Source organism: Pseudomonadota bacterium, assembly GCA_038533575.1.
Lineage (GTDB): Bacteria > Pseudomonadota > Alphaproteobacteria > Rhodobacterales > Rhodobacteraceae > Shimia_B.
This window is the reverse complement of sequence record JBCAYL010000001.1, coordinates 1998672-2220098: the sequence shown is the minus strand read 5'-3', so window position 1 is coordinate 2220098 and position 221427 is coordinate 1998672. Positions and strand designations below refer to the sequence as shown.

At 63.3% G+C, this 221427-nt stretch carries 231 protein-coding genes, 2 tRNA genes and 2 pseudogenes (1 of these 235 cut by a window edge); 118 read left to right on the top strand and 117 right to left on the bottom strand.

The window, feature by feature from the left end:
• Positions 1–6: 6 nt before the first annotated feature.
• Together AAFM92_11270 and AAFM92_11265 are read right to left on the bottom strand one after the other, a co-directional pair.
• The gene (locus AAFM92_11270) at positions 7–309 is read right to left on the bottom strand and encodes a hypothetical protein (GenBank protein MEL7300953.1); all 303 of its coding nucleotides are present in this window, start codon (positions 307–309) and stop codon (positions 7–9) included.
• Positions 309–1037, bottom strand: coding sequence for a glucose 1-dehydrogenase (locus tag AAFM92_11265; protein ID MEL7300952.1), 729 nt, complete (start codon positions 1035–1037; stop codon positions 309–311). Before AAFM92_11265 ends, AAFM92_11270 begins: the two co-directional genes overlap by 1 nt.
• Before the next feature lie 183 nt (positions 1038–1220).
• Between AAFM92_11265 and AAFM92_11260 the strand changes: the two genes are divergently transcribed.
• The 5 genes from AAFM92_11260 to AAFM92_11240 all read left to right on the top strand — a co-directional run bounded on the left by AAFM92_11260 (position 1221) and on the right by AAFM92_11240 (position 3209).
• Positions 1221–1490 carry a hypothetical protein gene (locus tag AAFM92_11260; GenBank protein MEL7300951.1) on the top strand — a complete coding sequence of 90 codons (270 nt, stop codon included), beginning with the start codon at positions 1221–1223 and terminating at the stop codon, positions 1488–1490.
• 112 nt (positions 1491–1602) lie between these two features.
• Complete coding sequence (locus AAFM92_11255) at positions 1603–1914, top strand: hypothetical protein (GenBank protein ID MEL7300950.1); 312 nt, start codon at positions 1603–1605, stop codon at positions 1912–1914.
• A complete protein-coding gene (locus AAFM92_11250) occupies positions 1904–2242 on the top strand; it encodes a hypothetical protein (GenBank protein ID MEL7300949.1) in 339 nt (112 codons plus the stop codon). Before AAFM92_11255 ends, AAFM92_11250 begins: the two co-directional genes overlap by 11 nt.
• A 123-nt stretch (positions 2243–2365) precedes the next feature.
• Positions 2366–2638 carry a hypothetical protein gene (locus tag AAFM92_11245; GenBank protein MEL7300948.1) on the top strand — a complete coding sequence of 91 codons (273 nt, stop codon included), beginning with the start codon at positions 2366–2368 and terminating at the stop codon, positions 2636–2638.
• A gap of 10 nt (positions 2639–2648) precedes the next feature.
• Complete coding sequence (locus tag AAFM92_11240; protein ID MEL7300947.1) at positions 2649–3209, top strand: DUF1523 family protein; 561 nt, start codon at positions 2649–2651, stop codon at positions 3207–3209.
• A gap of 234 nt (positions 3210–3443) precedes the next feature.
• Here AAFM92_11240 and AAFM92_11235 read toward each other — a convergent pair whose 3' ends face one another.
• Genes AAFM92_11235 through deoC form a run of 3 tightly spaced genes read right to left on the bottom strand, consistent with a single transcriptional unit; the run spans position 3444 to position 6995 of the window.
• The gene (locus AAFM92_11235) at positions 3444–5774 is read right to left on the bottom strand and encodes an aldehyde dehydrogenase family protein (protein MEL7300946.1); all 2331 of its coding nucleotides are present in this window, start codon (positions 5772–5774) and stop codon (positions 3444–3446) included.
• A complete protein-coding gene (locus AAFM92_11230; protein ID MEL7300945.1) occupies positions 5771–6001 on the bottom strand; it encodes a hypothetical protein in 231 nt (76 codons plus the stop codon). Before AAFM92_11230 ends, AAFM92_11235 begins: the two co-directional genes overlap by 4 nt.
• A gap of 4 nt (positions 6002–6005) precedes the next feature.
• Complete coding sequence (gene deoC / locus AAFM92_11225) at positions 6006–6995, bottom strand: deoxyribose-phosphate aldolase (protein MEL7300944.1); 990 nt, start codon at positions 6993–6995, stop codon at positions 6006–6008.
• A gap of 175 nt (positions 6996–7170) precedes the next feature.
• Here deoC and rpe point away from each other — a divergent pair, with 175 nt between their 5' ends.
• Entirely contained in the window at positions 7171–7863 is a 693-nt protein-coding gene (gene rpe / locus AAFM92_11220; GenBank protein MEL7300943.1) for a ribulose-phosphate 3-epimerase, read from the top strand.
• Positions 7864–7887: 24 nt separating this feature from the next.
• Here the strand turns inward: rpe and AAFM92_11215 are convergent, their stop codons facing one another.
• A complete protein-coding gene (locus tag AAFM92_11215; protein ID MEL7300942.1) occupies positions 7888–8925 on the bottom strand; it encodes a phosphotransferase family protein in 1038 nt (345 codons plus the stop codon).
• A 58-nt stretch (positions 8926–8983) separates the two neighbouring features.
• Here AAFM92_11215 and AAFM92_11210 point away from each other — a divergent pair, with 58 nt between their 5' ends.
• Positions 8984–10210 (top strand): acyl-CoA dehydrogenase family protein, encoded by a 1227-nt coding sequence (locus AAFM92_11210; protein ID MEL7300941.1) that lies wholly within the window; start codon positions 8984–8986, stop codon positions 10208–10210.
• Here AAFM92_11210 and AAFM92_11205 read toward each other — a convergent pair.
• The 6 genes from AAFM92_11205 to AAFM92_11180 form a co-directional block, all read right to left on the bottom strand.
• Positions 10192–10386, bottom strand: coding sequence for a hypothetical protein (locus AAFM92_11205; GenBank protein ID MEL7300940.1), 195 nt, complete (start codon positions 10384–10386; stop codon positions 10192–10194). The genes AAFM92_11210 and AAFM92_11205 overlap by 19 nt on opposite strands.
• Positions 10387–10492: 106 nt before the next feature.
• Entirely contained in the window at positions 10493–11890 is a 1398-nt protein-coding gene (locus AAFM92_11200; GenBank protein ID MEL7300939.1) for a TRAP transporter large permease, read from the bottom strand.
• Positions 11887–12516 carry a TRAP transporter small permease gene (locus tag AAFM92_11195; protein MEL7300938.1) on the bottom strand — a complete coding sequence of 210 codons (630 nt, stop codon included), beginning with the start codon at positions 12514–12516 and terminating at the stop codon, positions 11887–11889. The genes AAFM92_11200 and AAFM92_11195 overlap by 4 nt, the downstream gene beginning before the upstream one ends.
• Positions 12517–12608: 92 nt before the next feature.
• Entirely contained in the window at positions 12609–13628 is a 1020-nt protein-coding gene (locus AAFM92_11190; protein MEL7300937.1) for a C4-dicarboxylate TRAP transporter substrate-binding protein, read from the bottom strand.
• A gap of 441 nt (positions 13629–14069) precedes the next feature.
• Positions 14070–14145 (bottom strand) — tRNA-Ala (locus tag AAFM92_11185).
• Between the two features lie 47 nt (positions 14146–14192).
• On the bottom strand, positions 14193–14534 hold the full coding sequence (locus AAFM92_11180) for a TIGR02300 family protein (protein ID MEL7300936.1): 342 nt from the start codon (positions 14532–14534) through the stop codon (positions 14193–14195).
• A 188-nt stretch (positions 14535–14722) separates the two neighbouring features.
• Here AAFM92_11180 and AAFM92_11175 point away from each other — a divergent pair, with 188 nt between their 5' ends.
• Together AAFM92_11175 and AAFM92_11170 are read left to right on the top strand one after the other, a co-directional pair.
• Positions 14723–15418: a SprT family zinc-dependent metalloprotease gene (locus AAFM92_11175; protein MEL7300935.1), complete on the top strand. Its 696-nt coding sequence runs from the start codon at positions 14723–14725 to the stop codon at positions 15416–15418.
• Between the two features lie 29 nt (positions 15419–15447).
• Complete coding sequence (locus AAFM92_11170; protein MEL7300934.1) at positions 15448–16098, top strand: GntR family transcriptional regulator; 651 nt, start codon at positions 15448–15450, stop codon at positions 16096–16098.
• A 45-nt stretch (positions 16099–16143) separates the two neighbouring features.
• On the opposite strand, the gene lpdA (AAFM92_11165) is transcribed toward AAFM92_11170, so the two are convergent.
• The 13 genes from lpdA (AAFM92_11165) to mdh all read right to left on the bottom strand — a co-directional run bounded on the left by lpdA (AAFM92_11165) (position 16144) and on the right by mdh (position 29490).
• Positions 16144–17532, bottom strand: coding sequence for a dihydrolipoyl dehydrogenase (gene lpdA / locus AAFM92_11165; protein MEL7300933.1), 1389 nt, complete (start codon positions 17530–17532; stop codon positions 16144–16146).
• Positions 17533–17649: 117 nt separating this feature from the next.
• Positions 17650–18060 carry an MAPEG family protein gene (locus AAFM92_11160; GenBank protein MEL7300932.1) on the bottom strand — a complete coding sequence of 137 codons (411 nt, stop codon included), beginning with the start codon at positions 18058–18060 and terminating at the stop codon, positions 17650–17652.
• Positions 18057–18452, bottom strand: coding sequence for a cupin domain-containing protein (locus tag AAFM92_11155; GenBank protein MEL7300931.1), 396 nt, complete (start codon positions 18450–18452; stop codon positions 18057–18059). Before AAFM92_11155 ends, AAFM92_11160 begins: the two co-directional genes overlap by 4 nt.
• Before the next feature lie 44 nt (positions 18453–18496).
• Entirely contained in the window at positions 18497–18958 is a 462-nt protein-coding gene (locus AAFM92_11150; protein ID MEL7300930.1) for a hypothetical protein, read from the bottom strand.
• Between the two features lie 9 nt (positions 18959–18967).
• Entirely contained in the window at positions 18968–19501 is a 534-nt protein-coding gene (locus tag AAFM92_11145) for a hypothetical protein (protein ID MEL7300929.1), read from the bottom strand.
• 9 nt (positions 19502–19510) lie between these two features.
• Entirely contained in the window at positions 19511–20011 is a 501-nt protein-coding gene (locus tag AAFM92_11140; protein MEL7300928.1) for a hypothetical protein, read from the bottom strand.
• A 13-nt stretch (positions 20012–20024) separates the two neighbouring features.
• Positions 20025–21572 (bottom strand): 2-oxoglutarate dehydrogenase complex dihydrolipoyllysine-residue succinyltransferase, encoded by a 1548-nt coding sequence (gene odhB / locus AAFM92_11135; protein ID MEL7300927.1) that lies wholly within the window; start codon positions 21570–21572, stop codon positions 20025–20027.
• 7 nt (positions 21573–21579) lie between these two features.
• Positions 21580–24540 carry a 2-oxoglutarate dehydrogenase E1 component gene (locus AAFM92_11130; protein ID MEL7300926.1) on the bottom strand — a complete coding sequence of 987 codons (2961 nt, stop codon included), beginning with the start codon at positions 24538–24540 and terminating at the stop codon, positions 21580–21582.
• Between the two features lie 96 nt (positions 24541–24636).
• Positions 24637–25518 (bottom strand): succinate--CoA ligase subunit alpha, encoded by an 882-nt coding sequence (gene sucD, locus AAFM92_11125; GenBank protein MEL7300925.1) that lies wholly within the window; start codon positions 25516–25518, stop codon positions 24637–24639.
• A 26-nt stretch (positions 25519–25544) separates the two neighbouring features.
• Positions 25545–26027 (bottom strand): succinyl-CoA synthetase subunit beta, encoded by a 483-nt coding sequence (locus AAFM92_11120; protein MEL7300924.1) that lies wholly within the window; start codon positions 26025–26027, stop codon positions 25545–25547.
• 52 nt (positions 26028–26079) lie between these two features.
• On the bottom strand, positions 26080–27273 hold the full coding sequence (gene sucC / locus AAFM92_11115; GenBank protein MEL7300923.1) for an ADP-forming succinate--CoA ligase subunit beta: 1194 nt from the start codon (positions 27271–27273) through the stop codon (positions 26080–26082).
• Positions 27274–27489: 216 nt separating this feature from the next.
• Complete coding sequence (locus tag AAFM92_11110; GenBank protein MEL7300922.1) at positions 27490–28509, bottom strand: glycosyltransferase family 2 protein; 1020 nt, start codon at positions 28507–28509, stop codon at positions 27490–27492.
• An 18-nt stretch (positions 28510–28527) separates the two neighbouring features.
• Positions 28528–29490, bottom strand: a complete 963-nt coding sequence (gene mdh / locus AAFM92_11105; GenBank protein ID MEL7300921.1) for a malate dehydrogenase — start codon at positions 29488–29490, stop codon at positions 28528–28530.
• Positions 29491–29610: 120 nt separating this feature from the next.
• Here mdh and AAFM92_11100 point away from each other — a divergent pair, with 120 nt between their 5' ends.
• Positions 29611–30372, top strand: coding sequence for a sulfite exporter TauE/SafE family protein (locus AAFM92_11100; protein ID MEL7300920.1), 762 nt, complete (start codon positions 29611–29613; stop codon positions 30370–30372).
• Here the strand turns inward: AAFM92_11100 and AAFM92_11095 are convergent.
• Positions 30369–30680: a hypothetical protein gene (locus AAFM92_11095; GenBank protein MEL7300919.1), complete on the bottom strand. Its 312-nt coding sequence runs from the start codon at positions 30678–30680 to the stop codon at positions 30369–30371. The two genes, AAFM92_11100 and AAFM92_11095, sit on opposite strands and share 4 nt — an antisense overlap.
• A gap of 172 nt (positions 30681–30852) precedes the next feature.
• Between AAFM92_11095 and AAFM92_11090 the strand changes: the two genes are divergently transcribed.
• The 15 genes from AAFM92_11090 to AAFM92_11020 all read left to right on the top strand — a co-directional run bounded on the left by AAFM92_11090 (position 30853) and on the right by AAFM92_11020 (position 41462).
• The gene (locus tag AAFM92_11090; protein ID MEL7300918.1) at positions 30853–31722 is read left to right on the top strand and encodes a CoA ester lyase; all 870 of its coding nucleotides are present in this window, start codon (positions 30853–30855) and stop codon (positions 31720–31722) included.
• Positions 31719–32273 (top strand): NnrU family protein, encoded by a 555-nt coding sequence (locus AAFM92_11085; protein MEL7300917.1) that lies wholly within the window; start codon positions 31719–31721, stop codon positions 32271–32273. Before AAFM92_11090 ends, AAFM92_11085 begins: the two co-directional genes overlap by 4 nt.
• Before the next feature lie 4 nt (positions 32274–32277).
• Positions 32278–32487 (top strand): DUF1737 domain-containing protein, encoded by a 210-nt coding sequence (locus AAFM92_11080; GenBank protein MEL7300916.1) that lies wholly within the window; start codon positions 32278–32280, stop codon positions 32485–32487.
• Positions 32484–33509 (top strand): MaoC family dehydratase, encoded by a 1026-nt coding sequence (locus tag AAFM92_11075; GenBank protein MEL7300915.1) that lies wholly within the window; start codon positions 32484–32486, stop codon positions 33507–33509. The genes AAFM92_11080 and AAFM92_11075 overlap by 4 nt, the downstream gene beginning before the upstream one ends.
• Before the next feature lie 46 nt (positions 33510–33555).
• Complete coding sequence (locus AAFM92_11070) at positions 33556–34221, top strand: DUF1194 domain-containing protein (GenBank protein MEL7300914.1); 666 nt, start codon at positions 33556–33558, stop codon at positions 34219–34221.
• 150 nt (positions 34222–34371) lie between these two features.
• Complete coding sequence (locus AAFM92_11065) at positions 34372–34818, top strand: hypothetical protein (GenBank protein MEL7300913.1); 447 nt, start codon at positions 34372–34374, stop codon at positions 34816–34818.
• Between the two features lie 193 nt (positions 34819–35011).
• Positions 35012–35404 carry a succinate dehydrogenase, cytochrome b556 subunit gene (gene sdhC, locus AAFM92_11060; GenBank protein ID MEL7300912.1) on the top strand — a complete coding sequence of 131 codons (393 nt, stop codon included), beginning with the start codon at positions 35012–35014 and terminating at the stop codon, positions 35402–35404.
• A 10-nt stretch (positions 35405–35414) separates the two neighbouring features.
• Positions 35415–35789: a succinate dehydrogenase gene (locus tag AAFM92_11055; GenBank protein MEL7300911.1), complete on the top strand. Its 375-nt coding sequence runs from the start codon at positions 35415–35417 to the stop codon at positions 35787–35789.
• Between the two features lie 13 nt (positions 35790–35802).
• Positions 35803–37608, top strand: a complete 1806-nt coding sequence (gene sdhA, locus AAFM92_11050) for a succinate dehydrogenase flavoprotein subunit (protein ID MEL7300910.1) — start codon at positions 35803–35805, stop codon at positions 37606–37608.
• 23 nt (positions 37609–37631) lie between these two features.
• Positions 37632–38063 (top strand): hypothetical protein, encoded by a 432-nt coding sequence (locus AAFM92_11045; protein MEL7300909.1) that lies wholly within the window; start codon positions 37632–37634, stop codon positions 38061–38063.
• Positions 38048–38362, top strand: a complete 315-nt coding sequence (locus tag AAFM92_11040) for a hypothetical protein (protein MEL7300908.1) — start codon at positions 38048–38050, stop codon at positions 38360–38362. Before AAFM92_11045 ends, AAFM92_11040 begins: the two co-directional genes overlap by 16 nt.
• Positions 38363–38428: 66 nt before the next feature.
• Positions 38429–39262 (top strand): polysaccharide pyruvyl transferase family protein, encoded by an 834-nt coding sequence (locus tag AAFM92_11035; protein MEL7300907.1) that lies wholly within the window; start codon positions 38429–38431, stop codon positions 39260–39262.
• A complete protein-coding gene (locus AAFM92_11030) occupies positions 39259–40083 on the top strand; it encodes a hypothetical protein (protein MEL7300906.1) in 825 nt (274 codons plus the stop codon). The genes AAFM92_11035 and AAFM92_11030 overlap by 4 nt, the downstream gene beginning before the upstream one ends.
• Positions 40084–40230: 147 nt before the next feature.
• Positions 40231–41010, top strand: coding sequence for a succinate dehydrogenase iron-sulfur subunit (locus AAFM92_11025; GenBank protein ID MEL7300905.1), 780 nt, complete (start codon positions 40231–40233; stop codon positions 41008–41010).
• Positions 41010–41462 (top strand): hypothetical protein, encoded by a 453-nt coding sequence (locus AAFM92_11020; GenBank protein MEL7300904.1) that lies wholly within the window; start codon positions 41010–41012, stop codon positions 41460–41462. The genes AAFM92_11025 and AAFM92_11020 overlap by 1 nt, the downstream gene beginning before the upstream one ends.
• A 5-nt stretch (positions 41463–41467) precedes the next feature.
• Here AAFM92_11020 and deoD read toward each other — a convergent pair whose 3' ends face one another.
• On the bottom strand, positions 41468–42172 hold the full coding sequence (gene deoD / locus AAFM92_11015; protein ID MEL7300903.1) for a purine-nucleoside phosphorylase: 705 nt from the start codon (positions 42170–42172) through the stop codon (positions 41468–41470).
• 89 nt (positions 42173–42261) lie between these two features.
• Between deoD and AAFM92_11010 the strand changes: the two genes are divergently transcribed.
• Positions 42262–42669, top strand: a complete 408-nt coding sequence (locus AAFM92_11010) for a hypothetical protein (GenBank protein MEL7300902.1) — start codon at positions 42262–42264, stop codon at positions 42667–42669.
• A 4-nt stretch (positions 42670–42673) separates the two neighbouring features.
• Here the strand turns inward: AAFM92_11010 and trpA are convergent, their stop codons facing one another.
• Positions 42674–43465: a tryptophan synthase subunit alpha gene (trpA, locus tag AAFM92_11005; protein ID MEL7300901.1), complete on the bottom strand. Its 792-nt coding sequence runs from the start codon at positions 43463–43465 to the stop codon at positions 42674–42676.
• Between the two features lie 56 nt (positions 43466–43521).
• The gene (locus AAFM92_11000; protein ID MEL7300900.1) at positions 43522–43995 is read right to left on the bottom strand and encodes a VOC family protein; all 474 of its coding nucleotides are present in this window, start codon (positions 43993–43995) and stop codon (positions 43522–43524) included.
• Positions 43996–44010: 15 nt separating this feature from the next.
• On the opposite strand from AAFM92_11000, the gene ychF reads away from it, so the two are divergent.
• The 7 genes from ychF (at position 44011) to AAFM92_10965 (ending at position 49687) form a co-directional block, all read left to right on the top strand.
• A complete protein-coding gene (gene ychF / locus AAFM92_10995; protein MEL7300899.1) occupies positions 44011–45108 on the top strand; it encodes a redox-regulated ATPase YchF in 1098 nt (365 codons plus the stop codon).
• Positions 45109–45455: 347 nt separating this feature from the next.
• Positions 45456–46985: a hypothetical protein gene (locus AAFM92_10990; protein MEL7300898.1), complete on the top strand. Its 1530-nt coding sequence runs from the start codon at positions 45456–45458 to the stop codon at positions 46983–46985.
• A 104-nt stretch (positions 46986–47089) separates the two neighbouring features.
• On the top strand, positions 47090–47893 hold the full coding sequence (gene yghU, locus AAFM92_10985) for a glutathione-dependent disulfide-bond oxidoreductase (protein ID MEL7300897.1): 804 nt from the start codon (positions 47090–47092) through the stop codon (positions 47891–47893).
• Positions 47894–48017: 124 nt separating this feature from the next.
• Positions 48018–48107 (top strand) — tRNA-Ser (locus tag AAFM92_10980).
• A gap of 294 nt (positions 48108–48401) precedes the next feature.
• Positions 48402–48761, top strand: a complete 360-nt coding sequence (locus tag AAFM92_10975) for a hypothetical protein (protein MEL7300896.1) — start codon at positions 48402–48404, stop codon at positions 48759–48761.
• On the top strand, positions 48751–49326 hold the full coding sequence (locus AAFM92_10970) for a DUF6680 family protein (protein ID MEL7300895.1): 576 nt from the start codon (positions 48751–48753) through the stop codon (positions 49324–49326). Before AAFM92_10975 ends, AAFM92_10970 begins: the two co-directional genes overlap by 11 nt.
• Complete coding sequence (locus AAFM92_10965) at positions 49310–49687, top strand: DUF2513 domain-containing protein (protein MEL7300894.1); 378 nt, start codon at positions 49310–49312, stop codon at positions 49685–49687. Before AAFM92_10970 ends, AAFM92_10965 begins: the two co-directional genes overlap by 17 nt.
• Positions 49688–49819: 132 nt before the next feature.
• Here the strand turns inward: AAFM92_10965 and AAFM92_10960 are convergent, their stop codons facing one another.
• The 10 genes from AAFM92_10960 to AAFM92_10915 all read right to left on the bottom strand — a co-directional run bounded on the left by AAFM92_10960 (position 49820) and on the right by AAFM92_10915 (position 58533).
• A complete protein-coding gene (locus tag AAFM92_10960; protein MEL7300893.1) occupies positions 49820–50650 on the bottom strand; it encodes a hypothetical protein in 831 nt (276 codons plus the stop codon).
• Between the two features lie 21 nt (positions 50651–50671).
• The gene (locus tag AAFM92_10955) at positions 50672–52102 is read right to left on the bottom strand and encodes a phage terminase large subunit (protein MEL7300892.1); all 1431 of its coding nucleotides are present in this window, start codon (positions 52100–52102) and stop codon (positions 50672–50674) included.
• 5 nt (positions 52103–52107) lie between these two features.
• Complete coding sequence (locus AAFM92_10950; protein MEL7300891.1) at positions 52108–52380, bottom strand: hypothetical protein; 273 nt, start codon at positions 52378–52380, stop codon at positions 52108–52110.
• Complete coding sequence (locus tag AAFM92_10945; protein MEL7300890.1) at positions 52377–52541, bottom strand: hypothetical protein; 165 nt, start codon at positions 52539–52541, stop codon at positions 52377–52379. Before AAFM92_10945 ends, AAFM92_10950 begins: the two co-directional genes overlap by 4 nt.
• The gene (locus tag AAFM92_10940) at positions 52531–52899 is read right to left on the bottom strand and encodes a hypothetical protein (GenBank protein ID MEL7300889.1); all 369 of its coding nucleotides are present in this window, start codon (positions 52897–52899) and stop codon (positions 52531–52533) included. The genes AAFM92_10945 and AAFM92_10940 overlap by 11 nt, the downstream gene beginning before the upstream one ends.
• Positions 52896–53372, bottom strand: coding sequence for a hypothetical protein (locus tag AAFM92_10935; GenBank protein ID MEL7300888.1), 477 nt, complete (start codon positions 53370–53372; stop codon positions 52896–52898). The genes AAFM92_10940 and AAFM92_10935 overlap by 4 nt, the downstream gene beginning before the upstream one ends.
• Before the next feature lie 616 nt (positions 53373–53988).
• Positions 53989–56436 carry a virulence-associated E family protein gene (locus AAFM92_10930; GenBank protein ID MEL7300887.1) on the bottom strand — a complete coding sequence of 816 codons (2448 nt, stop codon included), beginning with the start codon at positions 56434–56436 and terminating at the stop codon, positions 53989–53991.
• Positions 56408–56716, bottom strand: coding sequence for an AlpA family phage regulatory protein (locus AAFM92_10925; GenBank protein MEL7300886.1), 309 nt, complete (start codon positions 56714–56716; stop codon positions 56408–56410). Before AAFM92_10925 ends, AAFM92_10930 begins: the two co-directional genes overlap by 29 nt.
• Positions 56717–56804: 88 nt before the next feature.
• Complete coding sequence (locus tag AAFM92_10920; protein MEL7300885.1) at positions 56805–57344, bottom strand: hypothetical protein; 540 nt, start codon at positions 57342–57344, stop codon at positions 56805–56807.
• Entirely contained in the window at positions 57334–58533 is a 1200-nt protein-coding gene (locus AAFM92_10915; GenBank protein ID MEL7300884.1) for an integrase arm-type DNA-binding domain-containing protein, read from the bottom strand. The genes AAFM92_10920 and AAFM92_10915 overlap by 11 nt, the downstream gene beginning before the upstream one ends.
• A gap of 316 nt (positions 58534–58849) precedes the next feature.
• Here AAFM92_10915 and AAFM92_10910 point away from each other — a divergent pair, with 316 nt between their 5' ends.
• Genes AAFM92_10910 through AAFM92_10900 form a run of 3 tightly spaced genes read left to right on the top strand, consistent with a single transcriptional unit; the run spans position 58850 to position 64981 of the window.
• Positions 58850–60574 carry a site-specific integrase gene (locus AAFM92_10910; GenBank protein MEL7300883.1) on the top strand — a complete coding sequence of 575 codons (1725 nt, stop codon included), beginning with the start codon at positions 58850–58852 and terminating at the stop codon, positions 60572–60574.
• A gap of 19 nt (positions 60575–60593) precedes the next feature.
• Positions 60594–62450: a site-specific DNA-methyltransferase gene (locus tag AAFM92_10905; GenBank protein ID MEL7300882.1), complete on the top strand. Its 1857-nt coding sequence runs from the start codon at positions 60594–60596 to the stop codon at positions 62448–62450.
• Positions 62447–64981 (top strand): DEAD/DEAH box helicase family protein, encoded by a 2535-nt coding sequence (locus AAFM92_10900; GenBank protein MEL7300881.1) that lies wholly within the window; start codon positions 62447–62449, stop codon positions 64979–64981. Before AAFM92_10905 ends, AAFM92_10900 begins: the two co-directional genes overlap by 4 nt.
• Positions 64982–64984: 3 nt before the next feature.
• Here AAFM92_10900 and AAFM92_10895 read toward each other — a convergent pair whose 3' ends face one another.
• Entirely contained in the window at positions 64985–65404 is a 420-nt protein-coding gene (locus tag AAFM92_10895) for a helix-turn-helix domain-containing protein (protein ID MEL7300880.1), read from the bottom strand.
• Between the two features lie 115 nt (positions 65405–65519).
• On the opposite strand from AAFM92_10895, the gene AAFM92_10890 reads away from it, so the two are divergent.
• The 4 genes from AAFM92_10890 (at position 65520) to AAFM92_10875 (ending at position 67098) form a co-directional block, all read left to right on the top strand.
• Positions 65520–65762, top strand: a complete 243-nt coding sequence (locus tag AAFM92_10890; GenBank protein ID MEL7300879.1) for a hypothetical protein — start codon at positions 65520–65522, stop codon at positions 65760–65762.
• Positions 65755–66075: a hypothetical protein gene (locus AAFM92_10885; GenBank protein MEL7300878.1), complete on the top strand. Its 321-nt coding sequence runs from the start codon at positions 65755–65757 to the stop codon at positions 66073–66075. Before AAFM92_10890 ends, AAFM92_10885 begins: the two co-directional genes overlap by 8 nt.
• A gap of 85 nt (positions 66076–66160) precedes the next feature.
• A complete protein-coding gene (locus AAFM92_10880) occupies positions 66161–66505 on the top strand; it encodes a hypothetical protein (GenBank protein ID MEL7300877.1) in 345 nt (114 codons plus the stop codon).
• Between the two features lie 221 nt (positions 66506–66726).
• The gene (locus AAFM92_10875; protein MEL7300876.1) at positions 66727–67098 is read left to right on the top strand and encodes a hypothetical protein; all 372 of its coding nucleotides are present in this window, start codon (positions 66727–66729) and stop codon (positions 67096–67098) included.
• 6 nt (positions 67099–67104) lie between these two features.
• On the opposite strand, the gene AAFM92_10870 is transcribed toward AAFM92_10875, so the two are convergent.
• Complete coding sequence (locus AAFM92_10870) at positions 67105–67272, bottom strand: hypothetical protein (GenBank protein ID MEL7300875.1); 168 nt, start codon at positions 67270–67272, stop codon at positions 67105–67107.
• A gap of 265 nt (positions 67273–67537) precedes the next feature.
• On the opposite strand from AAFM92_10870, the gene AAFM92_10865 reads away from it, so the two are divergent.
• Positions 67538–68803, top strand: a complete 1266-nt coding sequence (locus tag AAFM92_10865; protein ID MEL7300874.1) for a hypothetical protein — start codon at positions 67538–67540, stop codon at positions 68801–68803.
• Between the two features lie 265 nt (positions 68804–69068).
• Here the strand turns inward: AAFM92_10865 and AAFM92_10860 are convergent, their stop codons facing one another.
• Positions 69069–69641, bottom strand: a complete 573-nt coding sequence (locus tag AAFM92_10860) for a recombinase family protein (GenBank protein MEL7300873.1) — start codon at positions 69639–69641, stop codon at positions 69069–69071.
• Positions 69642–69884: 243 nt separating this feature from the next.
• Between AAFM92_10860 and AAFM92_10855 the strand changes: the two genes are divergently transcribed.
• Positions 69885–70415 (top strand): HEPN domain-containing protein, encoded by a 531-nt coding sequence (locus AAFM92_10855; protein MEL7300872.1) that lies wholly within the window; start codon positions 69885–69887, stop codon positions 70413–70415.
• Positions 70416–70452: 37 nt separating this feature from the next.
• On the opposite strand, the gene AAFM92_10850 is transcribed toward AAFM92_10855, so the two are convergent.
• From AAFM92_10850 to AAFM92_10835, 4 genes are all read right to left on the bottom strand, one after another.
• Positions 70453–71169, bottom strand: coding sequence for a hypothetical protein (locus AAFM92_10850; protein ID MEL7300871.1), 717 nt, complete (start codon positions 71167–71169; stop codon positions 70453–70455).
• Complete coding sequence (locus AAFM92_10845; protein MEL7300870.1) at positions 71166–72290, bottom strand: nucleoside triphosphate pyrophosphohydrolase family protein; 1125 nt, start codon at positions 72288–72290, stop codon at positions 71166–71168. Before AAFM92_10845 ends, AAFM92_10850 begins: the two co-directional genes overlap by 4 nt.
• Positions 72287–72628, bottom strand: coding sequence for a hypothetical protein (locus tag AAFM92_10840; protein MEL7300869.1), 342 nt, complete (start codon positions 72626–72628; stop codon positions 72287–72289). The genes AAFM92_10845 and AAFM92_10840 overlap by 4 nt, the downstream gene beginning before the upstream one ends.
• A gap of 280 nt (positions 72629–72908) precedes the next feature.
• Complete coding sequence (locus AAFM92_10835) at positions 72909–73382, bottom strand: TIR domain-containing protein (GenBank protein ID MEL7300868.1); 474 nt, start codon at positions 73380–73382, stop codon at positions 72909–72911.
• A gap of 180 nt (positions 73383–73562) precedes the next feature.
• On the opposite strand from AAFM92_10835, the gene AAFM92_10830 reads away from it, so the two are divergent.
• From AAFM92_10830 to AAFM92_10810, 5 genes and pseudogenes are all read left to right on the top strand, one after another.
• Positions 73563–73877 carry a helix-turn-helix transcriptional regulator gene (locus tag AAFM92_10830; protein ID MEL7300867.1) on the top strand — a complete coding sequence of 105 codons (315 nt, stop codon included), beginning with the start codon at positions 73563–73565 and terminating at the stop codon, positions 73875–73877.
• On the top strand, positions 73878–74447 hold the full coding sequence (locus AAFM92_10825; protein ID MEL7300866.1) for an ImmA/IrrE family metallo-endopeptidase: 570 nt from the start codon (positions 73878–73880) through the stop codon (positions 74445–74447).
• 101 nt (positions 74448–74548) lie between these two features.
• The gene (locus tag AAFM92_10820) at positions 74549–75625 is read left to right on the top strand and encodes a hypothetical protein (GenBank protein ID MEL7300865.1); all 1077 of its coding nucleotides are present in this window, start codon (positions 74549–74551) and stop codon (positions 75623–75625) included.
• Between the two features lie 762 nt (positions 75626–76387).
• Positions 76388–77623: a tyrosine-type recombinase/integrase gene (locus AAFM92_10815; GenBank protein MEL7300864.1), complete on the top strand. Its 1236-nt coding sequence runs from the start codon at positions 76388–76390 to the stop codon at positions 77621–77623.
• A gap of 321 nt (positions 77624–77944) precedes the next feature.
• Positions 77945–78398, top strand: a pseudogene (locus AAFM92_10810) (tyrosine-type recombinase/integrase).
• Positions 78399–78574: 176 nt separating this feature from the next.
• Here AAFM92_10810 and AAFM92_10805 read toward each other — a convergent pair.
• Positions 78575–78787, bottom strand: a complete 213-nt coding sequence (locus tag AAFM92_10805) for a hypothetical protein (protein ID MEL7300863.1) — start codon at positions 78785–78787, stop codon at positions 78575–78577.
• A 258-nt stretch (positions 78788–79045) separates the two neighbouring features.
• Positions 79046–79240 carry a hypothetical protein gene (locus AAFM92_10800; protein ID MEL7300862.1) on the bottom strand — a complete coding sequence of 65 codons (195 nt, stop codon included), beginning with the start codon at positions 79238–79240 and terminating at the stop codon, positions 79046–79048.
• Positions 79241–79548: 308 nt separating this feature from the next.
• Here AAFM92_10800 and phnC (AAFM92_10795) point away from each other — a divergent pair, with 308 nt between their 5' ends.
• The 7 genes from phnC (AAFM92_10795) (at position 79549) to AAFM92_10765 (ending at position 86501) form a co-directional block, all read left to right on the top strand.
• Positions 79549–80358, top strand: coding sequence for a phosphonate ABC transporter ATP-binding protein (gene phnC, locus AAFM92_10795; protein ID MEL7300861.1), 810 nt, complete (start codon positions 79549–79551; stop codon positions 80356–80358).
• Positions 80359–80416: 58 nt separating this feature from the next.
• A complete protein-coding gene (gene phnD, locus AAFM92_10790; GenBank protein MEL7300860.1) occupies positions 80417–81334 on the top strand; it encodes a phosphonate ABC transporter substrate-binding protein in 918 nt (305 codons plus the stop codon).
• Between the two features lie 63 nt (positions 81335–81397).
• Complete coding sequence (gene phnE, locus AAFM92_10785; protein MEL7300859.1) at positions 81398–82273, top strand: phosphonate ABC transporter, permease protein PhnE; 876 nt, start codon at positions 81398–81400, stop codon at positions 82271–82273.
• The gene (phnE, locus tag AAFM92_10780; protein ID MEL7300858.1) at positions 82270–83589 is read left to right on the top strand and encodes a phosphonate ABC transporter, permease protein PhnE; all 1320 of its coding nucleotides are present in this window, start codon (positions 82270–82272) and stop codon (positions 83587–83589) included. Before phnE (AAFM92_10785) ends, phnE (AAFM92_10780) begins: the two co-directional genes overlap by 4 nt.
• Position 83590: 1 nt before the next feature.
• Positions 83591–84229, top strand: a complete 639-nt coding sequence (locus AAFM92_10775; protein ID MEL7300857.1) for an SDR family NAD(P)-dependent oxidoreductase — start codon at positions 83591–83593, stop codon at positions 84227–84229.
• A 2-nt stretch (positions 84230–84231) separates the two neighbouring features.
• Positions 84232–84849, top strand: a complete 618-nt coding sequence (locus AAFM92_10770) for a DapH/DapD/GlmU-related protein (GenBank protein ID MEL7300856.1) — start codon at positions 84232–84234, stop codon at positions 84847–84849.
• Positions 84850–85286: 437 nt separating this feature from the next.
• Positions 85287–86501 (top strand): glycerophosphodiester phosphodiesterase family protein, encoded by a 1215-nt coding sequence (locus AAFM92_10765; GenBank protein MEL7300855.1) that lies wholly within the window; start codon positions 85287–85289, stop codon positions 86499–86501.
• A gap of 17 nt (positions 86502–86518) precedes the next feature.
• Here AAFM92_10765 and phnF (AAFM92_10760) read toward each other — a convergent pair whose 3' ends face one another.
• Positions 86519–87256, bottom strand: a complete 738-nt coding sequence (gene phnF / locus AAFM92_10760) for a phosphonate metabolism transcriptional regulator PhnF (protein ID MEL7300854.1) — start codon at positions 87254–87256, stop codon at positions 86519–86521.
• Positions 87257–87337: 81 nt separating this feature from the next.
• Between phnF (AAFM92_10760) and phnG the strand changes: the two genes are divergently transcribed.
• The 9 genes from phnG to AAFM92_10715 are packed head-to-tail and all read left to right on the top strand — an operon-like array spanning position 87338 to position 94235.
• The gene (gene phnG / locus AAFM92_10755; protein MEL7300853.1) at positions 87338–87793 is read left to right on the top strand and encodes a phosphonate C-P lyase system protein PhnG; all 456 of its coding nucleotides are present in this window, start codon (positions 87338–87340) and stop codon (positions 87791–87793) included.
• A complete protein-coding gene (gene phnH, locus AAFM92_10750; protein ID MEL7300852.1) occupies positions 87793–88371 on the top strand; it encodes a phosphonate C-P lyase system protein PhnH in 579 nt (192 codons plus the stop codon). Before phnG ends, phnH (AAFM92_10750) begins: the two co-directional genes overlap by 1 nt.
• Positions 88371–89459 carry a carbon-phosphorus lyase complex subunit PhnI gene (locus AAFM92_10745; protein MEL7300851.1) on the top strand — a complete coding sequence of 363 codons (1089 nt, stop codon included), beginning with the start codon at positions 88371–88373 and terminating at the stop codon, positions 89457–89459. The genes phnH (AAFM92_10750) and AAFM92_10745 overlap by 1 nt, the downstream gene beginning before the upstream one ends.
• Positions 89456–90052 (top strand): HAD family phosphatase, encoded by a 597-nt coding sequence (locus AAFM92_10740; GenBank protein ID MEL7300850.1) that lies wholly within the window; start codon positions 89456–89458, stop codon positions 90050–90052. The genes AAFM92_10745 and AAFM92_10740 overlap by 4 nt, the downstream gene beginning before the upstream one ends.
• Complete coding sequence (locus AAFM92_10735; protein MEL7300849.1) at positions 90049–90993, top strand: alpha-D-ribose 1-methylphosphonate 5-phosphate C-P-lyase PhnJ; 945 nt, start codon at positions 90049–90051, stop codon at positions 90991–90993. The genes AAFM92_10740 and AAFM92_10735 overlap by 4 nt, the downstream gene beginning before the upstream one ends.
• Positions 90990–91760 (top strand): phosphonate C-P lyase system protein PhnK, encoded by a 771-nt coding sequence (gene phnK, locus AAFM92_10730; GenBank protein MEL7300848.1) that lies wholly within the window; start codon positions 90990–90992, stop codon positions 91758–91760. Before AAFM92_10735 ends, phnK begins: the two co-directional genes overlap by 4 nt.
• Before the next feature lie 2 nt (positions 91761–91762).
• On the top strand, positions 91763–92446 hold the full coding sequence (phnL, locus tag AAFM92_10725) for a phosphonate C-P lyase system protein PhnL (GenBank protein MEL7300847.1): 684 nt from the start codon (positions 91763–91765) through the stop codon (positions 92444–92446).
• On the top strand, positions 92443–93045 hold the full coding sequence (gene phnN, locus AAFM92_10720) for a phosphonate metabolism protein/1,5-bisphosphokinase (PRPP-forming) PhnN (protein MEL7300846.1): 603 nt from the start codon (positions 92443–92445) through the stop codon (positions 93043–93045). The genes phnL and phnN overlap by 4 nt, the downstream gene beginning before the upstream one ends.
• The gene (locus AAFM92_10715; protein MEL7300845.1) at positions 93042–94235 is read left to right on the top strand and encodes an alpha-D-ribose 1-methylphosphonate 5-triphosphate diphosphatase; all 1194 of its coding nucleotides are present in this window, start codon (positions 93042–93044) and stop codon (positions 94233–94235) included. The genes phnN and AAFM92_10715 overlap by 4 nt, the downstream gene beginning before the upstream one ends.
• 798 nt (positions 94236–95033) lie before the next feature.
• Here the strand turns inward: AAFM92_10715 and arsJ are convergent.
• The 7 genes and pseudogenes from arsJ to AAFM92_10680 all read right to left on the bottom strand — a co-directional run bounded on the left by arsJ (position 95034) and on the right by AAFM92_10680 (position 101256).
• A complete protein-coding gene (gene arsJ, locus AAFM92_10710) occupies positions 95034–96308 on the bottom strand; it encodes an organoarsenical effux MFS transporter ArsJ (GenBank protein MEL7300844.1) in 1275 nt (424 codons plus the stop codon).
• The gene (locus AAFM92_10705; protein MEL7300843.1) at positions 96305–97303 is read right to left on the bottom strand and encodes an ArsJ-associated glyceraldehyde-3-phosphate dehydrogenase; all 999 of its coding nucleotides are present in this window, start codon (positions 97301–97303) and stop codon (positions 96305–96307) included. The genes arsJ and AAFM92_10705 overlap by 4 nt, the downstream gene beginning before the upstream one ends.
• Positions 97300–98145 carry a helix-turn-helix domain-containing protein gene (locus AAFM92_10700; GenBank protein MEL7300842.1) on the bottom strand — a complete coding sequence of 282 codons (846 nt, stop codon included), beginning with the start codon at positions 98143–98145 and terminating at the stop codon, positions 97300–97302. Before AAFM92_10700 ends, AAFM92_10705 begins: the two co-directional genes overlap by 4 nt.
• 334 nt (positions 98146–98479) lie before the next feature.
• Positions 98480–99154, bottom strand: a pseudogene (locus AAFM92_10695) (SDR family NAD(P)-dependent oxidoreductase).
• Positions 99155–99164: 10 nt separating this feature from the next.
• Positions 99165–100394, bottom strand: coding sequence for a DUF6596 domain-containing protein (locus AAFM92_10690; protein MEL7300841.1), 1230 nt, complete (start codon positions 100392–100394; stop codon positions 99165–99167).
• Positions 100391–100744 carry a YciI family protein gene (locus AAFM92_10685; GenBank protein ID MEL7300840.1) on the bottom strand — a complete coding sequence of 118 codons (354 nt, stop codon included), beginning with the start codon at positions 100742–100744 and terminating at the stop codon, positions 100391–100393. The genes AAFM92_10690 and AAFM92_10685 overlap by 4 nt, the downstream gene beginning before the upstream one ends.
• A 17-nt stretch (positions 100745–100761) precedes the next feature.
• Positions 100762–101256, bottom strand: coding sequence for a hypothetical protein (locus tag AAFM92_10680; protein MEL7300839.1), 495 nt, complete (start codon positions 101254–101256; stop codon positions 100762–100764).
• Positions 101257–101825: 569 nt separating this feature from the next.
• Here AAFM92_10680 and AAFM92_10675 point away from each other — a divergent pair.
• The 9 genes from AAFM92_10675 to AAFM92_10635 are packed head-to-tail and all read left to right on the top strand — an operon-like array spanning position 101826 to position 109514.
• Positions 101826–102695 (top strand): PhnD/SsuA/transferrin family substrate-binding protein, encoded by an 870-nt coding sequence (locus AAFM92_10675; GenBank protein ID MEL7300838.1) that lies wholly within the window; start codon positions 101826–101828, stop codon positions 102693–102695.
• Positions 102688–103500, top strand: a complete 813-nt coding sequence (locus AAFM92_10670) for an ATP-binding cassette domain-containing protein (GenBank protein MEL7300837.1) — start codon at positions 102688–102690, stop codon at positions 103498–103500. Before AAFM92_10675 ends, AAFM92_10670 begins: the two co-directional genes overlap by 8 nt.
• A complete protein-coding gene (gene phnE / locus AAFM92_10665) occupies positions 103493–104338 on the top strand; it encodes a phosphonate ABC transporter, permease protein PhnE (GenBank protein MEL7300836.1) in 846 nt (281 codons plus the stop codon). Before AAFM92_10670 ends, phnE (AAFM92_10665) begins: the two co-directional genes overlap by 8 nt.
• Complete coding sequence (locus AAFM92_10660; GenBank protein MEL7300835.1) at positions 104335–104988, top strand: class I SAM-dependent methyltransferase; 654 nt, start codon at positions 104335–104337, stop codon at positions 104986–104988. Before phnE (AAFM92_10665) ends, AAFM92_10660 begins: the two co-directional genes overlap by 4 nt.
• Positions 104988–106196, top strand: a complete 1209-nt coding sequence (locus AAFM92_10655; GenBank protein MEL7300834.1) for an amidohydrolase family protein — start codon at positions 104988–104990, stop codon at positions 106194–106196. The genes AAFM92_10660 and AAFM92_10655 overlap by 1 nt, the downstream gene beginning before the upstream one ends.
• Complete coding sequence (locus AAFM92_10650) at positions 106193–107401, top strand: MFS transporter (protein MEL7300833.1); 1209 nt, start codon at positions 106193–106195, stop codon at positions 107399–107401. The genes AAFM92_10655 and AAFM92_10650 overlap by 4 nt, the downstream gene beginning before the upstream one ends.
• Positions 107388–108203 (top strand): sugar phosphate isomerase/epimerase family protein, encoded by an 816-nt coding sequence (locus AAFM92_10645; GenBank protein MEL7300832.1) that lies wholly within the window; start codon positions 107388–107390, stop codon positions 108201–108203. The genes AAFM92_10650 and AAFM92_10645 overlap by 14 nt, the downstream gene beginning before the upstream one ends.
• Positions 108204–108986 (top strand): class I SAM-dependent methyltransferase, encoded by a 783-nt coding sequence (locus tag AAFM92_10640; protein ID MEL7300831.1) that lies wholly within the window; start codon positions 108204–108206, stop codon positions 108984–108986.
• Between the two features lie 3 nt (positions 108987–108989).
• The gene (locus AAFM92_10635) at positions 108990–109514 is read left to right on the top strand and encodes an AAA family ATPase (protein MEL7300830.1); all 525 of its coding nucleotides are present in this window, start codon (positions 108990–108992) and stop codon (positions 109512–109514) included.
• Here the strand turns inward: AAFM92_10635 and AAFM92_10630 are convergent.
• The 20 genes from AAFM92_10630 to AAFM92_10535 all read right to left on the bottom strand — a co-directional run bounded on the left by AAFM92_10630 (position 109511) and on the right by AAFM92_10535 (position 127830).
• On the bottom strand, positions 109511–109993 hold the full coding sequence (locus AAFM92_10630; protein ID MEL7300829.1) for a hypothetical protein: 483 nt from the start codon (positions 109991–109993) through the stop codon (positions 109511–109513). The two genes, AAFM92_10635 and AAFM92_10630, sit on opposite strands and share 4 nt — an antisense overlap.
• Positions 109990–110556 (bottom strand): hypothetical protein, encoded by a 567-nt coding sequence (locus AAFM92_10625; GenBank protein ID MEL7300828.1) that lies wholly within the window; start codon positions 110554–110556, stop codon positions 109990–109992. Before AAFM92_10625 ends, AAFM92_10630 begins: the two co-directional genes overlap by 4 nt.
• A 567-nt stretch (positions 110557–111123) precedes the next feature.
• Positions 111124–111750 (bottom strand): DapH/DapD/GlmU-related protein, encoded by a 627-nt coding sequence (locus AAFM92_10620; GenBank protein MEL7300827.1) that lies wholly within the window; start codon positions 111748–111750, stop codon positions 111124–111126.
• Positions 111747–112265, bottom strand: coding sequence for an AAA family ATPase (locus AAFM92_10615; GenBank protein MEL7300826.1), 519 nt, complete (start codon positions 112263–112265; stop codon positions 111747–111749). Before AAFM92_10615 ends, AAFM92_10620 begins: the two co-directional genes overlap by 4 nt.
• A gap of 9 nt (positions 112266–112274) precedes the next feature.
• Positions 112275–113132, bottom strand: coding sequence for a phosphonate ABC transporter, permease protein PhnE (phnE, locus tag AAFM92_10610; protein ID MEL7300825.1), 858 nt, complete (start codon positions 113130–113132; stop codon positions 112275–112277).
• Positions 113133–113164: 32 nt separating this feature from the next.
• Entirely contained in the window at positions 113165–114094 is a 930-nt protein-coding gene (gene phnE / locus AAFM92_10605; GenBank protein ID MEL7300824.1) for a phosphonate ABC transporter, permease protein PhnE, read from the bottom strand.
• A gap of 77 nt (positions 114095–114171) precedes the next feature.
• The gene (gene phnD / locus AAFM92_10600; GenBank protein MEL7300823.1) at positions 114172–115089 is read right to left on the bottom strand and encodes a phosphonate ABC transporter substrate-binding protein; all 918 of its coding nucleotides are present in this window, start codon (positions 115087–115089) and stop codon (positions 114172–114174) included.
• A 45-nt stretch (positions 115090–115134) separates the two neighbouring features.
• Positions 115135–115947, bottom strand: a complete 813-nt coding sequence (gene phnC / locus AAFM92_10595; GenBank protein MEL7300822.1) for a phosphonate ABC transporter ATP-binding protein — start codon at positions 115945–115947, stop codon at positions 115135–115137.
• Between the two features lie 75 nt (positions 115948–116022).
• The gene (locus AAFM92_10590; protein MEL7300821.1) at positions 116023–117192 is read right to left on the bottom strand and encodes an alpha-D-ribose 1-methylphosphonate 5-triphosphate diphosphatase; all 1170 of its coding nucleotides are present in this window, start codon (positions 117190–117192) and stop codon (positions 116023–116025) included.
• Complete coding sequence (locus tag AAFM92_10585; protein MEL7300820.1) at positions 117179–117895, bottom strand: ATP-binding cassette domain-containing protein; 717 nt, start codon at positions 117893–117895, stop codon at positions 117179–117181. The genes AAFM92_10590 and AAFM92_10585 overlap by 14 nt, the downstream gene beginning before the upstream one ends.
• Entirely contained in the window at positions 117892–118689 is a 798-nt protein-coding gene (locus AAFM92_10580) for an ATP-binding cassette domain-containing protein (protein ID MEL7300819.1), read from the bottom strand. The genes AAFM92_10585 and AAFM92_10580 overlap by 4 nt, the downstream gene beginning before the upstream one ends.
• 4 nt (positions 118690–118693) lie before the next feature.
• Entirely contained in the window at positions 118694–119680 is a 987-nt protein-coding gene (locus AAFM92_10575; protein ID MEL7300818.1) for an alpha-D-ribose 1-methylphosphonate 5-phosphate C-P-lyase PhnJ, read from the bottom strand.
• On the bottom strand, positions 119677–120780 hold the full coding sequence (locus AAFM92_10570) for a carbon-phosphorus lyase complex subunit PhnI (GenBank protein MEL7300817.1): 1104 nt from the start codon (positions 120778–120780) through the stop codon (positions 119677–119679). The genes AAFM92_10575 and AAFM92_10570 overlap by 4 nt, the downstream gene beginning before the upstream one ends.
• On the bottom strand, positions 120780–121316 hold the full coding sequence (phnH, locus tag AAFM92_10565; GenBank protein ID MEL7300816.1) for a phosphonate C-P lyase system protein PhnH: 537 nt from the start codon (positions 121314–121316) through the stop codon (positions 120780–120782). Before phnH (AAFM92_10565) ends, AAFM92_10570 begins: the two co-directional genes overlap by 1 nt.
• Positions 121316–121723 carry a phosphonate C-P lyase system protein PhnG gene (locus AAFM92_10560; GenBank protein ID MEL7300815.1) on the bottom strand — a complete coding sequence of 136 codons (408 nt, stop codon included), beginning with the start codon at positions 121721–121723 and terminating at the stop codon, positions 121316–121318. The genes phnH (AAFM92_10565) and AAFM92_10560 overlap by 1 nt, the downstream gene beginning before the upstream one ends.
• Positions 121716–122432, bottom strand: coding sequence for a phosphonate metabolism transcriptional regulator PhnF (phnF, locus tag AAFM92_10555; protein MEL7300814.1), 717 nt, complete (start codon positions 122430–122432; stop codon positions 121716–121718). The genes AAFM92_10560 and phnF (AAFM92_10555) overlap by 8 nt, the downstream gene beginning before the upstream one ends.
• 545 nt (positions 122433–122977) lie before the next feature.
• Positions 122978–124039 carry a DUF1513 domain-containing protein gene (locus tag AAFM92_10550; protein MEL7300813.1) on the bottom strand — a complete coding sequence of 354 codons (1062 nt, stop codon included), beginning with the start codon at positions 124037–124039 and terminating at the stop codon, positions 122978–122980.
• Positions 124029–125102: an imelysin family protein gene (locus tag AAFM92_10545; GenBank protein ID MEL7300812.1), complete on the bottom strand. Its 1074-nt coding sequence runs from the start codon at positions 125100–125102 to the stop codon at positions 124029–124031. Before AAFM92_10545 ends, AAFM92_10550 begins: the two co-directional genes overlap by 11 nt.
• Positions 125102–126508, bottom strand: a complete 1407-nt coding sequence (locus AAFM92_10540) for a di-heme oxidoredictase family protein (GenBank protein ID MEL7300811.1) — start codon at positions 126506–126508, stop codon at positions 125102–125104. Before AAFM92_10540 ends, AAFM92_10545 begins: the two co-directional genes overlap by 1 nt.
• A 56-nt stretch (positions 126509–126564) precedes the next feature.
• The gene (locus AAFM92_10535; protein MEL7300810.1) at positions 126565–127830 is read right to left on the bottom strand and encodes an imelysin family protein; all 1266 of its coding nucleotides are present in this window, start codon (positions 127828–127830) and stop codon (positions 126565–126567) included.
• A 169-nt stretch (positions 127831–127999) separates the two neighbouring features.
• Between AAFM92_10535 and AAFM92_10530 the strand changes: the two genes are divergently transcribed.
• Complete coding sequence (locus tag AAFM92_10530) at positions 128000–128848, top strand: hypothetical protein (protein ID MEL7300809.1); 849 nt, start codon at positions 128000–128002, stop codon at positions 128846–128848.
• Positions 128849–129481 carry a hypothetical protein gene (locus AAFM92_10525; protein MEL7300808.1) on the top strand — a complete coding sequence of 211 codons (633 nt, stop codon included), beginning with the start codon at positions 128849–128851 and terminating at the stop codon, positions 129479–129481.
• Positions 129482–129484: 3 nt separating this feature from the next.
• On the opposite strand, the gene AAFM92_10520 is transcribed toward AAFM92_10525, so the two are convergent.
• The gene (locus AAFM92_10520; GenBank protein MEL7300807.1) at positions 129485–130012 is read right to left on the bottom strand and encodes a histidine phosphatase family protein; all 528 of its coding nucleotides are present in this window, start codon (positions 130010–130012) and stop codon (positions 129485–129487) included.
• Positions 130013–130090: 78 nt separating this feature from the next.
• Positions 130091–132193: a calcium-binding protein gene (locus AAFM92_10515; protein ID MEL7300806.1), complete on the bottom strand. Its 2103-nt coding sequence runs from the start codon at positions 132191–132193 to the stop codon at positions 130091–130093.
• A gap of 1049 nt (positions 132194–133242) precedes the next feature.
• Here AAFM92_10515 and AAFM92_10510 point away from each other — a divergent pair.
• The 4 genes from AAFM92_10510 to AAFM92_10495 all read left to right on the top strand — a co-directional run bounded on the left by AAFM92_10510 (position 133243) and on the right by AAFM92_10495 (position 137561).
• A complete protein-coding gene (locus AAFM92_10510; protein ID MEL7300805.1) occupies positions 133243–133650 on the top strand; it encodes a hypothetical protein in 408 nt (135 codons plus the stop codon).
• 350 nt (positions 133651–134000) lie between these two features.
• Positions 134001–134753, top strand: a complete 753-nt coding sequence (locus AAFM92_10505) for an ABC transporter ATP-binding protein (protein MEL7300804.1) — start codon at positions 134001–134003, stop codon at positions 134751–134753.
• A gap of 3 nt (positions 134754–134756) precedes the next feature.
• Positions 134757–136385, top strand: a complete 1629-nt coding sequence (locus AAFM92_10500; protein MEL7300803.1) for a putative ABC exporter domain-containing protein — start codon at positions 134757–134759, stop codon at positions 136383–136385.
• Between the two features lie 636 nt (positions 136386–137021).
• Positions 137022–137561, top strand: coding sequence for a hypothetical protein (locus tag AAFM92_10495; protein MEL7300802.1), 540 nt, complete (start codon positions 137022–137024; stop codon positions 137559–137561).
• Between the two features lie 214 nt (positions 137562–137775).
• On the opposite strand, the gene AAFM92_10490 is transcribed toward AAFM92_10495, so the two are convergent.
• Both AAFM92_10490 and AAFM92_10485 read right to left on the bottom strand, forming a co-directional pair.
• Entirely contained in the window at positions 137776–138618 is an 843-nt protein-coding gene (locus tag AAFM92_10490; GenBank protein MEL7300801.1) for a DUF481 domain-containing protein, read from the bottom strand.
• 133 nt (positions 138619–138751) lie between these two features.
• Positions 138752–139687 carry a LysR family transcriptional regulator gene (locus tag AAFM92_10485; GenBank protein ID MEL7300800.1) on the bottom strand — a complete coding sequence of 312 codons (936 nt, stop codon included), beginning with the start codon at positions 139685–139687 and terminating at the stop codon, positions 138752–138754.
• Between the two features lie 548 nt (positions 139688–140235).
• On the opposite strand from AAFM92_10485, the gene acs reads away from it, so the two are divergent.
• From acs to AAFM92_10450, 7 genes are all read left to right on the top strand, one after another.
• Positions 140236–142170 carry an acetate--CoA ligase gene (gene acs, locus AAFM92_10480; GenBank protein MEL7300799.1) on the top strand — a complete coding sequence of 645 codons (1935 nt, stop codon included), beginning with the start codon at positions 140236–140238 and terminating at the stop codon, positions 142168–142170.
• Positions 142171–142174: 4 nt separating this feature from the next.
• A complete protein-coding gene (locus AAFM92_10475) occupies positions 142175–142792 on the top strand; it encodes an adenylate kinase (protein MEL7300798.1) in 618 nt (205 codons plus the stop codon).
• A gap of 66 nt (positions 142793–142858) precedes the next feature.
• Positions 142859–143143 carry a DUF4212 domain-containing protein gene (locus AAFM92_10470; GenBank protein ID MEL7300797.1) on the top strand — a complete coding sequence of 95 codons (285 nt, stop codon included), beginning with the start codon at positions 142859–142861 and terminating at the stop codon, positions 143141–143143.
• A 5-nt stretch (positions 143144–143148) separates the two neighbouring features.
• Complete coding sequence (locus AAFM92_10465; GenBank protein MEL7300796.1) at positions 143149–144933, top strand: sodium:solute symporter family protein; 1785 nt, start codon at positions 143149–143151, stop codon at positions 144931–144933.
• An 89-nt stretch (positions 144934–145022) separates the two neighbouring features.
• A complete protein-coding gene (locus tag AAFM92_10460) occupies positions 145023–146843 on the top strand; it encodes a DUF294 nucleotidyltransferase-like domain-containing protein (GenBank protein MEL7300795.1) in 1821 nt (606 codons plus the stop codon).
• A 3-nt stretch (positions 146844–146846) separates the two neighbouring features.
• Entirely contained in the window at positions 146847–147365 is a 519-nt protein-coding gene (locus AAFM92_10455; GenBank protein MEL7300794.1) for a hypothetical protein, read from the top strand.
• Between the two features lies 1 nt (position 147366).
• On the top strand, positions 147367–148788 hold the full coding sequence (locus AAFM92_10450; GenBank protein MEL7300793.1) for a 3'-5' exonuclease: 1422 nt from the start codon (positions 147367–147369) through the stop codon (positions 148786–148788).
• 12 nt (positions 148789–148800) lie between these two features.
• On the opposite strand, the gene AAFM92_10445 is transcribed toward AAFM92_10450, so the two are convergent.
• From AAFM92_10445 to AAFM92_10435, 3 genes are all read right to left on the bottom strand, one after another.
• On the bottom strand, positions 148801–148950 hold the full coding sequence (locus AAFM92_10445) for a hypothetical protein (protein ID MEL7300792.1): 150 nt from the start codon (positions 148948–148950) through the stop codon (positions 148801–148803).
• Positions 148951–149254: 304 nt separating this feature from the next.
• Positions 149255–149569, bottom strand: coding sequence for a DUF1801 domain-containing protein (locus tag AAFM92_10440; GenBank protein ID MEL7300791.1), 315 nt, complete (start codon positions 149567–149569; stop codon positions 149255–149257).
• A gap of 43 nt (positions 149570–149612) precedes the next feature.
• Positions 149613–150401, bottom strand: coding sequence for a hypothetical protein (locus AAFM92_10435; GenBank protein MEL7300790.1), 789 nt, complete (start codon positions 150399–150401; stop codon positions 149613–149615).
• Between AAFM92_10435 and AAFM92_10430 the strand changes: the two genes are divergently transcribed.
• Positions 150401–150688, top strand: coding sequence for a helix-turn-helix domain-containing protein (locus AAFM92_10430; GenBank protein ID MEL7300789.1), 288 nt, complete (start codon positions 150401–150403; stop codon positions 150686–150688). The genes AAFM92_10435 and AAFM92_10430 overlap by 1 nt on opposite strands.
• A gap of 67 nt (positions 150689–150755) precedes the next feature.
• A complete protein-coding gene (locus tag AAFM92_10425; GenBank protein ID MEL7300788.1) occupies positions 150756–151124 on the top strand; it encodes a hypothetical protein in 369 nt (122 codons plus the stop codon).
• A 141-nt stretch (positions 151125–151265) separates the two neighbouring features.
• Here the strand turns inward: AAFM92_10425 and AAFM92_10420 are convergent, their stop codons facing one another.
• The 4 genes from AAFM92_10420 to AAFM92_10405 form a co-directional block, all read right to left on the bottom strand.
• Positions 151266–151766 carry an SRPBCC family protein gene (locus AAFM92_10420; protein ID MEL7300787.1) on the bottom strand — a complete coding sequence of 167 codons (501 nt, stop codon included), beginning with the start codon at positions 151764–151766 and terminating at the stop codon, positions 151266–151268.
• 86 nt (positions 151767–151852) lie between these two features.
• Complete coding sequence (locus AAFM92_10415) at positions 151853–153082, bottom strand: DUF6596 domain-containing protein (protein MEL7300786.1); 1230 nt, start codon at positions 153080–153082, stop codon at positions 151853–151855.
• Positions 153079–153432: a YciI family protein gene (locus tag AAFM92_10410; protein ID MEL7300785.1), complete on the bottom strand. Its 354-nt coding sequence runs from the start codon at positions 153430–153432 to the stop codon at positions 153079–153081. The genes AAFM92_10415 and AAFM92_10410 overlap by 4 nt, the downstream gene beginning before the upstream one ends.
• A 28-nt stretch (positions 153433–153460) precedes the next feature.
• Positions 153461–153973 carry an SRPBCC family protein gene (locus AAFM92_10405; GenBank protein ID MEL7300784.1) on the bottom strand — a complete coding sequence of 171 codons (513 nt, stop codon included), beginning with the start codon at positions 153971–153973 and terminating at the stop codon, positions 153461–153463.
• Positions 153974–154146: 173 nt separating this feature from the next.
• Between AAFM92_10405 and AAFM92_10400 the strand changes: the two genes are divergently transcribed.
• The 5 genes from AAFM92_10400 (at position 154147) to AAFM92_10380 (ending at position 157891) form a co-directional block, all read left to right on the top strand.
• On the top strand, positions 154147–155145 hold the full coding sequence (locus AAFM92_10400; protein ID MEL7300783.1) for an AraC family transcriptional regulator: 999 nt from the start codon (positions 154147–154149) through the stop codon (positions 155143–155145).
• Positions 155146–155255: 110 nt separating this feature from the next.
• The gene (locus tag AAFM92_10395) at positions 155256–155543 is read left to right on the top strand and encodes a DUF1330 domain-containing protein (protein MEL7300782.1); all 288 of its coding nucleotides are present in this window, start codon (positions 155256–155258) and stop codon (positions 155541–155543) included.
• A gap of 176 nt (positions 155544–155719) precedes the next feature.
• On the top strand, positions 155720–156547 hold the full coding sequence (locus AAFM92_10390) for an NmrA family transcriptional regulator (protein MEL7300781.1): 828 nt from the start codon (positions 155720–155722) through the stop codon (positions 156545–156547).
• 63 nt (positions 156548–156610) lie between these two features.
• A complete protein-coding gene (locus AAFM92_10385; GenBank protein MEL7300780.1) occupies positions 156611–157120 on the top strand; it encodes an anthrone oxygenase family protein in 510 nt (169 codons plus the stop codon).
• A gap of 93 nt (positions 157121–157213) precedes the next feature.
• Positions 157214–157891: a hypothetical protein gene (locus tag AAFM92_10380; GenBank protein MEL7300779.1), complete on the top strand. Its 678-nt coding sequence runs from the start codon at positions 157214–157216 to the stop codon at positions 157889–157891.
• Between the two features lie 67 nt (positions 157892–157958).
• Here AAFM92_10380 and AAFM92_10375 read toward each other — a convergent pair whose 3' ends face one another.
• Positions 157959–158087: a hypothetical protein gene (locus AAFM92_10375; protein MEL7300778.1), complete on the bottom strand. Its 129-nt coding sequence runs from the start codon at positions 158085–158087 to the stop codon at positions 157959–157961.
• A 498-nt stretch (positions 158088–158585) separates the two neighbouring features.
• Between AAFM92_10375 and AAFM92_10370 the strand changes: the two genes are divergently transcribed.
• Positions 158586–159095: a hypothetical protein gene (locus AAFM92_10370; protein ID MEL7300777.1), complete on the top strand. Its 510-nt coding sequence runs from the start codon at positions 158586–158588 to the stop codon at positions 159093–159095.
• A gap of 132 nt (positions 159096–159227) precedes the next feature.
• Here AAFM92_10370 and AAFM92_10365 read toward each other — a convergent pair whose 3' ends face one another.
• Both AAFM92_10365 and AAFM92_10360 read right to left on the bottom strand, forming a co-directional pair.
• Complete coding sequence (locus AAFM92_10365; GenBank protein ID MEL7300776.1) at positions 159228–160436, bottom strand: alpha-D-ribose 1-methylphosphonate 5-triphosphate diphosphatase; 1209 nt, start codon at positions 160434–160436, stop codon at positions 159228–159230.
• 175 nt (positions 160437–160611) lie between these two features.
• Positions 160612–161259, bottom strand: coding sequence for a hypothetical protein (locus AAFM92_10360; GenBank protein ID MEL7300775.1), 648 nt, complete (start codon positions 161257–161259; stop codon positions 160612–160614).
• A 177-nt stretch (positions 161260–161436) separates the two neighbouring features.
• On the opposite strand from AAFM92_10360, the gene AAFM92_10355 reads away from it, so the two are divergent.
• From AAFM92_10355 to choV, 5 genes are all read left to right on the top strand, one after another.
• Positions 161437–162645: a tetratricopeptide repeat protein gene (locus AAFM92_10355; protein ID MEL7300774.1), complete on the top strand. Its 1209-nt coding sequence runs from the start codon at positions 161437–161439 to the stop codon at positions 162643–162645.
• Positions 162646–162803: 158 nt separating this feature from the next.
• Positions 162804–163436 carry a hypothetical protein gene (locus tag AAFM92_10350; protein ID MEL7300773.1) on the top strand — a complete coding sequence of 211 codons (633 nt, stop codon included), beginning with the start codon at positions 162804–162806 and terminating at the stop codon, positions 163434–163436.
• A 199-nt stretch (positions 163437–163635) separates the two neighbouring features.
• On the top strand, positions 163636–164565 hold the full coding sequence (gene choX / locus AAFM92_10345; protein ID MEL7300772.1) for a choline ABC transporter substrate-binding protein: 930 nt from the start codon (positions 163636–163638) through the stop codon (positions 164563–164565).
• Positions 164566–164657: 92 nt separating this feature from the next.
• Entirely contained in the window at positions 164658–165494 is an 837-nt protein-coding gene (gene choW / locus AAFM92_10340) for a choline ABC transporter permease subunit (protein ID MEL7300771.1), read from the top strand.
• Positions 165491–166531 (top strand): choline ABC transporter ATP-binding protein, encoded by a 1041-nt coding sequence (gene choV / locus AAFM92_10335; protein MEL7300770.1) that lies wholly within the window; start codon positions 165491–165493, stop codon positions 166529–166531. The genes choW and choV overlap by 4 nt, the downstream gene beginning before the upstream one ends.
• A gap of 99 nt (positions 166532–166630) precedes the next feature.
• Here choV and AAFM92_10330 read toward each other — a convergent pair whose 3' ends face one another.
• The 3 genes from AAFM92_10330 to ltnD are packed head-to-tail and all read right to left on the bottom strand — an operon-like array spanning position 166631 to position 169397.
• Complete coding sequence (locus AAFM92_10330) at positions 166631–167272, bottom strand: aldolase (protein MEL7300769.1); 642 nt, start codon at positions 167270–167272, stop codon at positions 166631–166633.
• Positions 167269–168501, bottom strand: a complete 1233-nt coding sequence (gene otnK, locus AAFM92_10325; GenBank protein ID MEL7300768.1) for a 3-oxo-tetronate kinase — start codon at positions 168499–168501, stop codon at positions 167269–167271. Before otnK ends, AAFM92_10330 begins: the two co-directional genes overlap by 4 nt.
• A complete protein-coding gene (gene ltnD, locus AAFM92_10320) occupies positions 168498–169397 on the bottom strand; it encodes an L-threonate dehydrogenase (GenBank protein ID MEL7300767.1) in 900 nt (299 codons plus the stop codon). The genes otnK and ltnD overlap by 4 nt, the downstream gene beginning before the upstream one ends.
• 157 nt (positions 169398–169554) lie before the next feature.
• Here ltnD and AAFM92_10315 point away from each other — a divergent pair, with 157 nt between their 5' ends.
• Complete coding sequence (locus tag AAFM92_10315) at positions 169555–170361, top strand: hypothetical protein (GenBank protein MEL7300766.1); 807 nt, start codon at positions 169555–169557, stop codon at positions 170359–170361.
• A gap of 275 nt (positions 170362–170636) precedes the next feature.
• Here AAFM92_10315 and AAFM92_10310 read toward each other — a convergent pair whose 3' ends face one another.
• Complete coding sequence (locus AAFM92_10310) at positions 170637–171248, bottom strand: TetR/AcrR family transcriptional regulator (GenBank protein MEL7300765.1); 612 nt, start codon at positions 171246–171248, stop codon at positions 170637–170639.
• Between the two features lie 92 nt (positions 171249–171340).
• Between AAFM92_10310 and AAFM92_10305 the strand changes: the two genes are divergently transcribed.
• The 9 genes from AAFM92_10305 (at position 171341) to AAFM92_10265 (ending at position 181398) form a co-directional block, all read left to right on the top strand.
• Positions 171341–172519, top strand: a complete 1179-nt coding sequence (locus AAFM92_10305; GenBank protein MEL7300764.1) for an efflux RND transporter periplasmic adaptor subunit — start codon at positions 171341–171343, stop codon at positions 172517–172519.
• Entirely contained in the window at positions 172516–175662 is a 3147-nt protein-coding gene (locus AAFM92_10300) for an efflux RND transporter permease subunit (protein MEL7300763.1), read from the top strand. The genes AAFM92_10305 and AAFM92_10300 overlap by 4 nt, the downstream gene beginning before the upstream one ends.
• 143 nt (positions 175663–175805) lie before the next feature.
• On the top strand, positions 175806–176372 hold the full coding sequence (locus tag AAFM92_10295; GenBank protein ID MEL7300762.1) for a hypothetical protein: 567 nt from the start codon (positions 175806–175808) through the stop codon (positions 176370–176372).
• A complete protein-coding gene (locus tag AAFM92_10290) occupies positions 176372–177040 on the top strand; it encodes an ABC transporter ATP-binding protein (GenBank protein ID MEL7300761.1) in 669 nt (222 codons plus the stop codon). Before AAFM92_10295 ends, AAFM92_10290 begins: the two co-directional genes overlap by 1 nt.
• A complete protein-coding gene (locus AAFM92_10285; GenBank protein ID MEL7300760.1) occupies positions 177037–178206 on the top strand; it encodes an ABC transporter permease in 1170 nt (389 codons plus the stop codon). Before AAFM92_10290 ends, AAFM92_10285 begins: the two co-directional genes overlap by 4 nt.
• 29 nt (positions 178207–178235) lie before the next feature.
• Entirely contained in the window at positions 178236–179012 is a 777-nt protein-coding gene (locus AAFM92_10280) for a DUF4198 domain-containing protein (GenBank protein ID MEL7300759.1), read from the top strand.
• Complete coding sequence (locus AAFM92_10275) at positions 179009–179344, top strand: hypothetical protein (GenBank protein ID MEL7300758.1); 336 nt, start codon at positions 179009–179011, stop codon at positions 179342–179344. The genes AAFM92_10280 and AAFM92_10275 overlap by 4 nt, the downstream gene beginning before the upstream one ends.
• Positions 179332–180252: a zinc ABC transporter substrate-binding protein gene (locus AAFM92_10270; GenBank protein MEL7300757.1), complete on the top strand. Its 921-nt coding sequence runs from the start codon at positions 179332–179334 to the stop codon at positions 180250–180252. The genes AAFM92_10275 and AAFM92_10270 overlap by 13 nt, the downstream gene beginning before the upstream one ends.
• A gap of 213 nt (positions 180253–180465) precedes the next feature.
• On the top strand, positions 180466–181398 hold the full coding sequence (locus tag AAFM92_10265) for an MBL fold metallo-hydrolase (protein MEL7300756.1): 933 nt from the start codon (positions 180466–180468) through the stop codon (positions 181396–181398).
• Here AAFM92_10265 and AAFM92_10260 read toward each other — a convergent pair.
• From AAFM92_10260 to AAFM92_10220, 9 genes are all read right to left on the bottom strand, one after another.
• Positions 181379–182185, bottom strand: a complete 807-nt coding sequence (locus tag AAFM92_10260) for a hypothetical protein (GenBank protein ID MEL7300755.1) — start codon at positions 182183–182185, stop codon at positions 181379–181381. The genes AAFM92_10265 and AAFM92_10260 overlap by 20 nt on opposite strands.
• Positions 182178–182534, bottom strand: a complete 357-nt coding sequence (locus AAFM92_10255; GenBank protein ID MEL7300754.1) for a hypothetical protein — start codon at positions 182532–182534, stop codon at positions 182178–182180. Before AAFM92_10255 ends, AAFM92_10260 begins: the two co-directional genes overlap by 8 nt.
• Before the next feature lie 66 nt (positions 182535–182600).
• Positions 182601–183458 carry a dynamin family protein gene (locus tag AAFM92_10250; GenBank protein ID MEL7300753.1) on the bottom strand — a complete coding sequence of 286 codons (858 nt, stop codon included), beginning with the start codon at positions 183456–183458 and terminating at the stop codon, positions 182601–182603.
• Between the two features lie 49 nt (positions 183459–183507).
• Complete coding sequence (locus AAFM92_10245) at positions 183508–185448, bottom strand: dynamin family protein (protein MEL7300752.1); 1941 nt, start codon at positions 185446–185448, stop codon at positions 183508–183510.
• 37 nt (positions 185449–185485) lie between these two features.
• The gene (locus tag AAFM92_10240; GenBank protein ID MEL7300751.1) at positions 185486–186601 is read right to left on the bottom strand and encodes a hypothetical protein; all 1116 of its coding nucleotides are present in this window, start codon (positions 186599–186601) and stop codon (positions 185486–185488) included.
• On the bottom strand, positions 186598–187467 hold the full coding sequence (locus tag AAFM92_10235) for a protein phosphatase 2C domain-containing protein (GenBank protein ID MEL7300750.1): 870 nt from the start codon (positions 187465–187467) through the stop codon (positions 186598–186600). Before AAFM92_10235 ends, AAFM92_10240 begins: the two co-directional genes overlap by 4 nt.
• The gene (locus AAFM92_10230) at positions 187460–188446 is read right to left on the bottom strand and encodes an FHA domain-containing protein (protein MEL7300749.1); all 987 of its coding nucleotides are present in this window, start codon (positions 188444–188446) and stop codon (positions 187460–187462) included. Before AAFM92_10230 ends, AAFM92_10235 begins: the two co-directional genes overlap by 8 nt.
• Positions 188447–188455: 9 nt before the next feature.
• Positions 188456–189808 carry a protein kinase gene (locus tag AAFM92_10225; protein MEL7300748.1) on the bottom strand — a complete coding sequence of 451 codons (1353 nt, stop codon included), beginning with the start codon at positions 189806–189808 and terminating at the stop codon, positions 188456–188458.
• 306 nt (positions 189809–190114) lie between these two features.
• Positions 190115–190579, bottom strand: a complete 465-nt coding sequence (locus AAFM92_10220; protein MEL7300747.1) for an Lrp/AsnC family transcriptional regulator — start codon at positions 190577–190579, stop codon at positions 190115–190117.
• A 127-nt stretch (positions 190580–190706) separates the two neighbouring features.
• Here AAFM92_10220 and AAFM92_10215 point away from each other — a divergent pair, with 127 nt between their 5' ends.
• The 5 genes from AAFM92_10215 to lpdA (AAFM92_10195) are packed head-to-tail and all read left to right on the top strand — an operon-like array spanning position 190707 to position 196665.
• Positions 190707–191780 (top strand): Glu/Leu/Phe/Val dehydrogenase dimerization domain-containing protein, encoded by a 1074-nt coding sequence (locus AAFM92_10215; GenBank protein ID MEL7300746.1) that lies wholly within the window; start codon positions 190707–190709, stop codon positions 191778–191780.
• Complete coding sequence (locus AAFM92_10210) at positions 191777–193012, top strand: 3-methyl-2-oxobutanoate dehydrogenase (2-methylpropanoyl-transferring) subunit alpha (GenBank protein MEL7300745.1); 1236 nt, start codon at positions 191777–191779, stop codon at positions 193010–193012. The genes AAFM92_10215 and AAFM92_10210 overlap by 4 nt, the downstream gene beginning before the upstream one ends.
• A gap of 2 nt (positions 193013–193014) precedes the next feature.
• Positions 193015–194028 (top strand): alpha-ketoacid dehydrogenase subunit beta, encoded by a 1014-nt coding sequence (locus AAFM92_10205; GenBank protein MEL7300744.1) that lies wholly within the window; start codon positions 193015–193017, stop codon positions 194026–194028.
• 3 nt (positions 194029–194031) lie between these two features.
• Positions 194032–195303, top strand: coding sequence for a dihydrolipoamide acetyltransferase family protein (locus AAFM92_10200; GenBank protein ID MEL7300743.1), 1272 nt, complete (start codon positions 194032–194034; stop codon positions 195301–195303).
• Complete coding sequence (gene lpdA, locus AAFM92_10195; GenBank protein MEL7300742.1) at positions 195304–196665, top strand: dihydrolipoyl dehydrogenase; 1362 nt, start codon at positions 195304–195306, stop codon at positions 196663–196665.
• Between the two features lie 12 nt (positions 196666–196677).
• Here lpdA (AAFM92_10195) and AAFM92_10190 read toward each other — a convergent pair whose 3' ends face one another.
• Entirely contained in the window at positions 196678–198210 is a 1533-nt protein-coding gene (locus tag AAFM92_10190) for a trimethylamine methyltransferase family protein (protein MEL7300741.1), read from the bottom strand.
• A gap of 138 nt (positions 198211–198348) precedes the next feature.
• Here AAFM92_10190 and AAFM92_10185 point away from each other — a divergent pair, with 138 nt between their 5' ends.
• The 4 genes from AAFM92_10185 to AAFM92_10170 all read left to right on the top strand — a co-directional run bounded on the left by AAFM92_10185 (position 198349) and on the right by AAFM92_10170 (position 204701).
• Positions 198349–200784: an FAD-dependent oxidoreductase gene (locus tag AAFM92_10185; protein MEL7300740.1), complete on the top strand. Its 2436-nt coding sequence runs from the start codon at positions 198349–198351 to the stop codon at positions 200782–200784.
• Positions 200785–200958: 174 nt separating this feature from the next.
• Positions 200959–202971 carry a glycosyltransferase 61 family protein gene (locus AAFM92_10180; protein ID MEL7300739.1) on the top strand — a complete coding sequence of 671 codons (2013 nt, stop codon included), beginning with the start codon at positions 200959–200961 and terminating at the stop codon, positions 202969–202971.
• A gap of 6 nt (positions 202972–202977) precedes the next feature.
• Positions 202978–204006 (top strand): hypothetical protein, encoded by a 1029-nt coding sequence (locus AAFM92_10175; GenBank protein MEL7300738.1) that lies wholly within the window; start codon positions 202978–202980, stop codon positions 204004–204006.
• Positions 204006–204701 (top strand): FkbM family methyltransferase, encoded by a 696-nt coding sequence (locus AAFM92_10170; protein MEL7300737.1) that lies wholly within the window; start codon positions 204006–204008, stop codon positions 204699–204701. Before AAFM92_10175 ends, AAFM92_10170 begins: the two co-directional genes overlap by 1 nt.
• On the opposite strand, the gene AAFM92_10165 is transcribed toward AAFM92_10170, so the two are convergent.
• A complete protein-coding gene (locus AAFM92_10165) occupies positions 204698–205588 on the bottom strand; it encodes a glycosyltransferase family 2 protein (GenBank protein MEL7300736.1) in 891 nt (296 codons plus the stop codon). The genes AAFM92_10170 and AAFM92_10165 overlap by 4 nt on opposite strands.
• A gap of 29 nt (positions 205589–205617) precedes the next feature.
• On the bottom strand, positions 205618–206943 hold the full coding sequence (locus tag AAFM92_10160; GenBank protein MEL7300735.1) for a sulfatase-like hydrolase/transferase: 1326 nt from the start codon (positions 206941–206943) through the stop codon (positions 205618–205620).
• A 217-nt stretch (positions 206944–207160) separates the two neighbouring features.
• Here AAFM92_10160 and AAFM92_10155 point away from each other — a divergent pair, with 217 nt between their 5' ends.
• Positions 207161–209053, top strand: coding sequence for a glycosyltransferase family 2 protein (locus AAFM92_10155; GenBank protein ID MEL7300734.1), 1893 nt, complete (start codon positions 207161–207163; stop codon positions 209051–209053).
• Here AAFM92_10155 and AAFM92_10150 read toward each other — a convergent pair.
• The 11 genes from AAFM92_10150 to AAFM92_10100 form a co-directional block, all read right to left on the bottom strand.
• Entirely contained in the window at positions 209050–209958 is a 909-nt protein-coding gene (locus AAFM92_10150; protein ID MEL7300733.1) for a hypothetical protein, read from the bottom strand. The genes AAFM92_10155 and AAFM92_10150 overlap by 4 nt on opposite strands.
• Positions 209955–210764 (bottom strand): hypothetical protein, encoded by an 810-nt coding sequence (locus tag AAFM92_10145; GenBank protein MEL7300732.1) that lies wholly within the window; start codon positions 210762–210764, stop codon positions 209955–209957. Before AAFM92_10145 ends, AAFM92_10150 begins: the two co-directional genes overlap by 4 nt.
• 180 nt (positions 210765–210944) lie before the next feature.
• Positions 210945–211667 carry a hypothetical protein gene (locus AAFM92_10140; GenBank protein ID MEL7300731.1) on the bottom strand — a complete coding sequence of 241 codons (723 nt, stop codon included), beginning with the start codon at positions 211665–211667 and terminating at the stop codon, positions 210945–210947.
• 156 nt (positions 211668–211823) lie between these two features.
• Entirely contained in the window at positions 211824–212891 is a 1068-nt protein-coding gene (locus AAFM92_10135; protein ID MEL7300730.1) for a carbohydrate kinase family protein, read from the bottom strand.
• 156 nt (positions 212892–213047) lie between these two features.
• Positions 213048–213680 (bottom strand): LysE family translocator, encoded by a 633-nt coding sequence (locus tag AAFM92_10130; protein ID MEL7300729.1) that lies wholly within the window; start codon positions 213678–213680, stop codon positions 213048–213050.
• Between the two features lie 20 nt (positions 213681–213700).
• Entirely contained in the window at positions 213701–214699 is a 999-nt protein-coding gene (locus AAFM92_10125) for a 2-oxoglutarate and iron-dependent oxygenase domain-containing protein (protein MEL7300728.1), read from the bottom strand.
• 79 nt (positions 214700–214778) lie between these two features.
• Positions 214779–216140 carry an ATP-binding protein gene (locus AAFM92_10120; GenBank protein MEL7300727.1) on the bottom strand — a complete coding sequence of 454 codons (1362 nt, stop codon included), beginning with the start codon at positions 216138–216140 and terminating at the stop codon, positions 214779–214781.
• Positions 216141–216309: 169 nt separating this feature from the next.
• The gene (locus tag AAFM92_10115; protein MEL7300726.1) at positions 216310–217641 is read right to left on the bottom strand and encodes an aspartate aminotransferase family protein; all 1332 of its coding nucleotides are present in this window, start codon (positions 217639–217641) and stop codon (positions 216310–216312) included.
• Positions 217638–218066 (bottom strand): universal stress protein, encoded by a 429-nt coding sequence (locus AAFM92_10110; protein ID MEL7300725.1) that lies wholly within the window; start codon positions 218064–218066, stop codon positions 217638–217640. The genes AAFM92_10115 and AAFM92_10110 overlap by 4 nt, the downstream gene beginning before the upstream one ends.
• 12 nt (positions 218067–218078) lie before the next feature.
• Entirely contained in the window at positions 218079–220715 is a 2637-nt protein-coding gene (locus tag AAFM92_10105) for a TRAP transporter permease (protein ID MEL7300724.1), read from the bottom strand.
• A gap of 93 nt (positions 220716–220808) precedes the next feature.
• Positions 220809–221427, bottom strand: partial view of a TAXI family TRAP transporter solute-binding subunit gene (locus AAFM92_10100; protein ID MEL7300723.1) — the 3' portion only. It continues 350 nt past the right edge of the window; the window shows 619 of its 969 coding nt (coding positions 351–969); its start codon lies beyond the right edge, outside the window; it ends in the stop codon at positions 220809–220811.

Here is a 221427-nt window from a genome sequence, read left to right as displayed (position 1 = left end):
GCCGCCTCAGGCGCGGATGCGTGTGCCGGTGAAGCGCCCGAGCGGGAAGAGATGGGGGGAGGCGGGCACGGGCCCGGCCTCCGGGAAGGCCAGGACGACCGTCGTGTGCAGGCCCAGCGTGTCGACGATGAGTTCCACCTGCTCGGGTGCGAAATAGTGCGACAGACGCGCAGCAGGCTCCTCCTTGCAGATCACTTCCACCTCGCCGAGATCAAGCTCCGGCCCGATGTCATAAAGATGCGCGAAGGCCACGGGCTGGCTCTCGAAGGTGCCGGCGAAAAGCATGATCTCCACGGGGACGCGCGGCATCAGATGCAGCGCCCGCCATCGACCTCTAGGGCGACGCCGGTGATCATGGAGGCCTCGTCCGAGCAGAGAAAAGCCGCTGCCGCGCCCATGTCCTCGGGCCGCGAGAAACGGCCCAGCGGGATCGTCGAGAGAAATTTTTCGCGCGTCTCGGGCGTGTCGCCCCCCATGAAGGAGGCCAAAAGCGGCGTTTCGCCCGCCACGGGATTGAGCGCGTTCACGCGGATCCCGTGGGGCGCGAGCTCTATGGCCATGGCCTTGGTGGCCGTGATCATCCAGCCCTTGGAGGCGTTGTACCAGTTGAGACTCGGGCGAGGGGAGACACCCGCCGTGGACGCGACGTTGAGGATCACGCCCGCCTTGCGCGCCTTCATGGCGGGCACGAGTGCGCGGGCGAAGAGGTAGACGCTCTTGGCGTTGACGGCGAGGACGCGGTCGAAATCCGCCTCGCTCACATCCTCCATGGCGGTGGGCATATGGGTGATGCCGGCATTGTTGACGAGAATGTCGGCGGCAGACAAATCCGCACAAAGCGCCGCGACCGATGCCCCGTCCGAGACATCCACTTCCGCCGCTGCGCCGCCGAGCGCTGCCGCGACGGCCTGAGCGCCCTCGAGGTTGATGTCGGCCACGACGACATGCGCGCCCTCGGCGGCAAACTTGCGCGCGATGCCAGCGCCGAAGCCCGAGGCACCACCCGTGACAATGGCTGTCTTTCCCTGAAGTCTCATGGTTCGACCCTCGCCCGCCAGGACCCGAATGAAAAGGGCCAAGGGAAGGACCACGGGCAGGACGGTGCTGCCACCGACCGTGCCGCGGGCGTTGGTCTCTCGCGGGGGGCCTCTATATGTGCGCAAAGCTCCTGAGAACGCCGAAGACGTGGTGGGTCTGAGGATGCAGGAGAGGAGAGCGCCGTGGCAGATCGAAAGGACAGACAGGGCGCTTTGGGGCCCGTGGGCCGCTGGTCGATCGTGATCCTCGCGGGCCTCGTGCTCTATTTCGCGGCGGAATATGCGGCAGACGCCGCGGGCTGGGAGGAAACCGCCGGGCGCACCGTCGCCATCGGGGCCATGGTCGGCCTCGTCGTGGGCGGGTTGGCCGGGCGCTTCGGCCTCATCGGCGGCGATGATGACGGCGACGACGGTGACGGCAGCGCCGGCGGGGGCGGAAGCAGAGGCCCCTGATGCCGAGCCCGGTCCGTCTTCCCGCGCTTGCGCAGCGGCGGAGACAGCGCTTAACAGATCAATGTCGGGTCTCGGGATATGGCTCGGCCTGACCCATCTGCGGAGCGCGCCCTTGATCCTCGTTGCCACATTCATCCTCCCTGCGGTCATCGCGATCCTCGTGGGCCTGCGCGGATTTCGAGATCGCCCGCGCACGGCGGGAGAATTCGCCATGGGCGCGGTCTGGGCGTTTCTCTTTGGGCTGGCGGCGGTGCTTGGCTGGCACGTGGTCTGGCTCGGCGCGGCCTCCATCGCGGCGGGGGCGGGCAGCGGTCTCGCTGGCGGCGTGGCCTTCAACACGGCCGTCTCCGCGATCATCTGGTTTCCCTGCCTGATGATCTCCTACACCTTCAACGCCCAGCGCGGCCTCCTCGATGACCGTTGAGGATGCGACGCTCTATTCCGTCGCGCTGATCCTGCCGGGGGTGGTGCTCGCTGTGGCGGCGTGGGTTATCCCCACCTGGCTGGGCCGTCGTCTCCCCGAGAGCATGCTGGCACTGGGCGCAAACCTCGCGGTCTCGGCGCTTGCGCTTTGGGTGCTGTCGGCCTTGGCCTTCGCGGGGAGCTATGCGCTGCAGGGTGTGCCGGCGGCGGCCCTCGTTGACGGAGCGTTGCACTTCGCGGGGCTCGGGCGGCTCGCGGGGCTTCTCTGGGGACCGGTCCTCCTCCTCGCGCTCGCCGTGCAGCCGCAGACCTGGCGCCCGGAACTCTAGGCCGGAGGCGCTGCGGGCGCCCCGCGACGCGCGATGTCCGAGCTGCCTTGGCCCCCCGCCGCGCGCGCGTTAGGGTCGCGCCGTAGCGCCCCTGCCGGGCGGCCGGGTCTGGAGGGAGTTGGAATGGTCATCATCCGTTTGTTCGTCATCCTGATGGTGATCTCGACGGTCCTTTATATCGCGATCTCCATCTACAGCCGCTCCGTGCGCCGCGAGAAGCTCAAGGAGCAGTGGCGCGTGGAAGGGCTCCAGGGAAGCCGCGACGCCTGGCTCAGGCTCGAGCTCGACAAATACGACCGGTCGCTCCGGCGGCGGCTTATCCTCCTCGTCTACGGCTTGCCCCTGGCCTTCCTCGCCTTCATCAGCATCATGCTCTACGCGCAAAACTACATGTGAGGAGCGCTTCATGTATTACGTTCGCTGGACGATCCGCATCGTCTTTTTCCTGATCGTGGGCGCCTTCCTGCACTACACGCTGCCCGACCGCGACATCGTGCGCGTGAACGGCACCGAGATCCTGCGGCAGGATTTCACGGGTTGGAACCGGATCTTCTACGCGCAGGCCGATAGCGGGAACGACAACGCCGTCCTGAACCGCGACCTGCGTCTCATCAACACGCAGCGCGCCAACGGGCGTTCCTATGTCTACCGCAACGAGGATACGGGCTTTGGCTGGCCGCCCTATTTCAAGCTCGACAGTTCGAACCTGCAATCGGATGCCCAGGCCGCAGCGCGGGCGGATGCAGAGCAGTGGTATGTCGTGCGCCATTACGGCTGGCGGAACGAGTTCCTGACGATCTACCCCAACGCGATCTCCATTCGGCCGATCGCGGGCCCGGACGTGCGGCTGATCCCGTATTTTAATATCGCCGTGGTCGTCTTTCTCTTCGCGCTCTACTGGGCGATCTCGGTCCGGCTCCGGCGGTTCTGGGACCGGCGGATCGGCCCGATCTTCGACGGCGAGTAGCGCGCGCGTTTCGGGCGAAGGGCCCGCCCGCCTCCCCCTCACGCTGGCGCGCTCGGCCTTCGGTTGCCTCGCTGCGCTCGGGGGCGCGCTGCCGAGAGATCCGTGCTCTGGTCGCCATGGGATCGCCTCCGGCGGAGGTACGGGGCACAAAGAAGACGGGGCCGCGCGCCGGATCGCGGGGCGGTATGGGCTTCTCGTTGATCGTGGGGCGGGGAAGGGATCTGCCTCCGGTTTTCAGCCTTCGCCGTAGGGGACCCAGATCGTTTTGACCTCGGTCGCGTGCTCCAGCGCCTCGCGGATGTCGCGGGCATCCCAGGCGCGGTTCGTCTCAGAAATCCAGGTGCGTTTGAGATTGCCGGCGGAGGCGGCTTCGATGCCCTGGGCGAGGCCCCGCGGCGCGAAGGACCAGAGCGCGTCGAGCGCGAGGTGTTCGGCCAGCGTCTTCGACAGCGCTTCGGGTTCCCCGGTGAGAATGTTGAGCGCGCCTGCCGGGAGGTCGGAGGTCTCGAGGACCTGCACGAACTCCAGCGCCGCCAGCGGGTAGGGGTGCGACGCGAGGGCCACGACGCTGTTGCCCATGGCAAGGGCAGCGGCGGCGGGGGCCACGAGGCCGAGCAGCGGCAGCGCATCCGGAGCGATGAGGCCCACGCTTCCCACGGCCTCGCGCATGGCGAGCGCCACGCCGCGCAGGGGCACGGGCTTTGCTGCGCCGTCGAGCTTGTCAGCCCAGGCGGCGGCGGTGAAGAGCGCCTGCACGCTGGCCTCGACCTCGGCCGCGCCGCCGCGCTTGCCGGTCGGGGCATCGATCAGGCGGGAAAGATCCTCGGCGCGGGCGGCAAGGTTCTCGGCCATGAAGAAGAGCACCTGCGCGCGCCCGTGGCCGGTGGTCTTCCTCCAGGGGCTTGCGGCGGCGACTTCCACCGCGTTGCGGATGTCCTTGCGATTGGCCTCCGGCGCCTGGCCGAGGAGCGCGCCGCGGGGGCCGTAGACCGCGCGGGAATAGCCGCCGTCGGGGCGCGCCTGCTTGCCGCCGATATAGAGCTTTGGTGTGCGGTCGATGCCCGCGCCGGGCGCGCCATCGCCCGCATGGGGCGTGATGGTCTTGGCGGCCTTCCCCGCTGCCTTGGGCTTCGTGTAGGCCAAAAGGCCCTCCCAGCCGCCCTCGCGGCCAAAGCCGCTTTCGCGCACGCCACCGAAGCCCGCGGCCGCGTCGAAGAGATTGGTCGCGTTGACCCAGACGACGCCCGCGGCGAGCTTGGGCGCGACGTCGAGGGCGAGGTTCACATTCTCTGTCCAGAGCGTGGCGGCGAGGCCGTAGCGCGTGTTGTTGGCGATCTGCACCGCCTCGGCGGGCGTGCGGAAGGTCGTGCCCACGAGGACGGGACCGAAGATCTCTTCCTGCATGAGCGGCGAGGCGGTGGAGAGGCCCGTGATCAGCGTCGGCGGATAATAGCAGCCCTCCGCCGGGAGCGGCCCCGGGGCGTGGTAGGTCTCTCCTTCAACATTGGCGTCCACGAGGCTCTTGATCGTCTGGAGCTGCACCGGGTCCACGACAGCGCCGATATCGATGCTCTTGTCGAGCGGGTCGCCGATGCGCAGCGTGCCCATCCGGGCGCGGAGCTTGGTGTAGAAGGGCTCCGCGATGCCTTCCTGCACGAGGAGGCGGGAGCCCGCGCAGCAGACCTGGCCCTGATTGAACCAGATCGCGTCCACGAGGCCCTCGATGGCGCTGTCGATATCTGCGTCGTCGAAGACGATGTAGGGGCTCTTGCCGCCCAGCTCGAGCGTGAGCGGGATGGCGCGCCCGGCAGTGGCCTTTCGGATCGCGCGGCCCACGGCGGTGGAGCCGGTGAATGCGATCTTGTCGAAATCGCGGGCGGTGAGTTTTTCGCCCACCGCGCCATCGCCGGTGAGGATGTTGACCACGCCCTTCGGCACGCCGGCCTGGCGGCAGATATCGGCGAAAAGGAGCGCGGTGAGCGAGGTGTATTCGGCGGGCTTCAGCACCACGGTGTTGCCCATGGCGAGCGCAGGCGCGACCTTCCAGGCGAGCATCAGGAGCGGGAAATTCCACGGGATGATCTGGCCGCAGACGCCGAGCGGCGCGCGATCCGGCAGCTCCGCGTCCATGAGCTGCGCCATGCCCGCGTGATAGTAGAAATGCCGCGCGACGAGCGGGATATCGATGTCCCGGCTCTCGCGGATGGGCTTGCCGTTGTCGAGTGTTTCGAGGACGGCGAAGAGCCGCGCGTTCTTCTGCACGAGCCGCGCCAGAGCGTAGAGCACGCGCGCACGGGCATGGGCGTCCTTGGCCCAGGCGCCTTGCGCGCGTTTGGCGGCCGTGTGGGCGGCGGCGATGTCGTCTTCCGTGGCCTGGCTCAGCGTGGCGAGCACGGAGCCATTGGCGGGGTTTTTCGTTTCGAAGTCGTCGGTGGGCGGGGTGAACGCGCCGTCGATGAACTGCCCGAAGCGGGAGCCCTGATCCACCAGCCAGGCCAGCGCTTCGGAGGCGCTTTCCGGGGCGGGGCCGTAATCCATGGTGTCGAAGATCTCTTTGATGGTCATGGGGACGTCTTTCCGAACAGCATGAGCGCGAGGGTCACGGAGAACGCGGTGCCGAGAAGCGCGTGGCCGAGGCGGCGCGCGGCTGGCCCGCGAGGGGGATGTGGCCGCACCACGCGGATCGGGTCGACAAGCGTCCAGATCCAGAGCGCGGCAATGAGGACAAGGATCGTCCCCGGCCCGAGCGTCGCCGCGATGAGGAAGGCCACGAGGATGAAGATCTGCTCCACACCACTATCCTATCGGATGCCGGTGGCCCGCGGAATAGGCGCCGGTGACGTGGTGCTCGATCTGGCGTTCGATATCGCCGAGGAGGGAGGAGGCCCCGAAGCGGAAGAGATCGGGCGCGAGCCAGCGGTCGCCCAGCTCCTCCTTGATCAGTGCGAGGTAGACCAGCGCGTCCTTGGCCTTCGAGATGCCGCCGGCGGGCTTGTAGCCCACCCGGAAGCCCGTGCGCTCATGGTAGTCGCGGATGGCGCGGATCATCACAAGCGAGACCGGGAGCGTGGCGTTCACGCTTTCCTTGCCGGTGGAGGTCTTGATGAAATCGGCCCCTGCCATCATGCAGACCATGGAGGCATGGGCGACGTTGCGGAGCGTCATCAGCTCGCCCGTGGCGAGGATCGCCTTCATGTGCGCGTCGCCGCAGGCCTCGCGCATGGCGCGGGTCTCGTCGTAGAGCGCTTGCCAGTTCCGCTGGAGGACGTGGCGACGGGAGATGACGATGTCGATCTCCTCGGCACCGGCCTTCACGCTTTCCTCGATTTCCTGAAGCCTGAGATGGAGCGGGGAGAGCCCCGCCGGGAAGCCGGTGGAGACGGCGGCCACCGGGATGCCGGAGCCCTGCAGCGCCGCGACCGCCGCGGGCACCATGTCATGATAGACGCAGACCGCGCCGGTCTTGAGATCGGGCAGGCCGATTGCGTCGAGGAGGTCCGGGCGCATGGGCCGCCGGGCCTTGGCGCAGAGCCGGCGCACGCGGCCCTCGGTGTCGTCGCCCGACAGCGTGGTGAGATCTATCATCGTCACGGCCTTGGCGAGCCAGGCTGCCTGGTGCGCCTTCTTGACGGTGCGCCGTCCGGGCAGCGTCGCCGCGCGGCGTTCGATGGCGGAGGTATTGGCCTGGATTCCGAGCGCCCAGTCGAGGTCGAGCGGCTGGCCGGGGTTCCGCGGCTCGGCGTGGTCGAGGGCGGTGGGCAGATGGGTGGGCGTGAGCGTTTCCATGCCTCCTGGAAACCATGAGCCACGCGTGCAGGCAAGGACAACCCGCCCCGGTCTTGATCCGGGGCCTCCACGTCACTTGCGCGCGTCGAGGTCCCGGGGCAGGCCCGGGACGTGTTTTTCTTGTGGAGCAAGCGGCGCCTCGCTACGGACGCGGCAACACCACGGAGACACGCCAATGACCTTCGACCGCGCGCTGAAGATCGCCCCGTCCATCCTCGCTGCTGATTTCGCGGCTTTCGGGGCCGAGATCGAGGCCGTGGAGGCGCAGGGGGCGGATTGGATCCACGTGGACGTGATGGACGGGCACTTTGTGCCCAACATCTCTTTCGGAGCCGCGACCTGCGCGGCGATCCGGCCTCACATCAAGACGGTCATGGATGTTCACCTGATGATCGCGCCCGTCGATCCTTATATCGCGGCCTTCGCCGAGGCGGGCGCGGATATTCTCACCGCCCATGTGGAGGCGGGGCCGCACATTCACCGGACGCTGCAGGCCATCCGTGGGGCGGGAATGCGGCCCGGCGTGGCACTCAATCCGGGGACCCCGATCGAGGCGGTGACGCCGCTCCTCGACATGGTGGATCTTGTCTGCGTGATGAGCGTGAACCCGGGCTTTGGCGGACAAAGCTTCATCGAGAGCGCCGTGCCGCGGGTGGCCGCGCTGCGCGCCGCGATCGGGGACCGGCCGGTGCATATCGAGGTCGACGGCGGCGTGGGCCCCGTGACGGCGCCGCGTCTGGCGGCTGCGGGGGCGGACGTGCTCGTGGCCGGATCGGCGGTCTTCAAGGACGGCTCGCCCAGCGATCCGGCGCCCTATGGCGCAAATATCGAGGCAATCCGCGCCGCCTGCGCATCCGTTCGCGGCTGAGCGCCAACGCGCCTTCGGGGGCGTTTAAGTCGTTTCGAAACGGCTCGGGTCCCTGCCGCTGGCGATGCGCTTGGCGTCCGCCGCGAGGTGCGCGATGGCGGCCCGCATGACATCGGCGCCGAGCGGGTTGGAGGCGGTGCCGTCGAGGCCCCGCCGCAACACGCCCTGCAGGATCGCGAGAAAGCGGAAGGTGACAAAGGTCAGGTAGTAGCTCCAGTGGGCCGCGGCTTCGAAGCCGCTTCTGGCGCTATAGGCGCCGATGTATTCTTCGTCCGACGGCAGGCCCAGGGCAGCGCGGTCGAGGCCCCCCAAGCCCTTGAACTGACCCGCATTGGGCAGCCGCCACACCATGACCTGATAGGCGAGGTCGGCCATGGGATGCCCAAGCGTGCTCAGCTCCCAGTCGAGGAGTGCGCGCAGCCTGTGATCTGCATCGAAGATCATGTTGTCGATGCGGTAATCGCCGTGGACGATGGCCACCCGCCCGTCATCCTCCGGCATGGCCTCTTCGAGCCACGCCATCACCCAATCCACCTCCGGCAAAGGCTCCGTCTCCGCCGCGCGGTACTGTTTTGACCAGCGCGTAAGCTGGCGGGCGAAGTAGTCCCCCTCCTTGCCGAAATCGCCCAGCCCGACCTCGGACGGCGTCACGGCGTGAAGCCGCGCGAGCGCGGCATTCATCTCGTCATAGATCCGCGCGCGATCTTCGGGCGCGAGCGCAGGCAGCGCGGGATCCCAATGGACCGCGCCCTCCACCCGCTCCATCACGAAGAACTGCCGCCCGAGGGCACTCTCTTCCGCGCTCAGGTAGTGCATCTGGGGCACGGGCACGTGGCCCCGCAGGGCAGACATCACGCGAAACTCGCGGTCCACCTGGTGCGCGGAAGGCAGGAGCTGCCCCGGCGGCTTCGCGCGCAGCACGTAGCGCCGGTCGCCAGAGGTGAGCGCATAGGTCGGGTTCGACTGTCCGCCGGAGAATTTCTCAAGCCCGTCCAGCGTCGTGAAGCCCTCCACGTGCGCTGCGAGCTCGCGCTCGAGGGCGGCATGATCGTAGCTCAGCATGTTTCGCTTTTCTCCCGGGCTGATAGTGTCGCGCCGTGGCGCGGCAGGGCAAGGGAGAATGCGCATGGATCTCGGATTGTCACCGGCGCGAGCCGCGCTTCTTGGCGAGGTGCGGCGCTTCCTGTCCGAGCGTGTCATGCCTCTGGAAGACGCCTACGCCGCCGAGATCGGCAATGGCGACCGCTGGACCTATACCGCGCGGCAGGCCGAGATCCTCGAAGGGCTCAAGGCCGAGGCGCGCGACGCAGGGCTCTGGAATTTCTGGTGGTCGGGGGCCGAGCACGCGCTCTCCACTGTGGAATACGCCTATTTTGCCGAGGAGATGGGCAAGACGCCGCTCGGGGCCGAAGTCTTCAACTGCAATGCGCCGGATACGGGCAACATGGAGGTCTTCCTGAAATACGGGACCGACGCCATGAAGGAGACATGGCTCGCGCCGCTCATGGTGGGCGAGATCCGCTCCGCCTACGCCATGACGGAGCCGGACGTGGCCTCCTCGGATGCCACCAACATCTCCCTCTCCTGCGTGCGCGATGGCGCCGACTACGTCTTGAATGGGGAAAAGTGGTGGATCAGCGGCGCGGGCGACCCGCGCTGCAAGGTCTACATCGTCATGGTGCGCACCGGCGGCGAGGACGCGCCCAAGCACCAGCGCCATTCCATGGTCGTCGTCCCTGCCGCCACGCCGGGGATCGAGATCCTGCGGCCCATGCAGGTCTACGGTCATGACGACGCGCCCCACGGCCACATGCACATGCGTTTCACGGAGGTGCGTGTGCCTGCCGAGAACATGCTGTTGGGCGAAGGCCGCGGCTTCGAGATCGCGCAGGGGCGGCTAGGGCCTGGGCGCATTCATCACTGCATGCGCGCCATCGGGCAGGCGGAGCGGGCGCTGGAGCTCATGTGCACAAGGGCCACGCAGCGCACGGCCTTCGGCAAGCCTCTCGCCGAGCTCGGCGCCAATTACGACCTCATCGCCGAGGCGCGCATGAAGATCGAACAGGCGCGGCTCCTGTGCCTCAAGGCCGCGTGGATGATGGACCAGGGCGATGCCCGGGCCGCGGCCCCGTGGATCAGCCAGATCAAGGTGGTGGCGCCACGGATCGCGCTCGAGATCATCGACGAGGCGGTGCAGATGCATGGCGGGCAGGGGATCAGCCAGGACACGCCGCTCGCCCAGGCCTGGACCCACGTCCGAACGCTCCGCCTGGCTGATGGGCCTGACGCCGTCCACCGCAGGCAGGTCGCGCGGGCAGAGCTGAAGCGCTACACCAATTCCGGCTGAGATGGCTCCTCGGGCGGTGCGGACGGCGTGATCGACTGCGCGAAGCCGTTGGGGCAGAGCGTGAGCCGCGGCGCGGCCGGATCGAAAACATTGCCCTCGGCCAGCCGCGCGGCCCAGCCGGGGAGGCCCGCCATGGCCAAGGCGATGTCGTCAGAGCGTTGGTGCTTCTTGCCCATGCCTGGTCCCTCCTGCGGCCGAGTCTTGATGCACGGAATTCATACCCGTGAATTTAGGGCGGGCCGAGCAAACAATTGTTAAAGCTTTAGCGACCCCGGGCGGCGGCTAGGCCAGCGAGGGCAGCCAGAGGACGATCCCGGGGAAGGCCACGAGCATCGCGATCGTGGCCGCATCGGCGAGGAAGAAGGGCGTCACGCCCTTGAAGACGTCCTGCACGGAGAGGTCGTCGCGAACGCCTGCCACCACGAAGCAATTCAGCCCGATGGGCGGGGTGATGAGACAGAACTCGGCCATCTTGACCACGAGGATGCCGAACCAGATCGCGCACATCGTCCCCGACATGCCGAAGGCCGCGTCCTCGGCTGCGACGTTGAGCCCGCCGTTGAGCGCCATGACCGCGGGAAAGACGACGGGCAGCGTCAGAAGCAGCATTCCGATCGCATCCATGAACATGCCCAGCACGGCGTAGGCCAGGAGGATCATGACGAGCGTGATCCAGGGGCTCTGCTCGAGCGAGGTGATCCAGGCGGAGAACTCGCCCGGCAAGTCCGCGAAGCCGAGGAAGCGGACATAGATCAGCACGCCCCAGATGATCGTGAAGATCATGATGGTGAGCTTGGCCGTCTCGATCAGCGCGTCCTTGAGCTGCGGCCACCGCATGCCGCGCGCGAGGGCCCAGACAAAGACGATGAAGGCGCCGACCGCGCCGCCTTCGGTGGGCGTGCCCCAGGCATCGCCGAACGGATTGTAGACGAACATGATGATCATCATCACCACGAGCACGATGGGGAGCGCGGGCAGGAGCGAGGCGAAGCGTTCGCCCCAGCTGAAACCCGTCACGGGCGGGCCGACGCTCTTGAAGAGGACCGCGATGGAGATGATGAGCGTGGCGTAGACGAAGGCGGAGAAGACGCCGGGGATGAAGCTTGCGAGGAGGAGCGATCCCACGTCCTGTTCCACGATGATCGCGTAGATGACGAGGATAGCCGAGGGCGGGATGAGCGAGGCGAGCGTGCCGCCTGCGGCCACGACGCCCGCCGCGAATTGCTTGTTGTAGCCCACCTTGAGCATCTCGGGGATCGCGATGCGCGCGAAGACGGCGGCCGTGGCGACGCTCGCGCCGGAGACGGCGGCGAAACCCGCCGTGGCGAAAACAGTGGAGACGGCGAGCCCGCCCGGCACCCACGCGATCCATTTCTTCGCGGCGTCGAAGAGGCCCTGGGTGAGCTTGGCGTAATACGCCAGGAATCCGATGAGGATGAAGGTCGGGATGAGCGAGAGCGTGTGCGCGGAGACCTTGGAATGCGGCACCTGGCCGGCGATCTTCACGGAAATGTCGAGGGCGCGCCAGAAGCGCTCCGGATCGTAGTCGAACCCGTTCCAGCGGATCCAGACGAGACCGAGAAAGCCCGCAAGCCCCGCCGCGAAGGCCACGCGCATGCCCAGCACGACGAGAACGAGCATGCCGCCTGTCGTCCAGAGCCCGATTTCGACATTCGTCATTTGTCGCCTTCCATGGCGGCGGCCTCGGCCTGCGCCTGGTCAGCAGCGGACAGTGGGAGCGGCACGGCCACTGGGCGCTCGAGCCCGAGGACGAGCGCGCGGCCATAGCCCCACGCCTGCAGCGCGAGGCGCAGGAGAAGGACGGCGAAGGCGATGGGCACGATGATCTTCGAGGGCCAGAGCGGCAGCGAGATGTCGATCGTGGAATCCCGCGAGCAGAAAGGCCGCGCGCAGTCGAAGGAGCGGTCGAAATGCGCCCAGCTTCCCCAGAGGAGCGCGAGGATGAGGCCGAATATGAGCAGCGTCATCAAGAGCTCGATGGCCCAGAGGACACGGCCTGAAAGCTGACCGATGAGGATGTCCATGCGGATATGGATGCCGTCCCGCTGCACGTAGGAAATGCCCAGGATCGCGATGAAGGGCATGAGGCTCTCGATCAGGTCCACGTAGCCGAGGAGCGGGCTTTCGAAGAACTCCCGTCCGCCCACGGAATAGACCGCCAGAAACATGAGCGAGAAGGCCGCGATTCCTGACGCGAAGGCGAGCGCCCTCTCGAAGGGCAGGAGCGCGCGGTCAAGCCAGCTCAGGAGCGAGCTGTCGGCGAGGACGGGGGAGGCGGAGGCCATGGGTGAGGCGCGTCACGTCCCGGGCTCGATCCGGGACCTCTACCCGCGGGGGGCAGAGGCCCCGGGTCAGGCCCGGGGCGTGATAGAGCTGTTTACATGTTGTTGGCGCGGAAATCCTCGAGCGTCGCCTGCACGAGGTCGTAGAGCTCCTGACCGGGCAGGCCCTGCGCTTCCATGTCCGCGATCCAAGCTTCGCGCACGGGGTCGGCGGCGGCGGCGCGGAACTCGGCGATCACGCTGTCGTCGATCTCGACCTTGGTGACGTTCTTCTCCGCGAGCACGCTGTCCCAGCGCTCGAGGAGCTCGGCGTAGTTCGCGAGGTAGTGGTCGAGCGCCTCGGGCACGGAGCTGTCCAGTGCCGCGCGGTGCTCGTCCGAGAGACTTTCATAGGCGCCGATATTGACCACGACCGGGCAGTTCACCGTGCCGGGGTTGAGGTTCGCCGTCCACCAATCGGCCTGGTTGATCGTGCCGAAGGAGAGATGCGCGTGCTGGGCGAAGGCCACGGCGTCCACCACGCCCGACTCCATCGCCTGGAAGGCCTCTGTCGCAGTCACGGAGGTGGGCACGGCGCCGACCTGGCTGAACGCATTGCCGATGCCGCCCGTGGCGCGCACGCGGAGCCCGTCGAATTCATCAAGGCTATCGCGGGGCTCGCCCGTGCCCACGATGTTGTACTGCGGCATGGGCGAGGTCATCAGCAGCTTGGCATTCCACTGTGCCATCTCTTCGGTGGCAGCGGGGTGGCTGTAGACGGCTGAAGAGACCGCCACCTCTTCCTCGAGGTTGGCCACGCCGAGGAAGGGCAGCTCGAGCACGGTGATCACGCGGTTCTTGTCGCGGTGGTAGCCCGCGCAGAATTGGGCCATCTCGAAGGCGCCGATCTCGATCCCGTCGAGGTTCTCTCGGTTGTTGGAGAGGCCGCCATAGGAGATATTCATGGTGAACTCTCCGCCGGTTTTCTCGGAGACGAGCTCGGCAAGCTTTTCCACATGCTCGGTGAAGGCGCGGCGTTGGCCCCAGAGCGAGACGTTCCATTCCGTGGCGAGCGCCTCGGAGCCGAATGCAGTGATGAGGGCCGCGACGCAGGCGCGGCTCAGGGTCTTTTTCATGATGTCCTCCCAAAACTCAGCGGTGTGTCCCGCTGTCTCGCACGAGATTAGCCGGGATTCTCGCCGTGGCTACCCGTTTTCAAGGGATGGCGCCCGGGCCGCTTTACGCAGAGGTCAAAAATGCGGCAGAGCGCGCGATCGCACGGGCATCTATGCGGCAGTGCCGCAAAGCTGCGCGATATTCGCGGGGTTGCGCCGCAAATCACTCGTCTCGGGGGGTGCGCCGGGCGTCTATGGGCCCACGACGTCAGAACGCATCGGATGGCCACGCGCCCCCGCGTTCACCGCCCGGGGTCGTGTACTCCTCCCAATCTCACAGCCCCGGGCGGCCGCGTCGCACAGCATTCATGGAGCCGGACGGGTCGCTGCCATACGGGATGGCCAGCAACAATCGGCGCGCCTCGGTCGCGCACCAAATGAACTGGAAATGCAGGGGAGATTTGGTGGAGCCTAGGGGAGTCGAACCCCTGACCTCTTGCATGCCATGCAAGCGCTCTCCCAACTGAGCTAAGGCCCCATTTGCTCGGCTCGTCTACGCGGCGGGCCGAGGCTAATCAAGCGAAATCAGTCTTCGCTTTCCTCGGACGCCACGTCCGCGAGATCGTCGAGGGAGACCTTGTCATCCTCGTCATCGTCATCGAGCACGTCATCGCCGAGATCGACATCGCTGTCTTCTTCCTCGTCGTCGTCGAGTACCAGATCCTCGTCTTCGCTCGCCTCCGCCTTTTCCTTCAGCTTCTTGGTCTGCGCGTCCTCGGCATCGGCCACCATGGTCCGGCCCTTGCCGGTATCGATGGTGACGACTTCGCCCGTGTAGGGGCTCACGATGGGGTCGCGGTTCATGTCGTAAAAGCGTTTGCCGGTGGTGGGGCACAGGCGCTTTACGCCCCATTCTTCCTTGGGCATGGGTTTCCCTTCCTCAACCGGAATCCTCGGATGGCGCGCACTGCCATAGGGCACGGAGGGTGTCAAATGGCGCGGCGTCGAGCGCTGGATATGGCGCGGGTCGAGAGGTGTTGCAAGGCCGCAGGGTCTCTTGCGCTCTTCCGGGCCGGGGCCGGGCGGGCCATACTGGGCAAAAGAGCAGGGCAGTCATGAGCGAGCGGCACATTCTGGACGGTGAGCCTCCCATTGAAGTGGAGATCAGACGCAATGCCCGCGCGCGTCGGCTCACACTGCGCGTGGGCGCGCGGGACGGGCGCGTGACGTTGACCGTCCCCCGGGGCGTCGCTGCGGGCGAGGCGCTCGATTTCGCGCGTCAGAAGCGCGGCTGGCTCCTGCGTCATGTGGGCGAGGCGGGTGAGCAGCGCCCGCTGGCGCTGGGCGACGAGGTGCCTGTCTTCGGGCGGGCCCGGCGCGTGGAGGCCGCAGCCACGCGGGCGCCCCGGCTCGAGGGCGATGCCCTGCTCGTTCCCCAACGGGCCGCGGAGGCCCCGGGGCGGGCCGTGGCAGCCTACCTGAAGCTCGAGGCCCGGGCGCGGCTTGCCGAGGCATCGGACAGATACGCCGCCGCGCTGGGCGTCCGCTACACCCGGCTGACGTTGCGCGATACCCGCTCGCGGTGGGGCTCCTGCTCTGCCGCGGGGTCGCTCATGTATTCCTGGCGGCTGGCCATGGCGCCGCCCGAGGTGCTCGATTACGTGGCAGCACATGAGGTCTCCCATCTCAGGGAGATGAACCATTCGCCCGCGTTCTGGGGCACGGTGGCGGGGCTGATGCCCGACTACGCGCTCCACAAGAGCTGGCTCAAGCGCCATGGCGGGGCGCTGCAGAGGATCGTGCTGGACTGACGCGGATCGATCTGCGCTTGATACGGCCCATGTTGATCTCACCCCGCCCCGAGCTGCCGGGCACGGCCGCCCACGACAAGGTCTACCGCGCGCTGCGGACACGCATCATGCACGGCGAACTGGCCCCGGGGGAGGCGCTCACCCTGCGCGGGATCGCGAAGGAATTCGACGTCTCGATGACGCCCGCGCGCGAAGCACTGCGGCGGCTGACGGCGGAGGGCGCGCTTGTGCTCTCGGCCTCCGGTCGCGTGTCGACGCCGGAGCTCTCAAACGAGCGGATCGAGGAGCTCGCGTCGCTTCGCGCTCTCATCGAGACGGAGCTGTCGAGCCGGGCCTTGCCACGGGCGCATCTCGCGCTCGTGGAGCGGCTGCAGACGATCAACACCTCCGTGGGGCAAGCCATCGCGCGCAAGGACGCGGTGGGCTACATCCGTACCAATCTCGAGTTTCACCGGACGCTTTACCTGCGCGCACAGGCCCCCGCGATGCTGGCCATGGCGGAGACGGTCTGGCTCCAGCTCGGGCCCACGATGCGCGCGCTCTACGGGAAGTTGAAGCGGACCGAAGGCCCGGTGCAGCACCGCATCATCCTCGCCGCGCTCAAGGCCGGGGACGAGCCCGGGCTGCGGCTCGCGGTGCGCACCGATGTCACCCAGGGCCTTCGCATGCTCGCCACCTGAGGGCGGACACGGATTTTTGCAAAAATTCGTGGCGCCGCCGTTGGCTCACATGTGAATGGGGCCATCCCCGCAGGCGAGCGCCGCCTCGCGGACGGCTTCCGAATAGGTGGGGTGAGCGTGGCAGGTGCGCGCCAGATCCTCGGCGGCGGCGCCGAATTCCATGGCCACGCAGATCTCGTGGATGAGATCCCCCGCCATGGGTCCCACGATGTGAGCGCCTAGGATGCGGTCGGTCTCCGCGTCGGCGAGGATCTTGACGAAGCCGTCGGCGGCGAAATTAGCCTTCGCGCGACCATTGCCCATGAAGGAGAACTTGCCCGCCTTGTAGGCATGGCCCGCCTCCTTCAGGCTCTCCTCGGTGTGGCCCACATTGGCCACCTCGGGATGGGTATAGATCACGCCCGGGATGACGCCGTAATTCACATGCCCGTGCTGCCCGGCGATGACCTCCGCGGCGGCCATGCCCTCATCTTCGGCCTTGTGTGCGAGCATGGGGCCCTTGATGGCGTCCCCGATGGCGAAGATGCCGTCCACGTTCGTGCGCCATTGATCGTCGGTCTCGATCTGGCCGCGCTCCGATATCTTGACGCCGAGCGCGTCGAGGCCGAGGCCGTCGGTATAGGGTTTGCGCCCCGTGGCCACGAGCACGACGTCGGCGTCGACGGTGTGTTCGCTCTCATCCTTGCGCAGCTTGTAGGTCACTTTCGCCTTGGTTTTCGTCGCGTCGACCTTTTGCACCGCCGCACCGAGGGTGAAGCTCAGCCCCTGTTTCGTCAGCAGTTTTTGGAAGGTCTTCGAGACCTCCGCATCCATGCCGGGGGTGATGTGGTCGAGGAACTCGATCACGTGGACCTCGCTCCCGAGCCGTGTGTAGACCGAGCCGAGCTCGAGCCCGATCACGCCCGCGCCGATCACCACCATCTTCTTGGGGACCTTGGGCAGCTCGAGCGCGCCCGTGGAAGTCACCACCACCTTCTCATCGATCTCGATGCCGGGCAGCGAGGCCGCTTCCGAGCCCGTGGCGATGACGATGTGCTTGGCCTCGTGGACCTCGTCACCCACCTTCACCTTGCCCGCCTCGGGGATGGAGCCCCAGCCCTTGATCCAGTCTATCTTGTTCTTCTTGAACAGGAATTCGATGCCCTGGGTGTTCTGCCCGATGGTCTTCGACTTGTAGGACAGCATCTGTTTCCAATCCACCGAGGGGCTTTTACCCTTGAGCCCCATCTCGGCGAAATTGTGCTCCGCTTCGTGGAGCTGGTGGGTGGCGTGGAGCAAGGCCTTCGAGGGGATGCAGCCGACGTTGAGGCAGGTGCCGCCCAGCGTTTCGCGGCCCTCGACACAGGCCGTTTTGAGGCCGAGCTGCGCGCAGCGGATGGCGCAGACATAGCCACCGGGGCCGGAGCCGATTACGATCACATCATAGGATGCCATGGGAAACCTCTTGCGGTTGAGGGCGGTCAGACAGGCCAAAATAGCGATACACGGTGCGTACAGTTGGCGTACGCATCCCTGGCACCGGGCATAGGGCCGTTTTGCGGGAAAGAGCGCTCATATCAGCGCCGAGAGTAGCATGAGCACGGTGGCCGTGAACCCGGCGAACCAGATGATCGACCGCCAGGGGGCCAGGCCGAAATAGTAGGCGGGGATATAGGCCACGCGGGCCGCGAGATAGGCATAGGCGCAGGCGACGGTGAAGCCGCCGCTCTGCCCCGAGACATGGATCACCACGCAGGCGATCGAAAAGAGGATCAGCCCCTCGAAGTGGTTGTTGAACGCCCGGAAGAGCCGGGCGGGCTTGTCCGACAGCTGGGTCTCCAGCGACCCGCCGAGGCGGGAGGCGTCGCGCGGAGACATCGTCTTGGCCGGGCCGAGGTCCCGGTTGGCGGCCACGCTCATGAGCGCGAATTGCGCCACCTGCAGGAGCGCGGCGAGGACGAGCGCTGTCAGTTCCGGAGTCATGCGGCCTCTCTGAAGTGATAGGCCACCTCTTCGAAGCGGTCGGCCGGGAAGGTGAAGAGAAAGCGGAGCGGGGCGTCGCCGGCGGCCTTCCAGCCGTGGGTCATGCCCGCTGGGACAAAGACGGTGTCGCCCTTCGAGAGCATCAGCATCTTGTCGCCCACCTGCGCCGTGCCCGCGCCGTCGAGGACAAAGATCGTCTCGGCGATCTCGTGGTGATGGGGCTTTTCCTCGTCGCCGGGCTCGATATGGGCCACGCCCTGTACGACGGCCTCCGTGGGGCCGTAGTCGGCGTCGATGACGGTGAAGAAGCGCACGTCGCCGCGCGCGGGGTCATGCCATTCTTTCGCGGTCGGGGCGTCGGCTTTCACGTGGGTCGGCAATGTGTCGGTCATGGGGTCGGGCTCCAGTTCGTGTGGACCCTCCCAACGCATGGACCTCAGGGATCGTTGCGCCAGACCTGCCGGGCGCGGAGCGTGGCCTTGGCGAGGGGAAAGGCCAGTGATCCCGCCGCCAGCGCGACCCAGATGCCCCAGCGCGCCGCGGCCGGAAGCGCGGGGGGCAGCACGATCATCACGAGCATGACGCCCGAGTAGAGCGCAGCCCAGCGCGCGAAGGCGGGCAGGTTGCGCGGGAAGCCGTTGCGCGGCGAGAACGCGATGAAATAGCGGCGCATGGGCAGCGCGCGCTCGGCACATGCGGCTGCCAGCGGGAGGGCGAGGAGGAGAGCCCAGAACGAAACCGTCACCGCCGCGAGCGCGGCGGAGGCGAGCGGCAGCAGAAAGAGCGCCTGCACGAGCCGGGCGGGATCGGCCCGCATGGCCTCCGCGATCTCCGCCTTGGCCGCCGTCAGGCCCATCTCCGTGGCCCGCGATTGTGCTTCCGAGAGGCTGGGTGTCATGCCTTGCCTTCATGCTGCGCTCAGGGCCTCCGCGATACGCTCGGCCCGGGCATCGAAAGATAGGCCGCGGGCGGAGGGGTGGCATGTGGCGATGTGCGGCACGCCGAAATGGCGAAGCACGCGTGCGCTGTCATTGCCCGCAGCGACGGGGCGGCGGCCGTTGAGTTCGAGGCGCGTGACGGCCTCGAAGCTCGCCCGCGCATGGGCCGCGGGCAGCGGATGCGAGCGCCGCGGCGGCAGGAGACAGAAGATGGGGGCGATGTAGATATCTGATCGCTTGAGCCCGATGAGCGCGAGCGCCTTGTCGATGACCCGATTGAAGGGGATGTGCGGCAGGTATCCCGTGCGGCTGAGCTTGGCGTGATTGGCCATGGCCGAGGGCGCATCGAGCCAGTCCTTGCTCATCAGCATCGGCCCCTCCGGATTGCCGGAGGTAAGCTGAATCGGAGAGACATAGTCGCCATCGAACCCCGCCTCCGCGAGGGTCGTGTAGCCTGGCAGCCGGAAGGCGCGGCGGGCGGTGATGGCGGGAAGGAAGGTCATTAAAATTCGTCAAGCACTTCCAAAGAGCAATTTTCCAAGGACTGTTAATGCAAAGAAAATAGTAAAGAGGATGCAGCCAAAGTAGGAAATGTAGAAGCAATTTCGACGTCGTACGTAAGCCTCCAACAGCCCATCTCTAACCGGCGTTTTGGTGGAGAGACGCTTCAAATCGAATGAATAGAAATTGGTGACATAAAGCGGAGCAACACATGGAAGCGTCAAAAGGATATAAGACACCATCTCCGAGAGAATAAGCCATCCCCAGACATCAACTTCTTGACGGTTAGGGTAAAGAAAATAAAAAACAAAAGCAGTGACAGCGATCATCACAGAGATGTGTGTAAGTAGTGCCGCCGCCTTTGAATTAAGGTTGTCAAAATGCCTCAATGTCTGTTTGTACCGTGAGCGCTCGAAAGCGCTCACAGCCGCAAGATACGCGCGTTCACTTCGCGAATCCCTGTCTCTGAGGGCAAGAAAACCTTCATAGAACTGCAGAAAAAGAAGCCGCATCTCAGTTTTACCGTTAGAGATCCATCAGTAACCGACGGGGATCCTCCAGCGCCTCTTTCACGCGGACGAGGAACGTCACAGCGCCTTTGCCGTCGACGATGCGGTGGTCGTAGCTGAGCGCGAGGTACATCATCGGGCGGATCTTCATCTCACCGTTGATAACCATCACGCGGTCCTGGATCTTGTGCATCCCGAGGATGCCGGATTGCGGCGGGTTGAGGATGGGCGAGGACATGAGCGAGCCGTAGACGCCGCCATTGGAGATCGTGAACGTGCCGCCCTGCATCTCGGCCATTGAGAGCTTGCCGTCGCGAGCGCGGGCGCCTTTCTCGGCGATGGCCTTCTCGATCTGGGCGAAGCTCATGGAGTCCGCGTCCCGGATCACGGGCACGACGAGGCCCTGCGGCGTGCCCGCGGCGATGCCCATGTGGACGAAGTTCTTGTAGACGATATCCGTCCCGTCGATCTCCGCGTTGACCTCGGGCACCTCTTTGAGCGCGTGGCAGCAGGCCTTCGTAAAGAAGGACATGAAGCCGAGGCGGACGCCGTGCTTCTTCTCGAAGAGGTCCTTGTACTCCTTCCGAAGCGCCATCGTCTCGGTCATGTCCACCTCGTTGTAGGTGGTGAGCATGGCGGCGGTGTTCTGGCTGTCCTTCAGACGCTTGGCGATGGTCTGGCGGAGCTTCGTCATCTTGACGCGCTCTTCGCGCGCGGCATCGTCCGCCGGCACGGGCGCGCGCGGCATCGGCGCGGGCGCAGGGGCCTCGGCCTTGGCGGCGGGCCGCGCCTCGGCGCGCATGACGTCCTCTTTCATGATGCGGCCGTCGCGGCCCGTGCCCGTGACGTCGGAGGCGGAGAGGCCTTTCTCGGCCATCATCTTCTGCGCGGAGGGCGCGTGTTCGACATCCGTGCGACCGGCGCCGTTGGCGGCTGCCGGTGCGGGCGCTTGCGCCGCGGGTTTTGCGGGAGCCTCCGCGCTGCTCGAGGCAGCGGCGCCTGCGCCGTCGCCCGAGGACATGGTCCCCAGCTTGGCATCGGCCTGCACCGTCGCGCCTTCCTCGGCGAGGATTTCGCCAAGCACGCCCGAGGCGGGTGCGGGCACTTCGACGCTCACTTTGTCGGTCTCGAGCTCGAGGAGCATTTCGTCGGCTTCCACGGGATCGCCCGGCTTCTTGTACCAGGTGCTCACGGTGGCCTCGGTGACGCTCTCACCCAGCGTGGGCACCATGATGTCGATCGTCGCACCGCCGCCGCTGGAGCTGCCGGCCTGGGCCTTCGGGGCGGCGTCGGCCTTTGGTGCCCCCTTGGAAGGCGCGGCCTCGCCGCCATCGGAGATCTGAGCGAGGAGCGCGTCGACGCCCACCGTCTCGCCCTCTCCGGCGACGATCTCGCCCAGCGTGCCCGCCGCGGGTGAGGGCACTTCCACCGTCACCTTGTCGGTTTCGAGCTCGCAGAGCATTTCGTCCACGGCGACGGCATCGCCCGGCTTCTTGAACCACGTGGCGACGGTGGCTTCGGTGACGCTTTCGCCCAAGGTGGGCACTCGAACTTCGGTAGACATGGCTTCTCTAGTCCTTGAGGGTCAGAGCTTCGTCGACGAGGTCGGCTTGCTGTTTCTTGTGGGTGGAGGCGAGGCCGGTGGCAGGCGACGCCGAGGTGGCGCGCCCGACATAGCGCACGCGGGGATGCTTGGCCTTGATGCGCCCGAGCACCCATTCGAGATTGGGGTCGATGAAGCTGTAGCCGCCCTGGTTCTTGGGCTCTTCCTGGCACCAGATCATCTCGGCCGACTTGAAGCGCTCGAGCTCCTTGACCACGGACTGCGCCGGGAACGGATAGAACTGCTCGAAGCGCATCAGGTAGATGTCGTCGATGCCGCGGGCATCGCGCTCTTCCAGAAGGTCGTAGTAGACCTTGCCCGAGCACATCACCACGCGCTTGATCTTGTCATCGGCCACGAGCTCGGTGTCGCTGTGGCCGTATTCCGCATCGTCCCAGAGGACGCGGTGGAAGGAGGAGCCTTCGATGAAGTCTTCCTTCTTCGACACGGCCAGCTTGTGACGCAGCAGCGATTTCGGCGTCATCAGGATGAGCGGCTTGCGGAAATCGCGGTGCAGCTGTCGCCGCAGGATGTGGAAGTAGTTCGCGGGCGTCGTGCAATTGGCCACGATCATGTTGTCCTGGCCGCACATCTGCAGGAAGCGCTCGAGGCGCGCGGAGGAATGCTCCGGGCCCTGGCCCTCGTAGCCGTGGGGCAGGAGGCAGACGAGCCCGGACATGCGCAGCCATTTCGACTCACCGGACGAGATGAACTGGTCGAACATGATCTGGGCGCCGTTGGCAAAGTCGCCGAACTGCGCCTCCCAGAGCGTAAGCGCGTTGGGCTCGGCGAGGGAGTAGCCATATTCGAAGCCGAGCACGGCGTATTCTGAGAGCATCGAGTCGATGACCTCGTAGTGCGCCTGGCCCTCGCGGATGTGGGCGAGCGGGTAGTAGCGCTCCTCGGTGTCCTGGTTCACGAGGCCGGAATGGCGCTGTGAGAAAGTCCCGCGGGTGCTGTCCTGGCCCGCGAGGCGCACCGGGAAGCCCTCGGTCATTAGCGATCCAAAGGCGAGAGCCTCGCCCGTGGCCCAGTCGATCCCGTCGCCCTCCTCGAGGAGACGCTTCTTGGTGTCGAGCATCCGCTGCACGGTCTTGTGGACGGTGAAGCCCTCGGGCAGGCGCGTGAGCGCCCCCGCGACCTCGTCGAAGGTCGCTTCCTTGATGGCGGTCTTGCCGCGCTGGTACTTGCCCTGCTTCTGACGGTCGATGTGGGACCAGCGCCCGTCGAGCCAGTCGGCCTTGTTTGGCTTGTAGTCCTTGCCGGATTCGAACTCCTCGTTGAGCTCGGCCTGGAAGGCGGTCTTCATGTCCTCGATCTCGCCCTCGGGGATGAGCCCGTCGCGCACGAGGCGTTCGGTGTAGAGGGTGAGCGTCGTCTTCTGCTGCTTGATCTTCTTGTACATGAGAGGGTTGGTGAACATCGGCTCATCCCCCTCGTTGTGACCGAAGCGGCGGTAGCAGATGATGTCGATGACGACGTCCTTGTGGAATTTCTGCCGGAACTCGGTCGCCACCTTGGCGGCGTGGGTCACGGCCTCGGGGTCGTCGCCATTCACGTGGAAGATCGGGGCCTCCACCATAAGCGCGATGTCTGTGCAGTAGGGCGAGGACCGCGAGAAATGCGGCGCGGTCGTGAAGCCGATCTGGTTGTTGACGACGATGTGCATCGTGCCGCCCGTGCGGTGGCCCTTGATGCCGCCCATCTGGAAGCACTCGGCCACGACGCCCTGGCCCGCGAAGGCCGCGTCGCCGTGGAGAAGCACGGGCAGACAGGAATTGCGCGTCGTGTCGTGGTTCTGATCCTGCTTGGCGCGGGACTTGCCGAGAACGACCGGGTTCACCGCCTCGAGGTGCGAGGGGTTCGCCGTGAGCGACAGGTGGACGGTGTTGCCGTCGAACTCGCGGTCCGACGACGCGCCGAGGTGGTATTTGACGTCGCCCGAACCGTCGACATCCTCGGGCTTGAAGGAGCCGCCCTGGAACTCGTTGAAGATCGCCCGGTAGGGCTTGCCCATGACGTTGGCGAGCACGTTGAGGCGCCCGCGATGGGGCATGCCGATGACGATGTCACGCACGCCAAGCGCGCCGCCGCGCTTGATCACCTGCTCCATGGCGGGGATGAGCGCCTCGCCCCCGTCGAGGCCAAAGCGCTTGGTGCCCATATATTTGACATGGAGGAACTTCTCGAAGCCCTCGGCCTGAACCATCTTGTTGAGGATGGCCTTGCGGCCCTCGCGGGTGAACTGGACCTCCTTGCCCAGCCCCTCGATCCGTTCCTTGAGCCACTGCGCCTCTTCCGGGTTAGAGATGTGCATGTACTGGAGCGCGAAGGTGCCGCAATAGGTGCGCTTCACGATCTCCATGATCTGGCGCATGGAGGCGGTCATGAGACCGAGCACGTTGTCGAGGAAGATGGGCCGGTCCATGTCGGCCTCGGTGAAGCCATAGTTGGCAGGCTCGAGCTCGGGGTGGGGCTCCTCGGCGCGCATGCCGAGCGGATCGAGATCGGCCGCGAGGTGCCCCCGGATGCGGTAGGCGCGGATGATCATCAGCGCGCGCATGCTATCGAGAACGGCCCGCTTGATCTGGTCGTCGGAGACCTCGATCTTGCTCTCCTTGGCCTTCGCGGAGATCTTCTGTGCCACCGCGGCACCCTCGGCCGCGGCGGGGTATTCACCGGTAAGCGCGCCGGTGAGATCGTCGTTGGGCATCGGCGGCCAGTCGCGCCGCGCCCAGGAGGGGCCCTCGGCCTCCCGCTTCACATCTAGTTCGCCATCGCCCATCCCCGCGAAGAACTCGGCCCAGGCCGCGTCCACCGCCGCGGGGTCGGCGGCGTATTGCGCGTAGAGCTGTTCGAGATAGGCCGCGTTGTGCCCCTGCATGAAGGAGGAGGCGTGGAACTGATCGTTGGGGGAGTGTTCGGTCATGTTGTCTCTTCCTTGCGAGTTCGAGTTGTGGCGCATGGGGCGCGGCCAGGGTAAAGGCGTTTCGAAACGGCTTTCGCTCCGGCCTCGCCCACCGGACTACCCGATCGCCTCGAGCACGGCCTCGCCGAGGCCCGCCGGGCTTTCGGCGACGACGATGCCCGCGGATTGCATGGCTTCGATCTTGTCCTCGGCGCCGCCCTTGCCGCCGGCGACGATGGCACCGGCATGGCCCATGCGGCGGCCCGGAGGTGCGGTGCGGCCGGCGATGAAGCCAGCGGTAGGCTTCGAGCGCCCGCGCTTGGCCTCGTCCTTGAGAAATTGGGCTGCCTCCTCCTCGGCGGAGCCGCCGATCTCGCCGATCATGATGATGCTCTGCGTCTCGTCATCAGCGAGGAACCATTCGAGGACGTCGATATGCTCGGTCCCCTTGATCGGGTCGCCGCCGATGCCCACGCAGGTGCTCTGCCCGAGACCCACATCGGTCGTCTGCTTCACCGCCTCGTAGGTCAGCGTGCCCGAGCGCGAGACCACGCCCACGGAGCCGCGCTTGTGGATATGGCCCGGCATGATCCCGATCTTGCAGGCATCGGGCGTGATGACGCCCGGACAGTTCGGGCCCACCAGCGTCGAGGCGCTGTCCATGAGCGCGCGCTTCACGCGCATCATATCGAGGACGGGGATGCCTTCGGTGATGCAGACGATGAGCTCCATCTCCGCGTCGATCGCCTCGAGGATCGAGTCCGCGGCGAAGGGCGGAGGCACGTAGATCACGCTCGCATTGGCCTCGGTGGCATGCTTGGCCTCGTGGACGCTGTCGAAGACCGGCAGGCCCAGATGCTCCATCCCGCCTTTGCCCGGGGTCACCCCACCGACCATTTGCGTGCCGTAGGCGATGGCCTGCTCGGTGTGGAAGGTGCCCTGGGAGCCGGTGAGCCCCTGGCAGATCACCTTCGTGTGCTTGTCGATGAGTACGGACATCTTGTTTCCTTGGCTTTGGTCTTCGGTCAGGGCAGCGGGTCGAGCCGCTCCACGTTGAGAAATGTTTCGGGGCCGTTGGGCCCGGGACGCGTGCCCACCTGCACGACCGCAATGCGGCGCGGGTTGAGCTGCCGCGCGGCGGCGAATTCGGTGCCCGCGATCAGCGGAAAGCCTGCGGGGACGGCGGCTTCGGTGGCGATGCCCTCCCGGGCGAGCGCCTCGGCCACGGCGGCCATCCCGGCCTCCACGTCGCGGCCGTCAAAGGCCACTTCGCAGCGGCGGTCGGTGCCTGGCGTTGCCGCGCGGCCCTCGGGCGGGGAGACGGGATTGGAGGGGCGGAAGGGGCGCAGGTCGTAGAAATCGTGCCGCTCTGGCAGGACCGCGTCGGCCCGCGCTGCGGTCATGAAGGGCGAGAAGCAGTTCTCTGAGAACGCGCGCAAGGCCGTATCCGACGCCAGCGCCCCCGGGGCGCTGAGCGTAAGTGCGGCGATGGCCAGCCTTCGAAGCATCACTCTTCACCTTCCACGAGGCGCGTGCCGGGCGCGCGCCCGGCCACCGCGGCTACCCTTTCACCGCCTTCACGATCTTTTCGGCGCCGTCCCTGAGATTGTCGGCGGCGATGACGTCGAGCCCGGAGGAATTGATGATCTCCTTGCCCTTCTCGACATTCGTACCCTCGAGGCGGACGACGAGCGGGACTTGCAGACCCACCTCCTTCACCGCCGCGACCACGCCCTCGGCGATGACGTCACAGCGCATGATGCCGCCGAAGATGTTGACGAGGATGCCCTTCACGTTGGGATCCGACGTGATGATCTTGAAGGCCTCGGTGACCTTCTCCTTCGTGGCGCCGCCGCCGACGTCGAGGAAGTTCGCGGGCTCCGCGCCGTAGAGCTTGATGATGTCCATCGTGGCCATGGCGAGCCCCGCGCCGTTGACCATGCAGCCGATCTCGCCATCGAGGGCGATGTAATTGAGATCGTACTTGGAGGCCTCGAGCTCCTTCGGGTCCTCTTCGGTGGTGTCGCGCAGCTCGGAGATGTCGGCGTGGCGGTAGACGGCGTTGCCGTCGAAGCCGAGCTTGGCGTCGAGCACCTTGAGCGAGCCGTTCTCCATCACGATGAGCGGGTTGATCTCGAGCATCTCCATGTCCTTCTCGACGAAGGCCTTGTAGAGGATGCCCATGAGCTTCACGCACTCCTTCTGGCCCTGCTTGTCGAGGCCGAGGGCGAACGCGATGCGGCGGCCGTGGTAGGGCTGGTAGCCCGTGGCCGGATCGACGGAGAAGCTCAGGATCTTGTCGGGCGTCGACGCCGCCACTTCCTCGATGTCCATGCCGCCCTCGGTGGAGCAGACGAAGGAGATGCGCGAGGTCTGGCGATCGACAAGGAGCGCGAGGTAGAGCTCGCGGGAGATGTCGGAGCCGTCCTCGATGTAGATGCGGTTGACCTGCTTGCCCGCGGGGCCGGTCTGGTGGGTCACGAGGGTGCGGCCGAGCATCTTCTTGGCTTCCTCGGCGGCTTCTTCCACCGAACGCGCGAGGCGCACGCCGCCCTTGTCGCCGGCATCGGCCTCCTTGAACGTGCCCTTGCCGCGTCCGCCTGCGTGGATCTGCGCCTTCACCACCCAGAGCGGACCGTCGAGCTCGCCTGCCGCGGTCTTGGCTTCTTCCGCCCTGAGGACCACGCGTCCGTCCGAGACAGGCGCTCCGTAGCTGCGCAGGAGAGCCTTGGCTTGATACTCGTGAATGTTCATCGGATGCGGTCCTTGACGTGTCGTTTCATCCGTTGATGCATGCCAAGCGCGTCATTTTAAGGGGGAAATCGTCGCATCACCGGAAAACCCGACATTTGTGATCACACTTTTTTAGCTGTGATCACAAAATTGGCTACATGATATGCAAAAGCCACAGCTGCGCGGTGTACCATCGTACTCCGACCCGAGCGGGTCAGGATCGAGTCGCGCGCGGCCTCAGCTTTCCCGCGGCCCGGCCTTAAGCTGAGGCGCGAGCGAGAGCGCATCCAGAAACGCGCGGTCGCGGTGCGCGATCTGCGCGTCGAACTGGGCCACCGAAAAATCAACCTCGGCACCGGGGGCGATCTCCTGGAGCGCCGCCGCGGGAGAGAAGTCCGGGACGGCCTCGAGGAGCCGCAGGGCGGTGAGGCGGGCGATGTCATCTTCCGGGAGCGTCGTGAGGAGCCGTTGGAACGTCTCAGCCTCCGCCAGCGAGGCGCAGTTGCTCAGCTCCTCCATCTGGGCCCAGCGGGTGTTTTTACCGTCCATGCGTTTCTCGGCATGGGGCAGGGCCGCGTATTTCAGGCGCTTGATGAGCCAATGGAACGGCGTGAGCCCGTCGAAATGCAAGAGCCGTGCGCATTGCGTTTTCATGAGCGACAGCGATTTGTGGTCCACGGGCTTGTGGATGCCCATGCCGATCTCGCGACCGGTGCGCACGAGGGTCTTGCCGGCGGTGTGAGAGGCGAAACCCTGGAAGAGGAAGCGCGCAGCCTTGCCGTTGAAATGCCGATTGAGCGCGTGGCGGCCGGGGATCGGCACGCGGAAATAGCCGTCGAAGAGCGTCTTGGGCGGCTGCGCTGCCTCCCAGACACGCTCCATGACGGGGAGCGTCGTCCCTGCGATGACCTCTGGAATGGCGGCGAGTTCTGCGGCAAAGCCCGGCTCGGGCATGATGAACTCGTCGGCGTCGATATGGGCGAGCCAGTCGACGGCGCTCGCACGGTAGGCGAGGTTGGCTACGATCTCCTGCCGGCGGGTCTGTAGGAAGGGGCGGTCCCCCTGCGCGGCCCAGAAAGCCGCGTCACATGGCGTGACGACGACGCCCGGCATGGCCGCGAGGACCTCGGCGGCAGGCTGAATCGGGCGGTCGAGATAGATGTGGATTTCCGCCGCCCCCACCTTCCGGTGCCAGGCGGCGAAGGCCACGAGCAGCTCCAGCGGCTCGTCGGCGAGTGTGACGGTGCCCCAACTCATCGTGGGGCACCGATGGGGCTATGCGAGGCTGCCGTCAATCCCCTTGCAGGCCTCCACGAGGCCTTTCACGGCCTCCACGGAATTGTCGAACATCGCCTTCTCGGCCTTGTCGAGCTTGATGTCGACGATGCGCTCGATCCCGCCTGCGCCGATGATGGTGGGCACGCCCACATACATGCCGTCGAGGCCGTATTCGCCGTTGCATTCCGCCGCGCAGGGCAGGAGGCGCTTCTGGTCCTTAAGGTAGGCCTCGGCCATCTCGATGGCGGAGGTGGCAGGGGCGTAGAAGGCAGAGCCCGTTTTCAGGAGGCCCACGATCTCGGCGCCGCCATCGCGGGTGCGCTGCACGATCTCATCGAGCTTTTCCTGCGTCGTCCAGCCCATCTGCACGAGATCGGGGAGCGGGATGCCCGCCACCGTGGAATAGCGCGTGAGCGGAACCATCGTGTCGCCATGGCCGCCGAGGACGAAGGCGGTGACATCGCGCATGGAGACGTCGAACTCGAGCGACAGGAAGTGGCGGAAGCGGGCCGAGTCGAGCACGCCGGCCATGCCGCAGACCTTGTTGGCCGGGAGGCCGGAGAATTTCTGAAGCGCCCAGACCATGGCGTCGAGCGGGTTGGTGATGCAGATGACGAAGGCGTCCGGGGCGTGCTTGGCAATGCCCTCGCCCACCGATTTCATGACCTTGAGGTTGATGCCCAGGAGATCGTCACGGCTCATGCCGGGCTTGCGCGCCACGCCAGCGGTGACGATGCAGACATCGGCCCCCGCGATATCGGCGTAGTCCTGCGTGCCGGACATCGCGGCGTCGAACCCCTCGGAGGGGCCGCTTTCGGCGATGTCGAGCGCTTTGCCCTCGGGGAGGCCCTCTGCGATGTCAAAGAGGACGACGTCCCCCAGTTCCTTCAGCGCGGCCAGGTGGGCGAGCGTGCCACCGATATTGCCTGCGCCGATGAGGGCGATCTTGGATCGAGCCATAAGTGCGGTCTCCGGCTGTTGTCTTGCGTCGCGGGGTGTAGGCTATGGTATGCGGGGCGCGCAAGTGCGCTGCGCCGCGGCATGATTTGCCGGGTGTTTCAAAGGGGTTAGTGCCGTTTTGTGATTGAGCTCAGCTGGACCTTCTTCGCGCTCGCCGTGCCCGCCGTGATCTTTGCGGGCGTCTCCAAAGGCGGATTCGGATCGGGGGCGTCCTTTGCCTCGGCGGCGGTCATGGCCCTCATTCTGCCGCCGGATCTGGCGCTCGGGCTCATGCTGCCGCTGCTCATGCTCATCGATGTTGGCAGCCTGCCGACCTACTGGGGAAAGTGGAGCCGCAGGGATGTCATCCGCATCCTTTGGGGCGCGCTGCCGGGAGTGGCGCTGGGCGTGGCGGTCTTTCGGTTCGCCGATCCGGACGTGATCCGGTTTCTGATCGGCGCGGTGGCGCTGGCCTTCGTCGCCTGGCAGATCGCGAAGTCCCGCGGCCTCGTGCCCACGCCAGCGCGCGCGCTTGGTACGGGCGCGGGGCTCCTGACGGGGGCGGTGGCGGGCTTTACCTCGTTCGTGAGCCATGCCGGCGGCCCGCCGGTGGCGGTCTACCTGCTGAGCCAGAGGCTCGACAAGCTGACCTACCAGGCCTCGACGGTGCTCATCTTCTGGGTGGTTAATATCCTGAAATTCATTCCCTACGCGTCGCTGGGCGCCTTCACGGCCGACACCTGGCGCGCGGTGCTTTTGCTCGCGCCCGTGGCGCTTTTCGGGACGTGGCTCGGGGTTGTGGCGCACCGGATCGTGCCGGAGCGGCTCTTTTTCGCGATCACCTATGTGTTGCTCGTGCTCACGGGCACGCGGCTCATCTGGCAGGCGCTGTCCGCGGGCTAGAGCCGCTGGCCCATGGCGGCCGGGGCGACGGACGCCATGCTCTCGAAAGATTGGCCGGTGGCCACGAGGCAGGTCGCGCCGTTGGGCAGCGTGACGGTGAGCGTCCAGGTGCCAGTGTCCTCGTTGGCATACATTTCCACGAGCGTGCGGTTCGCGGCGAGACCGGAAGACTGGCGCGTTTCACCGAAGCCCGAAGTCAGGCGCTCGAGCACTTTAGCACGGGGTGCGCAATTCTGCTGGCTCTTGGCGGCGGTGGCGAGGGTGAGGGCGGCGATGCCCACGGTAAGGGCGAGGAGGTGCTGTTTCATGGCTGCATCCTTTCGCGATGCGCGGTGAAGGGTGCCCGGGAGCCTCTTCCCCGCGAATGGAGATACCGTAAACGCGGCGGTCGCTCGGCCGGCGCGCGCTGCGGTGCAGAAAACGTCTTGAAGTTTTTGCAAGCCCCATGCCATGCACGCGCAACAATATTGCGTGGTGATCATGGCCCAGCGACCCTACCGCTCTGTCCTCTACATTCCCGGCTCCAAAGCGCGCGCGCTGGAAAAGGCAAAGACCTTGCCGGTGGACGCGATCATCTTCGACCTCGAGGACGCGGTGGCGATGAGCGAGAAGGCCAATGCGCGGGCGCTGCTCGCGGCGACGCTGGCGGAGGGTGGCTATGGCCCGCGCGCGCAGATCGTGCGGATCAACGGGATGGACACGGAGTGGGGCGAGGACGATCTGGCGACGATCGCGGCGATCGGGTCGGAGGCGATCCTCCTGCCCAAGGTGAACTCCGCCGCGGATATCCTCGCGCTGGCGGCTCGGCTCGACACGATCCCCGAGGCCGTGCAGACGCGGATCTGGGCCATGATGGAAACACCCCAGGGCGTCCTCAACGCCGCCGAGATCGCTCGCGCGCCGCGCATGGCGGGAATGGTCATGGGCACGAATGACCTCGCCAAGGATCTCGGCACCCGCAGCACACCGGATCGCGCGCCGCTTCTGGCAGCGCTCAGCCAGTGCCTCCTCGCCGCCCGCGCGGCCGGGATCGTCATCGTCGACGGCGTTTTCAACGCCTTCAAGGACGAGGACGGGCTACGCGCGGAATGCACGCAGGGGCGGGATTTCGGCTTTGACGGCAAGACGCTGATCCATCCCGCGCAGGTGGCCATCGCCAATGCCGCCTTCGCGCCCACGGATGCCGAAATCGATCTCGCCACCCGTCAGATCGCCGCCTTCGAGGAGGCCGAAGCCGCCGGGCAGGGGGTCGCCGTGGTGGACGGGCGCATCGTGGAGAACCTGCACATCGAGACGGCGCGCGCTACGCTGGCCAAGGTGCAGGCGATCAAGGCGCTGGAGGCGCCATGATCCTCCTTCTGGCGGGTCTCGCGCTCTGGTGGGGCGCGCATCTCTTCAAGCGGTTCGCGCCCGGGCCAAGGGCGCGGCTGGGCGAGCCCGGCAAGGCGCTCGCGGCCGTGCTGATCCTCGGATCGGTGGGTCTCATGGTCTTGGGCTACCGGCAGGCGGCGTTCATCCCTGTCTGGTCCCCGCCGCACTGGGCCACCCTTCTCAACAACCTGCTCATGTTCGCAGCTTTCTATACCTATGGCGCGGGCGCGGCGAAGGGCGGGAAGGCGTGGCTCGGCACGAAGCTGCGTCACCCGCAGCAGACGGGCTTCGGCATTTGGACCGTCGCTCATCTCCTCGTGAACGGTCACCTCGCGGCGATCGTCCTCTTCGGCGGGCTCCTTGCCTGGGCCGTCGCGCAGGCGCGGGTGATCAACGCGCAGGAGGGGCCTTGGGAGGCGCCGCCACGCGGGGACATCAAGACCGAGCTGCGCCTCTTCGCGGTGGCCGTAATTCTCTATGGGCTCGTCGCGAGCCTCCACATCTGGCTCGGAGTTTGGCCCTTTGGATAAGACGATGCGCGCCTACCGCTTTCTCACCGCCGACGACACGTCCGCCTTCTGCCACAAGGTCACTGCCGCGCTCGCGCAGGGCTGGGAGCTCTACGGCGATCCAACCTATGCCTATGATGCCACGGCGGGCGTGATGCGCTGCGGGCAGGCGGTCATCAAGGACGTGCCGGGCAGCTACGATCCGGACATGAAGCTCGGGAGCCCGGGACGATGAAGACCAATCCCGGCCACTTCTTCGAGGATTACCATGTGGGGCAGGTGCTACGGCACGCGGTGCCGCGCACGATCTCGGGCGGAGAGCGCGCGCTCTACCACGCGCTCTACCCGGCGCGGCACGCCCTCTATTCGTCGGATGCCTTCGCGCAGAGCTGCGGCCTGCCGGCCTCGCCGCTCGATGACATGGCCGCCTTCCACGTGGTCTTCGGCAAGACGGTGCCCGACGTATCGCTCAACGCGGTGGCCAATCTGGGCTATGCGGAAGGGCTCTTCCTCAGACCCGTCTATCCCGGGGACACGCTCCGCGCCGAAAGCGAGGTGATCGGGCTCAAACAGAACTCCAACGGGAAGACCGGGGTGGTCTGGGTGCGCACGCGGGGCCTCGACGCGGCGGGCTCCGAGGTCATGAGCTACGTGCGCTGGGTGATGGTGCGCAAGCGCGAAGCCGCGTCCCCCGCGCCGGAAACGGTGGTGCCGGAGCTCGCTTCGAGCGTCGCGCCCGAGGCGCTGCGCGTGCCCGAGGGGCTGAGCTTTGCCGACTACGACTTCACTCTCGCGGGCGAGCCGCACCGCTGGGGCGATTATTCTGTGGGCGAGATCATCGACCATGTGGACGGTGTCACCATCGAAGAGGCCGAACACATGATGGCCACGCGCCTCTGGCAGAACACCGCCAAGGTGCATTTCGACACGACCGTGCGGCCCGACGGGACGCGGCTCATCTATGGCGGACACGTCATCTCAATGGCGCGGGCTTTGAGCTTCAACGGCTTGGCAAATGCGCAGATGGTCGTGGCGATCAACGGCGGGGCCCATGCCAATCCATGCACCGCGGGCATGACCATCCGTGCGTGGTCCGAGGTGCTCGATCGCGCGGAGCTCGCGGCGCCGGGCGTGGGCGCGCTCCGGCTCAGGCTCGTGGCCACCACGGGGGCGGCGGGCGCGCTGCGGGATCCGGAAGGAAAGTACCTGCCGGAGGTGCTTCTCGATCTCGACTACTGGGCGCTTGTGCCGCTTTAGCACGTTTGTGAGATGCGTTTGGCCCCGGCGCTGCTAGCGTGGGCTCATGCGCTTCGTGCTCGCACTTCTTCTGATCCTCTGCCCACTGCGCGCGGCGTCCTGCGAGCTCGCCCTGATCTTCGCGGTCGACGTCTCCGGCTCGGTGGACCATGCGGAATTCGCGATCCAGATGGAGGGGCTCGCCCACGCGCTGGGCGATGACCAGGTCTCCGAGGCGCTCGTGGCGGGAAGTGCTGCGCTGGCGGTCGTGCAATGGACGGGCGCCTCGCGTCAGAGGCTCACCGTCCCCTGGACGCAGGTCACGAGCTTCGAGGCGCTGGATGCTTTTCGCGCGGAGGTGGCCGCGGATGTGCGGGTCTGGCGCAATTTCTCCACCGCCATCGGCGAGGCGCTCCACGTCTCCGCCGGGCTCTTCGCGGACGCGCCCGCCTGTGCCCGGCGGGTCATCGACATCTCGGGAGACGGGGTCTCCAACGAAGGGGTCACACCCGCCAACACCCACGCCATCATGCAGGCGCGGGGCATCACGGTGAACGCGCTCGTCATCGAGGACGCCACGGCAGGCGATCTGACCGGCTACTTCTATGAGAATGTCATAACGGGCCCCGGTGCCTTTCTCGTGACCGCCGGTGGATATCGCGATTATCCGCGCCAAATACGCCGCAAGCTACTACGCGAGGTGGTGCAGACGGTGGGCGCGGTGACGCGATAGTTCCATCACATCGGGCCCTCTCTCCTCACATGGATGCGAGCTGGACAGAATGTCGCGCATCCCAAGATGGCCCCTCTGCGTAGTACTCACATCTTAGCCAGGTTCGCACCCACGCTGACTTCTTATCCCCCGAGAAGGAGGGCAACTAAAATGAGTACGACGACAACGAATATCTTCCCCAGTTCGCTGGTGGAAAAGGGCTATGTCCCGCAGGTGAATTGGCCTGCCGCGCACTGGTTTATCCGCGTGCCGCTGGCGCTGATCATCTTCAACCAGGGTTACCTGAAGTTCATTGACCTCGCAGGCGGCGCGGATGCCTACGGCTTCCCCGTCTGGATGTGGGCTTTCGCCGCCCTAGCCGAGGTGCTCGCCGCCGCCGGTCTGATCATTGGTGGCGCCGTGCGCACGCTCAATCCGACGAATGGCCTGCTGCGCCTCTTCGGTGACGTGGTCACGCGCCTGAGCGGCTTCGCCATCACGGCGGTCGTGGCAGCGGTGATCTTCATCGTGTACTGGGGCCCGTGGCAGGGCATGCAGTTCCACCTGATGCTTCTGGCCGGTGGTCTCTTCTTCATGCTGCGCGGTAACCGCACCTAACCAATATCATCGCCCCCGCCGATCCTGTCGGCGGGGGCTTTTTTTGTGATCACGCTGCAAATCCCAGTGATCACAAACCGCCGTTTCCGGCCCCTCTGCGCTGAATTACCGCGAATTTCTCATGTCTTGGGACGTGACCGACGCCATCCCGCGCGATAGGTATTCGGTGACCGCAAGCAAGGAGCCAGCACCCATGGCCGACGTGAACCGGGGCGACCGTCCGCTCTCGCCCCACATCATGATTTACAAACCGCAGCTGACGTCGATGTCGTCGATCATGGTGCGGATTACCGGCATCGCGCTGCTTTTCCTCTCTGCTATCATTGTGGTGTGGCTCGTGGCCGCCGCTGCATCCGAGACCGCCTTCGCCGCGATCAACGGCGTGATGCAGAGCTGGTTTGGCGATCTCGTGCTGCTCGCCGGACTTTGGGCGCTCTGCTACCACCTGCTTGGCCGTCTGCGGCACGTGATCTGGGATTTCGGCTACGGCTGGAAGGTCGAACAGGCAGAGACCATGGCGCTTGTCATGTTTGCCCTGCCCACCGTGATCACGGTGCTCACCTTCTTCGTCTTCCTGATCGGCTGAGGAGAGAGACATGCAGCGCTACCTGACAGACCGCAAGCGTGCATCCGGGCTCGGCGCGAGCCATAACGGCACCCAGCACCACTGGAACATGATGGTGAGTTCCATGGCCGTGGTGGTCGTGGCGCCCATTTTCCTGATCACCTTCGCTCTGGGCTTCCAGGGCAGCTACGATGAGATCATCGCCTATTTCAGCTCGCCCCTCGTGGCGATCATCATGGCGGTGTCGCTCATCGTCCTGATCCGACACTTCATGAACGAGGCCATCGAGGCCGCGGAAGACTACGTGCACGGCGTTGCAGGTCAGCTCACCATCGTGGGCATCACCTGGGCCTCGTACCTTCTGATCGGCATCGGCCTATTTGCCATCGCGCGCATGGCACTCTGAGGAGATACCCAAAATGGCAGCATACGATTACGAGACGCATGAATACGACGTGGTGGTCATCGGCGCCGGCGGCGCGGGTCTCCGCGCGACGCTCGGCATGGCCGAGCAGGGCTTCAAGACCGCGTGCATCTCGAAGGTCTTCCCGACTCGCTCCCACACCGTGGCGGCGCAGGGTGGGATCGCCGCATCGCTGTCCAACATGGGCCCGGACCACTGGCAGTGGCACATGTATGATACGGTGAAGGGTTCGGACTGGCTGGGCGACACGGACGCCATGGAATACCTCGCGCGCGAGGCACCGAAGGCCGTCTACGAGCTCGAGCATTACGGCGTGCCCTTCTCGCGCACGGAGAAAGGCGAGATCTACCAGCGCCCCTTCGGCGGCCACACGACCGAATTCGGCGAAGGCCCGCCCGTGCAGCGTACCTGTGCCGCCGCCGACCGCACCGGCCACGCCATCCTGCACACGCTGTACGGCCAATCGCTCAAGCAGAAGGCCGAGTTCTACATCGAGTATTTCGCGATCGACCTCATCATGTCCGATGACGGCGTCTGCCAGGGCGTGCTCTGCTGGAAGCTCGACGATGGCACCATGCACCTCTTCGCCGCGAAGATGGTGGTGCTGGCCACCGGTGGCTACGGCCGCGCCTATTTCTCCGCCACCTCCGCGCATACCTGCACGGGCGATGGCGGCGGCATGACGGCCCGTGCGGGGCTGCCGCTGCAGGACATGGAATTCGTGCAGTTCCACCCGACGGGCATCTACGGCTCCGGCTGCCTCATCACCGAGGGAGCACGGGGCGAGGGCGGCTACCTCACCAATTCCGAGGGCGAGCGATTCATGGAGCGCTACGCACCCACCTACAAGGATCTCGCCTCCCGGGACGTGGTTTCGCGCTGCATGACGATGGAAATCCGCGAAGGGCGCGGCGTGGGCGAGGAAGGGGATCACATCCACCTGCACCTCAACCACCTGCCGCCGGAAACGCTCGCCGAGCGCCTGCCGGGCATTTCCGAGAGCGCGCGCGTCTTTGCCGGCGTGGATGTCACGCGGGAGCCGATCCCCGTCCTGCCCACCGTGCACTACAACATGGGCGGCATCCCGACGAATTACTGGGGCGAAGTTCTCGCGCCCACGAAATCGAACCCCGACAACGTCGCTCAGGGTCTCATGGCCGTGGGCGAGGCGGGCTGCGCCTCCGTGCACGGAGCCAACCGGCTGGGCTCGAACTCGCTTATCGATCTCGTCGTCTTTGGCCGGGCCGCCGCGATCCGCGCGGGCGCCACGGTCGACCGCGACGCGGCCATCCCCACGCCGAACAAGCGCTCGGTGGAGGCGGCCTTCTCGCGCTTCGATGGCCTGCGCCACGCCAACGGGCACACGCCGACAGCCGCGCTCCGCCTCGAGATGCAGAAGACCATGCAGCAGGACGCCGCCGTCTTCCGGACCGACAAGACGCTCGCCGAGGGTGTCGAGAAGATGGGCAACGTCGCGGCCAAGCTCGACGACCTGCACGTCACCGACCGGACGCTCGTCTGGAACTCCGACCTCATGGAAACCCTCGAGCTCACGAACCTCATGCCCAATGCCGTGGCAACAGTCGTCTCGGCCGCCGCGCGCAAGGAGAGCCGCGGCGCCCATGCGCACGAGGATTACCCGGATCGCGACGACAAGAATTGGCGCAAGCACTCGCTGGTGTGGTTTAAGGGCAACGAGGCGACAATGGGCTATCGCGGGGTGGTGACGCAGCCGCTCACTTCGCACAACGATGGTGGCATCGACCTCAAGAAGATTGCACCAAAGGCCCGGGTATATTGATCAAGACAAAATTGCTGGTTCCGATGCTGATCGGCACACTGACCCTCACCGCCTGCACGACCGACCCGCTGCAAGCCTATCCTGAAGCGGACTCGGTCTCGGATTGCGAAGTTCTCGCCAAGGCGGATGCGAACCAGCGGGAGCGGAGCATGCGAGCGCAGCGTGGCTCCGGTAATTTCCTGATCGATGCAGTGGTCGGTGGCCTCGCCTCCGGCGCGGTCGAGGCCGACGTCAATCAGAGATTGGCCGGGTGCATCACACGCGTCACGGGCGCACCGCCTGCCCCGGGCCAGCTGCCCGCGCCGGGTCAGACCCCCACAACCGCGAGCGCGCCTGCTGCAAGCCCGCGGATGGCCGTGCGACCCACGACCGTGACACCGCCCATCCCGACCTTTGGCTGCGTCCCGGGCATGGGCCCGATGCAAAGGGGCACGCTGGTATGCCCAGGCTTCTGATTGCGGGCCTCTTGGTGGCGGGCACCCCGCTCGCTGCGCAGGAGCTCAACGCCGACCAGCGCGCCGCCTATGACGCGATCCTGCCGGCAATCGAGGCGTCTCTCGTGGAGCAAGGCGGGGATGCGTTTCGCGACATGGCGCCCATGCTGGCGGGCTGCGTTGCCTCAGAAGCGGAGCGGCGAGACTTACGCATCTTGCGCGAGACGAGCGAAGAGACCCCGAACACCGCGCTGCTGAACGAGCTTCTAGGGGCACCCGAAGTCCAGGGCTGCGTTGCAAAAGTAATCGCCGGGGGATAACGCAGTGACGCTTACGGAGTGTTCCGAAGCATCCGTTCCCAAGCCACTGCAAGGAAATGAGTGTCAATGTCACTGCGTGACGAAGCTTGCTTTAAGGATCTGGCTGGTGCACTTCACGCGCACGCTGGTGAAAGGCCCATCGTAGAGATCGTGAATTCTGGCAATTGGGGCGACGCGCTCATCCATGCCGGCCAAAGGGAATTTCTCCGGGACCTGGGAATAACGGTCCACGCCGTTCCGATCCGCCATTTTCGCCGCGCCAACACGCTTAAGCGCCGAGTGACGAATTTCATACGCAGGAACTTGGGTGCGCGGCGGGCTATCATCACCGGTAATGGCGCCTTCCGGCCATTCTACAAGCGCGCCGAAGAAATGGCTCTCGCCGCCCAGTCGTTTTCTCGTGTTCTCGTGATGCCATCCTCCTTATCCCTCGTGCCTGACTTTGACCTGGCGCGTACGGAGCTTTGGCGTAGAGACCACGGAGAGAGCGTAACCGGCGCGGCAAACGCGCCGTTTTGCCATGATATGGCCTTTTACCTTAGGCCGCGCGCGCGTCGTGCGACCAAGAAGGAAGCCTTCTTATTCCGCGCGGATTTCGAGAAGGGAGACTTCGAACTTCCCGAAGGAAGCGTCGATTTGAGTGCGCAAGGCACGCACCTGTCTGATCCTGAAGAGTTTCTCGATATCATTGGAGACTATGAGGTGATCCACACAAATCGTTTGCACGTTGGGATAGGTGGCGCCCTCCTGGGTCGGGAGGTACACCTCTATCCTTCGCGTACGGGAAAGCTGCGCTCTATTTTTGAGGCTTCTCTTCAGCCATTCTACGAGAACGTGCACTACCACGATGACGAGGCTGATGTTGCGAGGCTCGGCGCTGGTGGCGGTCGCGTCTTGTGATCGAAGATCCCACCGATAGTGCTCGTCGCCCGGTCGTGATCGTCGGAAGCGGATGGTGGTCGACCGACGCGCCATCCTGGACGGTCAATCCAAACCGGAAGGCCCTCGGGGATGACCTGATACGGTCCGTTGATTTCTTCGAGACTTGGCTGGATAGCGTCACCAGGGCAGGTCAACCTGCAAAGATAATCGTGGTGGACTCAGCATCACCACGGAAGCCCGCGCAGCAGAAGAGGGCGATGGTTGAATGGTTGGAGCTGCCCTTCAACGCCAAGCATTCCACCTCACATGTCGGGCAATGGAGCGGTTGGATGCGCTCCGTGCTCGTTTCGGCAAGTTACGCTCTGAACTGTGATTGCGACTACTTCGTTTACGTCGAGCAGGATTGCCTCCTTGAGGGTAGAGGGCTCTTCGACAGGATGGCGCGAGAAACACGGACCGGCTTGGTGTTCGGCTCCGGAGAAGGGACGCCGCAGCCTGTCCAGCAATCATTGTTTCTGGTTCGAAAGGATAGGCTCTCTGGGTTTGTGACAAATCTGCTAGCGATCCGCGCCCGTGACCAAGACCTTGCTCCCGAATGGAAGTTTGTCTGTGCATCTTGGCGACCTTTAGTTTGGATGGCGAATTTGGGTTTGCTTAAGCACCGTAAGGTTCGCAAAGCCGTCCAAGCCCTAGCCTTCGGGCGTCGCTATGAATTCCTTACTTTTGGAACGGGCCGGGGCCGGCCCATCCCTTTCGAAGAACCTGCGTTCTATTTCCAGCATGCAACTCGAGAAGAGGTTGATCGCTACTTGCGGAAAATCGCAGACGAGCGAAGCTGAATGTGATCACGGCTTGGGAGCGCGTGATCACAAATTCTCGGGCGCGGTGAGAAAGCCGCGGCTTTTGGTCCGACATGGCCGTAAAACGGTTCGATATCAGGACCTTTCATATTATTTATCCTGCAATCCGAGATCGATGAGGCAGCCATGGTTCAACTGACGCTCCCAAAGAATTCCCGCATTTCCGTGGGCAAAACGTGGCCGAAGCCCGAGGGCGCTACGAATGTGCGTGAATTCCAGGTGTATCGCTGGAGCCCCGATGACGGGGAAAACCCGCGCGTCGACACGTACTTCGTCGACATGGACACGTGCGGGCCGATGATGCTCGACGTGCTCATCAAGATCAAAAACGAGATCGACCCGACGCTGACGTTCCGTCGTTCTTGCCGCGAGGGGATCTGCGGCTCCTGCGCGATGAATATCGGCGGGATCAATACGCTGGCCTGCATTTACGGCCATGACGAGGTGAAGGGCGTGGTGAAGATCTACCCGCTGCCGCACATGCCGGTGGTGAAGGACCTCATCCCCGATCTCACCCATTTCTACGCCCAGCACGCCTCCATCATGCCGTGGCTTGAGACCAAGACGAACCGTCCGGCGAAGGAGTGGAAGCAGTCCATCGAGGACCGCAAGAAGCTCGACGGCCTGTATGAGTGCGTGATGTGCGCGTCCTGCTCCACGTCCTGCCCGTCCTATTGGTGGAACGGGGACAAGTACCTCGGGCCGGCGGCGCTGCTGCATGCCTATCGTTGGATCATCGACAGCCGGGACGAGGCCACGGGGGAGCGGCTCGACGAGCTCGAAGATCCCTTCAAGCTCTATCGCTGCAATACCATCATGAACTGCGCCAAGACCTGTCCGAAGGGGCTCAACCCGGCGAAGGCCATCGGCGCGATCAAGCAGATGATGGTCGAGCGCCAGGTCTGATGGTGCGGCGGGCCGAGGTCCCGCGGGAGAGCCTGCTCGCGCGGTATCTCGAAGACCCGGCCTCCCATGTGGACGCTTACGTGACGGCGGGCGAGGCATCGCTCGCCGATTTCATTTCCGCCTTCTTTTCATCGCCGCTCTTCCGGCTGGAAAGGCGCATACTCGCGCTTGGCGGTGCGGCGTCGAGCGACCCGCAAGTCGCTGCGCTGGCGGCCGGAGAAGACGCGCGCATGGCTGCGTGGGAGGTGGTCGAGCGGAACGCGCACGAGCTTCTCCTCACCGTGCCCAATACGCTCATTCGCACATGGCTTGCCGTCGCGCCGGGCGAGCTCTGGTTCGGTTCGGCGATCGTGGCCACCGATGGCCAGATCCCGATCGCGGCGCGCGCGCTCATGCCCTTCCACGCGCTCTATTCGCGCAGCCTCCTGGCGCTCGCCGCGCGGCGGGTCTGACGGCGTCAGCTAAACGCCGCCTCCAGCGCGATCTCGACCATGTCGCCGAAGGAGCGTTCGCGATCCTCCGGGGGAAGCGCCTCGTGGGTCTTCAGGTGGTCGGAGACGGTGAGCACCGCGAGCGCCCGGCAGCCGTGGCGCGCGGCCAGCGTATAGAGCTCGGCGGCCTCCATCTCCACGCCGAGGACGCCGTGCCGCTCCATCTGTTCGGTGAGGTCGGGCCGTTCGTCGTAGAAGACATCCGAGGAGTAGATGCCGCCCACATGGACCTTCGAGCCCTTCGATTGCGCCGCCTGATGGGCCGCGTGGAGCAGGGACCAGTCCGCGCAGGGGGCATAGTTCAGCTCCCGCATGATGCCCCGGGAGGGGGTCGAAAGCGTCGTTGATGTCATCGCGAGGATCACGTCGCGGATACCGACGGCATCCTGCATCGCGCCGCAGGAGCCGATCCGGATCAGCGTCTTCGCCCCGTAGGTCGAGATGAGTTCGTTGGCGTAGATCGAGAGCGACGGCATCCCCATGCCGGAGCCATGGATGGTGACCTTGTGTCCTTTCCACGTACCGGTGAAGCCCAGCATCCCGCGGACCTCGTTCACGAGGACCGGATTTTCCAGGAATGTCTCGGCAGCCCATTTCGCGCGCCGGGGGTCGCCGGGGAGAAGCACCGTTTCGGCGATGTCGCCGGGCTTGGCTGAAATGTGTGGGGTCATGGGGTCAAGCTCTTCTTTCTGGTGACAGGCGGGGCGCGCTCGCCTTTAAGCGTCGGGGACATTGCTTGATAGCTTTAGGAGATATGCGCGTGAAAGACACCGGCTTCCTTCCGAGAATGTGCGCCTTGTGCATAGTGGCGGGGCTGGCGGCCTGTGCCGCGCCCGGAGATATCTCCCGCGACAACCCGGATTTCTTCCTCGTGCGCGCGGACCGGGAGAACGGTCAACTCTCGGGCGGTTTCAACCCTGCCGGCTTCACGCCGGGCGAGGTCGCGCGGCTGGTGGGCGAGATCTGCACGGGCGGCAGGCTCGCAAGCTTCGGGACGGGCGCGGGGGGAGAGCTTGTCTCCTTCGCGGCGACCTGCGCAGGCGGCGTGGCCGATGGCGCGCGCGTGGCCGAGATCGAAAGGGCGGGGCCCGGCACCGTCGTGATCGAAATTCTCGGCAGCGACGGGCGCGGCAACATTCGTACGCGTCGCACGGTCGTCGCGCTCTGACGCGTCAGGCGCTGTGGGCGCCGTCGGCGAGGGACTTCACGAAGGCGAGGATGTCTGCAGGGCTCTCGCCCTTGCCGATGCGCTCCACGATGGCCGATCCCACCACGGCCCCGTCGGCGACGGAGGCGATGCGCTGGCTGGCCTCGGGCGTCTTGATGCCAAACCCCACGATCACGGGCAGGTCCGTGGCGGCCTTGATCCGAGAGACCTCAGGACCCACGTCACCCGCTTCGGCGGCGGCGGCCCCGGTGATGCCGGTGATGGAGACGTAGTAGACGAAGCCGGATGTGTTCTGCAGGACCTTGGGCAGGCGCCTGTCATCGGTTGTGGGCGTCGCCAGGCGGATGAAGTTGAGGCCCGCCCTCTGGGCAGGGATGCAGAGCTCTTCATCCTCCTCGGGCGGCAGGTCCACCACGATGAGACCGTCCACCCCGGCCTCCTCCGCATCAGCAAGAAAGCGGTCCACGCCGTGGGAGAAGATCGGGTTGTAGTAGCCCATGAGGACGATGGGCGTGGTGTCATCCTCGGCGCGGAGCGCGCGGGCGGTGTCGAGCGTCTTTTCGAGGGTCATGCCGGCCTCGAGCGCGCGCTGCCCGGCGAGCTGGATCGTGGGGCCGTCGGCCATGGGATCGGTGAAGGGCAGGCCCAGCTCGATGATGTCCACGCCCGCGGCGGGCAGGCCTTTGACCACCTCGAGCGCGGTTTCGTAATCCGGATCACCGGCCATGACATAAGCCACGAAAGCCTTCTTCCCGGCGGCTTTCAGCTCTGCGAACTTGGCGTCGATGCGGCTCATGGCGTCCTTCTCTGCGGGCCTCTGTCGCGCTCTCTTGCGGGAGCGCGCGGGGCGGGTCAAGCGGGGTCGGCCGTGTCGATCATCCAGTGCGTGCCGAAGCGGTCGGTGAGTGTGCCGAAGCCCGCCGACCAGAAGGTCTCGGCGAAGGCCATCCGCACCGTGCCGCCCTCTGCGAGCTTGTCGAAGGCGGCCACGGCTTCGGGCCTTGCGCCGAACGACATCATGACCGAGCAGCCGTCCATGGGACCGGTCACGCCCATGAGATCGTCGGAGGCGAGGAGCTCCCCGTTGCCGAGTTTGAGGCCGCAATGGGCGATCCAGTCCTTCTTGTCGTCAGGCACCGGGAAGTCCGGCATCTCGGCTGCTGTCATCATCATCTCGATCTCGCCGCCGAAGACCTCGGCATAGAAGGTCATCGCCTCGCGGCAGGTCCCTTGGAAGCTGAGATAGGGTGTGGGGTTGATGGCGCGGCCCTCCTTGTTTCTAGCCGAGTTTCTCCGTAGGGAGCGCGCCAGGCAAGCTGCGGACACACGGGGGAGCGCGCCATGGGTTTCAAGATGGGTATCGTCGGGCTTCCCAACGTGGGAAAATCCACCCTTTTCAACGCCTTGACCAAGACCGCCGCGGCGCAGGCCGCGAACTTCCCGTTCTGCACGATCGAGCCCAATGTGGGCGAAGTGGCGGTGCCGGATGCCCGGCTCGACCGGCTCGCGGAGATCAACGCCTCCCGGCAGGTGATCCCGGCGCGGATGACTTTCGTGGACATCGCGGGGCTCGTGAAGGGGGCCTCCAAAGGGGAGGGGCTGGGGAACCAGTTCCTCGCCAACATCCGGGAGGTGGACGCCATCGCGCATGTGCTGCGCTGCTTTGAGGACGGCGATGTCACCCATGTGGAAGGGCGCGTCGACCCGGTGGAGGATGCCGACGTCATCGAGACCGAGCTGATGCTCGCCGATCTCGAGTCGATCGAGAAACGCCGCGCCAATTTGGTGAGGAAGCTCAAGGGCAACGACAAGGAGGCCGTACAGCAGGAGCGGCTGCTCGTCGCCGCGCAAGAGGCGCTCGAAGCCGGGCGTCCGGCACGGACGGTTGAGGTCGACCCCGAGGATGCCAAGGCGTGGCGGATGCTGCAATTGCTGACGACGAAGCCCGTCCTTTACGTGTGCAACGTGGACGAGGGATCTGCCGCCGAAGGCAACGAGTTCTCCGACAAGGTGGCCGCCATGGCCGCAGAGCAGGGCGCGGGGCACGTGATCATCTCGGCCCAGATCGAGGAAGAAATCAGCCAGCTCGATGCCGAGGAGGCCGCTGAATTCCTTGGGGAAATGGGGCTCGAGGAGGCCGGTCTGGACCGGCTGATCCGCGCAGGCTACGACCTTCTGAATCTCCAGACCTACTTCACCGCGGGCCCCAAGGAGAGCCGCGCCTGGACCATCCCGGAAGGCACGCGGGCCCCGCAGGCTGCAGGGGTCATCCACGGTGACTTCGAGAAGGGGTTTATCCGGGCCGAAACCATCGCTTACGACGACTACGTCTCGCTCGGCGGGGAGAACAAGGCCAAGGAGGCGGGCAAGATGCGCGCCGAAGGCAAGGCCTACGAGGTGAAGGACGGGGACGTCCTGCATTTCCTCTTCAACACCTGAACCAGAGCCGACCACCCCGCTGCCCTTGCAGTGGTCGGTGCGTTTCCCCTTTCTCGGGCGCGGTAGACGCGCAGCGCAAGGCCAGTGAACTGGGCGTTCACACTCCACACATCGAGAGTAACCATCAGCCCCGGCGGCTGTGTTTCGACCATTGAGGGGCATGAGCGGCCGCTCAGCCCGCCCTGACCAGCACAGGTGGGTGTGGTGCGACGTCCCCACACCGGCACCATTTGGCCGCCCGTCGCAATCGGGTGTGGGGGCAGAGCCCCTGCTGCGGTATCCTGCCTTCAACAAAAAAAACGAGGCAGGAAATGAGACGGGCGGTTCTTGGTATTCTTTGCGGTGGGGTGGCGTTGCCGCTCTTCGTGTCCGCGCAGGGCTCCGAGGAGCTCACGCCGGCGGGCATCCTGAAATTTCCCGGCTTTCAGCTCGGCACTGTGATCCCCGAGGGCTCCTTCTCCATGCGGGTGGGCTCCACCTTCAGCACCGAAGGCGACGGCACTGGCACGCAATCCTACAGCGGCGGCCTCACATGGCGTCCCGCCGGCTGGCAGGCGACCTACGGCTTCGAGATCCAGGCCTTTGACGATCCGCCCCGGATGCCCGTGAACGGCACCACCGGGAACCTCACTTTCGCCGGTCTCGCCTTCAACTCCTCCTTTGCGCTGCGGGAGGGGCCCATCTGGGACGCAGCACTCCACGGCAGCGTCGGCGGCTTCCGCTACAGCCAGGAGATCATTGACGAGGACGAGGATTTCGTCCTCGCGCGGGCCGCGCTCCCGGTGACCTACGCGCTGAGCGACCAGCTCACGCTCACCGGCGCCGTCTCGGCCACTCTGGGGCCCGAAGAGTTCGGGGCCGTGAGGGGTGTCGGGCAGCGCTACGCGGTGGGCCTCGGGGCGACCTTCCGGCCCACAAATCGGCTGGAATTCTACGGCGCGGCCAAGGCGCTCTTTCGCGAAGGCGACCAGTTCGATGACGACGGCGGCGACGAAATCTACACCTTCGGCGGGCGCTATGCGCTCACCGCCGACCTCGCGCTCGATGTCTTTGCCACCAACGCCTTCTCCAACACGCGCATCCTGAGCGACATGGTCTTTCCCGGCGAGGGCGGCGATGCCGTCATCGGGGTCAACCTCGACTACCGCCCGAGCCGCCAGGGCCAGAGCGCGCCGCGCTTCCGCCACGGGGCAGGGCCGCAGCCGCGGACGCTGGCCTTCGGCGACGGGTTCAGCGTCCTGAGCCCGGAGACCGTGGGCACCGATCGCCTGCGCCTCGTGGGAGGCGGCCATAGCGGTGGGCAGGCCCTGGCGGGCTTCGTCATCTCCGCGGACCCGCATTGGCAGTACGAGACCTATTTCGAGCAGTATGACCTTGAAGATGCAAATCCCTTCCGCGCCGGAGACGACGAGGGTGTCCGCTTCCTCATCGGCGGGCGCTGGCAGCCCCTGAGCGAGGCCGACGGGGACCCCCTCTCTCTCGGGCTTCACACGCTCGTGGGGCGCGACACGGGCAAACCCACCGTGGGCGTGGCCTATGCGAGCCTCCTCGCCGGACGCCAGATCGCGCCAGCGCTCTATGGCCGGGTGAACCTCGCCACCGGGCTCTTCGGCGATGACGAGATCACCGGGCTTGGCAGCGGCCTCACGCTCGACCTGACCGATCGCATGCAGGGCATCTTCGAATACACCTACGTGGACGGGGCCGACGAGGTCATAAGCGCGGGCGCGCGCTATACCCTGCCCGGAGACGGGATGGCGATCGATGTCTATGCCACCAACGCGGCGGGCCTGCGCGGCATCGGCGGGCTTTTGGCGCAGGATGACTATTCCGTCGGGGTCTCGGTCTCCTTCGACACGGATTTCGAGCTCTTCTGACGCGGGGCGCGTCCCATTCGTGCGCGGGGGCACAAGCCCCTCGCGCGCCTTGTCTTCCCGGCGCCCGCCCCATCTTTGTGGGCACACGCCACAAGGAAGACGCCATGACCTACGAGCCCCCCAAAGTCTGGACTTGGGACACCGCCAGCGGCGGAAAATTCGCCAGCATCAACCGCCCTGTCGCAGGCAAGACCCATGACAAGGACCTGCCCGTGGGCGAGCATCCCTACCAGCTCTACTCGCTGGCCACGCCCAACGGCGTGAAGGTGACCGTCCTCTTCGAGGAGCTGATCGAGGCGGGGCATGACGCGGAATACGACGCTTGGCTCATCGATATCGGCGAGGGCGACCAGTTCGGCTCGGGCTTCGTGGAGGTGAACCCGAACTCGAAGATCCCCGCCATGACCGGGCCCGAGGGCCGCGTCTTCGAGAGCGCGGCGATCATGCTGCACCTGGCCGAACACTTCGACGCCTTCCTCGGAAGCCCGCGCACGGAAATGCTGAGCTGGCTCTTTTGGCAGATGGGATCGGCGCCCTTCCTCGGCGGTGGTTTCGGCCATTTCTACGCTTATGCGCCGGAGAAGTTCGAATACCCGATCAACCGATACGCGATGGAGACGAAGCGCCAGCTCGACGTGCTCGACAGGCATCTGGGCGAGACCGAGTGGATGGCGGGGAGCTATTCGATCGCCGACATGGCGATCTGGTCCTGGTATGGGCAGCTCGTGCTGGGGCGGCTCTACGGGGCGGCGGAGTTCCTCGACGTGGAAAGCTACGGCCACGTCTTGCGCTGGGCCAAGGCCATCGACGCACGCCCGGCCGTCCAGCGCGGGCGGCGTGTGAACCGGGTCTTCGGCGAGGATCTCAAGCACATGAAAGAGCGACACTCCCCGGCTGATTTCGACTGAGCCCGCGGACAGTTGCGGGCGGCTGGACAGGCCCTTCGGCGCATCCACTGCCCGGTGATCTCGCTCCCGATGCCGGCCCGCAAAACGCTTGCAGGGCCGAGGTCAAACCCATAGGACAGTCGACGGAGACGTGGCCGAGTGGTCGAAGGCGCTCCCCTGCTAAGGGAGTAGGCGGGAAACCGTCTCGAGGGTTCGAATCCCTTCGTCTCCGCCATTAAAACTCAATAAAATCAATGCGCTAACCCGCGCCCCTCTTCGGGTAGCTTGATGCGAGAAAGGCCCAAATTACGTGCCGGGGGTACGCTCGGGGGTGGAATTTTCGCGACATTTTTGCAACAATGGGTCTTGAGGTTTTCTGGAATCTCGATGCCGCTACCGGCGCTTCGCCCAAAGAACCTAACCACCCGCGTTCGCTGATATGCGAAAAGCACTTAAAAAATGCAGAGGCGTCTATATATAGAACTACAAGTAGGTAAAACCACAAGATAAGCAAGTGAAAGGTTTTTGAATGAGCATTGTCGAAGGTATTTACACCGCGTATCTCACCGGGGCCGCTGGGCAGGGCATGGCGATGTTTGTTTTCAAAGAAGGCAAGATCGCTGGAGCAGACATTGCGGGACTGACTTTTGCCGGAGACTACGAAGTACAAGATTCACAGGTAATTGGTGAAGTGCGATACCAAATGCCAGCGGGGTCGGTCTCAATTACAGGCGCTGCATTTGAACAGGGTTCCGACAACATTGTTGTCCCGTTGTCTCTGCCTGAAGCCATCGACCCGAATGAAACTTATCGAGTTGATACCCCAATCGGTCCCTTAAACGCGAAGTTTGTAAAAAACGTCTCATTTGGAGACCGTGATGCAGACTGAAACTTGGTACGCTCTAGCAACTCTTGCGGCGATTGCTCTTGGCCCCATTATTGCGGTGATTATAACACGTATGCTTGACCGCGCTGCGGAAAAGCGTCGTCGCAGGCTGGATGTATTCCGAAACCTAATGCAAACGCGAGGCGTCCGCCTTGATCCAGTTCACGTAGCGGCACTGAACGTAGTCGAGATTGAGTTCTACAAAGACAAAGATGTGAGAAGCGCATTTCAATCCTATATTCAGCATCTCAGCGCGCCAATGCCTGTTGTCGCAGAACAGGATAGGTTCTTTGATCAACGTTCCGACCTATTCATGGACTTGCTTGCCGAGATAGGTTCGTCCGTGGGGTTCAACTTTGACAAGCGCGACCTAGAACGGCTGAGTTATGTGCCTAAAGGCTGGGACAGCGATCAAAACATGCAGCGCAGAAACGCAGAGATGCTTGGCCAATTATTGTCTGGCCAGAGAGCTATACCCATTACCCATTTTACCGGCGGTCAAAGCCCATACCCTGAACCCCCAAGACTTGAACCACCAAAGGTGCCAGAGCATGAAACGCAATCTTGATCTATTGCGGGAAATACTGCTCGCGGTGGAAGATCACGAACCCGAACGAATAAGCGCACTTCAAAGCATCTCGCCAAGGGACTTCTCAGGCAGCGAAGCTCAGAACTTTTATCACATCAATATGCTGGTGGATGCGGGTTTCATAAAACTTGCTGGAAAGCCCACGCTAGCTGGCGACTATGCTGTTCATGGGATGACAATGACGGGTCACGATTTTCTCGACGCCATTCGAGATCAATCTGTCTGGAACCACACCAAAAACCGCATTGGGGAAATCGGCGGATGGACGCTAGACATCGTGCTCGCCGTCGCGAAGGAAGAGATAAAGCGCCGTCTAGGTCTCGCGTTAAACGGTGCGTAAGTCATGATAAAGGGGCGTCGGTCACAGCGGACACGGGACCATCACCGACGCCCAACACACCGAGGGACATGGGCTTCCCCGGCGGATCAGCGCTTGAGGGAAAATCCGCATAATCCCCCAATCGCGATGCTGTTAAGCACGGGCTGTGCTGCGCAGCGCTTTCAACGCGTCGTTCGCAGCCTGCTGATCAGCGATCCGGTATGACGCGACCTTTTCCCGCTTCTTGTTGATAGCCTTGCTGGCGACGATCATCCGTTCGATCACCTTTCCGGCCTCGGCATGGGCCTTGAACAGTTCTGGGTTCATTGACTTCCGAGCCTCATTCCGCACGGCTTCGATGTCATCGGGTTTCAATCCCATCAACGCAGGCGGACTGGTCAGTACGACATGGACCATTGTCTTGTCCTTGTTCGTAGCTGCCTTGATTGCTTCGTAGGACGCCTTGTGGTGGCCCAATACACGAAGGTGGGCGCGCATGTCGCTGCGCAGCGGGGCGTCAGCGCCTGTCTGGCTGCAGATTAGACTTTCATCCATCTTCTTCAGCATAGCTTCCTGATGGGACGCGACGCTGCGGATCGCGGCGTCAATCCGTTCCTGTTCTTTCGCCAGCAAAGGGTCAGCGGCATCGGCCAGTTCAGCGAACTTGGTGCCAACGGCGCGCAAGCCTTCAGGTGTCTGCACAATGCGCGCCGCCGGGTGACCAGCTTTTTCCATCTGGGCCTGTTCCACGTTGACCGCATGCATTGCGTCATAGACGCGGCTGTGCGTTTCTTCAGCCCGTTCCAAAGCCCGGATGCTGATGTCCGCGATGGCTTGGCCAGATGATCCAGCAGATGCCAGCGTCTCAACAAGAGGGACAATGTGACGGCCTTCACCTGCGACCGGAAATTTTTCAGGCATAGGCGGCTTGAAGACGCGCTTGTTCTTGTGCGGGTTCATGTCGATTGGGGCTTTGGTAGTCATGGTGAGTTCCTTTCGAGAGGGTTAGAAGTCGCCGCGTGTGCGGCCATAGCGGCCTTGCCGGGTGACAAGGAACGAGAGGGTGTATTGACAGGCGTCCAAACTATGATCCGCGTCCCACTTGGGATCGGTGTCAGACGGATCGTGTTTGTTCGCTGGCGCGTTCGGCAGTGTTTCCAGAAGGTATTCACAGGATGGGCTTACATAGAGACCCGGACCATCGCCGGTCATCGCATTCGATAGGTATTGGGTCATCAACGCCCACCCGCCGCGACGGTCCTTGTGTGGGCGGTGGCATGGCACACCGGCCTGCGCCATCAGACTGGATACCGTGTCGCCCTGAAGCCCACGCGCATCGTCTTGTGCGACTGGGGGTGTGGCGCGAAGACCTTGTTCCGTGATGGCCATGTGCTTGATCTTTTCAGCCCAACCAGCCGGGGCGATCCCAGTGCCGCTGGCAAGGTCCTGCATTGTGCTATCGGCCAGCGTGTGGGTCTCGCCCAACAGCAGGACAGAACCCGACCGCAACCAGCGGTCCTGATCGGGCAGATAAAGGTCAGATCGTAGTTTGGCACCAAGATGTGCCGCACAGGCCGACCGGGTTCCCCAGTCTGCACCAATGCGGAACGTGGGTCGTTGCCTCAACAGATCGCCTGCAATCAGGCCAGATGGCAGCAGGTGATGCTTGGGGTCCCAGCAATGGCCAAAGAAGCTGGTGAGGTTCAGAGACCAACTGCCGTCAATCCATGCCTTCTCGCGTTCTTCGTCACCATTACATGCAACCTTGATCCGGCGAACATACGCTTCATGGTCGATGTGTGGGTTCTGTCTCAGGGTGCTGTGGCAATGGATAATTCGTAGGCCCGCCTTGTTCACATAGCTTTCCCAGAACGGCGACTTGGACAGATATTGCTTGTGCATTGCCGCATGGGATTTCCCATACGGGTTGCCCAAGAAAATCGCAGGACAGTGAAGGCCCTTCGGGCCGCGCATGTTCGACAGGACCGTGTGTGTCAGGTCGAACCCGGCCTTGCTGTAGTTTCCCATCTCGTCGGCAAGCAGGAACTGATAGCTTTTGCCCTGAATTTGGACATATGCCCGTTCATCGGCCATGCATCGCAGTTCAATCACGGTACCATTCGCAAGGGTGATCGTCCCCGCGTTCTTGTTTTGGGATACGGCCTTTTCACCAAAGAAGAAGCAAAGCATCTGATACAGATCGGAGAACATTTGCAGCAAGCCGCTGTGGCTTTCGCGTAAGACCAGCACGTTGATGCCCGGATGGCGCAGCAGCCAGTGACACATTGCGATCAGCGCATTGATCGTTTTGCCTGACCCGCGACCACCGACATGCACAACGATGTCGTGGTGTTCCAAGCACGCCGCGACCAGCCGTCCCAAATCGGACAGGTCATAGGACAGCGCTGTGGTTTGGACTGCGGTCGTGTCGAGCATCGGCTTTACCTCTTGGCGCGCGTCGGGCCACCATCAGCGGATCGCCCGCCGGTGAAGACCGGATTGCCCACGCGCTTGGGGCCGTAGAAGGATTGTCCTGTCCGCGCGTTCTTTACGCCGGGGATCGGTGCCCAAATCAGATGGCCCAGATCGCCGGGCGTTTCGATGTAGGGAAAACCGTCAGCGTCAATCTGGGTCGGGTACTCATACTGGGCCGGATCATTCAGGACAGCCGGGGGCGGGCCTACAGGATCGTTTCGGTCGTGGAATGTGGTCATAGGCTGATATCCCGGATGAATGATTGAAGGGTTTTGCGGATTTTGAACATCTGCACGTCGTCAGTTGCCAATTCGACGGCCCGGTCGAGATAGCGAATGCCCTTTTCCAACTGGTCATCGACCGTCTTTGGTTCCTGTGGCTTTTGAGGGTTACGTGGCATCAGGATCGTCCTTGCGGGCACGGGCGAACGCTTCTTGGTGTTCGCGGATTTTGTCAGGATCGACAGGGGCTGGCAGTTCCAGCGACAACGGGTCGGCCCTTTGTGGGACAGGCTGCCCAGATGCCAAGCGGGCCGCGTAGATGTGGCGTTGGGTTTCGATGTGATTGTCCAAGGCATCAGACATCAGGTAGCCGACCGTCTGGGCATAGACTTCCGCTTCTTCCGGCGTTGTCTCGTCGATGGTCAGCCAGTCACGCATGCCCACAAGGAAGGCCAGCTTCGCTTCCGTAAAGGCTTCTGTGTCGATCATCACCCATGGATGCGACGGGTGATCTACGGGAAGGGGTTTGGTGGTCATTGGCGGGTCAGTCCTTTGGGCTGTGGCTTGGCAGATGGCTGTTCGCCTTGCGGCGGTGTCACGTCGCGCATTGCGGCCAGTTGGGCCTGCATCTGATCAGCGGACATTGGCGGGGGCAGCGTGATGTTTACGGTCGGCGCTGATGCCGATGAACCATCGTTCGGCCCAACTTCGCGGAAGCCGCAGGCCCCCTTCAGCAGGAAGATGGCGGATGTCCGGTCGCCGTCCCGTGCGTGCTGCATCAACAGGCCGACCAACTCGTCTTGCATGGCCCCGGTGCCCGCGTCGTAAGCGGCCTTGGCATCTTCGTCGTCATCCATGATGCGCCGCAGGGTGGAAGCACTGATCCCCAGACGTGATGCGCAGGTCGCTTGGGACAGGCCGTTGGCACGATCCTTGGTCAGGCGCTGGCGTCCAGCATCTGTGAGGGATGCCTTGTTGGCGGTGTCGAATATGATCAGTTCTTTGGTCATGGGACTGAGGTAACAGTCCACATGGCGTCAATCATCTGAAGCTATGTGAAGCCAAAACCGTCAACCAACAGAATAAGGGGCTTCCAGTCATAATTCCCTAGGCAAGGGTAATTTTTGCAATAAATATCAGATAGTTGAATATCTGGGGGTAAGGATTGGGGGTGGAAGTGGCCCGGAAAGAGCCTGATCAGGGCTTTATAGGTCATTTTTGCTGACCTTTTTAGGGTGGTGCAAGAGGCAGGACCGATGACTTCTGCGCATTTTCGAACTTAAGTGCGCGCTTTCTGGGCTTTTGTGCGCCAGACCCCTTTAGGGGTGGGGTAAGCCCAAACACACCCCAGATGGCGTCCTGTATTTCCCTTTGTTTTCAATCACTCATACCAACCATACCCCTCCACACCCCTTTTCTCTAACACTGGTAACAGGAATATAGGTGAGGGCCGCTGCCCATTGGGCATTTACCCGTCTATCCATCCGCCAGAAAAGCTGCCTCCTAGTAAACTACCCTGTTTTGGGGTGTGGACGTGTGCCCCATTGATTTCATGGAAAAAAATCCCCGCCATGGGGTGTGGCGGGGATGTGGTTTAGGGGTGAGGTGATAAACGGAAGATGAATATCACCACCGATCCGGGATCATATCCGGGGTTTCAGCCTCTTTTTCGATGATCCGCCACTGCCCATCACGGCCCCGGAACGGTTGAAGTTCGATCTGGCGTTCCAGTCCCTCACCTTTCGCGTAGCACATGATGTCACGCCCATCATACTTCAGCTTCTTTCGTTCCCAGCTCAAGGCTTTGGCGGCGCGGCCCATCATGGTCACTTGCTGATGGTTCGCAGTGTTCACACCCAGCGGCTCATACATCATCCCAATCGGGATGCGACCGGTCTTTCCAGCTATCAGGGCTTCGAACTTGGCTTCCATCGGGTTGTCCACCTTCCGCTTGTTCTGTTCGCCAGCGGCTAGATGATATAGTGACGGGTCCAGCCTGATGCTGTCGCCACGGGCTTCCCTAAACGATGCTTCCGCCCAAAGCTGATCCCTGTCCCGCTTCAAGGCTTCAAGGTCGATCCTACCGCATTCCACCGGCCAGAACCGCCGGTTCCCGGTCTGGTCCATCAGGTATTGGTTCGCTCCCTTGTCGGGGTTGTGGGTGGCGAAGAAGACGCATTGGCGGTCCCGCTGTTCTGAAATCCGACCATAGGCCGCGCGGCCCTTGTCGAAGGACCGTGACAGCATGGCCTTCAGTTGTTCGGAACTGCGTTTGCCCATCCCGGCCAGTTCAGCCGCTTCGATGATCCACTTGCCGCCGATTGCTTCCATCACCTGTTTTCCGTCACCGCCCAAGGGCAGTTCGTCAGCGAACCAATCAGCATTCACGGCCAGCGTGCGCAGCGCCGATGATTTCCCGGTTCCTTGGTCACCTTCCAGAACCACCATTTCATCGAACTTGCATCCCGGACGCCTGATCCGCCGAACAGCGGCCACCATGACCAGCGCACCGATGGCCTTGGTGTAGTCGTTTTGGTCCACACCCATATAGCGGGTCATCCAAGTGTCCAGCCGTCCTTTGCCGTCCCATGCCAGCCCGTCCAGATAGTCGGCGACAGGATGGAAGCGGTGGTCTTCTGCGTAGTCGCCGACGATGTCATACATCGGGTCCTTCCCGATCTGGAAACTGAACTTGTCTTCGATCATCAGGCGCATCCGGGTGACCGCCGCGTCCGTCAGGAGGCCATCGAACCGGCCCATGCCGCCGATCATTACGCAATCGTTGAACGTGTCCTTGCGGATCGTCACCCCCAGTTCCTGAACGGCCACCTTGTAGTTGTGCAGACATTTCTTTCGGGTCTCACCATCGGCGTTGAATTTCCATTCCAAGGGCCCCGATAGGTCGGCGTTCGCTTCGTTCTTCACCGCGTCGGACACGGCGACGGTCGCATAGGCACTTTCGATCTGCTTGACGGCGTAGCGATGGGCTTTGTCCTTCTTTTCGAGAATGCTTTCCGACACACCCCATTCCGGGTTCAGCAGAATGCCCAGATGGGTTTCATCCGGCACACCGGCACGGACCAATGCGCATGACACGAAGAAGACCTGTTCAGACCGGCTTTCCCAGCGTTCAGGATCGAACAGGGGTTCACCATCGGTGTGGCCCGGTGGCAGGCCGTTACTGCGGCCCACGATGGCTGGCAGCAGGTCGGATGGACTGTCGGTCAACATCGCCATCAGGTCTTCGAATTTGGGCGTCACCGGCGCACCGATGTCCCGATGCTCAACACCCAGCTTCGCCTGATCCTTCGTCTGGGATTTCTTGAAGTCGGACAGCGCGTAGGTCTGCCCAGCACCTTTGGCGTTGATCACCGCCGCTTTCTCAGGCTTGCGATCCGGGTTCTTCTTCAGCTTTTTCGGCGTCGGATTGTTCATGGTGAACGGCAGGCGCATCAGATGTGCTGGGTTGAAGCAATGGTCACCATCCATCCGGTCGGCCAGCCAAGCGGAATGGCGCTTCAGATCGGTGATCAGCCCAACATCGCCATCGACCTTGATCGGTTCGGCAAGTTTCCAGAATGCCTGGAACCCGCCGCCACTGAATACGATGACCGATGGATGGGGGACATCCTTTCGGCGATGCTGCAACATGCGGCCCAGAATGCGATCCTGTTCTTTCTTGATGTCTTCACCGGGCAGCGGGTCGATGTCCACCTGCAGGGTGTCCAGCCACGCGACATCCGCTTCCCCGGCCTTATCACCCGGCCCCATGCGGCGCTTCAGGCGGTTCGGCTGGTAGTAGATATTCTCGTTCGGCTGCTGCTTCGCAATGAAGGCGTTCAGATCGGTGCGATGCTTGCCGCTACCCACCGGGGCATCGTCGCTGAAGACATGCGTCGTGGGGATCGTCTTGACGTTATCCGGGTCCCTTTCTGTCGGATCAGGAACATGCTTCAGGACCGTGATCGTCCAGTCCCCGTCAGGGATCATGAACCGCATAAACCCTTCTGCTGTTGTTATTTTTAACGGCTTATGCTCTTGATTTTCATCGCTTTTCGGTGTAGGTGTCGTCATGTCCAATTCGACTTTCCAGTTGCACCGGATCGGGGGCCGTCAGACCCTGATCCGGTGTAGCTTTTTCGGGGGAAAGTATTCGTTTGGACGGTTCTTTTCCCGACGCCTTCAGCTTGCAATCCATCCATGCAACGACTTCGGACTGCAGGTAGGCAATCCGTTTCTCAGAGAGTTTCACAGGTGCCGGGAAACGGTCTTCTGTCACCAACCGCCGGATCGACCGCACGGGAAGTGACACCATCTCTGATGTTGCTTTGGGCGATAGAAAGCGGTCTGACATTAGGCACATCCCAGTGAAAGTTACGGGTGCCCATCAGTTAAAGGACGGGTTACGCCAAATCACGTGAACCTATGTGAAGCCAAAACCGTCACTTCCAGTTCTTCTGGATGTATGCATTGGCGGACCGCCAGTGTTGCGGCCCATAATGTTCGCTGAAGAACCTGCCCACCAGTATCGCGAACCATTGATGTGGTGGCAAGTTTCGACTGTCGGTGCTGTCTAAAGAACCGAAGCGAAAGGATCGTCCGTTCTTTTCGTTCCGCTGGGGTGGGAACCCGTGGACCGGATTGTCTACGAATTTCTTGATGATCGGCAAGAAAGCGTGCAGCGGGGTGCTGGAAAGCTTGCCATCTTCCATGATGGCATTGTGTTCGCCACTACCAAAATGGTCCAGCGGCCAGTTCTGGCGTTGGTGTTCCAACGATGACCCCTTTCTAGGACGTTCTTGGTCCATGTTCGCCAATTTGGAGTCCCAGTTAATGTGGAAGATCACCCAGCCACCCCAAAGGTCGCGAAGCAATTTCCGAACGGCGTCAGGATCAAGGTGCACTTTCCGTCTATCCATTTCGCGAATGATTAGCAGCACGTGCGCCTCAAACTTGTCTTCGTCCCAACGTCTAGTTTGCATCCACCAATCCCTTCAGATGTTCGGCGAACGTGTCCAGCGCAGCTTTCCGTTCCTTCTGATACCCATACTGATCGTATTGGTCTTTGCCTTGGCTGTGGTTGATGATCCTTTCGGCGATGTCGCGATCAACGCCCAACATCGCCAGCCGGGTGCGGAGTGTGCGGCGCAAGTCGTGGAACCAGAACTCACCAAAGCCAGCAGCCTTATGCAGATTTACTTGCGCTTTCTTGTCTAGAAAAACCGGGGATTGCCCATCGGTCGTGGAGAACACATATGGCCCCTTCGTTCCACGCGGCTGGGTTTTGAGTATTTCCCAAGCCATGTCCGACAGCGGCGCGAAGATACGGACGCGGGTCTTCGATCTTTCCGAACCTAGATGCAGCGCTTGGTTTTCATGATCCATTTCGTCCCAAGTCAGTTTGGTGATTTCAGACTTGCGAAGGCCCGTAAGGATCAGCAGCTTGATGGCTGGTCCGTAAGGGTAGTTCATTGCTTCAGCGGCATTCCAGACCTTCTTCAATTCGTCGGAATTAAGCACACGGTCGCGTGGCTGGTATGCAATGTCCCGCCGCTCGTAATCGGCCATGAAATTGTCGGCCAAGATGCGCCGCTTCTTCGCCCACCCGAACAGCTTGCGAAGCATTTTGCGAACCTCGCGTGCTGTGCCCTCTTTGCCTGCGTCAACAAACAGGGCAAGTAGATCGTCAACATCATCGACGGTCAGATCGTTTATCGGCTTCCTGCCAATGTGGGGGTTGATGTGCATCTGGAAATACTTGCGGTATTTTTCGACGCTACCGTGGTTCTCCATGCCCAGCATACGGTCAGCCAATGACGCCACGGTTGTTTCAAGGCGTTCGTCCACCTCTGCCCGTTGGGCCGCACGCGGGTCGATGCCTTGATCCGCGTTGGCGACAATCTCTGCTGCCTTTTTGCGCGCATCCCCCAGCGAAACCAGTGGGTAGGCACCAAGCGAGACCCGTCTTTGTTTGTCGCGCAACAATCGTCCGGTTTCGCTGATCCCGCCGCCCCCGGCCACACGAAAGACGACCGACCACGCCTTGGTGCCGGATGTGCCCACGCGCAAGACCAGCTTCCCGCCGCTGTCTGCATCATAGTAATCCACGCGGCCTATCGCCGGTGGTTTAAGGCTTCTGATTTTCGCGTCGGACAATTTCAATTTGGGCATCTGGAACCTTCCCTTACTGGGTACGGGGGTAGAAATGGGGTAGAACTCACTCTGTGAACGTATGACCGCTCATGTACGCCCATAGCCGAAAAAATTCAAGTATTTCATTGACTTTAAGGATTATTTTATCCGGTCATAGGCGGTCATGTGAGGTCAATGTTCTCCCCTGCTAAGGGAGTAGGCGGGAAACCGTCTCGAGGGTTCGAATCCCTTCGTCTCCGCCATCCACACTTTTTATCCATATTTTACAGGTAAATACTACAAGATATGGCTTTGCACAACTTGCGCTGCTACAATAGGCTGCTACAGTTGAGCCATGAATCCACGTGTATCTGTACCCAAAATCTTCCTTCGCGGTAGCCGCTGGTACGTGCGTGTGCAGGTGCCGAAGGAGATGCAAGGTAAGCTGCGACGCAAAGAATACTGGGTTTCACTCCAAACCTCTGACCGAACTGAAGCTTTGCAACGCGCTACAGCGGCGACACAGCGGAAGCGGCGGGAGATTTCATCGGTCTACAGACGGCTGGCTGAGATCAGGCAAACCATCCACGAATTATCACCAGAGCAGCAAACCGCGCTGGGGCGCGAAGCCTATGCCCGGCATGTGGAACGAAGGGTTGATGTAATCGCCCAATTTGAGGCCAGCCAGTTCACCAAGATTCAAGACTTCACAGAAGCATTCGCACAGTCAGTTGACGAGATCGTCGCGCTGCTGCGACAAGCTCGGTCAGATACTCCCCAGATGAGGATAATGGCGCACACCTTGATGGAGGAGAACGATGTTCTAATGCCTGAGGGGTCTCTGGCATTCCAACAATTGCTGCAAATATGTGCGGATACCTTCATTGAAGCCAAGCGCAATGAACTCGCACATCTGAAGGGCCGAGCCATCCACGAGGACCCCAACCCACATTACGTGGATACCCTAACTGGGGCACCGAAAGAGTTTGTATCTCTTGGGGATCAATTGGCAGAACCGCCACAACCGATCCCCAGCCTGACTGAACTGATGGAAAAATTCCTGGCAAACCCCAACAAGCATCGCACAAAGAAAACGAAGGACTCCATCAGAGGTTACCTCGATGTCGTGTTCCAGATCATCGGTGACCACACACCTGTCAGTGACATCAGCGAAGGGACGATAGAGGAGGTCCGTGCTCTGATCATGAGGCTTCCCCCAAACTTCAAGAAGCTTCCTGACGCTGAGCGTCTTACCCTCGACGAAATGGCGAATGTTGCTGAACGCAAAGAGATGGCAAAGCTGTCGCCCACAGGGGTGAACAACTATCTGCGGTGGCTTATGACATTCCTCGCCTGGTGCCATCGTAAGGGCATGATGGATCGGATGCCGACCGCCTATGGTGAGATCAAGGTTGCTGACCCCGTACGTAAAGAAGACAAGCGTGAGGCGTTCAGCAACGATCAGCTAAGCACGATCTTCACAAGCCGTGTCTATGCCGATCAGGAACGCGATAGCAGCCTGTTCTGGGTGCCGTTGATCGCTCTGTGGAATGGGATGCGCTCCAATGAGATTTGCCAACTGGACGCCGCTGACATCAAGCTGGAGGAGAATGTTTGGGGCTTTGACGTGACCCACATCAGCGCCACTGGTGAGGATGACAAGTCGGTCAAAACCGGCGGCTCGATCCGCTTCGTTCCGATCCATCCTCGTTTGATCGACTTTGGCTTGCTTGAGTATCATGGCACTCGGCCTGACAATGCAAAACTGTTTGGCGATATCACCCGTGGAGCGGACGGCTACTATTCGACGAACTTCAGCAAGAAGGTGAACAGGTACCTGAAGTCAATTGGCACCCACGGCCCACGCCACAAGTTCCATTCCTACAGGCACAACTTCCGGGACGCAATGCGAAAGGGGCGGGTTGATCCTGAGATTGGCCGTGCTTTGGGTGGATGGACGCGGAGCAACACCGATGCATTCGATATCTACGGCAATGGTTTTGGCGTGGAGGAACTCAAAGATGAGATCGTAAGGGTAGACTACCCACAGGTCGATTGGTCCTGCGTCATGGCGAAATAATGCGCCCTGTTCACTCGGAATGACCAAGGCTAAGGTCCTTGAAAAAACTGGAATAACGATGCCTGGCAAATACGACGATCTCAGCAAGACCCAACTGATCGAGCTTTTGGAAAAGCACGACCGGACCAAAAAGCTTGGGCTGGTGTGGGAACGCGATGAGATCGACGCGGACAAGGCACTGGATCATGACTTCATCGTGGCCCAGATCGATGAAGGCCAGTCAGAGAAGCCTGCACCCTGGGACAACCTGATCATCGAAGGGGACAATTACGACGCCCTGCGGTGGTTGCGGATGACCCATCGGGGACGGGTGAAGTGCATCTACATCGACCCACCCTACAACACGGGTAACAAGGATTGGGTTTATAACGACCGCTATATGAGCGCCGATGATCGGTTCCGGCAATCCACGTGGTTGGAGTTCCTTTACCGCCGACTGACGCTGGCCCGTGATCTCTTGACCGAGGACGGGGTGATCCTGATCTCGATCAATGATGAGCAGCGGGCATTGTTGGAATTGATGGCGGATGAGGCGTTGCCTGGGATGCGGGTTGGGTCCTTTGTCTGGCGAACACGGGTCGGTGGGAATGAAGGAGGAGACTACTTCTTCACATCGAACCAAGAACATGTCCTTGCATTTGCAAAAGAAGCGTTTCGTTTTTCAGGCACAGAGAAAAGCTTTGAAATGTATCGCTTCTACGATGACGAGCGGGACGAGAACTACCGTGTGAGTGACCTTACAGTGGCAGTTTCCTATGACAGTCCAAGAGCGGGAACTGCATATTACCCCCTCCATGATCAGGAAAACGATGTCTGGTATCCATGTAACCCCAACAGGGTGTGGGGTTTTGTGTCGAAGGACCGAGCCGCACCTGGAACCAAAGTCAAAACAAAGTTCATGGAAGAATGGATCGCTGCTGGACGTATTCGCTTCCCAGAAGACCCAAGAGTCACCGTTTGGAAAACCAAAGCCGAACTTGATGAGGCCGTAGAGAATGGTGAAGTTCCCATGACTGGGCGCACACCGCTGATCCACCCAAGCCTTCCAGGATACGAGGATTGGGTTGGTCGGCGTGTTGGATTTGGATCACCAGGATTCAAACGCTACAAAAGCGAATTGAAGAATCCAACTCAGCCCTTGTCGAGTTGGGTCGTGCCCAGAAATGAAGTCGAGACTGTCGTTGACGACGAAAATCAGATGATATCTGGCACCAACGACGAAGGCGCTAAAGCTATTCGGGATGTATTTGGTTCAAAGGCTTTTGACTACGCTAAACCTGTCTCACTCATCCGCGAACTTGTCCGTCAGTCCACATCCGCGAATGATCTCGTCCTCGACTTCTTCGCAGGTTCGGCCACCACGGCTCAGGCCGTCATGGAACTCAACGCCGAAGACGGCGGGGACCGTCGGTTCATCATGGTGTCGTCCACGGAAGCCACCGAGGACGAGCCAGACAAGAACCTCTGCCGTGATGTCACCGCCGAACGGGTGCGGCGGCTCAACGCATCCGATGACAAGAAATACGCTTATCTCGCGGCGGGCTTTGCCTATCTGCGGACCAAGCAGATTGATTTCGAAGATTTGGACTATGACCTCGACCCTGCAGACGCCTGGACCTGTCTTGAGGCGTTCCATGGTCTGCCGCTGACGCAATACGACGCGGACCAGCCTTGGAACGTGCATGAGGCCGAGGGCGTCACCCTTGTTCTGGTCGATCAGTTCGATCTGTCCCTGATTGACTGGCTGCGCCCCCGCACCCTTCAGAATGTGCACGTCTACGCCTGGGCCCCAGGGCAGATCACGCAGCATCTGGACGGGATGCATGTGGATGTCTCCCCGGTTCGGGAAACACTCGTGAAAGCCTTCCGCGCATGAGTGAACGGTTTGCTTTGGCAGGGTATCAGACCAACGCGGTCGAGGCGCTGACAGGTGTCGTGACCAAGGTGGCACGTCTGCATAATGCAGAGCCCGACAAACGCAACCAGATCGCCCTCAAGCAGGGTGTGACGCTGCTCCAGAGCCCAACAGGCTCAGGCAAGACGTTGGTGCTGGGTCGTGTTCTAGAGGGTCTCAGAGGTGCTCTAAGTCGCCCTACGGTCTGGCTGTGGTTTGCGCCTTATGCAGGGCTGGTCACGCAGACACGAGACACCCTGGCAGAGCAGGCCGGATCATTGCGACTGCGGGATGTCACCAAGGACCGTGAAGCGTCGGGTACCCACGATGGTGATGTCTTTGTTCAGACCTGGGCGACGGTAGCAGCGAATAATGCGAATGCCAGGAAGGTACGCCGGACCTCAGAAAGCAAGTTGTCCCTCGATGATCTGATATCCGAATGGCGGTCGAAGGGGTTCTTTGTTGGTGTCGTTATTGACGAGGCGCATCTGAACTTTGGGGCGAATGCGAACGCCGCTGCCAAGTTCTACCTGGAAACTTTGCGGCCAGACTTCACCATCCTCGCCACTGCGACGCCCAACGATGATCGACTGGAAGCGTTCCGTGCCAAAGCCAAGGTTGAAGTCGCCAGTCGGGTCGTCATCCCAAGGTCAGACGTTGTTGAAGCAGGCCTGAACAAGGTCGGGTTGAAACTGGGTGTGATCCAGTTCCGCCCTGGTGATGAAGTGCTGATCGATCATGAACAGGCCACCCTAACAGCGGCGTGGTTCCAACATCTGCGGATCAAGGAGCAGTTGGAGGATCGTGGGGTCAAGCTGACGCCGTTGCTGCTCGTTCAGGTCGAGGATCAGGCGAAGGGGGAAGATGATCCTGTTGAGCGGGTCAAGGGCAAGCTGCACGACATTGGCGTTCCCCCTGCGGCGATTGCCACGCATACCTCTGGTGAGCCGGACCCGAACTTTCATACGCTGGCTTACGATCCCGACATCGAAGTTCTGGTGTTCAAGGTCGCCGTCGCAACAGGGTTCGACGCTCCCCGAGCGTGGAGCCTCGTGTCCGTCCGCCCCAATCGTGGCAAGGATTTTGGCCTTCAGATCGTGGGCCGCATCATGCGGGTTCACCCGTTGGTGCGACCGTTCCACAAACAAGATGAGCTTTTGGACTCCGGCTATGTCTTCCTGACTGACCCGCAGATGCAGGTCGGGCTGCAATCGGCAGTAAATGAGATAAAGGCGGTTCAGGAAAGCATCGAACTGATTACTGATCGTTTGGACTTCATGGACATCGATCCAATTCCAGTCGCCGAGGCCGCCGAGGAAGGACGAGAGTATCTACCACCGCCGCCCAAGACCGAAGAGGAGCGGAAAGAACGGCTCCTAACGCTGGTGCAGTCTGGGATCGTTCATTCCGATGTCTCGGAGCTGCCATTGGCGGCCCAGGACGAGGCGATCCAGAAGGGTGAGGCATGGCAAAATGCGGTGCAGGTGCCATTGTTCAGCGGGTTGCCGACATCCTCCCAGCCAGAACCACAAGAGCAACGCCCAAATCTACGACCATATCTTTTGAGGTCCGAGTTGGGCCTTCCTCAGTCTCTCTGGAGGGAACTCCCACCGGACCCGCACAGCATCAACGCGATGGTCAACGATATCGCAAAAGTGTTCTGTCAGCGGGCAGACCTGAAGTCACTTTTGACCAAGCGGAAAACACGGGCTCACCTGAGCTTTGAAGAACTGTTTCGTGAAGTCGTGCAGGAGCAGAACGGTGGCGAAGTGGGTCAGGACTTCGGAGTCCGGCTGTCGAATGCGAAGATCGCTGAGCGGGCACAACTCGCGTTTCAGTTCAACGATGCCATCGATACCCGTGCCTTAAAGAAGGCTCTCCTGGCGGAACTGAAGGTCATCGTTGATGAGGACGGTCTGGATGTCACAGAGACGGACATGCGTCGTGCAATTGATCTCGCTGGTATGTTGCAGCCAGAGGCTTTGAAAGAAGCCATCAAAGAGGCCAACGCGAGAAACACACGCCTCGATAATTCTGCTGAAATCCCGCTCCAGTATTTTGGCCCAGATGGCCTGCCGCCTGCCAACCGATCCGCATATGGAGTGTATCCAAGCAGGCTGAACAACGAAGAACGAGCGTTCGCCCAGTTGCTTGATCAAGACAACAGCGGGGCGGTGAAATGGTGGCTGCGTAACCCTGAGAATGAGTCCTGGGCGACGCGGTTGATGCTGCCCTCAGGAAAGCGGTTCTTTCCTGACTTTGTGGTGGGTGTTGCAGGTCGGACCAGCAGGGATAGTATCGCGCTGATCGAGATTAAGGACGATGGAACGACTGGCAGGCTTCAGTCCGACAACAACATCGAGAAGATCAGAGTTCAGCACAGAGAGTATCGGAACGTATTCTGGACCTATCGGTCGCAGGGAGTGTGGGTTCGAGCCGCGTATGAAGGTAGCCTGCACCGGATCGTTGATCAGAAACGTTTTCAGATTGCGGATATCGTTTTCATTGATTGACCCCTACTTTTGGAACATCGCTTCGATAATCCCGATATGCCGATCAGGATCGAACTCGGCCTTCGGGTTGCTCACGATGTGGTCGATCTCCAGCCGATAGAGTTCGGTAACGGCCATAGCCATCTTCTCTGGCGATGGTTTTACCCTGCGGCTGTTCACAACGCACTGTACGACTTGCACAACGGTTTTCAATCGCTCTAGGTCTACCGTTGACGGGCGCATCACGATGCTTCCTTCGATGAGCGCAGAGGCAGACACTCCATACAATTGGGCCAGCATTTCAAGGCGTTCGGTCGTGACCTTCGAGAGCCCGTTCTCCATCCGACTAAACGATGCACCGGATATACCAATGCTGTCGGCAGCCTGCTCCAGGGTAAGACCTGCCTGTTCTCGTGATTGCCGAAGGATGTTATGGATCGCCACCGAGCCTGTCCCATGCGTGTGAAGCCTTCTGGTTTACATTAAACGTAAAGCGTAGGTTATCCCACCCTGAACTTCAGGATAGCGAATCACTTACGTTTACCGTAAATCGGAAATCATGACGCTCAATGACTTCCTGGTATCAAACAGTATCTCGATGGTGGCATTCGCAAAGTCAGTCGATACGACGGCTGCCACGGTGAGCCGGATTGCCGATGGTCTGGTGACGCCCCGGCGGGACCTGATGAAGCGTATCTATGCAGCCACCGAGGGGGCGGTCACACCGAACGATCTCGTTGGGCTCTATTGTATCGAGCCGTGTGTGAAGTCGCATCGGATGGAGACCAAGCACAATGATTGAGGTGTTACTCACATCATTCACCGGGCCGCAGATTATCTTCCTCATGGCGCTAACCATCGTTGGCGGCCTACTGATCGGAACCTTCGCCTACTTGCCTTCAGAGATCACCATCGGCTGTGGCATCATCCTGGTGATCCAGTTCGTTCTTTTCTGGACATCAGGCCATCTCGACACGGTGCTGTACGGATTTGAGGCGGGCATTCTGCGCTTCTCACCAGGTGGATACATTGCACTGCATCACGCAGTTCAGGTCGCTGCTCTGTGGGCCAGCTTCACGGCAGGTCGGGCCTTCGCGTTTCGGAATAGCCGATGAATCGACGCTGCCGCTATCAACCCCAACAGCGCGACGTGATTGCCCACCTTTTCAACCTTACCGACCAACAAAAGGAGCCCAAACCATGTTCAGAAAGGCGTCCATCTTAGTAGCCTCACTCGCGGTCACATTGGCCGCCTGTGCCGAAAACCAGACCATTGACCCCATCACACAAGCCGTCTCTGGCCGGACTCTGGTGGCGGGTGAGACTCGCCTAACAGCAGGGGCCAATGGAGCCCTGGTCGGCACCCTCGCAGGTGGCGATACGTTGTCCGGCACATGGCGCATCTCGAACGGCAAATGGTGCAGGACACTGACCCAGCCTGCTAGGTTCGCTGGACCGGAAGTCTGTCAGGATGCCGCCCTGACAGAAGGGCAGTTGGTGATCGTCGGATCGAACGGTAACCCGACAACCTATACCATCGAGTGACGACCCAGCCACGTCGGTCACGACAGGCCGTCCTGGAACGCCTCTGGGCCCGCAACGCGATACGTCGAGAACTAGGACTGCGCCCTATCAACATCCGCAAAGTCTTTGAGCGGCAGGTGAGGGGCAGGTCGCAAGTTAAGGCGGGCTTCGTTCCTGACGAACGAAAAGATCAGCGCAGGTAAATATCAGCAGAACCGCGACAAGGCTGGAAGGAATGCGCGATGGCTGAAGTGAACGATGTGACGCTGACCGATGACGCAATCACTGATGCTGTTGCGTTCTTCGACGAGGTGGCTGATGAGGATTTGTTGCGCTTCCTTCGCAGCCTTCCTGTCATTGGCACGAATGATGATGAACCTTTCACCATCGAAGATTTGACCTACGAGGCCCTGCTGCAACCCTATGTGCTCCACGCCTGGAAGAAGGTCTCAGGCAATCCTGGTGTGGCAGGTCGCATTCATCAACTGACGCAGGTCTACAAGACTGCCGAGAGGGCCCTAGAACGCGAGACAGGCCGTAAACGCCGTGTGGCCAGGGTGATCAACCTGACGGCCTTCATGGGCGCCTACCAGCGCCGTGGGCTGCCGCTGTAAGAGTGGTTAAGCCGCTTCCGGCACATCTTCCTCATCACCGAACAACTCCTGCCAGTAGGCGTGGATACAGTCCTCCAGGATAGCACCCAATTCGCGGCGCTCTTCGTCCTTAATGTCGGCTAGCATGTCGATGGCCTCGCTATGCAGGTTTCTCACAGAAAATCTCTTCAACATGGCCGTTCCTCCTAGTTCTATTTATCAAAAATGACCTATGTCAGAGGCCGGTTCTGTTCGGTCACGCAGCGCCGAGGAACGGCAAAATCGCGATAATACACAACCCTTGGGACCTGATGACATATATATGTCAGACAACAATAAGACGCGGGTCTGACGCGCTGCCAGGTCGAGAGAGTATTCATGACGAAGAAGCGGTTCATCACAAACCAAAGCACTATTAGGAAGGACGGGAACACCGCCTTTTCTGCACAAGGACGTGCAATTGCTGATCGTCGGGTGGGTGCAAAAAAAACTGAGCCGGATTGCGAAGAAACTGGGCACCGATGATACTTTCGCCGAGGAGTTCAAGGCAGCGTTCCAACCAGAAACGGAGTATGAGCAAATCCTTGAGCGCATCCATCTGGAGCAGGAGCTTGATGCGGCCCGGAAAGTCATCACTGCACTGAAAAAGTACCCGAATGATCCTGACTGCGTGCGTATCATCAAAGAGATGCAGGCCCAACCCACACGCCGAAAGAAAGACTGCCCCCTCTGTCCGATATGGCGTCATGAGCGGGAAGCACATCTCACCATGGCTGCCATATCCCGTTACGTATTCCCCAGGGTGCTGGAACAACTCTATCTGGTGACCATCGTGTTCGACTTCGCTGAAAACCTGTACCAGCTTGAGGATCAGTTGATCGAAGCCAATAGGTCGTTGGACCAGATGGCTGCGTTCATGGGCAAAAGACGCTACGGCGTGTTGATGGTTGGCAGCTTCGAGTTCGATCTATGCAGCCACGTCGAACTGACAAAGCAGCATAAACACAAAGCTCTGCTTGCTGAACTAGGCACCGAGGCTCCTCCGTCAGGCGGCTGGGTGCTTACAGGCCACTTTTTCACCCGTGTACCGCATCGAGATGTCTTAGAGCCCTGGTTGCGGGAACGGTACCCATCATCGGACAAAGCATGGAGGCGGGTCCGGTTCGATGCCATCAAAAGTGACAAGGACCTTACAGAAAGTGTGATGCGCACCCTGTCATACGCCGATAAGGTACCCACTGCATTGTTTAAAGTGCCAACCCGCAAAACCAAAGATGGCAAACGAGACAAGGCCAACGAGTTGATGCAGCGGATGGCAGGTGCGTTCTACGGGTCATCCTTTGGTGCGCACATCGACCCGGCCACGTTCGACTTGAATGCGGCAATCGTCCAGTGGGCCAAATTCGTGGACCGCATGGGTTCGAAGAACGTCTACTATTCTGTCGAGAGTGCACATGCACAGAAGTGGTTGTCCGAGTCTGAGATGGACTACCTCCGAATGACAGACGAAGACCTCTATGGCGATGGGCTGCACAAGTATGAGATTCACCGCGATCAGGAGTTCTACCCGCCGTTCAGTGTTAAAGATCATCTAAAAGGAAGGAAACGAAATCTCCGTTCACGTCCCCTGTCATACGATGCTGAGTGGGTCTCGATGACAAGCTGTGATGGGATCAATCCCGACACCCATTACCATGACTTCGATAGTTGGACTGTAAAGCCATAGCGCTGTTTTCTATGACTCTTTGACATCCTCCTTTGCTCTATCGCTAGTCTCATTCCGGTGCTCCGCTGCCGCTTCGCTTCGCTGTGCTTCGCACACTTACTACTACTACCTTCGACCAACTCTTCAGGCTTGACCATTCGTCATCGCCCGCAATATGTTCACCATTTGTTCTATTAGAGTGTACATTGTTGAGCGGTCAATCAATCGTAATACACCGGATGACACGGCCTATGCGGCACACCCGTCAAATCACGTGGACCAGATATCAAGGCGCACGAGTTCGAGAAGCACCAGGTAGCCACCGATAAAGGGTTGGGACCGAAACACCCACGGCAGCGGCGGCATCCTTGACGGGTGTCCCGTTGGCCAGCAATTCACGGACTGCGTTCACTTTGTCTTCCGTCATCTTCTTAGGGCGCCCACCAACACGGCCCTTCTCTTTGGCAGCCCTTAAGCCTGCCTGAGTCCGTTCGATGATTAGGTCACGCTCAAAGGCGGATATGGCACCCATGACATGGAACAGCAGCCTGCCCCCTGGGGTCTTCGTATCGATGGCCTCAGAGAGGCTCTGGAACTCGATGCCATGCTTGTTCAAGTGATCCATAATTTCGATGAGATGTGGAAGACTGCGGGCCACACGATCCAGCTTGTATACCACGAGTGTGTCATCAGCATGTGGACGAAGATAACCCAGCACCTCGGCCAAAACGGGCCGGTCCTTTTTTGCGCCGGATGCGACCTCCGTGAATATCTTATCGCACCCTGCTGACTTCAGCACCGCGATCTGGGCGTCCATCACTTGGGTGTCGGTGCTGATCCGTGCGTAACCTATATTCATTCATCCTCCTTCTCAAAACTCATCCGCACCATAGCAGAGTTGACGATATGTTTCGATAGGGGTTTTTGAGAGGTTCATGAAGTGTGTTCTGTGGGTATGAACCAGTCTACATTCCGCATGTATCGAGAACCTCGATAACGACCGTTTGTGAGAACTCTGCTAGTCGGCTCCTACGATTGTTGGATTTTGCAGGGCCACCGTGCAAAGCTTGGTGAAGATAAATGTAAAAGGTAAATACCCAAATTGGCCGCACTAGACGACGTTGATGAATTATTTCGTGCACACAAACTTGTCACTGGAGGGCAGGTTGGTGCACCTCCAATCTCGAACGGCGCACGTGTTGGTTCCTCATTACTTCGAGCTTCTACGACTCTGATCTCAGCGGCCCTACAAACTGCCGTTGAAGACACGTTCCAAGCGGCAATACGTGAAGAGTTTGATCACTTTTCGGACGACGAGTATGGCAAGTATTGGGAGGCGTCCGAAAAATCTTGGGGCAATCCGAATCCTCACAACATACGAAATTTGTTCTTCCGTATTGGTTATTCAGACGTATTGGATGGCTTGAGTTGGCAGAAGTGCAATAACGCTTCAGTGGTAGCAACGCTGGACGCGATAAACCAAATTCGGAACCGTGTGGCCCACGGTCAACCGCTGACAGTTAATGGTCAACCATTTCGGCTAACTCGGCCAACCGTCAACAGGTGGAGGAATTTCGCTGGCTTGTTCATTAATAAGTTCCAGCCGTTTGTTCTTTCGAATTACGATGACTGAGGCCGTGTTCGATCGGGCAAAAATAACTCGCGCACATCTAACCTCGCCCTTGTGAATCGTCCTCCGATTCTGAGCTTCCCTCGCTTGAGATAATGCTTTCGGGGTCACCTGTCGCGAGTTCATACATAGCTTTTCGATACTGGATCAGCTTCGCGTTGATACTCAATAGGTCGTCCACTAGTGCGTCATACTTAGGAAATTCTTGTTGAACAGATTGCGGGTCTCTAATGTCGTCATCCGTCAATTTGGCTTCATACCATCGTCTATATCGGGCTTGCCACTGGGTCAGATGGGGCCGTAGCCCTTCATTCAACACCTGCACGGACGCCCATACTATAGCCCTGGTGCCTTTGCTCTTGAGCTTGTGTGCTGGAACTTCCTTGATGAGTTCGCGGGTCACACCGAAAAACTCATACCAGGAATTGTAGACCTCTGAGATCACATCATGTTCGGGATCGATAGGAAGTCCGACCTTCCTGGTGTTCAATTCAACCCAGATAGCATACGCAATCTGACGGTCCGTTCGGTTCGGCCTAAAGCTGACTGTTGTGTCGCCAATCCCGATACCTGCGCTATCCAGTTCAAAGCTACCAAGTCCGATGCGACCACGGAACCAGAGCCAGATGAGCAGCACCGCCCCGATTGCCAGAAGCGCAGGGGCAACCCACGCACCGACTTCGACAGCGATGCTGAAGTCTTCGCCGACAACGAACGAAAACAATGGCTCACCGTCCTGTTCGGTTGGGTCTGTCATGTGTCGAGCTTCTGGAAGTGAAGGGTGCGTTTGTCACGGTCCCCGATAATCATGCCCCCCTTGTTCTCACGCACCTGGCGGAAGACCCCATACCCGTCAAGAATACACTTTTCCCATAGATTCATGGGGCACTCCTCAACCTCATAACCGCGCACAAAGTCCTGGATGTGCTTCAGGATGTCCAGTGACACGCTGCTGTGACCTTCGAAGTAGTCCAGTTCTTTGGCCTTGGAGAACAACCAGGCTGCCAGCCCTTCCTCGACCACGACACCGCGTCCACCATCTTGGCTTTCATCCGTGGGTTGATCACTCTTACGTTTGCGCTTTAGCAGCGCCCGCATTGTCGGCGACCAGTGCAGGATCGCAGCATGGGCGAAATGGATAACATCGTGATAGCGGAACCCATCTTCTTCGCCGATGTTGTCAGTCAGTGGATCACCAATGAACACATCGTTGCAGCGAAGGTATACCTTGCCGTTGTCACGCTCACGCATCTCGACGGTAAACTGCCGAGGTAACTGTTCGTATTCTGGGAAGCTGAAGTCGAAGTCTGGTTGTGTGTCCAGGATCAGCTTGCCGAACCGCGATCTTGTTTTGTCGGCATTGACGGACAGGACCTCCGCAAAACTGACTTCACACTCGCCCAACACATCAAGATAAACTCGTGCAAACATCCTCATGACATCGAGACGTTCGTCCTGGTCCATACCCTGTATCCGCATCATGTCGGCACTGACACGCCCCAGCTTCAGCAATGCTTTGTCGCATATCCCCTTCTTTGGACCGATCTTGTTGGAGATCGCGACTGGGCTCAGCGGGTCGTCTGAGGCCAGAACGGACTGTGAATCATCGGTTGTGTTCAAATCAGACAAGAGTTGGGCCACCGAAACATTGAACCTGCGGGCCAACGCGGTGAAATACCAGAACGCATCACCCATCTCATCGATGACGTTTGCTCTGAAGCCAATGTATGCCTTGTCTTCCCGTTGCAACTTCTTCACCGCCGACATCACGCCGCCAACTTCGCCGAACAGACCCAACAGTATTGGTTGGATTTCATCGTCATTGAAGCGGTCTGTTGCCTGGGCCTCATTGCAGTATGCCTGGATATCATAGGTCATTTGCGCTGACCCTCGATGGCGTTATCCCATGCTTCGGGCAATCCGTGCAGACCCCATTCAAATGAGCCCGACAACCAGTCCTTAATGGCTTGCTGCATCGCAGGTGAGTAGCTCTTATAAGTGCGAACATCACGAGGAAATGGTTCTTGAAGGTGGCCAAAGGCTTCCTTAGGCGGTGCGACCGCGTTGGCACCAAAGTAGATAAATTCCCGTGCCAACAGAACGCGATCATGCTGGGTGTCCTGGCGCAGGTTGTCGATGTTGACATGACCGTTGCGTAGACTGTGGTGCGAGTCTGCTTGCCGAAAACCGTCTGCACCACCGTCGCGTTGATAGATGTTGTCGCCGAAAAACCCTTATGGGTTCCGCCTATCACGGGCTTCTTCACTTGGAACCTGTGGTCATTCCAATACTGGTCGAAGGTCAGCGTTTCATCGACAATCATCGCATAGACGATCTTGCCCCAAAGCCCGTTTGCCTTGGACCCCGCCCCGATTACCCAGTCACCAATATCAGCATGGCCTCGGATCAATGGCTTGCAGCAGGCCAAAGTGCAGACACCATGAAATGGGTTGGGTGCGAAGCCATAGTCACGGGCTACCTTGTATGACCACACCGTCATTGGCACACCACCCGCTTGAACGGGATCGGCTGACAGACCTCTCCGTTTTTTGTTTCTCGACCGTTGAAATCGCCAGTCAATGCATCAACTACGCGACCACCATGCCACCCCACCATCGCATCGGCCAATTTCTCGAGGTTAGACGGTGGTTCACATCCAGCATGACCATGTGCCCAAACCCCGACGATGCGTTTGCCTAAGCTGGCGGCCCGCAAGATCTCCTTGTCCACCCATTCGCTGTTTTTGGTCCCTGGCGTAATGTAGACCACCATCACGCTGCACCATTTGATGCGCGGTCCAATGATTTTATTCAGGATGTAGTCAGCGTTCTTTGCGCGGTTTGGTTTGGCCTTATTGATCGACCCATCACGCACCGTCAGCCCGTTGTTGCGGGTCAAAGTCTTCAGCTTGGCCAGTCCAGCATCATCTTCATGGATGTGGCTGATAAAAATGTTCTTACTACCCTTCATCGCATCCTCTTTCGCTTCTGCGCAGATCGATGCCGAGCACCCATCCAGTATTCTACCAAAGTTGACTCACTCAAGAGGAAGTGCTTGAAGTGTTTCATAGGTTGGACACTAGCAAACGGCCCCACGCCTGTCCAGTGTGTGAAACACTAATACCAACCTGAGAGACACTTGGGAGACTGCATGGATATCGGGGAACTTGGCGGGATACTCGCTAAACATAGAGGAAACATGGGGGTTCGTGCCGCTGCAAAAGAAATTGGCATTAGTCCCTCAACACTATCAAGAATTGAAAATGGTCATGTCCCAGACGTGGGAACACTTGAAAAAATCTGTCAGTGGATCGGTGAAGACACCGCAAAATTCACTGGTGTTGCGAATCTCCAGATCGCATTCAAAAACAAGAAGGCGGTGCCGCCGCAGACTGCCAGATCACTAGCTAATCTCATCGAGAAGGCATCGGAGCAGTTCATCAAAGTCGATGCCAGAGGCCACTAGTTGGCATTCCGTCGTGGCTTCAAATCACAGTGTGAACGACGAGCGGTAGAATACCGCAAACAGCTTGGGCTGAACAATATCGCTCCGTTGTCAGCCGAGATGTTGGCAGAGCATCTTGGTGTGACCGTATGGTCCACGGATGACATCACACAGCTAAGTGCCAACGATGTTGAAGTGCTTAACGATGAACAGGACGACTCATGGTCTGCACTTACGATGAGGGTTGGAACGTCCAACCTGGTGCTGTTCAAACCCGTGTCGTCTTCGGGTCGTCGGAACAGTGTCATCATGCATGAACTCTCGCACATAATCCTGGGTCACGAGCTTGCTGAGGCTTGTATCCTTGAGGACGGTTCGCTGGTTCCTGGTAACTTCAACCAAGACCAAGAAGACGAAGCAGACTGGTTGGCTGGCACTCTCTTGCTGCCACGTCCTGCATTGATGGCAATACAAAGTCGGCGAACACCACAGCAAGTTGCTTGCGAACAGTATCAGGTCAGCGCCGAGATGCTGACCTGGCGAACTCGAATGACTGGCGTTGCCTACCAAATGAAGCGTCGTCGAGGCTAAACTTGACCAATGACGAAGCTGGGAAGATGACCCCCGTGCGAAGACATAGAATGACGAGAACTGAGCTACATCGTCAGGTTTGGGAAAAACCACTCACGGAGTTGTCCAAAGACTACGGGGTAACAGCCACTGGCCTGGCCAAGATATGCGACCGTCACAATATTCCTCGGCCTCCCCAGGGCCACTGGACGAAGCTGGAAGCTGGAAAGCAAGTTGAGGTCACCAAACTACCAAAACTCGGCGAAGGCCAGCGCGAAGAATTTGACATCACGCCACCTGAATCCAAGCGAAAGCACTCACCAATAGTTGAAAAAGCGGAAACTGATGCTGCGAACGCAGTCGTTGGTCTGGAAGTTTTGGACGAGTTCAACAAGCTGCACCCGCTTGTAAAAGGTTGGGTGAAACAACACCGTGAAGATCAAACCAAGCGGAGGCAAGAACGGCGGGAACGCAGGCGTGAGGTCTGGGGTTCTTTTTGGGACCCAATCTCGGACCTGACAGAACGAGACCGATACAGGTTCCAAGCAACCAGCACGGTCTTCCGAGCCTTGGAGAAGGCAGGCGCAAAAGTCGTTGATGCCAAAATCACTGGCAAGTTCGATGTCAAGATTGGAAGCCATGTCCTCGACTGCGCTATCAAGGAGAAGATGAGGCAGGGTCTGTCCGATGTTGATAAGTCTTGGTCATCATATCCTGATCATCACCAACACGGGTTGCATTCGTCTGGCTTCTTAAGGATCGCGGTCAACACCTATGCCGGAGGTAGTAGGCTGGAGTGGATTGAAAAGCAGCACAAAAAGGTGATCGATCTTCTGCCAAAAATCACAGCCTCTATCATGGCGTGTGGTCCAAGGCTTGACGAACTACAGGCTGAACGGGAAGCGCAGCATCTTCGGTATGAAGAGGAACGGCGTAAGCAATATGAAGAACAGCAGCGGCGTGAGTTGGAAGCACGTCGGTGGAAACACTTCCGCGAACAAGCCGTCTCATGGCAGGAATGTGAGCGGCTTCGCGTATTTGTTGATGCTATCGAACACCGAATGCTAACCGAGCAGGTTGATGATATCGATGGTATGACAGCCGCCGAATGGGTCGCTTGGACCAGGGAGAAGATCGAAGAATTGGACCCTATGCGGCGTGACTTGCACGGCCTATGGACGCCGCCATCAAGGTGGTAGCAAATGTTGGAAATGGTATTGTCCAGCCTGCTTCATATCAGAGTATTTGCTACAATATAGTGCTACACCAAACGATATGCATCGATCATATATAACTGTTTTTAAATGCATAAATTGAACTTGGGTTCTAATCCCTTCGTCTCCGCCACTTGCCCTTGTTGTTCAGTATCGCGGAACCGCACTGGATGCCGGTTTTTCCTAGAATTTTTGCTTTCTTGGGCGTTCCGGCGTTGTGCTCGCTTTCGACCGGTGATGCTCAATTTTCTGCGTTGGGTGGAATGAAAAGCGGTATGGAATGGCGCTGGGCGGAAAGCTCACCAAGCGGTTAGTGGAGAGTCTCGGGCCCGGTCGCCACGGCGATGGGAACGGTCTTTACCTCGTAGTGGACCGTTCGGGCGCACGACGGTGGATCGTGCGCATCACAGTGAAGGTGCAGAAGAAAGCTTAAGGGGCTCCGCTCCGCACGGACTTCGGGCTCAGCAACGCGCAGCTCGTGACGCTCAACCAGGCGCGAGACAGAGCGCTGCAGTACCGCCGTATGGCGTGCCAAGGGCTAAATCCGCGCTTCAATGCGCAGCGTGAGATCCCGACCTTCGAACAAGTCGCCCGGCAGGTCCACATCGACCGCAGGCCGACATGGAAGAACCAGAAGCATGTTAAGCAATGGATCAACACGCTTCGAGATTACGCGTTCCCAAGGATTGGGCGGATGCCGGTCGACAGCATCGGCCAACCGGAGGTGCTAATGTGCTTGTCTCCGATTTGGACCCAGAAGCACGAGACGAAACTCTCGGTGAGACTGGGAAATCAGCCCCGACTTCTTCCGGTCGAAACGACCGGACAATATACGCTTGGCAAAACTACGCGGGGAAGTTTTCCTCGAAGACATCCGACAGGCATCTTGCAGCCATTCGGCTCTTCGAAACGACCCTCAAGGAGAAGCGTTTTGCCTCTCTGACCAGAGCAGATGTTGGAGCCGTTCGAGACAAGCTTCTTACGAAGCTTGACGGTGAGGGCGAAGCGCAGTGGTCACGCTCCATAGTGGCGCATATGGCATCTCATATTCGCGACTTCCTTTCCTGGCTGCTGAAGCAGGATGGCTTTCAGGGCCTGCCGCAAGATTTCGTCGACTACATGGATCTTCCGCGTCCAGCACTACAAAAGGGGATCGGGCGGCAACAGCGCCCGTATCCTGACCTCGAGGAAGCAGAGGTGCTCCTGAAAGGGATGCCAAAGCACACGGTGTTGGATCTCCGGGCGAGGGCAATGTTCGCACTCTCATTTCTGGCAGCTTTGAGAGCGGATACGTTGACGTCGCTTAGGATTAAGCATGTTGATGTGAACGCGCGGACTGTGCTCCAGGATGCCTCAGTCTCGCGCACGAAGAATGGCAAGAGCCTCGTTATCAAGTGGTTCCCTATCCCGCCTAGGTTCGCCGACGAGGTTGTAGCCTGGCTTGCGTGGCTCAGCGACAAGGGGTTCTGCGGTGAAGACGCTCTGTTTCCGGAGGCAAGCATGCTCTCCGCGAATGGGCCAGCAGTCTTGAATCCGGGGGTAGAGCAGCTGTTAAAGCGAGGCCTCGCTGAACCTATGAGCTCAAAGCATGCAGTGGAAGCGGCCTTTCGGATCGCATGCGCTGGCCATGACCAAACCTTCTCACCTCATGCCGCACGCCACACGATAAAGCCTGAAATGGATAGGCGAGCTCTCACGACGGAAGAACGGAAAGCTTGGTCGCAGAACATGGGCCATGAGAGTCTTCAAACTACGGAAACCCACTATGGTCATCTGAGCGATAAACGCAGGTTTGAAGTCTTGGAGCGGCCAGGGGACCGCGATGGGATGGCCTTTAGTAGTTTGGCCGAAATGGAGACCCTTCGAGATGAAACCCTCAAGCTATTTGAGCGCTTTGACCGTTTTGTTCGGCAGACTGCACAATCTGGGAAGCCTCAGGTCATTGGGCAGGCGAGCCTCGTTTCATTGCTTTCGCGTCGCTAGCCCTGACCTGGATCAAGGAGCATGGAAGAAAGTGACCTGTGAAAAACATGCCCGGACTTCGGCTTTACGTTCGAAGCTGACCTAAGCTCAATCGCAGCATTCTGTGAGATGCTGGCAAGGTCAATGTCGGGTGGTCGTTTCGGGAGCGCATGGCAGATTGAATGATCGGTCATGCAAACACCAAACTTACCCGCCATCCGCGCACTTCAACCCGCGTCGAATAAGGGCCGGGTTGTTGGTCAGAAATGGCCACTCAAGCCCAAACACGTCTGGGCGATTAGGGTTCGGCTTGAACTCGCGTAGAACCAACGCGACCTCGCTCTGTAAAACATAGCGATCGAAAGTAAGCTTCGCGGCTGTGACTTGGTGAAGATGAAAGTCGTCGATGTCATGGCCTCTGGCCAGATCAAGGAAAGAGCTTCTGCTCTGCAAAGCAAAGCTTAGAAACCGGTGCGCTTCGAAATTTCGGACGGCACCTGAGCCTGGGGCGCGAAATGGGTGGAAGACAAACGTTGGTGGGATCCGAGTATATTTGGCCTGGACGGTTCCACGAACGTCTCCAAATCTTGACACGTCAATATGCAAGAATTGTCCGAGATTGGGTCACATCGATAGCGTAGAGACGAGCGCATACGGAAAGCACCCCTTGCGACGAACTAAGGTGACCCAGATCTAAAAGAAGACGGGCACCTTACGCGCGGTCCAGCTTCTGCTTGGACACTCCAAGATGGACAGCACAGTCCGTTACCTTGGCGTCGAACTTGAGGACGCTTAAGCAATTGCCGAGGTCCGTGAAATCTAGCGTAGATGGGTCGCCTTCACTGGTGCCCCTAGCGGACCTTGAACGACAAAGACTGGTACAGCGTTTGCCGAAGGCATTGCAGTCTTTCGCTGCCAACGCAAAAACTGCGATCTTTAGAATTGATTGACTGAACCGGCTGCAGCCAATCACTACTCGGTCATGAGCAGCAGCGAAGTAGCGCTATCTATGAATTGCCCTGACTGACCTCTCTGCGCGCTTTTCGCATAGCCAAGTATGACGCCGAGTTGCGGCGACAGACGACGCACCTGCAGAGATTCTCGCACTGCGAGCGCACGCAGCAAAGCATTAAGACTTCCGCAGCGGGCCCTTGAAGTCATCAGGATCGTGGCGGCGCTGGCCATGGTATCAGTAGCCCAAGGCGTTCAGGAACGCGCAAAAGCGCCGTTGGACCGACATCGTTTTGCTGCGGCGCAGCCCGTCGAAGCGGACATGGTAACGGACTTTAGTGCAGGGCGAATGAAAGCCTCAAGTCTGAGAAACCACTACGACATGCGCATTCCCCAGTAGCCCTGAACACCTGAGTAAAATGTGGCTGCCAAGTCTTCCGGCCTTACAGTGTCATTCGAATGCCCCTGAAAAGCAGTGCCCGCGATTGCTGCTTAGGCCGGATTTGGCACGCGTGCCTCCCAATACTCTCCGAGGGCCACGATGCAGGATGTTCCCGTTGCGTAGTGCTGAACGATGATCCAGTCGCCGTTTGTTGGCGACACCCAGACCTCCACCGTCGTGTCCGGATCGCGGACCCCGGTGCCATATCGCTCCGCCTGGAGGGTCCGCGTCAAGATGTCGGTCATGCGGGACCGGTCATCACAACTTACGTCGCTAGTGGCCGCATAGCTGGCCGTGGCGAAAAAAGCTGCACAGAGCATCAGAACGGCAAATAGGTGACGCATGACGCGACGCTAACCGAGTCGCGCGGTCTTTGTAACGGAAATATGACAATTCTAGAGAAAGTTGCCTTCCGCACTCACCGATTAGGCTAACTGACCTTCAAAGATGCGTTGTCACAATTCTCTTACGCTAACATCAAGAAACCGATTCAAAAACATCATCATTCCTTCGCATAACGACCCTACGCCTCCCGCCAGCACGTGGGGGCGATATGCTGAACATCGAGAACCTGACCAAGAGATTTGGGCCGAATACGGCCGTGGATGCGGCCAACATTGGCGTGGACGCGCCCGCCATGATCGGGATTATCGGGCGGTCTGGCGCGGGAAAAAGCACGCTTCTGAGGATGCTAAACCGGCTGACGGATGCATCAGACGGCACCGTCACCTTCGAAGGTGAAGAGATCACAGGCCTCACGGGGGCCGCGCGGCGAAACTGGCAGTCGCGCTGTGCAATGATCTTTCAGCAGTTCAATCTCGTTCCGCGTATGGACGTGGTGTCGAACGTGCTCCATGGCACACTGAACCGCCGTTCCACGCTGGCGACGATGTTTAACCTCTACCCCCAGGCGGACATCCATAAGGCCATCGAGATCCTTGATCGCCTGGGCATCGCGGAGCAGGCACCAAAACGTGCCGAGGCTCTGTCGGGTGGCCAGCAGCAGCGCGTGGCGATTGCGCGTGCTCTGATGCAGGATCCCAAGATCATTTTAGCGGACGAACCCATCGCATCCCTCGATCCGATGAACGCGCAGGTGGTGATGCAGTCTTTGCGGGACATTCACGAAGAAGACGGCCGCACGGTCATTGCGAACTTGCACACGCTCGACACCGCGCGCCGCTACTGCGACCGCGTGATCGGGATGCGCGACGGGCGCATCGTCTTCGACGGCACGCCGGCGCAGCTCACCACTGGGGCTGCCCGCGACATCTACGGGGCAGGGGCGGACTTTTCGGAAGCCGCCACTTCCACCGAGATCGAAACGCTGGACAGGTCCGAGGCCCAAAAAGCCATCGCTTGAGCCAGTTTCTAGCCCCTTTCGAAAAGACGGGGCAATTTTCATCCCAATGGAGAGAAAGATGAAAAAGACGTTTGCAGCGGCCCTTCTGGCCACGACGGCCCTCACGGGCGCAGCGCAGGCCGACGGCCACGCGATCACCGAGTTCCGTATCGGCCTTCTGGGCGGCGAGAACGCCCAGGACCGCCTGAACAACAACGAGTGCCTGCGCGCCTACACCGAGGAAGCGCTCGGCGTCGAGACCAAGCTCTTCGCCCCGGCTGACTATGCTGGCGTGATCCAGGGCCTGCTCGGTGGCACGCTCGACATGGCATGGCTCGGTGCCTCGTCCTACGCGGCCATCTACCTGCAGGATCCCGAGGCCGTCGAGCCCGTGCTCATCAAGCAGAACATGGACGGCTCCGTGGGCTACCACTCCATCGGCTTCGCCCGCGTCGACAGCGGCATCACCTCACTCGAGGACATGGAAGGCCGCGTCTTCGGCTTCGGTGACCCGAACTCCACCTCCGGCTACCTGATCCCGTCCATCGAGATCCCGCAGGCCGGTGACGAGATCACCATGGAGCCCGGCGACTACTTCGGCGACGTGCGCTTCACCGGCGGTCACGAGCAGACCATCGTTGCCGTGAACGCAGGCGACATCGACGCCGGCGTGACCTGGGCCGACGCCCAGGGCAACTGGGAAGACGGCTACAACTCCGGCGCCCTGCGCCGCGCGGTGGATGCCGGCCTCGTCGACATGAACGACCTGCAGCAGATCTGGATCTCCAACGTGATCCCGGAAGGCCCGGTTGTGCTGCGCAAGGCGCTCCCCGAGGAGGTGAAGGCCACGATGACGCAGCTCGTCAACGACCTGCACGACCGTGACCAGGATTGTGCCTACGGCGTGGCTGCCGGCGAGACCCTCGGCTTTGTTCCGGTGACCCACGAGACCTATGAGTCGATCGTGGCCGCTCGCCAGTCCGTGATTGGCAACTAAAGCCTTTTCATGACGAAGCCGGCAGCCCCTCGGGGCTGCCGGTCATTTTTTGGGGGAATGAGCATGGCGGATGCAACCGCGGGTGCCGCGCCACAGAGCGTGGGAACGATCCAGTCCGACTACATGGCGCAGGTGCAGCGGCGCAGGCTCTATAGCGGGCTGACGCTGCTGATCTTCGTGCTCCTGATGGTGTCGGGCTTCAACATCGTCGACGAACGTAGCGCCGGCGGTTTCTGGGACGGTTTGAGCCAGATCGGCGACTACCCCGCAGGTGTCTTGTCAGAAGCCTGGGCCAAACGGGCCGAGCTGCCTGGCTACATCGTGGAGTTCTTCCCGGCATTGGTTGAGACGATCAACATCGCCGCGGTGTCCACCCTCATCGGCGCATTCCTAGGGCTCGCGCTGTCGCTCGCCAGTACGCGCGGGCTAGCCAAACGCCCAGCGCTCATCCCGCTTTTCCGACGCATCTCCGATATCATGCGCGCCGTGCCCGAGATCGTGATCGCGCTCGTGCTGATCTTCGTCCTCGGGGGCGGACCCGTGCCCGCGATGATCGCCATCGCCATCCACACGGCCGGCGCCCTGGGCAAGCTATTTTCGGAAGTGGCCGAAAACGCGGATCTCAAGCCCGTCGAGGGCCTTGCCTCCACGGGTGCCTCGTGGCTGCAACGGATGCTTCTCGGGGTCATCCCGCAGGTGGCGCCGAATTACGTGAGCTACACGCTGCTCAGGTTCGAGATCAATATCCGCGCCTCCGCCATCCTCGGCTTCGTCGGGGCTGGCGGTCTCGGCTACGAGCTCAGAAATGCGATGGCATGGGGGCCGGGCCGCTTCGATCAGGCGGCGGCAATCTTCATCCTGCTCTTCTTCACGATTGTTTTCTTCGACCAGATCTCCAGCCGCTTCCGCAACCGCCTCACGGAGGGGCAGGCCCAATGACAACCGTCGACACCAATCTCTCGGATGCCAAAAGCGCGGCGGACAGCCTCTTTCAGCGCAAGCGGCTCTTTGCCTTCTCCGTTCCGGCGATCCTGCTGGTGTATTTCACGTACGTCTTCTTCGCCTTCGACATCCCCGGCCTCAGTCAGCGCGCCAACTGGGACAACGCCGTCACGGTTGCCTCCGACAGCTGGTCGCACAAGGTACACGTGACGCGCGACAACCGCTCGGGTGAGATCGAGTATGCCATCGAGGGCGAGCGCAAGGGCCGCTATCCCGACGGTGAACGCCCCGATTGGGTCAGCGGGACGGACATCGTCACCGTCGATCTCGGTGCAGGCCATGTCATTCGCTATTTGCCCGACAATCGCACTGAGGTGGAAATTCCCGGCTTCCCGCTCATCGAGGCGCAGGCCGAGGGCCGCACGGTGACCACCAACCTGCCCGAGGATGTGCCGGATTGGATCTCCGCCTCGTCGCGGCGCGTGGCCATCGACACGCCTGAGGGCCGCATCACGCTCACCGGCGCGCGGACCGAGGTCTTCAACTACTTCCCGGGGTGGGAGCTTTTCTGGTTCACGCTCGACAGCCCCTACCACGACGTGGGCGTGGGCCGCCTTCTCTTCGGTGAGCAACTTGATCCTGAGCAGTCCAACCTCTCGGGCGCGGTCTACGACTGGTGGAACAACGACATGTGGCGGCACAAGGATGTCGTCTGGGCCATCGGGGAGACGCTGCTCATGGCGTTTCTCGGCACGATGGGTGCGGCCATCCTAGCGCTGCCACTGGCGTTCCTCGCGGCCAAACGCTTCTCTCCCCTCATGATGATCCGGGCGGGCACGCGGCGCGTGTTCGACTTCGTGCGTGGGGTTGACGCGTTGATCTGGACGGTCGTCTTGGCGCGGGCCTTCGGGCCAGGGCCACTGACTGGCACGCTCGCGATCCTCATCACCGATACAGGCACCTTCGGCAAAATCTTCTCCGAGGCGCTGGAAAACGTGGACGGCAAGCAGATCGAGGGCGTGGAGAGCACGGGCGCCAAGCCGCTCCAGCGGTATCGCTTTGGCGTCATCCCGCAAGTCGTTCCGGTGCTTCTGGCGCAGATCCTCTATTTCCTCGAATCCAACACCCGTTCGGCCACCATTATCGGCGCGATCACGGGCGGCGGTATTGGACTAATGCTCACTCAGGCTATTCAGACCCAGAAGGACTGGGAAGAAGTGGCCTACTACATTGTGCTCATCGTCGTGATGGTGATGTTCATGGACTGGTTCTCCGGCTGGCTGCGCGGGAAGCTGATAGGGCGCAAAGACTAGCATGCACGTTCTGATTACGGGGGCGAACCGAGGCATCGGCGCGGCGCTCATGGCGGCTGCGCGGGAGGCAGGGATGACGCCCATCGGTACGACCCGGTCGGGAGGGGACGGTACGGTCGTCCTGGAGCTATCATCGCCCAAAGGCATTGCGGCGCAGCTAGCAGACATCGGACCCGTCGATATCCTGATCAACAATGCGGGTGTCATCGGGCCCGCGCAGCAATCTCCCCTCGACATGGACTTCGCGGGCTTCGCCGAGGTGCTGGCCGTCAACACCCTGGCACCCTTGGCCGTGGCGCAGGCGCTTCTCCCCCGCCTGCGGGAGAGCGCGAGCCCACGCATCCTGACCGTCTCCTCCCAGATGGCCTGGATGGGCTACCGGAAAGCCGACCGCATCGCCTACCGCGCCTCCAAAGCAGCGGTTAACAAAGTGATGCAAGGGCTTGCGACCGAGCTCGAGCCCGAGGGCATCCCAGTGGCCCTCGTTGATCCAGGCTGGGTGCGGACGGATATGGGCGGCGGGGACGCAGACGAGGACCCGAGCGATGTCGCGCGCGGAATCTTATCCATAGCCCGGCGCCTGACATTGAAAGACACCGGCAAGTTCTTTCGCTTCTCCGGCGAAGAGCGGGCGTTCTGATAATGGCCCGCCTCAAGCCCGACACCCCCTTCATCCACCCCGATTGCGAGATCAGTGACGTGACTTTCGGCGCTTATGTCGAGATCGGCCGCGGTAGCCGCGTAGCCCATGCCACCATCGGCGACTACTCCTATTGCGACCGCTACGCTGACATCGCGAATGCTGAGGTCGGCAGGTTCTCCAACATCGCTGCCTTTGCGCGCATCGGCGCGACGGACCACCCGCTGGAAACAGCCTCCTTGCATCACTTCCTCTATCGCTCCGCGGATTACTGGGATGACGCGGAGCCTGACGCAGACTGGTTCGACAAACGTCGGGCTCGCGTCGCTCACATCGGCCATGACACCTGGATTGGCGCGGGCGCGATGGTGAAACCTGAGGTGACCTTGGGCCACGGCGCTGTGGTCGCCGCGGGGGCGGTCGTCACGAAGGATGTGGACCCCTACACGATCGTCGCAGGCACCCCGGCCACATTCCTGCGATGGCGGCAACCACCCCACATCGCCGAGCGCCTCATCGACCTCGCCTGGTGGGACTGGCCACACAAGAATCTACGCTCGGCGCTCTTGGATTTCCGCGCCATGACAGCCGTAGCCTTCCTAGACAAGTACACCAAATAGCAGCTAGCTCCGGCGTGCGCGTTGCCCCAAATAGGGTGTAGTCAGAGGCCTGTGCATCCCATATTTTGTGGTTTTGCCACATTTCTGTCATTTGGCTGTGACCCTCTCAAAGTAGCCAGTCCCCGATAGGGTGGATGAGGCAAACCATGCATTTGGTCACTCCAATATATCACTTGGCATTCCAACACTTGACCGGGTCCCCAGAAGCTCTGTGCTCCCGCGCATGGCGAACAAGGCAGCGTCTGTCTTCGCGGTTCCTGATTTCTGTTCTTGGGGAAAGGCATTGCCAAAACAGTCACAGATTTTGGCAAGAACGCATCTAAGCATTCGCCACAAAACTGTCGTGCGGCTGTTACGCATCCTTCGCAGAGACTTCACGCAGCAGTCACACCGGGCCGAGACACTATGGGCACACGCCACCTGAAAAGGGACTTCCCATGTTTCGCCCCACCTTATTGGCGACGGTCGCACTCGTCGCATCGCCGTTGGTTGCTCAGTCTGTCGACCGCGTCGATTACGGCCCCCGCCCGCTCTACCTGATCGACCGCATGACCGACGGCCCGTTGAAAGAGCAGCTGATGTCTTGCTCTGCCCAGCAGGCGATGACCTCTGAGTTTTCGATCGGCCACCGCGGCGCGCCGATGCAGTTCGCCGAACACACGGTGGAATCGAACGTCGCCGCTGCACGGATGGGGGCGGGCATCCTGGAATGCGATGTGACATTCACGAAGGATCTGGAGCTGGTCTGCCGCCACGCGCAGAACGACCTGCACACGACGACGAACATCCTGGCCACGCCGCTGGCCTCGACCTGCGTGACACCGTTTGCACCCGCGGATGGCGATACATCGGCCACCGCTGAATGCCGCACCTCGGAGATTACGCTGGCCGAGTATCGCACGCTCACGCCCAAAATGGACGCCTCTGATCGCAGCGCGACGACCGTGGAGGCCTATCTGGATGGCACGGCGGGTTGGCGCACAGATCTTTATTCTGTCGAACCCGCCACCATCATGACCCACGCGGAGTCGATCGAGCTTTTCCGCTCCCTCGGTGCGAAGTTCACGCCGGAGCTCAAGACGCCCTCAGTTGAGATGCCCTTTAACGGCTTCAGCCAGGAAGACTATGCGCAAAAGCTCGTCGATGAATACAAGGCCGCGGGTATCCCGCCCGAGGATGTCTGGCTGCAGAGCTTCAACCTGGAAGACGTGCTCTACTGGATCGAAGCGGAGCCGGAGTTCGGCGCGCAGGCCGTCTACCTGATGGATGAATACAATATCGACGGGTACTCCCCCATGGACCCGGCCACGTGGCCCAACACGATGGAAGAACTGAAGGGCATGGGTGTGAACATCATCGCGCCGCCGACCTGGATGCTGGTGACCGTCGAAGGTAATGAAATCGTGCCGTCCGAGCTGGCGGTACAGGCCAAGGCGGCGGGGCTCGACATCATTACCTGGACGGTCGAACGCTCTGGCCCGCTCGTGACGGGCGGCGGCTGGTACTACCAGTCCATCTCGGAAGTCACTGACAGCGACGGTGTGATGTACGAACTCATCGACGCTCTGGCGCAGGATGTCGGCGTACTAGGCATCTTCTCCGACTGGCCGGCGACAGTGACCTACTACGCGAATTGCATGGGGCTGGAGTAAGCCTTGTTGCCCTCGGCTCACTCAGCCGGGGGCACCTCGTCCTCCAGTGTCAGGGTTACACGGTCGCCCGCAAACCACGTCCGCCCGAATTCCACGGGGACGCCCTCAAGGTCAACATTGAGAAAGCTCGTGCGGATCAGCGGCGCGCCTTCTACGATCTCGAGCACCGACGCTTGCACCGCATCTGCCGTCACCGCCGTGATGCGTGTCGATGCGCGAGTGTAATCGGTGACGCCAACTCGGCGCAGCGCATGGGTGACACCCCTTTGCTCTTCCAGCGAAGCTGCCAGCCCAGGCAGGCGATCATGAGGGTAGATCGATTCCGACATGCTGAGCGGCTGACCGTCGGCCAGGCTGCGCCCATGAGTGGCGAGGACCGGCGCGCCGGGAGCGATGGCTAAGAGAGCCGCCTCTGATTCAGTCGCCGCGCGCACGCCGAGGGAACGCGTTTCCCGCGATGGCTCCCGCCCCGCTCGGCGTAGGTTCTCCGTGAATCGCGTGCGTTTACCGATGGGGTAGTCGGTGGGTTTCGCGGCGACGAAGGCGCCCGCCCCTCGCCGCGTCCGGATCAATCCTTCTTCGACAAGGGCCGAAATTCCGTGACGTACCGTGTGGCGATTCACCCCAAAGCGTTCGGCCAGCGTGGCCTCGGTGGGGAGCTTGTCGCCAGGGGCATAGCGCCCTTCCGACAGGTCGCCGCGCAGGGCGTTGGCGATGGCTTTCCAGACAGGCGTTTTGGCAGGTGTGTCACTCAATCTTCACAAATCTCATCTGTCGCCGCAGGGCTGGTGTGATATGATGTGTCTAGTTGTATAGCAATTCGAGTAGTTGTCGAGATGAAAGACTTTCCCAACGAAACCGAAGCACGCAAGGCTTGGATGGGCCTACTGGCAAAAGCTCCGGCAGACCGCGTTGCGGCGCTTTTGGACGGGATTGGCGCGCGGCCGGAGGCCACCTGGCTGCGCAAGCCCGAGATTGGCAGCGCCATGGTGCGCGGGCGCGCCGGAGGCACCGGCGCGCCGTTCAACTTGGGTGAAATAACGGTCACGCGCTGCGCATTGAAGCTTTCGGACGGCACGGTGGGCCACGCCTACATCCAGGGCCGCCGCAAGGAGGATGCAGAGGCCGCGGCCCTCGTTGACGCGCTGATGCAAACCTCGCGGGCAAAGGATGTTGAGCGGGCCGTGCTGACCCCCTTGCGCCGCGAGCTGGCCGAGGCAAAAGCCACCCGCGCCGCCAAGGCCGCCGCGACCAAGGTCGATTTCTTCACCATGGTCCGGGGAGAAGACTGATGGATACACAAGCGCTCACCGGCGGTTTCGACGACCCTGCGCGCCATGCTGCCCACGCCTTTCGCAGCGTGATGGAGGCGATGGCGCGCCCGGGCTCTGTAAATGACATCACAGGCGCCACGCCACCGGCGCCATTGTCGCCCGCGGCTGGCGCAGTGATACTGACGCTTTGCGATACAGACACGCCCGTCTACTTGGCTGGAGACGTCGACTGCGCGGATGTGCGCGACTGGATCGCTTTTCACACCGGTGCACCGCTTGCTAGCGCTACGGATTGCGTGTTCGCCGTGGGCGCCTGGGCTGCGCTGACACCGCTCGAACCTTACCCGCTGGGGACGTCGCAGTACCCGGATCGCTCTGCCACCTTGATCGTGGAATTGCCGGAGCTGCTGGCCAAAGGTGCCGCGCTTTCTGGCCCCGGGATCAAGACGACGGCTGAACTGTCGCTGCCGGAGACAGATGCCTTCAGGACCAATCGGCGACATTTTCCGCGAGGCCTCGACTTCATTTTTACCAGCGGCAGCCAGCTTGCCGCCCTTCCGCGCACAACCCGCGTGGCGACCGTGGAGGCGCTCTGATGTATGTCGCAGTCAAAGGGGGTGAGCGCGCCATCGAAAACGCTCATGCCTGGCTCGCCGAAGAGCGGCGGGGCAATTGCTTTATTGCCGAGCTCAGCATCGCGCAAATCCAAGAGCAGCTCAGCTTTGCCGTTAATCGCGTCATGGCGGAAGGTTCTCTCTACGATCCAAACCTCGCGGCGCTCGCGATCAAGCAGTCTGGCGGAGACCTGATTGAGGCGATCTTCCTGATCCGGGCCTACCGTACGACGCTGCCGCGCTTTGGCGCGTCCAAGCCCATCGACACGGGCAAGATGGCCTGCGACCGCCGGATCTCGGCAACGTTCAAGGACCTCCCTGGCGGGCAGGTGTTGGGGCCGACATTCGACTACACGCACCGCCTGCTGGATTTCAAACTCGCCGCTGACGGGGAGGTGCCAGAGGCGGTCATGCGGAAGGCAGAGGCCGGCGACGTGCCCCATGTCACAGAGTTCCTAAACCAAGAGGGGCTAATCGAAGAGGCGCCGCGCGATGACAGCGAACCGCCGGACCTGACGCGCGAGCCGCTGGAGATGCCAGCTGATCGGGCGCTCCGCCTGCAGGCACTGGCGCGCAGCGACGAGGGCTTCACGCTGGGTCTCGCCTACTCAACCCAGCGCGGTTACGGGCGCACCCATGCTTTCGTGGGCGAGCTGCGCATCGGCGCGGTGGCGGTGGAGATGGACATCCCGGAGTTGGGCTTTGCCATAGAGATCGGAGAGATCACGCTCACGGAATGCGAGACGGTGAACCAGTTCAAGGGCTCCAAGACCGAGCCGCCGCAGTTCACCCGAGGCTACGGGTTGGTTTTTGGCCACTCTGAACGCAAGGCCATTTCCATGTCCCTTGTGGACCGCGCGTTGCGCTGGGAGGAGCTGGGCGAAGACAATGTCGGCGCGCCCGCACAGGACGCGGAATTCGTCCTGTATCACGCCGACAACATTCAGGGGACGGGCTTCCTCGAACATATCAAGCTGCCCCACTACGTCGACTTCCAGGCGGAGCTTGAGCTGGTACGAAAGCTGAGGGCCGAAGCCAGCGCAGGGCAGATGCAAGAGGCCGCAGAATGAACTATGTCGTCTTCGACATCGGCGCGGTCCTAATCACTTGGGACGCGGCACTGGCCTTCGAGGATAGCTTCGATACCCGCGCAGAATGCGACGCGTTTCTCGCCCGCATCATGTTCGACAAACTGAACCTCGCTGGGGATGCCGGTGTGTCCTTCGACCTCCTGGCCGAGACGCTGACGGACCCGCGCGACGCCGCCTTGCTGTCTGAATATGTGGCGCGCTATGCCAAGTCGGTGCCCTCCAAGATCGAGGGGACGTGGGACATCCTGCGCACTCTCAAGGCCAAGGGCACGCCGGTCCATGCGATCACCAACTGGTCGGCGGAAACGTGGCCCGAGGGCGTGAAGGCCCATCCCGAACTCGCCGAGGTGTTCGAGACGCTGATCGTGTCCGGCCAGGAAGGGCTGATCAAACCCTCCGTCGCCATCTTTCATCTATTTTGCGAGCGGGCCCAGGTCGCGGCGCAGGACTGCATCTTCATCGACGATGGTCTCCACAACGTCGCCGGTGCGCGCGCGGCGGGCATGGACGGTATCCATTTCATTGGGGCGGACGCTTTACGCGCCGACCTAACCGACCGAGGGCTGCTATGACCGATCAGGCTTACAATTTCGCCTATCTAGACGAACAGACGAAGCGAATGATCCGCCGCGCGATCCTGAAGGGGCTCGCCATCCCGGGCTATCAGGTGCCCTTTGCTTCCCGAGAGATGCCTATGCCCTACGGATGGGGCACAGGCGGGGTGCAGGTGTCGGCAGCTGTGCTCACGCCGGAGGACCGCTTCAAGGTGATCGACCAGGGCGCTGACGACACGACGAACGCGGTGTCCATCCGCAGCTTTTTTGAGCGCACGGCAGGGGTGCAGACGACAACCGCCACCCCGGAGGCCACCGTGATCCAGACCCGCCACCGCATCCCCGAGGAAAAACTGACCGAGGGCCAGATCCTGGTCTACCAGGTGCCCATCCCGGAACCTCTACGCTTCCTAGAGCCGCGCGAGAGCGAGACACGCAAGATGCACGAGTTGGAAGAATACGGGCTCATGCACGTCAAGCTTTACGAAGATATCAGCCGCCACGGCCATATCGCGACCTCCTACGCCTACCCAGTAAAGGTAGAAGATCGCTACGTCATGGACCCCTCTCCGATCCCCAAATTCGACAACCCGAAGCTTGGGGACAGCGACGCGATCCAGCTTTTCGGTGCAGGGCGAGAGCAGCGCATTTATGCCCTGCCGCCGCACACGCGCGTGGTGAGCCTCGACTTCGACGACCACCCGTTTGAGGCGTCCAAAGCCGATCATACATGCGCGCTGTGCGGGGCGCAGAACACCTATCTTGACGAGGTCATCACTGACGACGCGGGCGGGAGGATGTTTGTGTGCTCTGACACCGATTACTGCGAAGGGCGGCGGGCGGCGGGGTACACCGGCACGATGACGCAGCAGCGGTCGTTTTCGCCGGCTCCTGCTCCTAACGACGCATGGGATGCCTCCGGCGAAAGTGCGCCAGCACAAAGAAGGGGGGCGTCATGACCCCCTTGCTTTCCGTTTCCGGTGTCACGAAGCGCTACGGAGCGCATATCGGGTGCGCCGACGTCTCCTTCGATCTCTATCCCGGTGAGGTTCTCGGGATCGTAGGCGAGAGCGGCTCGGGAAAGTCGACGCTTTTGAACTGTTTGGCGGGGCATCTCGCTCCCGATGGCGGGGAGGTGGTGTTCGATACGCGCGCGGACGGCCCGCGGGATACTCTGCTGATGTCGGAACCCGAGCGCCGGATGCTGGGGCGGACAGACTGGGCGTTTGTCCACCAGCACGCCCGTGACGGTCTGCGGATGGGTGTCAGTGCCGGCGGTAACGTGGGCGAGCGGTTGATGGCTGTGGGCGCGCGACACTATGGCGACATCCGCGGCAAGGCCACTGACTGGCTCGAGCGGGTGGAGATCGATGCGGCCCGGGTGGATGACCGGCCCACGACCTTCTCTGGCGGGATGCAGCAGCGATTGCAGATCGCTCGGAACCTCGTGACGGGTCCGCGCTTGGTGTTCATGGATGAGCCGACCGGGGGTCTCGATGTCTCTGTTCAGGCGCGGCTTCTGGATTTGCTGCGCGGGCTCGTACGCGACATGGGTCTTTCGGCGATCATCGTCACGCATGACCTCGCCGTCGTGCGCCTCCTGGCGGACCGCTTGATGGTCATGAAAAACGGGCACGTGGTCGAGACCGGGCTCACCGATCAGGTCCTCGATGATCCACAGCATGCGTATAGCCAGCTTCTCGTCAGTTCCGTTCTGCAGGTGTAACGATGATTGAACTTCGCGATGTCTCCAAAACCTTCACGCTCCACAACCAGGGTAGCGCTGTCATCGGCGTTCTGTCCGGCGTGTCCCTGCGCGTGGAGCCGGGTGAATGCGTTGCCCTCGTGGGCGCATCGGGCGCAGGGAAATCGACGCTCATGCGGATGATCTACGGCAATTACCTGTCTCAAGCTGGATCGATCCGCATTGGCGAGACGAAAATCGTGGGCGCAGAGCCGCGGGCCATCATCGCGCTGAGGCGGGAGATGCTCGGCTATGTCAGCCAGTTCCTGCGGGTCGTACCCCGCGTACCAACGGTCGATGTGGTGGCGGAGCCCCTCCGCGCGGTGGGCGTCGATGCCGAGACAGCCCGCGCCCGCGCCGAGGCCTTACTCAGCGATCTCAACATCCCTGCGCGGCTCTGGTCGCTCTCGCCCACCACGTTCTCCGGCGGGGAACAGCAGCGGGTAAACATCGCGCGCGGCTTCGTTCACGCCTACCCTGCGATGCTCCTCGATGAACCGACGGCCAGCCTTGATGCCGCTAACCGAGACGTGGTGCTAGGCCTGATTGAGTCCGCAAAGGCGCGGGGTGCCGCGATTATCGGCATTTTCCATGATGAAGCCGCACGAAGCCGCGTCTGCGACCGGGTCATCGACGTCAGCGCCTTTTCACCGGAAATAGCAGCATGACCGGCCGCCTTATCGCGGTCGTTGGCCCGTCGGGTGTTGGTAAGGACAGCGTCATGGCGGGGCTCAAAGAAGCGCTGCCGAACGCAACCCTGGTGCAGCGTGTGATCACCCGCCACGCAGATGCCGGCGGCGAGAACTACGCCAGCGTCACCGAGGAAGAGTTTGACAATTTGGTCGTGAACGGTGCGTTCTGCATTCACTGGCGTGCCCACGGTCTGGCATATGGCATCCCAAGATCGGTGCAGTACCAACTGGGGCTGGGCAAGCTTTGCCTCGTGAACTTCTCGCGCAAGGCGCTGAGCCACGCAGCGCAGATTTTTCCCAACTTCGTCGTGCTCAACATCACCGCGGAGCCTGAAACGCTGGCGCGGCGTCTAGCTCGCCGAGGGCGTGAGTCCCAAGAGGAAATCGCCCGGCGCCTGTCAGAGTCAGAAAAGAGCCTGCCCATTGGCCTCGACGTGCGCCATGTCTCAAACGACGGCCCGCTGGGAGAAACGATCGCGCGGGCAACGGCGATCCTGGGCCGGAACGAGTTACCTCTCGCCCAACACAGCCAGACCAGCAGCCACGCAAACCCATTCGACGGGGATCCCGCATGAACATTGAGAATACGCCCTCCGTGCCCGAGGCGACGCGGCCCGCGCAGGCCGAGGACCTTTGTTTGGCTAATGCACGCCTCATTCTCGGCGATCGTGTTCAGGTGGGTGCCATCACGATTGAAAAAGGGACGATCACGGACATCGCCGAAGGCGACCACGTCCCCACTGGCGCCGTCAATTGCGCGGGGGATTTCGTTCTGCCGGGGCTGGTGGAGCTTCATACCGACAACGTCGAGCGCCATATCGAGCCGCGTCCGGACGTCGACTGGCCTCACCTTCCCGCGCTCATTGCCCATGATGCGGAGCTGGCGAGCACCGGGATCACCACGGTGTTTGACGCTATGCGCGTGGGCTCGATCCACTCTGCGGGGAAGGCACGCTATGTAGACTATGCCCGGAAGTTGGCGGACGAGCTTCTCGCCGCCCGCGCCGAAGGTGTCTTCAAGATCAGCCACTACTTGCATTTGCGGGCAGAGATTTGCTCGGAAACGCTGCTCCAGGAACTCGCGGCGTTTGGCCAGCAGGATCGCATCGGCATCGTCAGCCTGATGGATCACACCCCTGGCCAGCGCCAGTTTCGCGAACTCACCGCGCTCAAGACCTATGTCGCCAAGAAGCGAGGGATGAATGACGCCGAGTTCGAGGTCCATGTGCAAAACCTGCTGGGTCTTCAAGAACGCTACGGCGCAGCCCATGAGGCCGGCGCGGTCGAAGAGGCGCGCCGTCTGGGCGCTGTTCTTGCCAGCCACGACGACACCACAGCCGACCACGTCGCGGCCTCTGCCGAGCATGGCGTCGGCTTCGCGGAATTTCCCACGACCCTTGAGGCCGCGGCGGCCTGCCGCGCCAACGGTATCGCTGTGATGATGGGCGCGCCCAACCTCATCCGCGGCGGGTCACATTCAGGGAACGTGGCAGCGGAAGAATTGGCGCGGGCGGACCTGCTCGACATCCTGTCGTCGGACTACGTGCCATCGGCCCTTCTCCTCGCCGCCTTCCAGCTCGCAGAGATCTGGAACGACCTGCCCCGTGCCATCGCAACCGTCACACGCACCCCGGCGCAAAGCGCCCGACTGAATGATCGGGGAAGCTTGGAGATAGGACTGCGCGGCGATGTATTGCGTGTGCGCAAGCCGCGTCACACGCCGATCCTCTCCGGCGTATGGAGCCAGGGTGCCAAGATCGCGTAGGGACCTCCCAAAGGTTCGGCAAGTCCCAACGTCATCCTTCGCTGCCAAAAGCCTCTTTCGAGAATCAGAACTCACGGATTAGTGTCACTTAACCGTTACATCTGAGGGGGTGATGACATGGCTCTATTCGTGGCGGAGCTAGACGAGCGAGGTCGCATAGCGGCTGTTTGGGTCAAAGACAGTCTGGCTCGAAACCCTACTATATTCGATCCCAAGAAACATTTTTTCGACAAGAACCTACCCAGTGAATTCCACGGCGCGCCTCGGGCAGAGATGGAGCGTTGGCTGGCCAATTCATCAAAGGTGGAGGCTCAAGTGTCACGTTAGTGGTGCAAAGAACGCCCTCCAGCATCTGTGACCTGAGGCGAACTCCCTCATAAATCAATCGCTCCGCCTTTAGCGAGGACGATAGGGGTTCTGTTTGCGATAGGAGCGTCTCGCATGTGGCGTGACTTAGACGCTATGTCTTCCCAATAGCGTATGGATCGTCGCTGTCGCCTAGACGTCCATACGCCTGTTGGGAGCACTACTCACGATGCGACTTTCCCAAGAGTTGACCGAGCGCGGTCCTGATTCACTGCTTTCCCTTCCAAGTTATAGTTCGCCAACACCTGTAGCGAATGACCGCTTCCCGCCCAAAGCCGACATCCAGCGACTGGTCGGGATCCTGCGGTCGCAGCCCGCATTGCCGACAATCGCCGAAATTGCAAAATCGGATGGCAGGCGGCCCCACCGGTTTGGAGGGATCCCACATTCGCTGCGGCTGCGCAAATGTCCGCTTTCATGTCTTCGAGCTAGTCACGCGATCGAGCTTTGAGGCTCATGCCGCAGAAGACCGGCAGTGAGAGCTGCGACCACGACCATGAGCGCTGCGACTCCCAGCATCAACGGCAGGCCACCGAGCTGATAGGTTGCGCCGGAGAGGACTGTCCCCAGGAGCCGCCCTCCCGCGTTCGCCATGTAATAGAACCCAACGTCCATGGTGACCCGCTCTGCTTTCGTGAAGGCAAGAATCAGATAGGAATGGAGGGCGGAGTTGATCGCGAAGACCGCGCCAAAGATCAGCAAGCCTGCGATCAGGGTGATGGTTAGCCAGGTCTGAGGGCCATCTGAAGCCAAAGCCGCTACTGTGAGCATTGCAGGGATTGCCGCAAGGGCCCATGCCCACCTCTTCGCCGCGCTGAGCAACTCGTCTTCTGGTTTTGATGACGCACGCAGAATGCGTGGGGCAGACGCCTGGACAATACCGTAGAGGATCACCCAGACCGACATAAATGTCCCGATCATAAAGAACGCGGCTCGGTTACCGCCCACAGTCCCATCGGACAGCACCGCATAGAAGTAGATCGGGATGCCAACCACGAACCAGACGTCGCGCGCCCCGAACAAGAACACGCGTGCCACTGAGAGCCAGTTCACGTTCGTTGATTTGGAAAAGACCTCCGAGAACTTCGCGCCTCTACGACCCTTCGGCAGGCCTGGCGGCATAGCGATCAAAACGGCAATCAGGATGGCGGCGAGAATTGCTGCCATTCCTAGGACAGCCCAAACAAAACCGAGCGTCGCCAGCAGCGCAGCCCCCATAAGGTAGCCAAGGCCCTTCACCGCATTCTTGGAACCCGTGAGCAACGCCACCCAACGAAACAACCCGCCATGCTCTGACGGGGCCAACAGCTTCACGGCAGATTTGGACGACATCTTCGCAAGGTCTTTGGCTACGCCGCTCGCACCCTGCACGACCATCACATATGCGACCGAAACGCTAATGGCCCAAGTCGGGTCGAGCTGCGCTAGCGCCAGAAGCGCCAAGACCTGAAGGCCAAGGCCCGCGTAGAGCGTGGAGGTCAGACCGAACCGAGCGGCGATCCATCCCGCGCAGAGGTTTGTCACCATGCCTGCGATCTCATAGAGCACGAATAGGTAGGCGAGCTGAACCGGGCTGAAGCCCAACGTGTGGAAATGCAACAGCACCAACATTCTGAGCGCGCCATCGGTTAGCATGAAGGCCCAGTACGCCGCCGTCACGGCGATATAGGCCGACAGCCCGTCTGGTCGCGCAGAGGTGTCGGTCATACCGAATCTCCAACCATTAGCGCCACGTCAACGAGGCGGTGCGCGTAGCCCATCTCATTGTCATACCAAGCATAAACCTTCAGTTGCGTTCCATTGGTGACCATTGTTGATGGCGCATCCACGATGCTCGAACGTTCGTCATTGGTGTAATCAGTCGAGACGAGTGGCCGTTCCTCATAGCCCAGAATGCCTTTCAACTCGCCCTCGGAGGCCGCTTTGAAAAGCGCGTTGACCTCGTCGGCCGTGGTTTCACGCTCCAACTCAAACACACAATCGGTCAGTGACGCATTCAGAAGCGGCACTCGAACGGCGTGGCCATTGAGACGCCCGGTCAGCTCCGGATAGATCAGCGTGATCGCGGTTGCGCTGCCCGTGGTCGTTGGAATCAAGGAGTTCAGAGCCGAGCGTGCGCGACGCAAGTCCTTCGCGGGTCGGTCCACGATGGTCTGGGTGTTTGTTACATCATGGATCGTGGTGATTGATCCGTGCTTCACCCCGAGGTTCTCGTGAATGACCTTCACGACCGGCGCGAGGCAATTTGTCGTGCAGCTCGCCGCCGTGACAATCCGATGTTTGCCTGCATCGTAGATGTCGTGGTTCACACCGTAGACGATATTGGCCGCATCGCCGTCTTTCACTGGGGCGGAGACGACGACCTTCTTCACACCGGCCTCGAAGTAAGGGGCGAGCTTGGCCTCAGACTTGAAGACCCCGGTGCAATCGATCACGACATCCACGCCTTCCAAGGGAAGATCGTCGATGTTTTTGGTGCCGATAAACGGGAGCCGCACGCCATCAATCGTCACGCTTTCCGCATCATAAGAGACGTCGACATTCCACCGGCCATGCACGGTGTCGAACTCAAGAAGATGGGCATGCATCTCGGGATCGCCCACGGCATCGTTGATCCAGGCAATTTTGGCCCCTCGTTCGAGCAAGGGTTTCAGGGCAAGTTTACCGATCCTGCCAAGGCCGTTGAGGGCGTAGATGGTCAAGCAGAGGCTCCTTCATTTGTTTGTGCAATGTCATCGACGGCTTTCTGCAATGCGATCCGATCGAGAGACGCGATTGGCAATGCAGCAAACGCTTTAATCCGGTTCAGAAGCGCGCCATAGGACTGATGAAAGGCCAGGCTCTTCTCGGCGTTGGAACCTTCAACCTTCACCGGGTCCGGCATCCCCCAATGAGCGCTCACCGGCTGGCCCGTCCAGGCGGGACATTCCTCGTTGGCGGCCTGATTGCAGACAGTGAAGACGAAGTCGAAGTCTGGGGCATCGTCGCCTTGAAAGACCGACACGTTCTTTGACTCCACAACGGAGATATCATGCCCCTTCTGTTTCAGAACTTCGAGCGCGAATGGATTCAGCTCTGAGCGCGGCTTGGTGCCCGCCGAATAGGCGACGAACCTGTCTCCAGCCTCCTTGCGCAGGATAGACTCTGCGAAGATCGAGCGCGCGGAATTGCCGGTGCAGATGAAAAGGACATTGTACTTGCGATCAGTCATGGGACCGTCTCCATCAAGGCCAAAGGATGTGAGGGGTGAACAGATTTCCGGGCGACCCCGACAGCAGTCGCGCAGCAGGTAGTCGAATGTCTCGCGCGCCGCATCCATGTCGATCGCGTAGCGCAGCGAGGTTCCGACACGCTCCTGCGTTACCAGATCCGCCTGCATGAGGGCGTTCACATAGGTCGATAGCGTACTGGGCTTGAGGTCGAGTGCTTGCGCCAACTCAGTCGCCGGCACACGGTCAGGGTACCGCCGCATGAGCAGCCGGAACAGAGCCAAGCGGTGCGGATGACCGAGGGTTGAGAGGCGGTAAGGAACCAATGCTTCCATGATTCATGAAGTATTGAAATATAAGCTTTGGCGCAATACTTCTCTGGAGCGTTGAGCGGACATTCGTCGGAGCGCAGAAATCTGGTCGATTTGGACGCACAGCCGCCTTCGGAGGCAGCGCAGAATCCAGGGCTTTCGGTGGGCAGGCCTGCGACGCGCTCGGCCCAAACCTGCCGTTGGCAATAAATCCCTTCGGCGCGGCGCAGCTTCCCCGAAGCGGACGTCCAATGAGAAGTCTACTACCCAACCGAACCGCACTGCTTTCGAAACCCACGCTCAAAAAGTGCCGTCGGCAGAACGGCTTGCAATCGTCGCAGGCCGCGCGCTTCGAGGCCTACCCTAGGATGGCGGGTGGATTTGGCATCGTGACCAGGCGCAAGACGGCTCGGGCAACGAGGACACGATAATCCGCATTTGCGAGACTGGCCTCGACCGCCCGTTGAACTGAGATCGCCTGACCCTCGCTTTTGCTTAGGGCGAAGGTAGTGTAGGCGCCGATCGCGGTGCGCGTGAAGCCGGGGCGGACGGCCAGCGACCTGAGACCCGTGCCGCGCATCTCGTGATCAAGCGACGTTGGGAAGCCTTGAAGCGCATGTTTGGTGGCCGAATAGACGCCCATGAAGGGGGCTGGCAGGAAACCGACGACCGAGCAGATGTTGACGACCCGACCCCGCCAGGCGGTGTGCATTGCTGTCAGGACTTCGCGGACCGTGCGCATTGCGCCGAAGAGATTGGTTTCGAAGGCCGAGTGGTTTTATTGATCGGTAAAGGCGTCAGATGCACCGATCCGGGCTGCGCCTGCATTGTTTACCAGTATATCGATGCGACTATGCTGCGCTAGCATGTTCGCAACAAGTGCTCGGCAGGAGGCGATATCCGTGACGTCGAGCCAAGCAAATCCTTCGCGACTGGTACCGATGACCGTTGCACCGGCTTTGGTCAGATGGGTCGCAATGGCGGCGCCGATGCCGCTGGAGGCGCCCGTGACGATGGCGATCTGATCCTTCATGTTCGTCTCCTTAGCTTTGCAAGAGCCGCGCCTTGCGATCGGCAAGGTAGATCCGTGCGGCGGGATCGTCGGAGAGGCCTATGGCCCGGTCGAAGGCATCACGTGCCTCCCCATTCTGGCCAAGCCGTGCAAGCGCGTGGGCACGGGTGGCCCACCAGGGCTGATAGGATCGCCGGGCGGCCTCAGGGATAGCATCGAGCGCAGACAGCGCCGCATCGGGGCCGTCCGTCTCAATCAAGACCGCCGCCTCGCCGGTACGAGCGCCGACCGTTGGTGAGAACCCGACTAGACCGGCATAGAGAAGACGCAGTTCCGACCAGTTGGTGGTACCCGACCGGTGCCGGGCCGCGTGTACTGCCTGGATCGAGGCTTCGAGTTGGAAACGTCCGAGACTCGAGTTGCCTGCGGCGTTTCTGAGCGCTTTTTCGGCGTCGCTCAGAACGGCGCGATCCCAAAGATTGGTGTCCTGTTCTTCCAACGGAACAAGCGTACCGGTCGCTCGGTCGATCCGCGCAGGACGCCGCGCCTCGGCAAACAGCATTAGCGCGAAGAGCCCATTGGCCTCGCCTTCCCTTGGAAACCCGTGCGCAACAAGGCTCGCCAGCCAGATTGCCTCTTCGGCGAGGCTTGCCGCCTTGCGATCCCCCGCCGGGATGCCGTTGTAGCCGACCACATAGGCCCCGTAGATGGCGTTCAGCACATCCGCCAATCGGTCGGCGAAGTCTCGGCCATCCGGCAGTTCGAAGGTGATGCGTGCGCTTTCGATCTTGGCTTTAACCCGAGTCAGTCGTTGGCCAAGCGTTCCGGGCGACATCAGGAACACTGACGCCATCCGCCGCGCGTCTAGGCCAAGCACGGCCTGCAGCATCAATGGGGCGCGCAAGGTTTCATCAATGGCCGGGTGCGCGCAGATGAACATAAGCGGCAAGCGCGGGTCCGTGGCGGGAGGGGCGATTTCGGCGCGTTCTTGAGCCATACGGGTCAATTCCTGTTCGTATGTCGCCGGAAGTGCACCCTTGCGGGCACGGTCGATGGCCCGGCGGCGGGCGGTGATGGTCAGCCATGCCTCTGGATGGTCGGGCACGCCGGTTTCCGGCCAGGTCTCCAGCGCCTTCGTCAGCGCATCACCGAGCGCGTCTTCGGCCTCGGCGAGGGAACCTGTGCGCGCAGCCAGTCGGGCGACCAGCTTGCCATAAGACAAGCGAGCCACCCGTTCGACTGCGCGCGCAGCGCCACTCATGCGTCGCGCATGATGACAGGGCGAACTTCGACCGCACCACTCGATGCGGCCGGGTTCCGGGCCGCCCATTCCAGCGCCGTGTCCAGATCCGGCACGTCGATGACGTAGAAGCCGCCAAGCTGCTCCTTTGTTGCGGCGTAGGGGCCGTCCTGCACTTCACGCTGGCCATCTGCCATCCGCAAGGTTGTCGCGGTGTGGGACGGGTGCAGGGCCTCACCGCCGACAAGGATGCCGGCGTCGACTAGAGCACGCGTATACGCACCCCAGAGTTCTCCGTCGGCGGCGGTCTTCACTGCGTCCGCGTCCGGGTGATCGGCGGGCGGTGTGTAGTTCATGATGATGTATTGCATGTCGCTCTTCCCAGGTTTCAGTAGCGGGCCACGACAGGCAGAAGTGCCGTCGGGGTGCGGTCTTCGGTGCACATGTTGTTGTCACGCGGACGGACGCCGAAATAGACACCCGTTTCGTCCATCGCGAAGAGGTCGTGATCCTCGCCGCACTCGGCCACGGGCATCCAATGGCCGCAGCCGGTTTTCGAGATATCGGTTTCCAGATTGTAAGTCAGCGCGCAGTCCGCCATGCCCATGCCCGCCACGATCCCTGCATCGTCCGTCAGGAGCGTCACATGCTTCCAATCCTCGTGGAAGACTCCGTGATAGGCGCCAAGGACAGCCTCGGACGGCTCGCGGATCTCGAACGGACCACCGGTGCGGAACTGGAAGGTGCGCATGGTCATTTCGGGATCCAGCGCATGGGTGAAGATCAGGTGCCATTGGCCATCGGCGAAGGTGAATTCGCGAGTGCCGTAGCCGCCATACCATTCTTCAGGCGCAGCACTGCGGAAAGTGCCTGTGACGGCCATCAGTTCTTCACGTGGGGCGAAGTCTTGAGCCTGAGCGGTGGCAGCGCAGGCTAGCACCGCTGTCGCGAACAGGGTTGATCGGAACATGTCGGTAGTCTCCTATCTAAATTCCGAAGCTGAAAGGGTGGCTTCAATAGGGAGACGGACGAGGGTCGGGCGATTTCTACATCTCGACAAACCATTTTTGATACCAGCCCGCCGTGCAGTCATCCGATCTGCCAGTGCGCTTCTTCCAGACGCGCTTGGCACGGCGTTCGCGGCCCATAGCTGCAATTCACCCCGGGCCTGAAACGCTGCGGTGCGGCCCGTCAAAGCGGACCTTGAGCCCAATATGTGAGTATGTTGGGCCGCAGCCGTGATCGACATCAAGAGCCGTTGGTGCACGGGCGCATCCAAGGAGGCTTACAGCGGTTCGTTGGTCTCAGAGCAAGGGCGCTTAACTCATCCGTTTCGCTTCGACGCGCGCTGCGGTTGCTTGGCATTGCAATAAGACTTTCACGCGGCTGTCATCGAACCGATTCAAATGCCCTGCAAAGGTTCGAACGAATTTCATGCAGGGGGGGTACACCATGAAACTCCGTTCGATCCTTGCTGGCGCGACGCTGGCGATCACTTCGGCCTTCGCGGCCCATGCCGAGACTTGGAGCATCGCTGTCACCGACGTCGAGGGCATGGAGCGCCTTCAGCTTGAGTGGGGTCCGTTCAAGGACGCGCTCGAGGAAGCGACCGGCGACACGTTTGAGTTCTTTGCCGTGAACTCGCGCACCGCCGCCGCGGAAGCTTTGCGCGGTGAGACCGTGGATTTCGTCGTCTCAGGCCCGGCGGAATACGTCGTCATCAACAAGCTGACAAATGCCACGCCCATCGTCGGCCTTGGCCGCCCCGACTACCACTGCGCCATCGTGGTGCGCGCCGATAGCGGCATCAACACGGTCATGGACCTCAAGGGCAAGACGGTGGCCTTCGGTGATATCGGCTCCACCTCCAACATGCTCTGCCCCATGCAGGTGCTCGCCGATTATGGTCTCGACCCGATCAACGACATCCAGAAAACTCATACGAGCCGCAACATCGCCCACGAAGCGCTGAAGAACGGTGACGTGGATGCGCTGGGGTCCAATGCGGGCTCCTGGCTGCGCGTGCGCAACTCCGAGACGGACCTGCCCTATGGCTTCTTCAAGATGCTCGCGCGCTCGGGCGATCTGCCCAACGACATGATCATGGTCGGCGCCCACGTGCCGGAGGAAGATGCGCTCCGCGTGCAGCGGGCCATCATCGACAACAAGGACAGCATCATCGCGGGCATCACGGCCCACGAGGAGAACGACAAGTATGTCGGCATGGACCTCGTAGAGATCGAGGACAGCGCTTACGACTACGTGCGCGCCATGTACACTAATGCGGGCTTTCCGCAGTTCGACAACTTCATCGGTGACTGATCCGATGACGATCGAGGCGCCGCGCGCGCCTGTCGAAGCCGGGGCGGAGAGTTTCGCCCCGGTTTTGCCTGTGGATCTCCGGGTAAGCGGGCTCGCCAAGAGCTTCGCCGGGACGCGGATATTCGAAGGCGTTTCCTTCGGGCTCTCTCAGGGTGAGGCCGTGGCCATCGTGGGCGCCAATGGCACCGGGAAATCCACGCTCCTGCGCTGCCTTCTCGGGCTCATTCCAGCCGATGCCGGCACAATCGACGTGCTCGGCACGCAGGTGCGCCAAGCCCGCGCGGCGGAGCTGCGCGCCATGCGGGCGCAGATGGGGCTCGTGAGCCAGAAGCATAACCTCGTCCCGCGCCTGTCGGTGCTGTCGAATGTCGTGCAGGGCCTCCTCGGCCAGCGTCCGGGGCTCCGGCATTGGAGCCAGTCCTTCGCGCCTGCCCCCTCTCGCAAGGCCGCGATGGAAGCGCTGGAGAAGGTGAGCCTCGCCCAGCTCGCCACGCGCCGCGCCGATAGGCTCTCCGGCGGGCAATCGCAGCGGGTGGCTATCGCGCGTGCGCTCGTGGGCCAGCCCAAGATCCTGATCGCCGATGAACCCACGGCCTCCCTCGATCCCGCGGCGGGCGAGGACGTGATGGACCTTTTCTTCGCCCTCGCGCGGCAGGAGGGTGTCACTGTCGTCTTCATCTCCCACAATATCGACCACGCGCTGCGTTACGGCGACCGGGTGCTCGGCCTCGCGGATGGAGGCCTGAAGCTCGACGCTCATGCCGCCTCCCTCGCCTCAAGCGATCTCAGGGGGCTCTATGACTGACCTTTCCGCGGGCGACACCCGCCCCGGACGTGATCCGGGCCCTGTCCCTCCCGCTCGGTATGATAGGCCCCCAGCGCTCGCCTTCCTGGGCTACGCGGCAGCCGTCATCATCATCTTGTGGTCCTTCGCCGGGGCCGGCTTCTCCCTCGAGAAAGTCATCTCCTCCCCCCCGCGCTTTGCGGATTTCATCGACCGTGCCTTCCCGCCGAACCTGGAGCCGCAGGTCCTCGAGCGGCTCGGCTGGAAGATGCTCGAGACGCTTCAAATCGCCCTCGCCGGGGCCGTCATCGGCGTCATCGTCTCTGTCCCGATCGCGCTTCTGGCGGCCCGTAACCTCATCGCGCCGCGCTGGGTCAACCAGATCACGCGCACGATCCTGGGCTTCATCCGGGCCGTGCCCGACATCGCCTGGGCGCTCGTGTTCGTCGTCGCCGTGGGCCTCGGCCCCTTCGCGGGGATGCTCGCCATCGCCATCGACACGATTGGCTTTTGCGGTCGCTTCTTCGCTGACGACATGGAAGCCGCCGACAAAGGCCCCGCCGAGAGCCTCGAGGCCACCGGCGCGCGCAAGCTCGACGTCGTGGCCTGCGCCACCATTCCGGCGGCCATGCCCGCCTTCATCTCCACCTCGCTCTACGCGCTCGAAAAGGCGGTGCGGTCGTCCACGATCCTCGGCCTCGTGGGCGCGGGCGGGATTGGGATCGAGCTCAAGGTCGGCTTCGACCTCTTCGACTATCCCACAGCGATGACCGTGATCCTAATGATCGCCATTGTCGTCATCGCCATCGAACACCTCTCGGGCTGGGCCCGCACGAAAATCATTGGAGAACAACGGTGAAGACGGACACTGCGCATGAGCACTGGAGCACCATCTGGGACAGGATCGAGGCCGGATCGAAATGGCTGACGCCCGAGCCTGACGTGAAACGCTGGACGGAAACGCTGGCGCCAGGGGTCACGATCCTCGACCTCGGCGCGGGCGTGGGGCGTCATGCGCTGTCCCTCCAGAAGGCCGGCTTTGCCGTCACCGCGCTCGATGCCGCGCCTGAAGGTCTGGCGGAGATAGAGGAGGCCGGCGCGGGCGTCGTCTGTGTGCCGGGCCGCATGGATGCGCTACCGTTCGAGGATGCCGCCTTTGACCACGTACTTAGCTGGAACGTGATCTATCACGGCGATGAGACGGTGCTTCTGAACACGATCTCCGAGGTCCGCCGCGTGCTGAAGCCGGGCGGGACATTCATGCTCACCATGCTCTCCAAGCGGCGTCTCTGGGTGGACCGCGAAAAGCTGAACGGCCCGCAGGAGATCAGCCGAAATACGTGGATATTCGACGAAGACATGACCGATAAACGCCATCCGCACTATTATTGCGGCGCGGTGGAGATGCTGGCGCTTTTCCAGGGCTTCGAGGTGCTCTGGATGGAAGACCGCGAGCATGAGCGGCCCGGCTCCTGGCACTGGCATCTGATCCTGGAACGCCAGGCATGATGCAGACTTTCGTCGGCGCTCAAGTCTATCTGTCCGGCGAGATTGTGGAGACGAGCGTCACTATCGAAGGCGACGCTATCGTCGAAATTGGCGGCTCGGTGCGTGGCGCGGAGATCGAAGCGCGCGGCAAGGTCCTCGCCCCCGCGCTGATCGACGTCCATGGCGACGCCTTCGAGCGACAGGTCATGCCCCGCCCCGGCGTGTTCTTCCCGCTGGAGACGGCAGTGCTCGAAACCGACCGTCAGCTCGCCGCCAACGGGATCGCCACCACGTATCACTCGGTCACGCTCAGCTACGAGCCCGGCCTGCGCAGCGTGGAGCGCGGCCGCGCGATGATGGAGGCGATCCGGGCCTTGCAACCCCGTTTAACGGTCGAAAACCGCGTGCAGCTACGCTGGGAGACCTTCGCTTTCGAGGCCCTCGACACGCTCGACTGGGCGATGGAGGCAGAGCTGACGCTCTCGCTCGCCTTCAACGATCACCTCTCCATGGCCATGCGCAGCGCAGAGACGGGCATCCAGGACCGCCCTTTCGAGCACAGCCCGGATTTCATCCCAATGGCGCTCGACGACGCCGCGCTGTTCGAGAAACGCTACCGCAAGCACACCGAGCGCTCCGGCCTTGATTACGAAGACCACAAGGCGCTGGTGCACCGCGTCTGGGAGCGGCGGCCGGAGGTGGTAGCGAAGATGCGTGAGGTGGCCGCCAAAGCCCGCGCTAAGGCCGTCCCGATGCTGAGCCATGATGATACGCAGGCTGAGACGCGGGCCTTCTACCACGACCTCGGCGCAACAACGTCCGAGTTTCCCATGACAATGGGTCCCGTCGAAGAGGCACGTTCGCGCGGTGACCTGATCATCTTTGGCTCGCCCAATGCCGTACGTGGGGGCAGCCATATCGGCTCGCTTGGCGCCGCGGACATGGTGGAGGCGGGCTTCTGCGACCTGCTGGCGTCGGATTACTACTACCCCGCCATGCTCGCCGCCGTGGACAGGCTCGACCGGGAGAAGCGCGCGGATCGGCTGACGCTGTGGTCTCTCATCTCCGCCGGTCCAGCTCGCGCCATGGGGCTGAGCGACCGAGGCGAGATTGCGGAGGGCAAGCGCGCCGATCTCGTGCTGGTCGATTGGCCCGAAGAAGGCTCGCCCGCCATCCAAGGCACCTGGGTCTCCGGGCGCTGCGCCTACCGCGCGCGAGCAGCGGGGTGATCCGACGAGACCACCTGCCCGCCATGGGTCTCGGCATCTCCCAGATCATGGGCTACGGCGTGCTCTACTACGCCTATGCCATCCTTTTGCCGGAGATGGCCGCGCCGCTTGGCCTGACGCTCGCGGGTATCTTCGGCGTCCTGTCCCTCGCGCTCTTCCTCGGCGGCTTCCTGTCGCCCGTCGCGGGGATGCTCGTGGACCGCTTCGGCGGGCGCTACGTGATGACCTTGGGGGCAGCAGTCGCGGGCCTCGCAACCATGAGCATCGGCTTCGTGGAAGGCCAGACGAGCCTTTTCGCCGCGATCCTCGTGCTGGAAGCGGCGGCGATGTTCGTCCTTTACTCCGTCGCTTTCGCCTCCGTCGCGCGGCTCGACCTCTCCGTGTCACCGCAGCGCTCCATCACGATCATCACGCTCTTCGGCGGCGTGGCCTCGACCATCTTCTGGCCGCTGACGCTGGCGCTTTATGAAGCCGTGGACTGGCGCTCCGCATGGATGATCCTTGGCGCGGCCTATCTCGCGATCTGCGCCCCGCTGCACTGGATGTGCCTCGCGGGACCCGAACGCGATCTGACCAAGCCCGGCGGTTCCAGCGGCGATTGGCCCGAACTCAGCGGCCTCGCACGCAGGCGAGGAATGGCATGGATGGTCGCCTCCTTCATCTTCTCGGGCTACCTCATGGGCGCCGTCATGACGCTCTGGGTCACCAACGTCCAAGACCTCGGCCACAGCGCGGCGATGGCGGCGCTCGCGGGGGCGGTCATCGGACCCTTCAAGACGGTAGGCCGCTTCCTCGAACTCTTCATCAGCCGCAACCTTTACCCGCTCAATACCTACTGGCTGGCACTCGGCCTCATGCTCGCAGGATTTCTTACAATCCTCGCTGCGGGCTTCACGGTGCCCGGCATCCTGATCGCTGCCGCGCTCTACGGCATGGGCGACGGCATCAAGACGATCGCCCGCGGCACGCTGCCGCTCGCGCTTTTCGGGGCCAAGGGCTACGGCGCGCGGCTGGGCTGGATCAACACGGCCTCCATGGCCGCAAATGCCTCGGCGCCCTTCGCCTTCGCCTGGCTCACGCAGAGCTTCGGTGGTTGGGTCAGCTTCGCGGCCATGGCCGCGATCCTGAGCATCGCCGTCGCTGCCAGCCTCTTCATCCCCGACGCCCGCAAACTCACCAAGGAGCCCCTCCATGACCCCGCTTAAGATCGGCGCCTGCCTCGCGCCTGACGAGATCGCCGCCCATCGCGATTGGCTCTTCGACGCCGACCGCGACCTAGAACTTCAAGGCTTCAGCAGCCATCGCGGCCTGACAACCGAACTCGAGGACCGTGTGGCAGCGGCCAAGACGGCGCTCGATGGCTTCAAGGGCCGCATCGGCATGCATGGCCCCTTCGAGGGGCTCGATATGGACAACAAGGACCCGGAATTGCAGCCGCTCATCACCGCGAAGTTTCTGAAGGCGCTCGAAGCCGCCGACCGCGTGGGTGCGCGCCAGATGGTGATGCATTCGCCCTACACGCGCTGGTACGCGTGGAACATCCACAACTACGATGGTTACGCGGAAAGCGTGTTGTCCCGCGTCCACGCCATCATGACCCCGGTCGTGAAGGCCGCCGAGGAAAAGGGCATTACCCTCGTCATCGAGAACATTTTCGACGTCGACCCAGCGTCGCGGCGTGCCATGGTGGACAGCTTCGACAGCGACGCCATCGCGCTCTCCATCGACACCGGCCACGCTCACCTCGCGCGGCGCATGTCCGGCGCACCGCCGGTGGACTACTTCGTGCGCGACGCAGGCGATCAGCTTCGCCACGTCCATCTCCAGGACCTCGACGGCCACGCGGACCGCCACTGGGCCCCCGGCGAAGGGGAGATCCACTGGCAGGAGGTCTTTCGCGCGTTGTCGGAGTGTGGGTCCGAGCCGCATCTCGTGCTGGAGCTGCGCCGCAAGGCGGACATTCAAGCAGGCTTCCAGTACCTGAAATCGCTCGGGCTGGTGGAATAGGTGGCTGCGACGGCTCCAACAGGCGCGGCCTTCGACGATGCCGAGGTGGCCGAGCTTTACGTCCATCGCCCGCCCTACGCCGCCGCAGCCTATGGGCGGATTCTCGAGGTCGCTCCAGCGCGGCGGCGGCTCCTCGATCTAGGCTGCGGCGAAGGTAAGGTGGCACGGACACTGGCGCCGCATTTCGAGGAAGTCGTGGCCGTCGATCCGTCCGCCGCAATGATCGCCCTCGGTCGCAGCCTGCCGGGCGGAGCAGCGAACAATCTCCGCTGGCTACACGCCACTGCCGAAGAGGCCGATCTGACGGGCAAGTTCGACGTGGTGACCTTCGCTTCGAGCATCCATTGGATGGACCCCGCGCGACTGTTCAGCGCCCTCAAGCCGCGCCTCGGTCCAGAGCACGTGATCGGTATTCTCGCCGGAGACACCCCCCATGCGCCGCCTTGGGCAGCGGATTGGGAACGGTTCCTCGCGCGATGGGTGCCAGAAGCGACGGGCCAAGCGCTGGGTGCCCGTGAATGGGCCGCGCCTCGCACCCTGTATCAGGAACATGTGGAGGTTTTGGGCAAAGAGACGTTCCTCTCCGATCCGGTGCGCCAGAGCATCCGCAGCTTCATCGCCTGCCAGAATTCCCGCGCGAGCTTTACGCCTGCGCGCCTCGGCGACCGGATAGCGGCCTTCGATGCGGACCTCGTAGCACTTCTTGCGCCCAATGCCGGACCTGACAGGCAGCTAGAGTACAGGGTCAAGACCGAGCTTACCATCGCGCGCCTCAAGGGCTGATCTCTGAAACGCGTTCTCATCACCGGCTGCTCCGGCGGGGGCAAATCCACGCTTTTGCGCGCGTTGGCCGCGCGGGGCTACGCCACTGTTCCCGAGCCCGGCCAGCGTATCGTCGATGCGCAAGAGGCCAAGGGCGGGACAGCCCTGCCGTGGGTAGATATGGCGGCTTTCCTAACAGAGGCCGCCGCGCTGGCACGGAAGGACCTCGCCCGCGCCGCGGGTTCGCGCACCTTCTTCGATAGGGGCATCTTCGACGCCGCGGTGGGGCTAAGGCATGTTGCAGGGGTTCCTTTGGAGTGGACCCTCGGGCCGACTTTCCCCTATGCGCGCCGAGTGGTGCTTGTTCCGCCCCACGCGCCGTGGTTCGCGCGGGCTGCCGGGCGCAACAAGGGCTTTGCAGAGGCAGTTGCGGAATACCAGCGCCTCGTGGCGGCTTTGAAAGAGCTAGATGTCGACGCGATCACGTTGCCGCCTGCGTCGCTCGAAACACGGGTTACGCAGATCGAGGACGTGTTCGGGCCGCCTTAAACCGCCAACGCCACACCGCCGGCGATGAGCGGCAAGGGAAACGTCAAGGCCACGCGGACGGCTATGAAGCGTGCGCCGAGAAAGGCGAGTTCTTCGGCGATGAGCTTGGTTAGGCCGAAGAGCGCCCAGGCGGTAATGTAGGCAACGAGGACAGCGGTGGAGGCGCCAGCCTGTGACGCCCCGGCGGCCAGCGCGAAGCTGACGAACGCACCTCCCGGCGTCAGAACGCCCAGACCCGCGCCGAGCAGGACGCCGGTCACGCCCGAGGTGTCGCCCAGATAGGTGCGCACCACTTCTTCCGGCAAAAGCTCCGCGAAGAGGCCCGCGCTGATGAGGGCCACGATCAGGCGGGGCGTGTTCATCAGGACCATCCGCCGCGTGCCTGCGAGCGCCGCCTCGCGATTGCCTGGCGTGGCCAGTCGCTGCCACACCCAAGCCGCCAGCGCCATCAGGACCACCGTGCCGATGATGATATTCATCGCGTCACCTGTCGCATGACCTGGGCCACGAACCAGCCCGCCAGAAGCGGCAACGGCAGGCAGATGAGCACCCGGAGTAGGACGAAGTCGATGTGGAGAAACGACATCTCCCAGATGACGGTGCGGTTGATGCCGTAGAGGCTCCATGCGGTGACGAAGGTGATGAGAACGGCGAGGCTCGCCCCCGCCGCGCGGAAGCCCGCAGCGAGCGGGAAGATCATGGAGGGCCCACCGGGGACAAGCGCGCCCGCGAGACAGGCGATGAGCAGCCCCCGCGCTCCGCTCCCTGCGCCGATCCAGCGGGTCAGCATTTCGCGGGGCACGAGGATAGAGACGGAGGCGGCGATGAAGAAGCCGCAGAGGATCTTAGGGCTGAGCAGCGCGAGGAAGCCAAGATAGGACGCCGCAATCTCCGCCACACGGCCCGGACCTTCGGTGAAGGCCACGCCCGCGCTTGCGCCCGTCGCGACGACGAGGAGGATGATGAAGGAGCTGTCGAAAGGCGACGTGCGACCCGTAGGAGGCTCGGAAGAAGAGGTCTCGTCGGCTTTCACATCGCTCATGAGTCGGAACCGAGCGACAGTGTGAACCGCATCTCTTCGCCTTCGCCGTGGGACGGATGGCGTGGCCCGCAGTCAAGGAAGACGCCCCCCGCCTTCGCAATGACACGTAGCGAAGCGACATTCCCTTGATCCGTGGAAAGAGCGAGACGACGAAGGCCCCGACGTTGCGCCAGAGGCTTAAGCCCCCGCAACGCCTCCGTTGCGTGGCCTTCGCCCCGCCGCCAGGGGACCACCGCATAGCCCACGTGCCCGGCGCAGGTGACTGGCAATGCATCCGTGCCTTTCTGCCAGCGCAGTTCTATGCTGCCACAGAAGCCGTCTTGCCACATCCAGCGCCGTAGGCTCGGTAAACGTGGGACGATGCTCCCATCGGCAGTCGTGATGGGTGGGCCAGCCCCATCCGGGTCATCAAGGGAGGCGAGGAAGCCTTCCGGGTCTGCTGCAATCATCGCGAGCTCTTCCTCTGCCGCCTCCGGGCGGGCGGGGCGCGGCGACCATCCAGTCTGCAGGGCGTCCACATAGGTTGGGAGGTGAGTGGCGGATGGCTGAAGAAGCTCCATCCCCGCCTCAGCGATACTTCTCGATGAAAGCGTCGATGTCGAGCGCGCGGATGTCGGGCAGCGCAGCACGGTAGGTCTCGCGCGGCCAGTCCCAGACGGCAAGCTGCTGTAGCGCTTCCGCTTGTGCCTCGGAAAAGCGGCGCTTGATCTCGCGGGCCGGGACGCCGCCGACAACCGTGTACGGTGCGACGTCGCGGGTAACGACCGCACCTGCGCCAATGACCGCGCCTGTGCCGATGGTCACGCCTGCTGTAACGGTCACGCCGTGGCCGATCCAGACATCGTGGCCGATGGTCACCCAGTGGTCCTTGCGCCAGGCGAAAAAGTCGTGGTCGTCCTCACCAAGCCCGTAGGCCTCCGCGCGGTAGACGGAATGATGCTGCACTGCGCGCCAAGTGGGGTGGTTGCCGGGATTGATGCGGGTGCTGTTGGCGATGGAGCAGAACTTGCCGATTGTCGTCCACACGACGTGGCAGTTCTGCGTGATATAGCTGTAATCGCCCATCTGTGAGGACTTCATGACGGTGCCGCGCCCGACCTCCGTCCAGACGCCAAGCTCGCAATCATCGACCTGCGCGCCGTCGTGGATCGTGGGAGCCTCAGAGAGGTGCTTCTTGGATCCTGCTCCGCTCATCGGCTTATCTCCAGACGCTTCAAGAAGGTATCGATCTCGTGCTGACGGCTCAGGCAGTGCCTCGAGCAGCTCGCGTCCTCGAAGACGGCGCGTTGTTTGCGGCGGGAGGCCACGCGCGTTCGCAGGATGAAGCCGATGAACTCTGGCAGCATGTTGAGCCGCTCCGGGCAGTTGTCTGCGAGGTCGGGGCGGGTTTTGCCGCGCTCGCGGATCGCGCGACGGATCACGCGCCACAGCCGTAAGCCTACTGGCAGATCAAGCCAGATGAGCATCTCAGCGCGGGCCAGCCTTTCTGCATAGGTCGCGGAGTTGCCGCCTTCGAAGACCCACGCGTCCTCCGAGATGATGCGCCTCACGATGGCGGACTTGTCCTCCCTAGGGCGCTCCTGCCAGCCGGGGAGCCAGTGTACCTCGCGGTCCATGTGAAAGACGGGGATGCCAAAACGCTCGCCCAAAGCGTGGGCGAGCGTGGATTTTCCGGAGCCGGGGCTCCCAATGATCATGATCCGCTGCATGGGCGCATCTTACCGCGCGCCTTCCCATTTGCCGATCACGCGGGTGCGGATGAGGCCAGACAGATAATCGATGATGTAGACCATCCCGATGATCAGGAAGATGATCGTCCAGACCTGGTCCCAGAAATAGCCTGCGATCCGGTCCGACAGCATGAAGCCGATGCCACCTGCGCCCACGATGCCGAGGATCGTGCCGGATCGGACGTTGGATTCGAAGTTGTAGAGCAAGACCGACAGGTGGACGGGCAGAACCTGCGGCATGATCGCGTAGCGGATGGATTGGAGCCGCGAACCACCAGAGGCAACGACGCCTTCGACTGGTTTTTTGGAGGTGTTTTCGAGGGCTTCCGAGAAGAGTTTGGCGAAGGTTCCGATTTCGGACACTGCTATGGCGAGGATCCCGGCCAGGGGGCCGAGGCCAAAGGCGCGGATGAAGATAAGGGCGAGGATCAGCGTCTCGAACGCGCGGATCACGTCATAAACGCGGCGCGTGCCCTGCCGGACCCAGAAGATGCGGTTGATGTTCTTGGCGCCGAGAAATGAGACCGGGAAGGCGATGATGGCACCCAGCAGCGTGCCCATGAAGGCCATAGCGATGGTTTCACCGAGGGCCGTGAAGATCTCGAGCCATTCTTCCCAGGTTTCCCAGAGGTGCGGCGGGAACATGAAGGACAGGACACGGCCCAGACGCTCCAACCCCGTCCAGATGCGCTCAGGCGAGAAGTTGAAATCGTAAAGGCACCAGCAGAAGAGGCCGATGAAGAAGACCCACAGGCCGATCTTTTGGGCGCGGACCAGCGTCGGGTCGCGGTAGGCGCGCGGAACGGCCTCCATGAAACGGGCGGTGTCTTGTTCGGTGACGTTCATCACAAGTCCTCGGGTAGCAAAGCGGAAGGACATCATGCAGGCCCTTTTTCCAGGCCGATGATGCGATGGCGCAGTTTCTCGGACCCGTAGTCGATCACGATCACGGTCACGAATATGATCACGAAGAGCGCCGAGAGGTCAGTGTATTCCTGCAGAGACAGCGCCTCGCGGAACTCTTGGCCTAGGCCGCCCGCGCCCACATAGCCAATGATCGAAGATGCACGAACGTTAATTTCGAAGCGCAGCAACGTGTAACTGATGATGTTGGGCAAGACCTGCGGGACGGCACCATAGCGGATCTGGTCAAACCACGTACCGCCCGCGGCCTTTACGCCCTCCAGCGGGCGCATATCGATGTTTTCGTTCACTTCGGAATAGAGTTTGCCCAAGGCGCCCGCAGCGTGAAGTCCGATGGCGAGGACGCCCGCCATAGGACCAACCGAGAAGCAGAAGACGAAAATCAGCGCGAAGACGAGTTCGGGGACGGTGCGCGCGATCTCAAGATAGCGACGGCAGATCCAGAGGACCCATTTGTTCGGAGCAAGGTTGCGCGAGGCGGGGAAAGAGAGAACGAAGCCACCGATCACGCCGAAGACCGTTGCCATGAAGGCGATCAGGATCGTCTCGAACAGCAGGTTCATCCAGATGCGCCAGCGCCAGAACCATTCGCCCATGTCGGCCCAAAAGGTCTCGAAGCGGATCGTCGGAAACGTCCGTTCGATGAAGTCGCCCAAGCGCGGAAGGCCCGCCGGGATGATCCAGCGCCATTCGCGCGATCCGTCGATATTGGTGACCTGCGTGACCTTGAAAAAGTCGCCAAGCCATGCCGAGAAGGTGAACGCGATGAGGAAAAGGACAGCCGCGATGGACCAGCCCAGCTTTTGGCGGCGCCGCAGGGCGACGTAGTCAAGTTCGAACTGCTGGACGGGTCGCAGCGGCGTGACGTCGGCGGTAGCGGTCATGGGAGTTCCTCGGAATGCGCCGGGCGGAAGCCCGGCCTACGAAAAGGCCGGGCTCTGTCGTGCAGTGTCGGGGTAGATTAGGAGGAGCGACGCTCGCGCTTGAGCCAGTCGCGCATGTCCACGATCCACTGGTAGCGGCTGTGGTCGACTTCGATCCAACCGATCTGCGGGTTGGGCGTGCCCTCGACTTCGCCGGTCATGGAGGCGAAGGCTTCCGGATCGTTTTCCGGGATGTTCATGACGAGGTCTTTCATGGCGACCTTGAGTTCGTCAGGAATGTTGGCGCGTGCAGTGAACGGGCCGGACGTGATCTCGGGGCTTTCCCAGATCGGGCAGATCTCGCCTTCGGCGATCATCTCTTTTTCAATCATGCGCTGCCAGCGGCCATCGGTGGCGTTGTTCTGCCAGGTCGCTGCGGCGTCAAAGGTGCCTTGCGACACGCCTGCCACGCCAGCTTCGTGGGAGCCGGAGAAGGGGATCGCCGAGAAAAAGGTCTTGGGATCAACTTCCTGGGCGATGTTGAAGTACGGCACAGCGTAGCCCGACGTGGAGTCGGGGTCAGCGAAGGCGAGAACCTTGCCCTCGAGATCGGACAGCTGCGTGTAGCCATCTTCGCAGCGTGTCACGACGACGGAATAATAGCCTGTGGAGCCGTCCTGGCGGAGGCGTGACACGAGGGGTTCGACCTTGCCGTCGGTGGCCGTGTAGGCGGCCGCATAAGAGGAGGAGCCGAAGAACGCGAACTCGATCTGGTCGGCGGCGATGGCCTGGATCACGCCGTCATAGGAGCCGGCGGTGAAGATTTCGACCTCAACGCCCAGCTCACGCTCCAGGTATTCTTCGAACGGGGTGTAGCGCGCGATGCGGTCTTTTTCGTTTTCGCCCGACAGGATGCCGAAGCGAATGACTTGGTAGTCTTCTTTCCAAGCAGCGTCATCCATGGCGACGGCTTGGGTGGCAAGCAGTGCAGCGACTGCGGCAGTAACGAAACGCATGGTGTAATCTCCCTGATTGCGGTTCGGTTGGTGGATTGAGTTCGCTTACGCAGAGACGCTTTCGCGTTTCGCGGTGGCCTGGGTGGATGTGACGGTCTCGTTAAATTCCCTCAGACCCTGAACCCCGTAGATGTCGCGCACGACGTCGTCGGTCAGCTGTGCAGCCGTCCCGTCGAACAGCACGCGGCCCAGCCGCATAGCGACGACGCGGTCGCAATAGGCGCGCGCGGTGTCCAGGGTGTGGAGGTTCACGAGAACGGTGATGCCGTCTTCTTCATTGATCTGTTTGAGCCCATCCATCACGCGTGTGGCGTTGGCAGGATCGAGAGAGGCGATGGGCTCATCAGCCAGCATGATTTTGGGCTGCTGCACCAGCGCCTTGGCGATCGCGACACGCTGTTGCTGGCCGCCCGAAAGGGTGCCCGCGCGCTGAAGCGCCTGGGGCACGAGGTCGAGCCGGTCGAGCGCCATCAGCGCCATGGTGCGTTCTTCGTCCGTAAAACGCATCGCCATCGAGCTGAGGAAGCCATGTTCGGCCAGACGCCCGATCAGGACGTTGGTCAGTACGTCGAGCCGGTCGACCAGATTGAACTGCTGGAAGATCATCGCGCAGTCGCGGCGCCACGCGCGAAGGTCACGGCCCTTAAGCGTCGTGATCTCTTGCCCGCCAAATGAAATCGACCCCTCGGTGGGGTCGATCAAGCGGTTGATGAGGCGCAACATGGTCGACTTTCCCGCGCCCGAGCGTCCGATCACACCAACGAATTGGCCGGGCTGGATGTCGAGAGAGACATTGTCGACGGCGCGCGTCTCACCGAAGTGTTTCGAGACGTTCGTGAGGGTAAGCGAAGCAGCCATAGATTCGTCCGAATGAATTTAACGCATTAAGTCATGATTGCGTTCCATGACATTCGGATGAATTTCAGACGACAGTTACGCGACAGCTGAGGCCCTTTCTTCCGTTGCAGCGAGCGGCAGATGAAATTCACCTGTGTTGTGAATGGCTTGCCCGGCCACAAGGGTTGCCACAACGCGGTCGGAGTTATCCACGATCGCCAGATCCGCCCGCTTGCCCGGCGAAATTTCGCCACGATCCATGAGACCGAGGGCCTTTGCCGGGTTCAAAGAGGCAAGCCGCACTGCCCCGGCCAGGCCACCCGCATCCTGCGGTGCAAGCTCCCGAATCGCCGGGAGAATCGCTGCGGGGTGATAATCGGCGGCGAGGATATGAAGTAGGCCCGCCCCATGGGCTTCCCGCGCGGAAAGGTTGCCGGAATAGCTCTGCCCGCGCATGGCATTCGGCGCGCCCATGGCGATCATGAGCCCACGGTCGGCGGCGGTCTGCGCGGCCTCGAGCGTCACGGGGAATTCGCTGATGACGGCCCCGATATCGGCCATGAGGCGGGTCTTTTCCACGGTGTCGTCGTCATGGCTCGCGACGGCTACACCACGCGCAGCGCAAAGCGTCGAGATGCGCTGAAGATTGGCCAGCACCTGCTCAGGCGCAAGCGCATCCTGGATACGGCGGTCAATATAGGCGCGCGCCTCCGCTTCGCTCAGACCCCCATTCATGCGATGCGCGATGAGCTTTTCGACGTTGCGATACTGTCCTTGGCCCGGTGTGTGATCCATGACGGAAACGAGATCGACCGCGCCATCGCTGAGTAGCCCCTCGAGCGCGTCGATGGCTGCGGTGTAGGTCATGTCAAAGCGGGCATGGATGCGGTGGTCGACGCGCAGGCCTTTGATACTTTCCTTGAGCGCGCGGATGATAGCGCTCGTATGCTCGAAGGAGCGGCGCTCGCCATCCTTGGCCGTCCGCGAGAAGGAAACACCTGCGTAGGCCGTCGTCACGCCGGATGCGGCGAGGCGGGCATCGAGGTGGTGCACGGCAACCTCCATCGGAAAGTCGACCTTGGGCCGCGGTTCGAGCTCGAGCTCGATCATGTCGCCATGCATGTCGATGAAGCCGGGAAAGAGCGTGAAGCCCGAGGGCTTGCCGTTGCTTTCGGTGACGTCTGTGATCACGCCGCTCTCAATACGGACGCTGCCATTTTCGATCACGCGGTCGGCGAGGATGATCTTGAGGTCAGAGAGCCACATCGGCGCGCTCCTCTTCCGTCGCTTCGGGCGTGAGATCGACGATCCGATCGATGAGGTGCAGCACGTCGTCGGGGTGGTGGAATACGCCGATCATCGCCGTGCCCTGCGCCTTGAGTTCCTTGAGCCGGGCTACCAGCGCCGCCCGCGCATTGGCATCGAGCGAGGCGGTGGGCTCATCAAGCATCAGCAGTTTCTGCGGCAGGATCAGCGCGCGCGCTAGGTTCACCTTCTGCTGCTCTCCGCCGGAGAAAGTGGTAGGGTAAGCCGCCCAGAGGTCGGGCTTCACGCCGAAGGTGGCAAGCGCGGCGCGGGCTTTCTCCAGAGCCTCGGACGCGTCCCATCCCGCGAGCCGCAGTGGCTCTGCGACGATGGCTTCCGCGCTCACCCGAGGACGGGCGGTGAGGAATTGCGTAACGAAGCCAATCTCTGTCCGGCGCAGATGCGCCACGTCCACATCGGCTGCGCGCGCAAGGTCGATCACGCCATGGGAGGAATGGAACCGGATCGCGCCCGCCCGCGGCAGGTAGGAGCGGTAGAGGGTGCGTAAGAGCGTCGACTTGCCCGCCCCGTTCGCGCCTTTCAGCAGCACGAACTCCCCGGCGACCACGTCGAAGGAGATGTCTTCGAACGCGCCGATCTCCGTGCCCAGGTGATGCAGGGAAAAGCCCTTCGCAAGGCCGTCGATCTCGAGAACTTGGGTCATAGTTTCGCGTGCACCAATTGCTGCGTGTAGGGATGTTGCGGGTCCTGGAAGATCTGATCGCTCAGGCCCGTCTCCACCACCTCGCCCCTGCGCATCACCATCACACGGTCGGCTAACGTGCGTATGACACCCAGATCGTGGGAGACGATGACCATGGTGATCTGCCGCTCCTGCTGGAGCCGTTTGAGCGTATCGAGCACCAGCGCCTGCACGCTGACATCAAGCCCTGTGGTCGGCTCATCGAGCAGCAGAAGCGCGGGCTCCAGCGCGATGGCCTTCGCCAGTTGCACGCGCTGCTGCATGCCGCCGCTCAGCTCTATCGGCGGCGCATCAAGGCGCTCCAAGGGAAACTCGGACGCCTGAAGCGCCTCTGTCGCTGCAGCGCGCAGGGTCGCGAAACTGCGCTCGCCCGCCACGAGCAGCCGCTCGGCGACGTTGCCGGAGGAGGAGTGCTTCATCAGGAGCCCCAGATGCGGGTTCTGGTAGACGATCCCGATCTTTGTGGCGCAGAGCATCCGGCGTGCGAAACGGTCTAGCTCGAAGAGGTTGCCCGCCACGTCCGGCAGATCGAGCGTGTAGCTCCCCTGATCCGGCGTCTCCTCGAGGTTCATCATCCTGAGAAGCGTCGACTTGCCGGAGCCGCTCTCGCCCACGATGCCCAGCACCTCGCCCGGATAGGCATGGGCGGAGACGTCGCGTACCGCCCGCACGTCGCCGTAGGATTTCGACACGCCGCGGATATCGAGGAGCGGACGCGTCTGAACGATCTTCGGAGCTTCTAGGGTCATCGTCATCGCACTACACGTCCCGGGCTTGACCCGGGACCTCCTGGTCGTGGGGCGGAAGAGGCCCCGGCTCAAGGCCGGGCCGGGTGTCGGTAAATTGCCCGTCCCGGTACCACGTGGCGCCGCGACTCTCGCCCTCGCCATCGCGGGCGCGGATCGTCTTCACGCCCCATTCGCTGTCGGACACCTCGAAGCTGGAGCTGCCGTCGTCTTGCGGTATCTCGTTCATGAAGAACCCCTTTGCCCCAGAACGCGTGCAGATGAGATCGCCATGATCCTCCACCCGGTAGGGCACGTCGGAGAAGACCAGCGGCTCAACTCGCGTGTAGGGCGGGACGGCGAAGATGCGCTTCTCGCGGCCTGCCGACAGGATCGTGAGGTGCTTGGACATATGGAGCTTCGGCACGTCCCAGCGCGGGATGGGCGAGGGTGTCATGACATGGCGTCCATGGACGAGGGAGGGGTAGGACGCGCCCTGCATCACCCGGCCGGAGCGCACGATCTGCTCGTAGAGCTGGAGCCACATCCGCCCGTAATCGGCGTCGGCATGCATCTGGCGGGCGATGGACATGTTGGGCTGCACGGGGCGCAGGGGCTCCGGGTTCGGCACTTGGAGCACGAGGATCTGATCTTCGCGCAGCACCTCCTCGGGGATGCGGTGGCGCGACTGGATGAGGTCGGCCTCCAAAGTGTCCATCGTCGTGGGCGTGCCTGCGACGCGCGCGATGAAGCGGCGGATGGAGGCGGCGTTGACGCTGTCATCGGCGCCCTGGTCGATGACCTTCACGCGCATGTCGGGCCGCACCAGCGTCAGCGACACTTGCAGCCCGCCCGTCCCCCAACCACGCGCCATGGGCACTTCGCGGCTGGCATAGGGCATCTGGCAACCGGGCACGGACACCGATTTCAGCACCTTACGGCGCAATTCGCGCTTGGCGGAGCCGTCGAGGAAGCCGTAGCTCATGGCCTCCCAGGGTTTTGTGAGATCGGAGAGGCTCATTCGGCTGGCTCCGATTTTTCATGCCCTACCGCTTCGCTACTTGAGGGCTCCATCTGAGGTTCTTTCGCCGCCTTCTTCGCCTTCGCATCGCGCATGGCGTCGAGCGAGCTTTGGAAGGTCACGTAATGGGGCAGCTTGAAGTGGATGCAGAAGCCAGAGCTTTCGACGCCCTCGGTGTGGTAGAGGAAGAACTCCTCCTCCGTGGCCGACCCCTTCTCCGCACCGGGCGCGTTGAGGTCGAGCGTGGCGGCCGCGATGCATTTCACCTCGTTCCAGCCGAACGTCGCCGCATAGCCCAAGCGCAGCTTATCGCCCTTCTTGTCGACCACTTCCGCCTGGCTCACCTTCACGCGGCCTGCCGAGAAACTGCGCCCATCGGGATGCGTCACAGCGATCTCCGCCTCCGCGAGCCGGAGTTCGTTCACCGTGGGATGCGCCTGCCCGTAGCCACGTTGCGCCGCATAGCCCAAGGCCAGCACGCCGCCCGTCTCCGCCCGCGCGAGGCTTTGCAGCGTGTGGGCGCGTTTGGATGGGAAAAGCAGCGGCTCGCGGGTGAGGTCGGGGATATCGTTGCCTTTGGTCTCATCGTCCTCAGGGAGGTCGATGAGGTCATTCTCCGCCTGCCAGGCGCTGACGGCAGGCTGGTGGGCGGGCGCAGAGTGCGCCGCGGGCTCCACGGGCTCCGGCGCGTAGGTGCCGCCTTCCAGCACCTCCGTTGCCAGGATGCGGTGCGCGTAGTCTAGCGTCGGGCCGAGCACCTGCCCGCCCGGGATGTCCTTGAACGCCGCCGAGATGCGGCGATGAGTGAAGAGGCCGTCCTGCTCCACCGGTGCCGCCACAGTGAGGCGCGGTTGGGTCGTGCGCCACGCGCGTAGCAAAAGGACCGCCTCGTAGAGCTCGCCCCCTGTCTGCGCGAGCGCGAGGGCGGCGAGGTCTTCGTCGTAGAGCGACGCCTCGCCCATCACTCGGTCGATCAGGTAGGGCAGCGAACGCTTCACCTCGTCCACACGGGCCTGATCGAAGGCGCCCATCTCCTCCCGGAAGAGGCGTTCGGATTGCTCGATGGCGCGCTCGCCACCTCTCGTCGCGACGTAGGCCATCAAAGCACCTCCACGTGGGTCGAGCGCGGGATGCCGATGATCCGCGCGCCATCCTGGATGAAAAGATCAAAGCCCATCGGGTAGCGCGACCGCGTCGCGCGGGCCTTCCAAAAGCCGTCCGCGAGGCCTTCAACGCGAATGTCGATGTCCCCGTCAACGCCCGGCCCGGTCAGTCGCAGAGGCTGCCCTTCGCAGATGGTGGCCGCAACGACCACAGTCGCGCCCTCGTCAGGATAAAGATCGCTGCCCACAGCGACGCGCGCGAGCATCTCCGGCGCAGCAGCTGAACCGAGGAAAACGTGATCGGCCACGCCGATATCCGCGATCTCCGCCCCCGTGCGCATGATGCGCGGTACCAGGAGCGGGTCCGCTGCATAGACCCGGCATTCGCGATCAAGGAGCGCCTCGATGATCGGGTCGGGACCCGAGGCGGGCAGGTCACGCACCTGGCCGGGGCGGCTGAGCGCCCAGAGCAGAGCTTCGAAGGCGGCGTTCTCACGTGTCTCGGAGGCGCTGGGCTGAAGCGTGGCTGGCATCAGAATGTCTCCATGTTCACGCGCGTGGCCTCGACCCGACGCAGGACGTCCGTGTCGGCATCTGCCAGCGCCTGCGCCTCTTGGGCACAAAAGGCCTCGCAGGCCGCCTGCTCAACGCCCTCCGCCATGGCGAGGTCCACCAGGGCCATCGCCATCGACGCCTCAAGATCATGGCCCCGCCGCATCCCGTATCCTTGGCTGTCACTCCGGCGGATATGCGCCTCGCTCATCAACACTTCGCCAAGGTGAAACGCGACGCCCTGCGCGGTGTCGCGCATCGGCAGCATCACGAGCCCGCTGCGGGATTGGACGACTTCCACATCGCCAAGCGCAGGGATCAACGTCTCCGCGAAGGCCTTCAGCCGCGCGCCATCCGCCCGCGCGAGCGTGCTCAGCGTCTCATCCATCGGGATCCTCCATGGTGAATGTCACGCGCCCGGCGGACCAGATCACGCGGGCATAGGAAATCGGGCTGCCGTCGGGTGTGGCGTCCACCGCCGTCACAACGAGGACTGGTACATCCGGATGCTGCTTGAGCGTTCTGGCCTCGTCGGGCTTCGCCGAGCGGGAATAGATCGCCGTGTGTTTGCGGATGTAATCCGTGATCCCGAAGGAGCGGAACGTCTCCGTCGTTGAGCCAAGCACGTCGCGGCGTTCGGCAAAGTCAGGGAACCGCGTCACGCAGTGATAGGAGGACCCAAAGGCCACGGGCGTATCGTTGGCCAGGGTGATCCGGTCACTCTTGGTGACCTTTGCTTTGGGATCGAGCAACAGGGCCTCGGCCACCTCGCGAGGCGCGTTTATTCGCTCGGCCCCGATCAGCGTGCTCGTGACTATGACGCCCTGAGGGATCAGATTGCGCCTGAGCCGCGTGCGCTTGCCAATCTGGTAGGTCAGCCGCGGCGCATCGGCCACAAAGGTCCCACGCCCTTGTTCGATGCTGACTTTACCTTCGCGGGCGAGTGCCTCAAGAGCGCGGCGCACGGAATGGCGCCCTGCCTCAAACCGCGCGGCAAGCTGCGTCTCTGTCGGAAGCTGGTCCCCCGCCGACAGCCGCCCGGAAGCGATGTCGCGCAAGATCTGCTCTTTGATTATGGTCCAAGTGGTCTGCGTCATGCCTTATTCATCCGAATGAATTTGTGCTAGACGCACTGCGTGACAGCCGCGTGACACGTAGGCAAGGGCTTAAGCATTTTACGCTAGTCGTCCTGGCCGGTAGGCGTGGCGCCGTCTGAAGCGCCAAAATTGTCCGGTTTGAAAGGGGCGTGCGGCGCTGCAGAGAAGCCGAAGCATTCTGCGGAAATCGAAAGTCTCACTTCGATATCTTCAGGTGCCAAACGCGAATGCAGCGAATGTCTGCTATCGGCCCAAAGCCGACATTCAGTGGGTTTCCTGAATTCTGCGGTAGCAGGCTGAATAGATGGCGTTTGCCTCGGCCGCTAGATTTCAGTCTAAGCCGAGGTCTGTAGTGCGGTGACTTTCAATGCGGGCGGTCGCCTCCATAGCACCGTGCTCTCGGAATTGACGTACCAACTCAGAGGTCTGCCGCTGAGGCTAGGAAGCGCGGCAAGCATAGTAACATGCGGAGAGCTCGCCGCCCTGCACAGCGCCCATGGAAGGTTGAGTTTAGCGTGTGAACAGGGCCCTATTTCAATCGTTCCTCATGTCGCGCGAAGGCTCAAGCCGTGATTATCGAACTCAAACTGATCGCTCACAGCGACGTCCACCCCACCTAGCCGCAAAACTGCATAACCCGACGCGATGGGTTCCCGCGATCCAAAAGCAGCCGCGGAGGCGCCGGTCAGAATGTTGGAACGCTCTAACGTGGCCCCGTTGAAGGTCAGGACACAGCCACTCTCTTTAGACGTGACAACCGTCCGCTGCCCGTAGCTTGCAACGGACGACACGTAGCCGTCCAGAAGTACGCCGTCCTCCAACGCGTCTACCGCACCTCCCGCGACGTGCCAGAGTACGTTCTGCGCGGAGCCACGTGCGGCGTCGACAAGCTGGCCGCCAACCATCATGCGGCCTTCGCCGGTGACGCTGAGGTGGCGCAGAGAAACACCTTCGGTCCCGCTCCAGAACCCCATGGGGCTGATCGCACCGGTGTCATGCTCCAGAACAACAATTTGGCTTCGAAAGTCGCCAAGGTTCAAAGGCGTGCGGCCATAGGCGGGGTGGGTCTGGAGGCCGCCCAAGGCGACGTAAAAGATATCGCGCTGGGGATCGCGCACGATCTCATGGGGTCCCGAGCCCGGCAGCACGACCTGCCCAACCCGACGAAAGCCGCCCTTGGCCTCGTAGATACCGATGCCACCGGCAAGCGTCTCAAGGTCGTTTTCCGTGACGAGGAGGTGTTTTCCGTCTCGCGTGAACGCGCCATGACCGTAGAAGTGTTTGTCCTGTGGCGCGCTCACATGGGCGACAATCTCCAGGGTGGTTCCGTCCATCACGGCAAAGCGGTTTCCGGGCCTGCGCGGGAACACGACGATCCTGTCGCCGTCCTCGCACAAACCGTGGGCGCGGAAATCGAGCGGGGCGGTGGCGACGCTCGCGCCCGTGGCCGAGAAGAAACGCGCCTGGCTGAGGCCGGTATGGGCGGAGGTCTCGATGGCGGCATAAACCGCACGCTCCGCCGGTTGGGCAAAGAGCCGCCCACCCCCGCAAGCGGCGACGCCGAGGCCGAGGGCCAGGCGCGCGAGGAGGGTCCGCCTAGTCTCCATCGGCGGAGGTGAACCCGGCGGTGAGCCCTATGGACGACAGGAAGCCCGTCTTGAGGAACCGCTCCTGGAAAAGAACCGCGTCCGCCATGCGCCGCAGGTCCTGCGCGTGTTGGCCATCCTCGCGGGCGATGTCGGTGAGGCTGGCGTCCATCAGAGTGACGTCGGTGGCGAGCGAGACGGCCGTTTGCGATAGGACGATGTACTCGAGAGAGCCGCCGATCTCCGGAGCCATGTCGAAGAGACCAAAGGGTGTGTCGTAGAGATCGGCAAGCGCCGCGAAGGCCGTTGCGATGCTTTCCCGGCCCAGCCCGCTGGCGGCGGCTTCCGTCCGCTCGGCGCGGGCTTCACCAGGTGCACTGCCCATGCCACGGAGCAACTTGAACTTCCGAAGACGGTCCACGTAGACCACCGCGCCCGCCAAAAGATCGCGCACTTGATCGTCAACCGACGCGTATCTTGGGTTTTCTACTCCGGGATCGTCGAAGAGCGCGCGGTAGTCGCTACCTGGCGTCCATGCAGAGACGAGACCGATCGCAAGGTCTGCCTGGAATCCCGCAATCGCGACGGTCAGATCGCAGCCGAAGCTGCCCGGAGCTACGGGCTCATGGATCAATCCTTCCAGCGCCGTGAGGTTGGTGAGGGCGATCGACCTGCCATCGAGGCCGCCGGGAGCCAGCAGGCTCGGATCCGCGCTGGCGCTGGCGGCCCGCGTTGCCCGGGCGGAGAAGCCCTTCGGGTCAGGCCAGAGCTGCACGCGCATGGGGCCCTCTGCCTCGGCAATGGGTCCGAGACCCACGATGCTGCTCCGCTGCCAGGCGAGGAACAGGTCCGCGAAGCTGGTGTGAACCGGGTCGAGCGGGGCCTCGGACGCGCAATAGGCCCCGAGCGCCGTGACGAGCTCGTCAGCGGCCTCTGACTGCGCCTCGTAGGCTGGCAGGATGAAGGTGTCGGCTGTTGTCACCAGCGCTTCCTGCAAGAGCGCGGCGTCCTGCGGGGCGAGGCGCGTCTCGGCCGCGGCTGCGCCGGGCAGGCAGGTCAGAAGGATGAAGAAGGCTGCGCGCATCACAGGCTTTCCAGGAAAGTGATAAGCGCTTGCCTATCATCCGAAGGCAGTGCCGCGAAGCTCTTGCGCGCGGCAGCCGCCTCGCCGCCGTGCCAGAGGATCGCCTCCTCCAGCGACCGCGCCCGCCCGTCATGGAGGAAATAGGTGTGGCCATTGACAGCTTCTGTCAGCCCGATCCCCCAGAGCGGCGCCGTGCGCCACTCTGCGCCCGGCCTGTCTCCCGTCGGGTTGGCATCGGCGAGGTCGGGGCCGAGGTCATGCAGGAGGAAGTCGCTGTAGGGCCAGATGAGCTGGTTGCGCTGCTCGGGCGCAGCCCCGGCGGATGTGGCGAATTTGGGCACGTGGCAGCCGGTGCAGCCCACCTCGTAGAAGAGTTCCTTCCCGGAGAGAACTTCTGGCGTGTCGATGTTGCGGCGGGCCGGGACGGCGAGATTGGCGGAGTAGAACGTCACGAGCTCGAGCAAAGCCTCCGCGATCTCGGGGCCGGTCTCGTTATCGCCGTGGAAAGCGTCGCGGCAGGCATCCTGAAACTCCGTGCAATCGCCCCAAGGCGCGGGCTTGAGCGTGGTCGAGAGCCCCATATCGTGGCTGAAGGCTTGCGCGGATTGCGTCCGCACGGTGGCGGCGGTCGCTTTCCAGCCGAAGCGGCCCACTGCGTCGCCAACCATGGCGAGCCGCCCGGAAATGCCGTCACCGTCCCGGTCGTCCGGGTCTGCACGGGCGGCGAGGGCCTCCTCCGGGATCGCCTCGATCAGGCCCAGCCCGATCATGGGAGGGGCGATGCGTGGGTTGAGGGAGGTGCCATCGGCCAAGCCAGCATCCGTCTCATAGACAGGTCTGCGGAGCACCACTTGCGTCCCGTCGGAGTAGACGAACGGCGCGTCTTCGTAGGTGACCGTCACGCGGCCCTCGCTTGCAAAGCCGGGAATAGCCTGGTCCTGCAACTGTTGCCCGAGCACGGGATCGGGCGCGCCGCCCGGGCCGCTCAGCCCGAAGAGCATGGAGACCATATTGATCTCGCCCGGTTCCGGCGGATGCCCGCGACCGTCCTTGATATGACAGCCCTGGCAGGACCGCGCGTTGTAATAGGGGCCGAGCCCGTCGGAGCCGATGGTCGAGGACGGTGCCGCCACCCAGGGCCGGTCGAAGACGCCATTGCCGACGAAGAAATCAGAGCGTTGCTTGAAGCTCAGCGCCGCCGACGGCAGCGAGAAGGCGTTGCTATCGAACCGCTCGCGGTTAGAGCCGGAGCCGCCTTGCAGCGCCTCGAAGGGCTCAGCAGCGGTGAAATCGACTGTCGGAGCGAGGATGCGCGCTTTCCGTTCGGCCGGCGTCTCCGAGAAGACGGGCACTGCAACCATGGCCGCGAGGCCCGCGACGGTGAGCGCTTTGCGGATATGCGGCATAAAGGTCCCCAAAAGGTGGCGCCCGGCGTGTAGCCCGCCGGGCGCGTCAGGCGCGATTACTGGAAGACCGCTGTCGGATCGTCCAAGCTGTCTGAGCCCTCGACGCTGATATCGGAGGCGTCGAGCACCGCGACGAGTTGCTCGATGGTAGCGGTCTGGTCGACGAGTGTGTCGATCGCGGCCTGTACCACGGCGTTGCCCTCTTCGTTGCCGAACCCGATCATCTGGTCGTAGTTCTCGACGCCGTCATCGGCGCGAGCCTTGAGAACGCCCATCGCCTCCATGGTCGCCGCGAACTTCGCGGTCATCTCGGCATCGAGCGCCGGGTCCACCTCGGCTAGCAGGGCGGAGAGGGACGGCACCTCGATGACCGTGCCATCCGCGCTCACATATCGCCCGAGATAGACGTTCTGCATGCCCTGCGCGTTGTAGAAGTGCGAGTTGTGGGTGTTGTCGGCGAAGCAATCATGCTCCTCCTCGGGATCGTGCAGGATCAGGCCGAGTTTCATGCGCTCGCCCGCCAATTCGCCATAGGAGAGCGAGCCCAGCCCCGTCAGGATGGAGGAGATCCCCTGCGCGTCTGACTGCCCCGCAAGATCTGCTCGCGCTGCCCCATCCGCGCTCCATGCCGCGACGATCTCCTCGAGGTCGGCGATCAGGAGGACCGAGGCAGCGGATAGATAGGCTGCGCGGCGGTTGCAGTGGTCGTTGGTGCAATTGGCCGGGTCGAAATCGGTGTAGCTGCGCGCGCCCGCACCCGCGTCCGTGCCGTTGAGGTCCTGACCCCAGAGCAGGAATTCGATGGCGTGGTAGCCCGTGGCCACGTTCGCCTCGATGCCGTCAACCTCGTGAAGCTCTTGTAGCAGCGCTGGCGTGATCTCCGTCGCGTCGAGGTCGATGCCACCCACCGTGACGCGCGGGTTGGCGACGATGTTGGCGGTGTAGAAACCGTTCTCCTCGCTCGTCTCGCCATAAAGCGCGGTGTCCACGTAGTCGATCAGCCCTTCGTCGAGCGGCCAGGCGTTCACCTTGCCTTCCCACTCATCGACCACCGCGTTCCCGAAGCGGTATGCCTCCGTCTGCTGGTAAGGCACCCGCGCGGCAAGCCAGGCGGCCTGCGCGGCGGCGTGGGTTTCCGCGGAGGGGGCGGCGATGAGGGCGTCGATGGCTTCCTGCATCGTGCGCGCGGCCGCGAGGCTGTCGCTGTACTTGGCCAAGGCCAGGTCAGCGTAGCCGTCGATGACGTCGCGAGAGGTCTGGGCGAACGCAGGTGTGGTGAGGAGGGTCGCACCCAAAATCAGCGGGAAAAGTGGTTTGGTCATCTGTCATTCATCCTTTCAGAAAACCGGAATGGTGATTCCTGACCGTTTTAATAAGAAACAAAGTCTGGGCTGGCTACATCTTTGTCCGGACCGTTTTCGTAACGGTGTTACGCCGCTGTCATGTCGGTTCTGTAACACCGCGTGGAACAGTTTCCCGAAAGGACCGACCATGCGCGTGCTGCTGACCTCCGCCTTCATCGCCCTTCTTCCAATGACGAGCCTCGCTCAGGACGGCTCCATCAAGCTGCCGGAGGGCAATTTCGGCAATTACGACCCGACGCTCAGCGCCAAGGAAGCCGTTCTGGCCAACTGGGAAATGGCGGCGTCGGGCATCCGCGCGGGCGCGGTCCTCGGCGGGCAGGTGGTCGACCTCGCCGACAAGGGTGCATCCTACCAGAAGCTGTCTGGCCAGGCGGAATTCGCGCTGAAAACGATGGTGTCGCGCTACAATGCCGCGGGGTGGCTCTTCCATCACACGCCCGAGGCCACATTGCTCGACGACGCGACGCTCACATCGCTCGTCGCGGTCAGCGCGGCCAAGTGCGCGGAGGCCTGCGAAGGGCCGGCGCAGGACATTCGGGAGACGTTCGCGGACGCGACACTCCAGCTTTCCGACGCCACGGAGGCCGCGCGGGCAGAGATCCTGTCGCGCCAAGAGGGCCGCGATGCCGATCTGCTGGCCGAACAGTTGGGCATGATCGCGGGCTACCTCGAAAGCGGGGCCTGGGCCGAGGACCTCGTTCTTACGGAATACGGTATGGACGCCGCCGTCGTCGCGGACCGCCTCGTGGGCGCGCTGTCGATGTGGCGCAATATCGAGCCCTATGTCGGCCTTACCGACCCCGAGGTCGACAACGCGATCAACGCGGCCTCGACGAACCTTTTGCGCACGCTGCGCCGGGACACGCGCGGTCTCGAGAGCCTGCCGGCGGACAGCCCTGTTCTCGCCGACCTCAACGTCGCCGCCGCCACCCTCGGCGCAGAGTTTCGGCGCGCTTCAGCGCTGTTTGTCTCCTAAGTGCGACGCGCGCTCGCTCTTTCGCTGGCCTTCCTCGGTAGCGCGGCGTGGGCTGAGCCACCCGGAGACGGCACCAACCTCGTCGCGCAATGCGTCTCCTGCCATCTGACACCGGATGGCGGGATCGACATCGTCGGGCTCGCTGCATTGAAAGGCTTACCAGAGGAATGGCCCTTCCTCTTCGAAGATGCCTACGACCTCGACGATGACGGCATCGCCGGGCGGATGCGCTTCGTGAGCGGCAAGGAGGGGCCGAGTGTCGGGATCTTCGGTAGCGCTTTGTCCGCCGGGCGCTTCGAGGATTTCGCGTCCATCGCCGCAGGCGCGCATGGGATCACCATTCGTGGCGAGGCGGAGATGCGCCGGCTCAACGCGGCCTTCGAGGTTCTATCGCCGAGTCCGGGCCTGCCCTTTGCGACGGACGATGATCAGGCGCGTTTTGAAGAACGGGGCTGCGCGTCCTGCCATGTCACGCGGACCTTCGAGCATGCGGGCGAGACGTACATGCCGCTGAGTGACTTTCTGCTACATGACGTCGGAGACGGTCCACGGCGGACCGCGCCGCTCTGGGGCTGCCCGTCTTGCCTAAAATCACAGGGGCATGAGGGGCTGGATATGTGGTCGGTTCAGTAGCGATTAGGGCTCGAACGTCCGCCACGCCACCTGCCAGCGCCCGTCCTGCGCCGTGAGAATCGCGATGCTGCCGTAGCGTGTGGGCGAGGCCCCGCCGAGGTCGAGCGCCTCCCACAAGTCGACCAGGTTGCCGACATTTCCGATCCAGATCACTGCTGATCTCTCGGCGGCGTTGACGAGCCGAGTCGAGAGCGTCTCATCGGGCTCCAGAACCTGCGGCGTGAGCCCCAGCGCTGACGCCAGTGGCGCGGCGGTATCCGCGTTGCGGAGAAAATCCGCGTGGTAGATGGCATCAAGAGGCAGGTCCGCGAGCGCATCGGGCAAGACGGCGGCCCGGGCCTGGCCCGTGTCGTTGAGGTCTGTCTCGCCCTGGTTGCGGTCTGCGTGCCGCACGAGGATGAGCATTCCGGTCTCTGGCGGCGCCACCCTTTCCATGAAGGGCGGCGCGTCGTTCGTATGATCGGCTGCGTGCGCTGCCCCAGCGATGAGGAGCAAGACGCCGAGAGCGTGGAAGATGGGCAGCAGGGGCATATTTGAGTTCCGAGAGTACTCTGCACGAAAAAGGGCCGCGAAATGCTCGCGGCCCCCTCTAGAGCGATATGGAGGCGCTTACTCCGACAGCATGCCGACGTCGTAGGCCTGCTCCGGCAGGTTGAGCTGGAACATGAAGACCTGGCCGCCACGGTCCGCTTCCACGGACATGACCTGACCGCCAGACTTCGTGCGGTGCTGGACCACGCCCATCAGGAGCTGTTCGTTCATCGGCACGGAGCCGATGATCTCCTGACGGCCCGTGCCCGCGATCTCATCCATCGTGTAGAAGCTGCCGTCACCCTTCTGGGACAGAAGCGCCGTCAGCGTCCAGGAGCCCGAGAACTCCGAGGTGCGCGGGCGGTCAATGGCCCCGGCAAGAGCGGTGGCACCGGCCTGCGCGCGCGGGCTTTCCGTGCCGCCGGCCATGGCGAGGAAGTAGCCCTTGCCCGGCTCGTTCAGCTGCATGGTCTCGGGGTCGAGCACGAGAGCATACTTGCGCTCGCCGAAGGCGTTGCCGCTGTCTTCGTCAACGATCAGAACGTCGCCGTCGGAACCCTTGACCCAGAGCAGACCGTCGGGGTCGTTGGACTTGGCGAGGCCGTTCTCGTCGGTGGCGTGGGTGCCCATGCCGCCGTGCTTGATGCCCTTATCGCCCACTTCCACCGTCAGCGTGCCGTCGAAGGATGGCAGCGTCCGGATGCTGATGCCCGTAAGCATCTCTGGTAGCGCACCATCGGCGGCCTCAAGTTCAGCGGCCAGGTTCGTCAGCTCAAACGACAGGTAGCCGCCATATTCCGACATAGACTGGACCCAGCGGGTCTTCGTTATGTCGGGGTCCACGGCGGGGTGCTCGGTCTTTGTGTTGCCGTTGAAGAAGAGGTGCCCCTCGGGCTGCTCCTCGTCCTCGGACCACTTGAAGATCTCGGTCGCACCCACGGCCACCGGATTGTCCCAGCCACCCCATTGGTAAGACGTCGGCACGAAGGCCACGTCGAACTGCGTTGGCGCGTCGGGGTTGGCCATGTACTGGTCGGCCAGCTCTTCCTGCGCGGTGGGGTTCTCGAAACCAAGCTCGGCGAGCGTCTCCATGGACGCCGCCACGCCGTAGATCTTGCCGTGCAACAGGCCATTGCGCGCCAGGAACTGGTCACGCTCGTTGGCATCGGCGGCGAGCGGGGTGCCGTCCGCATCCGCGCCCTTGAGGCCGACATAAATCTTGAGCGGCGCGACCGACATGTTCTGGTTGTAGCCAGCGAGCACCATCACGACGTAGTCGGGGTGCTGGGAGTTGATCGGCATGATCTTCTCGTAGCCGGACTGGCCGAGCGCGGGCACTGTGTAGGCCGTCTCATTGGCGATATCGATGGCGATGGACGCCAGCCCCATGCCCATGTTGGTGTCCCAGACGCTGGATACGACATCGCCGTCGTCGTTGCGCAGGTCGAACATGCGCTGGATGTTCCATTCTTCCGCGTTGAACCAGACGTCGTCCGCCGTGCCGATGCCCTCGCCGTACTTGTTGGCGGGCTCGTAGTAGGAGCCGCAGAATGACTGGAAGAAGAAGTCCGCCTTCTGCAACACGAAGTCGGGCGCGAACTCCACAAGCTGACCGTCGGGGCGCGCCTGGTTGCCCCAGACGCCGCCCTCGGCGCGCGGGATGACCTCGTCGCCGAACACGTTGTAGATCGTGCTGAAGAGGTGGCCGGAGCCTTCGAGAATCTCGGAGGCGGCGCTGTCATTGTTCAGGAAATCGGCGAGGCCCGCGCGCTGGTAGTCGAGGTAATGGATGTGCGAGCCGGTGAAGGTCACGCCGGAATTCATCTCCCACGGATAGGTCTCCGTGGACATCGTGGCGTAGGATTCGGACTGGTAGGCCACGCGCACGGTGTCCTCGTCGCGCAGCCACGCGGCGTTGCCATCGGGCCAGCCCGTGAGCGCCATGCCGGTCTGGGCGTCGACCTCACCCACGGTCGCGAGCGCCTTCATGCGGCTCACGAAGGGGAAGTCGATGTCGGCGGACGCGCCGTCCACGATCTCGAACCCATCGCCCGGGGTGCTGGCTTCTGCGACGAGAGCGGTCGTCTCGCCGATTTTGACGAGGTCGTCCTGGGTTTGTGCGACGGCAGTCAGCGCCGTAGTCATGAGCAGTGCCGATGCGAGCGGCAGCGCTTTGGTCATCAATTGTTTGGCAAGGGCCATGGGAATCCTCCAGATAGGCAGATTAAGCGTAGGCCCCGTTTTCTTCAGATTGATGACAGCGCGACAATTTTAGTGAGCACGAAACGAAGCAGCCTCTGACACGCGCAGCGGCTGGCTCATGGGTCGGGCCAGGCTCCAAAGAACTCTCGGCTTCAGCTTGCGTGAGATATCGTGCCCGACCAATCGATCGTCCGAATCCAAAATGATTCTACGCAGCTCAATTGTGCCCCGTCTGCCGAAGATGACTGCAAGGAACTCGTCGACTCATGAGGCGGAAGACAGATGCCTCTACTTTTACGGGGAATCTGAAATGTTTCCTTGAAACGCTACTGCTCTCTGAAGGTCTGCCTTCAGAGAGTTGGTACTGGTATCTCGCACTCGCAGCGGATGTCCGCTTCCCGCCCAGTGCGGGTCTTCCTGTATTTTTCGGCGATCGTACATTTCTCATCGTCGAAGCGGTCCCGCGTGCAGCCGCTGTGGCAGCGCCTCAGCCCTTCTACCTGAAAATCTTGCGGGCGGGAAAAGCGATAGCCTTCCGCAAATTCGGCGCTGATACTCTGCTGCGGATGCACCTCAATTTCGGAAGCAAGACAGCAAAAACTCTTCCTCGAAAGCGCTGTTTGTTCTTTCCAATACAGAACCAAGCCGTGCTGGCGGAGTGGCCAAGATCCTGCCTTAGAGTAGCTTTGCCGGAGGGTGGTATAGTGTAAGGTATGATCCCTCATCATTGGTGAATAATATTCATTACATCAATGAGTTAAGGTATTGACATGTCGGACTTCGTCTCCGCCATAAACTCCATCACAAGGCAACCAAAGCGCACTGCTGCGCCGCCCCCAAAAAGGTGCGCATTGTCGCGTGATTTCGGACGCAGCACCGGTTCTTGCCAGTCTTTTCCGCCATGCACGTACATCCGTGCGCGCTTTGGTGCTTTGCGGCCCCAAGGATAAGGTTCCCAGGTGTTTAAAGAGCCATTGTGCGAGGGACAATTTCTGGGCGGAGGATCCAGGCGCTATGCGGCGCCCCTTGTGGGCTTCGACAAGTACTTCGTCCGGTATCTCGTCAAGTGGTCGGGAGAGAAGTCGATAACTCGCGGCACGGACTTCTGCCGGATGCAGGCGTTCGTAACCTGGCTCGCTGGGCAACCGGATCTCAAATCGCCGGTGAGCACTGCCCGCGCCGCTTGGTGGGACGTAATACTGAAGGACGACCGTTTGGAGATGCGACACCAAGCCCTCCTCGCCTTCTTTAATCTAGCGGGCGCCCGCGCTGGAGCAGCGGGGCAACTCCCCCGGTACATGGCTCACATCTTCCGCAAGACCTTGGCGTGCCGCGGCAAGGATTTCTGCATAAAGATGACGGACCTCGAGGCCTGGTCGATGACCCTCGGCCAAAAACATCTCGCAACCAAGATAGGCTTATGTTTCCCGGAATGACGCGAACTGTATGAGGTGCTGATTGGAAAGCTCTCGCGGACTTGATCCGGGAACGGGACTCATGAAGCCGAGGCAGGGCGTTCATTCTATGCACAGTGTCACAGTCTAGCCCAAGCTGCCGCTAGCCTGACAACCTGATCGTTGCGTGTGCAACCGCAATGTTAGCCTCGCCCAATAAAACGCGGCCTTTTCGATTTCTTATTTACTCCGGACCCGGTGATCGCATGGATCAACGGGCTGGACCTTAGATTTGACATGATCTGGTGCGAGGGACGGAGGGCTTCGCGGTCTTGGCGCAAACGCCAACCCGCTGAACCGTCGGCGAAACGGAGAGTGTTGAGCAAGGGCAGATGATCACAGTCACGAATTTCACCAAGCAGTACAAAGGCTTCACGGCCGTCAAGAACCTCAGCTTCTCGGTCGAACCGGGGCAAATCCTAGGATTGCTCGGGCCCAATGGGGCTGGCAAGACAACCACCCTTCGGACGTTGTCCGGCATTATCCCGCCCAGTTCGGGGCAACTCTTGGTTGCTGGCCACGACGTGGCCCTTGCGCCCATCGAGGCCAAGAAAAACCTTGGCTATATTCCGGATGACCCACGGCTCTTTGACACCATGACGGTTTGGGAGCACCTGGCGTTCACGGCGGCGGCTTACAAAATCGCAGACTTTGAAACGGAAGCCGAAGCGCTTCTTGCGTCGTTTGAGCTCGCACACAAGCGCGATACGCTCGTGCACAACCTCTCCCGGGGGATGCGCCAGAAGGTGGCGATCGCCTGTGCCTTCTTGCACGACCCGAAAGTGATCCTTTTCGATGAACCGCTGACGGGCCTTGATCCTCAAGGGATCCGGGGCATCCAGGAGGCCATCCGTGACCGCGCGCGGGCTGGCGCGGCCATCATTATCAGCTCGCACCTTTTGAGCCTGTTCGAGAATTTGTGCACCCATATCATGGTGCTGAACCTTGGCGAGTGCCGCCGATTTGGCACGATGGAAGACCTGCTGGCCGAGGTTGGCCATACCGACAGCACCTCTGCTCTTGAGGAGGTCTATTTCTCGATCACGCAGGCGTCTGCGCAAAGCCCAGAGACGGCGGTGCTCTAGGTCATGGATGCTGCGCTTTCCCAACTTCTGATATTACGGCTGCGGGGCGGCCTGCGCCAGCGCGTCCTCCAGCTCGCAAGCCTGCGCGGCCTGCTGTTCTCCCTCGCGTTCGGGGGGATCATCTGGTTCTTGATCGCCTCAAACAGTGCCTCGGATGCGGGGCTCTTCGGAACAGGGGCGCTGGACCGGCACGCCATGGGCGCGCAGATCCTGACGTTCATGCCGCTCACCATGCTTGGCCTGTCGCTTCTCACCGTGGTGATGACGACCGGCCCGACGTTCCATTTTTCACCGAATGAGATCAACTTTCTCTTCACCGGGCCGTTTCGCCGAAGGGATCTGATCCATTACAAGTTTGCGGCCTATCTCGCGGGTGTCGCCTTGAGCAGCGTGTTCGTCACGGCCCTCGTGCAGCCGGAGCTGGCATCGATCGTGCCCGTGTTTATCGCCACGCTTCTGACGCTCGTGTTCGTTCAGTTGAACAGCGCCGTGATCAGCATGGTCGGGCATGCGTTCGATGGCAGCCCTTACGCGAAAATAAAATGGTCCGTCCTGGCGGGTCTTGTGGCCATCGGCGCCGCCGGCGCGCTTTATGCCGGGATGTCGCCCGACCTCGGGATTCTCGATCTTCTCGCCGAGTTCAGGCATTCGTGGATCGGGACGATCATCCTGATCCCCTACATCGTGTTTGCCGAGCTTTTCGTGGCGTCCTCGCTGTCCGGCATGGCGCTTTGGGCGCTTGCCGCGATCCTCATCAACGCGGCGCTCTTGCGGGCCGTCATCGTGCTCGACGCGCGCACGACCGATCGCTCCCTCGCCGAGAATGCCCGGCTCAGCAGCCGATGGGAGCGCATCAAGCAAGGCGGATCCTTCTGGGCAACGGAGCGGACCGAGGTGCGCTCCCTGCGTCAGGCGCCCGTACTCGGCGGTATGGGGCCCATCGCCATGCGCCAAGCACTCAACGCCCTGCGGAACGCGCTCAAGCCCATCCTTGTCTTTGCCGGTCTTGCTGCCGCTATCGCGCCTGTGTCTGCGGCATTTGGCACCCCAGTGACGCAAGAACAGACGATGATGATCATCTACATATTCATTGCCTTCATCCTGCCGCGCAATCTGGTGTGTGATTTTCGCGGCGACCTCAGCCGGATGGAAATCTACAAGACTCTGCCCATCGCGCCCTGGCGCATCTGCGCCGGACAGCTCGTCGTCCAGACGCTGCTGGCCTATGGCATCACACTGGTGCTGATCGCGAGTGCGATGGTCTTCGAGGCGCGCATCACCCCGAGCGTTGCCCTGGTCTTGGCGGCCTTCGCGCTTCCGTTGACGTTTCTCATCAATGCGGTCGAGAACACCGTGCATCTTCTCTTCCCGACCAAGCTCGTTGCGATGGGGCGGGCTGACTTCGAATTTCTTGGCCGATCCATTGTCGAGTTCATCGCGAAAACCGTCTTCATCTTCGCCGCGATCGTGGCGTCGCTTGCCGTGGGGCTCGTGGTGTTCAGAATGTTCGGCACCACGTTGATATTGCCAGGATTGGCGAGTTGGCTGACATTGACGGTGCTCGGACTTCTGACACTGGTGGCGATGCAATATGCGTTCCGCCGCTTCGCGGTGGCAGAAACCATCGACTGATGAAGAGTGAGCAACTCCAAGCGAGACGATTTGGCGGATCTTTGAAGTCAAAGCTCGTCATCACGATTGGAGGACGCGGCTTGCCAGCTGGAAGGATGGCGCAGGGATGTGGAACGTCGTCGTGGAATAGCTTCGCGGTATGTTCGCCGAAGGCGCTTGCGCGAGCCTTTGCGTCGGAGGGCGCGTTTGTGCGCGCGGTTCTCGTTTTGCCGGAATACGATGAGGACAAGATCAAGGACATGGTTACCGATCTGGCCAGTCGCGCCTCGTGAGTGACATGGCAGGACATCGCGCTAAAGCTCTCGCGCCACCTGGCGTGGGAATATGATGATTATCATCAATACTGAGCGTGTCGGTGCTGTGCCTGACTTTTATGACGAACAACGTCATGCGTGTGTTTGATAGGGAAGGGAGTGTTTCACCCGTATCAGCGAGACATCTGCAGATTAATCTCCGGGAGGTGCGACCGCATCGCCGGTCAAAGTCTCCGGGGAGCATAAGCTTGTGAACGCATCACCGGTGAAGGTTAGCGCCTTAGCGCTCACTGCGTCTGTGGCAGAGGAGCTGTCTGCCGCGGGCTGGACCTATGTCCCGACGGGACGGAAGTTCCGCGCCGTGCCTTGTGAAGGTGTCAGTGTGATCCTGTCCGTCGGATGGACGTTCAAGGGGTGGTACTGCTATCCGCAGCCGAGCGTCGCAATAGAGAGCAAGACGCTTCGCTCGGCGTTCAGGATCGTTTTTGGACGCAAGGCTGACTATCCGCCCGTGCGCTATCGCTACCAACAGCTGTGGCAGCGAACCAGGCGCGGGATATACCGACCGACCTTCTGGGAGGATGTCACACCCGGGGGGCATCCGGACGAGATGGGACTAGCGGCGATCCCGTCATTCATTCGCGAGCTTGTGGCGGATTATTCCGAGCACATCGCACCGCGACATGACTTCGAGGACGAGGTCAGTTTCCTACGCTCCCTTCCGGACACATTCACGCAGAATGGCTTCCCGATGCAGGCCCCCCTGATGTTCTGCGTGTCTCGGATGGTGTTGGGGGACATGGCTGCAGTCGAGCGCCTGCGCGATGGTGATAAGGTCCCGCCAAACGTTTCCCAGGCTGTCGCGGCGGAATATGACCGAATGGTGAGGCATGCCGAGCGTGTTGCACTGGATCGCCCATGAGGGAAACGGGCGCGGAAGTCCGCGTTCGGTAATTTCCTGCATGGCGCCACGGCCTTCCGCGCCAGCAGCGGCGGGCATTGTAGGCTTCTGAAATCTTGTGGCGGTGCGGGTGGCTGAGCGGCCCGCAATCGAGGGGCGGGTTCGGTGCCGTCGCTGGCCTCGAAAAAAATGAGGCGGATTGCTCCGCCCCAAGGTCACGCGGGAATTCGTGTGTTTAGTTGAACGAGTACACCAGGGAGACACCGAACGTGTTGTCGGTATTCCGCGCGGGCGCGCTCACGTCCGAGGTGTATTCGGTCAGGAGGCTCGTCCGCAGTGCGAGGCTCTCGGTCATCGAGACGTTGATCGCGAGATCGTTGATTAGCTGCTCGTTCGTTTCAGACCAGATGAAGTCCGTGTCGTTGGTGAGAAACACCGTGTCATTCAGCCGTTGTGCGAAGTCTGACGACACACCGAAGGCGCCCTCGCTCACGTCTGCCGAGCCGATGTCGTTGAAATCTGCGAACCGGTAGCCGGGACCAGCCTGAAGCGACCACTGGCGATCGGCTTCGTTGAAGACGCGGTAGCCCGCGCCGAAGGACAGGAATGTGTCGGTCTGGAATTCCGCGTCGGTGGCGTCGTCAAAGGAGCCCTGGAGCTTTGCAAAGCCGAAGGCCACCGGGCTGAAGTCGCGTGAGTACTCGAGGTTGTAGAACAGGCTCTCATCGGCTTCCGAGTCATCATCGTCGGAATAGGCATAGTTGAGCTGAAGCTCGATGCCGTTGGGGCCGGAGACGAAGTTCAGGTCCGTACCGATGCCGATGTTCACGCTTTCGGTGTTGCCGCTTTCGGCGATACCGCGCAGCGCGAAGGAGCCGGTGAAGCCCTGCGGACGGCCCTCGTTGCCGAAGCGATCAAGCTCGCGCTCCGCGTCTTCTTCGATGGCTTCCACAAGGTCTTCGTTCCGCTCGCCTGCCACGGAGTCGCGGCCCGTGAGCGTTTGAGCCGTAGCCGATGCAGCCGACAGCGCCGAAATAAGAGCAAGTACGCCCACACCGAGTTTGAGTTCTTTTTTCATGGGTCTTTCCTTTCCCAAAGAAGTCTGACCCGTCCTCTGAGGGCGGGAGCATTTCTGCTGAACCGGGAATTAGGAACAGTGGATGATCAAGAGAAATTCAAAATAATTAGGTATGACGCGATTTATTCTCATGTCATTCGAATTGGTCAACGTTACCAAGAACTTCCACGAGGTTGCCCGCGCTGATCTCGGCGAGATCAGCGATCACCGCGCTTTGCTCCGCGTCAATCTGTGTTTGGATTGCCACAAGGGACGCCTCCGCCGTCGCCCGCACGTCCGCATCGAGGTCATCGCGCCAGATCGACCAGACGGGATAGGGGAAGCGCGGTGCATCTGGCACGAGGTGAAGGCGGCCTTCGTCCAGGTAGCGCTTGATGTATCGCGCGGGCATATACGCCGCCGCTTGGCGCCGCACGACATACTCTGCGCCGAGTGCGCCGAGCGAGAGCGTCAGCCCCGGGTTCGTGAGCTCTGGCAAGGCGAGCGCATGGGCGTGCACGAATTCTGGCCCCCAATCGACGAAGACATAGTGCTCGGCAATCCCCGCGAGATCCGCCTCGAAGGACGCCGCAAGGACGAGCTCCTCGTCGAGCACCTTGCGGGCGCTCAGACCCGGTCGGAGCTGAGGGCTGTAGAGCAGGCCGATCTGCACCATGCCCTCCACCAGGAGCCGCGTCACGCGATCAGGCATGCCGAGCTCGGCGCGGATATTGAGCGTTGGCATGGCGCTCTGCATCTCATCAATCCACCTGAACCCGAGGCGCGGCCAAAGCGAGTATTGAGCCCCGATGGTCAGGGATTTCGTATAGCCTTCTGGCACACCGATCTGTTGCCGGGCCTCTTCCCAGATCTTCACGAGGGAAAGCGCGTAGCGCTCGAATTCCCGGCCGGCCGGCGTCAGATCCGCGCCCGTTTTCGAGCGCGTGAAGAGCTGCTTGCCGAGCGCATCCTCAAGCCGCTGCACCCTGAGACTGATGGCCGATTGTGTGACGAAGAGCCGTTCGCTCGCATTGACGAACGAGCCGGTGGCGGCGACTTCCAGAAAGGTTCGGATCAGGACGATATCCATGCCGTGCTCCCATGGGCGCTACTGCATTTGAATGCTTTTGATATGCGCACTGCCGGGGAAAAGAAATCGCCTGCCTGTCTCACTAGCGGCCAAAGCCGCTTCTCCGTCCGTGGCCTTAGGGCTGAGGAGGGCCAGTGAGCCGGCGGATGCAGGGTGCTGGCGTTGCTTTGCGCGACGAGACTTTCGAAAGCTCACGAGCTTGGCAGAATCGGGGCCATTGATTCGCGTTAAACGTGTGCGACTGCCGTCGAGGGAGCGCGGTATGCCATTGTATGCGTCAACTTGCCTCACGACACATTTTCAGGCGACGCGCCCAATCTGCATGCACTTGTATACCGAATTGACGCCACGGCACCTGCTAAGTGTCTAGAAAACCGGCGCGTTTGCAGTTTGTAAATCTTAAAATGTGGATTTGTGAATTTCCTTTCCGAACATGATCTAGATCAAGTCGGACGACGTCGAAAACGCCGATACCTCTGTATGCTTAGCCAAGGTCGCAAGTGGGCGGATGACCCATAACGCCCGCCGACCGCGTAGGAGGATACCCGATGGCACCCAAAGATATCAGCGCCCGCACCCCCCATGTGGGCCCCGCCGAATACACCCATAAGTATGCCTTGTCCGTCTCCGATCCCGATCGCTTTTGGGCCGGGGAGGCGCATCGGATCGACTGGATCAAGCCCTTCACCAAGGTGAAAAACGCATCCTTCGAGCCCGGCAACGTCGATATCCGCTGGTTCGAGGACGGCACGCTGAACGTCGCCGCGAACTGCATCGACCGTCACCTCTCCACCCGCGGCGATCAGACGGCCATCATCTGGGAGCCCGACGACCCTACGACGGACGCGCCGCTCCACATCACCTACCGTGACCTCCACGCCTCCGTCTGCCGCATGGCAAACGTGCTCAAGGGCTTGGGTGTCTCGAAGGGCGACCGGGTCATCCTCTACCTCCCGATGATCCCGGAAGCCGCCTATGCGATGCTCGCCTGCGCGCGCATCGGCGCGATCCATTCCATTGTGTTTGCTGGTTTCTCCCCGGACGCCCTCGCGGCGCGGGTCCAAGGCTGTGACGCCAAGCTCGTCATCACCGCGGATTTCGCGCCGCGGGGCGGACGAGAAACGCCGCTCAAGGCCAATGCTGACAAGGCGCTCGCCACCTGCGGCGACGATGTCCAGTGCCTCGTGGTCAAACGCACGGGGGGCGAGATCGTCTGGAACGACCGCGACCGCGACTACACCGCGCGCGCGGAGGAGGCCTCCGCCGAATGCGAGCCTGAGGAGATGAACGCAGAGGACCCGCTCTTCATCCTCTACACCTCTGGCTCCACGGGCCAGCCGAAGGGTGTGGTGCATACGACGGGGGGGTATCTCGTATATGCTTCGCTCACGCACGAGGTCGTCTTCGACTACCAGGAGGGCGACGTCTTCTGGTGCACCGCCGATGTCGGCTGGGTCACGGGCCACAGCTACATCGTCTATGGTCCCCTCGCGAATGGCGCGACGACCGTGATGTTCGAGGGCGTGCCGACCTACCCGGATGCGGGCCGCTTCTGGGAGGTCTGCGCCAAGCACCAGGTCAACCAATTCTATACCGCGCCCACGGCGATCCGCGCGCTCATGGGCCAGGGGACGGAGTGGGTCGAGAAGCACGATCTCTCCTCGCTTCGCGTGTTGGGCACGGTGGGCGAGCCCATCAATCCGGAGGCGTGGAACTGGTACAACGATGTCGTGGGCCAAGGCCGCTGCCCCATCGTCGATACGTTCTGGCAGACGGAGACAGGCGGGCACATGCTCACGCCGCTCCCCTATGCCACGACACTCAAGCCCGGCGCGGCGCAGCAGCCCTTCTTCGGCGTGCAGCCTGTCGTGCTCGAGCCGACCTCCGGCGAGGTGATCGAGGGCAACGGCGTCCAAGGCGTCCTTTGCATGAAGGACAGCTGGCCCGGGCAGATGCGCACCGTCTGGGGCGATCACGCGCGCTTCGAGAAGACGTATTTCAGCGACTACAAAGGCTACTACTTCTCGGGCGACGGCTGCCGCCGCGACGAGGATGGCGATTACTGGATCACGGGGCGCGTCGATGACGTCATCAACGTCTCCGGCCACCGCATGGGCACGGCGGAGGTTGAATCCGCGCTCGTGGCCCATGCCAAGGTCGCCGAGGCGGCCGTCGTCGGCTACCCCCATGATGTGAAGGGGCAGGGGATCTACGCCTATGTCACCCTCATGGGCGGGGAAGAGCCGTCGGACGCGCTCCGCAAGGAGCTCGAGACCTGGGTCCGCGCCGAGATCGGCCCGATCGCCAAGCCCGATCTCATCCAGTGGGCGCCGGGCCTGCCTAAAACGCGCTCCGGCAAGATCATGCGCCGCATCCTGCGCAAGATCGCCGAGGACGATTTCGGCGCGCTGGGCGACACGTCCACGCTCGCCGATCCGTCGGTCGTCGACGATCTCATCGCCAACCGCATGAACCGGGTGTAGGGCCATGGACGGAACGACCACCCCTTCGCGCACAGTCAACCTCATCCTTCTCGGGCCTCCGGGCGCCGGGAAGGGAACGCAGGCCGAGCGCCTCGTGGAGGCTCATGGCATGGTGCAGCTTTCCACCGGCGAGATGCTTCGCGAGGCCAAGGCCTCGGGCACGGACATGGGCCGCAAGGTGGCGGAGGTCATGGATTCAGGCGGCCTCGTCACCGACGAGATCGTCATCGGCCTCATCGAGGAGAAGCTCACGACCGTAGAGGCCAAAGGCTTCATCTTCGACGGCTTCCCGCGCACGCTCGCCCAGGCCGACGCTTTGGGCGCTCTTCTCGACCGCACGGGCCAGACACTCGATGCCGTCATCGAGCTACAGGTCGACGATGATGCTCTCGTGGGCCGCATCGTGGGCCGCGCGGAAGAGGCGCGCGCCGCGGGCAAGCCCGTGCGCGCGGACGACAACGAGGAGAGCCTGAAGCTCCGCCTCATGGAGTACTACAAGAAGACCGCGCCCCTCATCGGCTACTACCATGCCAAGGGGCTTTTGCGCGGCGTCGACGGCATGGGGGCCATCGACGAGATCGCCGACGCTCTCTCAGACATCACGACATCCGTCGCGGCCTGACCCGGGCCGCGACACTACGCATGGCGCACGCGTGCGCCCAACAAGACAACCTAGGAGGATCGCCCCATGGCGGAACAATCAACATCAACAACCGATGTGGGACAGGAGGCCAGAGGATACTGGGCCACGAACCTGCGCATCATCACAGTGTGCCTGGTGATCTGGGCGCTTGTTTCGTTCGGGTTCGGCATCGTGCTGCGCCCGCTTCTGGCGGGCATCCCCGTGGGGGGCACGGATCTCGGCTTTTGGTTCGCCCAGCAAGGCTCCATCCTCGTCTTTCTGGCGCTGATCTTCTTCTACGCCTGGCGGATGAACCGGCTCGACCGTGAACACGGCGTGGACGAGGAGTAATCGCCATGGATCAGTTTACACTCAACCTTCTCTTTGTGGGCGCGTCGTTTGCGCTCTACATCGGGATCGCCGTCTGGGCCCGCGCGGGCTCGACGTCTGAATTCTATGCTGCGGGCCGGGGCGTTCACCCCGTCACCAACGGCATGGCCACCGCGGCGGACTGGATGTCCGCGGCGTCCTTCATCTCCATGGCCGGCCTCATCGCCTTCACGGGCTATGACAACTCGTCCTTCCTCATGGGCTGGACGGGCGGTTACGTGCTTCTCGCACTCCTGCTGGCGCCCTACCTGCGCAAGTTCGGCAAGTTCACGGTGTCCGAGTTCATCGGCGACCGGTTCTATTCGAAGACCGCGCGCATGGTGGCGGTGATCTGTCTGCTCGTGGCCTCCATCACCTACGTGATCGGCCAGATGCAGGGCGTGGGCATCGCCTTTGGCCGCTTCCTCGAGATCGATGCCTTCTGGGGTCTGATGATCGGCGCCGTGGTGGTGTTCGCCTACGCGGTGTTCGGCGGCATGAAGGGCGTGACCTACACGCAGGTCGCACAGTATTGCGTGCTCATCACGGCCTACACGATCCCGGCCGTCTTCATCTCGCTCCAGCTCACGGGCAACCCGATCCCGGCGCTCGGTCTCTTCGGCACGACGGAAGGCGGCGAGCCGCTTCTCGCCACGCTCGACCAGATCGTCACCGATCTGGGCTTCCGCGAATACACGGCGGCCCATGGCTCCACGATCAACATGGTGCTCTTCACGCTGTCGCTCATGATCGGCACGGCGGGTCTGCCCCACGTGATCATGCGCTTCTTCACGGTGCCCAAGGTGTCTGACGCGCGCTGGTCTGCTGGCTGGACGCTTGTCTTCATCGCGCTTCTCTACCTGACGGCCCCGGCCGTGGGAGCCATGGCGCGCCTCAACATCTCCGAACTGATGTGGCCCAATGGCACGGATGCCGCGGCGGTGAGCGTCGAGCAGATCGAGACAGATCCGGAATATGCGTGGATGGCCACGTGGCAGAAGACCGGGCTTCTCGACTGGGAAGACAAGAACGGCGACGGCCTCATCCAGTACTACAACGACGGCAATGCCGATCTTCAGGCGCGGGCCGAGGCGAACGGTTGGGCGGGCAACGAGCTCACCAACTTCAACCGTGACATCCTCGTGCTGGCCAACCCGGAGATCGCCAACCTGCCTGGTTGGGTGATCGGCCTCGTGGCAGCGGGCGGCCTTGCGGCGGCACTCTCCACCGCGGCTGGCCTCCTGCTCGCCATCTCCTCGGCGGTGTCCCATGACCTTCTCAAGGGTCAGCTGACGCCGAACATGTCCGAGAAGAACGAGCTTCTGGCGGCGCGCATCTCGATGGCGGCAGCCATCGTGGTGGCGGTGCTTCTGGGCCTCAACCCGCCGGGCTTTGCTGCGCAGACCGTGGCACTTGCCTTCGGCCTCGCCGCGGCGTCCATCTTCCCGGCACTGATGATGGGGATCTTCTCGACCCGCATCAACAATACCGGTGCGGTTGCGGGCATGCTCGCGGGCCTCGTGGTGACGCTCGTCTACATCTTCCTGCACAAGGGCTGGTTCTTCATCCCGGACACCAACACCTTCACCGACGCTGATCCGCTTCTCGGGCCGGTCAAGTCCACCTCCTTCGGTGCCATCGGCGCGCTGGTCAACTTCTCGGTGGCCTACATCGTTGCCGGCATGACCAAGGAGACCCCGCAGGAGATCAAGGATCTCGTCGAGAGCGTGCGTATCCCGCGCGGCGCCGGCGCGGCCGTGGACGGCCACTAATCGGCCGATGCGGCCCTGAGGCTGCATATCGACACTGTCCTGCCCGGGTTTCCCTCGGGCAGGACGTTTCAATTCAAGGGGCCCGCGCCATGGCGCTATCCGCCGACCTCACCCATTTCCTCGCCTCCGTGCATCCCTATGACAGCTTGCCCGAGGCGGCGCTGAAATCGCTCTCCGAGATGTGCGAGGCGCGCGATTTCGCGGCGGGGGAGGCGGTCTTCTCCCTGGGAGACGATGTGCCCGGGCTCTTTGTCATCGCCGAGGGCGAAGTCGAGGTCACCGACGAGACGGATGTCCAGCTGTCGCTCCTCGGCCCCCGGAATTCCTTTGGCGAGCGCGCGCTTCTGCGCGGCGATGCCGCCACCCGCACCGCGACGGCCACGCGGCCCGCGCGGACGATCATGGTCCCCTCCGCGGCCTTCTTCGCGCTCATCGAGGACCACGGGCAGGTCCGCAAGTTCTTCAACCGCCGTCGGCCAAAGCGCGCAGAGGCCACTGATCTGGGCACGATGCCCGTGGAGCGGCTCATGACGCGGGAGGTCATCGCCTGCACGCCCGAGACGCCCATCCGGGAGGCCGCGCGGCTCATGGACGAGCGCCGGATCTCCGCGATCTGCGTGCAGGATGCGGCGGGCTTTTCGGGGATCATGACGCTACGTGATCTCAACAGCCGCGTCGTCGTGGCCGGGGAGAGCCCGGAGGCGCCGGTGTCCTCGATCATGACGGAAAACCCCCTCGCGCTCGGGCCCAATGCCCTCGTAACAGACGTCCTGCATCTCATGGTCGAAAAGCGCATCGGGCATATCCCGATCGTGGACGGCGGGAAGCTCCTCGGCATCGTCACGCAGACGGATCTGACGCGGGCGCAGGCGCTTTCCTCCGCCGATCTCGTGGGACGCATTGCAAAGGCCGCGGATGCGGGCGAAATGGCGCTTGCCACCGCCGAGATTCCGCAGCTTCTCGTGCAACTCGTGGAAGCGGGCAACCGACACGAGGTCGTCACCCGCCTCATCACCGACATCGCCGATACCGCCACGCGGCGCCTTCTGGCGCTGGCGGAAGAGACGCTCGGCCCACCGCCCTGCGCCTATCTCTGGCTCGCCTGCGGCTCCCAAGGCCGACAGGAGCAGACGGGCATCTCGGACCAGGACAATTGCCTGATCCTGAGCGACGACGTGCAGCCCGAGAACATGGACTATTTCAAGCGCCTCGCCGAATTCGTCTCCCAAGGGCTCGACCGCTGCGGATATTTCTTCTGCCCGGGCGACATGATGGCCACGAACCCGCGCTGGTGCCAGCCTTTGCGCGTGTGGCGGGAGTATTTCATGGGCTGGATCGCCAAGCCCAACCCGGAGGCGCAGATGCTCGCCTCCGTCATGTTCGATCTGCGGCCCATCGGCGGGGAGGAGAGCCTTTTCGACGGGCTGCGCAAGGCGACGCTGGAAGCCGCCTCGAAGAACTCGATCTTCACCGCGCACATGGTCGCCAATTCGCTCAAGCACCAACCGCCGCTGGGGCTCCTGCGCGGGCTGGCCACCATCCGTTCGGGCGAGCACCGCAATGCGCTCGATCTCAAGCACAGCGGGGTTGTCCCCGTCGTGGATCTCGGCCGCATCTATGCGCTTCAGGGGCAACTGACGGCGGCGAATACACGCGCGCGGCTCGACGCGGCCATCGCGGCGGGGACGGTTTCGAAATCCGGCGGGGCGGACCTCCTCGACGCCTATGACCACATCGCCACCACACGCCTCGAACACCAGGCCGCGCAGGTAAAGGCGGGCGGGAAACCCACGAACTACCTCGATCCATCCGCGCTGTCGGATTTCGAAAGGAGCCACCTGCGCGACGCCTTCGTCGTTGTCAAAACCATGCAGTCCGCGGCAGGCTCGGGCAAAGGGACGCTAGGATAAGCCATGTTCATCGAACTCATCGCCACGATCTTTGCAGGCATCGCCTGTGCCGGGATCGCCATGGTCCTCAACATCCTGACGGGCAAACGCCTGCCGCGCTGGATCATGCCCGTGGCCGCCGGGGCAGGGATGCTCGGGATGACGATCTCGAACGAATACACGTGGTACGAGCGGACGGCGGCCCAGCTCCCCGAGGGTGTGAGCGTCGCGCAGACCGTGGAAGAGCAGAGCTGGGTCCGCCCGTGGACACAGATCTGGCCCTACACGAAGCGCTTCGTGGCCGTCGACGTGGGCACGCGGCGCACCAACGAGAACCTGCCCGATCAGGCGCTTGCGGATCTCTACTTCTTCGGGCGATGGTCTCCGGTAAACCAGGCGCCCATGCTCTTTGATTGCGCAGCAGGGCGCTCGGCCCTTCTCATCGATGGGGCGACATTCTCGGATACAGGCGAGATCACCGATGCCACCTGGCAGGACCTGCCCGCAGGCGATCCGATCCTGACTTTGGCTTGCGAGGCATGACATGGCCGAGCGTCTCGGCCTCCGCATAAGGGTCTTCCTCTTCTTCGGCCTCCTCGCCGGGGGCGGGGCCGCCCTTGCGGCGGGTGCGCTCGCCTTCGGCTGGTCGCGCGCGGGGCCGGAGGCTGCCTCCGCCCCTTTCGTCACCGCCTTTCTGCTCTTCGCATTCCTGAATACCGGGCTCATCGTCGGTATCTGGCTCCTCTTCGACGAGAACGTGGCCAAGCCCATCGACAAGCTCTCCGCCAAGCTTCGCCTCCGCGCGCTATCGGGCGAAAGCGCGGAAATCGGCGCCGGTGACGCGCCCTATCTGGGCGATCTCGCTCCGGCGGCCGGGGCGCTTTCCGAGAATGCCCAAAGCTCTCTCGAAGACACCGCGCGGCGCGTGGCCCGCGAGACGGAGAAACTCACCTCCGAGAGCGAACGGCTCACGGCGCTTCTCACCGAAATCCCCATCGCGACGATCCTCCTCAATCCCGCGCGGGAGATCGTGCTCTACGACGGGCAGGCAGCGGAGGTCTTGTCCGGCATCGGCACACCCCGGCTCAAGGCTCCGATCCACGATTACTTCGAACCGGAGAGCCTCGATGAGGCGATCGCCGCATTGTCCGACGAGCTCTCGGAAGTCCCTTTCGAGCTCAAAGCCGAGACCACGACCCTTAAGGCGCGGCTCAAGGCGCTCGGCACCGACGGGCACCTGATCTTCATCGATGCCCCGCCGGAACCCGTGGCCGCCATCGCAGCCCGGCCCCTCGTCTTTGACTTCGATCTCATGAAGACGGCGTCCGCGCCCCTCGACATGCAGAACCGCCCCCTGCGCGATCTCTGCTTCGTCGTCGTCGATCTCGAGACGACGGGGCTTTCCGTAAAGGACGATGCCATCATCCAGATGGCCGCGGTGCGTATCGTGGGGGGAGAAATCGTACCGGGCGAGGAATTCGCCACCTATGTCGATCCGGGGCGCACAATCCCACCCGCCTCCACGCGCATTCACAAGATCTCGGACAAGGACGTGGCCGGCGCGCCGCTGATCTGCGACGCCGGGCGCAGGCTACATCATTTCGCGCGGGATGCCGTATTAGTGGCCCACAATGCGCCGTTCGATCTCGGACTGCTGAAGCGGCACGAAGCGGAGATCGGCGCGCGCTGGGATCACCCGGTGCTCGATACCGTGCTCCTGTCGGCTGTGGCCTTCGGCACGACGGAGGAACATTCCCTCGACGGACTGTGCGAGCGGCTCGCCATCACCATTCCGCCTGAAGACCGGCACAGCGCGCTCGGGGATGCAAAAGCCACCGCGCACGCGCTCGTTAAGCTGCTCAAGATGCTCGAGGCACGGGGGCTCGAAGACTTCGCCCGCCTCCAGCCCGAGATCGACAGGCAGGCCCGGCGCTTCTACAGCCGTGCCGAGGCGGCGACCGGGTAACGTCGCACGCCCTCAGTCGCGCCGGCGAATGATGGATTTTCGGTCATGCTCCGCCCGGACCCGCGCCGCATAGCGCCGGTCCCGCTGGGCCTGGCCCACGACGATCCAGGCGATGAAGAGCATGAAGTTGACGATGGACAAAACCGTGATGAGGAAATCCATAGCCTTGTCTCCTTTGTGCCTGCCACAAGCGGGAGATAGCGCGAAGAGGATTTATGGCTCGTTGATTTTCAGTGATGGGCGCGAGGCGGCGCAGCCGCCACACGCAGAAAGCCCATCAATCCGTGCATCAAAGGGGGGCCAGCGCAGCAGTTTCCTGACGCGATTTCAGCGCTTTACTCGCGACGTCCGGGGCGGCGGATCGCGCCTGCGAAGGGAAGAGTCGCATTTCCAGATCCGCCATGCGCTTCGTGAGCTCAATCAGGGGACGCCTCAGGCCCCGAAGAGCGAACAAACTGCTTGAGGCCTAGCCGGCCTTGCAGAGATCGAGCGCGACGGCTTGCCGTATGAAATCGGCGATCGCCTCTTCAGGGTAGGTCTCGAGTTTCGACACTCTGACAGTCCTCGACCGTTTTCCCGACCCGGTGAGCGTTCCGTGCCGGTCTTCAAAGCTCGCACCATAGGTGAACGAAAAGGTGATACCTGTTTTGGTAGGGCTGATCGCGACGATGTCTCGCTTCACGGTGTAGACAGGCACCGAGTAGTATTTCTCAGAGCCACCACGCATCCGGCGCGGCGCTTGGGGCCCGACTTCGGACATCTGCTCACAAAACCGCTCCACGATTGCCCTGTGCTGAGGCTGTACGCGCGTTTGCAAGAATTCATCATAGTCCGTGTCCATGCCGTGAGCTTGCCAAGTTTTTCATCTGCAGTCGAACCCTGCCGACGTTGCATCGCAGGACACATTGCAGCCCTCGATCACCGCGCAGCATCATGCGGATTTGCTCGAGACTTCCCCGGAAGGACGGTCCCTTTCTTTCGAAGACTGCCTGACTTCTGAGGGGCAGTGGCGATTGACGAATGCCCGCCCGGTCGGATCCGAAGAATACGGAGTCTGGAGCGGCCACATGAGCTTGAAGGCGGGGACGTGTGAGCTCCCGCGTTTCGCGTTTCATTGTCTCGCGATCCTTCCTGGTGGGGATTTCAAGTTCGAGCTGCGAGGCGGCGAGGAGATCCGGGTCCCCGAGAAATGCGCGCCGGAAGACCTCCTGTTTTTCCCCGCGCACCACAGGTTGCGCGCCGTTCTGCCGGATCCAAGCACGCTCGCGGATATACCCACCAAGGGGCGGACCAGCGGCGCGGGTGGATCCTGCTTCCGGCTTCTTCTTCCCACCAAGCACCCCGAAACGGTGTCCATGGACTACCCGGAAGACGAACGCGAAAGCCTGATGAGAGCTTTCGTGGGGCGCCCCACCAAGAATTTCCGCCTTCTGGCACGCATGCTGCGGCTCGAGTTCGATCAAGACGCCAGCGGCGGCAGGCAGATGCTCGATGCGCTCACGGATGCGCTCTTGGTGGAGCTTTTGCGCCTCCCGCACAGCTCGCGACTGAGCAGTCTCCACTTTGCGTCGCTCACCGATGAGCAGATCTCGAAAGCGCTCAAACCCGTCCAATCCAGCGTGGACGGGTCGATCAGACTGGGCGACATCGCCGCGCAGCTCTCTCTCCCCCCTTCACGTTCACCCGCCGCGTCAAAGCGACCTTCGGGGTCACGCCATCCAAGCACCTGTTGGAGCTTCGCCTCGAGAGGGTCAAAGCACTGCTCGTGGACACCGATCTTTCCATTGCCCGGATTTCTTATGAGTGCGGGTTCTCCTCCCAGGCACATCTCACGACACGCTTCTCGGAGGCGTTTGGGCTGACGCCGGCAAAATACCGAAGGGCGCATCAAAGGCGGTAGTTCGCCTTGGGTCCCATGGGCTGAGGCAGGTCTTCTGATTTGGCGAGATGCCTTTCGGGGAGGGCATATGGCCAAGTTCCGCCCGAAAGGGCGAGGCGCCCGGCTCATTCTGGCCGGTATTTTGAGCGACCCGATCAGGATGACAGCTCACAGCAGAATATGGGCCATCGGCACCCTCGTGATCTTCTTGCCGCTTGGGGCGTTCGTTATGTTGGGTGGTATTCCGGGCGCGGGCTCTGAGCTCGAGGCCCTGCAGGGCGTGGCGGTGATCACCTCGTTCTTGGCCGCGAAGCATGGCGCCTTTCTTACGAGGATCTTCTACATGCTGGTCGGGTGCGTGCTGGCCGCTGTCTTCTTGGTCCATGGTGACTACCTGCGCCGCGCGGATGGTGACGGCAGTGGCGCTGTCGGCGATTGCGGCGGTGGAGGCGATTGACGGGCCTTGGGGGCCTGCCTGCCTGACAGCCTCGCCCGAGACTAACCTCTCTCTAGACGTATGCCATTGGGCGGCGAGCGGCCATCCGGACATGCGAAAGGCGGGCGCAAGGCCCGCCTTCCCGATCAGCAGCGCGTGGTCTCATGCGGTCGATGCGATGTTCTTGAGGCCGAGCTCGTAGGTCCGGCCGAGCATCCGGTCCATGAAAAGCCCGAAGACGCGGAAGATCGGATTGAAGCCCATGTCGGAGGTCACGGTCCAGGTCACGAGGGCGCCGGTCTCCGTCTCTTCGGCTTCGATCGTCTGAACGGGCTTGCCCATAGCGCCGAGGTCGATGAGGTGGGTGACGCGGGTGGCGGTCACATCGGTCACGGTCTGCGTGCCCTTGCCCTCCTTGCCGGCGAAGCTGAAGCCGGAGCCGACGCCCTTTGCCGGGCCGAACGGCGTGATCTTCAGGTCGGGATCGCTGGTGCGGTAGGGGTTGAAGGTTTGGAAGCCTTCCGTGCTCGAGGCCCGCGCGATGACATCTTCGGGGCGCATGGCGACATCTGCTTGACGGGAGACGACGACCCTGCGGGGCAGGAGGAGGGCGATCAGGGCGATGGCGGCGAGGATGGCTGCGATTGCGTAAACGATAGTCATGGGTCCGGTCCTTTTCTCTGTTGGGACGGGAGAGAATTTCTCCCCTTGTGTCCCCACGACGAAGCCGGCGCCCTCCAATCGACACCTCACGACATCTTTTTTCGCAGAGCGTCGAATTTTTTCTCGAGCCAGAGCCTGGACGGGCGGTCGCTGCACATGGAAATCGCCTTCGCATAGGCCTCGGCCGCGTCAGCGGTCTGGCCCAGTTCGGCGAGACACCGCGCGCGCACGGCATGGAAGGGCTGGTAGGCGTCCAATCGGTCGAACTCGATGACATCCAGCATCCTCAGGCCTTCGGCGGGGCCGGCATCCTCGGCCACGACGGCGGCGCGGCTCACGGCTCCGCCGATGGAGGGATAGGCGCGCATCAATCCGGCATACAGCTGTGAAAGGGCGCGCCAATCGGTGCGCCCGGTGACGGTTCGCGCGGCATGCACCGATTGAATGGCCGCCTCCAGCTCGAACCTGCCCGGGAGACTCCCGTGCGTGCGCTTGTGCGAGGCCGCCGTCAACATGCTCACCGAACGCTCGATGAGGGGCTGGTCCCAGAGTTCGACATCCTGTTCCGGGACGGGCACCAGCACGCCATCCGCGAGGCGCGCATCGCGGCGGGCTTCGATGAAGCCGATCAGCGCCGCGAGGCCAAGCGCCTCGGGGTTCTCAGGGGCTAGTTCGGCCAGGATGCTCGACAGAAAGAAGGCTTCGTGACTGAGATCGCCTTCTCCGTCCAGCCAATCGACGGCGTAGGCGCCGTAGACGGCTTCGAGCACGGCGACCATGCGCTCGGGGTACGCGTCCGGGTCGGGCACGACGAAGGGGATCCCGGCGGACTTGATCTTCTTTTTCGCCCGCACGAGGCGCTGCGCCATGGTGGCGGGGTTGAGCAGATAGGCCTGCGCGATCTGTTCGGCTTCGAGCCCCAGCACGGTCTGGAGCATGAGGGGCGTGCGAACCGCCGCGTCGATCGCGGGATGGGCGCAGACGAACATGAGCTTGAGCCGCTCATCGAGCTCGGTGCCCTCGGGTTCGGTCGCGTATGCGTCGGCCATGTCATTCGCCTCGTCTGTGATGACCAGACGGGCGTCACGGCGCGCCTGATCGATGCGTCTGTTCTTGGCCACTGTCAAAAGCCAGGCCTCGGGCCTGTCGGGAATGCCGCGGTCCGGCCAAGTCTTGAGGGCCGCGACGAAGGCATCGGCGAGGGCATCCTCGGCGGCGATGATGTCGCCCGTTCGGCTGGCCAGCATCGCGATCAGTTTGCCGTAAGCGGCGCGGGCGACGTCTTCCGCCCGCGCCTGTGCGTCCGTTCTGGTCACACGCTGCCCATCGCCGAGGCGCGGATTTCGAGCTTTCCATAATGAACATGGGGGCATTTCTCCGCCCATTTCATCGCTTCATCGAGATTGGGCACATCGATGGCGAAATAGCCGCCGAGCGTCTCTTTCGTTTCTGCGAAGGGGCCGTCCTGCACGCGCTTCTCGCCACCGGCCAAGGTGACTGTGGTGGCGGTGTCGGCGGGGTGAAGCCAGTCGGTCTCGATGAAGACACCGGCTTCCTGGAGGGCGCCGATATATTGGCCGTAGATTTCCTTGGACTTGGCCCAATCCTCTTCGGTCATGCCGGCGGCCATGGCGGGATCGGAATAAAGAAGAAAAGTATAACGCATTGTTTTGGGTTCCTTGCTGGACGTCAGATTAAGCCGCGGCGTCGGCGATGTTGGCAAGACCAAGCTCGAAGTTCGGGCCGATCATTCCATCCATGAAGAGGCCCATGACGCGGAAGAGGGGGTTCATGCCGAGATCCATGTCCATGGACCAGCGGACCTCGGTCACGCCGTCGATGGCCACCGCGGAGATCGCCTGTGTCGGCTGCCCCAGAGGGCCGAGATCGAGGTCGAAGACAACCTGATCTGCCGTGACAGAGGCCACCGTTTGCCGGCCCGCGCCGTCCTTGCTTTCGAAGGAAAAGCCCGAGCCCACGCCCGCTGCCGGGCCAAACATCTCCACCCGCAGGTCGGGGTCGAGGTCCTTGTAGGGATTGAAGGATTGGTAGCCGGTATTGGACGCAGCGAGCGCCAGCACGGCCTCAGGGTTGGCCTCGATGGTCGCGGTGCGTTCGATGCTCACATGGCGCGGAAGCGCGAAGGTGCTGACAGCGAGTGCCGCGATACCGCAGGCCGTGTAGGTCGCGAATGTCTTGAAGGTCATGAATGTCTCCTCTCTGTTGAGCGTGAGAAGGGCTTTTTGCCTCTTCACCCCCACGACGGACGGGACCTGCGCCAATCGACACCGCGGAGAAAAAAATTCTGAATCTTCTCGGGCAGCCTTGCGGCATTCCTGTCGGGCTTGGATCGCGTCCCCGACGCGCTTAGCCTGAAATCATGGGTCAGGTTACGTCTCTTTTTGCCCGCAAGGTTGTGGGCGTTGCAGGCACCGCCATCGAAGCCCGCGCCGTTCTCGCGTCCGTTGGCCTCGATGTGGACGGCGCCTGGGACCCAAAGCATATGCTCGACGAGGATGCCTATTACGGCATGATCGAGATGATGGCCGGGCAGATGGACATCACGCCCCTGCCGCTCATCGTCGGCGAGGCCATGCGGCCGGACGAGTACGGTGCTCTCGGCCTCGCCTGGAAATCGGCCCCCGATCTCCTCGGCTCGTTCTCGCGCGTGGCGCGGTACTGGCGCCTTTGGACCAGTTTTTCGCTCTACGAACTAAGAGACACGCCCCAAGGCATGCTTTTCATCGAACACCGGGAGGGGCCGCGTCGCCTTGGCATGCGCATTTCCATCGAGGCGGATCTTGCGAGCGGCGTGGCGCTCAGCCGCCAGGTCTCACGACGACCGTTTGCGCCGGTCGAGGTGTATTTCCGGCATGCAGCACCCAAAACCATTGCGCACCACGAGGCGTATTTTGACTGTCCCGTCCATTTCGGCGCGGACATGGACGCCATGCTTCTCTCCCATAACGCGTTGGCCGAGCCGAACCTGCTTGGTGACGAGGGCATCACGCAGTTCCTCGTCTCGCATCTTGACCGGGAACTCGCGCAGATCGACGACAAGCCAGCCTTGGCGGCGCAGACCAAAAGCGAGATCGCCCGCGCACTCAGCGAAGGGCTGCCCAAGATGGCGGACATCGCACGGAGAATGGGACTGAGCGCCCGATCCTTTCATCGGCGCCTTGCCGAACAGGGGCTGAGCTTCCAGACGCTCACGGAACAGACGCGCGCCGAGATCGCCTTGAGCATGCTCCGGCAGGATCGCTTCGCCTTGGCGGAGATCGCGTTTCTCACCGGCTACTCGGAGCAGAGCGCCTTCAACCGCGCTTTCAAGAGATGGACGGGCATGACACCCGCGGCCTATCGCAAGGCGCTGGACTGACGCCCGACTGGCGGGGGCTGTCAAAAACTTGGCCTCGCGTGTCAATCCGCACCGCCAGCGACATCCTAGGCTGCCGATGCAAGTGACACATCGGTTAAAGGAGAAAGAAAATGACCGCGCTTATCGTTGCACGCTTCGACGTCAAGAATGCCGAGAAAATGGACGCCTACGCCTCCGCGGCTGGGCCCACGGTTCTGGCGCATGGGGGCGAGTTCGTCGCCATGGGCGAGAAAGTCAGCGCGCTTGTGGGGACGGATGAAAAGAGCTCTGTCGCCATGGTCCGCTTCCCGGATGTCGAAGCGGCCGAGGCCTGGTTTGCCTCGCCGGAATATACGGCCTGCAAGCCCCTGCGCGAGGTCGCGGCAGAGATGCAATTCACGCTCTACGAGACGGCATAGTCGACGGGCAAATCGAGACTGAAAGGGGCGGCGCTGGGCAATCCAGCGCCGCTTTTTTTGCGGCGTACGGGGAAGGCGCGTTGGCAGCGGATGTCAAAACCCTGGCATGCGCGGTCAATACCGGCACCGGCCCGACTTCCTAACCTTGGTCATCAACTTGATCCAAGGAGTGGAAAATGACTGACCAACCGATCCTCGTCGTCGGCGCAACCGGGAAGACCGGCTCTCGCGTCGCGAGCAAACTCGAAGCCAAGGGTCTCATCGTCCGGCGCGGCGCGCGGCGCTCCGAGACGCCTTTCGATTGGGACGACCCGGGCATCTGGGCCCCCGTTCTGAGCGGCGTCTCGAAGGCCTATGTCACCTATTTCCCGGACTTGGCCTTCCCGGGCGCGGTCGAAAAGCTGGAGGCCTTCACCAAGGTCGCCAAGGACACCGGGCTCCGTCACATCGTGCTGCTGTCAGGCCGCGGTGAGCACTTCGCGAGCCAGGGCGAAGACATCGTGCGCGCCTCCGGACTGCCCTTCACCATCGTGCGCGCGGCATGGCTCGCGCAGAACTTTAGCGAGGGCTACCTGCGGGATCCGATCCTCGGTGGCGTGCTGCCGATGCCGGGGGGCGACATCAGGGAGCCGATCATCGATATCGACGATATCCCTGACGTGGTGGTCGCAGCGCTGACAGAAGATGGCCATATCGGGGAGCGCTACGAGGTCACCGGCCCGCAGCTGCTGACATTCGCCGAGATGGCCGAGGTCCTCTCCGCGACGTTGCAGCGCCGCATCCAGCATATCCCGATCACGTTCGAGGATTTTCACGCCAACGTGGCGGCCTCCGGCGGCCATTTCGTGGCCGACGTCTTCACGCAGATCGCACGCGAGACGCTCGATGGCCGCAATGCCCATACCTCCGACGGGGTGGAGCGCGCGCTCGGACGCAAACCGCGCGACTTCGCACAGTTCGCACAGACGGCCATGGGCTCCGGCGCATGGACGGCGGCCGCCTGATCCTCACAACCCGCGGCGGGACGCAAAGCTGTCCCGCCGCACGTCATCCAAGAGGTCCTGACAATGTCGACTGCTTTCTTTTTTCTCATCCAGTTCACAATTCTGGCCTACGCGCTCGTGGGCGGTGTTTTCCTCGCCTTTTCTGATTTCATCATGCGGTCTCTCGCGTTGACCGGTGGCTACGGCGGTGTGGAAGCCATGCAGATCATCAACCGCGAGGTCTTCCGCTGGGTCTTCATGGCCCTGTTTCTGGGGATGGCCGCGGCCTCGGTCGCCATCGCCGCCTATGGCGCGGTCAGCCTCTCGGGAGCGGCGGGCACAGTCATCATGATGGCCGGGCTCGTCTATCTCGTCGGGTGTTTCGGGGTGACTGTGGCCTTCAATGTCCCCATGAACGAAGCGCTCGCGGGCATGGATCTGTCGTCGGACAGCACACGCGCCTATTGGCTGCAGACCTATGTCCCGCGCTGGACGTTCTGGAACTCGGTCCGAACCCTCGCCTGTGCACTCTCCGCGGCACTGCTTCTCTTTGGGCTGCTCTGGTTGATCCAGGGCCAGACACAGCCAACGTGACGCTGGCCCGGGGCCCGGCGGTGCGTGCTCGTTACGCTCCGCCGCGCGGTCTCGGGCGACGCGTCGCGGCATTCACAATCAGGGAACACGGCCATGACGATCCTCGAAAAGGTCAACATCCTCATCTTGCTGCTCACCGTTTCCTACGTCATGGCGCTGAGCAATCTGCTCTCCGGCATCGATGATATTCAGCCGCCCATCGCCTGGCTCACCACGTTCCTCACGAGCATCGGCCTCTTCCGCTTGCTTGTGCTGCTCGCCTACCGGCTGATCAATCGCTCGGATGCGTTGCTGGCGCTCTACCACCGGAACAGGTTCGTGAAGGGCCTTTGGACCTACAGCTACGAGGCGCACGGCAAACGTGACTTTGGCATTTGGCGCATCTCCCAAGACGTCGCAGCGCTGACCATCACGGGCTACGGCCTCGATGAACACGGCAAGATGGACTCGTACTTCCGGAGCATCAGCCAGCCCTTTGAAAACCGCGGGGTGGACGAGATCATGTTTGCTCGGACCGATATCGCCAGCGGCGAGGAGCACTACTCCAAGACGACGCTCTACATCGATCCCATCAGCCGTCACTCATGGTTCTCCGGGCCCAGTGACATCTGGGCGCAGTCGGTTCTTTACGGCTACGAGGAAGACGGGGTGCGGCACGCGGAACTGGCGCTGCAGCGCGCGGACAAGGGGCTGAGCGAGCGCAGGATTGCTGAAAAGCTGGGCACTGCTAGCGCGCCATCCGCGCCATTGTCGAGTACCGCAGGCTCCTGACACGTATACTGGTTGCGCATTGTACGTTTGCGGGTGACCGGAGGTGGCGCGGTTCCGGCTCTGTGTTTCAGACGCGGATCAGGTGGTTGTCCCAGGCAACGGGCAGGTCCCGGTGCGTGCCGTCGGAGAGGGGCTCGAGCGCGGCGGAGGCGACGGGCAGGGCCGACATATCGGCGGCAATGACGTACCAATCCACGTCCGCCTCGATCTTCGGCGCGCCGGGTCCGGCAAAGCCGCAGAACTGTCCGGGCCGCGCTTTCGTGGCCCACGCGGGGCGGGACCCTCATCCCCGTGGTCAACGAAATCGACATCTATCTCCGCAGCCCCCGGCCGGGCATGGCGGATGGTGTAGGTGCGCGCGGAGGGGCGGGGACCTTCGATGAGCTGGGTGTCGAAGTCTACTGCCGTCTGCCCCGCGGCGGGGAGGAAGAGCTTGAAGTGCCCGCCTGCGCACCCTGCCGGGATCTCCTTCAGTCGGGGGCCGGAGAGCGTCACCCGGATCATGTTGGGCGTCACGTGCCGCGCGGAGACCACGTGGAGAAGGTGCATCTTGCGTTCCTTGGCGTCTGGCATGGCTGCTCACGAATGATGATAGGAAGAGGTGGCAATTGCCGAGTAAACAAGTCAAGATTTCGGGCAAAGGCAAGGTTCCGCCAGGTCCACAGCTCAGGACGCTGCTGAAAGGAACCCATAGATGCCCGACGATCCCTGCTGCGGGAGGCCGTTATCGCGCAAAGAAACAACCCGGCATGAGGCGGGCCTCGATGAGCTCGACTTCGACGTCCTGACCATCTCGCGCTTCTATTGGCAGCAATTCGCCATGCCCATGAGCCAGTCTTGGCTCTATGCACTGCGCGAAGCGGAAGCCGCCTTTCCAGGACGCGAGGCCGCGACCATCGCCTTCGCCATTCTCGCCGCGGTGCAGGCCAACCGCTGTTCGCGCGTCTCGACGTTTCACTTCAACAATCCCGGCTGCGGCGCCTGCCGCAATGTCATCTCCGAGCATGAGCGACAATTCATGAGCGTCTTTCGGGCTGTCCGCGCCGGCAGGGTTGGGGCGGCTCGGACCCATGCGATGCTCTTGTGCGAGGGCAACGATACGACAGACTTCATCGAGGAGATGCAGGCGCTCGTCGCCCTGCTTGATGCAGTGCAGGCGATGCCTCTCACGGTGACGGTCGGGCTGCCCCACGCGCCGGTCTGAGGGAAAAGACGGCGTCGGCCGGGTCTCCTTGCACGCGCCGTCGCCAAACGAAAGGCCTGGGTGGCTGTCTGTCGTGGGCTCTATGAGTGCGCTGATCGGCGCCGAGCGGGCCTGAAATGCGGGATCCGGCGCTCAGCCCGCCGGGTGCGCGCGGTAAGCGGCGCGACCGGCCACCCAGGTGCCTAGAATCGCGGGGGTGTGGGCCTCGGGCCAGTCGACAAGCACGAGGTCGGCGCGCTTGCCCACCTCGATCGTGCCACGGTCGTCGAGCCCCATTGCCCGCGCGGGTCCAGTGGAGACAAGCGACCAGAGCGAGGACCTGTCCGCGCGTTTCTCCCGGTCGAGCCGGTCCGCGGCCGCCAGCATGGATGGGTAGTAATAGTCGGAGGCGAGCAGGTCGCAGAGCCCCGCCTCTACCATCTCGGCGGCACCGAGGGAGCCGATATGGCTGCCGCCGCGCACGGCATTGGGGGCGCCGAAAATGATCGCATCGCCATGGGCGCGCGCGTCCTCCGTGGGTCTCATGGCCATCGGGAACTCGGACGTCGTCGCCCCGAGGGCGCGATAGAAGGCGCGCGTCTCGGACTGCGTGTCGTCGTGGCTGAGCATGGGGATGCCCTTCGCGCGGGCTTTCGCGGCCACCCGCTCGAGCATGGGCACCACGTCCGGTCGCCGCTCCCATACCTCGAAGACCAGCGTCCTGTACGCGTCGAGGTCGAGCCCCGCGCGCTGGGCATGGCTCCGGTGCCGTTTCTCAAAGAGTGCGCCATCGTTCAGGTCCATGACGGCGAATGCGGGATCGTGTTCGAAGAGCCGTTCCTGGATCGGGGTGGCGGCGCTGCGCATCGCCATGGAGAGGTGGTCGTTGAAGGCCAGCGCGGGCGTGAGCGGCGCATCGAAGGCCCAGTCAAGCGTTTCGAGCGCCTCGAAGGCAAAGGTCTCCCACCTGAGCTGCACGCGGTTTTCCACCAGAAGCCGCGGCGCCAGCGCGCGCAGGGCCTCCATCATCTCCCGCGCGCGCGGCACACTCCGCAGGCCGGGCTCGAAGCCGAGCGTGATGGAATGATACGTCGTGGCGATGCCATTGGCTGCGAGCTGGCGGTCTGTCTCGAGCACGGCTGTTTCCATGGGAAAGAACACGCCGGGCCGCGGCATGAGCTGGCGCTCGAAGGCATCGCCGTGCACGTCGATGAGGGCAGGGGCGAGGATGCGGCCTGCAGCCGCGATCTCTACTCCGCGTACGGGGCCACCGATATCTGCGATGGTGCCATCCTCGACGGTGACGGTGGTCTCGGTGATGCCGTCCGGCAGGAAGACATGCGCGCCTGTGAACGTGATCAAGCTGGCCTCTCGAGGATCAGGTGCCGGGGGCCACACGCGCGGCGGCCCGGCGCGGCGCGTTGGCGTTCAGGCCGAGGCATACCTTAAGGGGATTATCTGCGCCACACGTCTCGCTGGAGCTGCCTTGGGCCGCCCTTTTCCGCCCGGGTGCAGGGTAGAGAAGGCCGTAGGAGTTTCACTCATCCGGGGGGAAGAAGACGACCTGCACTGTCTTGCAGTCAAAGCTGCCGGCCACGCCATCCGAGATCGCGGATTGCGGGTAGTATTCCGGCAGGCTGTCATCGGAGCATCCCGCGCGGAAGCTCGTGAGCATCTCGTCGGCGATGGCGGGGTCGAGCGGCCCGTGATTGTGCACCGGCAGGTGGTACTCCGCGATCTCGGGGCTGTGAAAGCTCGTCTCGAAGAAATTCCCCTCGACCTCGCCTTTCGGCAGATAGCTGGCCAGCGAGATCGTCCCGTCCTCGGCCACGACACCTCCCGCCGCCAGCGTCACCACGGCGTCGCTCGCCGCGCCGTCGGACATCGTCTCCACCGGCGTGCAGGGGCTTTCGGCGCAGACGGACGGGTTCTGGATCACCACCCACCACACCGTCACGACCTCCCCGGGCGTGAGCCCGGAGGATTTGAGCGCCATGGCCGCGCCAAACGCGCCCTTTTCGAGGACGACCGAGGTCCCCTCGATGGGGCCGGGTGTGAGGCCGCTTCCCGGGGTCCAGTTCATCGGCTTGGTGATGGCTTCGCCCGAGGCGGATACGGCACAGATGCTCAGGACCGCGGCACAAAGGGCGCTAGCACGGAGGAAACGGGGCAGGGACAGGATCATGGGCATGTCTCCTCGACGCGGGACGGCGCAGACTTCGGCAATCTTCCCTAAATCTGCCAGCCGGTTAGTCTGACAGTGGGCCTTGCCGCCGTGGGCGTCCTGAAAAACGGATGAAATCTTATGAAATCTCGAGATTTGCAGCTGGGGACGCTCCGCATCAATCCTATCACAGGGGCCTTGAGCGACAAAGACGGGCAGCCGCTCGGGCTCCGGAACAAGTCGAGGGCGGTCTTGACCTTCCTGCTCGAGCGCCCGAACCGGACCGTGGCCAAGGCAGAGATCCTCGACCATGTCTGGACCGATGTGCTGGCCTCCGACGAGAGCCTCGTGCAGTGCATCGCCGATATTCGCAGGCTCCTTGGTCCCGACGCACGCAGAATCCTCGAGACGATCCCGCGCGAGGGCTACAGGCTCAATCTCGCGCCCGTTCACACCACGCCAGCGCCGCGGCCCTGGCGCGGGGCCACCCTCTTGGCCGTGTCCACCATAGCGGCTGGCCTTTTCGGGATCGCGGTGGCCCTCGGCCTCTTCTCGCCCGCGACCGAGCCCGGTCCCGTGGCGGTGTCTGATGGAGCGTCCCAAGCTGTGTCGTCGCCGGTGATCTCAAGCGCCCCGCCGGGCACGCAGAGCACGGAGGCCTATCTCGAGGTGCTGCAAGGCCGGGTCTCCGCCAGCCGGTACGGGCGCGACGAGAGCCTTGCTGCGGAGCGCCATTTCCGCCGTGCCATCGCCCTTGATCCGAACTACGCGCGAGCGCACGCCGAGCTCGGCACGGTGCTGGCGGTGCGCTTCGAAAACGACTGGAACATCCTCGATGATGCCGACCGGGACAAGGCCCTGTTTTACGCGGAGCGGGCGCTGGAACTCGATCCCGATCTCTGGCTGGCGCATTACGCGCTCGGGCGGCTCCACAGCCTATTGGAGGATTTCGAGACCGCCGAGGCGCATCTGAACACGGCCATGTCGCTCCAGCCGGAAAACGAGGATGCGCGGGCCTATCTCGCCGTCGTGCAGATCTTTCGGGGCCGGCCGGAGGCGGCTGTCGAGATCCTTGAGGCGGTCATCCCGGCCCATCCGGACCCACCATTCTGGTATCACTTTTCACTCGGGCACGCGCTCTACAATGCAGGGCGCTACGAGGAGGCCGAGGGGCCGCTCCTTGCCTGCCTCGAGGAGGCGGGGACCTCTCCCTACTGCTTGCGATACCTGATCGCCACCTATGGGCAGCTCGACCGTCCCGGGCAGGCGATGGAGGCGCGCCGCGCCTATGCGGCCCTCGGGCTCGAAAGCGGCATTGGGCCGATGCTTTCGCTCGTGCAGTTTCACCATCCCGAGGATCTCGCGCGTCTGAGAGACGGCCTGCGCCGGGCCGGCGTGCCCGAGTAGCGCGGCCTTTCGCGCGGCGGTCGCTCTAGGGACGGGGCCGCTTTCACGGGATTTCACCTTTCTTCATTCCGCGAAATCAGGGTGACTGCGCTTCACTCCTCTCCATCGCAACGGTCGGCTGCGCAGCTGTGGACCGGCCCCCAAGGAGAGTGAACGCAATGAAAAGACTTGCAAGACTGACCGCCATCGCCGCGCTCGCGGCAGCGACCAACGCCGGGGCTGAGACGCGGTCCCTGCCCCTGTCCTGGACACCGCCGAGCGGAGAGACGCCGGGGCCCGTGGCGGGCTCTCGGGCGCTGCTCGTCACGGGCCCGGGCGGGGCATCCATGCACCTGACCTCGCGCGGGCTTACGCCGGGCAACGCGGTCACCGTCTGGTTCGTGGCCCTGCAGAACCCCCATCTGTGTCAGAAGAATCCCTGCACGCCGTTCGAGGCCATGGGCATGGCGGAGATGGAAACCGTGGCCGTGAATGGCGGCGGCACGGTGGTGGCCGCCGATGGCACCGTGGAGGTCTCCGCGCATCTTCCCGCAGGGGAGGTGCCCACGAACCTCTTCGAGACCGACTTCGTCGCGCCGGAAAGCGCGGAATACCACCTCGTCATCCATGACCACGGTCCGCTTATCCCGGAGCTCGCAGCTGACATGCTTTCGAGCTTCCGCGGCGGCTGCACTCTGGAAAGCGTGCCGCCGCACTATCCGGACAGCGCCCGACGCGACGGGGCGGGTGGCCCCAATGCGTGCGTCTCGCGCCAGGTGGCGCTCTTCGTGCCCGCGACGCTCTCGAATTGAGGCAGAAGCCGGGCCGGACGCGCATATGGCGGTCGGCCCGGCGTCGGCGAGGCGCGCCCGGGGCCGCACTTGGGCGGCAGTCGCGCAGGCCGATCGCGCCCGAGAGCATCGCCGCAGGGCATCTTTTCTCTCGGATGGGGTTGCGCCGCGGGCCAGAGCGACGGTTCATTGCAGCACCGACTGATCTGGGAGGACTGCAATGACCATCAAGACGACACTTTCGACCCTCGCCCTGGCCGCCGCCGCGGCAGGCGCCGCCCATGCCAATTGTTCGGAGGTCGTCTTCTCCGACGTGGGCTGGACCGACATCACCGCGACGACCGCCGCCACCACGGCCGTGCTCGAAGCCATAGACTACGAGACCGATACCAAGGTCCTTTCGGTCCCGGTGACCTACGTGTCGCTGTCCTCCGGCGACGTGGATGTCTTCCTCGGCAACTGGATGCCCACGATGGAAGCCGACATCGCCCCCTACCGCGAGGACGGCTCCGTGGAGACGGTGCGCGCCAATCTCGAGGGGGCCAAGTACACGCTCGCCACCAACGCCGCCGGTGCCGCGCTCGGGATCACGAGCTTTGCCGCCATCGCCGAGAACGCCGAGGCGCTCGATGGCGAGATCTACGGCATCGAGCCCGGCAATGACGGCAACCGCCTGATCCAGGACATGATCGACAGCGACGCTTTCGGGCTCAACGGCTTCGAGGTCGTGGAAAGCTCCGAGCAGGGGATGCTGGCGCAGGTCGCTCGCGCTTCGCGCTCTGACGAGCCGATCGTCTTCCTCGGCTGGGAGCCGCATCCGATGAACGCAAATTTCGAGATGACCTACCTCACGGGCGGAGATGACTACTTCGGCCCGGATCTGGGCGGTGCGACGGTCTTCACCAACACGCGGGCGGGTCTCGGCGCCGATTGCCCGAACCTCGGCACGTTCTTCGGCAATCTGGAGTTCACGCTGGCCATGGAAAACGAGATCATGGGCGCGATCCTCAATGATGGAGCTGACCCGCGCGACGCGGCAGAGGCGTGGATCACGGCCAATGCGGTGGTGCTCGATACATGGCTCGCCGGTGTGACGACCGCCGATGGCGCCGAGGCGCTGCCGGCAGCGCGCGCGGCCCTCGGCCTCTGATCACGCGCCTCGAGCGAATACGGAAAGGGGCGGCCACTGCCGCCCTTTCATTTCGGCCTTCCTCACCGAAGTGCTGACACGAAGGGGGCGGGATGGACTGGCTGACCGAGAACAAGATCCCTGTGGGGCGCTGGGCAGGCGATTTCTTCGACTGGCTGCAGGATGATTTCGCCTGGGCCTTCAACGTGCTCGCCGACGCGATGGAGGTGCTGATCGACGCGATCCTCTGGGCGCTCGAAACCCCGCATCCCCTCATCATCGTGGCCCTGCTCACTGCGCTCACCTATGCGTTGCAGCGCAGCTGGAAGGCCGCCGCCATCACGCTCTTCGGCCTCCTCTTCATCCTCAACCAGGACTACTGGGAGGAAACTCTCGAAAGCCTCACGCTCGTGCTCTCGGCCTGCGTGGTCTGCATGGGGATCGGGATGCCGCTTGGTATTCTCGCCGCCCACAGGCCGCGGGTGTACACGGTGATGCGGCCAGTGCTCGACCTCATGCAGACACTGCCGCCCTTCGTCTACCTCATCCCGGCCATCGTCTTCTTCGGGATCGGGATGGTGCCGGGGCTGATCGCGACGGTGATCTTCGTCGTCCCCGCGCCGATCCGGCTCACCCATCTGGGGATATCATCGACGCCCGCGCCGCTCATCGAGGCGGCCACCGCGTTCGGCGCTACGCCGCGGCAGATCCTCTGGAAAATCGAGCTGCCCTCCGCCCTGCCGCAGATCATGGCCGGACTGAACCAAACGATCATGCTCTCGCTCTCCATGGTGGTGATCGCGGCGCTCGTGGGCGCGGACGGGCTCGGCGTCCCGGTGGTCCGCGCGCTCAATCAGGTCAACACATCGCTCGGCTTCGAAAGCGGGTTCATCATTGTCGTGGTGGCCATCATTCTCGATCGGATGCTGCGCGTGGAGCGCAAGGCATGAGCGAGATCGCCGTCGAGATCGAGGATGTCTCCATCGTTTTCGGCGGCAAGCCGGAGCTCGCGCTTCCGCTCATGGACGAGGGCCTCTCGCGGAGCGCCATCCAGGAGAAGACCGGGCAGGTGCTCGGCGTCCATGATTGCAGGCTCGAGGTGCGGCGCGGCGAGATCGTGGTGCTGATGGGGCTCTCGGGCTCCGGGAAATCGACATTGCTGCGCGCGGTCAACGGGCTCAACCCGGTCGCGCGCGGGCGCGTGCGCGTCCACAGCGGGGACTGGTCCTGCGAGGTGGGCAGCGCGAAGCGCGAGGCGCTGCGGCGGCTGCGCAGCGAATGCGTGGCGATGGTCTTTCAGCAGTTCGCTCTTTTGCCGTGGCGCACCGTGCGGGAGAATGTGGGCCTGGGCCTCGAACTCGCCGGACAGGGTCGGGCGCAGCGGCGCGCGCAGGTGGACCGGCAGCTCGAGCTGGTGGGCCTCGCGGATTGGTCCGAGCGAAAGGTGGGCGAGCTTTCAGGCGGCATGCAACAGCGTGTGGGCCTCGCGCGTGCCTTCGCGACCGAGGCGCCGATCCTTCTGATGGACGAGCCTTTTTCGGCCCTCGATCCGCTGATCCGCACCCGGCTCCAGGACGAGCTGCTCGAGCTTCAGCACCGTCTGCAGCGCACGATCATTTTCGTCAGTCACGATCTCGACGAGGCCTTCAAGATCGGGGACCGCATCGCGATCATGGAGGGGGGGCGGATCGTCCAATGCGGCACGCCGCAGGAGATCTACAGCGAGCCCGCCAACGGCTACGTGGCCGATTTCGTGGCCAACATGAACCCGCTCGGCGTGTTGCGCGCGCAGGACGTCATGGTAGAGGGCGCAGGAGAGGCTTTGGAGCAGGTTGTCCCTGCCGATGCCGACATCCGCGCGGTCATGGAGCAGGTGGGGGCGAGCGATGCGCCGATCGGCGTGGAACGCGAGGGGCGCATCATCGGCCAGATCACCCGCGGAGACGTCTTGCGCCGCTTGGCTGATCCGGGAGGCGGGGCGAAGTAGACGTCCTTGAAAGGGCTTCCCAGTTAGACATCAGAAAACTCGGCACTGCATCCCGTAGATCAATTGATCTCTTACCGCGCAGTGTATGCCTCGCGGCCCCTACCAATCGACGTCGAACGCCCGCACCACATGGGCGATCTGCGCGCTATCGAGCGCGCGGGTCTCGATGCCGCGCAGGAGGAGGGCAAGGCGCGCCGTCGCCTCGAGCTCCTCGATGGCATTGCAAGCCGCCTCCACCGACTTCCCCGCTACGACCGGCCCGTGATTGGCGAGCATGACGGCGGAGCGTTTTCCCGCGAGCCCGCGGATCGCGTCCCCCATGGCCGGATCTCCCGGCAGGAAGAAAGGCAAGAGCTTCACCCGCCCGAGCAGCATGGTCGCGTAGGGGGTGAGCGGCGGCAGAAAATTATCCTCGTCGGCGCCGGGGATCAGCGACAGGGCCACCGCGTGGCAGGAATGCAGATGCACCACTGCGCCTGCCGCGGCCCGGGTCTCGTAGAAGGCCGCGTGAAGAGGCATCTCCTTGGTGGGCTTGTCCCCCCCGATGAGCCGTCCTTCTGCGTCGAAGTGGCTGAGCCGGGCAGGATCAAGCCGCCCGAAGCTTGTCCCCGTGGGCGAAACGAGGAGGCCGCCGTCTTCCGTGCGGGCGGAAATGTTGCCGGTGGAGCCATGGGTCAGCCCCCGGTCGAAGAGCGAGGCGGCCAGGGTGCAGATGCTTTCGCGGAGTTTCGTGTCGCTCATCCGCCCAGAATCCCGGCTGCTTTCTCGAAAAAGTCCTCGCCGCCGAAATTGCCTGATTTCAGCGCGACGACAAGATGTTCACCTGCCCGGAGCGCGGGCACGCCGAGGTCGATTTCCGGGCCGATGGTGAGGCTGTCGAGGGCCAGCGCCTCCACGACGGCGCCCGAGGTCTCGCCTCCCGCGGTGATGAGACGCGTGAAGCCCGCGGCCACCGCGTGCTGGGCGAGTTCGGAGAAGAAGCCCTCGATGGCCGCGGCTGAACGGTCCCGCCCGTAGCGCCCTTGAACCTCGGCGACGACGGCCGGATCCGCGGAGCTGTAGACAAGCGGGAGCGGGCCGGACCCCTGCGCCCAGGCGAGAATGTCCGAGGGTGAGATGCGTGCCTCGAGGATCTCCCCGGCTCTCACCTCGCGCGTGGCGAAGCGGCTCTGATGATACGCCACCTGCGCACGCGTCGCCCGCGAGCATGAACCGGAGATCAGGAGCGCTGGGCCAGCCTGCGCGCGCCATTCTGGCGTGCCCGGCACACAGGAGAAATTGGCTGGCAATCCGAGTGCCACGCCGGAGCCGCCGGTCACGAGCTTGAGGTCCGCCGCCGCGGCACCGATGGCCATGAGATCTGCGTCTCGGATCGCGTCCACCACGATGTGCTTGCGTCCCGCGGCGTGCTCGGCATCGAGCGCGTCCCGGATCGCCGCTGCACCCTGGAAGACGGTGCCTGCCGGGACATGCCCCACGTCATGGCGCGTCTGCCGCGCGAGCCAGCGGCGCAGGTCCGGATCCGTCATCGGCGTGAGGGGATGGTTCTGCATGCCGCTTTCGTTCAGCAAGGCATCGTTCACGAAGAGATGGCCCTGGTAGACGGAGCGGCCCGTGCCGGGAAAGGCCGGGCAGACGATGACACGGTCCGCCGACAGGGCCTCTGCGAGGGCATCGGCCACCGGGCCGATATTGCCCTCCGGCGTGGAGTCGAAAGTCGAGCAGTACTTGAAGAAGAACTGCGTGCACCCTTGCGCCCGGAGCCACTCGAGCGCCGCCAGCGACTGGGCCACGGCGTCGTCCGGCGCGATCGACCGCGACTTCAGGGAGATGACACCCGCCTCGACCGAGGGATCCGCATCCGAGGCAGGAATGCCGGAATACTGCACCACGGCCATGCCCTGCTTGGCGAGTGTATTGGCAACATCGCTCGACCCGGTGAAGTCGTCGCCGATGCAGCCGAGCTTCATGTCTCGGCGTCCGGCAGCACGAGGCCCGCGTCGCGCGCATAGACCTTGGCCACGGCAGCGTCATCTGCGCCACCGAGCCCCATCTCCACCGCCTCTGCGTAGCGCGTCAGCGCCGCCTCGGTGATTGGCGCGTGAAAGCCTGCCGTCTGCGCGGCTTCGAGGACGATCCCAAGATCCTTTGGCCAGATATTGACCTGGCTCAGGGGCGTGTAGTCCCCGGCCACGATATGCGGCGCGCGGTTCTCCAGCATCCAGGAGGTGCCCGCGCATTTCGAGATGACATCGAGGAAGGTGGCGGGCGCGATCCCCTGCGTCATGCCGAAGGTCAAAGCCTCGGCCATCGCGGCGATGTGGACCCCGGCAAGGAGCTGGTTGACCGCCTTCATCGCCGAGCCCGCACCTGCCGTGTCACCGAGGCGGAAGACGGTCACCGCCGTCGCGTCAAGAACAGGGGCAGCGGCCTCGAAGGCCGCCGATGTGCCCGAGGCCATGATGCCCAGCGCGCCCTTCGCGGCCTTGGCCGCGCCGCCCGATATCGGCGCATCGAGGTAAAGCACGCCGTGCTCCGCGCATTGCGCTTCCATACCCTTGGCGAAGTGCGGCGCGACGGTGGCGCAGGCCATGACGACCGCGCCCGAGCGGAGCCCGGGGACGATGCCATCCGTGCCGAAAAGGACCGCCTCCACCTGCGCGGCATTCAGGACGACGAGCACAACGGCATCGAGTTCGGGGGCGATGTCGTGGACCTCGCCCTCCGCGCCGCCCTCGGCCACGAAGCGCGCCGCGCGGTCGGGGTCCACGTCGACACCATGGACGGTGAGCCCCGCGCGCAGGCACGAAAGCGCCATGCCATGGCCCATGGAGCCCAGACCAAAGAGAGCGAGCCTCGTCCCCATCGCGCCGTCCTTTCCCCGCTGCCGTGCGGCCGGGCAGGTTTGCCCCCAACCGCACCCCACGCGGTACACCTTGTCTGCCGACGTGACAAATGTCCTGGCATGACTGTCTGAGCCCCCCGTCCCAAATTCGGTCAATATCTTTGCGTAATCTCGCGTCATGAGCTTTTTCGCCGTCAACATGACCCTCCTCTACGCGACTGCGGGCGCGTTGCTGGTGCTCTCTTATATCGCTTTCAGCTTGGGGGTATTTCCGCCCGAGCAGGCAGCGCGTCGCGCGTCACAGGGCTTTTGGATGACCTTGGTGGGCGCGGCTGCCGTGTTCTTTGTGTTTGTCGCCGCGCGGGAGACGGTCCGCGCGCCCGCGGCTGGTATCGTGGTCCTTGGTGTCATGTATCTAGGGATTGGTTTGGCCATCGCTGGGTTCGGCCTCTTGCTGGGCGGTCTCGCCGCCGGGAGCAGACCGCCACTACGTAGGGTCCTTGCCATACTGCCTCTCGGGATCGCGGCGGCGGTCGTGTGGCAGGTGCAGACGTCGATCCGCGCGGAGCAAGATGCATTGGCATCTGCGCGGAGTGCCTTCCTCGATGGTACGATAGAAGCCACGTTGGCTGGCCGCGAGGTCACATTCCCGGTCGCACCGCATCTAGAGATCACGCACCCCTGCGCCACACGGTCTGGCAGGGTCTGCCGCTCGAATTTTCTGACAGGGATGACACTAAACGACGCGTCGCCAGCGCCGTTTGAAGTCTTCTCCCTGCGTCTCACGCGCGATTTCACAAACGTCGCCGCGGCGGCGGAGGCTTGGTGCGCGGCGCGCCCGGCGATCGCCGGGGCCATCTGGTGCGCGGATTTGGAGGACTATACTCTCGTCATCCGGCGCGCCGAAGGGATGGACAGGGAGCGTCTACGGGATACGCGGATGGCGATCGAGGACGCGTCGGAGAGCCCCACCCTCAGGTGGTAATATCACTTCGCCGGTCCCCATTGTCGGCTTCTGATCGGCGTCGCGACGGGTGTGATCGCCGAGTTGACGTTTACGGGCGAAACAGAGGATGCAGTGTTGGCCCGGGTCGAGGAGGGGCGTTCCCGCGCAGAGAGGATCTGGGCAGCGATTGCGTCGCCTTGATCATGAAACCGTGCCTGCCCGGTTGAGCCGTGTCTGCAACGACGACGCTTTGGTGTCCTAATCCTTTCCCATCTGACAGGGCGGTGGTGCCGAAGGCCATGCCGGTTTTCCTCCTAGGGGAGAATGGCCTGGCCCACGAGCGCGAGATACTGGTCCTCGTCGACCATCACCTTGGTCTGCTCGGCTTTCCCGTCGAGCCGGAGGAAGGAATGGCCGTGCACCGCGCACCAGAGCGCGTAGGCGCGGGCTGCCACCTCGGAATCCTCCATGTCGCGCCCGAGATGCTCGGCGACGACACGGATGACGATCCCGAATTTCTCCCGTCCCTCGGCTGACATTTCCTCGTCGGAGGAATGCTCCGCCGCGAGGCCAAATGTGAGCTGAAAGAGGCCCGGCTCGTCCTGTGCAAAGCTCGTGTAGGCCTTGCCCAAGGCGATGACCCGGCGCGGATCCCCGGCCGGGTAGGCATCGGCGGCGGCCTGCATGGCCGTGCCCATTCGCTCCATCCCCGCAAGGATCACCCCCCTCAGGATGTCCTGACGATCCTTGAAGTGCTTGTAGGGGGCGGCGGTGCTGACACCGGCGAGCCGGCAGGCCTCGGCGATGGAGAATCCCTCCGGCCCGTGCTGCTCGACGAGCTGGCGCACAGCCTCCAGAAGCTGACCCTTCAGGTCGCCGTGGTGATAGTTTTTCTTGCTTTTTATCAGAGATTTAGATTCTGACATACTGCTTCGCGTCTCATTTTTGTTTGACCAAGTTAGCGACGCTCACATATGTGAACAACACTAACTTCACAACAGAGAGCGAGGATTGCCCGATGCCAAAGACTGCCTCCGACCCAACCTCGACATCTCGCTGGCGCCGCGCCGTCGCCGTCACGGCGCGCGGGGTCGTCACGCTCGGCTTCTTCGGTTTGGCCGTTGCCGCCGGGGTGACGGCCTACGGCGCCCTGTCTGCGCGGGCGGCGCTGAGTGAGGCTCCCGAAGCCGCGCCCCCTACAACGGTCCGCCCCATCGCGCTGACCCTCGTCGATAGCGTGACAATCGAGCGTCGCTTCGCCGGGCAATTCGAGGCGCCGCAAGAAACGGTGCTGGGTTTCGAAGAGCCCGGGACGATCGCCGAGGTCCTTGTCCGCGAGGGAGACGTGCTTGAGGCGGGCGCGGTGATCGCGCGGCTCGATACGCGCCTCCTCGACGCGGAGCGCACGCGGCTCGAGGCGTCAGACGCGGCGCTGGCGGCGCAAGCGGAGTTGGCGCGTCGTACCAATGCCCGGCAGGAAGCGCTGCTGGCGGGCGGGCATGTGTCAGCCCAACGGGTGGATGAGACATCCCTTCTCCTGACGCAGCTCGAGGCGTCTCGTGCCGAGATCGCCGCCGCAGTAGCGGGGCTGGAGGTGCGGCGTGACAAATCCGTGCTGCGCGCGCCGTTTGCCGGGCGTGTGGCGGCGCGCGCGCTCGATACCGGCGCGATCGTCGGGCCCGGGACGGCCGTCATAACGCTCCTCGAAACCGGGCCGGCGCGGTTCCGGGCTGGCCTCGATCCCGCGCTGGCGGCGGGCCTTGCGCCGGGAACGCGCGTTGAGATCTCCGCCGGAGCCGAGACCTATCCTTCGATCCTGGCGGAGCTCGCGCCGGGCCTCGATGCCGCAACGCGGAGCCGCATCGCGTTCTTCGATCTCCCGGACGGCGCCGCGCCGCCGTCTGGGGCCGCTGGCGAGGTCCGGCTCGAGGAACGTGTGGAGGGCAACGGGGCCAAGGGCGCCTGGGTGCCGGTATCGGCCCTGCGCCAAGGTCCCCGCGGGACATGGCAGCTCTTGACAGTGGCACCGGGCGAGACGCCCGTGATCGGCACGGAGGCGGCTGAAATCCTTCACCTCGACGCTGACCGCGCCTTCATCCGCGGCAGCTTTACCGACGGTACGCTCGTCCTGCCCGCGGGAACCCACCGTGTTGTGCCGGGCGAGCGCGTGCGCATCGCGTCGGAGATGTCGTCATGAGCGGGGCGCTCACGACCCTCACCTGGCGCCAGCCGCGTGTCGTCGCGCTCATCCTGATGGTGATCCTCGCGGCGGGCGTCTCATCGCTTCTGTCCATCGGGCGGCAGGAAGATCCCACGATCACCAATCTCTTTGCCAGCGTCACCACGCCCTATCCCGGGGCGGAGCCCGCGCGGGTGGAGGCACTGGTGACGGCCGAGGTCGAGGAAGCCCTCCGCGAGATTGCCGAGGTCGATGTCATACAGTCGACATCATCGACCGGGGTCTCGATCGTACGGATCGACCTGATCGAGACCATCGCGGATGCGCGCATCGAGCAGGTCTGGTCCGAGATCCGGGACGCGCTGAGTGACGCTTCCCAGAACTTCCCTGCCGGGGTCGCCGAGCCGGAGCTCAATACCGACGGAGCAGGGGCCTACGGGGCGATTATCGCCCTCACGCCGGTGCATGCGAATGTCCCGCTGACCCTCACCGGGCGCTACGGCGAAGCCTTGGCCGATGCCCTGCGCAACGTGCCGGGCACCAAGATCGTCGATCTCTTCGGGCTGCCCGACGAAGAGATCACCGTGACGCTCGACGCGCCCCGCGCAGCGGCGCTTGGGCTCACGGCGGATCAGGTCGCCGCGGCCATCGCGCAGGCTGACGCGAAGGTGCGTGCCGGGGAAGTCACCGGCCCCGCCGACGAGATCGTCGTCGAGGTCTCTGGCGAGATCGAGACGCTCGCCCGGCTGCGCGATATCGTGCTGCGTGAAGGGGCGCTGGGGACAACACTGCGCCTGGGGGACGTCGCGCGCATTGACCGTGGGCCGAGCCAGCCCGCCGCCGAGGTCGCCTTGCAGGACGGACGTCCCGCGATCCTCGTCGCGGCTAAGCTCGAAGACGGTCTGCAGGTCGATCTCTGGGCAAGCGACATTCGCGCCGAGCTCGCGGACTTCGCAGAGCGGCTCCCCGGGGGAATGACCGCCTCCCTCGTCTTTGATCAATCCACCTACACGTTTGATCGCCTCGCCGAGGTGGGCACCAACATGGCGATCGGGGTCGCGCTGGTCGTCGGGGTGCTTCTCATTACGCTCGGCCTGCGCGCGGCTTTGATCGTGGCGATCATCCTGCCCATCGTGACGCTCGCGAGCGTGGCCACGATGAATGCCATCGCGCTGCCCATCCATCAGATGAGCGTGACCGGCCTCATCGTGGCGCTCGGGCTCCTGGTGGATGCGGGCATCGTCATGACCGACGAGATCGCGCGCAGGATCCGGGCGGGCGCCTCAAGAATGGCTGCGGTGGGGGCTTCCGTGCACCGATTGACGATGCCCCTTTTTGCCTCGACGGCGACGACGGCGCTCAGTTTCACGCCCATGATCCTCCTGCCCGGGCCCGCGGGAGATTTCGTGGGCTCCATCGCGCTCGCCGTGGTGATCATGTTGGCATGGTCTTTCGTGGTGGCGATCACCATCACCCCCGCGCTTGCTGGCTGGATCCTGCCGGACCGTGAGGCCGGGCGTCTTTCCGGCGGGATCCCCTCGGGCTGGGTCGGGAGCGCGTTCCGCTGGAGCCTGGCCTGGTCGGTCCGGAACCCGGTGCGCTCCATCGCGGTCGCGCTCGTCCTTCCCGTTCTCGGCTTTGCCAGCCTCCCGCTCCTGACCGCGCAGTTCTTTCCCGGGGTGGATCGCGACCAGTTTCACATAGAGGTGGACCTGCCGCCGGGCACGGCCCTTGTCCGCACCAGCGAGGTCGTGGCCCGGCTCGACGCCGTGCTGCGCGCCGAGCCCGAGATCGAAAGCGTGACATGGACGCTGGGCACCTCCGCGCCAGCCTTCTACTACAACATCACCGGCGGGCGCGACGCGGCCCCGGGCTATGCTCAGGCCCTCGTGCGGACGGCGTCGCCCGCTGCGACGGAGGATGTCGTTCCCCGGCTGCAGCGGGAGCTTCCGGCACGCGCGCCCGAGGCGCAGGTGCTTGTGCGCGGCCTCGTGCAGGGCCCGCCGGTCAACGCTCCGGTGGAGTTGCGCATCGTCGGCCCCGACATCGACGTGCTCCGTGCGGAGGGCGCGGCCCTGCGCCGGCTGGTCACGGGCGAAGCGGCGGTCACGCTCGCCCGTGCCTCCATCACCGAGGGCGCGCCCAAGCTCGCCATCGATGTCGACGAAGCCGAGGCGCGCCGCCTCGGGCTCAGCCTCAGCGATGTCGCGCGACAGATGGAGGGCGCTCTCGCCGGCATGACAGGAGGCTCCCTCGTGGAAGGAACTGAGGATCTGCCTGTCCGTGTCCGCCTCGGGGATGCGCTTCGCGCGGATCCGGCGGCCATCCGGGACATGGCGATCCTGCCGAGCGGGGCGGGGATCACCGCCGCCACCGGTGCGCATCCCGCCGTCCCCCTCTCGTCGATTGCAGACATCTCGCTCGTGCCGGGCGAAGGGACCATCACGCGACGGAATGGCGAGCGCGCAAACACCGTGCAGGCGTTTCTCCTTCGCGGTATTCTGCCGGAAGAGGCCTTGTCCGAGATCAGGGCCACCATTGCGGCGGAAGGCTACGCATTGCCGCCGGGCTACAGGCTCGAAATCGGGGGAGACAGCGACGCGCGCTCCTCCACGCTTAACAATCTCCTCGCGCCGCTCGGCCTCATCGTGACACTGTCGATCGCCGTCATCGTGCTCACCTTCGGCTCCTTCCGCCTCGCGGCCATCGCGCTTGTCGTGGGCGGGCTGTCGGCCGGACTTTCGATGCTGGCCTTGGCGATCTTTGACTACCCGTTCGGGATCAACGCGATCATCGGCCTCATCGGCTCCATTGGCGTCAGCATCAACGCGGCCCTGATCATCATGACGGCCCTGCAACAGGACGAGAACGCCGCGGCCGGTGATCTCGGCGCGATGGTCGAGGTGGTGATGAACTCCTCGCGGCACATCGTGTCGACCACGATCACGACGGTTGGAGGCTTCCTACCGCTCATCCTCGCCGGTGGCGGCTTCTGGCCGCCCTTTGCCATGGCCGTGGCGGGGGGCGTCCTTCTGTCGATGGTGGTGAGCTTCTACTTCACGCCCGCTGCGTTCCGGCTCGTCTCTCCCCGCAAGGTGCGTTCGACGGCCGAGCCGATCGTATCGGACCACGCGCCCGCGCTTCTCCACGCCGCAGAGTGACCGCGCCCGTAGGCGAGGTCAGCCCGCGCGCGTGGCCGATCACCAAGATGTAGCGCGGCATCTGCTTGCACTCGCCCCTGAAGTCGGGGAGGCTCCGCGCCGATCTTCATGGCAGGAGTGGGCGCAGGGAAATGGCACGCACCGTGACAATTGCAGTCTTGCTTTGCGGCGCCGCAGTGGCGGTGGCGGCAGCGGTGCTTTGGCCGGGTCGTGGCGCTGTCTCGGAGACCGATACCTTCGCGGCGCCCGGAATAGAGCCGCTCACCATCGCGGAGGCGCAGAACGAATTTTGGCGGCTGACACCGGCGCTTCTCCTCGTCGTCTACGAGGCCTTTGGCGAGACACAGGAAGACGCGATCTACGATACGCTCGCCGATGTCACCCACGGTGACGCGCTCGAGTATCTCTACCTCGAGCGGGTGGGTGCCATGGCAGGTGGCGGGCTCGATGAGGCGGACCAGACCATCCACGAGATCAAGCTTTTGAACACGCAAGTGTCGCGCGCCAGCGCGGCGCTGGAGATCGATGCCTCATGGCAGGTCATCGGGACCGTGGGCCATGCCGAGCACCTCCATGTCCGCGGCAATACCTACAGCGCCGATCTCACCGTGGCCCCGGTGGACGGGGCGTGGCGGATCACGGATTTCGAGCTCCTAGACGTGGATCGTGATGCCGCGGGAGAGACCTTCCTCGCGCCCGAGACCAATTGATGATCGAGATCGAGGATCTCGCATTCGGCTATGCGGGCGGAGGGTTCCGCCTCCGCGTGCCGTCTTTCTCTCTCGCCGCGGGCGAAAGGCTGGCCGTTGTGGGCCCGAGCGGGAGCGGGAAGACCACGCTTCTCAACCTTGTCGCAGGCATTCTCACGCCCGAGGCAGGGCGCATTCATGTGGCGGGCACCGAGGTCAGCGCACTGTCCGAGACCGGCCGCAGGCAGTTCCGTGCGAGCAAGATCGGCTTTGTCTTTCAGGACTTCGCGCTTCTCGATTACCTCTCGGCGCGGCAGAATATTCTCTACCCGTTTCGCATCACGCCGGCGCTCACCCTCGATGGGGAGGCCCGCGCGCGGGCCGAGGCGCTGGCCGTCGCGTGCGGGATCGGGGACAAGCTTGACCGACATCCAACCGCGCTCAGCCAAGGGGAGCAGCAGCGCGTGGCGATCTGCCGGGCGCTCGTGGCCCAGCCACGGCTCATCCTTTCCGACGAGGCCACCGGCAACCTCGACCCCGCGAGCAAGGCGCGCATTCTCGACCTGCTCTTTGAGCAAGCGGAGGAGGCGGGCGCGGCTGTCCTCGCGGTGACCCATGATCACGAGCTTCTGCCGCGCTTCGAGAGGGTGCTTGATTTCGCCGAGTTCAGGGAAGAGGCCGCCGCATGAACGCGCTCTTCCTCGCCTTTGCCTACCTGCGATATCACTGGGCGCGCAGCCTCGTGCTCGTCCTCGTCGCCGCGCTGATCATGTTCGTGCCGGTGGCCACGCAGACCCTCCTGTCCACGAGCGAGCGCGCGCTGCTGGCGCGGGGGGAGGCCACGCCGCTCCTCCTCGGAGCGCGGGGCTCGCAGCTCGATCTGACGATGGCCGCGCTCTACTTCTCCGAGGAACGGCCCGAGCCCGTGCCCATGCGGGAGGTCGAGTCCGTCTGGGAGAGTGGCCTCGCCACGCCCATTCCAGTCCATACCGCCTTTTCCTCCGGCGGCTTCCGGATCGTCGGCACCACGCTGGACTATTTCGATTTCCGGGATCTCACGCTGGAGAGCGGTCGCGGCCTCTCGATCCTGGGCGATGCCGTCATTGGCGCCGATGTGGCCCGGGAGCTCGACGTCGCCGCGGGCGATACGCTGGTCTCGGCCCCCGAGAACCTCTTCGATCTCGACGGGGTCTACCCGCTCGAGATGCCGATTGTCGGCGTGCTTGCGCGCACGAACACGCCCGATGACAGCGCGATCTTTGTCGACATCAAGACGGCTTGGGTCATCCAGGGCATCGGCCACGGGCACGAAGACGTCGTCACCGCGGCGGACATCGCCGCGGGCACCGACGCGCTCGCCAACGCGGCGGTGGTCCAATACCAGCGCATCACGCCGGACAATATCGAGAGCTTCCACTTTCACGGAAGTCAGGATGACTTCCCGGCCTCTGCGGTGATTGTCGTGCCCAACGACACGCGCGCGGGGACGATCCTCAAGGGCCGGTACCTCGATGGCGCGCTGCCCACGCAGCTCATCGAGCCGAGGGACGTCATCCAGAGCCTCGTGGACCGCATCTTCCGAATCAAGACGCTGCTCGACGTGGTGACGGCGATTATCGCCGTGGCGGCCTTGGCCGCGATTGGCCTCGCGGTCTTCCTCAGCTACCGCCTCCGTGCCCGCGAAATCGCCACGGCGGTGAAGCTCGGGGCCCGAAGAGGGATGGTTTTGCGGCTGTTGTCGGCCGAAACACTAACTTTACTTTTATTGTCGGGCGGGTTGGCTACGCTGGGCGCCATGGCCGTCTCGCGCAACGCGGAGGCTTGGGTCGGTTGGCTTCTGGCGCTCGGCGCCTAGACACACGTGCATAATCAACAGGGGTAAACATGAAACGTCATCTTCTTTCTGCATCGCTCGCCACGCTCATCGGCGCGGCTCCTGCCGTCGCGCATTACGGGATGATCATTCCCGACGATCCGATGGTGAGCCAGGAGGACGGGCGCAGCGTGGCGCTGACGATGTCGTTCTCGCATCCGTTCGAGCTCGATGGCATGATGCTTGAGCGTCCCGTGTCGTTTTCGGTGACCCATGAAGGGGAGACGACCGATCTCCTCGGTGGGCTCGCGGATGCGACGGTGATGGAAGAGCAGGGCTACACGCTCGACTTCGGTCTGGAGCGGCCCGGTACCTACATCTTCGCCATGGAGCCGCAGCCCTATTGGGAGCCTGCGGAGGATGCTTTCATCATTCACTACACGAAGACCTACGTGACAGCCTTCGGCGATGACGAGGGCTGGGATACCGAACTCGGGCTCAAGACCGAGATCGTCCCCCTGTCAAAGCCGTTCGGCCTTTGGGAGCACAATGTCTTTCAGGGCATCGTGAAGCTTGACGGCGAGGCCGTGCCCTATGCCGAGGTCGAGGTGGAATTCTACAATGAAGGGCTCGGTGCCACTGTGCCCGACGAGCTGATGATCACGCAGACCGTCAAGGCCGACGCCGACGGCGTCTTCACCTACGCACCGCCCACCGATGGCTGGTGGGGCTTTGCCGCGCTCAACACTGCCGATTACACGCTCACCGAGGCGAGCTCCGGCGAGGAAAAGGCCGTGGAACTCGGCGCCGTGATCTGGGTCCATTTCGAAGAGTGGACCGGACAGTGATCCGCGCGCTGGCGCCCCTCGCGCTGGCTGTCGCCGCACCCTCCGGTGCGGCGGCTCACCAGCTCGTCGTCTTTGCCTCGGTGGATTGCGAGGTCGTGACTGTGGAGGCGAAATTCTCCAATGGCCGCGTGGCGCAAGCCGGAGACGTGCGCGTGCTTGACGGCGACAACGAGCTTCAGACGACGCTCGAGCTCCAGAGCGACGGGACCGCGAGCGTCCCCCTGGCGGACGTGGATCACGCGGGCGGCCTTCTCATCGAGGTCGATACCGGCGGACACGACAATTACTGGATCGTCACCCCAGAGGACATCGCGCGCAAATGCGGAAGTTAAGCTTCGTTGGTCGGCCTAGCGCCCTTGTTGCGGGCCTTTTGCTCGCGGTCCTGAGCCACGGCGCGCTCGCCGAGGAGCGGCCTCGGATCGTCGCCGTCAACCACGCGCTCCAATACTTCGCGGAGCGGCTCGGCGGCGCGCATGTGGAGGTCGTCTTCCCGGTGCCCGAGGGCACCGATCCGTCCTTCTGGCGCCCAACCATTTCCGATATCAGTGCGATCCAGTCGGCGGACCTGATCTTGCTCAACGGGGCGGGCTTCGCCATGTGGATCGACCGCGTGTCGCTGCCGCGTTCGCGCGTGTTCAACACCTCCCGGGCGATCGAAGATCGATTTATCGTCACCGAGAGCATCACCCACAGCCACGGCGACGGGGGAGAGCACTCCCATGAAGGGCTGGCGTCCTATACGTGGCTCGACCCGACGCTTGCGGCCGCACAGGCCGGCGCCATTGCCGGGGCCATGGCTGCGCGTGACCTCGCGCCTCCGGACGAGGTCTTTGCCAATCTCGCTGCGCTTGAGGCCGATCTCGAGGCGCTCGACAAAGCCGCGCAAGCGGGGCTCGGTGCGGTCTCGGATATGCCGATGATCGCCACGCATCCGCGCTATCAGTATCTCGCGGCGCGCTACGGGCTTTCGATCACGTCGCTGGAATGGGAGGCGGGTGCGGCCCCCACCGCCGCCGAGATGGTTGAGCTCGAGGAACTCGCGAGCGAGACGGGCGCGCGGGTCTTCCTTTGGGAAGCGGCGCCACCGGACGACGCCATGGCGGCGACCGATGCGCTGGGCCTGACCAGCGTGGTCTTCGAGCCCATGGCACATGCACCTCAGGAAGGAGACTTCTTGGAGGCCTTCAACGCGGCCATCGCCGAACTTGCCGCGGCGGCCACGACGCCCCCCGGAAACTAGCCGGCTCCGGGCTGTCCCCGCCCAGGCCCTGGCAGCGCATGATCGCCCCACGGGCGGGCTGGGTCTTGCGAAGACGCGGTATGCACCGTCGAGGGGCAGGCGTGATTTCCGCTTTACTGTCCAGCCGTTCCCGGGGACCTTGCGAGGCAAGATCAAGAGGCCGCGTCGCGGTGCTGTGGATGCCGCGCGGCGCGTCTTGAGGGAGGCCATGTCATGCAGTTCTTTCCCGCAGGAGCACGCCAGGGCAGCCCAAACGTCGCTGCCTTCTACGAAGAGGTCACGGGCTCATGGCAATACATCGCCTGGTGTCCCGAGACCCGGAAGGCCGCCATCATCGACCCGGTGCTCGACTTCGATCCCGCCGCGGGCGCGACGTGGACCTACAGCGCCGACGAGATGCTTGAATACGCGCAGCAAGAAGGCCTCGAGGTCGCCTGGGTGCTCGACACGCATCCGCACGCGGATCATCTGTCCGCAGCCCACTACATCAAGGAGGCCCTCGCCGGCGCACCAAAACAAGCGATCGGTGCGCGCGTGCTCCGCGTGCAAGAGATCTGGTCGGATTTCTATGCCGATGACACCATGGCCGGACGCGCCGAGTATTGGGACCGGCTCTTCGAGCCCGGTGACAGCTTCGAGCTCGGCGGGTGCCGCGTGGAGGTGTCGCTGTCGACGGGACACACTCTGGCCTCGGTGAGCTACAGGATCGGCGACGCGATCTTTGCCCATGACACGCTCATGGTGCCGGACAGCGGCACCGCGCGCTGCGATTTCCCCGGCGGATCATCGGGAGAGCTCTGGGACAGCATCGAGGCGATCCTCGCCCTTCCGGATGAGACGCGGGTGTTCATCGGGCATGACTACCGCAAGGATGGCCGCGATGCGGCCTGCATGGCCACGGTCGCCGATCAGAAAGCGGGAAACATCCATGTCCAGGAGGGCGTGAGCCGCGCGGATTTCATCGCGACCCGGGACGCGCGGGATGCAACCTTGCCCCTGCCGGACCGGATGCTGTTCGCGCTGCAGGTCAATATCCGCGGGGGCCGGCTGCCGGAGCCCGATAGCAAAGGGCGGGTGGTGCTCTCGTTGCCGATGAACCGCTTTACTTCCAAGAAAGCGCGGGCCTTCACGGCCGAGGCGGACTGACCCCCGGCGAAGGCGAGGCAAAAGGCCCGAGCTCCCACCCGCCGAGGGAGGCCCAGAATTCCATCACTTCCTCCGTGGCATCCCTGTGGATGACGAGGGCTGTGAGTTCAGCCTCGCCCCGATGAAAACACGCGGCAAAGTCGGGGAGATCGTCCGGATAGATCGCGAGAAGGTGCTCGGCGTCCATGGGGCACTCGGGAGCGCTGAGCGCCTCGAAGAGCTCTGCCACCAAGGCGCGGGCCTGATGAACGGCCTCAAAGCTCGCATCTGGGATCTCCTCTCCCCCTTCAGCTCGAAAGATCGCGAGCGTCACATCCTGGGCGACCTCGATCAAAACACTCAGGCGGTCTGCGACGGAGAGCGGCGGCTGCGCCTGGCCGAAGGCCGCAAGAAGGACATCGCCCGGGATACCCACCTGGGACGTGCTTGGCCGGATGCTCGCGGGGGCCGCGGTGACTGACACGACCCCGCCCTCCCCAAAGGCGCGCCCGAGGAGCTCTGACAGGCTCTCGAGGTCTTCGGGGCGCAGGGGGCGCATATTGGCTCCGGCCGCCTCCTCTCCGACGGACAAGAGCGTGCCGCCCTTGGCATTCGCCCTTACCCGGAGGAGGTCGTCGCAGAAGAACGATAGGGTGCGCGGCAGGATGGTCCCGCGGACGGTTTCCGCAAAAAAGCGTGCGCCGTCGTCTGGATGGGCACAGGGCGCCTGCCGCACGGTCGGGACACCGGCAGCGGCGGCGCGCGCAAGAAGGGCCGCGAGCTGAGGAGGCGGGGGCAAGCTAGACATGCCGCCCCATGAAGCTCTCGTCCCTTAGAAAGCCGCGCACCCGCGCGTCCAGGTCCTCCGGCAGGGGATGTGGCCCGAAGAGAAGGCAAAGCGCCTCCGGCTGATCCGCGGCGGCGCGCGCAAAGACCTTGATCCCGAGCGGCCCGGAAAGGATGCAGGCGCCAAAGCCCGTGACGCCCTCAAGCTGGAGGAAATACGCGCCTTCGGTGCAGAGCCGCTCGAGCTGGTCCTGACTGGTCTGAAGCGCGCCCGCCGAGAGCAGGCAGGTCCGCGTGGGCAGGTCGATCAGAAGCGCGACCTCGCATCCCGCGAGGCTTTCGCGCAGTCGGGACAGGGCAGGCAGCGACACGGGCGGAGATCTCCTTTCGCACCGTATCGCGCCCGCGGATTAACATTGATCTAACATAGACCCGCCTCAGGCCGTGGGGCGCGCCGCCAACTGCCGGTTCTTGCGCACGATGCGCCGCGGGACGATGAGGCCGGGCGGCGCCGCGGTGGGCGGCGTTGCGACGGGCGTCGCGTCCGCGAGCGGCGGCGGTGCCGCGCCTGCCTCGACATGGGGCACGAAGGGCCCTCGGGAGGTATCTCCCACACGCTCGAGCATCCGGATGAGAAAACGGACCATGTCCGCCACGCCGCTGCGCTCCAGCGCGGTCTCGTCATGGGGGGCTGCAAGGGCCTCTGTCAGCGAGGCCGCGCTCACTTGGGCAAAGAGATGCCCCGCCTCGTTCGTCGCGCGCTGGAGGATGCGACGGCGGTCGTCTTCGGACAGGATCTTGTCGATCCGTGTGATGAGCAGGAGGCTCCGCTCCCTCAGCTCCTCTGGCACCGTCTCCCACAGCGCGGCCTCCGACTGTCGCCAGGCCTGATGCGCGGGCGTGCACCAGATCACGAGATCGACCTGGGTGATCAGCGTCTCCCAATATTGGGCGGGCAGGTTGGGGTCGCAGGTGCCGGGCACGTCGATGAGATCGGCTGCCTCGAGGACGTCGGCCTCGAGCTGGACCTCGATGAGCTGCGCTTCACCGAGACACACATCGCGCCAATGCGGCTTCTGGACGGGTTGGCGCGCGCCTTCCAGTGTCACCTGCTGCGGCGGGCTATCCCCGAAGCTGTACCAGACCGGCGGCAGCTGCGTGGCCGTGACCTGAACGGGCGAGTGCTCCTGCTCCAGGAGCAGGTTGGCGAGCGTGCTCTTCCCCGCGCTGAACTCCCCCATCAGGGCGATGCGGGGCTTGGCGGGCCGGGGAAAGTCGTTTGACTGAATGGTCATGGTCATCATCCCATTTTCAGAAGCTGTGCTATGTTCGAGGGGCCGGTGCTTAGCTCAAGGCAGCGCTGCCGAAGATATCGCGTTGGTCGGCGAGGAACTCCGCGAGGGCCCGGCGGAGCGTTTCGGCATAGGCGTCCACGCAGTCTTCGCGAAGGCTCAGGAGCATGTTGGCCGTCTCTTCCTCGATGAGCTTTGCGAAATCATCGGCGAAAGCCTCGAAGCCGCGCCGCTTGCGCCAGAAGCGCGTCCACCAGCTGCCCTTGAGATCCAGTGCGATCGTCTGCGCGAGCGTCACGGGCGCCTCGGCAGGGGGGACGGGAGGCGCAAACACTCGAGCAACGCTGTCATCGGCGCTGCCGCCCCCCTGCAAGAGTGCCGAGATTTCCTGCGCGGCAATATCGAGTTCATCCTTGGCCGCCTTCGCTGCGGCCGCCACGAAAACCTTGTAGGCCGTGCGCAGCAGCATGCGCAGTCCGGAGGGATCGTAGGACCAGACCTCGCCGTCGCCGTGCTTCGCAAGGTGCTTGAGGAGCTCAGCCGTCGCCCGGTCGAGGAACGTCCCGTAGGATTTCCGGGTCCGGTCATCGAAGGCGGCCGTGACGGCGGCGAGGCGTGCGGAGAGGCTTTCCGCGCACCTTCGCTCGATCTCCGCAAATGCAGCGGTGGTATCGCCGTTGACGGCCGGCGCCGTGTGACCCGCGCCTGTGCGAACCGGGGCAAGGGGTCGCCGATGCGCCGCGGCCTTCAGATTCATCAGCTCGGCCTGAACCTTTTCCACGAGGACCTTTGCCGCGCCGCCTGCGATGCGATTGGAGATCGCGCGCCCGAGGGCAGGGGCCCCCGAAAGACGCCAGATCAGCTCTTCGAGCGGCGCCTTGGCGAGGTCATCGTCGATCTGGTTTTCCGCCCAGTTGAGGAGGCTTTGCGAGCTGTCGACGCCGAGGGCGTCCATGGTGCCGGCGACCATGTGCTCCGCCCAGTAGGCACTGCCGAAAACGATGCCGGCATCCTCGGGACCGTTGAATTGTGCCAGCGTCGCGAGAATGCTCTCCCGGATCTTCGGGACGTCGCGCGCCGGGTTCTCGAGCTCGTCGATCCTGTTCACGAAGATCACAACGTCCCGCGACTTGATGTTGGAGATGAGCCGGATCAGTCCGAGATCCACGGAAGAAAGCGCTTGCTGGGCCGACAGGACCATGACGCAGAGCTTCGAGCCCCGCAGGCCGCGCAGCGTGATTTGCTCGCGGATCATGAAGGTGTCGTTCACGCCGGGCGTGTCCTGGATGCAGAGGCCAAGCGGCAGGTCCGGACCGGGGAACCACAGGTCCGCGGATTTCGTGATGTCGGCAAACTGCCCGTCGAGACGCCGGGCGCCCGCTTCTTCCCAGAAGTTGTCGCCGAGGGACACGTAGCGCTTCACGAGATCCGCGGTCAGCGTGTCGTAGGTATGGGTCTGGCCCAGCAGCATCTCGAAGCGCCGACCGAGACGTTGACGGGATTTTTCGCGCAGCGTGTCGAGCTGTTCTCGCACCTTGGAGACTTCGTCCGCGGCCCCTGCGCGGCTGGCGATCTCGCCGAGGCGCCCGCCATGGTGAATGAGGTTGTCCCATTCCTCGTTGGAGAAGAAGCGGAATGCGGCGTGATTGAAGCCTTTTCTCTGCGGCGGCGTGAGATGCACAGAGGTCACGACGGAGGTCCACGGGTTCACGTCTGCGGGTAGGAGCCCGGGCCAGCCGGTCATCGCGTTCACGAGCGTGGTCTTGCCCGCCTTGACCTGCCCGATGAAGGTCACGCCCGGCTCGAAGTCCTGGATCAGATCGCGGAGCTTGCGCGCCTTGCGCGCGAGGGCCGGATGCGGCGCCGACATGAGGCTCTCGGCCTCCTGTTCTAGCGCCCGCAGCTTTTCGGCCACGGGGAGAAGCCCGCCGAAGGCGGAATAGGCGCGCCTCGTCTCGAAGGCGTCTTCGGGGGTGTGGTCTTCGGCAAGCATCATCTCGGTTCCTCTGGGTGGCGGGCGACCGGGGCCGTCAGGCCGCCAGCTTTGCTTCGATGTCCCATCTGAGTTGCAACAGCATGCGGGCTGCGTCCTCGGCCTGGTCGTCCCCGCCTTCCATCTTCAGCAGGACGCAGAGATCGCGTGCCTCGGAAATGGCCTCGTCGACCTCGGGCCAGGTCTCGCCAAAGGCATGCAGATCCATCGCGTGGTCCGCGAGTTCCTCGAAGGCATGTTCAAGCGCGCTGAGGGTCCGGGCGCAGCTCCCTCCAGCAGCGCGCAGGCTTTCGGCGGAGCCGCGCAGATGGCGAAAGAGAAAGGTGAGTTGCGCCACGGCCGCCTCGTCCACCTCGCGCGGGGCCGGGCGCGTGTCGGGGGCGGCGGGAGCGGGGGCCGGCTCTTCCGCGAGAAAGCCCCCGTAGCGATGAAGCAAGGCCTCCGCCGCGAGGATGTCGGCGCGCCGGGCCTCTTCGATGACGCCGCGCACGTGATCGGCGAGGGCCGCGCAAGAGCTGGCCGCGTCGTCGGACGGGTCCATGCGAAACGCGGTGTCAAAGCCCTCGGGCACAGCCACGTCCGCCGCGAAAGGCGAGGCGAGGCAGAAGACCGCGTGGTCCTTCAGATGGTCCGGCACCTGCGCATAGACGCGGCGCTCGAGCCGCGTCCAATGCTCGGTGCACCAGATCGCGAGATCGATGCGCGTCGCTGCCCAGGAGAGGCCTGCGGACAGATCCTCGAACGTGTCGTCGCAGACCGTGAGAAGGAAAGATTGCCGAAGGTCGTCACAGGCCGGACTCGTCACGGAGAGAAACATGGGCTCGAGCGCAAGCAATTCCTCATCCGGGAAGCCCGGCATCTCGAGTGTTGCGCCATCTGCCAGCATGGCCGTCGTTTTTTCCTCACGGCCCGGCAGCACTTCGAGGGTAGGCAGCGACGCGCTTTCCATCGCCACGCGCGCGCCGAGCAGCGCGTTGAGAATGCGCTTCTTTCCGGAGCCGTTCAGCCCGAAGATGCCGATGCGCAATGGAGCATCGAATTTCTCGGCGAGCTCCTGGCAGCTGCGACGGGCTCCGCTGGGCAACTCATCAGCACTGGCTAGCACTTTCAATCCCTCAAGGCCCTGGATGTCCCGCATCGCTGGGCCGGTCATGCGCGCGCGCCCCGGTCTCGTCCCCAGCGCGGCCAATAGCTTGCGAGCGGCGAGGTGTGCGGGGCGACTTCGGGCGCCGGGCTCTCCTCGGGGCCGGAGATCTCGATGGCGATGACGGACGTGTTGTCCTGGTCCTCGGCGCCCGTCGTCTTGATGGCCTCGATCACGCCCGCGGCCACGTCTGCGCCCGCCTCCCAGAGCTGTGCGATGAGTTTTTCCAGCCGACGCTGTTTCAGCGCCTCGATCCCGTCGCTAGCCAGCAGAATGATGTCGCCGGCCTCGAGCGCGAGCGCCTGCTCGGGGCAGTCCACCTTCGGGATCGGTCCTCCGGTCACGGCCGACGTCAGGCAGTTGCGGTCCGGGTGGTCCTTGGCGTCCTCGGCGGGCAATTCGTCAGCGGCGGCCATCCTGTCGAGCTGCGCGCCGAGCGAGTGGATGTCGTTGAGAAGGCGCAGCTGCCCCTCGCGGAAGAGATAGAGCATGCTGTCGCCCACCGAGAGCCAGCGCAGCTCCCCGTTGTGAACACTCGTGCAGATGAGCGTGCCACCCGTCTCCTTGGAGATGAGGCTTTCCTCGATGCTCTCTTTCAGCCGCTGGTTGGCCGCGTTGAGCGCCGCGTCGAAGATGATGCCACTGCTCCGTGCAAAGGCCTTCGGGCGCGCGGCGGCGAGGTAGAGCTCGCCGAACACCTCACCGGTGATGATCCGGCTGGCAAGATCCCCGTCGGCGTGGCCTCCCATGCCGTCCGAGAGCACGGCAAGGGTCGGCTCGCCGCCCTCCGCGACGTGGAAGGCGACCGCATCCTCCTGGCGGGGGCGGTCGCCGATATGCTGGGCCTTCGCGATCCGCGCCGAGAGCTCACTCATCTGCATCCCCCGTCTTTTCATCCCACGAGAACGACGCATCGCAGAGCGCGATGAAGCGAAGCGTCGACTTGCCGATCTTGATCTCGTCCCGATCGCCGAGCGCCTCGGTCGTGAGCAGCGGCTTGCCGTTGAGCCTCACGATGTTCTGCTTGCCGCCATGGCCGATGAAGGTGCGGTTCTCTTCGCTGTCATAGGCGATGGCGATGTGCTGGCTCCGCGAGATGGCCGCGTCGCCGAAATCGAGCGAGATCGTCTGATCAGGGTCCCGGCCCACCGTCGAGAGCCCGGCATGGAGCGTGAAGGACGCGCCGCGCCCGGGACCATCGACGAGCACAAGCCAGCCAATGGGAAACGATCCGGTGCCCGCCGCTCCCGGAGATGCGTCGCTGGCGAAGATGTCCTTGGCCGGTTCACCGGCGTGGAACCCGAGGAGCCGGGTCTTGGCGCGGCTCGATTGCGGGCGCTTCGAGGCTGGGGGCGCCACATGCGCCATGGGCGCCTCTTGTGCTGCGGCGTTGGTCGGCGCCATGGACGTGCGCCGGGACCGGAGTTTTCCCGCGGAGGTTTCTGGTGGGGCGCTCTGAGGCCCTGGCGGGTCCACATCCCAGATCTTGCGCGCACGCACGGGCCGCGACTCTGGTCTTTCCTCCGGCGTGCTTTCGGTCGCCGGACGCGTGATGCGCCGACTCGAAAGCACCTTGTAGCCCTGCTGCACCGGGATCTCCGAGGAGGGGATGTGGTCCCGCGCGTCGATGGCCCGTGCGAGGAAATCGGCTTTCTCAAAGAGGGTGGACGCCTCCATGTCGGCGGGCTTCGGCGGCTCCACGGATTGGGGGCTGAGCACGGCCGGCGCGGTGCTCTCGATCGCGCGTGTGCCTTCGCGGCCTGCCGCGTGCTCCGTGGCGTCCGGCACGGCGGTCTCCTCGCCCCCTGATGCGGTGGGGCGGCGGCGCGCGATGAGATTCCTGATACCCTGCATAACGCTCTCCTATGAAGTTCCGGACATGGGGGCCGTCTGGAAGGCGCGATGTTTGCGCGCGCGTTCGACGCCCGGTGTGGTCAGCGCTTTCTGCTGGCGCTCGGCTTCCTCCCGTCGCTTGCGCTCCTCTTCCCGCCGCGCCTTCTCTTCGGCGTCCCGCGCCGCCTTTTCTGCGCGTTCGATCGCCTCCCGTTCGCGTCGTACCTCCGCAGCGATCTCCTCGGGGTCCTCGTTGAGGATGGCCCAGTAGGCACGCTGGGCGGCGCGGCGCTCTTCCTCGGGGTCGATCTTCTTCTTCTCTTCGACAGGAGCCTTGGCGCGGCGCTCGGCTTCCCGCGCGAGAGCCTCGTTGTTGCGTGCCACGAGCTCCGAAATCCGCTGCATCAGCTCGGGATTGGTGACCGGCGGCGGCTTGCCTGCGAGGGCGACCGTTCCCGTACCCGATATGGCATCTCGCCACTCCACCGCCGTTTGCAGGCGATCTCGCGCGAAGAGGCTCATGCACTGGTCCACGGCGGCGAGGAATTCCGGCCGGTAGCCCTCAATCCGGCCCGAAAGCGGCTGGAAGAGGTCGGGCTTTTTCTCGGAGATGGCCCCGAGCCGCACGGAGCTGTTGGGCGGGGCCTTCCCGGTGATCAGATGCACGACGGTCGCGGCGAGCGCGTAGAGATCGGAGGCCTGCGATTGGCCCTTGCCCTCGAAGTAGAACTCGTGGGGCGAGTAGCCGTCCTTCACGGTGTAGACCCGAGAGACGATCTTGCTGTGCTGACGCGAGCCCTGGCGAGCGGCACCGAAATCGATGAGCACGGGCGAGCCGTTAGCGTCGAGCAGGATATTATCCGGCGAGATGTCGCGATGGAGAATGCCGTGCTCGTGGACGTAGCTCAGCGCGTTGAGCAGCGTGGAGACGATCCCCTCGATCACGTCCGGTGTCAGGTATCCGGGATGGCGCGCCATCAGCTCGAAGAGGTCCATGCCGTTTACGAAATCGAGCGCCATGTAGGCCGTGTCGTTGGCCTCAAAGATGCCGTGGACCCCGACGATGCTGGGATGCTGCAGCCTCGCGAGGGCACGCGCCTCCTTCTGGAAAAGATCCACGGCCCGCGTGAATTCTTCCTCGAAGGCATTGGAACGTAGTCGAACCGATGCCCCGACACGGCAGCACATCGCGTTGGGGAAGCACTCCTTGATGACGACTTTCCGGTCCAGGCTGTCCCGCGCGAGGTAAGTGACGCCGAACCCGCCCGCGTTGAGGAACGTCTCGATCACGTACTGCCCGCCGCAGAGCTCGGTCCCCGGCGGCAGCTCGTCACCGACCGCGCTCGTGCCCTCTGGTTCAGATATCGAAGCCTGAAACGTCACCCGTTGCCTCCAACAGCCCGGCGCTCACAAGCGTTGAGCCTCACGCCTCTTAATGAAGGGCGCGAGGGGGCCGAATGCTGGCTTGATTGTGACGAGAAGGTGGTGAGCTTCGCGGAATTAGCTCAACCTCCGCGAGAATTTTAACGCTGATCTTAAGCCGCCATTGAGAATTGTCGCGGCGCAGGGAGGCTGCTCTGTTCTCCCGTCAGGCGTGTCATCCGCGATTGCCTTGCGGAAAATAAAGCGATTTCGCGCAAGGCGCTGCCTTATTGTCTGCTCTGCGCGCTTTGCGTCGAGGGACGCGCCTCAGGGGATGCGGGCGCGGCTGATGAACTGGCGCAACCCGAACCGCGAGCGCACGACGCGCAGCCCGGGCAGGCGCATGAGTTTTGTCTGCAGGAAGCTCTCGAATTCCTCCAGGCTCTCGACGGCGACCTCGAGGAGAAAGTCATTGGCGCCCGTCATGAGGGTGCCGGTGACGACCTCGTCGAAGAGCGCGACCTGACGCTGGAACTCGGCGACCTTCTCGGCGTCCTGCCGCTCGAGCTCCACGGAGACGAACGCGGTGATGGGGAAGCCCGCCGCCTTTCGGTCGATGCGGGCCGTGTAGCCCGCGATCACGCCCGATGCCTCGAGCCGGGCCAACCGGCGTTTGCAGGGCGTGGGCGACAGGCCCACGCGCTCCGAGAGCTGTACGAGGGCCATACGGCCATCCTCCTGCAGGGCGCGGATGATGGCGCGGTCAATCTTATCCGTGGTGAATCCCACTATGATTTACCTATTCTGTAGTGATTTCCGCTACTACGTGACCGAATACCAGACGACATCGAACTTATCTAGCTCCTCGCTTGGCAGTATCCTCGGTCGGGACTCGCGCACGTGCCGAAAGGAGCAGAGTGTGACTCTCGCCCTCACTGAAGAGACCCCGCCCGCTGGCTACGAGCGCCTGATCTTTGCCCAAGACGACGAGAGCGGGCTGGCCGCCTACATCTGTCTGCATTCCACTGTTTGCGGACCCGCCGCAGGGGGATGCCGCATGTGGGCCTATGGCTCCCGCGCGGAGGCGAGGCGGGATGTGTGCCGCCTGGCCAAGGGTATGACGGCGAAAAACGCGTTGGCTGGCCTCGGCCTCGGGGGCGGTAAATCGGTCATCATCGGCGACGCAGGGAGGGACAAGTCTCCCGCATTGCTGCGCGCCTTCGGCCGGGCGGTCCAAAGCCTCCGGGGGCATTACTATACCGCCGAGGACGTGGGCATGTCGCCCGCGGACATGGCCATCGTGGCGCAGGAGACGTCCTACGCCGTGGGGCTGGAGATCGGAGGTCATGGCAGCGGTGATCCCTCGCCGTTTACCGCCGAGGGGGTCTTCCAGTGCCAGAAGGTGGGTGCGCGGGAGGTTTTCGGCACCGCTGACCTCACAGGGCGCCGCGTGCTTGTGCAGGGCCTCGGCCATGTCGGCATGGCGCTGGCCCAGAAGCTTCACGCCGCCGGGGCACATCTCATCGTCTCCGACATCAAAGACGGGGCACTGCGCGAGGCGCAGGGGCGTTTCGACGCGGAGATCTGCGATCCGGATGCCCTCTTCGATGCCGAGATCGAAATTTTCGCGCCCTGCGCGCTGGGGGGCGTCCTGACGCGAGACAGCGTGGAGCGGCTGTCCGCGCGGCTCGTCTGCGGCGCGGCGAACAACCAACTGGCCGAGGACGGCGTCGCCGAGGCGCTCCATGCGCGCGGGATCAGCTACCTGCCCGACTACGTCGTGAATGCCGGCGGCATCATCAGCGTAGCGAGTGAAATTCACAAAGCGGGGGACAGCTACCGCCGGGCGCGGCTCAAGGACATCTCCGCGCGCGCAAAGGAAATCCTCAAATTGTCACGGACCACAGGGCGCACGACGACCGCCGTGGCGGATGCGCTTGTCGCGCGCATTCTCGCGGAAACACGGATCAACGGATGCGAGGTCACAGCATGAACACGCCCCTGCAGCCCCTCTCGCTCAACATTCCGGAGCCGGGCTGCAGGCCGGGTGACACGCCTGACTTCTCGGACTTCGAAATCCCCAAGGCGGGGGCGGTGCCCCAGCCGCCGGTGGACGTCGCCGCCGATGACATCCGCGACATGGCGTTTTCCATCGTCCGGGTTCTGAACAAGGAGGGCAAGGCCACTGGCGAATGGGCGGGGGCGCTCACACCGGAGGCCCTGCGCGACGGTCTGCGCCACATGATGACGCTGCGCGCGTTTGATGCCCGCATGCTCACGGCCCAGCGGCAGGGCAAGACGAGCTTTTACATGCAGCATCTGGGGGAGGAGGCGGTGAGCTGCGCCTTCGCCCGAGCGCTCGAACCGGGCGACATGAATTTCCCCACCTACCGGCAGGCGGGGCTTCTCATCGCGGCCGACTACCCGATGCTGACGATGATGAACCAGATCTACTCCAACGCCGACGATCCGCTGCACGGGCGGCAACTGCCGATCCTCTACACATCGAAAGCGCATGGCTTTTTCTCGATCTCCGGCAACCTCGGCACGCAGTTCGTGCAATCGGTGGGCTGGGCCATGGCATCCGCCATTTCGGGCGATACCAAGATCGCCGCTGGTTGGATCGGCGATGGCTCTACAGCAGAGAGCGATTTCCACGCCGCCATGGTGTTTGCGTCCACCTATCGCGCGCCGGTCGTGCTCAACATCGTCAACAACCAGTGGGCCATCTCCACCTTTCAGGGAATTGCCCGAGGCGGGGTGGGGACCTTCGCCGCGCGGGGCCACGGCTTCGGGATCGCGTCGATCCGCGTGGATGGCAACGATTACCTCGCTGTGCACGCCGTGGCCAAATGGGCAGCCGAACGCGCGCGCCTCGGCCATGGTCCGACTCTGATCGAGCATGTTACCTACCGCGCGGGCGGACATTCCTCGTCTGACGATCCATCCGCCTACCGGTCTGGCGAAGAGGCCGCGGCTTGGCCCCTCGGAGACCCGATCGAGCGCCTCAAGACGCACCTCATCACGCTCGGCGCATGGTCGGAGGAGCGCCACACACAGGCCGAGGCAGAGATCATGGACGGGGTGATCGCCGTGCAGAAGGAGGCGGAGGACGTGGGGACCCTACGCGACGGCAAGGCGCCCTCGCCGCGGGACATGTTCGAAGGGGTCTACGAGACGATGCCGCCCCATCTCGTGCGCCAGCGCCAGCAGGCGGGGTACTGACCATGCCTCTGATGACGATGATCGAAGCGATCCGAGAGGCCCACGACGTCGCCATGGCCGCGGACCCGTCCGTGGTGGTCTACGGTGAGGATGTGGGGTTTTTCGGCGGGGTCTTCCGCTGCACCGCGGGTCTCCAGCAGAAATACGGAAAATCCCGCTGCTTTGATGCGCCCATCAACGAGAGCGGGATCGTCGGCACGGCGATCGGCATGGCGGCCTACGGGCTCAAGCCCGTGATCGAGATCCAGTTTGCCGACTACGTGTACCCGGCCTTTGACCAGATCGTCTCGGAGGCCGCGCGTCTGCGTCATCGCTCCAACGGTGATTTCACCTGCCCCATCGTGATCCGGATGCCCACGGGCGGAGGCATCTTCGGGGGCCAGACCCACAGCCAGAGTCCCGAGGCGATCTTCACGCATGTGTCTGGGTTGAAGGTGGCGCTGCCCTCGAACCCCGCCGATGCCAAGGGGCTTTTGCTGGCGGCGATCGACGATCCGGATCCGGTGATCTTTCTGGAGCCGAAGCGGCTTTATAACGGCCCCTTCGACGGCCACCATGCCCGGCCCCTGACGACCTGGAAGAAGCATGCGCGCGGCGAGGTGCCCGAGGGGCACGGGATCGTCCCGCTCGGCAAGGCCAATATCACGCGGGCGGGCGCGGACGTCACCGTCCTGGCTTACGGGACGATGGTCTACGTGGCCGAAGCCGCCGCCGAGGAAACCGGGATCGACGCCGAGGTGATCGACCTGCGTTCGCTTTTGCCCCTCGATCTCGGGACGATCACCGCATCGGTGCGCAAGACCGGGCGTTGCGTCATCGTCCACGAGGCCACGCGCACCTGTGGCTACGGGGCAGAGCTATCGAGCCTCGTGCAGGAGGAGTGCTTCTACAGCCTCGAGGCTCCGATTATCCGCGTGACGGGGTGGGATACGCCCTATCCGCACGCGCAGGAATGGGAGTATTTCCCTGGTCCCGACAGGGTCGGCGCGGCCCTCCGGCAAGTGATGGAGGACTGAGCGATGGGCATGCATGTCATCCGCCTGCCCGACATCGGAGAGGGCATCGCCGAGGCCGAATTGACGGAGTGGCACGTGGCGCCCGGGGACGTGGTGAAGGAGGACGACATCCTCGCCACGGTCATGACCGACAAGGCCGCCGTCGAGGTGCCGTGTTCCGTGAACGGCACGGTGACGGAGCTTGGCGGCGAGATCGGAGAGCTCCTCGCCGTCGGCGCGACGCTTCTGCGTATCGAGGTCGATGGCGCCGGGAACGAAGCCCCGGGCACGGCGCCAGGCCGCCCCGAAGCAGCACCCGAAACACCTGAGCCCGAGACGGAGCCCATGCCGGAAAGCGAGGCTGCGCCGCGCCCGACAGCGGCGACCTCGGAGGCACCGCCGCCCAGAGCCCCCCGCGCCGCGGGCACAAAGCCGCTGGCGCCGCCCTCGGTGCGGGCGCGTGCCCGGCAAGAGGGCATCGACCTGCGCCAGGTGCCCGGCTCGGGGCCCGCCGGGCGCATCAGCCATGCCGATCTCGACGAATGGCTCGCCGCTGGCGGAATAAAGCAGGGTCGCGTCCAGCGTGGGCGCAACACGGGCGTCGAAGAGATCCGGGTGATCGGCATGCGCCGCCGCATCGCCGAGAAGATGCAGATCGCAAAGCGGCAGATCCCCCACATCACCATCGTCGAAGAGGTCGAGATGGAGGCGCTGGAAAGCCTCCGCGCGGCACTCAACGAAAAGCACGGGGAGACCCGCGCCAAGCTCACGCTCCTGCCTTTCCTCATGCGTGCCATCGTGGAGGCCGTCCGCGAACAGCCTGATCTGAATGCGCGCTACGACGATGAGGCGGGGGTGATCCATCGCCACGGTGGCGTCCATGTCGGCATCGCCACGCAGACGCCATGGGGGCTCAGCGTTCCGGTGATCCGGCACGCGGAGGGGGGCAGCCTCTGGGACAATGCCGCCGAGCTGAAGCGGCTCTCGACTGCGGCCCGCGAGGGCACCATCGGCCGGGAGGAGCTGCAGGACAGCACGATCACCATCACCTCGCTCGGACCACTGGGCGCGATCGCCACCACGCCCATCATCAACCACCCGGAGGTGGCCATCGTCGGCGTCAACAAGATGCAGATCCGCCCTGTCTGGGACGGCCAGCAGTTCCGCCCGCGGAGGATGATGAACCTCTCCTGCAGCTTCGATCATCGCGTGATCGATGGCTGGGATGCGGCGGTCTTCGTCCAGAAGCTCAAATCGCTGCTGGAGACCCCGGCCATGCTCTTCGTGGAGGGTTGAATGGCTGATCTGACATGCAAGTTGCTCATCGTCGGTGCCGGGCCCGGTGGCTATGTCTGCGCCATCCGCGCGGGTCAGCTTGGGATCGACACGATCATCGTCGATGAGGGCAAGCCGGGTGGCACCTGCCTCAATGTGGGCTGCATTCCTTCGAAGGCGCTGATCCACGCTGCCGACGAATTTCACCGCATCGCCGCCATCGGGCAGAGCCCTCTCGGGATCAAGTCGGCCGCGCCGGAGATCGATCTCGGCCAGACGGTCGCGTGGAAGGATGGCATCGTCGCGCGCCTCAATGCCGGGGTGTCGGGCCTCCTGCGGAAGGCCGGTGTCCGGTCTTTGACCGGGCGCGCGCGCTTCGTTGATGGCAAGACAGTGCGCGTGAGCAACGAAGACAGAACGCAAAGCGAGATCCGCGCGGAGCGCATTGTCATCGCGACGGGCTCGGCCCCCGTGGCGCTCCCCTCCCTGCCATTCGGGGGGGATGTGATCTCGTCGACGGAAGCGCTCTCGCTCACGGAGGTGCCGGCAAGCCTTGCTGTCGTCGGAGGGGGCTATATCGGCCTCGAGCTCGGTACGGCCTTTGCCAAGCTCGGCGCGCAGGTCACCGTGGTGGAGGCAGGAGCCCGCGTTTTGCCGAGCTATGACGAGGCCCTGACCCGCCCGGTATCGGAGAGGTTGGAGGCGTTGGGAGTCACCGTTATCACCGAGACCCGCGCGCAAGGCCATGCGGACGGCACGCTTTCGACAGATGGGGGAGACATCAGCGCCGAGAAGGTCCTCGTGACGGTCGGCCGCCGCCCCCGCACGAAGGGCATCAGCCTCGAGGAACTCTCGCTGACCATGGACGGGCCTTTCATCCGGATCGACCAGCACTGCACGACGTCCATGCGCGGCATCTATGCCGTCGGCGACGTGACGGGAGACCCGATGCTCGCCCATCGCGCGATGGCGCAGGGAGAGATGGTGGCAGAACACGTCGCGGGACACGCCGTGGCATGGGACAAGCGCGCCATCCCGGCCGTGTGTTTCACCGATCCGGAGATCGTCGCATGCGGGGCACTGCCGGGCGAGATCGAAGGCACCTCCGAAAGCGTGTTTCCTCTCGCGGCCAATGGCCGGGCGATGACGTGCGATGCCGAAGAAGGGTTCATCCGCGTCGTCTGGCGCGAGAGCGACGAGGCGATCGTCGGTCTACAGGGCGTGGGCGCGCACCTCTCGGAATTGTCGGCGGCGTTTTCGCTCGCCATCGAGATGGGCGCGCGGCTCGATGACATCGCCGCCACGATCCACGCCCATCCCACGCAGTCGGAGGCCATTCAGGAAGCTTGCCTCCGCGCGAAGGGACGCGCCCTCCACATCTGAGGCGGCGAGGCGTCAGAGAATGGTGAAACGCGCCCTGATCTCCGCGTCCTGGCCCGGTGTGAGGTAGTCGGGATGATGGCTGGCGAGGATCGAGGCCGCCTTCTCCCGTGCCCGGTCCCAGGCCTGCTGCGCCCCGCCCTCACCCCAGACCGAGGGCGCATCCCGGTCGGCAAGCTTCGGATAGACGAAATCCCGCTCCATGGCGGCGTGGGTCTGCGCGTGGCCCAGGAAGTGCCCCTCGCCGAGCACCGTCTCGCGAATGGCGTCGAAGCCGAGCGTCTCCTCGTTCACCTCGATTCCTCGGAGCGCGCGGAAGATCGAGCTGTGCATCTCGTTGTCGAGCACGAAGCCCTCGAAGCTCGCGCCCAGAAGCGAGGCCGTCATGCCCGAGCTCTCATAGATCAGGTTACCCCCGGCGAGCGCGGCGGCGAGGGCCGTGATGCCCTTCTCGGCACCGTATTGGGCATCAATGGCTTTTGCATCCGTCATGGAGGCCGCGACCCCGGATGCGAGCCCGAGCCAGTTCGAGATTTGCGCCGAGGCCCCATTCAGGACCGCCGTTTCCCCGCCGCCGCCCGCGAAGGCACCGGTGCGCAGGTCGATCACGAAGGGCCAATTGGCGAAGACCATGGGAAATCCGGGCCGAATGACGTGGACCATCGCGAGGCTGGCGAGCGTCTCCGCGAGCGATTGCGCCAGAAAACCAGCCATGGTCGCGGGCGCCGTGGCGCCCGATTGCGCGGCGGTGATGCAGGACATCGGTATGCCGTGATCGATGCAGCCATAGACCACCTCCACCGCGTCTTCCCCAAACCGCAGGGGCGAAATGACCGGGCTGATATGTGCCTTCAGGAAAGGCCGCTCGGAAAAGGCCCCGCGCCCGCCCGCCACGATGTCGAGCATTTCCACGATGGGCGGGATATGCTCGGCGAGCGTGAAAGAGGTGGCCACCGGCTTCGTCGTGTTGCGCACGAGGGCGTAGACGGTGTTCACGTCGAGATCGAAGTTGTCGGGGACATCGGTTGCCACGCAGCAGCGGGTGAACCAGGCGACGTTCTCCAGCACGTCTTGCAGGCGCGTGAAATCATGCAGATCGGCGAGGGTGGAGGGCCGGTAGAGGCCGGTGTCGAGATCGAGCGTCTGGACGGCGGCGCCGCCCGTCCCAAAGAACACCCGGTCGCCCCCGACCTCGATCGAGCGCGCCGGATCCCGCCCGTGGAGCATGAAGCGCTTCGGGGAGGCGGCGATGGCCTCCTTCACGAGGGCTTCGGGCAAAAGCACCCTGTCGTGGCGATCGAGGCGCGCTCCGGCCTTCAGGAAGTCAGCTTGCAGCCGCGGCGGCACCTCGCCCATGCCGACCTCCGCGAGGAGGCGGAGCGCGGTAGCGTAGATGGCGCGCATGGCGGCCTCGGACAGAGGGCGGTATTGCCCTCCGATCTGGCCCGGCGGCGCGGGATTGGCCGGGCCCGCGGCGCGCTTTTTCATGCGATCCCGCCGGCCTCCAGAGCGCCTGTTGGTGCCTGCTATCCTGCCCTCGCTGCCCATGGTTTCAGCAAATCCCATGCGCGGGCGTCTGGCAACCGCGATGCACCGTCCGCCATGCCACGCCGGGACGCGCAAGAAAGTGCTTGATCGGGGACGCGTCCATCCGCTCACATGGGCCGAGGGATCGGGAGACACTCCATGAAATCAAGCGCCAGGGTCGTGGTCATCGGCGGCGGCATCGCGGGCTGTTCTACGCTCTACCATCTCACGCAAGAAGGCTGGAGCGATGTCATGCTCCTCGAGCGTGACGAGCTGACGTCCGGCACCACGTGGCATTCCGCGGCGCAGGTCACGAATTTCGGAATGACGCAAACGATGGTGGGCCTGAAAAGCCATTCCATCGCGCTCTACTGCGAGCTGGCGGCAGATCCGGACTACCCCATAAATTATCACCACGGCGATGGCGGCATCCGGCTCGCCAACACGCCAGAGCAGATGGACGGGTATCGGCATTTCGCCTCCATGGCCCGGGGCATGGGGGTCGACTTCGAGGTGATCGACGCGGAGGAATGCGCCCGTCGTCACCCGCTCATCTCCACGGAAAATCTCCTCGGCGGCCTCTGGGATCCAAGTGATGGCGACATCGACCCTGCCCAGCTTTGCCAGGCGCTGGCGCGGCGGGCGCGGAAGGACGGCGCCGAGGTCCATCGGCATACGCCGGTCACGGGGCTCACGCAGCAAGAGGATCAGTCCTGGTTCGTCGAGACGCCGAAGGGCACCGTCCATGCCGAGATCGTGGTCAATGCCTGCGGCTATAGGGTGAACGAGGTGGGCGCGATGATGGGGGTCCACCATCCCGTGGCTTCCATGGAGCACCAGTATTTCGTGACGGAGGAAATCCCCGCGATCCGCGAAGCAGGGCATAGAATGCCCCTCCTGCGCTGCCCGATCAGCGACTATTACTGCCGGCAGGAGAAGACCGGGCTGCTCGTCGGCTTCTACGAGCAGGATTGTAAACCGTGGGGCATGGACGGCATCGATCCGCATTTCACCAACGCGCTCTGCCCCGATGATCTCGACAGGGTGACGGACGTCCTCGAAGGGGCCTTTGCGCGCATGCCGGCGTTGATGGATGTGGGCATCCACACGATCGTCAACGGGCCGATCACCTACACGATCGACGGTGCCCCCCTCGTCGGTCCCATCCCCGGTAAGCGCAACGCCTTCTGCATCATCGGTCTTCGGGCCGGGCTCGGGGAAGGCGGTGGGCATGGCTGGCTTCTCGCGCAGCAGATCGTGCACGGCGAGGCCTGCTATGACACGTGGGGCCTCGACCCGCGCCGCTTCGGAGCCCATGCAAATGTGGAACTGACGTCGCTGAAGGCCGTCGAGGATTACCAGAACGAGTTCCGCTTTCATTTCCCTCACGAGCATCGCCCGGCCGGACGCCCGGCCCGGACGACACCGCTGACACCGATCCTCGCGGCCGAGGGCGCAGAATTCACGGTCGTCAACGGCTGGGAGCGGGTGGACTACATCAAGCCCGCGCCCGATTACGTTGAGCCGAAAAGCTTCCGCTTCACCGATGTCGAGGACATCGTGGCCCGGGAGGTCGCATCGCTGCACCAGGGTGTTGGCCTCGCGGAGGTCTGCGGGTTCAACCGGATCGAGATCACCGGCGCGGACCGGCTCACCTTCCTGGACCGGATGATCTGTGGACGCCTCCCGCGGCGGGACGGGCAGGTGGGCCTGGGATACCTCCTCAATGACCACGGCATGCTGAAGGCAGAGGCGACGATCGCCAACCTGCCTGCGAGCGACCGTGGCCCGGCGCGAACATGGTACGGGGCGGCGGCAGCCTCGGAATTCCACGACATGGACTGGCTCCGGGCCCATATCGCGGCCGGTGAGGACGTCACGCTTCGTTCGCTCGTTGAATCCCACACGATCCTGCTCCTGGCAGGGCCGAAGGCGCGCGACGTGCTCTCTGCCGCGGCACGCGGAGATTGGTCCGCGGCGGCCTTTCCCTGGCTTTCGGCGCGCGAGTGTTTCGTCGGGACCGCGCCGGCGACCGTTCTGTCCGTGAGCTATTCTGGCGAGTTGGCCTACGAGATCCACGTGCCGAGCGCGCAGCTCCATGCCGCCTATCTGACCCTGCGTGCCGCTGGTCAGGCGCACGGCCTGTCGCTCTTTGGGTCTCGCGCCATCGAGTCCATGCGCATGGAAAAAGGGTACCTGCATTGGAAGGCGGACATCCTTACGGAGTTCGACCCGTTCGAAACCGGCCTCGTCCGTTTCGTGCAGATGCAAAAGCCCGCCTTCGTCGGGCGTGCGGCGCTCGACAAGCGGCACAATCTCGGACCCCGCAAACGCCTCGTCACGCTCGCGCTGGACGCGCAGGATCGTGCGGCCCACGCGGGTGCGTCCATCATGGATGGTGGCACCGTCGCGGGGACGGTCACCTCCGGGGCGTGGGGGCACCGGACCGGGCTCAACCTCGCCTATGCCTTTGTCGAGCCAGAGCTGGCGCGCCAAGGGGCGGAGCTCGCGCTCGATCTCCTCGGTGATCTTGTGCCCGCGAAGGTCATCCCGGCAGGGCCTTTCGACCCGGAGATGCGGCGCGTCCGCGCCTGAGCTCCAGACCCGCTTCGATGCAGCAATCGATCACTTCGCTACTATTTCGCCACCCGGCGGCGCGAGCCCTTGCCTCAGCGCGGCAAATCGCTCAGCGTTTGACGAAATAAAAATCAACGCGGCGCAGAGTGCGCCCGACACAGCAGTACCACTCTAAGTGCGCCAGAGAGGCCGATGGTCACCCGTCCTCCAGAAATTGGGTCCGTTCGCGACATTCCCGGCAAGGATGCCTTCTTCCTGCCGGCCGGGCGCGTCGATGCTTGGTTCGAGCGGCGCTCGGACATTCTCATCGTGACCTTTTTCAACCTGGCGACGCTGGGCGAGCATGAGATCCCGCAGCCGTGGTTTTACGGAAACGTCGCCAAGCAGGGCTATTCCATCCTCGGTCTGATCACCAAGCGCAGGGATTGGTATCGTAACCCTGACACGCCCCGCCTGATCGAGGAGCTGCGCGAGGCGGGTCTTTTCGAGGGCTTCTCGCGGGTGCTCTTCATCGGGGCCTCCATGGGAGGCTATGCCGCGCTGACCTATGCCAGGCTGGTGCCGGGATCAGGGGTCCTCGCCTTCAGCCCGCAAAGCTCTCTGGCCCCCGATCTCGTGCCTTTCGAGGGCCGCTATGCCCGCCCGCAGAAGAAATTCGACTGGGCCGGCGATTACCGGGACGCTGCGGAGGGCATTCCGGATATCGCCGACGTCACCATCGCGTTCGACCCATTTGTGCCGGAAGACAAGGCCCATGCGGCTCGCCTCGCGGCGCCCCATGTCTCGTTCCTCCATGTCGGTCACTTCGGCCACCAGGCGATCCGGGTGCTGAAACACGTGGGCGTCCTGTCAGAGCTCTTCGCCCAGGTCGCGGAGCAGCGCTTCGATCGCGCGGGGTTCTATGCGGCTGTGCGGGAACGCCGCCACCAGACGCGCTGGCTTCGCGAGCTTTTTCGAGAGGCGGAGGCACGCGGGCACAATGCGCTCGCGATCAACGCGGCAAAGACGCAGCGGGCGCGCGACGGGCGCATGAACCGCTATCTGGACCGCGTGGTGAAGCGTCAGACCGCAATCATCGCCGCGCGCGAAGACCATGTCATCACCGTCGGGCGTCCTGCGCCAGTCGCGCCCTATGCCGGACAGATCGCCTCTCTGTCGGGCGCGTTCGTCGTGCCCGCGCTGCAGAAGAGCGCGCCCACCGCCTTCGGCGTCCTCCATGCGGACCAGAGCTGGTGCCGGGCGTCGCAATGCTGGATGGATGCGCGCCTCAAGTCCAAGGCGCCCGTGGTGGCAAAGACCGCGGAGATCATCGAGCTTGAGGGCACCCATCTCTTCGGGGGCTACTACCGGGGCCATTTCGGGCATTTCCTGGTGGAGGCGCTCAGCCGGCTTTGGGCGCTCGACCACGTGCCCCTGCAACCCAAGAGCCTGATCTACGTGGCGCACGGATCCGCAGAGCGCCAGAAGCTCGAGAAATACAGCGATCTCTACCGCGTCCTCGGCGTGACCGTTCCGGTGGTTGCCCATGATCAGGTCGCGCGGATCGAGCATCTTTACGTGCCGGAGCTGGGCTTTGGCTGGGGCGGCAGGTTCGATGGCTCGCCCGCCTTTCGCGCCTTCGTCCGCGGGAGGCTCGCAGCGTCCGTGGAGTCCGATGGCGGGGATGATCTCTACATCTCGAGATCCCGGCTTTGGGGCCAGATGGGGCAGGTCATTGGAGAGGAGGTCCTCGAGCACAATCTCGCGCGGCTCGGCTATGAGATCTTCCATCCCCAAGAGCATCCCATCGACGTCCAGCTCGCCAAGTACAGGGCCGCGCGGCGCATCGTGGGCCTCGACGGATCTGCCTTCCATCTCGTGCCATTCATCATGGCCGAGGGGGGCCGGGTCGCGCTGATAAAGCGTCGTTCATCGGCCAATGTCGGCGACTACAAGACGCAATTCCGGGCCTTCTGCGGTGTGGACGTGGATGTCATCGACACGCTGGAAAAGGACTGGTCGTTCAATCCCAAGGGCCGCGTCGATTTCCGTGCCGTGGGCGAGCTCGACTTTGCCGCGACCTTCGCCGCCCTTTCGGCGCAGGGATACATTCCAGCTAGCTTCGCGCCCGACCTCCCGACAGAGAAAGAACTCGCGGCCTACCGCGAGGCCGCCATCCAACAGCGGGACGGCGCGCTCCCCGCGCTCAACGAGCGGGCAGGGTAGGGCGAGATGTCGGAGAAGCGACTGATCCTTCACCTCGGCACCCCGAAGACGGGCACCACATCGCTTCAGAATGTGCTTGTCGCCGAGGAAGACGCACTGGCGGGCGCGGGGCTGCGCTATGTGAAGACCTGCCGGGCTGCGATCAACCACAACCGTCTCGTCATGCAGCTCTCAAAGGGGGGAAGCACCGCGGATCGCGTGACGCGCAGATTGCGCCGTGAGATCGGTGGAGCCCAAGAGCCCAGCATCCTGATTTCCACCGAGATCGGCTACGGCATACGTCCGACGCAGATGCTCTTCACCGCGCTGGGCGACTGGGCGGGGTCCGCGGAGATCATCGTTTACGTTCGTCGCCAGGACCTCCTCCTCGAGGCCATGGCCAAGCAGAAGCTCAAGAGCGGGCATTACCGGGGCAGCCTCGAGGCGTTCATCGCCACGCGGCGGCGGGGCGGCAACTACATGACCTACATCCGCGAGGTGCAGCGCCGGATCCCGGGTGTCCGCATCACCTGCCGACCCTATGATCGCGGCACGCTCCTCGATGGTGATGTGATCACAGATTTCTGGGAGTTCCTTGGCCTCAGCGGGCTGCCGCGCGCGGAAGGGCTGAGTGACCCGGTGAACGTCACGCCGTGCCGCGAACTCGCGATTGCGCTCTCCGAACAGGATTTCGCCACGCCGCAGCACCGGCGCAAGGTGATCTCCGCGATACAAGCCGCGCGGCCCGATCTCTTCAAATCCAAGGACATCCTGACCGCGCAAGAGCGGCGCGCGCTGCAGGAAGGCTACCGCGAAGAGAACAGGGCGCTCGGCGCCTTTTGTGGCCACGACCTCGAGGCGCTCTTCAACGACGACGTCGACTACGAAGCCGAGAGCAGGCCGATCAAGGATCCGGCCGAGCGGGAGGCGGTGTTGCAGGCTGCCAAGGCGGCTGTGCACGACATGGCGGAGCGGCTTCGTCCCGAGGCTGCAGAGGCTGCCGTGGGTCCGGCAGATGATCAGACCGAGGTCAGAGACGAGGACGAGACGGCATGATGCCAGACCAGCACGAAATCATCGCGGAGCTCGAGGGCTTCAAGGTCCCGGATTCCCCATTTGCCCAACGCACCGGTGCGTCGCGCTTCCAAGATGGGAAGTACGAGCGCAAGGAGCTCGAGATCGGGATGGCCCTGCTCAAACCCGAAGACCGCATCCTCGAGATGGGCGCCGGCCTCGGCTTTGTGGGCGGTTACCTCGCCTTCAAGACATCGGGGGTGGAGCTTTGGTCCTTCGAGGCGAACCCGAACCTCGTGCCGCATGTCGAAAGGCTCTATGATCTCAATGGCCTCGGCGACCGCGCGCGGGTGAGTAACAACGTCGTGCTCACCGGGGATGATCAGCCCGAGCATGTCCGCTTTCACATCTACAATTGCTACCTCGGCTCGTCGCTCTTTGACCGGCCCGACAAGCCGCGCCCGGCTGTCGACGTCCCGACGATGGGCTGGGCGCATATCAAGGAGAGCTTCCAGCCGACCTTCCTGATGATGGATATCGAGGGCGGTGAGCTCGAGTTTCTCGAAGGCGCAACGCTCGAGGGGATCGAGACCGTCGTCATGGAGTTTCACCCGGACCGCTACGGGATTGACGGGATGAAGCGCTGCAAGCGCTTGCTCCGCGCGGCTGGCTTTGAGCCTGATGCCGAGCGATCCTCGCGGACCGTCTGGGGCTGCACGCGAAAGGCCGCAGCCTAGAACACATTTTTGAAGCGGTCAGGAAGCTTGTAGAGCGCGTCGAAGGTTGCTCGGCCCGGCACGTATTGGTTGGCGTAGCGTTCGAACTGCTTCCCGAGGGCCGCACGCTCTGCGGCGAGCGTCACATCCTCGCCGCGGACGTCCAGCCCCGCGAAGCCTTGATATTCCCGCATGGTGCTGTCCCACACATGGGCCTTCTCGTACTGCGCATTCTCGGCCTGCGCGCGGTCGAGCATGGCCCGGCGCTTTTCGATCCGCGCTTCCAGCATGCTGAAATCGACAAATCTCAGGTGAAGCAGGAAGAGGTCGTCGCTCAGGTGCCTTGGCCCGCCATTGTTGCGGTGCCCGCCCGGTGCAAAGATCGCAGGCTGCCCGATGAGGCAGGGCTTCGAATAAGACCGGCTCACCTTGAAATGCTGTCGCCGGGAGAGGATCGTCGATTGGTCCTCTAGTGGGAGCGGCTCCTTTTCCGGGAGGTGGATGATCTCGATCCCCAGGGGCGAGATGTTGAGGGGCGCGGTGCTTTTGTCGGGAAAGGTCTCAGCGAGATAGGCGCGGAGCCCCTCGGCCCGGGACGGATCGACGATGACGATCTCGTCCACGTCTCCCACGATCATCCAATTGTAGAAGTCCAGAAGCCCGGAGGCGGCGTAGCCCTGCATCCGCCAGCGCCGCCGCTCCAGCTTCACCATGCCGGGGTCGCGGGGGACGTTGATCACGTTGGCCTCTGGCGCGATCTCCTTGTGTTTCGGGTCGCCGCCGTGGCTGTAGATGAAGAGGTTCTGCGGGCCGACCTGCGCGCCGTAGTACCGATACCAGCGCTCCAGGAAGAAGTAGTCCTGGTAGACCATGGTCATCACGCCGAGCGTCTCTTTGAAGGGGTCCACGCGTCAGTGTCCTTTGCGCCCGTGCCGTCTCATGCGGCCTCCGGCCATGGGAAGGCATGCGCCTCGCAGGAGGCTTTCAGGGCCGCCATCATGGGCGCGTGCGCCGGGTGCGCCGCGCCGAGGTCGCGGAGCTGCCAGAAGTCCTCTTCCAGATCGAAGAGCTGGGTCGTGCCGTCTCCGTAGAGGATGAGGCGGTGCGCGCCCTGCCGGATGGAGGCGCTTGCGCGGTGGAAGGTGGGGACGACGCGCGCCGGGTCCCGAGCGCCATCGAGCAGGGGGACGAGTGACCGCCCCGATGTGGGCGCTTCGACGGGAGGAAGCCCCGCGAGGTCGAGCACCGTGGGGCCGACATCGAGAAGGGCCACCGGATCGGAGATGTCCTGCGCTGCGCCGCGCGCGGGATCGAACACGATCAGCGGGACCCGCGCCACCTGCTCCCAGAGCGTCGTCTTCCGGTAGAGATTGCGATTGCCGAGATGGAAGCCATGGTCGGAAAGAATGATGACCACCGTATTGTCGGCGTGCCGTGACGCGCGCAACGCATCCCAGACCCGTCCGAGCTGGTAGTCTCCGTGGCTGAGCGCCGAGAAGTAATTCCGGACACTCTTGCGCCACCAGGACCAGTCGCCCTTCCTCAGAAACTCGTTCTGCTCCATGTGCTCGTTGCTGAACGCGTTCTCGTCAAAGCCATCGTCCCAGTCCGGCGGCGGTCGGAAATTGTCTTCGTCGTACATCTCCTTGAAGCGTGCCGGGGTCACGTGCGGCCCGTGCGGGCTGAAGAAGCCGATCTCGCGATAAAATGGCGCGTCCGCATCATAGCCTTCGAGAAACTCGATCGCCGAGGTCGCCGCTTCGTGGTCGTAGAAGGTCACGTCGTCCTTTGGATCGGTCGTGGCCCACCCCTTGCGATTTCCGCCGTAGCTCTTCAGCTCGAGCTCCTTGGGGATGCGCATGTCGCCGCTGAAGCGTTTTCGACGGTCCGAGTAAAGCTGCCGGTGCAGCGGCCCGGGCAACATGCCGTTACCTGTGTGATAGACCTTTCCCCCGGAAGAACAGAAATAGCCCGCGGCCTTGAACGAGCTTGGCCAGATGTCGGCAGGCGCGAGCCGGTCGAAGAGCGTGACGTCGTTGTCGTGGATGCCCAGCTGATGGGGCGTGCGCCCGGACATGAAGCTGGCCCGGGAGGGGCCGCAGATCGGGGCTTGACAATAGGCGGCGTGGAAGACGGAGGATTGCGCGCAGATCCGGTCGAGATTTGGCGTCTGGAGCGGCTCGTTGAAAGCGGTCTTGTAGGGCCAATAGGAGATGCAGTCGTCGAAACTGACGAGGAGCACGTTTCGCCTTTGATCAGCCACCCTGCATCTTCCTCAACGCCGCGCTCCTTCGCTCTTTCTGGCTGGATACCCTCGCGTTGGCACGGTTTTGTCACGGCAAGCCCCCTGCGGTCGAGGGATAAATCATCCGGGGCTGACCTGTGGGCGAGGTCCTTGCCGATCGCGCGCCCGCCATGGTACGTTTCTCGCGGGCAGGGCGTGGCAAAGCGCACAATTTTTGCAGGCAAAACAGAAGCTTATGTCAAAAGACGGCGAAGCCTCATGCACGGGCGACTATTCCGCGATTTTTGGGACGGTTCTGTCTCCGCTGAAGCAGCACGCGTCTCCCCATGGCCGCGTGACGGCCGTGTCGATGATGAAGGACGAGGGGCCCTTCGTGCTGGAATGGGTGGCGCACCACCTCGCGGTCGGGTTCACCGACATTGTTGTCTTCACCAATGATTGCTCGGACGGCACCGATGACATGCTCATCCGTCTGGAAGAGCTGGGCCTCGTGCATCACCGCCGCAACGACATTCCCGAGGGGCGCCGGCCCCAGCCCTCCGCGCTCAAATACGCCCAAGAGGAGCCCGTCGTCACCGGCAGCGACTGGGTCCTCGTGTTCGATGCGGACGAATTTCTGTGCATCAAGCACGGCGACGGATCTCTCGATGGCATGATCTCGGAGGCCAAGGCCCTCGGGGCCAACGGGATTGTCGTCACATGGCGCATCTTCGGCTCCGGCGGCGTGCATGACTGGTCGCGCGCGCCCGTGACAGAGCAATACACCTACGCCGCGCCGCCGATGTGGAACAAGGGCTGGGGCGTGAAGACGCTCTTCGCGTTCGACCCGGAATACTGGGTCCTCGGCATCCACCGACCGCGGATCAAGAAGAAGCATCTGGAAACGGATTTCCCCGATACGGTGCGCTGGCTCAATGGCTCCGGTCGCCCGATGGAGGACTACTTCAAATTTCGCGGATGGCGCTCGATCGTCCGCACGGTGGGCTACGACTGGACGCAGATAAACCACTACGCCGTCAAATCCATCGACAGCTACGCGATCCGCAAGTTCCGCGGCAACGTGAACCTCAAGAAAGACAAGTACAACTCGGACTACTGGTCCTTGCAGGACCGCAACGAGGTCTTTGACGACAGCGCCCTGCGGCACGCGGAGCGGCGCAAGGAAATCTTCGATCTCCTGCTGACCGATCCGGTGCTGAACAATCTGCACAGCACGGCAATTGAGAACGTCGAAGCGCGGCTAGAGAGCTTCAAATCCACGCAGGCCTACGCCGACATGGTGGCCGATCTCAAAGAAGCCTCGAAGGTCCCGATCACGGAGGTGGTGGCCAAGCCGCCCCAAGCCCGCGATCCCGAGAAGATCGCGGCGCTCATGTCGGACGTGGAGAAGAAGCGCAACGAGAAGACAAAGTCGGACCGACGCAACAAGGCGCATCCCGAATGGGGGCGCAACGGCGACCCTTATGTTCAGGGGCATATCGATCTCTCCGGGTCGCCCGCCATTGCCGTCATCGAGAACCGCGGGATCAAGATGCCGGCGGATCCCCGGGTCTTCGCGCCGCTGGCGCTCCAAACGATCCAGGATGGGAAATTCGAGCGCAACCTTGGGCGACACTTGGCGCGGCTCGTGGGCGATGCCGGGCTATACCTCGAGATCGGGGCAGGGGCGGGCTTTCTCCCGCTTCTCGTCGCGCGCGAATGCGCCAAGTCGCAGGTGGTCGCGCAGGAGGAGAAGGACGTGCTCCGCGCCTTTTGCAAGATCACATGGGGCCTGAATGCCCCGCTCCCCGAAGGCCGGCTCAAGCTGTCGGACACGCCGCTCTTCAATGCCGAGGACCCTCGCCAGAGGTCGTCCGGTCTCAACGCGATGCTGAGCGCCTGCCGGCCGGATGTCCTGCATGTGAACGACCCGCGCGTGAGCGCGGAGATGCTTGCCGGTGCGGTCGAAGCGGGCGAGGCGCGACCGAGCCACATCCTGCTCGGCATCCGTGCCCTGCTCGACCAGATGGAGGCGGAGAAGGCGCGAGAGCTGCTGACGCCCCTCGGCTACGTGCAACCGGAGGACAGCCCCTTCGCGGGCGTCGTGCACCTCCGGCGCTCAGCCTCCCGAGAGGGAAGCGCGGTCTAGGCCTTTTCCGCCGTGTCGGGAGCCAGTCGCCGGACGAATTTCACGCCGGTATGGCTCTTGAGGTAGCTGCGCGCAGTGTCGAGCTGGCCCACTTCGCGCAGGTTGTTCGTGTTGCGGTAGTGGATCGTGTAGATGTCGCGGTCTTTCGGCAGGGGCTCGCCCCGAAGCTTGCCACCGAGGATGTAGTGCTGCTCCTCGGGGAGGATGTTCCAATCGAGCCCGCTCCGCCGGATGGCCGCGGGCAAGGTCATCTGGTCGAGATAGGGGCGGCGCTTTTCGAGCGTCTCCACCCGGTCCACCTTGCTGGCCGTGTCGTACCAGACATCCGCAAAGCGCCCATGTCCCTGATCGCGTTCGGGAAAGCAGACGAGCCCCGAGCTGAAATAGGGGATCACCTTGCCTGGGCTGCGGCGCATGAGCTTGTAGCGCTCCGGCGGGATATCCATGTCTAGCGCTCCGTAGATGTCATCCCAGATCGATTGTTCCGCCCAGAGCATGGAGGCAGCCATCGAGCAGGAGACGCGCCCGGGAGATGTCAGGTTCTCCGGATTGTTCGACCTCAGAAAGAGGACGTCGGAATCCACGAACATCGAATACGCCGTGTCGCGTTCTTCCACGCAGGCGAGGATCTTGTTTCCGTGCGGGTAGGCGGGCGTGAACATGCCATCCGTCTTGAAGGTCCGGATCTCGGCATTCATGAGCTCGTGGGCCTTGAAGACCGCCGGATGGACGTCCCCGATCCGGTGCTCGGGGCAGTATCCCACCGCTTTGACGTGAGCGGGGAAATGCTCGCGGATGGAGGCGAGGAGGAAGCAGGCGAGGATCTCGTATTCAGGCGGTTCGACGATGTAAAATATCGTCAGGTCGCTCCGCTCCTGGGCGGCCACGTCCGCACCGGCACTCATCCCAGCGCTTGTGCCGGATCAATCCCGACTTCCTTGCACATCCTGTCCGCGTAGGAGCCCTCGAGCGGCGCGTTCTTGCGCCACCAGGGTTTCGTACCGTTGGTGTAAAGGTGCACGGAGAGCGTGGCGTCGGTGAAGTGCCCTTCGACCCGGCCATACGGGTCATAGAAGATGTCGTTGAGTTGGAACGGCACGGGGTAGAGGTAGTCGGAGCTCAGCGCCTTCTCGTAGTCTCCCGTTTGCTGGGCGAAGTAGGTGAAGGCCTGCGGTCCGAACGCTGTCCGTTCGGCCTTGTAGATCCGCACCGCGTGGGGCTCCCCGGAGAATTTCTCGAGCTTGCGTCGCTGGTTCTTGTTGAACCACGGCGGGGCCTCGGGGAGGTTCTCGTAGTAATCGAGGAGCAGGTCGATGAGCGGGGCGTCCGGCGGAATGTAGACCACCCCGCAATTGAGCGCGCCGCGGAACCCGTGGCCGGCATAGATGTGGCGCATCTCGTCGGGAAAGGGCTTGTGGCAGAACGCGTCGCAATCGATCCAGATCGCATCCGTCTTGCGGATCATCTTGTAGCGAAAGACGTTCGACAGAAACGACGCGCTGGTCTGTTCGACGATGGACATGTCGATGTCCATGATCTCGCTCGCCGGGCGCACCTCGACGCCCTCGGGCGCGTTCTGGACGTCATCCGTGCAATAGAGCGTCGTCGGGTGCCCCGCGAGGAGATGGGACTTCAGGCAAAGCTGGTTGAGGTAGTGCAGGCGGTCGCCGATCCAGAGCGACGCCACGGGGCGCCTGTTCAATTCCGTCATCACTTTCTCCGCTCGGTTCTGCCGCGTTGATCCGCGAACTTGGCCTCGTCCTGGGCTCTGGGCGAAAGGTGCCTTTTTCGCTGCCGAGTGTCCAGCTTGGCCGCCGCGCCCGCCCGCGCGCGAAGGCACTTCAATCGGGGAAGCTCAAAGCATCGAGCGCCCCCTGACGTCGCACGTACCTCAAGCGGCACGCGCCCCGCGATAGGCCCGCTGCCCGGTCAGATACTCGAAGCCTTCCTGTGCCAGTTCCTCGTGGTTCTCCGGACGCGGCGGATAGATCTGCAGGCGTGACTTCGTAGAGCCGTAGAGCTGCTCGCAATAGACGGGGCCGTCGCCCTTGTACTTTGTCCCGGTGCGGAAGGTCGGGATGAAATAGTGCGACGGAAAGACGGTATAATCCTCTGCCGGGTGCCGCTGCAGCCGCCGGGCGAGAAAGGCGTTTCCGACGCATTTCCAGGGTGCGCGGATCGTGTCCGGGGTCCAGCGTCGACCGATGTGGGCGATCACGTCGTCGAGATAGGGGTGCCCCGGCACGGATGCGAGGAACGGCGAGATGAAGCCGGGGACTTCCTCTTCGTTCTCGTAGACGGCGTAGAGATGGGGCATGTCCCAAAGGTCGTCCGTGGCGCGAAGGCACCGTGAATCCGCCTCCGGGATGAAGCCGCCCATCTCGTGCAGGATCTCGTAGCGCATGAGGTCGGACACGCCGGAATATCGCCCGACCCGGTAGTACTCGGCGATCAGGGCCTGGTTTCTCCAGGTCCGCGAGAAAAGGTAATCGTTGTCGTAGAGGCGGTATTCCCAGTCCGGATGAAACTCACGCCAGCTGTCCAGCAATTCGGTCGGCGCCGCGCGCGTTCCAACCCAAATATGCCCGAGAATCTTCGGGATCTTCACCTGCATGCCTGCTCCTCGCTTTTATTGGTCACGGCCCGCATAGCGGACCCCGACAAAGGCTTTGTGAATCACGGGAGACTCGGCAGGCAAGGAAAGATGCCGCGACCACCGCCGCGGGCGCGACGCCTGTTGCAAAGAAGCGCTAGCGCGCCCGGTGCGGCGCTAGGCCTGCGCGGCGGCCATACGCGTTAGCGCGTCGTCGGTCATGAGGCCTGTATGGGCATCCGGATGACTGACAACGGAGGACGAGTTGCACGCTGCGAGCCGGAGCGCATCGGTGACGGTCTCCCCGCGCACGAGGGCGCCCGAAAGCGTGGCGGCAAAACTGTCGCCCGCGCCTGTCGTGCCGCGCACGTCGGTTTTCACGACGGGTTGGAAGTGGATCGCGCCGTTGAGCGAAAGATGCGCGCCGTATGCGCCGTCGGTGATGCCAACATGGGATGGGCCCAGGCTGTGAATCCGGGCGAAGTAGTCATCGTAGCCCAGACGGAAACCGCCGATCTCCAGTGCCGTGGCCTCGTCTTTTATCTTGGGGATCTTTCCGCCATCCCAGCCGGTGCGTTCCACGAGCTTTGGGATGAGCGCGCGCGCCTCGGGTTTGTTGCAGATGAAGAGATCGACGTATTCGAGACTGTCGAAGAAGGCCTTGGTCTTACTCGTCAGTTGCCGAATGCCCGGATTGATCGCCACGAAGGCACCGGCGTCATGGGCGCGGCGCACGATATCGGGGAAGAGGTCGGCTGAGGCATTGCTGAGCCCCGCCACGTAGACAAGATCCGCGCCCTCGAATGCACCCCGCGGAATGTCACCCTCGGTCATGAACTCGTTTGCGCCCCGGTGCGTGAAGATCGCAGCGTCATGGTCATGGGACGCGATGAGGAGCGAGACGGCGGTCGCGTGGACAGGATCGCGGCTGACGAAGGTCTGGTCGATGCCTTCGCTCTCGAGCTTGGCGAGGATGCTTTGCGCATTCACGTCCTGCCCGATCTTGACGAGCGCCGCTGCGGAAAACCCCTGCCTTCTCAGGCAGATGGAGGCGTTGACACCGCCGCCGCCGAGATAGGTCTTGATGTCGTCGGCATCGACCTTCCTTCCGGGCTCCATCAGCAGGAAGGACGCGGTCTGGTTCGTGAGCTTCATCTGCTCGATATCGTCATCGGCGATCGTCGCGATGATATCTATGGTGGCCGAGCCCACCGTCACTGCGTGCACCATCTTGTCAGACACCATCCGTTGTTCCGGCGACTATCGCAGGTCGACCCTCCGGCGTGTTCTGAAAGATATGCGGATCGACTGCAAGAAAGCCCGGGAGAAATGCGGCCCTGTCCGCGCGAATGACGCGTTGTATCCGTGTCCGAGTGAAGAGTGGCGCCAGCCGGGCCGCGCTCAGACGAGCGAGATGTGCAGGTTGATGGCGATGGCGATCAGGACGGTGCCACCGCCCCATGCCATCCACTTTCGCATGTCCCGCTGTCGGTTCATGAAGCGCGCCATGCTGCCGCCGGTATAGGCCACGACGAGGTCCATGGGGATCGCGGTCAAGGGGACGAGGATGCCAAGGATCAGGAGCTGGAGCTGCAGGTGGCTGTCGCCGGTGGCGTCACCCACGGTGATGAACGGGGGCACGAAGAGCGCGAAGAAAAGAACGGTCTTCGGGTTGAGCACTTCCACCAGCACGCCTTGCCACATGATAGAGGCCATGGAGCGCTGCTTGACCTGTTCGACTTCGTAGGTCACCTCGGCCGCGGCTTTCGCGCCTCGGATCATGTCGACGCCGAGCCAGATGAGGTAGAGCGACCCGGCGAAGCGGAGCGCGGTCACGAGCCAGTCGGAGCGTTCGAGGAGCTGTGCGAGGCCGAGCGCTGTCGCCACCGCAAGCACGACCCCCCCGAAACAGAGGCCCACCGCCGAGGCCAGACCCGCCCCGCGGCTCTGCCCCACGGACCGAGAGAGCACGTAGAGCATAGACGGTCCCGGCGTTATGGAGAGGGCGAGACCCGCCAGCGCCACCGCGAGCATAGCTTCCACGCTTGGCATCTCTAGTTCGCCTCCCCGTTCATGCGGTCCTCGAAGGGATTGGTGATGTTGATCTGGCCGCGGACATCTCCCTGCGCCTTGTCCGCGAGATATGGAAAATCACGCACCAGCATGCGCTCGAGGTGATCTCCTGCCTTGAATGGCTCGTAGCGCGGCTTCGTGCCGTCCCGGAGCATCTCGGGAAACGGGCTGATCGTCGTGTCGAAATTCGCTGCCACGAAATAGGGCAGCGAGAAGCGCTCGTCGCTCAGGTTGAGCACCCGATGGGGGGTGGAGCGCAGATGTCCATTGGTCCAGGCCTCGAGCATGTCGCCAATATTGACCACAAAGGCGCGGGGCTCCACCGGCACATCGATCCATGTCCCTGCCGAAGTCATGACCTGCAGGCCCGGATTGCGGGTATGAAGAAGGGTCAGGCACTCGTAATCCGTATGTGCACCCATGTTGACCGATTTCGTGTCCACCCGCGCGCTTTCCCGCACGTAGTGGAGCAGCCTGAGCTGTGAGATGGGCTTTGTCATCTGGCCGGTGATCCTGCCCTCCGGCAAGTCCAGATACCGCTCGAGCGCCGCACAGATGCGGAGCCCGAGGGCCGAGATCTGCCCGTAATACTCCGACACGGTCGCCTTGAAGCCCTCGACCTCGGGCCAGACGTTTGGCCCCAGAAGCCTGTTGCCCGCGAGGAAATCGGGATCCGTGGCAGGGAGATCGAGCGCGAGGTCGAAGGCCTCGTAATTCCGGCTTTTCTCGTCGGCGTAATCACCCTTCTCGGTGAAGGGGACATAGCCGCGGTGATTGCTGCTCTTGCCGATGTAGTACTGGCGCTTCTCGGCTTCGGGCAGCGCGAAGAAGCGTTCGGCCATGCCGTAGGTCCGCGCGATGAGGCCGAGATCGATCCCGTGATTGATGATTTTGAAGAAGCCGATCTCGCGGGCCGCGCGCCCGATGGCTTCGCCCACCTTGTCGCGCGCCTGGCGATCCTCACTAAAGAGTCCGCTCACATCCAGCAGAGGAGGCTCCCCGGGAGGCGCAATTCGGGTGCAGGTTGCCGCAGTCACGTCGTTCATTTGAACCACCTGTCTAGGGAAGTGTCGGGAAACGGGTCGCTGGTTCGGGCGTGGCTGCCGGGAAATAGAGCTCGAAAGTGGAGCCTTTGCCGGGGGCGCTGCGCACAGCCACGGCGCCGCCGGATTGGCGCATGACGCCGAGCACGACGGAGAGGCCAAGCCCGGTGCCTTCTCCGACGTCCTTGGTGGTGAAAAACGGATTGAAGATCTGACTCTGGTATTTTTCGGGGATGCCCGCGCCCTCGTCGGTGACGCTCAGCCGGACATAGCGCCCGGGCGTGAGATCTGAGGGAAAGCGGCGGTCCTCTGCAAGGGTGTGAAACACGTTCTCGGTGGCGACATGGACGCCGCCGCCTTCCTCATTCGCCTCGAATCCGTTCCGAGCGAGGCGATGCACGATGTTCTGGATGGCGACGGGATCGACGGCGACGGGCCAGACGTCGGAAGCCAGGCTCTGCGCCAGTCGCGGCTGCAGCGCAGCGTCGAAGCTCGCGCAGACGGTCGAGACCAGCGTGTTGAGGCTCAGCGTCTCCGGCTTGAGACGTGTCTGCTGCGCAAAGGCGAGCATGTCCTTGATGAGTTCGGCACCGCGCGCTGACGCCGCGGTGACGTTGCCACGCAGCTCCGCGGCATCGTCAGGCGAGGTGCTCAGCTCGAGGAGCTCCATGTTGCCCGCAATGACGGTCAAGAGGCCATTGAACTCGTGCGCAAAGCGGCCCGTGAGCCGGCCGATGGCTTCGAGCTGCCGCGCTTCGAAGAGCTCGGCTTCGAGCGTTTTGCGGTTGTTGGTCTCCCGCGTTAGCTCGGCATGGGCCTCCATGAGGTCCTCGTAGCGCCGCTGGGAGGTGCGGGTCTCGGCAAGCAAGTCGATCTTCGCGCTGGTCATGGCCGCGACGGTGCTCAGGATTTCCAGCTCGCCTTCGCCGAAGGCTGCGAAATCCGGATGCTCGCTGTCGATGACCCCCAGCACGCGGTCGCCGGAGATGAGAGGCACGCAGATCTCGGAGCGCGCGATCTGGGTGTCGGCGATGTAGTTCGTCTCGGTGAGGAGATCATCGACGATGACAGATTTTCGGGTCTTGGCCACCTCGCCGGTGATGCCGTTGCCGAAGGGGATGACGAGCGGGTTGAGGATCTGCCTGCCGAAGGGGTTCTTCTCGCCCCAGGCCGCGGCCTGCGTCAGCTCGGTTTCCTCGTCATTCGACAGGTAGATCACGCAATCCACGAAGCCGAGACGGCCGACCACATTCTGCGCGACATACCAAAGGAGGTCTTCCACATTGCGGATCGACATCAAATCCACGGCGAACGTGTTGAGCGTCCGAAGTGTATCCGCGTCGTTAACGACGCTCGTCTGATTGAAATCTGTACGCATGGACGACAACACCAAAACAAACCTCCTCCCAAATGCCTAACCACCGTAGGTTGCATTTGTTTCTGGGTATAGGCTTTTTGGTAGAAATATTGCCGATTTCAGGCGCATTCATGGGAGCGCGCTCAATCGCAGGCTGGCTCTGCCCTAAGCTAGATTCGCGGCAGCGGCTCTAGCTCACCAACGCACGCTCCACGGAGCGTGAGAGCTTATGGACCAGCTCGTCGATCTGGCCGTCCTCGATGATGAAGGGCGGCGCGATGAGGACGTGATCGCCGGATTTGCCGTCCACCGTTCCACCGGCCGGATAGACGACGAGCCCCTCCTCCATGGCCGCCGACTTGATCTTGGCGTGGAGTTTTCGCGCGGGATCGAAGGGGCGTTTGGACGCGCGATCCTCCACGAGCTCGATGGCGCGGAAAAGCCCGCGCCCGCGGATGTCGCCCACATGGGCGTGCTGTCCGAAGGCTGCGTGCAAGGCCGCGTCGAGCCGCGCGCCCTGTGTCTTCACGCGCTCCAGAAGGCCGCGCCCGAGAATCGCGTCGATCACGGCCGATCCGGCTGCGGCGGCCAGGGGGTGCGCATGGTAGGTATGCCCGTGCTGAAAGCTGCCCGAGCCCTCCGCGATGGCGTCGTAGATCTTGCCCGAGCAGAGCATCGCGCCGATGGGCATGTAGCCCGCGCCGAGCCCCTTCGCGATGGTCACAATATCGGGGGCCACGCCGTCCTGCTCGCAGGCGAAGAAGCTGCCCGTGCGCCCCATGCCGCACATGACCTCGTCGAGGATAAGCAGGATGCCGTAGCGGTCGCAGATCTCGCGGATGCGTTTGAAATAGCCCGGGACGGCAGGCACGGCGCCGGCCGTGGCGCCCACCACGGGCTCGGCCACGAAGGCGAGCACGGTCTCCGGCCCAAGCGTCTCGATGGCGGTCTCGAGCTCGTCGGCCACGCGCAAGCCATAGGCCTCGGGCGTTTCGTCATCCGCGCGACCGCGATACTCGAAGCAGGGGGCGATGTGATGCGTCTCCACGAGGAGGGGCGCGTATTTCTCCCGTCGCCATGCATTGCCCCCTGTAGCCAGCGCGCCCAGCGTATTGCCGTGATAGCTCTGGCGGCGCGCAATCAGGCGGTGGCGCCCGGGCTGTCCGATTTCGAGCATGTATTGCCGCGCGAGCTTTATCGCGGCCTCCACGGCCTCGGACCCACCGGACAGAAGATACACCCTGTCGATGCCCGGCGGGGCATGGGCGATGAGCTGGTCAGCGAGGCGCTCCGCCGGTGCGGATGTGAAAAAGCCGGTATGGGCGAAGGCCACTTCATCGAGCTGCGCATGGATCGCGGCGCGTACGTCCGGGTCCGAATGCCCGAGGCAGGAAACGGCAGCGCCTCCGGAGCCGTCGAGATAGGCCTTGCCATCGCTGTCGTAGAGGTAGCAGCCATCGCCCCGCGCTACCCAGGGCAAGGCCTTGGCCACACGGCCGAAAATGTGGCTCTGGCGGCTCATTTCCCGCGCACGACGAAGACGGATTGCTTGGCGTGCCGGACCACGCGCGCCGCATTGGGGCCGAGGAGATAATCCGTGAGCCCGGGCCGATGGGAGGCGACGACGATGGCATCCACGTCGAGCTTGTCGGCGGCGTTCATGATCTCCTCGTAGACGCGCCCGTGCAGAACATGGGGGTGCACCTCGATCTCCTCGGGCACATGCTTGCGCACCCACTCGCTCAGCTTTTCCCCGATGTCGTGGAGTGCGCGCTCCTCGAAGCCCTCCTTGAAGAACGTGCCCACCATGGCCATGCCGAAATCCGGCAGGACCGTCATCACATGGAGCACGCCCCCGGGCTCGCATAGCGAGCGGGCCGCGGGCAGGGCCTTGGTCCAGCTCGAGGCGTCTTCGAGATCAATGGGTAGCAGGACGGTCTTGAACATCAGGGGTCCTCCTCAGAATGCCGGCTGGGTCTGGCGACGACGTTGCAGGACGATCACGAGACCGAGTAGCAGGAGCGCCGGGAGATAGAAGATCTGTTCCGGCATCCGGTCTTGCGGGACCTGCACCGAGGCGATGAGGACCGGTTCATCGGTGAAAAAATCGAAGTCGATCAGGGCCTCCTCGGCATCGGTGCCGAAGGCGGGGACGTCGATCTGGCCCGGCGCACCACCCGGCATCAGGGGCAGGTCCGAGTTGGCGAGCCGTTCCTCTGGTGTGGCGCCGGCCACGTCGACCATGAGGGTCGTCTCTGCCACGTCTCCGGTCTCGAAGTTCGGCCCTGAGATCAGGACACGGATCTGCTCGCCCTCCGGCAGATCACCGAGGACGCTTTCGAACTGTGCGCCGTCGACGGACCGGAAGGGGGACTGCACCATGTCGAGCCAGACATTCGGCACGAAGAGCGTGAACGCCACGAGGAGCAGCGCCAGTGTTTCGTGGATCTTCGAGCGCGCCAGGAAGTAGCCCTGCGTGGCCGCCGCGAAGAGCAGCATCGCGAAGGTAGCCACGATAAACACAAAGACCGCCTGAAGCACCCCGGCCCAGGTCCCGAGGTCCACGCCGTAAAGGATGAGCGTGGGGTTGAAGATGAAGAGGAAGGGCAGCGCCACCGTGCGCAAAGAGTAGAAGAACGCCGTGAAGCCCGTCTTGATCGGGTCTCCACCAGACACGGCGGCGGCGGCAAAGCTCGCGAGGCCCACGGGCGGCGTCACATCGGCCATGATCCCGAAGTAAAAGACGAAGAGATGCGCGGCGATGAGCGGAACGATCAGACCCTCCTGCGCGCCGAGCGAGACGACCACGGACGCCATGAGCGAGGAGACCACGATGTAATTCGCCGTGGTCGGCAGCCCCATCCCGAGGATCAGCGAGAAGAGCCCGATGAGCACGAGCATCACGAAGAGGATGCCGCCCGAGAGCTGCTCGACGAGGCCCGCGAGCTCGGTCCCGATTGGGGTCAGCGTCACGATGGCCACGATGATGCCCGCGGCAGCCGTGGCCACCCCGATGCCGATCATGTTGCGCGCGCCCGCGATGAGGCCCGCGACGAGATCGTCGAACCCGGCGCGCAGCTCGGACGTGAAGATGTCCATCTGGCCGCGGAACATCGCTTTGAGCGGGCGCTGCGTGAGGATGATGACGATCATGAGCGAGGTGGCGAAGAAAGCCGAGCGCGCCGGTGATTGCCGCTCGACCATGAGGAACCAGACGAGGACGACGATGGGAAGCACGTAGTGGAGCCCCGTGGCATAGATGTCCTTCACTTCGGGAAGCTGCACTTCCTTGGCGTTGGGATCATCCACTTCGAGATCGGGGCGGCGTGCGGCCACGGCCACCAGCCAGACATAGACCGCTGCGAGCAGCACCATCATGATCGGTCCCGTCAGGGACGGCGTCGCGGCGCGGAGGGCATCGACCCCGTAGATGAGCGCCGTGAAGCCCACGCCGGCCACGGCGAAGCCGAGGAAGAACTTGATGAGCATCCCCGAGAAGCTCTTGGCCTCGCCCAGGGCGGGCATGTTCTTCTTCAGCGCCTCGAGATGCACGATGTAGACGAGGGCGATGTAGCTGATCACCGCCGGGATGAAGGCGTGCGTGATGACCTGCACGTAGGAGATCCCGATGAACTCCACCATGAGGAAGGCCGCGGCGCCCATGACGGGCGGCATGATCTGGCCGTTCACGGAGGAGGCGACCTCGACGGAGCCCGCCTGTTCGGACGTAAAGCCCACCCGCTTCATGAGCGGGATCGTGAATGTGCCGGTGGTCACGACGTTGGCGATGGAGGAGCCGGAGATGAGGCCGGTCATGGCCGAGCCAACGACCGCGGCCTTGGCAGGGCCGCCGCGCAGGTGGCCGAGCCCCGCGAAGGCGAGCTTGATGAAGTAGTTGCCCGCGCCGGCCTTATCGAGGAGCGAGCCGAAGAGCACGAAAAGGAAGACGAACGCCGTCGAGACGCCGAGCGGGATGCCGAAGACCCCGCTCGTATCGAGCCAGAGCGCATTGAGGAGGCGGTTCGCAGAGAGCCCCTCGTGCTCGATGAGCTCCGGGATCAGCCAGCCCGAGCCCATGTAGCCGTAGAGGATGAAGAGCGAGCCCACGATGGTGAGCGCGGGGCCCAGCGCGCGGCGCGATGCCTCGAGCAGGATCACGAGCCCCACGGCCCCGACATAGACCTGAAAGTCCGTGGGAAGGCCGGAGCGCGCGGTGAGGGCGAGCGTGTCCGCGGCCCAGAAAATGTAGAAGGTGCAGAACCCGCCGATGGCCAGAAGGACCCAATCGGCAAGCGGGACGCGATCCCGCGGGGATCTCTTGAAGGCCGGGTAGGCGAGGAATGCCAGGACGATCGCGAAGAAAAGATGCAGCGGCCGCGTCTGGGAGGAGTTCATCACCGAGAAGTACTCGCCGAACCAGAGCATCGGCTGCGCGATCCAGAGCTGGAAGAGCGACCAGACGAGGGCGATCCCGGCGATGAGCAATGCGATTGCGCGGCTTTTGGGCTCCCGTCCGCCGCTGTCGGTGCTTGCGACGAGATCCTGAAGCTCTTCGTCCGAGAACTGGCGGCTGTCTTGGCTATTCTGATCGGCCAATGCGGTATCCCCCTGCGCGGCAACTTTGTTGGTGGGCTCCGGGCGGCTCAATGCGCCGCCCGGAGCCAGTGTCATGCGCTGGAAGCGGACCGGTTACTCGATCAGGCCGGCCTCGCGGTAGTAACGCTCCGCACCGGGGTGCAGCGGCGCGGACAGGCTGTCGGTGGCCATTTGCTGCGGATCGAGGTTCGCGAAGGCCGGGTGCAGGCCCTTGAACTGGTCGATATTCTCGAAGACCGCTTTCACGACCTCATAGACCACGTCTTCGGAGACTGCGGTGGAGCTGACAAAGGTCGCGCCCACGCCGAAGGTCTGCACATCGCTGTCGCTGCCGCGGTACATGCCGCCCGGGATCGTTGCCGTCCGGTAGAAGCTGTTGTCGGCCACGAGCTGTGCCACGGCGTCGTTATCGACCGTCACGAGCACGGAGTCGCATGCGGTCGTCGCTTCCTGGATAGAGCCCGACGGATGGCCCACGGTGTAGATCATCGCGTCGATGTTGTTGTCGCACAGCGCCTGCGATTGCTCGGCGGCCTGCAGTTCGGAGGCGACGGCGAAGTCGTCCATGGTCCAGCCCATGGCCGCCATGAGCACTTCCATCGTGCCGCGCTGGCCCGAGCCCGGGTTGCCCACGTTCACGCGTTTGCCCTTGAGATCTTCGAAGGTCGAGATGCCCGCATCGGCACGCGCCACGACCGTGAAGGGCTCCGGG

What these genes read in the sequence shown, in the direction of transcription:
- AAFM92_10115 (MEL7300726.1), bottom strand. Translation starts at nt 217,641, where the DNA reads ATGAGCCGCCAGAGCCACATTTTCGGCCGTGTGGCCAAGGCCTTGCCC.
- AAFM92_11120 (MEL7300924.1), bottom strand. Translation starts at nt 26,027, where the DNA reads ATGCTTCGAAGGCTGGCCATCGCCGCACTTACGCTCAGCGCCCCGGGG.
- AAFM92_10400 (MEL7300783.1), top strand. Translation starts at nt 154,147, where the DNA reads ATGGGTCAGGTTACGTCTCTTTTTGCCCGCAAGGTTGTGGGCGTTGCA.
- AAFM92_11110 (MEL7300922.1), bottom strand. Translation starts at nt 28,509, where the DNA reads ATGAGTTGGGGCACCGTCACACTCGCCGACGAGCCGCTGGAGCTGCTC.
- AAFM92_10330 (MEL7300769.1), bottom strand. Translation starts at nt 167,272, where the DNA reads ATGAGCGACACGAAACTCCGCGAAAGCATCTGCACCCTGGCCGCCTCG.
- yghU (MEL7300897.1), top strand. Translation starts at nt 47,090, where the DNA reads ATGACCTACGAGCCCCCCAAAGTCTGGACTTGGGACACCGCCAGCGGC.
- AAFM92_11065 (MEL7300913.1), top strand. Translation starts at nt 34,372, where the DNA reads ATGAGTACGACGACAACGAATATCTTCCCCAGTTCGCTGGTGGAAAAG.
- AAFM92_10450 (MEL7300793.1), top strand. Translation starts at nt 147,367, where the DNA reads ATGGCCGAGCGTCTCGGCCTCCGCATAAGGGTCTTCCTCTTCTTCGGC.
- AAFM92_10765 (MEL7300855.1), top strand. Translation starts at nt 85,287, where the DNA reads ATGTTTCGCCCCACCTTATTGGCGACGGTCGCACTCGTCGCATCGCCG.
- AAFM92_10930 (MEL7300887.1), bottom strand. Translation starts at nt 56,436, where the DNA reads ATGACGACACCTACACCGAAAAGCGATGAAAATCAAGAGCATAAGCCG.
- AAFM92_10505 (MEL7300804.1), top strand. Translation starts at nt 134,001, where the DNA reads ATGATCACAGTCACGAATTTCACCAAGCAGTACAAAGGCTTCACGGCC.
- AAFM92_10185 (MEL7300740.1), top strand. Translation starts at nt 198,349, where the DNA reads ATGAAATCAAGCGCCAGGGTCGTGGTCATCGGCGGCGGCATCGCGGGC.
- AAFM92_10770 (MEL7300856.1), top strand. Translation starts at nt 84,232, where the DNA reads ATGGCCCGCCTCAAGCCCGACACCCCCTTCATCCACCCCGATTGCGAG.
- AAFM92_10735 (MEL7300849.1), top strand. Translation starts at nt 90,049, where the DNA reads ATGACCGATCAGGCTTACAATTTCGCCTATCTAGACGAACAGACGAAG.
- otnK (MEL7300768.1), bottom strand. Translation starts at nt 168,501, where the DNA reads ATGAAGCTCGGCTGCATCGGCGACGACTTCACCGGGTCGAGCGATGTT.
- AAFM92_11095 (MEL7300919.1), bottom strand. Translation starts at nt 30,680, where the DNA reads ATGAAACAGCACCTCCTCGCCCTTACCGTGGGCATCGCCGCCCTCACC.
- AAFM92_10460 (MEL7300795.1), top strand. Translation starts at nt 145,023, where the DNA reads ATGGCGCTATCCGCCGACCTCACCCATTTCCTCGCCTCCGTGCATCCC.
- AAFM92_11140 (MEL7300928.1), bottom strand. Translation starts at nt 20,011, where the DNA reads ATGCGGCTTCTTTTTCTGCAGTTCTATGAAGGTTTTCTTGCCCTCAGA.
- phnE (MEL7300858.1), top strand. Translation starts at nt 82,270, where the DNA reads ATGACAACCGTCGACACCAATCTCTCGGATGCCAAAAGCGCGGCGGAC.
- AAFM92_10550 (MEL7300813.1), bottom strand. Translation starts at nt 124,039, where the DNA reads ATGGAGACTAGGCGGACCCTCCTCGCGCGCCTGGCCCTCGGCCTCGGC.
- AAFM92_10950 (MEL7300891.1), bottom strand. Translation starts at nt 52,380, where the DNA reads ATGACCACATTCCACGACCGAAACGATCCTGTAGGCCCGCCCCCGGCT.
- phnN (MEL7300846.1), top strand. Translation starts at nt 92,443, where the DNA reads ATGACCGGCCGCCTTATCGCGGTCGTTGGCCCGTCGGGTGTTGGTAAG.
- AAFM92_10850 (MEL7300871.1), bottom strand. Translation starts at nt 71,169, where the DNA reads ATGACAGACCCAACCGAACAGGACGGTGAGCCATTGTTTTCGTTCGTT.
- AAFM92_11035 (MEL7300907.1), top strand. Translation starts at nt 38,429, where the DNA reads ATGTCACTGCGTGACGAAGCTTGCTTTAAGGATCTGGCTGGTGCACTT.
- AAFM92_10630 (MEL7300829.1), bottom strand. Translation starts at nt 109,993, where the DNA reads ATGAATATCATCATCGGCACGGTGGTCCTGATGGCGCTGGCGGCTTGG.
- AAFM92_10645 (MEL7300832.1), top strand. Translation starts at nt 107,388, where the DNA reads ATGACCCCGCTTAAGATCGGCGCCTGCCTCGCGCCTGACGAGATCGCC.
- AAFM92_10130 (MEL7300729.1), bottom strand. Translation starts at nt 213,680, where the DNA reads ATGCTCGCGGTGGCGCTGGCGGGTCTCGCCCTCTCCATAACGCCGGGA.
- deoD (MEL7300903.1), bottom strand. Translation starts at nt 42,172, where the DNA reads ATGACCCCACACATTTCAGCCAAGCCCGGCGACATCGCCGAAACGGTG.
- AAFM92_10280 (MEL7300759.1), top strand. Translation starts at nt 178,236, where the DNA reads ATGAAACGTCATCTTCTTTCTGCATCGCTCGCCACGCTCATCGGCGCG.
- AAFM92_10835 (MEL7300868.1), bottom strand. Translation starts at nt 73,382, where the DNA reads ATGAAGGGTAGTAAGAACATTTTTATCAGCCACATCCATGAAGATGAT.
- AAFM92_11240 (MEL7300947.1), top strand. Translation starts at nt 2,649, where the DNA reads ATGTATTACGTTCGCTGGACGATCCGCATCGTCTTTTTCCTGATCGTG.
- choX (MEL7300772.1), top strand. Translation starts at nt 163,636, where the DNA reads ATGACCATCAAGACGACACTTTCGACCCTCGCCCTGGCCGCCGCCGCG.
- AAFM92_10590 (MEL7300821.1), bottom strand. Translation starts at nt 117,192, where the DNA reads ATGTGGCTCTCTGACCTCAAGATCATCCTCGCCGACCGCGTGATCGAA.
- phnH (MEL7300816.1), bottom strand. Translation starts at nt 121,316, where the DNA reads ATGCCAGCCACGCTTCAGCCCAGCGCCTCCGAGACACGTGAGAACGCC.
- AAFM92_11180 (MEL7300936.1), bottom strand. Translation starts at nt 14,534, where the DNA reads ATGCCCAAGGAAGAATGGGGCGTAAAGCGCCTGTGCCCCACCACCGGC.
- AAFM92_11040 (MEL7300908.1), top strand. Translation starts at nt 38,048, where the DNA reads ATGCCCAGGCTTCTGATTGCGGGCCTCTTGGTGGCGGGCACCCCGCTC.
- AAFM92_10920 (MEL7300885.1), bottom strand. Translation starts at nt 57,344, where the DNA reads ATGCAAACTAGACGTTGGGACGAAGACAAGTTTGAGGCGCACGTGCTG.
- AAFM92_10205 (MEL7300744.1), top strand. Translation starts at nt 193,015, where the DNA reads ATGCCTCTGATGACGATGATCGAAGCGATCCGAGAGGCCCACGACGTC.
- AAFM92_10500 (MEL7300803.1), top strand. Translation starts at nt 134,757, where the DNA reads ATGGATGCTGCGCTTTCCCAACTTCTGATATTACGGCTGCGGGGCGGC.
- phnG (MEL7300853.1), top strand. Translation starts at nt 87,338, where the DNA reads ATGAAAGACTTTCCCAACGAAACCGAAGCACGCAAGGCTTGGATGGGC.
- AAFM92_10880 (MEL7300877.1), top strand. Translation starts at nt 66,161, where the DNA reads ATGTTCAGAAAGGCGTCCATCTTAGTAGCCTCACTCGCGGTCACATTG.
- AAFM92_11080 (MEL7300916.1), top strand. Translation starts at nt 32,278, where the DNA reads ATGCGCGCCTACCGCTTTCTCACCGCCGACGACACGTCCGCCTTCTGC.
- AAFM92_10885 (MEL7300878.1), top strand. Translation starts at nt 65,755, where the DNA reads ATGATTGAGGTGTTACTCACATCATTCACCGGGCCGCAGATTATCTTC.
- AAFM92_10975 (MEL7300896.1), top strand. Translation starts at nt 48,402, where the DNA reads ATGAGCATTGTCGAAGGTATTTACACCGCGTATCTCACCGGGGCCGCT.
- AAFM92_10935 (MEL7300888.1), bottom strand. Translation starts at nt 53,372, where the DNA reads ATGACCAAAGAACTGATCATATTCGACACCGCCAACAAGGCATCCCTC.
- phnE (MEL7300859.1), top strand. Translation starts at nt 81,398, where the DNA reads ATGGCGGATGCAACCGCGGGTGCCGCGCCACAGAGCGTGGGAACGATC.
- AAFM92_11070 (MEL7300914.1), top strand. Translation starts at nt 33,556, where the DNA reads ATGCGCTTCGTGCTCGCACTTCTTCTGATCCTCTGCCCACTGCGCGCG.
- AAFM92_10960 (MEL7300893.1), bottom strand. Translation starts at nt 50,650, where the DNA reads ATGACTACCAAAGCCCCAATCGACATGAACCCGCACAAGAACAAGCGC.
- AAFM92_10540 (MEL7300811.1), bottom strand. Translation starts at nt 126,508, where the DNA reads ATGCCGCATATCCGCAAAGCGCTCACCGTCGCGGGCCTCGCGGCCATG.
- AAFM92_10520 (MEL7300807.1), bottom strand. Translation starts at nt 130,012, where the DNA reads ATGCCCCTGCTGCCCATCTTCCACGCTCTCGGCGTCTTGCTCCTCATC.
- AAFM92_11235 (MEL7300946.1), bottom strand. Translation starts at nt 5,774, where the DNA reads ATGACCATCAAAGAGATCTTCGACACCATGGATTACGGCCCCGCCCCG.
- AAFM92_10170 (MEL7300737.1), top strand. Translation starts at nt 204,006, where the DNA reads ATGCCAGACCAGCACGAAATCATCGCGGAGCTCGAGGGCTTCAAGGTC.
- AAFM92_11160 (MEL7300932.1), bottom strand. Translation starts at nt 18,060, where the DNA reads ATGACTCCGGAACTGACAGCGCTCGTCCTCGCCGCGCTCCTGCAGGTG.
- AAFM92_10350 (MEL7300773.1), top strand. Translation starts at nt 162,804, where the DNA reads ATGAAAAGACTTGCAAGACTGACCGCCATCGCCGCGCTCGCGGCAGCG.
- phnE (MEL7300836.1), top strand. Translation starts at nt 103,493, where the DNA reads ATGACTGACCTTTCCGCGGGCGACACCCGCCCCGGACGTGATCCGGGC.
- AAFM92_10485 (MEL7300800.1), bottom strand. Translation starts at nt 139,687, where the DNA reads ATGGATATCGTCCTGATCCGAACCTTTCTGGAAGTCGCCGCCACCGGC.
- AAFM92_10405 (MEL7300784.1), bottom strand. Translation starts at nt 153,973, where the DNA reads ATGACCTTCAAGACATTCGCGACCTACACGGCCTGCGGTATCGCGGCA.
- phnK (MEL7300848.1), top strand. Translation starts at nt 90,990, where the DNA reads ATGACCCCCTTGCTTTCCGTTTCCGGTGTCACGAAGCGCTACGGAGCG.
- AAFM92_10210 (MEL7300745.1), top strand. Translation starts at nt 191,777, where the DNA reads ATGAACACGCCCCTGCAGCCCCTCTCGCTCAACATTCCGGAGCCGGGC.
- AAFM92_10155 (MEL7300734.1), top strand. Translation starts at nt 207,161, where the DNA reads ATGTCAAAAGACGGCGAAGCCTCATGCACGGGCGACTATTCCGCGATT.
- AAFM92_10380 (MEL7300779.1), top strand. Translation starts at nt 157,214, where the DNA reads ATGACGATCCTCGAAAAGGTCAACATCCTCATCTTGCTGCTCACCGTT.
- sucC (MEL7300923.1), bottom strand. Translation starts at nt 27,273, where the DNA reads ATGAACATTCACGAGTATCAAGCCAAGGCTCTCCTGCGCAGCTACGGA.
- AAFM92_10875 (MEL7300876.1), top strand. Translation starts at nt 66,727, where the DNA reads ATGGCTGAAGTGAACGATGTGACGCTGACCGATGACGCAATCACTGAT.
- AAFM92_10200 (MEL7300743.1), top strand. Translation starts at nt 194,032, where the DNA reads ATGGGCATGCATGTCATCCGCCTGCCCGACATCGGAGAGGGCATCGCC.
- AAFM92_10535 (MEL7300810.1), bottom strand. Translation starts at nt 127,830, where the DNA reads ATGACCAAACCACTTTTCCCGCTGATTTTGGGTGCGACCCTCCTCACC.
- lpdA (MEL7300933.1), bottom strand. Translation starts at nt 17,532, where the DNA reads ATGGCATCCTATGATGTGATCGTAATCGGCTCCGGCCCCGGTGGCTAT.
- AAFM92_11075 (MEL7300915.1), top strand. Translation starts at nt 32,484, where the DNA reads ATGAAGACCAATCCCGGCCACTTCTTCGAGGATTACCATGTGGGGCAG.
- phnD (MEL7300823.1), bottom strand. Translation starts at nt 115,089, where the DNA reads ATGCGTTTCGTTACTGCCGCAGTCGCTGCACTGCTTGCCACCCAAGCC.
- AAFM92_10570 (MEL7300817.1), bottom strand. Translation starts at nt 120,780, where the DNA reads ATGGCCTACGTCGCGACGAGAGGTGGCGAGCGCGCCATCGAGCAATCC.
- phnE (MEL7300825.1), bottom strand. Translation starts at nt 113,132, where the DNA reads ATGAACGTCACCGAACAAGACACCGCCCGTTTCATGGAGGCCGTTCCG.
- phnE (MEL7300824.1), bottom strand. Translation starts at nt 114,094, where the DNA reads ATGACCGCTACCGCCGACGTCACGCCGCTGCGACCCGTCCAGCAGTTC.
- ychF (MEL7300899.1), top strand. Translation starts at nt 44,011, where the DNA reads ATGGGTTTCAAGATGGGTATCGTCGGGCTTCCCAACGTGGGAAAATCC.
- AAFM92_10715 (MEL7300845.1), top strand. Translation starts at nt 93,042, where the DNA reads ATGAACATTGAGAATACGCCCTCCGTGCCCGAGGCGACGCGGCCCGCG.
- phnC (MEL7300861.1), top strand. Translation starts at nt 79,549, where the DNA reads ATGCTGAACATCGAGAACCTGACCAAGAGATTTGGGCCGAATACGGCC.
- AAFM92_11085 (MEL7300917.1), top strand. Translation starts at nt 31,719, where the DNA reads ATGATCCTCCTTCTGGCGGGTCTCGCGCTCTGGTGGGGCGCGCATCTC.
- AAFM92_10370 (MEL7300777.1), top strand. Translation starts at nt 158,586, where the DNA reads ATGCCCGACGATCCCTGCTGCGGGAGGCCGTTATCGCGCAAAGAAACA.
- choV (MEL7300770.1), top strand. Translation starts at nt 165,491, where the DNA reads ATGAGCGAGATCGCCGTCGAGATCGAGGATGTCTCCATCGTTTTCGGC.
- AAFM92_10315 (MEL7300766.1), top strand. Translation starts at nt 169,555, where the DNA reads ATGAGCTTTTTCGCCGTCAACATGACCCTCCTCTACGCGACTGCGGGC.
- AAFM92_11020 (MEL7300904.1), top strand. Translation starts at nt 41,010, where the DNA reads ATGGTGCGGCGGGCCGAGGTCCCGCGGGAGAGCCTGCTCGCGCGGTAT.
- AAFM92_10860 (MEL7300873.1), bottom strand. Translation starts at nt 69,641, where the DNA reads ATGAATATAGGTTACGCACGGATCAGCACCGACACCCAAGTGATGGAC.
- AAFM92_10285 (MEL7300760.1), top strand. Translation starts at nt 177,037, where the DNA reads ATGAACGCGCTCTTCCTCGCCTTTGCCTACCTGCGATATCACTGGGCG.
- AAFM92_10425 (MEL7300788.1), top strand. Translation starts at nt 150,756, where the DNA reads ATGGCCAAGTTCCGCCCGAAAGGGCGAGGCGCCCGGCTCATTCTGGCC.
- AAFM92_10515 (MEL7300806.1), bottom strand. Translation starts at nt 132,193, where the DNA reads ATGACCAAAGCGCTGCCGCTCGCATCGGCACTGCTCATGACTACGGCG.
- AAFM92_10180 (MEL7300739.1), top strand. Translation starts at nt 200,959, where the DNA reads ATGGTCACCCGTCCTCCAGAAATTGGGTCCGTTCGCGACATTCCCGGC.
- choW (MEL7300771.1), top strand. Translation starts at nt 164,658, where the DNA reads ATGGACTGGCTGACCGAGAACAAGATCCCTGTGGGGCGCTGGGCAGGC.
- AAFM92_10190 (MEL7300741.1), bottom strand. Translation starts at nt 198,210, where the DNA reads ATGGGCAGCGAGGGCAGGATAGCAGGCACCAACAGGCGCTCTGGAGGC.
- AAFM92_11270 (MEL7300953.1), bottom strand. Translation starts at nt 309, where the DNA reads ATGCCGCGCGTCCCCGTGGAGATCATGCTTTTCGCCGGCACCTTCGAG.
- AAFM92_10805 (MEL7300863.1), bottom strand. Translation starts at nt 78,787, where the DNA reads ATGGCCAGCGCCGCCACGATCCTGATGACTTCAAGGGCCCGCTGCGGA.
- lpdA (MEL7300742.1), top strand. Translation starts at nt 195,304, where the DNA reads ATGGCTGATCTGACATGCAAGTTGCTCATCGTCGGTGCCGGGCCCGGT.
- trpA (MEL7300901.1), bottom strand. Translation starts at nt 43,465, where the DNA reads ATGAGCCGCATCGACGCCAAGTTCGCAGAGCTGAAAGCCGCCGGGAAG.
- AAFM92_10575 (MEL7300818.1), bottom strand. Translation starts at nt 119,680, where the DNA reads ATGAGCCTCTCCGATCTCACAAAACCCTGGGAGGCCATGAGCTACGGC.
- AAFM92_10175 (MEL7300738.1), top strand. Translation starts at nt 202,978, where the DNA reads ATGTCGGAGAAGCGACTGATCCTTCACCTCGGCACCCCGAAGACGGGC.
- phnC (MEL7300822.1), bottom strand. Translation starts at nt 115,947, where the DNA reads ATGGCTGCTTCGCTTACCCTCACGAACGTCTCGAAACACTTCGGTGAG.
- acs (MEL7300799.1), top strand. Translation starts at nt 140,236, where the DNA reads ATGGCACCCAAAGATATCAGCGCCCGCACCCCCCATGTGGGCCCCGCC.
- AAFM92_10390 (MEL7300781.1), top strand. Translation starts at nt 155,720, where the DNA reads ATGACTGACCAACCGATCCTCGTCGTCGGCGCAACCGGGAAGACCGGC.
- AAFM92_10775 (MEL7300857.1), top strand. Translation starts at nt 83,591, where the DNA reads ATGCACGTTCTGATTACGGGGGCGAACCGAGGCATCGGCGCGGCGCTC.
- AAFM92_11210 (MEL7300941.1), top strand. Translation starts at nt 8,984, where the DNA reads ATGCGCATGGATCTCGGATTGTCACCGGCGCGAGCCGCGCTTCTTGGC.
- AAFM92_10700 (MEL7300842.1), bottom strand. Translation starts at nt 98,145, where the DNA reads ATGGAAGCATTGGTTCCTTACCGCCTCTCAACCCTCGGTCATCCGCAC.
- AAFM92_10360 (MEL7300775.1), bottom strand. Translation starts at nt 161,259, where the DNA reads ATGATCCTGTCCCTGCCCCGTTTCCTCCGTGCTAGCGCCCTTTGTGCC.
- sdhC (MEL7300912.1), top strand. Translation starts at nt 35,012, where the DNA reads ATGGCCGACGTGAACCGGGGCGACCGTCCGCTCTCGCCCCACATCATG.
- rpe (MEL7300943.1), top strand. Translation starts at nt 7,171, where the DNA reads ATGACCTTCGACCGCGCGCTGAAGATCGCCCCGTCCATCCTCGCTGCT.
- AAFM92_11045 (MEL7300909.1), top strand. Translation starts at nt 37,632, where the DNA reads ATGCTGATCGGCACACTGACCCTCACCGCCTGCACGACCGACCCGCTG.
- AAFM92_10625 (MEL7300828.1), bottom strand. Translation starts at nt 110,556, where the DNA reads ATGAGCGATGTGAAAGCCGACGAGACCTCTTCTTCCGAGCCTCCTACG.
- AAFM92_11195 (MEL7300938.1), bottom strand. Translation starts at nt 12,516, where the DNA reads ATGGCCTCCGCCTCCCCCGTCCTCGCCGACAGCTCGCTCCTGAGCTGG.
- AAFM92_10945 (MEL7300890.1), bottom strand. Translation starts at nt 52,541, where the DNA reads ATGCCACGTAACCCTCAAAAGCCACAGGAACCAAAGACGGTCGATGAC.
- AAFM92_11025 (MEL7300905.1), top strand. Translation starts at nt 40,231, where the DNA reads ATGGTTCAACTGACGCTCCCAAAGAATTCCCGCATTTCCGTGGGCAAA.
- AAFM92_10910 (MEL7300883.1), top strand. Translation starts at nt 58,850, where the DNA reads ATGAATCCACGTGTATCTGTACCCAAAATCTTCCTTCGCGGTAGCCGC.
- AAFM92_10560 (MEL7300815.1), bottom strand. Translation starts at nt 121,723, where the DNA reads ATGGATGAGACGCTGAGCACGCTCGCGCGGGCGGATGGCGCGCGGCTG.
- AAFM92_10420 (MEL7300787.1), bottom strand. Translation starts at nt 151,766, where the DNA reads ATGACTATCGTTTACGCAATCGCAGCCATCCTCGCCGCCATCGCCCTG.
- AAFM92_11190 (MEL7300937.1), bottom strand. Translation starts at nt 13,628, where the DNA reads ATGAAAAAGACCCTGAGCCGCGCCTGCGTCGCGGCCCTCATCACTGCA.
- AAFM92_11130 (MEL7300926.1), bottom strand. Translation starts at nt 24,540, where the DNA reads ATGACCGAACACTCCCCCAACGATCAGTTCCACGCCTCCTCCTTCATG.
- AAFM92_10955 (MEL7300892.1), bottom strand. Translation starts at nt 52,102, where the DNA reads ATGCTCGACACGACCGCAGTCCAAACCACAGCGCTGTCCTATGACCTG.
- AAFM92_10680 (MEL7300839.1), bottom strand. Translation starts at nt 101,256, where the DNA reads ATGGCCGTCACAGGCACTTTCCGCAGTGCTGCGCCTGAAGAATGGTAT.
- AAFM92_10620 (MEL7300827.1), bottom strand. Translation starts at nt 111,750, where the DNA reads ATGAGCGGAGCAGGATCCAAGAAGCACCTCTCTGAGGCTCCCACGATC.
- phnH (MEL7300852.1), top strand. Translation starts at nt 87,793, where the DNA reads ATGGATACACAAGCGCTCACCGGCGGTTTCGACGACCCTGCGCGCCAT.
- phnF (MEL7300814.1), bottom strand. Translation starts at nt 122,432, where the DNA reads ATGACGCAGACCACTTGGACCATAATCAAAGAGCAGATCTTGCGCGAC.
- AAFM92_11265 (MEL7300952.1), bottom strand. Translation starts at nt 1,037, where the DNA reads ATGAGACTTCAGGGAAAGACAGCCATTGTCACGGGTGGTGCCTCGGGC.
- AAFM92_10475 (MEL7300798.1), top strand. Translation starts at nt 142,175, where the DNA reads ATGGACGGAACGACCACCCCTTCGCGCACAGTCAACCTCATCCTTCTC.
- AAFM92_10905 (MEL7300882.1), top strand. Translation starts at nt 60,594, where the DNA reads ATGACCAAGGCTAAGGTCCTTGAAAAAACTGGAATAACGATGCCTGGC.
- odhB (MEL7300927.1), bottom strand. Translation starts at nt 21,572, where the DNA reads ATGTCTACCGAAGTTCGAGTGCCCACCTTGGGCGAAAGCGTCACCGAA.
- AAFM92_10145 (MEL7300732.1), bottom strand. Translation starts at nt 210,764, where the DNA reads ATGACGGAATTGAACAGGCGCCCCGTGGCGTCGCTCTGGATCGGCGAC.
- AAFM92_10685 (MEL7300840.1), bottom strand. Translation starts at nt 100,744, where the DNA reads ATGCAATACATCATCATGAACTACACACCGCCCGCCGATCACCCGGAC.
- ltnD (MEL7300767.1), bottom strand. Translation starts at nt 169,397, where the DNA reads ATGGGGACGAGGCTCGCTCTCTTTGGTCTGGGCTCCATGGGCCATGGC.
- AAFM92_10545 (MEL7300812.1), bottom strand. Translation starts at nt 125,102, where the DNA reads ATGCGCGCAGCCTTCTTCATCCTTCTGACCTGCCTGCCCGGCGCAGCC.
- AAFM92_11145 (MEL7300929.1), bottom strand. Translation starts at nt 19,501, where the DNA reads ATGACCTTCCTTCCCGCCATCACCGCCCGCCGCGCCTTCCGGCTGCCA.
- AAFM92_10110 (MEL7300725.1), bottom strand. Translation starts at nt 218,066, where the DNA reads ATGTTCAAGACCGTCCTGCTACCCATTGATCTCGAAGACGCCTCGAGC.
- AAFM92_10240 (MEL7300751.1), bottom strand. Translation starts at nt 186,601, where the DNA reads ATGACCGGCCCAGCGATGCGGGACATCCAGGGCCTTGAGGGATTGAAA.
- AAFM92_10745 (MEL7300851.1), top strand. Translation starts at nt 88,371, where the DNA reads ATGTATGTCGCAGTCAAAGGGGGTGAGCGCGCCATCGAAAACGCTCAT.
- AAFM92_10395 (MEL7300782.1), top strand. Translation starts at nt 155,256, where the DNA reads ATGACCGCGCTTATCGTTGCACGCTTCGACGTCAAGAATGCCGAGAAA.
- AAFM92_10965 (MEL7300894.1), top strand. Translation starts at nt 49,310, where the DNA reads ATGAAACGCAATCTTGATCTATTGCGGGAAATACTGCTCGCGGTGGAA.
- AAFM92_10300 (MEL7300763.1), top strand. Translation starts at nt 172,516, where the DNA reads ATGAGCGGGGCGCTCACGACCCTCACCTGGCGCCAGCCGCGTGTCGTC.
- AAFM92_10260 (MEL7300755.1), bottom strand. Translation starts at nt 182,185, where the DNA reads ATGTCTAGCTTGCCCCCGCCTCCTCAGCTCGCGGCCCTTCTTGCGCGC.
- AAFM92_10940 (MEL7300889.1), bottom strand. Translation starts at nt 52,899, where the DNA reads ATGACCACCAAACCCCTTCCCGTAGATCACCCGTCGCATCCATGGGTG.
- AAFM92_11250 (MEL7300949.1), top strand. Translation starts at nt 1,904, where the DNA reads ATGACCGTTGAGGATGCGACGCTCTATTCCGTCGCGCTGATCCTGCCG.
- AAFM92_10235 (MEL7300750.1), bottom strand. Translation starts at nt 187,467, where the DNA reads ATGAGTGAGCTCTCGGCGCGGATCGCGAAGGCCCAGCATATCGGCGAC.
- AAFM92_10530 (MEL7300809.1), top strand. Translation starts at nt 128,000, where the DNA reads ATGCGCGTGCTGCTGACCTCCGCCTTCATCGCCCTTCTTCCAATGACG.
- AAFM92_10310 (MEL7300765.1), bottom strand. Translation starts at nt 171,248, where the DNA reads ATGTCAGAATCTAAATCTCTGATAAAAAGCAAGAAAAACTATCACCAC.
- AAFM92_10490 (MEL7300801.1), bottom strand. Translation starts at nt 138,618, where the DNA reads ATGAAAAAAGAACTCAAACTCGGTGTGGGCGTACTTGCTCTTATTTCG.
- sucD (MEL7300925.1), bottom strand. Translation starts at nt 25,518, where the DNA reads ATGTCCGTACTCATCGACAAGCACACGAAGGTGATCTGCCAGGGGCTC.
- AAFM92_10585 (MEL7300820.1), bottom strand. Translation starts at nt 117,895, where the DNA reads ATGACCCAAGTTCTCGAGATCGACGGCCTTGCGAAGGGCTTTTCCCTG.
- AAFM92_11055 (MEL7300911.1), top strand. Translation starts at nt 35,415, where the DNA reads ATGCAGCGCTACCTGACAGACCGCAAGCGTGCATCCGGGCTCGGCGCG.
- AAFM92_11090 (MEL7300918.1), top strand. Translation starts at nt 30,853, where the DNA reads ATGGCCCAGCGACCCTACCGCTCTGTCCTCTACATTCCCGGCTCCAAA.
- deoC (MEL7300944.1), bottom strand. Translation starts at nt 6,995, where the DNA reads ATGGAAACGCTCACGCCCACCCATCTGCCCACCGCCCTCGACCACGCC.
- AAFM92_10120 (MEL7300727.1), bottom strand. Translation starts at nt 216,140, where the DNA reads ATGCGTACAGATTTCAATCAGACGAGCGTCGTTAACGACGCGGATACA.
- AAFM92_10925 (MEL7300886.1), bottom strand. Translation starts at nt 56,716, where the DNA reads ATGTCAGACCGCTTTCTATCGCCCAAAGCAACATCAGAGATGGTGTCA.
- AAFM92_10140 (MEL7300731.1), bottom strand. Translation starts at nt 211,667, where the DNA reads ATGCAGGTGAAGATCCCGAAGATTCTCGGGCATATTTGGGTTGGAACG.
- phnD (MEL7300860.1), top strand. Translation starts at nt 80,417, where the DNA reads ATGAAAAAGACGTTTGCAGCGGCCCTTCTGGCCACGACGGCCCTCACG.
- AAFM92_11150 (MEL7300930.1), bottom strand. Translation starts at nt 18,958, where the DNA reads ATGACACCCAGCCTCTCGGAAGCACAATCGCGGGCCACGGAGATGGGC.
- AAFM92_10410 (MEL7300785.1), bottom strand. Translation starts at nt 153,432, where the DNA reads ATGCGTTATACTTTTCTTCTTTATTCCGATCCCGCCATGGCCGCCGGC.
- AAFM92_11175 (MEL7300935.1), top strand. Translation starts at nt 14,723, where the DNA reads ATGAGCGAGCGGCACATTCTGGACGGTGAGCCTCCCATTGAAGTGGAG.
- AAFM92_10615 (MEL7300826.1), bottom strand. Translation starts at nt 112,265, where the DNA reads ATGCAGCGGATCATGATCATTGGGAGCCCCGGCTCCGGAAAATCCACG.
- AAFM92_10690 (MEL7300841.1), bottom strand. Translation starts at nt 100,394, where the DNA reads ATGAGTGGCGCTGCGCGCGCAGTCGAACGGGTGGCTCGCTTGTCTTAT.
- AAFM92_10830 (MEL7300867.1), top strand. Translation starts at nt 73,563, where the DNA reads ATGGATATCGGGGAACTTGGCGGGATACTCGCTAAACATAGAGGAAAC.
- AAFM92_11245 (MEL7300948.1), top strand. Translation starts at nt 2,366, where the DNA reads ATGGTCATCATCCGTTTGTTCGTCATCCTGATGGTGATCTCGACGGTC.
- AAFM92_11200 (MEL7300939.1), bottom strand. Translation starts at nt 11,890, where the DNA reads ATGACGAATGTCGAAATCGGGCTCTGGACGACAGGCGGCATGCTCGTT.
- AAFM92_10915 (MEL7300884.1), bottom strand. Translation starts at nt 58,533, where the DNA reads ATGCCCAAATTGAAATTGTCCGACGCGAAAATCAGAAGCCTTAAACCA.
- arsJ (MEL7300844.1), bottom strand. Translation starts at nt 96,308, where the DNA reads ATGACCGACACCTCTGCGCGACCAGACGGGCTGTCGGCCTATATCGCC.
- phnL (MEL7300847.1), top strand. Translation starts at nt 91,763, where the DNA reads ATGATTGAACTTCGCGATGTCTCCAAAACCTTCACGCTCCACAACCAG.
- AAFM92_10465 (MEL7300796.1), top strand. Translation starts at nt 143,149, where the DNA reads ATGGATCAGTTTACACTCAACCTTCTCTTTGTGGGCGCGTCGTTTGCG.
- AAFM92_10580 (MEL7300819.1), bottom strand. Translation starts at nt 118,689, where the DNA reads ATGACGATGACCCTAGAAGCTCCGAAGATCGTTCAGACGCGTCCGCTC.
- AAFM92_10385 (MEL7300780.1), top strand. Translation starts at nt 156,611, where the DNA reads ATGTCGACTGCTTTCTTTTTTCTCATCCAGTTCACAATTCTGGCCTAC.
- AAFM92_10230 (MEL7300749.1), bottom strand. Translation starts at nt 188,446, where the DNA reads ATGCAGGGTATCAGGAATCTCATCGCGCGCCGCCGCCCCACCGCATCA.
- sdhA (MEL7300910.1), top strand. Translation starts at nt 35,803, where the DNA reads ATGGCAGCATACGATTACGAGACGCATGAATACGACGTGGTGGTCATC.
- AAFM92_10305 (MEL7300764.1), top strand. Translation starts at nt 171,341, where the DNA reads ATGCCAAAGACTGCCTCCGACCCAACCTCGACATCTCGCTGGCGCCGC.
- AAFM92_10290 (MEL7300761.1), top strand. Translation starts at nt 176,372, where the DNA reads ATGATCGAGATCGAGGATCTCGCATTCGGCTATGCGGGCGGAGGGTTC.
- AAFM92_10445 (MEL7300792.1), bottom strand. Translation starts at nt 148,950, where the DNA reads ATGGATTTCCTCATCACGGTTTTGTCCATCGTCAACTTCATGCTCTTC.
- AAFM92_11170 (MEL7300934.1), top strand. Translation starts at nt 15,448, where the DNA reads ATGTTGATCTCACCCCGCCCCGAGCTGCCGGGCACGGCCGCCCACGAC.
- AAFM92_10470 (MEL7300797.1), top strand. Translation starts at nt 142,859, where the DNA reads ATGGCGGAACAATCAACATCAACAACCGATGTGGGACAGGAGGCCAGA.
- AAFM92_10675 (MEL7300838.1), top strand. Translation starts at nt 101,826, where the DNA reads ATGAAACTCCGTTCGATCCTTGCTGGCGCGACGCTGGCGATCACTTCG.
- AAFM92_10870 (MEL7300875.1), bottom strand. Translation starts at nt 67,272, where the DNA reads ATGTTGAAGAGATTTTCTGTGAGAAACCTGCATAGCGAGGCCATCGAC.
- AAFM92_10800 (MEL7300862.1), bottom strand. Translation starts at nt 79,240, where the DNA reads ATGACCGACATCTTGACGCGGACCCTCCAGGCGGAGCGATATGGCACC.
- AAFM92_10250 (MEL7300753.1), bottom strand. Translation starts at nt 183,458, where the DNA reads ATGACCATTCAGTCAAACGACTTTCCCCGGCCCGCCAAGCCCCGCATC.
- AAFM92_10890 (MEL7300879.1), top strand. Translation starts at nt 65,520, where the DNA reads ATGACGCTCAATGACTTCCTGGTATCAAACAGTATCTCGATGGTGGCA.
- AAFM92_10845 (MEL7300870.1), bottom strand. Translation starts at nt 72,290, where the DNA reads ATGACCTATGATATCCAGGCATACTGCAATGAGGCCCAGGCAACAGAC.
- AAFM92_10970 (MEL7300895.1), top strand. Translation starts at nt 48,751, where the DNA reads ATGCAGACTGAAACTTGGTACGCTCTAGCAACTCTTGCGGCGATTGCT.
- AAFM92_10150 (MEL7300733.1), bottom strand. Translation starts at nt 209,958, where the DNA reads ATGAGTGCCGGTGCGGACGTGGCCGCCCAGGAGCGGAGCGACCTGACG.
- AAFM92_10135 (MEL7300730.1), bottom strand. Translation starts at nt 212,891, where the DNA reads ATGGTGTCTGACAAGATGGTGCACGCAGTGACGGTGGGCTCGGCCACC.
- AAFM92_11155 (MEL7300931.1), bottom strand. Translation starts at nt 18,452, where the DNA reads ATGACCGACACATTGCCGACCCACGTGAAAGCCGACGCCCCGACCGCG.
- AAFM92_10270 (MEL7300757.1), top strand. Translation starts at nt 179,332, where the DNA reads ATGCGGAAGTTAAGCTTCGTTGGTCGGCCTAGCGCCCTTGTTGCGGGC.
- AAFM92_11215 (MEL7300942.1), bottom strand. Translation starts at nt 8,925, where the DNA reads ATGCTGAGCTACGATCATGCCGCCCTCGAGCGCGAGCTCGCAGCGCAC.
- AAFM92_10455 (MEL7300794.1), top strand. Translation starts at nt 146,847, where the DNA reads ATGTTCATCGAACTCATCGCCACGATCTTTGCAGGCATCGCCTGTGCC.
- mdh (MEL7300921.1), bottom strand. Translation starts at nt 29,490, where the DNA reads ATGGCTCGATCCAAGATCGCCCTCATCGGCGCAGGCAATATCGGTGGC.
- AAFM92_10655 (MEL7300834.1), top strand. Translation starts at nt 104,988, where the DNA reads ATGCAGACTTTCGTCGGCGCTCAAGTCTATCTGTCCGGCGAGATTGTG.
- AAFM92_10900 (MEL7300881.1), top strand. Translation starts at nt 62,447, where the DNA reads ATGAGTGAACGGTTTGCTTTGGCAGGGTATCAGACCAACGCGGTCGAG.
- AAFM92_11205 (MEL7300940.1), bottom strand. Translation starts at nt 10,386, where the DNA reads ATGGGCAAGAAGCACCAACGCTCTGACGACATCGCCTTGGCCATGGCG.
- AAFM92_10265 (MEL7300756.1), top strand. Translation starts at nt 180,466, where the DNA reads ATGCAGTTCTTTCCCGCAGGAGCACGCCAGGGCAGCCCAAACGTCGCT.
- AAFM92_10740 (MEL7300850.1), top strand. Translation starts at nt 89,456, where the DNA reads ATGAACTATGTCGTCTTCGACATCGGCGCGGTCCTAATCACTTGGGAC.
- AAFM92_10245 (MEL7300752.1), bottom strand. Translation starts at nt 185,448, where the DNA reads ATGCTTGCCGAAGACCACACCCCCGAAGACGCCTTCGAGACGAGGCGC.